Annotated in this window: 194 protein-coding genes, 3 tRNA genes and 2 pseudogenes (1 of these 199 cut by a window edge); 83 read left to right on the top strand and 116 right to left on the bottom strand. The window is 43.2% G+C overall.

Annotated features, from left to right (window positions below):
* Both IR173_RS05115 and IR173_RS05110 read left to right on the top strand, forming a co-directional pair.
* Window positions 1-386, top strand: partial view of a tRNA 2-thiocytidine biosynthesis TtcA family protein gene (locus tag IR173_RS05115; protein ID WP_237038611.1) — the 3' portion only. Its footprint begins 361 nt before the window's first position; only the last 386 of its 747 coding nucleotides appear in the window; its start codon lies beyond the left edge, outside the window; its stop codon occupies window positions 384-386.
* A gap of 127 nt (window positions 387-513) precedes the next feature.
* Complete coding sequence (locus IR173_RS05110; RefSeq protein WP_237038610.1) at window positions 514-885, top strand: DMT family protein; 372 nt, start codon at window positions 514-516, stop codon at window positions 883-885.
* A gap of 521 nt (window positions 886-1,406) precedes the next feature.
* Here the strand turns inward: IR173_RS05110 and IR173_RS05105 are convergent.
* From IR173_RS05105 to serS, 3 genes are all read right to left on the bottom strand, one after another.
* Window positions 1,407-2,162, bottom strand: a complete 756-nt coding sequence (locus tag IR173_RS05105) for a DUF4858 domain-containing protein (RefSeq protein WP_237038609.1) — start codon at window positions 2,160-2,162, stop codon at window positions 1,407-1,409.
* A gap of 461 nt (window positions 2,163-2,623) precedes the next feature.
* On the bottom strand, window positions 2,624-4,924 hold the full coding sequence (locus IR173_RS05100; RefSeq protein ID WP_237038608.1) for a bifunctional dihydroorotate dehydrogenase B NAD binding subunit/NADPH-dependent glutamate synthase: 2,301 nt from the start codon (window positions 4,922-4,924) through the stop codon (window positions 2,624-2,626).
* 182 nt (window positions 4,925-5,106) lie between these two features.
* Window positions 5,107-6,381: a serine--tRNA ligase gene (serS, locus tag IR173_RS05095; protein ID WP_237038607.1), complete on the bottom strand. Its 1,275-nt coding sequence runs from the start codon at window positions 6,379-6,381 to the stop codon at window positions 5,107-5,109.
* A 161-nt stretch (window positions 6,382-6,542) separates the two neighbouring features.
* On the opposite strand from serS, the gene IR173_RS05090 reads away from it, so the two are divergent.
* The 4 genes from IR173_RS05090 to IR173_RS05075 are packed head-to-tail and all read left to right on the top strand — an operon-like array spanning window position 6,543 to window position 10,122.
* Window positions 6,543-7,604: a hypothetical protein gene (locus IR173_RS05090; protein WP_237038606.1), complete on the top strand. Its 1,062-nt coding sequence runs from the start codon at window positions 6,543-6,545 to the stop codon at window positions 7,602-7,604.
* Window positions 7,605-8,927, top strand: a complete 1,323-nt coding sequence (locus IR173_RS05085) for a hypothetical protein (RefSeq protein ID WP_237038605.1) — start codon at window positions 7,605-7,607, stop codon at window positions 8,925-8,927. It begins immediately after the preceding gene.
* On the top strand, window positions 8,927-9,490 hold the full coding sequence (gene pnuC / locus IR173_RS05080) for a nicotinamide riboside transporter PnuC (RefSeq protein WP_237038641.1): 564 nt from the start codon (window positions 8,927-8,929) through the stop codon (window positions 9,488-9,490). The genes IR173_RS05085 and pnuC overlap by 1 nt, the downstream gene beginning before the upstream one ends.
* A complete protein-coding gene (locus tag IR173_RS05075; protein WP_237038640.1) occupies window positions 9,487-10,122 on the top strand; it encodes a thiamine diphosphokinase in 636 nt (211 codons plus the stop codon). The genes pnuC and IR173_RS05075 overlap by 4 nt, the downstream gene beginning before the upstream one ends.
* 140 nt (window positions 10,123-10,262) lie before the next feature.
* On the opposite strand, the gene rpmA is transcribed toward IR173_RS05075, so the two are convergent.
* The 10 genes from rpmA to IR173_RS05025 form a co-directional block, all read right to left on the bottom strand.
* Window positions 10,263-10,526, bottom strand: a complete 264-nt coding sequence (gene rpmA / locus IR173_RS05070) for a 50S ribosomal protein L27 (protein ID WP_237038604.1) — start codon at window positions 10,524-10,526, stop codon at window positions 10,263-10,265.
* Window positions 10,527-10,548: 22 nt separating this feature from the next.
* A complete protein-coding gene (gene rplU, locus IR173_RS05065) occupies window positions 10,549-10,866 on the bottom strand; it encodes a 50S ribosomal protein L21 (protein WP_237038603.1) in 318 nt (105 codons plus the stop codon).
* A gap of 167 nt (window positions 10,867-11,033) precedes the next feature.
* Window positions 11,034-12,836 (bottom strand): HAD-IA family hydrolase, encoded by a 1,803-nt coding sequence (locus IR173_RS05060; protein ID WP_237038602.1) that lies wholly within the window; start codon window positions 12,834-12,836, stop codon window positions 11,034-11,036.
* A gap of 69 nt (window positions 12,837-12,905) precedes the next feature.
* Window positions 12,906-13,430, bottom strand: coding sequence for a C40 family peptidase (locus tag IR173_RS05055; RefSeq protein WP_237038601.1), 525 nt, complete (start codon window positions 13,428-13,430; stop codon window positions 12,906-12,908).
* A 7-nt stretch (window positions 13,431-13,437) separates the two neighbouring features.
* The gene (locus tag IR173_RS05050) at window positions 13,438-14,145 is read right to left on the bottom strand and encodes an ABC transporter ATP-binding protein (RefSeq protein ID WP_237038600.1); all 708 of its coding nucleotides are present in this window, start codon (window positions 14,143-14,145) and stop codon (window positions 13,438-13,440) included.
* A gap of 12 nt (window positions 14,146-14,157) precedes the next feature.
* Entirely contained in the window at window positions 14,158-15,639 is a 1,482-nt protein-coding gene (locus IR173_RS05045; RefSeq protein ID WP_237038599.1) for a DUF5687 family protein, read from the bottom strand.
* A 12-nt stretch (window positions 15,640-15,651) separates the two neighbouring features.
* Entirely contained in the window at window positions 15,652-18,471 is a 2,820-nt protein-coding gene (locus IR173_RS05040) for a M16 family metallopeptidase (protein WP_237038598.1), read from the bottom strand.
* 29 nt (window positions 18,472-18,500) lie between these two features.
* Entirely contained in the window at window positions 18,501-19,448 is a 948-nt protein-coding gene (gene trxB, locus IR173_RS05035; RefSeq protein ID WP_237038597.1) for a thioredoxin-disulfide reductase, read from the bottom strand.
* 27 nt (window positions 19,449-19,475) lie between these two features.
* A complete protein-coding gene (locus IR173_RS05030) occupies window positions 19,476-20,093 on the bottom strand; it encodes a LolA-like putative outer membrane lipoprotein chaperone (protein ID WP_237038596.1) in 618 nt (205 codons plus the stop codon).
* A 16-nt stretch (window positions 20,094-20,109) separates the two neighbouring features.
* Complete coding sequence (locus tag IR173_RS05025) at window positions 20,110-22,578, bottom strand: FtsK/SpoIIIE family DNA translocase (protein WP_237038595.1); 2,469 nt, start codon at window positions 22,576-22,578, stop codon at window positions 20,110-20,112.
* 103 nt (window positions 22,579-22,681) lie between these two features.
* Here IR173_RS05025 and IR173_RS05020 point away from each other — a divergent pair, with 103 nt between their 5' ends.
* From IR173_RS05020 to IR173_RS04945, 16 genes are all read left to right on the top strand, one after another.
* Window positions 22,682-23,266, top strand: coding sequence for a DUF5063 domain-containing protein (locus IR173_RS05020; protein WP_237038594.1), 585 nt, complete (start codon window positions 22,682-22,684; stop codon window positions 23,264-23,266).
* Window positions 23,263-23,913 (top strand): 3'-5' exonuclease, encoded by a 651-nt coding sequence (locus tag IR173_RS05015; RefSeq protein WP_237038593.1) that lies wholly within the window; start codon window positions 23,263-23,265, stop codon window positions 23,911-23,913. Before IR173_RS05020 ends, IR173_RS05015 begins: the two co-directional genes overlap by 4 nt.
* Complete coding sequence (locus IR173_RS05010) at window positions 23,903-25,087, top strand: class I SAM-dependent rRNA methyltransferase (RefSeq protein ID WP_237038592.1); 1,185 nt, start codon at window positions 23,903-23,905, stop codon at window positions 25,085-25,087. Before IR173_RS05015 ends, IR173_RS05010 begins: the two co-directional genes overlap by 11 nt.
* A gap of 872 nt (window positions 25,088-25,959) precedes the next feature.
* Window positions 25,960-27,132 carry a 6-bladed beta-propeller gene (locus tag IR173_RS05005; RefSeq protein WP_237038591.1) on the top strand — a complete coding sequence of 391 codons (1,173 nt, stop codon included), beginning with the start codon at window positions 25,960-25,962 and terminating at the stop codon, window positions 27,130-27,132.
* Between the two features lie 98 nt (window positions 27,133-27,230).
* Complete coding sequence (locus IR173_RS05000; protein ID WP_237038590.1) at window positions 27,231-29,186, top strand: DUF3857 domain-containing transglutaminase family protein; 1,956 nt, start codon at window positions 27,231-27,233, stop codon at window positions 29,184-29,186.
* 6 nt (window positions 29,187-29,192) lie between these two features.
* Window positions 29,193-30,752, top strand: coding sequence for a DUF3857 domain-containing protein (locus tag IR173_RS04995; protein WP_237038589.1), 1,560 nt, complete (start codon window positions 29,193-29,195; stop codon window positions 30,750-30,752).
* 457 nt (window positions 30,753-31,209) lie between these two features.
* Entirely contained in the window at window positions 31,210-31,671 is a 462-nt protein-coding gene (locus tag IR173_RS04990) for an RNA polymerase sigma factor (RefSeq protein ID WP_371315872.1), read from the top strand.
* Window positions 31,671-32,201 (top strand): hypothetical protein, encoded by a 531-nt coding sequence (locus tag IR173_RS04985; protein WP_289307808.1) that lies wholly within the window; start codon window positions 31,671-31,673, stop codon window positions 32,199-32,201. Before IR173_RS04990 ends, IR173_RS04985 begins: the two co-directional genes overlap by 1 nt.
* Window positions 32,202-32,214: 13 nt before the next feature.
* Complete coding sequence (locus tag IR173_RS04980) at window positions 32,215-32,829, top strand: DUF5024 domain-containing protein (protein ID WP_237038586.1); 615 nt, start codon at window positions 32,215-32,217, stop codon at window positions 32,827-32,829.
* 184 nt (window positions 32,830-33,013) lie between these two features.
* Entirely contained in the window at window positions 33,014-34,291 is a 1,278-nt protein-coding gene (locus IR173_RS04975; protein ID WP_237038585.1) for an MFS transporter, read from the top strand.
* A gap of 55 nt (window positions 34,292-34,346) precedes the next feature.
* Window positions 34,347-34,913 carry a bifunctional nuclease family protein gene (locus IR173_RS04970; RefSeq protein ID WP_237038584.1) on the top strand — a complete coding sequence of 189 codons (567 nt, stop codon included), beginning with the start codon at window positions 34,347-34,349 and terminating at the stop codon, window positions 34,911-34,913.
* Between the two features lie 6 nt (window positions 34,914-34,919).
* Complete coding sequence (locus IR173_RS04965) at window positions 34,920-35,621, top strand: 16S rRNA (uracil(1498)-N(3))-methyltransferase (protein ID WP_237038583.1); 702 nt, start codon at window positions 34,920-34,922, stop codon at window positions 35,619-35,621.
* A 4-nt stretch (window positions 35,622-35,625) separates the two neighbouring features.
* A complete protein-coding gene (locus IR173_RS04960) occupies window positions 35,626-37,161 on the top strand; it encodes a DUF4836 family protein (protein WP_237038582.1) in 1,536 nt (511 codons plus the stop codon).
* The gene (locus IR173_RS04955; protein ID WP_237038581.1) at window positions 37,158-37,802 is read left to right on the top strand and encodes an ATP-binding cassette domain-containing protein; all 645 of its coding nucleotides are present in this window, start codon (window positions 37,158-37,160) and stop codon (window positions 37,800-37,802) included. The genes IR173_RS04960 and IR173_RS04955 overlap by 4 nt, the downstream gene beginning before the upstream one ends.
* Window positions 37,799-39,001 carry an ABC transporter permease gene (locus IR173_RS04950; protein ID WP_237038580.1) on the top strand — a complete coding sequence of 401 codons (1,203 nt, stop codon included), beginning with the start codon at window positions 37,799-37,801 and terminating at the stop codon, window positions 38,999-39,001. Before IR173_RS04955 ends, IR173_RS04950 begins: the two co-directional genes overlap by 4 nt.
* A gap of 256 nt (window positions 39,002-39,257) precedes the next feature.
* The gene (locus tag IR173_RS04945; RefSeq protein WP_237038579.1) at window positions 39,258-42,692 is read left to right on the top strand and encodes a bifunctional proline dehydrogenase/L-glutamate gamma-semialdehyde dehydrogenase; all 3,435 of its coding nucleotides are present in this window, start codon (window positions 39,258-39,260) and stop codon (window positions 42,690-42,692) included.
* A 103-nt stretch (window positions 42,693-42,795) separates the two neighbouring features.
* On the opposite strand, the gene IR173_RS04940 is transcribed toward IR173_RS04945, so the two are convergent.
* Window positions 42,796-43,371: an RNA polymerase sigma-70 factor gene (locus IR173_RS04940; RefSeq protein ID WP_371315871.1), complete on the bottom strand. Its 576-nt coding sequence runs from the start codon at window positions 43,369-43,371 to the stop codon at window positions 42,796-42,798.
* 234 nt (window positions 43,372-43,605) lie between these two features.
* A pseudogene (locus tag IR173_RS04935) lies at window positions 43,606-43,898 on the bottom strand (alpha-L-fucosidase); the annotation flags it as partial.
* On the opposite strand from IR173_RS04935, the gene IR173_RS04930 reads away from it, so the two are divergent.
* The 13 genes from IR173_RS04930 (at window position 43,869) to IR173_RS04870 (ending at window position 68,383) form a co-directional block, all read left to right on the top strand.
* Entirely contained in the window at window positions 43,869-45,266 is a 1,398-nt protein-coding gene (locus IR173_RS04930) for a hypothetical protein (protein WP_237038642.1), read from the top strand. The pseudogene IR173_RS04935 and the gene IR173_RS04930 sit on opposite strands and share 30 nt — an antisense overlap.
* 91 nt (window positions 45,267-45,357) lie before the next feature.
* On the top strand, window positions 45,358-46,368 hold the full coding sequence (locus IR173_RS04925) for a FecR family protein (RefSeq protein ID WP_237038577.1): 1,011 nt from the start codon (window positions 45,358-45,360) through the stop codon (window positions 46,366-46,368).
* A 244-nt stretch (window positions 46,369-46,612) separates the two neighbouring features.
* On the top strand, window positions 46,613-50,077 hold the full coding sequence (locus tag IR173_RS04920) for a TonB-dependent receptor (RefSeq protein ID WP_237038576.1): 3,465 nt from the start codon (window positions 46,613-46,615) through the stop codon (window positions 50,075-50,077).
* 12 nt (window positions 50,078-50,089) lie between these two features.
* On the top strand, window positions 50,090-52,063 hold the full coding sequence (locus IR173_RS04915) for a RagB/SusD family nutrient uptake outer membrane protein (protein WP_237038575.1): 1,974 nt from the start codon (window positions 50,090-50,092) through the stop codon (window positions 52,061-52,063).
* Window positions 52,064-52,135: 72 nt separating this feature from the next.
* Window positions 52,136-54,658 carry a glycosyl hydrolase family 95 catalytic domain-containing protein gene (locus IR173_RS04910; RefSeq protein WP_237038574.1) on the top strand — a complete coding sequence of 841 codons (2,523 nt, stop codon included), beginning with the start codon at window positions 52,136-52,138 and terminating at the stop codon, window positions 54,656-54,658.
* Between the two features lie 232 nt (window positions 54,659-54,890).
* A complete protein-coding gene (locus IR173_RS04905; RefSeq protein WP_237038573.1) occupies window positions 54,891-57,017 on the top strand; it encodes a right-handed parallel beta-helix repeat-containing protein in 2,127 nt (708 codons plus the stop codon).
* 1,163 nt (window positions 57,018-58,180) lie between these two features.
* Window positions 58,181-59,728, top strand: coding sequence for a sulfatase family protein (locus IR173_RS04900; protein WP_237038572.1), 1,548 nt, complete (start codon window positions 58,181-58,183; stop codon window positions 59,726-59,728).
* A gap of 2 nt (window positions 59,729-59,730) precedes the next feature.
* Window positions 59,731-61,764: an alpha-L-fucosidase gene (locus IR173_RS04895; RefSeq protein ID WP_237038571.1), complete on the top strand. Its 2,034-nt coding sequence runs from the start codon at window positions 59,731-59,733 to the stop codon at window positions 61,762-61,764.
* A gap of 6 nt (window positions 61,765-61,770) precedes the next feature.
* On the top strand, window positions 61,771-63,297 hold the full coding sequence (locus tag IR173_RS04890) for an arylsulfatase (RefSeq protein WP_394800642.1): 1,527 nt from the start codon (window positions 61,771-61,773) through the stop codon (window positions 63,295-63,297).
* Window positions 63,298-63,300: 3 nt separating this feature from the next.
* Window positions 63,301-64,920: a beta-N-acetylhexosaminidase gene (locus tag IR173_RS04885; protein WP_237038570.1), complete on the top strand. Its 1,620-nt coding sequence runs from the start codon at window positions 63,301-63,303 to the stop codon at window positions 64,918-64,920.
* A gap of 16 nt (window positions 64,921-64,936) precedes the next feature.
* Complete coding sequence (locus IR173_RS04880) at window positions 64,937-66,148, top strand: glycoside hydrolase family protein (protein ID WP_237038569.1); 1,212 nt, start codon at window positions 64,937-64,939, stop codon at window positions 66,146-66,148.
* A gap of 191 nt (window positions 66,149-66,339) precedes the next feature.
* Window positions 66,340-66,702 (top strand): BlaI/MecI/CopY family transcriptional regulator, encoded by a 363-nt coding sequence (locus IR173_RS04875; RefSeq protein WP_237038568.1) that lies wholly within the window; start codon window positions 66,340-66,342, stop codon window positions 66,700-66,702.
* Window positions 66,703-66,712: 10 nt separating this feature from the next.
* A complete protein-coding gene (locus IR173_RS04870) occupies window positions 66,713-68,383 on the top strand; it encodes a M56 family metallopeptidase (protein ID WP_237038567.1) in 1,671 nt (556 codons plus the stop codon).
* 558 nt (window positions 68,384-68,941) lie between these two features.
* On the opposite strand, the gene IR173_RS04865 is transcribed toward IR173_RS04870, so the two are convergent.
* Window positions 68,942-69,715: a LytR/AlgR family response regulator transcription factor gene (locus IR173_RS04865; protein WP_237038566.1), complete on the bottom strand. Its 774-nt coding sequence runs from the start codon at window positions 69,713-69,715 to the stop codon at window positions 68,942-68,944.
* Complete coding sequence (locus IR173_RS04860; RefSeq protein ID WP_237038565.1) at window positions 69,708-70,736, bottom strand: sensor histidine kinase; 1,029 nt, start codon at window positions 70,734-70,736, stop codon at window positions 69,708-69,710. Before IR173_RS04860 ends, IR173_RS04865 begins: the two co-directional genes overlap by 8 nt.
* A 578-nt stretch (window positions 70,737-71,314) precedes the next feature.
* Between IR173_RS04860 and IR173_RS04855 the strand changes: the two genes are divergently transcribed.
* From IR173_RS04855 to IR173_RS04820, 8 genes are all read left to right on the top strand, one after another.
* Window positions 71,315-71,638, top strand: a complete 324-nt coding sequence (locus IR173_RS04855; RefSeq protein WP_237038564.1) for an NVEALA domain-containing protein — start codon at window positions 71,315-71,317, stop codon at window positions 71,636-71,638.
* 107 nt (window positions 71,639-71,745) lie between these two features.
* Window positions 71,746-72,846: a BF3164 family lipoprotein gene (locus IR173_RS04850; RefSeq protein WP_237038563.1), complete on the top strand. Its 1,101-nt coding sequence runs from the start codon at window positions 71,746-71,748 to the stop codon at window positions 72,844-72,846.
* Window positions 72,847-72,991: 145 nt separating this feature from the next.
* Window positions 72,992-73,225: a hypothetical protein gene (locus IR173_RS04845; RefSeq protein WP_317207923.1), complete on the top strand. Its 234-nt coding sequence runs from the start codon at window positions 72,992-72,994 to the stop codon at window positions 73,223-73,225.
* A gap of 171 nt (window positions 73,226-73,396) precedes the next feature.
* The gene (locus IR173_RS04840; RefSeq protein WP_237038562.1) at window positions 73,397-74,644 is read left to right on the top strand and encodes a type II toxin-antitoxin system YafQ family toxin; all 1,248 of its coding nucleotides are present in this window, start codon (window positions 73,397-73,399) and stop codon (window positions 74,642-74,644) included.
* A complete protein-coding gene (locus IR173_RS04835; RefSeq protein WP_237038561.1) occupies window positions 74,641-76,533 on the top strand; it encodes a DUF503 domain-containing protein in 1,893 nt (630 codons plus the stop codon). Before IR173_RS04840 ends, IR173_RS04835 begins: the two co-directional genes overlap by 4 nt.
* Window positions 76,534-76,674: 141 nt before the next feature.
* On the top strand, window positions 76,675-76,905 hold the full coding sequence (locus tag IR173_RS04830; protein WP_317207926.1) for an NVEALA domain-containing protein: 231 nt from the start codon (window positions 76,675-76,677) through the stop codon (window positions 76,903-76,905).
* A 449-nt stretch (window positions 76,906-77,354) separates the two neighbouring features.
* The gene (locus IR173_RS04825) at window positions 77,355-77,792 is read left to right on the top strand and encodes a BF3164 family lipoprotein (protein WP_317207925.1); all 438 of its coding nucleotides are present in this window, start codon (window positions 77,355-77,357) and stop codon (window positions 77,790-77,792) included.
* Between the two features lie 37 nt (window positions 77,793-77,829).
* Window positions 77,830-77,973, top strand: coding sequence for a hypothetical protein (locus tag IR173_RS04820; protein WP_237038558.1), 144 nt, complete (start codon window positions 77,830-77,832; stop codon window positions 77,971-77,973).
* Between the two features lie 297 nt (window positions 77,974-78,270).
* Here IR173_RS04820 and IR173_RS04815 read toward each other — a convergent pair.
* The 7 genes and pseudogenes from IR173_RS04815 to mscL form a co-directional block, all read right to left on the bottom strand.
* Window positions 78,271-78,549: pseudogene (locus IR173_RS04815) on the bottom strand (transposase); the annotation flags it as partial.
* 188 nt (window positions 78,550-78,737) lie between these two features.
* On the bottom strand, window positions 78,738-80,027 hold the full coding sequence (locus IR173_RS04810; protein ID WP_237038557.1) for a TolC family protein: 1,290 nt from the start codon (window positions 80,025-80,027) through the stop codon (window positions 78,738-78,740).
* A gap of 32 nt (window positions 80,028-80,059) precedes the next feature.
* Window positions 80,060-83,086, bottom strand: a complete 3,027-nt coding sequence (locus tag IR173_RS04805) for an efflux RND transporter permease subunit (RefSeq protein ID WP_237038556.1) — start codon at window positions 83,084-83,086, stop codon at window positions 80,060-80,062.
* A 48-nt stretch (window positions 83,087-83,134) separates the two neighbouring features.
* Window positions 83,135-84,184, bottom strand: a complete 1,050-nt coding sequence (locus IR173_RS04800; protein ID WP_237038555.1) for an efflux RND transporter periplasmic adaptor subunit — start codon at window positions 84,182-84,184, stop codon at window positions 83,135-83,137.
* Window positions 84,185-84,306: 122 nt separating this feature from the next.
* Window positions 84,307-85,134 (bottom strand): SDR family NAD(P)-dependent oxidoreductase, encoded by an 828-nt coding sequence (locus IR173_RS04795; RefSeq protein ID WP_237038554.1) that lies wholly within the window; start codon window positions 85,132-85,134, stop codon window positions 84,307-84,309.
* A gap of 72 nt (window positions 85,135-85,206) precedes the next feature.
* Window positions 85,207-86,760 (bottom strand): glutamine-hydrolyzing GMP synthase, encoded by a 1,554-nt coding sequence (guaA, locus tag IR173_RS04790; protein ID WP_237038553.1) that lies wholly within the window; start codon window positions 86,758-86,760, stop codon window positions 85,207-85,209.
* 254 nt (window positions 86,761-87,014) lie between these two features.
* Window positions 87,015-87,458 (bottom strand): large-conductance mechanosensitive channel protein MscL, encoded by a 444-nt coding sequence (gene mscL, locus IR173_RS04785; RefSeq protein ID WP_237038552.1) that lies wholly within the window; start codon window positions 87,456-87,458, stop codon window positions 87,015-87,017.
* Between the two features lie 151 nt (window positions 87,459-87,609).
* Here mscL and gap point away from each other — a divergent pair, with 151 nt between their 5' ends.
* The 8 genes from gap to kdsA all read left to right on the top strand — a co-directional run bounded on the left by gap (window position 87,610) and on the right by kdsA (window position 93,550).
* Entirely contained in the window at window positions 87,610-88,620 is a 1,011-nt protein-coding gene (gene gap / locus IR173_RS04780; protein ID WP_237038551.1) for a type I glyceraldehyde-3-phosphate dehydrogenase, read from the top strand.
* Window positions 88,621-88,774: 154 nt separating this feature from the next.
* A complete protein-coding gene (locus IR173_RS04775; protein WP_005939244.1) occupies window positions 88,775-89,110 on the top strand; it encodes a TM2 domain-containing protein in 336 nt (111 codons plus the stop codon).
* A complete protein-coding gene (locus IR173_RS04770) occupies window positions 89,110-89,514 on the top strand; it encodes a DUF2752 domain-containing protein (protein ID WP_237038550.1) in 405 nt (134 codons plus the stop codon). Before IR173_RS04775 ends, IR173_RS04770 begins: the two co-directional genes overlap by 1 nt.
* A complete protein-coding gene (locus IR173_RS04765) occupies window positions 89,511-89,927 on the top strand; it encodes a DUF4870 domain-containing protein (RefSeq protein ID WP_237038549.1) in 417 nt (138 codons plus the stop codon). Before IR173_RS04770 ends, IR173_RS04765 begins: the two co-directional genes overlap by 4 nt.
* A complete protein-coding gene (locus tag IR173_RS04760) occupies window positions 89,924-90,724 on the top strand; it encodes a M48 family metallopeptidase (RefSeq protein ID WP_237038548.1) in 801 nt (266 codons plus the stop codon). The genes IR173_RS04765 and IR173_RS04760 overlap by 4 nt, the downstream gene beginning before the upstream one ends.
* Before the next feature lie 118 nt (window positions 90,725-90,842).
* Window positions 90,843-91,766: a tRNA (adenosine(37)-N6)-dimethylallyltransferase MiaA gene (gene miaA / locus IR173_RS04755; protein WP_237038547.1), complete on the top strand. Its 924-nt coding sequence runs from the start codon at window positions 90,843-90,845 to the stop codon at window positions 91,764-91,766.
* 5 nt (window positions 91,767-91,771) lie between these two features.
* Window positions 91,772-92,701 carry a diacylglycerol/lipid kinase family protein gene (locus tag IR173_RS04750; protein ID WP_237038546.1) on the top strand — a complete coding sequence of 310 codons (930 nt, stop codon included), beginning with the start codon at window positions 91,772-91,774 and terminating at the stop codon, window positions 92,699-92,701.
* A gap of 48 nt (window positions 92,702-92,749) precedes the next feature.
* The gene (kdsA, locus tag IR173_RS04745; protein WP_237038545.1) at window positions 92,750-93,550 is read left to right on the top strand and encodes a 3-deoxy-8-phosphooctulonate synthase; all 801 of its coding nucleotides are present in this window, start codon (window positions 92,750-92,752) and stop codon (window positions 93,548-93,550) included.
* A 475-nt stretch (window positions 93,551-94,025) separates the two neighbouring features.
* On the opposite strand, the gene IR173_RS04740 is transcribed toward kdsA, so the two are convergent.
* The 5 genes from IR173_RS04740 to IR173_RS04720 form a co-directional block, all read right to left on the bottom strand.
* Window positions 94,026-94,538, bottom strand: coding sequence for a ferritin-like domain-containing protein (locus tag IR173_RS04740; protein WP_237038544.1), 513 nt, complete (start codon window positions 94,536-94,538; stop codon window positions 94,026-94,028).
* Window positions 94,539-94,568: 30 nt separating this feature from the next.
* A complete protein-coding gene (locus tag IR173_RS04735; RefSeq protein WP_237038543.1) occupies window positions 94,569-94,721 on the bottom strand; it encodes a cbb3-type cytochrome c oxidase subunit 3 in 153 nt (50 codons plus the stop codon).
* 854 nt (window positions 94,722-95,575) lie between these two features.
* Window positions 95,576-96,277, bottom strand: coding sequence for a Crp/Fnr family transcriptional regulator (locus tag IR173_RS04730; RefSeq protein WP_237038542.1), 702 nt, complete (start codon window positions 96,275-96,277; stop codon window positions 95,576-95,578).
* Window positions 96,278-96,388: 111 nt separating this feature from the next.
* Window positions 96,389-98,578 carry a glutamine synthetase III family protein gene (locus IR173_RS04725; RefSeq protein WP_237038541.1) on the bottom strand — a complete coding sequence of 730 codons (2,190 nt, stop codon included), beginning with the start codon at window positions 98,576-98,578 and terminating at the stop codon, window positions 96,389-96,391.
* 352 nt (window positions 98,579-98,930) lie between these two features.
* The gene (locus tag IR173_RS04720; RefSeq protein ID WP_237038540.1) at window positions 98,931-100,499 is read right to left on the bottom strand and encodes a beta-N-acetylhexosaminidase; all 1,569 of its coding nucleotides are present in this window, start codon (window positions 100,497-100,499) and stop codon (window positions 98,931-98,933) included.
* Window positions 100,500-100,613: 114 nt separating this feature from the next.
* Here IR173_RS04720 and IR173_RS04715 point away from each other — a divergent pair, with 114 nt between their 5' ends.
* The 15 genes from IR173_RS04715 to bioD all read left to right on the top strand — a co-directional run bounded on the left by IR173_RS04715 (window position 100,614) and on the right by bioD (window position 118,782).
* The gene (locus IR173_RS04715; protein WP_237038539.1) at window positions 100,614-102,818 is read left to right on the top strand and encodes a DUF5686 family protein; all 2,205 of its coding nucleotides are present in this window, start codon (window positions 100,614-100,616) and stop codon (window positions 102,816-102,818) included.
* 81 nt (window positions 102,819-102,899) lie between these two features.
* Window positions 102,900-104,372, top strand: a complete 1,473-nt coding sequence (locus tag IR173_RS04710; protein ID WP_237038538.1) for a TolC family protein — start codon at window positions 102,900-102,902, stop codon at window positions 104,370-104,372.
* A gap of 8 nt (window positions 104,373-104,380) precedes the next feature.
* Window positions 104,381-105,376 (top strand): HlyD family secretion protein, encoded by a 996-nt coding sequence (locus tag IR173_RS04705; RefSeq protein ID WP_237038537.1) that lies wholly within the window; start codon window positions 104,381-104,383, stop codon window positions 105,374-105,376.
* Between the two features lie 11 nt (window positions 105,377-105,387).
* The gene (locus tag IR173_RS04700; RefSeq protein WP_237038536.1) at window positions 105,388-106,554 is read left to right on the top strand and encodes an ABC transporter permease; all 1,167 of its coding nucleotides are present in this window, start codon (window positions 105,388-105,390) and stop codon (window positions 106,552-106,554) included.
* Window positions 106,538-107,788 (top strand): ABC transporter permease, encoded by a 1,251-nt coding sequence (locus tag IR173_RS04695; RefSeq protein ID WP_237038535.1) that lies wholly within the window; start codon window positions 106,538-106,540, stop codon window positions 107,786-107,788. Before IR173_RS04700 ends, IR173_RS04695 begins: the two co-directional genes overlap by 17 nt.
* 257 nt (window positions 107,789-108,045) lie before the next feature.
* Entirely contained in the window at window positions 108,046-109,986 is a 1,941-nt protein-coding gene (locus IR173_RS04690) for a glycogen debranching enzyme N-terminal domain-containing protein (protein WP_237038534.1), read from the top strand.
* A gap of 14 nt (window positions 109,987-110,000) precedes the next feature.
* Entirely contained in the window at window positions 110,001-111,269 is a 1,269-nt protein-coding gene (locus IR173_RS04685; RefSeq protein ID WP_005939194.1) for a glycosyltransferase, read from the top strand.
* A 17-nt stretch (window positions 111,270-111,286) separates the two neighbouring features.
* Window positions 111,287-112,693, top strand: a complete 1,407-nt coding sequence (locus IR173_RS04680; protein WP_237038533.1) for a glycoside hydrolase family 57 protein — start codon at window positions 111,287-111,289, stop codon at window positions 112,691-112,693.
* 123 nt (window positions 112,694-112,816) lie between these two features.
* Window positions 112,817-113,197 carry a hypothetical protein gene (locus IR173_RS04675; protein WP_237038532.1) on the top strand — a complete coding sequence of 127 codons (381 nt, stop codon included), beginning with the start codon at window positions 112,817-112,819 and terminating at the stop codon, window positions 113,195-113,197.
* Window positions 113,198-113,209: 12 nt separating this feature from the next.
* Entirely contained in the window at window positions 113,210-114,166 is a 957-nt protein-coding gene (bioB, locus tag IR173_RS04670) for a biotin synthase BioB (protein ID WP_237038531.1), read from the top strand.
* Window positions 114,167-114,213: 47 nt separating this feature from the next.
* Window positions 114,214-115,479: an adenosylmethionine--8-amino-7-oxononanoate transaminase gene (gene bioA / locus IR173_RS04665; RefSeq protein ID WP_317207924.1), complete on the top strand. Its 1,266-nt coding sequence runs from the start codon at window positions 114,214-114,216 to the stop codon at window positions 115,477-115,479.
* A 41-nt stretch (window positions 115,480-115,520) separates the two neighbouring features.
* Window positions 115,521-116,681 (top strand): 8-amino-7-oxononanoate synthase, encoded by a 1,161-nt coding sequence (locus tag IR173_RS04660; protein WP_237038529.1) that lies wholly within the window; start codon window positions 115,521-115,523, stop codon window positions 116,679-116,681.
* On the top strand, window positions 116,678-117,328 hold the full coding sequence (locus IR173_RS04655; protein ID WP_237038528.1) for a DUF452 family protein: 651 nt from the start codon (window positions 116,678-116,680) through the stop codon (window positions 117,326-117,328). The genes IR173_RS04660 and IR173_RS04655 overlap by 4 nt, the downstream gene beginning before the upstream one ends.
* A gap of 32 nt (window positions 117,329-117,360) precedes the next feature.
* On the top strand, window positions 117,361-118,116 hold the full coding sequence (bioC, locus tag IR173_RS04650) for a malonyl-ACP O-methyltransferase BioC (RefSeq protein WP_237038527.1): 756 nt from the start codon (window positions 117,361-117,363) through the stop codon (window positions 118,114-118,116).
* Window positions 118,117-118,137: 21 nt separating this feature from the next.
* Window positions 118,138-118,782 (top strand): dethiobiotin synthase, encoded by a 645-nt coding sequence (bioD, locus tag IR173_RS04645; RefSeq protein ID WP_237038526.1) that lies wholly within the window; start codon window positions 118,138-118,140, stop codon window positions 118,780-118,782.
* Window positions 118,783-118,891: 109 nt separating this feature from the next.
* Here bioD and IR173_RS04640 read toward each other — a convergent pair whose 3' ends face one another.
* The 6 genes from IR173_RS04640 to dapF form a co-directional block, all read right to left on the bottom strand.
* Complete coding sequence (locus IR173_RS04640; RefSeq protein WP_237038525.1) at window positions 118,892-121,081, bottom strand: glutamine synthetase III family protein; 2,190 nt, start codon at window positions 121,079-121,081, stop codon at window positions 118,892-118,894.
* 85 nt (window positions 121,082-121,166) lie between these two features.
* On the bottom strand, window positions 121,167-122,561 hold the full coding sequence (locus IR173_RS04635; RefSeq protein WP_237038524.1) for an ammonium transporter: 1,395 nt from the start codon (window positions 122,559-122,561) through the stop codon (window positions 121,167-121,169).
* A gap of 94 nt (window positions 122,562-122,655) precedes the next feature.
* Window positions 122,656-123,012: a P-II family nitrogen regulator gene (locus tag IR173_RS04630; protein WP_237038523.1), complete on the bottom strand. Its 357-nt coding sequence runs from the start codon at window positions 123,010-123,012 to the stop codon at window positions 122,656-122,658.
* Between the two features lie 99 nt (window positions 123,013-123,111).
* Window positions 123,112-123,837, bottom strand: a complete 726-nt coding sequence (locus IR173_RS04625) for a hypothetical protein (protein WP_237038522.1) — start codon at window positions 123,835-123,837, stop codon at window positions 123,112-123,114.
* A gap of 62 nt (window positions 123,838-123,899) precedes the next feature.
* Window positions 123,900-125,129 (bottom strand): LL-diaminopimelate aminotransferase, encoded by a 1,230-nt coding sequence (locus tag IR173_RS04620; protein ID WP_237038521.1) that lies wholly within the window; start codon window positions 125,127-125,129, stop codon window positions 123,900-123,902.
* Between the two features lie 47 nt (window positions 125,130-125,176).
* Window positions 125,177-126,019: a diaminopimelate epimerase gene (dapF, locus tag IR173_RS04615; RefSeq protein WP_237038520.1), complete on the bottom strand. Its 843-nt coding sequence runs from the start codon at window positions 126,017-126,019 to the stop codon at window positions 125,177-125,179.
* 338 nt (window positions 126,020-126,357) lie between these two features.
* Here dapF and IR173_RS04610 point away from each other — a divergent pair, with 338 nt between their 5' ends.
* Window positions 126,358-127,248 (top strand): YitT family protein, encoded by an 891-nt coding sequence (locus IR173_RS04610; protein WP_237038519.1) that lies wholly within the window; start codon window positions 126,358-126,360, stop codon window positions 127,246-127,248.
* A 491-nt stretch (window positions 127,249-127,739) separates the two neighbouring features.
* Entirely contained in the window at window positions 127,740-129,173 is a 1,434-nt protein-coding gene (locus IR173_RS04605) for an aspartate ammonia-lyase (RefSeq protein ID WP_237038518.1), read from the top strand.
* A gap of 110 nt (window positions 129,174-129,283) precedes the next feature.
* Here the strand turns inward: IR173_RS04605 and IR173_RS04600 are convergent, their stop codons facing one another.
* Both IR173_RS04600 and IR173_RS04595 read right to left on the bottom strand, forming a co-directional pair.
* Window positions 129,284-129,694, bottom strand: coding sequence for a lipocalin-like domain-containing protein (locus IR173_RS04600; protein ID WP_237038517.1), 411 nt, complete (start codon window positions 129,692-129,694; stop codon window positions 129,284-129,286).
* 5 nt (window positions 129,695-129,699) lie between these two features.
* On the bottom strand, window positions 129,700-131,178 hold the full coding sequence (locus IR173_RS04595; RefSeq protein WP_237038516.1) for a capsule assembly Wzi family protein: 1,479 nt from the start codon (window positions 131,176-131,178) through the stop codon (window positions 129,700-129,702).
* A 354-nt stretch (window positions 131,179-131,532) separates the two neighbouring features.
* On the opposite strand from IR173_RS04595, the gene IR173_RS04590 reads away from it, so the two are divergent.
* Window positions 131,533-132,111, top strand: a complete 579-nt coding sequence (locus IR173_RS04590) for a Crp/Fnr family transcriptional regulator (RefSeq protein ID WP_237038515.1) — start codon at window positions 131,533-131,535, stop codon at window positions 132,109-132,111.
* A 4-nt stretch (window positions 132,112-132,115) separates the two neighbouring features.
* Here the strand turns inward: IR173_RS04590 and IR173_RS04585 are convergent, their stop codons facing one another.
* From IR173_RS04585 to IR173_RS04550, 8 genes are all read right to left on the bottom strand, one after another.
* Complete coding sequence (locus IR173_RS04585) at window positions 132,116-133,588, bottom strand: DUF3943 domain-containing protein (RefSeq protein WP_237038514.1); 1,473 nt, start codon at window positions 133,586-133,588, stop codon at window positions 132,116-132,118.
* Between the two features lie 53 nt (window positions 133,589-133,641).
* Window positions 133,642-135,033, bottom strand: a complete 1,392-nt coding sequence (locus IR173_RS04580) for a hypothetical protein (protein ID WP_237038513.1) — start codon at window positions 135,031-135,033, stop codon at window positions 133,642-133,644.
* Between the two features lie 203 nt (window positions 135,034-135,236).
* Window positions 135,237-136,895 (bottom strand): AMP-binding protein, encoded by a 1,659-nt coding sequence (locus tag IR173_RS04575; RefSeq protein ID WP_237038512.1) that lies wholly within the window; start codon window positions 136,893-136,895, stop codon window positions 135,237-135,239.
* Window positions 136,896-137,073: 178 nt separating this feature from the next.
* Entirely contained in the window at window positions 137,074-138,048 is a 975-nt protein-coding gene (locus tag IR173_RS04570; RefSeq protein ID WP_237038511.1) for a dihydroorotate dehydrogenase-like protein, read from the bottom strand.
* An 11-nt stretch (window positions 138,049-138,059) separates the two neighbouring features.
* Window positions 138,060-138,728 carry a YggS family pyridoxal phosphate-dependent enzyme gene (locus IR173_RS04565; protein ID WP_237038510.1) on the bottom strand — a complete coding sequence of 223 codons (669 nt, stop codon included), beginning with the start codon at window positions 138,726-138,728 and terminating at the stop codon, window positions 138,060-138,062.
* A gap of 33 nt (window positions 138,729-138,761) precedes the next feature.
* Complete coding sequence (locus IR173_RS04560; RefSeq protein WP_005939148.1) at window positions 138,762-139,244, bottom strand: DUF4494 domain-containing protein; 483 nt, start codon at window positions 139,242-139,244, stop codon at window positions 138,762-138,764.
* A 54-nt stretch (window positions 139,245-139,298) separates the two neighbouring features.
* Entirely contained in the window at window positions 139,299-140,492 is a 1,194-nt protein-coding gene (locus IR173_RS04555; RefSeq protein ID WP_237038509.1) for a serine/threonine protein kinase, read from the bottom strand.
* A gap of 6 nt (window positions 140,493-140,498) precedes the next feature.
* Window positions 140,499-141,734, bottom strand: a complete 1,236-nt coding sequence (locus IR173_RS04550; RefSeq protein ID WP_237038508.1) for a fucose isomerase — start codon at window positions 141,732-141,734, stop codon at window positions 140,499-140,501.
* Window positions 141,735-141,928: 194 nt separating this feature from the next.
* Here IR173_RS04550 and IR173_RS04545 point away from each other — a divergent pair, with 194 nt between their 5' ends.
* On the top strand, window positions 141,929-142,156 hold the full coding sequence (locus IR173_RS04545; protein ID WP_237038507.1) for a hypothetical protein: 228 nt from the start codon (window positions 141,929-141,931) through the stop codon (window positions 142,154-142,156).
* A 12-nt stretch (window positions 142,157-142,168) separates the two neighbouring features.
* Here IR173_RS04545 and IR173_RS04540 read toward each other — a convergent pair whose 3' ends face one another.
* Both IR173_RS04540 and IR173_RS04535 read right to left on the bottom strand, forming a co-directional pair.
* The gene (locus tag IR173_RS04540; RefSeq protein ID WP_237038506.1) at window positions 142,169-143,017 is read right to left on the bottom strand and encodes a TIGR01777 family oxidoreductase; all 849 of its coding nucleotides are present in this window, start codon (window positions 143,015-143,017) and stop codon (window positions 142,169-142,171) included.
* Between the two features lie 64 nt (window positions 143,018-143,081).
* On the bottom strand, window positions 143,082-144,221 hold the full coding sequence (locus tag IR173_RS04535) for an acyltransferase family protein (protein ID WP_237038505.1): 1,140 nt from the start codon (window positions 144,219-144,221) through the stop codon (window positions 143,082-143,084).
* A gap of 197 nt (window positions 144,222-144,418) precedes the next feature.
* Here IR173_RS04535 and IR173_RS04530 point away from each other — a divergent pair, with 197 nt between their 5' ends.
* Window positions 144,419-145,621, top strand: coding sequence for a pyridoxal phosphate-dependent aminotransferase (locus IR173_RS04530; protein ID WP_237038504.1), 1,203 nt, complete (start codon window positions 144,419-144,421; stop codon window positions 145,619-145,621).
* 1 nt (window position 145,622) lies between these two features.
* Complete coding sequence (locus tag IR173_RS04525) at window positions 145,623-146,870, top strand: ABC transporter permease (RefSeq protein ID WP_237038503.1); 1,248 nt, start codon at window positions 145,623-145,625, stop codon at window positions 146,868-146,870.
* 102 nt (window positions 146,871-146,972) lie between these two features.
* Here IR173_RS04525 and IR173_RS04520 read toward each other — a convergent pair whose 3' ends face one another.
* Window positions 146,973-147,704 (bottom strand): class I SAM-dependent methyltransferase, encoded by a 732-nt coding sequence (locus IR173_RS04520; RefSeq protein ID WP_237038502.1) that lies wholly within the window; start codon window positions 147,702-147,704, stop codon window positions 146,973-146,975.
* A gap of 339 nt (window positions 147,705-148,043) precedes the next feature.
* Between IR173_RS04520 and IR173_RS04515 the strand changes: the two genes are divergently transcribed.
* Window positions 148,044-149,090 (top strand): HPP family protein, encoded by a 1,047-nt coding sequence (locus IR173_RS04515; RefSeq protein WP_394800641.1) that lies wholly within the window; start codon window positions 148,044-148,046, stop codon window positions 149,088-149,090.
* 96 nt (window positions 149,091-149,186) lie between these two features.
* Here IR173_RS04515 and IR173_RS04510 read toward each other — a convergent pair whose 3' ends face one another.
* Window positions 149,187-150,335 carry a glycosyltransferase gene (locus IR173_RS04510; protein WP_237038501.1) on the bottom strand — a complete coding sequence of 383 codons (1,149 nt, stop codon included), beginning with the start codon at window positions 150,333-150,335 and terminating at the stop codon, window positions 149,187-149,189.
* Between the two features lie 198 nt (window positions 150,336-150,533).
* On the opposite strand from IR173_RS04510, the gene IR173_RS04505 reads away from it, so the two are divergent.
* A complete protein-coding gene (locus tag IR173_RS04505) occupies window positions 150,534-151,040 on the top strand; it encodes a hypothetical protein (protein WP_237038500.1) in 507 nt (168 codons plus the stop codon).
* 118 nt (window positions 151,041-151,158) lie between these two features.
* On the opposite strand, the gene lysA is transcribed toward IR173_RS04505, so the two are convergent.
* The 7 genes from lysA to hisH all read right to left on the bottom strand — a co-directional run bounded on the left by lysA (window position 151,159) and on the right by hisH (window position 157,362).
* The gene (gene lysA, locus IR173_RS04500) at window positions 151,159-152,319 is read right to left on the bottom strand and encodes a diaminopimelate decarboxylase (RefSeq protein ID WP_237038499.1); all 1,161 of its coding nucleotides are present in this window, start codon (window positions 152,317-152,319) and stop codon (window positions 151,159-151,161) included.
* 109 nt (window positions 152,320-152,428) lie between these two features.
* Window positions 152,429-153,748 carry an aspartate kinase gene (locus tag IR173_RS04495; protein WP_237038498.1) on the bottom strand — a complete coding sequence of 440 codons (1,320 nt, stop codon included), beginning with the start codon at window positions 153,746-153,748 and terminating at the stop codon, window positions 152,429-152,431.
* A 108-nt stretch (window positions 153,749-153,856) separates the two neighbouring features.
* Complete coding sequence (locus tag IR173_RS04490; RefSeq protein WP_237038497.1) at window positions 153,857-154,612, bottom strand: cell division ATP-binding protein FtsE; 756 nt, start codon at window positions 154,610-154,612, stop codon at window positions 153,857-153,859.
* A 6-nt stretch (window positions 154,613-154,618) separates the two neighbouring features.
* A complete protein-coding gene (hisIE, locus tag IR173_RS04485; RefSeq protein WP_237038496.1) occupies window positions 154,619-155,230 on the bottom strand; it encodes a bifunctional phosphoribosyl-AMP cyclohydrolase/phosphoribosyl-ATP diphosphatase HisIE in 612 nt (203 codons plus the stop codon).
* 24 nt (window positions 155,231-155,254) lie between these two features.
* Window positions 155,255-156,010 (bottom strand): imidazole glycerol phosphate synthase subunit HisF, encoded by a 756-nt coding sequence (gene hisF, locus IR173_RS04480; RefSeq protein ID WP_237038495.1) that lies wholly within the window; start codon window positions 156,008-156,010, stop codon window positions 155,255-155,257.
* A gap of 9 nt (window positions 156,011-156,019) precedes the next feature.
* On the bottom strand, window positions 156,020-156,739 hold the full coding sequence (hisA, locus tag IR173_RS04475; RefSeq protein ID WP_237038494.1) for a 1-(5-phosphoribosyl)-5-[(5-phosphoribosylamino)methylideneamino]imidazole-4-carboxamide isomerase: 720 nt from the start codon (window positions 156,737-156,739) through the stop codon (window positions 156,020-156,022).
* A gap of 32 nt (window positions 156,740-156,771) precedes the next feature.
* The gene (gene hisH, locus IR173_RS04470; protein WP_237038637.1) at window positions 156,772-157,362 is read right to left on the bottom strand and encodes an imidazole glycerol phosphate synthase subunit HisH; all 591 of its coding nucleotides are present in this window, start codon (window positions 157,360-157,362) and stop codon (window positions 156,772-156,774) included.
* Window positions 157,363-157,689: 327 nt separating this feature from the next.
* Between hisH and IR173_RS04465 the strand changes: the two genes are divergently transcribed.
* Window positions 157,690-157,763 (top strand) — tRNA-Asp (locus IR173_RS04465).
* A 568-nt stretch (window positions 157,764-158,331) separates the two neighbouring features.
* Window positions 158,332-158,541, top strand: coding sequence for a winged helix-turn-helix domain-containing protein (locus IR173_RS04460; protein ID WP_237038493.1), 210 nt, complete (start codon window positions 158,332-158,334; stop codon window positions 158,539-158,541).
* A 112-nt stretch (window positions 158,542-158,653) separates the two neighbouring features.
* Here the strand turns inward: IR173_RS04460 and IR173_RS04455 are convergent, their stop codons facing one another.
* The 6 genes from IR173_RS04455 to msrB form a co-directional block, all read right to left on the bottom strand.
* A complete protein-coding gene (locus IR173_RS04455; protein ID WP_237038492.1) occupies window positions 158,654-160,267 on the bottom strand; it encodes a serine hydrolase in 1,614 nt (537 codons plus the stop codon).
* A gap of 231 nt (window positions 160,268-160,498) precedes the next feature.
* Window positions 160,499-160,927: a hypothetical protein gene (locus IR173_RS04450; protein ID WP_237038491.1), complete on the bottom strand. Its 429-nt coding sequence runs from the start codon at window positions 160,925-160,927 to the stop codon at window positions 160,499-160,501.
* A 1-nt stretch (window position 160,928) separates the two neighbouring features.
* Window positions 160,929-161,762, bottom strand: a complete 834-nt coding sequence (coaW, locus tag IR173_RS04445) for a type II pantothenate kinase (protein WP_237038490.1) — start codon at window positions 161,760-161,762, stop codon at window positions 160,929-160,931.
* A gap of 107 nt (window positions 161,763-161,869) precedes the next feature.
* The gene (locus tag IR173_RS04440; RefSeq protein ID WP_237038489.1) at window positions 161,870-163,825 is read right to left on the bottom strand and encodes a sialate O-acetylesterase; all 1,956 of its coding nucleotides are present in this window, start codon (window positions 163,823-163,825) and stop codon (window positions 161,870-161,872) included.
* Window positions 163,826-163,864: 39 nt separating this feature from the next.
* On the bottom strand, window positions 163,865-164,488 hold the full coding sequence (locus IR173_RS04435) for a phosphatase PAP2 family protein (protein WP_237038488.1): 624 nt from the start codon (window positions 164,486-164,488) through the stop codon (window positions 163,865-163,867).
* An 89-nt stretch (window positions 164,489-164,577) separates the two neighbouring features.
* Complete coding sequence (msrB, locus tag IR173_RS04430; protein ID WP_371315891.1) at window positions 164,578-165,594, bottom strand: peptide-methionine (R)-S-oxide reductase MsrB; 1,017 nt, start codon at window positions 165,592-165,594, stop codon at window positions 164,578-164,580.
* Between the two features lie 117 nt (window positions 165,595-165,711).
* On the opposite strand from msrB, the gene IR173_RS04425 reads away from it, so the two are divergent.
* The 3 genes from IR173_RS04425 to IR173_RS04415 all read left to right on the top strand — a co-directional run bounded on the left by IR173_RS04425 (window position 165,712) and on the right by IR173_RS04415 (window position 168,484).
* Window positions 165,712-166,785, top strand: a complete 1,074-nt coding sequence (locus tag IR173_RS04425; protein WP_237038486.1) for a linear amide C-N hydrolase — start codon at window positions 165,712-165,714, stop codon at window positions 166,783-166,785.
* 146 nt (window positions 166,786-166,931) lie between these two features.
* Window positions 166,932-167,007 (top strand) — tRNA-Lys (locus IR173_RS04420).
* Window positions 167,008-167,275: 268 nt separating this feature from the next.
* Window positions 167,276-168,484, top strand: coding sequence for a site-specific integrase (locus tag IR173_RS04415; RefSeq protein WP_237038485.1), 1,209 nt, complete (start codon window positions 167,276-167,278; stop codon window positions 168,482-168,484).
* A gap of 44 nt (window positions 168,485-168,528) precedes the next feature.
* Here IR173_RS04415 and IR173_RS04410 read toward each other — a convergent pair whose 3' ends face one another.
* From IR173_RS04410 to IR173_RS04395, 4 genes are all read right to left on the bottom strand, one after another.
* Window positions 168,529-169,566: a TIR domain-containing protein gene (locus IR173_RS04410; protein ID WP_117463044.1), complete on the bottom strand. Its 1,038-nt coding sequence runs from the start codon at window positions 169,564-169,566 to the stop codon at window positions 168,529-168,531.
* A gap of 408 nt (window positions 169,567-169,974) precedes the next feature.
* Window positions 169,975-170,823, bottom strand: a complete 849-nt coding sequence (locus tag IR173_RS04405) for an RteC domain-containing protein (RefSeq protein WP_195281455.1) — start codon at window positions 170,821-170,823, stop codon at window positions 169,975-169,977.
* Between the two features lie 20 nt (window positions 170,824-170,843).
* The gene (locus tag IR173_RS04400; RefSeq protein WP_237038484.1) at window positions 170,844-171,500 is read right to left on the bottom strand and encodes an HAD family hydrolase; all 657 of its coding nucleotides are present in this window, start codon (window positions 171,498-171,500) and stop codon (window positions 170,844-170,846) included.
* A complete protein-coding gene (locus tag IR173_RS04395) occupies window positions 171,493-172,101 on the bottom strand; it encodes a sugar O-acetyltransferase (protein ID WP_237038483.1) in 609 nt (202 codons plus the stop codon). Before IR173_RS04395 ends, IR173_RS04400 begins: the two co-directional genes overlap by 8 nt.
* Before the next feature lie 127 nt (window positions 172,102-172,228).
* Between IR173_RS04395 and IR173_RS04390 the strand changes: the two genes are divergently transcribed.
* Window positions 172,229-173,068: an AraC family transcriptional regulator gene (locus tag IR173_RS04390; RefSeq protein WP_237038482.1), complete on the top strand. Its 840-nt coding sequence runs from the start codon at window positions 172,229-172,231 to the stop codon at window positions 173,066-173,068.
* A 539-nt stretch (window positions 173,069-173,607) separates the two neighbouring features.
* On the opposite strand, the gene IR173_RS04385 is transcribed toward IR173_RS04390, so the two are convergent.
* From IR173_RS04385 to IR173_RS04190, 43 genes are all read right to left on the bottom strand, one after another.
* On the bottom strand, window positions 173,608-174,909 hold the full coding sequence (locus IR173_RS04385) for an ATP-binding protein (RefSeq protein WP_237038481.1): 1,302 nt from the start codon (window positions 174,907-174,909) through the stop codon (window positions 173,608-173,610).
* 11 nt (window positions 174,910-174,920) lie between these two features.
* Window positions 174,921-175,526 (bottom strand): eCIS core domain-containing protein, encoded by a 606-nt coding sequence (locus IR173_RS04380; RefSeq protein ID WP_237038480.1) that lies wholly within the window; start codon window positions 175,524-175,526, stop codon window positions 174,921-174,923.
* 29 nt (window positions 175,527-175,555) lie between these two features.
* Window positions 175,556-179,827, bottom strand: coding sequence for a contractile injection system tape measure protein (locus IR173_RS04375; RefSeq protein WP_237038479.1), 4,272 nt, complete (start codon window positions 179,825-179,827; stop codon window positions 175,556-175,558).
* A gap of 15 nt (window positions 179,828-179,842) precedes the next feature.
* Complete coding sequence (locus IR173_RS04370) at window positions 179,843-182,068, bottom strand: hypothetical protein (RefSeq protein WP_237038478.1); 2,226 nt, start codon at window positions 182,066-182,068, stop codon at window positions 179,843-179,845.
* Window positions 182,069-182,089: 21 nt separating this feature from the next.
* The gene (locus tag IR173_RS04365; protein WP_237038477.1) at window positions 182,090-182,770 is read right to left on the bottom strand and encodes a hypothetical protein; all 681 of its coding nucleotides are present in this window, start codon (window positions 182,768-182,770) and stop codon (window positions 182,090-182,092) included.
* A gap of 8 nt (window positions 182,771-182,778) precedes the next feature.
* Entirely contained in the window at window positions 182,779-185,946 is a 3,168-nt protein-coding gene (locus IR173_RS04360) for a baseplate J/gp47 family protein (protein WP_237038476.1), read from the bottom strand.
* A gap of 129 nt (window positions 185,947-186,075) precedes the next feature.
* Complete coding sequence (locus tag IR173_RS04355; protein ID WP_237038475.1) at window positions 186,076-186,939, bottom strand: virulence RhuM family protein; 864 nt, start codon at window positions 186,937-186,939, stop codon at window positions 186,076-186,078.
* Between the two features lie 469 nt (window positions 186,940-187,408).
* The gene (locus IR173_RS04350; RefSeq protein WP_237038474.1) at window positions 187,409-187,903 is read right to left on the bottom strand and encodes a D-Ala-D-Ala carboxypeptidase family metallohydrolase; all 495 of its coding nucleotides are present in this window, start codon (window positions 187,901-187,903) and stop codon (window positions 187,409-187,411) included.
* Between the two features lie 112 nt (window positions 187,904-188,015).
* On the bottom strand, window positions 188,016-188,156 hold the full coding sequence (locus IR173_RS04345; protein ID WP_237038473.1) for a hypothetical protein: 141 nt from the start codon (window positions 188,154-188,156) through the stop codon (window positions 188,016-188,018).
* A gap of 132 nt (window positions 188,157-188,288) precedes the next feature.
* Window positions 188,289-188,453, bottom strand: a complete 165-nt coding sequence (locus IR173_RS18125; RefSeq protein ID WP_317207920.1) for a hypothetical protein — start codon at window positions 188,451-188,453, stop codon at window positions 188,289-188,291.
* Window positions 188,437-188,619, bottom strand: coding sequence for a DUF1016 N-terminal domain-containing protein (locus IR173_RS18120; protein ID WP_317207919.1), 183 nt, complete (start codon window positions 188,617-188,619; stop codon window positions 188,437-188,439). Before IR173_RS18120 ends, IR173_RS18125 begins: the two co-directional genes overlap by 17 nt.
* The gene (locus IR173_RS18115; protein ID WP_317207918.1) at window positions 188,573-188,980 is read right to left on the bottom strand and encodes a DUF1016 N-terminal domain-containing protein; all 408 of its coding nucleotides are present in this window, start codon (window positions 188,978-188,980) and stop codon (window positions 188,573-188,575) included. Before IR173_RS18115 ends, IR173_RS18120 begins: the two co-directional genes overlap by 47 nt.
* Window positions 188,981-189,325: 345 nt before the next feature.
* A complete protein-coding gene (locus tag IR173_RS04335; RefSeq protein WP_237038472.1) occupies window positions 189,326-189,838 on the bottom strand; it encodes a GNAT family N-acetyltransferase in 513 nt (170 codons plus the stop codon).
* A 69-nt stretch (window positions 189,839-189,907) separates the two neighbouring features.
* The gene (locus IR173_RS04330) at window positions 189,908-190,060 is read right to left on the bottom strand and encodes a hypothetical protein (protein ID WP_237038471.1); all 153 of its coding nucleotides are present in this window, start codon (window positions 190,058-190,060) and stop codon (window positions 189,908-189,910) included.
* A gap of 466 nt (window positions 190,061-190,526) precedes the next feature.
* Window positions 190,527-190,712 carry a GNAT family N-acetyltransferase gene (locus IR173_RS04325; protein WP_237038636.1) on the bottom strand — a complete coding sequence of 62 codons (186 nt, stop codon included), beginning with the start codon at window positions 190,710-190,712 and terminating at the stop codon, window positions 190,527-190,529.
* A gap of 50 nt (window positions 190,713-190,762) precedes the next feature.
* Window positions 190,763-191,038, bottom strand: coding sequence for a hypothetical protein (locus IR173_RS04320; RefSeq protein WP_237038470.1), 276 nt, complete (start codon window positions 191,036-191,038; stop codon window positions 190,763-190,765).
* An 8-nt stretch (window positions 191,039-191,046) separates the two neighbouring features.
* Window positions 191,047-191,205, bottom strand: coding sequence for a hypothetical protein (locus tag IR173_RS04315; RefSeq protein WP_237038469.1), 159 nt, complete (start codon window positions 191,203-191,205; stop codon window positions 191,047-191,049).
* A 424-nt stretch (window positions 191,206-191,629) separates the two neighbouring features.
* The gene (locus tag IR173_RS04310) at window positions 191,630-193,351 is read right to left on the bottom strand and encodes a hypothetical protein (protein WP_237038468.1); all 1,722 of its coding nucleotides are present in this window, start codon (window positions 193,349-193,351) and stop codon (window positions 191,630-191,632) included.
* A 95-nt stretch (window positions 193,352-193,446) separates the two neighbouring features.
* Window positions 193,447-194,160 carry a DUF6261 family protein gene (locus IR173_RS04305; protein ID WP_237038467.1) on the bottom strand — a complete coding sequence of 238 codons (714 nt, stop codon included), beginning with the start codon at window positions 194,158-194,160 and terminating at the stop codon, window positions 193,447-193,449.
* A 369-nt stretch (window positions 194,161-194,529) separates the two neighbouring features.
* A complete protein-coding gene (locus tag IR173_RS04300) occupies window positions 194,530-195,165 on the bottom strand; it encodes a hypothetical protein (protein ID WP_237038466.1) in 636 nt (211 codons plus the stop codon).
* A 125-nt stretch (window positions 195,166-195,290) separates the two neighbouring features.
* Window positions 195,291-196,907, bottom strand: coding sequence for a fimbrillin family protein (locus tag IR173_RS04295; RefSeq protein ID WP_237038465.1), 1,617 nt, complete (start codon window positions 196,905-196,907; stop codon window positions 195,291-195,293).
* Window positions 196,904-197,338: a GPW/gp25 family protein gene (locus tag IR173_RS04290; RefSeq protein ID WP_237038464.1), complete on the bottom strand. Its 435-nt coding sequence runs from the start codon at window positions 197,336-197,338 to the stop codon at window positions 196,904-196,906. Before IR173_RS04290 ends, IR173_RS04295 begins: the two co-directional genes overlap by 4 nt.
* A 209-nt stretch (window positions 197,339-197,547) precedes the next feature.
* The gene (locus IR173_RS04285) at window positions 197,548-197,712 is read right to left on the bottom strand and encodes a hypothetical protein (protein ID WP_005817492.1); all 165 of its coding nucleotides are present in this window, start codon (window positions 197,710-197,712) and stop codon (window positions 197,548-197,550) included.
* A 39-nt stretch (window positions 197,713-197,751) separates the two neighbouring features.
* Complete coding sequence (locus IR173_RS04280; protein ID WP_237038463.1) at window positions 197,752-198,063, bottom strand: HigA family addiction module antitoxin; 312 nt, start codon at window positions 198,061-198,063, stop codon at window positions 197,752-197,754.
* Between the two features lie 9 nt (window positions 198,064-198,072).
* On the bottom strand, window positions 198,073-198,201 hold the full coding sequence (locus IR173_RS18050) for a hypothetical protein (protein WP_262914272.1): 129 nt from the start codon (window positions 198,199-198,201) through the stop codon (window positions 198,073-198,075).
* A 252-nt stretch (window positions 198,202-198,453) separates the two neighbouring features.
* The gene (locus tag IR173_RS04275; RefSeq protein WP_237038462.1) at window positions 198,454-198,876 is read right to left on the bottom strand and encodes a type II toxin-antitoxin system VapC family toxin; all 423 of its coding nucleotides are present in this window, start codon (window positions 198,874-198,876) and stop codon (window positions 198,454-198,456) included.
* A 1-nt stretch (window position 198,877) separates the two neighbouring features.
* A complete protein-coding gene (locus IR173_RS04270; protein ID WP_237038461.1) occupies window positions 198,878-199,021 on the bottom strand; it encodes a hypothetical protein in 144 nt (47 codons plus the stop codon).
* A gap of 109 nt (window positions 199,022-199,130) precedes the next feature.
* On the bottom strand, window positions 199,131-199,433 hold the full coding sequence (locus IR173_RS04265; protein ID WP_237038460.1) for a PAAR domain-containing protein: 303 nt from the start codon (window positions 199,431-199,433) through the stop codon (window positions 199,131-199,133).
* 58 nt (window positions 199,434-199,491) lie between these two features.
* A complete protein-coding gene (gene vgrG / locus IR173_RS04260; protein ID WP_237038459.1) occupies window positions 199,492-201,267 on the bottom strand; it encodes a type VI secretion system tip protein VgrG in 1,776 nt (591 codons plus the stop codon).
* A gap of 4 nt (window positions 201,268-201,271) precedes the next feature.
* A complete protein-coding gene (locus tag IR173_RS04255; RefSeq protein ID WP_237038458.1) occupies window positions 201,272-201,934 on the bottom strand; it encodes a CIS tube protein in 663 nt (220 codons plus the stop codon).
* Window positions 201,935-201,946: 12 nt separating this feature from the next.
* Window positions 201,947-202,132 (bottom strand): hypothetical protein, encoded by a 186-nt coding sequence (locus IR173_RS04250; protein WP_237038457.1) that lies wholly within the window; start codon window positions 202,130-202,132, stop codon window positions 201,947-201,949.
* Window positions 202,133-202,139: 7 nt separating this feature from the next.
* On the bottom strand, window positions 202,140-202,637 hold the full coding sequence (locus IR173_RS04245; RefSeq protein ID WP_237038456.1) for a phage tail protein: 498 nt from the start codon (window positions 202,635-202,637) through the stop codon (window positions 202,140-202,142).
* A 3-nt stretch (window positions 202,638-202,640) separates the two neighbouring features.
* Entirely contained in the window at window positions 202,641-203,108 is a 468-nt protein-coding gene (locus IR173_RS04240) for a phage tail protein (protein WP_237038455.1), read from the bottom strand.
* A gap of 54 nt (window positions 203,109-203,162) precedes the next feature.
* Window positions 203,163-204,689, bottom strand: coding sequence for a phage tail sheath family protein (locus IR173_RS04235; protein ID WP_237038454.1), 1,527 nt, complete (start codon window positions 204,687-204,689; stop codon window positions 203,163-203,165).
* A gap of 33 nt (window positions 204,690-204,722) precedes the next feature.
* Window positions 204,723-206,522 (bottom strand): phage tail sheath family protein, encoded by a 1,800-nt coding sequence (locus IR173_RS04230; RefSeq protein ID WP_237038453.1) that lies wholly within the window; start codon window positions 206,520-206,522, stop codon window positions 204,723-204,725.
* A gap of 47 nt (window positions 206,523-206,569) precedes the next feature.
* Window positions 206,570-207,493, bottom strand: a complete 924-nt coding sequence (locus IR173_RS04225) for a hypothetical protein (protein ID WP_237038452.1) — start codon at window positions 207,491-207,493, stop codon at window positions 206,570-206,572.
* A 7-nt stretch (window positions 207,494-207,500) separates the two neighbouring features.
* Complete coding sequence (locus IR173_RS04220; RefSeq protein ID WP_237038451.1) at window positions 207,501-208,037, bottom strand: DUF4255 domain-containing protein; 537 nt, start codon at window positions 208,035-208,037, stop codon at window positions 207,501-207,503.
* Window positions 208,034-208,618, bottom strand: coding sequence for an N-acetylmuramoyl-L-alanine amidase (locus IR173_RS04215; RefSeq protein WP_237038450.1), 585 nt, complete (start codon window positions 208,616-208,618; stop codon window positions 208,034-208,036). The genes IR173_RS04220 and IR173_RS04215 overlap by 4 nt, the downstream gene beginning before the upstream one ends.
* 110 nt (window positions 208,619-208,728) lie before the next feature.
* Entirely contained in the window at window positions 208,729-209,763 is a 1,035-nt protein-coding gene (locus tag IR173_RS04210) for a fimbrillin family protein (RefSeq protein ID WP_237038449.1), read from the bottom strand.
* 163 nt (window positions 209,764-209,926) lie between these two features.
* Window positions 209,927-210,853 carry a fimbrillin family protein gene (locus IR173_RS04205; protein ID WP_237038448.1) on the bottom strand — a complete coding sequence of 309 codons (927 nt, stop codon included), beginning with the start codon at window positions 210,851-210,853 and terminating at the stop codon, window positions 209,927-209,929.
* Window positions 210,854-210,973: 120 nt separating this feature from the next.
* Window positions 210,974-211,906 (bottom strand): fimbrillin family protein, encoded by a 933-nt coding sequence (locus tag IR173_RS04200; RefSeq protein ID WP_237038447.1) that lies wholly within the window; start codon window positions 211,904-211,906, stop codon window positions 210,974-210,976.
* Window positions 211,907-211,923: 17 nt separating this feature from the next.
* A complete protein-coding gene (locus tag IR173_RS04195) occupies window positions 211,924-212,877 on the bottom strand; it encodes a FimB/Mfa2 family fimbrial subunit (RefSeq protein ID WP_237038446.1) in 954 nt (317 codons plus the stop codon).
* Between the two features lie 674 nt (window positions 212,878-213,551).
* Window positions 213,552-214,514, bottom strand: a complete 963-nt coding sequence (locus IR173_RS04190) for a tyrosine-type recombinase/integrase (protein ID WP_237038445.1) — start codon at window positions 214,512-214,514, stop codon at window positions 213,552-213,554.
* An 839-nt stretch (window positions 214,515-215,353) separates the two neighbouring features.
* Here IR173_RS04190 and IR173_RS18200 point away from each other — a divergent pair.
* Both IR173_RS18200 and IR173_RS04185 read left to right on the top strand, forming a co-directional pair.
* The gene (locus tag IR173_RS18200) at window positions 215,354-215,539 is read left to right on the top strand and encodes a type II toxin-antitoxin system HicA family toxin (protein ID WP_005652458.1); all 186 of its coding nucleotides are present in this window, start codon (window positions 215,354-215,356) and stop codon (window positions 215,537-215,539) included.
* A gap of 96 nt (window positions 215,540-215,635) precedes the next feature.
* On the top strand, window positions 215,636-216,031 hold the full coding sequence (locus tag IR173_RS04185) for a type II toxin-antitoxin system HicB family antitoxin (protein ID WP_237038444.1): 396 nt from the start codon (window positions 215,636-215,638) through the stop codon (window positions 216,029-216,031).
* A 206-nt stretch (window positions 216,032-216,237) separates the two neighbouring features.
* On the opposite strand, the gene IR173_RS04180 is transcribed toward IR173_RS04185, so the two are convergent.
* From IR173_RS04180 to IR173_RS04155, 6 genes are all read right to left on the bottom strand, one after another.
* Window positions 216,238-216,311, bottom strand: a tRNA-Arg gene (locus IR173_RS04180).
* A gap of 77 nt (window positions 216,312-216,388) precedes the next feature.
* Window positions 216,389-217,096, bottom strand: coding sequence for an AbgT family transporter (locus tag IR173_RS04175; RefSeq protein ID WP_237038443.1), 708 nt, complete (start codon window positions 217,094-217,096; stop codon window positions 216,389-216,391).
* Window positions 217,086-217,814 (bottom strand): DUF5932 domain-containing protein, encoded by a 729-nt coding sequence (locus tag IR173_RS04170; protein WP_237038442.1) that lies wholly within the window; start codon window positions 217,812-217,814, stop codon window positions 217,086-217,088. The genes IR173_RS04175 and IR173_RS04170 overlap by 11 nt, the downstream gene beginning before the upstream one ends.
* A gap of 30 nt (window positions 217,815-217,844) precedes the next feature.
* Window positions 217,845-222,239, bottom strand: coding sequence for a DUF5113 domain-containing protein (locus IR173_RS04165; protein ID WP_237038441.1), 4,395 nt, complete (start codon window positions 222,237-222,239; stop codon window positions 217,845-217,847).
* A 247-nt stretch (window positions 222,240-222,486) separates the two neighbouring features.
* Window positions 222,487-222,663 (bottom strand): histone H1, encoded by a 177-nt coding sequence (locus IR173_RS04160; protein WP_237038440.1) that lies wholly within the window; start codon window positions 222,661-222,663, stop codon window positions 222,487-222,489.
* A 100-nt stretch (window positions 222,664-222,763) separates the two neighbouring features.
* Window positions 222,764-224,263, bottom strand: a complete 1,500-nt coding sequence (locus tag IR173_RS04155; protein ID WP_237038439.1) for an L-lactate permease — start codon at window positions 224,261-224,263, stop codon at window positions 222,764-222,766.
* A 233-nt stretch (window positions 224,264-224,496) separates the two neighbouring features.
* Between IR173_RS04155 and IR173_RS04150 the strand changes: the two genes are divergently transcribed.
* The gene (locus IR173_RS04150; protein ID WP_237038635.1) at window positions 224,497-226,257 is read left to right on the top strand and encodes a 1-deoxy-D-xylulose-5-phosphate synthase; all 1,761 of its coding nucleotides are present in this window, start codon (window positions 224,497-224,499) and stop codon (window positions 226,255-226,257) included.
* 1,638 nt (window positions 226,258-227,895) lie between these two features.
* On the opposite strand, the gene IR173_RS04140 is transcribed toward IR173_RS04150, so the two are convergent.
* Window positions 227,896-229,239, bottom strand: a complete 1,344-nt coding sequence (locus IR173_RS04140) for a mechanosensitive ion channel family protein (RefSeq protein WP_237038438.1) — start codon at window positions 229,237-229,239, stop codon at window positions 227,896-227,898.
* Window positions 229,240-230,686: the final 1,447 nt, after the last annotated feature.

Here is a 230,686-nt window from a genome sequence, read left to right as displayed (position 1 = left end):
AGGCTCTCTTTACAGTTGCTAAAGAGTATGAGTGTACTAAGATAGCATTGGGACATCACATGGATGATATTTTGGAAACATTGCTGATGAATATCACTTTTCAAGGGGCATTCGGAACTATGCCGCCTCGGTTGGTGATGCGTAAGTTTGATATGACGATTATTCGTCCCATGTGTTTGGTGCATGAGTCTGATTTGTCGGAGATGGCTCGTGTTCGCGGTTATCATCGGCAGATAAAGAATTGTCCATACGAGAGTGAGTCGAATCGTTCGGACATGAAAGAGGTGCTGAAGTCTTTAGAAAAATTAAACCCCGAGGCACGTTATTGCTTGTGGGGAAGTATGACAAATATACAGGAGGATTTACTTCCTGACAAAATAGATTAAAAACAGTTTGCGCGCTTCCATTGATAGGTGTGATTGCTGTCGCGTTCTCTGAGTATAATAAAAAACAACTGGAGTTTTAGCACTTTACGTTGATATATATAATAATGTATAGTAGAATTAGAATAATATGAAAGCTCTCTACACGATTTTATTGCTTATAGTATCGAATGTCTTCATGACTTTTGCTTGGTATGGTCATTTAAAGATGAAACAAGAATATTCTTGGTTTGCTGCTCTTCCTCTAATTGGTGTTATAGCCTTTAGTTGGTCAATTGCTTTTTTTGAGTATTCTTGTCAAATTCCAGCGAACCGCATTGGGTTTGTTGGTAATGGTGGACCATTTTCATTGATGCAGTTGAAAGTTATTCAAGAAGTAATAACTCTTGTTATATTCACAGTCTTTACAACTGTATTTTTTAAAGGTGAAGCATTGCATTGGAATCACATGGCTGCCTTTGTTTGCTTAATATTGGCTGTGTATTTTGTTTTTATGAAATAGTTTAATATAGGAAAGGGCAGCATAAAAGTTCCCTCAAATGCCGTTCTTTTCACTTTGATATCTTAAAGGGCATCCTGTCACAATTCGAATAAGAAGGGAAGGCGGATGCCTGTCTTTTCATCATCCGATACATTGCAGGACTTGACGTAATCGCCAACCAAAGGAAGAGTAAGCCGTTTCTTTGGGTCGGCCAAGTCTTTTTAAACGGAAGATTATTACAGTCTCCGGCAGCGGACTGTACAGTCTGTTACGGTGGACTGTACAATCTTCGGTAGCAGACTATACAGTCCATTGCCGAAGACTGTAGTAATTCGACTTACAAACAGGCATAATCGAAAGGACGAAAACGCTTAGACTGGCTAATGAAACGACTTAAGGAGTTCAAAACGTATGCAGAGGTTGAATCCCCAAGATTTCAAACTGAGCCGGAATCCCCATCAACAGGACGTTTCAGCGGTTCATGAAAGGAGAAAACCGATTTCCATCCGATACTTGCCATAGATTTCGTGCACGGCCCTCATTTAGCGGCTTTCCTTTGTCTGGCCTTGGCCGTCTGTTTTGTTTTTAAAAAGTAGAGAGTCAGTAGACTCTATCACTCCCGGGTAGAGCTTTTCTGCCTGTTTGCGTAGAAGTTCCATCATCATCACAGTGTCTTTTTTCACCGTGTCTTGTAGGGTTGGTATATAGTCCATGTAGGTTTTCCATGCGTTGGCATGCTTGCGGTTGCGTTTGATGGCGCGTCCTCGTTTGCTGAAGTTTTCGTAAAGTAATTTTTCGGCATCGAAGGCATATGCTACCCCTACACTGGCTTGAATGGCATTGTTGTTTTTGCTAGGAGGCATAACACGTTGCTCTCTTACATCGTATTTGATTGTGCTGTTAACGTTTAGCACCATGGATATTTTCAGTTCCTTTTCATTGGTGATAATCGGATCGTTTACAGGATCTTCATTCCATTTTGTGTAAGGGGTATAGGGGGTAAAGCGGACATATTTGGGTTTTATCCATTGGGTGGTATCTCCAAAGTTCTTGGGTAAGGCATCTAGAAATTTCATCCACGGTTTATCTTGTGACATCATCGGATTTCCTTGGATGGCATCCTTAGTCGGATTAAAGTCGAAATGAATTGATTTTACAGCTTCTTTGTTGATGATTAGTTCTCCCTCTCCGTTTAACAATTGCTGTAAACGGATAGAATCTTGTTTGCTCCATTGTGCTTGTGCCGTCAGTGCTGCTAAGGTACAGAGTAATATACTGAGACTTACCCTTCGGGTCATTCGTTTTTCTCTTTATGGTTATAATTGTTGGCAAAAGTAAGCAGGAGTGCACGTAATGGTGGTTAAATCTGCGTTATTATTTGTTTATTACCTCGGCACTTTAAGTATTATTTGGTTAACGATAATATATCTTTTACAAAGGTGGTGAATAGGGAGAAGGAAAAAGAGGATGTATTTAAAAATAGACTTTTAGTTGAAGGTGTGTCAAAACTAACATGACCACTCTGCAAAGTTACAGATTGTAACTAACAATTATAAAGGAGCCATATCAAACTCTGTTTTTAAGTAATGATATGGCTCTTTTTATCGAAATCACCCTCGCTACAATTCTCTGTGGCGAGGGTGATTTTTAGTGTATGAGCGTTCCGACACACCCTCAGGTGTTTTCCCTAACCTGACGGCTAGGGGGATACCATGAAAACTCGATGCTATTTCATGGAGGGAGTGATGCCGGGCACTTATTATTGTTGGGTTAATTGTGCATGCATTGCAGCGGCAGCTTTGCGACCGTCACCCATTGCCAAAATAACCGTTGCTCCTCCGCGAACGATGTCTCCACCGGCATAAATGGTCGGGATGGACGATTGCATATTATCGTTTACAGCGATAGTACCCTTGCGTCCTAATTCCAATCCTTTGATAGAGCTGGGAACAATCGGATTGGGAGACACGCCTACACTGACAATGGCCATGTCTATGTCAATGGTTTCTGTTGCTCCCGGAATCGCTACAGGACTGCGACGGCCCGAAGCGTCAGGTTCACCCAATTCCATCTTTTGTAATACCACTTGCTTGACGCGGCCTTTCTCATCAGCGATATATTCAATGGGGTTGTGAAGGGTCATAAATTCTACCCCTTCTTCTTTAGCGTGTTTTACTTCTTCCAGACGTGCCGGCATTTCTTCTTCCGAACGCCGGTAGATAATCATAGCACGCTCTGCTCCCAGACGGCGGGCAGTGCGGACAGAGTCCATAGCAGTATTACCACCACCGATAACGGCTACATTTTTTCCAAATACGACCGGAGTATCGGAGTCTTCACTGGCGGCATCCATCAGATTTACACGGGTCAGGTATTCATTGGAAGACATGATATTGATGGAGTTTTCTCCCGGAATATTCATGAAGTTGGGCAGACCTGCGCCTGATGCGACAAATATGCCTTTGAATCCTTCGGCTTCCAACTCTTCTACACTGATGGTCTTGCCCACAATGCAATCTTTAATGAAAGTAACACCCATTTTTGCCAAGTTGTTGATTTCTACATCTACAATTTTATTGGGCAGACGGAACTCGGGAATACCATATTTCAACACACCGCCGATTTCATGCAAGGCTTCGAATACAGTTACTTCATAGCCCTGTTTTGCCATATCTCCGGCAAATGAAAGTCCTGCAGGACCTGAGCCGATAACCGCTATTTTGATGCCATTCTTTTCGGCTATTTGAGGGACGGATATTTGTCCGCTTTCGCGTTCGTAATCAGCAGCGAAGCGTTCCAGATAGCCAATGGCAACGGCTTCGTGTCCGGCTTTCAGATGTGTACATTGTGATTCGCATTGTTTTTCTTGCGGACAAACGCGGCCACATACAGCCGGCAATGCACTGGTCTCTTTCAGTGTTTTTGCTGCTTCGAGAAATTCTCCTCGTTCAATGTTTTTAATGAATTTAGGAATGTTGATTCCCACCGGACAACCGTTCATGCAGGTCGGATTGGGACAATCCAGGCAACGTTTGGCTTCCGTTACGGCTTGTTCTTCATTCAGCCCCAAGTTGACTTCCTCTTTACGGCTATGTGAACGGTATTCAGCATCCAGTTCATTCATCTTGACACGAGGAATGGACATACGTTCCTTGGGTTTCATCGCTTTGCGCAATTCTGTACGCCAAGGGGCGTCGCGTCCATCAAGTTCTTTGGTCGCTTCGCATGTTTCGGGCTGTTTATCTGTATCCAGTTTATGAATTTCTTCTCTTTCAATCTCTTTGAAAGCTCCCATACGTTTTAGCATCTCATCGAAGTCTACTTGGTGGCCGTCAAATTCCGGTCCGTCTACACATACGAAGCGTGTTTTGCCTCCCACAGTGATGCGGCATGCGCCACACATGCCTGTTCCGTCCACCATGATGGTGTTCAGAGATACATCGGTGGGAATTTCATATTTTTTAGTCAGCAGACAAACAAATTTCATCATGATGGCAGGGCCTATGGCGAAACATTTGTTTACTTTTTCGCGTTTTATCACTTCTTCCACGCCTTCGGTCACCAATCCTTTGCGGCCATAAGAACCGTCGTCTGTCATAATGATTACTTCGTCAGAACTTTCGCGCATCTCTTTTTCGAGGATAATCAACTCTTTGCTGCGCCCTGCCAATACGGTGATGACACGGTTTCCGGCAGCTTTCAATGCTTGGACAATAGGAAGCATCGGTGCAACGCCTACACCGCCTCCGGCACAAACTACGGTTCCGAAGTTTTCGATATGAGTCGCTTTTCCTAATGGGCCTACCACATCAGTGATGTAATCACCTTCATTCAGTTCGCAAAGACGGGTAGAGGAGAGTCCTACTTCTTGTACTACCAATGTGATAGTTCCTTTTATGGGGTCTGCACCGGCTATGGTCAGCGGCATACGTTCGCCCTTTTCACCTACACGGACGATTACAAAGTGTCCTGCTTTGCGTGACTTTGCAATAAGAGGAGCCTCTATCACCAGTTTAAAGACCTTTTCTGAGAAATGTTCTTTTGAAATAATCTTATTCATTTTGCTATACTATAAGTTAGTTGTTCTTCTTAGTTGGATATCAATTTGATAATTGTTCGCAAAGTTATGATTATATTTTCTAACGACAAAAGAAAAGCCGCCCTTTTATGCGGGCGGCTTGTTCTATATGACTAAGTCTTGTTATTATATACGAAATGTGTAACCGGTTACAGCATAATACATTAGTCAATCATGTCGAATCCACAATAAGGAACCAATGCTTTCGGGATGCGGATTCCTTCGGGTGTCTGATTGTTTTCAAGCAGGGCGGCAACGATGCGGGGCAATGCCAATGCTGAACCGTTCAATGTATGACAAAGTTCGGTTTTCTTGTCTGCATTGCGGTAGCGGCATTTCAGACGGTTGGCTTGATAGGTATCGAAGTTTGAAACAGAGCTGACTTCCAACCAACGTTTCTGTGCTTCCGAATATACTTCAAAATCGAAGCAAAGAGCAGCTGTAAAACTCATATCACCGCCACAAAGACGGAGAATGCGATAGGGGAGTTCCAACTTCTGCAATAGACCTTCTACGTGATTCAGCATTTCCTGATGTGACTGTTTGGAATGTTCGGGTTTGTCAATGCGCACCAATTCTACTTTGGAGAACTCATGCAAGCGGTTCAGACCACGAACATCCTTACCGTATGAACCGGCTTCACGACGGAAACATTGAGTGTATGCACAATTCTTGATAGGTAATTGCTTTTCTTCCAAAATAACATCGCGGTAGATGTTTGTGACCGGTACTTCGGCGGTAGGAATCAAATATAAGTCATCTACTTCGCAGTGATACATCTGTCCTTCCTTATCGGGCAATTGTCCGGTTCCGTAACCGGAGGCGGTGTTGACAACCGTCGGCGGCATAATTTCGTCATAACCGGAAGCGCGTGCTTCGTCTAGGAAAAAGTTAATGAGTGCGCGTTGCAAACGTGCTCCTTTACCTTTATATACAGGGAAACCGGCGCCGGTAATTTTTACACCCAAGTCGAAATCGATTAAATCATATTTCTTGGCAAGTTCCCAGTGGGGTAGGGCATCTTTAGGAAGCTCGGTTTCCATACCTCCCATCTTTTCCACTACATTGTCTTCGGCTCCGAAGCCTTCGGGCACTTCATCATAAGGAACATTGGGAATGGTATAGAGCAGATTGTTCATGTCTTCCTGAGCTTGGTCCATTTCGGCTTGCAGGGTTTTGCTGATTTCTTTAATCTCGGCTACACGTGCCTTGGCAGTTTCTGCTTCCTCCTTTTTGCCTTCTTTCATGAGCAGACCGATAGACTTCGAGATTGAGTTGACTTCTGCCAGGTTTTTATCTAATTGATTCTGGGTATTACGTCTTTTGTCGTTAAATGCAAGCACTTGTTCAATAGTTGCTTTTGCATCTTTGAAGTGCTTCTTCTCCAATCCACGGATAACTCCTTCCGTGTTGTCGGTAATCTGTTTAATAGTAAGCATATCTTTTACTCTTTTTGATATTTCGTTAATTGAGTTACAAAGATAGATATTTGTTGAGAATAAAATCAAGATGAATGAAGTTTTTTTCTTTTTGATAGAACAATTGAAATAAAAAGTATTATATTTGTTTATATCAAATACTTAATTCAGAATCTATTATTATGATGGAAACAGACGATAAACCTTCGATGAAAGAAGAACAGAAAAAAGAGAAAGACGCTAAAGGTAAAATGATAATTGAAATCCATAAGTATCAGTTATTGTTTGATATACTTAAGAATCCGAAGTTGGTATGGAAACTTTTGCTTACGATGTTTTGCATCGTAGTCATATTTTTTGGCGGATTATTAATAGTGGTGCTTACTATAAAAAGTTTTTATCCTTATAACAATATCCGTACAAATGTTTATGGGGCAACCGTTATGGAGGATGAAGATAAAGAAGTGATATACTGGTTGTTTAATACGGCGGAGCTTTGGGCAAACTCGGGAATTGAAGTCGAACCCGGTGATGAGTTGACTATTCGTGCATCGGGAGCATCGCATACAGCTATACATCATTTGGTGGAAGATGCGGATAACAACAGAATGTTGCGGGACCAGTGGGTTGGTACGGCAGGGGCTACGAAAACAGGCAGGAGAGACAGTCTTCGTGCTCAATATCGCATTCAGCCCAATGATTTGGAAGGAAAGTTGCTGATGCAAGTTATCGGAGAAGAACACATGAAGAATAGTGAGGATTGGTATAAAGCCGACAATGATTCTTTTTTGATGGGAAAAGGAGATTTATATATCATAGGAAAAGAAAGGCAGAATATGCGTATCAGGACGAAAGGGATGCTGCATTTTGCTGTCAACGACATTGTGTTGACTGATTCTGTAATCAATAAAATGTATTTGGAAGAACTTAAGTTAGCGGAAAAGGATGCCACGGATGAGGTAAAGAAAATACTGAATAAGATAGAAGATGCATATCTCCAAGAGTCTAAAGATGTTGATTCTTTTTTAAGCCGTATATTGACATTTAAGGCTGATGTTGATTCTTTGAAATCGAAGAAGATTAGCGAAAACTTTGAATTTGGACGTAGCCCGGAAAATCAGGATTCGCTGTATCCCATAAACAATGAGCTGCTTTATTACAAAAAGTACAAATTCCGCAATGCATGGTATGCAGATAATCTGGGCTCCTTCCTTATTATTATAGAACGTAAAAAGCATAAATAAATGAATCTCAAGTCGCTAAACGAAACCATTCAGGATGCTATACTTACCGGAACTCCGGCCAGTGTGGAGGTGCATGACCATCCTTTTGTCGTTGAACTCTTTCATGCCGGGAACAGGTGTGGAAGGTTCCATTATAAAGAGCTGTACCGCTTTCTGAAATGGAAAAAAAAACCTTGGCATTTGGTTCGGTTCCCTATAGGCAATACTATATTTCAAACCTTTTTGTGGCTGACCAGACTGCCTTTATTCTTGCTTTACTTATTCATAGCAGGGGTGATGTTGCTGTGTAGTGGCAAGTCAAAAGCCGTATATGCCTCCGTTCGCATTAATTTTGTCATTCTAGTCATGGGCATAGTCTCTACTATCGTAATGATGGTGTGCATATTTACTTTCTTTCTTAATGACGTATTGTTGTATGCTAACAGGCATACGGTAAATAGTTGTGGAGCAATAACGACAGAGCAATGCTGCGGGAAAGAGCATAGTATGTTTTTGTTCAATGCGAGTTCGTCTTGGACTAACACGGGGATAGAGGTGCTGGAAGGAGACCAAATAGAAATATCCGCTTCCGGTGCATTTTACGGATCTATTGCTGAACAGTATTCAAAGGCAAAGAATAATGACACTTTACGGTATCCTTGGAATAATGTCGCTTTAATTTATGAAGGAAATCGTCAGAAGGATACAGAGAAATGCATGTATAATGAAGAAGGATCTGCATATTTTGGTTCTCTCTTATTCCAAATTCAGCCGGACAACTCCTCCTGTTTGTTTGAAAACGAAAAGAACTTGATGCAGCAGGTCTCATATGAGAGAAATGAGCATGTGAAGCTTTTTGGAGTTAAACGTTCCGGCTTTCTATACTTTGCTGTTAATGATATTTATTTAACAGGGAGTGTTATCGGTTCGATAATGAAGAGTGATAGCACATTTACCCGCCTTTGCCCCAATGGAATAGATGGGGTTAAGTGGGAGAAGTTGAAATCGGGATGTACCCAAGTAACTAATGGAATATGTCCGTTTAAAAAAGCTAAAAATACCCTGGAGGCTCATCCTGATATTTGGCTGACTGATAATCAGGGGGAAATTTTGCTGAATGTCACCGTAGATAGAAGGCTGGTGCATAACTTGTCTTCACTGCTCAGCACTAAGTCATTGGCTTCTTTATATCGGAGTTTTGAAGACTTTGTCAACCATGAAGGGAAGATGGCTTGGGTATATTTATTCTTTTGTCTGACAGGCATTATCGCTTTTCTGGTGTTGGATAATTTTCTTCGTAAAGCGGGTAAAACGATAAAAACAGCTTTTAAGAAATCTAAATGATGAATTATCTTGAAATAGCGGGTACTCTTGTCGGCCTGCTTTATTTGTGGTTTGAATACAAGGCAAGCATTTGGTTGTGGCCCGTGAGTGTCATTATGCCGGCCATTTATATAGTTGTGTACTATCAGGTGGGGCTGTATGCGGATTCGGGTATCAGTGTTTATTATTTATTGGCAGGTGTCTATGGCTGGTGGGTATGGCTGAGGCATGTTCCCGGTAAGCGGGAGAAACAGATTACTTTTACCCCTCGCAAATTGCTTATCCCTTTGCTTATTGCCCTGTGTGTCGTATTTGCCTTGATAGGTGAGGTGCTGGCAGCGTATACGGACAGTACCGTGCCTTGGTGGGATAGTTTTACTACGGCTTTGAGTATTATAGCGATGTGGATGTTGGCGCATAAATATGTGGAACAATGGTTGGTTTGGCTTGTTGTAGATGTTGTATCTTGCGGGTTGTATCTTTATAAAGATCTTTATTTCACTTCTTTCCTTTATGGCCTTTACGCCCTAATCGCTTTTTTCGGATATCTGAAATGGAAACAATTAATGAATGTAGCAGAATGAAAGAATATAAATTACCGGAATATATGAATATACCTCAAACTATTATATTGGCAGACGGAGACTTTCCTTCTTCTCCTTTGGCCGGGAAATGGCTGAGGGAGTGTCGTTATGTGGTTTGTTGTGATGGAGCGGCTAATGCATATCTTCATTTTGGGAAGAGGCCGGCGGCTATTGTGGGGGATGGTGATTCGTTATTGCCGGAGATAAAAGAACGCTATGCTCATCTCATTCATCGCGAGACAGAGCAGGATACGAATGATTTGAGTAAGGCATTTCGTTTCTGTTTGTCTCAGGGGCGACGGGATATTACGATTATGGGAGCTACCGGTAAGCGGGAAGACCATACTTTAGGAAATATCAGTCTGCTTGCTGATTATATGAATCAGGCAGAGGTGAGGATGTTGACTGATTATGGAATGTTTACTCCCATTGAAGAGGATAGTGTTTTCGAGTCTTTTCCGGCTCAGCAGGTTTCTGTTTTTAATATGGGGGCCACGGAACTTTCAGCAGACGGCTTGGTTTATCCTCTTTCTGTTTTTACGAACTGGTGGCAAGGGACATTGAATGAAGCTGTCGGTAATCGCTTTATTATTCATGTACGCGGCAAGGTGCTTGTCTTCAGAACAATATGAGTTGCTAGAAAGACTAAGGTCTTTTCTGAAACACTTTTTATCTTTTACAATGATTCTTTGGAGCCTGCTGATATAAAACAAAGAAAGGCTCTTTATAAAAGAGCCTTTCTTGAATTCGTTTTTTTCTTGTAGGAACTGAATTATGCTTCTACAGCCGGGATGATAGATACTGATCTTCTATCTTCACGACCCACTTTGAAACATACTGTACCATCTACCAAAGCGAAAAGAGTGTGGTCACGACCCATACCGATGTTGTTACCCGGATGGAATTCTGTACCTCTCTGACGAACGATGATGTTTCCTGCTTTACAAGCCTGTCCACCAAATATCTTAACGCCTAATCTCTTACTTGCTGATTCACGGCCGTTCTTAGAACTACCTACACCTTTTTTATGTGCCATTTCTTCTTAAAATTTTAAATGATTAAGCAATAACTTGTTTAATAGTTAACTCTGTAAACTGTTGACGGTGACCGTTCAGCTTTCTATGACCTTTTCTTCTCTTCTTGTGGAATACGAGTACTTTGTCGCCTTTTACCAGCGGAGATACTACTTCACAAACTACTTTGGCACCGTCAACGGTAGGAGCACCTACAGTTACTGTTCCGTTGTTGTCTACCAACAATACTTTTTCAAATTCAACAGTCTTGCCGTTTTCAGCATCCTGAATGTGGTGTACAAACAGTTTCTTGCCTTCTTCAGCTTTGAACTGCTGACCGTTAATTTCTACAATTACGTACATGTTATTTTTTATATTAAACGGGTTTTCTCCGTAAGGTGGACATCATCTCTGAAGTCTCTTTTCGACCTCCACGGACTAAATCGGGCACAAAATTACTGATATTATTTTGAACTTCAAAAACTTTCTGCTCTTTTTTTGTTAAAATCATACATTCATCATTCTACTGCTTATCTGAGATAGTTGATAATTGCAAATATTGTGATAATCAGGGTTGCTGCTAACATCATAATCAGTATACAATAGCAGAACATGACGATAGTCCGTTTGAAGCTGCTCCACCATGACAGGTTAAATAATTGCCGATAGTCCCATACGAATAGGAGAAAAATAGCTTTGTTATTCAAGTCGAAAATGTCATTTAGGTGCGCTTCTCGGGTGAAGGGCAGGATGAGAAGGGATACCCAGAGTATCTGGCTGGCGATATATACCTGTACAAAGAATTGCTCGGTCAGGTTAAATCGGTGACCGACAAGAGATTTGCGGAAGCTCCATCGGCTTGCCAATGTAAAGACTGGTAGCAAGAGCAGTATACTGAAAGCCTTATTTCCGTGAATCCAACTTCTCATTAAATTGTAAACGGCCGAAATATATTTGTTTTCGCTTAGGAAGTTCTCTTTATATTCGTCTAATGCTACGCTTACAGCTACACCGGCCTCTACTAAGTCGTCAACAATGTCGTCATCATTGTCGGTTGTGGCTTGTGGGTTATTCGGTGTGTTTTTCAACTTTACATTTATTTTATCTTCTATGGTGATGTCGGCATCCGCTATTCGGGCACTGTCGGCATAGAGCAAGCTTTGTCCCAAATAAATCTTGGCACTGTCTCTGGTTGCGTATTTTCGCTGGTTCTTGATGTTGTCTATCAGTTGCTCGTACGTGGGATTGCCTTCGTATTCTTTTTCTTTGTTCTTCAGCGCTTCCGGGTCTATTAGCTGAACGCACATGATATAGAGGGCGGCTAACACAAATAGACTTTGGAATGGCTTGAAGTAATGTACTCGTTTTCCGTCTATATAATCTCTTATCATGTATCCCGGGCGATAAAGAAACTCCAATAGGTTACGGCTGAATCCGTTATCAATATTGAAAAATCCGCTTAGTATGTTTTGAAAAGCATTACGAATGGTGAAGCGTGGCGTGTCTTGTGTCTGCCCGCAATCGGGACAGAAATTGCCGTGAAATGTCTTTCCGCAATTTTTGCATGTATGGTTCTGTCGGTTTTTAGGTAATTCCTTCTTCCCTCCAATCTGTTTTTGATGAAGGAACCGATAATAGACAAGGGCCTTATGTGGGAGTAACCGATGAAAGGGGGGAGGTGTAGCTGTCTTATTTACCAAAGGCAGTAGGGTAAGGTTAGGCAGAATCTGCTTATATCTGTAAATGGCAAGTTCTTCGCGCGTAGTCATACCGTTTAAGACACCTACGAAGTCGACTCCGGCTAATTGGGCGGTTTGTGCATCGACTATGCTGTCACCTATATATAATGTATCTTTTTTCTTGCAATGCAGGCGGCGTAGTGCTTTCAGAAGTCCCTGAGGGCTCGGCTTCGCTTTTTTAACATCTTCTCCACCGATAATTATGTCGAAAAACTTTTTAGGGAAATGCTGGTTTACCATTTCATTGATGCGGTACCGGTACTTGGTGGAGATGATGCCGATTTTGGCTCCTTTTTCTTTTAAGGCTTTCAATACCGTTACGGTTTCAGGGAAGAATTTGGTATTGGCAGTCATGTGTGTATCTGCTTCCTTCACATATTCTTTCTTATATGAGGCAAGCGTATCTTTGTCGGTAATACCGGTCAGAATACTGAATGAATCTTCAAGGGTTTTCCCAATAGTGCGTTTGATGCTTTCATCGGTTACATCAGTGTGCCCGTGGCGCGTTAATACATTGCGGAAGCAAATCACAATTCCGCGGGATGAGTCGGCCAAGGTATAATCGAAATCAAATAAATAAATACCGTATTCCATTTTGCGCTTTTGGCACAAAGATAGGAAATTAATAGATAATCTTTAGGACTTTCCGGGAGAAATAATTGCTTATTTTATGCCGGAGACACGGCCGCCCGAGAGCCAGTGTTTGCGATAATACTCTTCATTCAGGTTACTGACAATCACTCCGCGACTGGTACTTGCATGGATAAAGTTATTATCTTTCAGGTAGATTCCTACGTGGCTGGCGATTCTTTTTTTGCGTCCGTTATGGAAAAACACCAAATCTCCTTCACGCAGATTGCTCTTGCTTACTTTACGGCAGTTTTGGGTGCGCTGGTCGTCGGAGTTACGTTCCAACTTCTTGTGATAGACTTTTCTGTACAAGTGAGAAGTCAGGCCGGAGCAGTCTATGCCTCTTTTGTTGTTGCCTCCTCCTCGATAGGGAACTCCCAGCCATTCTGCTGATTCTACATACAACCGATGGTTGTCTTTCATGTCTATATCCATACGAAGGCGTATGGAGGCGCGTGCCAGTTCTTTGTAATTATAACGCGGAACAGACGTGTCACATGAGGCCAGTAGAACGGCTAACGTACCTAGTATCAGCAGATGGGCGAGGAGTTTCTTCATAATCCTATTATTCTTTTACATTAAAATAGTCTTCCAGTTCTTTCTCGGCAGAATTATCGTGATTGTCAATGTCACGGATAATCTTTCCGCTTTCAAGCAATGCGATGCGTGGACAGATATCGACTGTATGATTCAGGTTGTGACTTGAGATGAGAATAGTCGCTCCGGTTTCTTCGTGGTAGGCTTTCAGGATATGCTTGATTACCGATTGTGAAGTGGGGTCGAGAAAATTAAACGGTTCATCCAGTATTAATACTTGCGGTTGATGCAACATGGCGGAGATGATACCTACTTTCTGTTTGTTGCCTGCCGAGTAGTTGCGGATAAGCTTTTTCTGTCCAATCACTTCTCCGTTCATAAAGCGGTTGAACTTGCTAATCCGTTCATCCACTTCATCCTTTTTCAGACCATACATTTTTCCTACGAAATGGAAATATTCTTCAGGAGTGAGATAATCAATCAGAAAACTGTCATCGATAAATGCTCCGGTCACATTTTTCCATTCTTCACTCTTGCTCACATTGAAGTCACCGATGCATACATTGCCGCTGTCTGCTTTCAGTAAATCCAGCATCAGTCGGAACAGGGTCGTTTTTCCGGCACCGTTGTTACCTACCAATCCCAGCATATCACCGCTTTGAATGGTGTAGTTCTCTATGTCTACGGCTACTTTTGTACCGAAATCCTTTTTCAATTGCTCTATTGTGATATTCATACGTTATTCATTTTATCGGGAATCACGAAAGCCTTCCATGTTGTCATAGCGGCGTTTCATGAAACGGTTATAGATATTCTTTATCCAGATATTATGGGTTGCAATCAGTACCAGCCCTATAAGCATCATAATAACAAATGCCTTGTCCTGCTCCAAGACCATGGTCAGTGCGGAGTTGACAATTATCGGCATGAACAGGGCGCACGAGATGAGTAAACTCTGAAACAGGGAGTTGCCTCTGTTGCTGCGCATCACATTGGCGTTCAGCGGGAGCGTCTTTTTGTTGTATACAGCCAGTTGGAGCAAGGTGAAGAACACAGCCCCTATGGTGAAGAGCAAATAAGACAAGGCCATCAACGGAGAGATTTTTCCTTGACTGATAGGTATAATCATAATAAGCGAAGGAATCAGCAAAATCAGGCTGTTTAAATAATATTTAGCCCGCAATAAATTGTATATGGATTCCTTGCGGCTCATCAGGCCATCCAGATAATTCCCTTCGAAGCACATCACTTGTCCCAATGTCATGACGGGCAGAATGGCAAAATTATAGATGCAGATAAAGTTTGTCATTCTGTCGTAAACTTCGGTGAAGGCGAGTACACATGAGAATGCGATCATGATGATGAATCCCATACGGAACTGCGTCTTGACCGTCTTGTTGCGGAAATATAATTTCAGTTCCAAACGCAGGTATTCACCTATTTCCCCATAGCGGTCCAGAAATTTGTATTCTGATACATGCTTCATTTTCGTATCTTCCACCTTGGATATTTCGCTATAGAGCAAACGTATTTGCAAGGTGCGGTTGATGAGTATCATTGCGAGGATAGGGATAATGACACTCAGGTAGGCTGGCAGACTTCCTTCGATAAACCCTTCTCCCAGATTCATGGTGAAAGTACTGATGGGATTACCTTCGGGAATGAATTCGGCTAGGGCCAGCAGACCGTATACAGCCAACGGAAGTAACAAGTAAGCGGTTTTTTCGTTGAGCAGCATCTTGCATAGCAGATACCAATAGTTGTTCAATACCATGAGCAGCCATATACCTATCAGATAACACACGATTCCCGTTACTCCATAAAAACGAAAAATGGAAAGAAAAGCAAACGGTACGAAAAAGAAAAACCAGAAAAGGTTATACATGCTTATCGCTGATTGAAGCAATAAGGTGTCTATCAGTTTCTTCTTTTTGACCGGCATAAGCAGATATGGCTTGATTTCGTGCGAAGTGGCGGTTTGAATTACAAAACGCACTAGAAAGTCAGCCATCAACACATATATTAATCCTTGATTCAGGATGTGGTAAGACTCCATATTCGGAGCTGACGACTCAAAAGCTGAGGGCAGCGTTACCCCCATAAGTAAGAGGAGCGCTGCCCAATATGCTACCATGAAATAGATTAGAAACTTGGCAAAGCGGTTCTTGTCGAACATCGGACTCCGCTTTGCGGCAAGTTTCTCATTTCTTCTTATAATCGTAAAAAGCATAGGCAAGGACGATTATTTTGTTTCGCCGGAAGTCATGCTGACTTCGATGCAATTGTCTTGTCCCAACAGAGCTTTGGCAAATTGTTTCACATCTTCGGGAGTGATACTTTCTACCAATTGCTGGAAATTGCTGTCCATATCGGCTTTATACCAATAATATTGGTTCAGCATATTCAACCAATAACCGTTTTCTTTTACTTGCTCGGTATGTTTCTTCAGCATAAACTCTTTTGCCTTGTTTATGTGTTCGGCAGACGGGCCTTCCTGTGCTATCTTTTGTAATTCGTTCATGACGATTTGCGTCATCTTCTCGCGTTTGGCAGGATCGGTATCGAAATAGATTTGCAGGAAAGCTTCATCGTCGTTCGGATAACGGCTGAGTTGTCCATATACACTCACACCATACGAACCGCCTTCTTTCTCGCGGACACTTTCCAGATATACCTTATCCAATGATTGAGTGAGGAAAGACATCAACACATCGTTCTTCAATGTATATTCGCATTTTCCACTGGCGACTATCAATACGCTGGCCAATGGAGTTTCCAGTTTCTTGTTGAAGATATTGGTGTATTTGCCTTTCCGGATATCCATCTTGGTATCGCGGAAATTTTCGGTGCGGTGGATGGTTGGCAATCCTCCCAGATAAGTCTCAATCAACGGCTTGGCCTCATCCAAGGTTATGTTTCCGACAAAGAGGAAAGTAAAGTCTCCGGCGTCTTTAAAGCGGTCTTTATACATTTCCATGATTCGGTTGTAGTCAATTTTGTCAATCATATCCGCTTTGACACGTAAGGCTCTCGGATGGTTCATATACATTGCTTTCTGCAGTGAGTCAGACAATGCGATTTGCGGATTAGCCTCCTGATTGGCAAGGGCTGCCTTGGTGCGGCTCTTATATGATTCAAATGCATTTTGATCCATACGCGGAGCAGTGAAACTCAGGTAAACCAGTTGCAGCAGGGTTTCCAAATCCTTGGGTGAGCAGCTTCCGTTCATTCCTTCGCTCAGACCGTTTACGGCAGTACTGATGCTGGCTTTCTTTCCGGCCAGAACTTTTTCCAGATCTACATTACTGAAGTTACCCAGTCCACCCAATCCGGCTACATCGTTCAGTACCTTTATCTGAAGAATTTCATTGTCGGGGAACAAGGAGTTACCACCGGGACTGAATGCACGCATACGAATTTCGTCAGCCTTGAAATCTGTCGTTTTCAAGATGACACGTACACCGTTTGACAAAGTGAGTACGGTAGAACCGAACGGTCCTTCTTCTGTTTTTACGATGGTGCCGGCTTTCGGTTGTTCGGAAATTAACGGTTCATCGGATACCTTATCCTCATACGCAGTGAGTTTTTCAGCTTTCACCTTGTTGAGCACATCCATAATTTCTTGTTCGGTCGGATATTTCATGCCTTCTTTTTCAGGGCAGAAAATATTAACCACGATGTTACTGTCACTTACTAGTGACGGAATGAGTGAGTTGATTGCTTCCACCGGAATGTTGGGAGCAATTTGATTCATGATGGCATATTCTGCATCAATGCCGGGGATAGGTTCATTGTCGATGAAATGGCGTACATACTCGTTTACATACGCATTGTTTTTTACTTTATCACGTTCATTATAAGCTGATTCCAATTGGCGCAGATAATCCGCTTTGGCACGTGCGTATTCAGAGGCGGTAAAACCGAATTGGCGTACGCGTTCTATCTCGCGTGCCAATGCAGAAAGTGCTGTGTCTATTCCGTCTTCCTTACTTACGGCAATACCGGTAAAGGCATCCTTTGTCTTAGACAGGAAGAAGTTTCCATCTTCAGTCACTGCATAGATAAACGGAGGTTGCGGAGTTTCTTTCAGTTCGTTCAAACGGGCGTTAAGCATATTGTTTGCCATAGACTTCATATAGTTCAGTACCAGATAGTCCATATTGTTTTTAGCCTCATTGGGAACGATGTCATGTTTATGCCAGAGATAAATAATCGTGTTGGTCTGTTCCTTATCTTTGGCAATGGTCACAATTGTTTCTTTGTTGTCCGGCACGGGGAAGTACTCGCGTTCGGCTGGGTTTGCCGGCATTTTGATAGGAGAGAAGATTTCTTTAATCTTAGCTTCCATCTTATCTACATCAATGTCTCCGACAATCATGATGCCTTGTTGGTCGGGACGATACCATTTTTCATAATAGTCACGCAATGCCTGATGAGGGAAGTTATCTACCACTTCCATTGTTCCGATAGGCAGACGATGGCCGTATTTACTGTTTGGGTAGGCAATGGGAAGTACTTTTTCGTACATACGTATCATAGCTCCTGTGCTTGTGCGCCATTCTTCATGGATAACACCTCGTTCGCTATCGATTTCTTTCGGGTCGAGTGTCAGCCCATCTGCCCAGTCATGCAGGATAAGCAGACAGGAATCTATAATTCCGTCTCGCGTAACGGGCACATTGTTGATGTTGTAAACAGTTTCATCAATAGAGGTATAAGCATTCAGGTTCTCGCCGAAACGTACACCGATACTTTCCAGATAGCTGATTAATGTTTTTCCGGGGAAGTTTTCTGTGCCGTTGAAGCACATGTGTTCCAAAAAGTGAGCCAGACCGCGCTGATTATCATCTTCCAAGATGGAGCCAACTTTTTGAGCGATGTAGAAATCAGCTCTTTTTTCGGGCAAATTGTTATGGCGGATGTAATACGTCAGCCCGTTTTCTAATTTACCGATGCGGACATTGGCGTCCGTAGGGATGGGTGGCATTTGCTGAGCAAATCCCACCGCAACGCTGCCTAGGATAAACCAGGCAGCCACTAGCTTCTTAAAGAAGTGTGTCATGGTGTTGTTTGTTGTGGGGTTATTGTTTTTTATAAAAGTTCGTTGGCAGAGAGGTATCTTTCTACCTCGATAGCGGCCTTGCAGCCACTTCCTGCCGCAGTGATAGCTTGGCGGTAGTGCGGGTCGGCTACGTCTCCTGCAGCAAATACTCCGGGAACCTTGGTGCGGGGAGTACCGTCTTCGGTAATGATGTAACCCACTTCGTCTGTATCGACGTATGGTTTGAAAATATCAGAGTTAGGCTTGTGGCCAATAGCTAAGAAGAAACCGTCGATGGGAAGGTCGTAGTGCTCTTCGTTACATTCGCCTGCACGTTTAACCAAGTGAACGCCTTCTACACCGTTTTCGCCGTATAGACCTGTTGCATTGTGTTCAAACAGGACTTTGATGTTCGGATGGTTCATCACGCGTGCCTGCATGATTTTAGAAGCGCGCAAGAACGGCTTACGTACAATCAGGTAAACCTGTTTGGCTAGGCCGGCTAAATAAATAGCTTCTTCACAAGCCGTATCACCGCCACCTACTACGGCAACCGTCTTTTTGCGGTAGAAGAATCCGTCGCAAGTAGCACATGCACTGACTCCCATGCCTGCATATTTCTTTTCATCGTCCAGCCCCAAATATTTGGCTGTGGCTCCTGTGGAGATGATGACCGTTTCTGTTTCGATTACCTTTTCGTTATCGATGGTGATGCGGTAAGGACGTTTGCTCAGATCGGCAGAAGTGGCGATGCCTGTGCGGATGTCTGCACCGAAGCGTTCTGCCTGTTTGCGTAAATCTTCCATTAGCTGCGGTCCACTGATACCTTCGGGATAACCGGGGAAATTCTCTACATCGGTAGTAGTAGTGAGCTGTCCGCCCGGCTGAAGTCCTTCATAAAGGACCGGAGCAATGTTGGCACGCCCTGTATAGATAGCAGCGGTGTAACCTGCGGGGCCTGAACCGATAATCAGGCATTTTACTTTCTCTGTACTCATAATTTTTTTATTCGTTACTTTAAATTGTTAGTTTCTTAAATCAATCACTTCGGCATTCGGATATTTCCTTTTATCAAACCTGAATGATTCATTATCCAATGGCTGATGGGTTTGATAAGAAGATACGATAATCTCGTTGACCGTTTTGTTACTTTGCAGTATTTTGATGTATAACGGTTCGTATGTTTTTGAAACAAATAAGGTAATGGAAGCGATTTCCTGTTTCTTCTCAGGAGTCAAGGTTACTTCATAACCTTGCTTGCCATTGCGGGTTTTCATGCCTGCATACTTATAGTTATAACCGCTTTTATAGAGTGAGAGCAATGAGTATGGATTGATACCTTGCAGTTCCTCCGGGGTGGGGGTACTTATGTTCACTTCGTCACTGCTTTCCAAATAACTCCATTGCGTCTTCCCGTCAAACCAGCTTTGTACACCTCCGCTGTTCAGGTAGAATTGCTCTCCTTTTAACAGTAATGTACCGTTGGATGTACCGCCGAACACAGCGCGTATTCCTCCGGCATCTTTCATAGCCGCGGCTGTCTTGTCCAGCACTTTGCGGGCTTGTTTGTCCTTCTGGGCAAACATACTGGTCGAGAGGCACAGTGCCAATATCAATAAATATATCTTTTTTAATTTAAGCATGATTCTACTAAACAATTTATTGCTGCAGATTGTTCAATTTCATTTCCAGGTCGGTCTCGTCCATACAAAGTACATCACGTGCCTTACTTCCCTGAGTGGGGCCTACGATGCCTGCTTTTTCTAACTGATCCATAATACGTCCTGCACGGTTGTAACCGATAGAGAATTTACGCTGAATCAGTGAGGTAGAACCTTGTTGATGGATAACTACCAGACGGGCTGCATCTTCAAACATCGGGTCGAGGCGGTTCATGTCCACTTCTCCTATGCTACTTTCACTTTCTTCACCCACATATTCGGGCAGCATGAAAGCGGTAGGATAACCTTGTTGTTTGCTGATGTAATTTGCGATGCGTTCCACTTCGGGAGTATCGACAAAAGCACATTGTACACGTACGGGATCATTGCCTTGTAAGTAAAGCATGTCACCCTTACCAATCAACTGCTGTGCACCCGAACGGTCAAGGATGGTACGGGAGTCCATCATGGCAGCCACACGGAAAGCGACACGGGCCGGGAAGTTGGCTTTAATGGTACCGGTGATGATATTTGTTGTCGGACGCTGGGTAGCGATGATAGCATGAATACCTACTGCACGTGCTAACTGTGCAATTCGACAAATAGGCAATTCCACTTCTTTTCCGGCAGTCATAATCAGGTCACCGAACTCATCGATGATAATCACGATGTAAGGCATAAAGCGATGCCCTTTTTCAGGATTCAACTGGCGGCTGATGAACTTGGCGTTGTATTCTTTAATATTACGGCATCCGGCTTTGCGTAATAAATCGTAACGCGTATCCATTTCTACACAAAGCGAGTTCAGCGTTTGCACCACTTTCGAAACATCGGTGATAATAGCATCTTCTCCATCTGGCAGTTTGGCAAGGAAATGTCTCTCTATCGGAGTATAAACAGAGAATTCCACTTTTTTAGGGTCTACGATAACAAATTTCAGTTCCGCCGGATGTTTCTTATATAATAAGGAAGTGACAATGGCGTTCAATCCTACGGATTTACCTTGTCCCGTGGCACCTGCTACGAGCATGTGCGGTGCTTTAGCCAAGTCTACCATAAACACTTCATTGGTGATTGTTTTTCCCAATGCTATTGGTAGTTCCATAGTGGTTTCCTGAAATTTCTTGCTGTTGAGAATAGATTGCATCGGCACAATACGCGGATTGGCATTCGGAACCTCTATACCAATAGTACCTTTACCCGGTATAGGGGCAATGATACGGATACCCAATGCAGACAAACTCAGTGCTATGTCATCTTCCAAATTACGGATTTTAGAGATACGCACGCCTTCTGCCGGAGTAATTTCATACAATGTAATAGTAGGTCCTACACTGGCTTTGATAGAGCTTATCTCAATGCCAAAACTGCGCAATACTTTGATAATGCGATCTTTGTTGGCATTCTGTTCTTCCATATCGATATTAGGGCCATTGTCCTCATATTGATTCAACAAATCAAGAGTGGGGAATTTATAGTTTTCCAGATCGAGGCGCGGATTATAAGGCTGTAAGGCAGGACCTTTATACTCTTCATCCTCTTCCGATGTATCATCGGATACGGTAAAGTCGGGCTCGTCATTATCTTCTTCCTCTTCTTCGCTTGTACCTGCAGGTGCAGAGAGTTGAGGCTCGTTCACCTGCTTTTCTTCAAAAGGGAATGGATCTTTGGGTGCTTCTTCCTCTTCGCTGCCTACTTCCACTTTTATGGGTTGTTCCAGCTCAAAGTCTACCACGGCAGGTTGTGGATTGGAATATTCTTTCTTTTCTTCTTTTTTAGGCTTGATATTTGCATCATAATTTTCGTTGTCGGTTGTTGTGGGCATATCTTTCTTCTTCCTTCTGAAATTGGGATGAAGTGCCTTACGAATCATATTGATAGTTTCACTGCTCAGATAGACAAAGAAGAGAAGGGCGGTTATCAGTAAAAGCAGTCCCAGACCGGGTATGCCGATTTGAGAAACCAACCATGCACTTACATTATGTCCGTGCAGTCCTCCAGGGTAGATAAAACTGTCGCTGAAGGTTCCGTTGAAAATAAATCCCAGTGTAATGGAGAACCAAATAAGTAGGATAGAACAAGACATAAACCATTTCCATACACGGAACTGGTAGGCTTTCATCATTTTCATTCCTACAACAGCAAGGAAAAGAATGATGAAATAAGCGGCAAGCCCGAAACATTCGTTGATAAGGAAATCCGCCAATTGTGCACCGCGTGCGCCGGCGTAGTTTTTCACATGATTAGTGGTCTGCATCAGCTCACCCGGTTGCTGGTTGTCCAATATGCTTTGGTCTGCCGCTCCCGTGAAAAAGAAGGAAGTAAAAGCCAGCAATAAGTAAACGGCGAATATCACACTGATGAGTCCTATAACAAAATGTGTTGTCTCACTCTTAAAAAATGTAGTAAACCGATTCGTCGAAATCTTTTTAGGTTCGGTCTCTTTATCTGTTTTTTTCTTAGCCATATTTATTAATGCGATTTATTATTTCGCAAATGTACATGAAAATCATTAATTATTGGCTTAATTAATCTCTTTTTTCTTACCTTTGCGATTCAATTTTAATGTTATGGAAAAGTATAGTCAGGTGATATTTGACAAAAATACAGTGGAGTTTGTGACGGTAGCTGCCGAATATTGCGGCTTTTTAGAAAGAACACGTGATGCCAAGCGGGGCACATTTGTAGACACCGCCCTCAAAATTCTTCCGTTGCTCTATTTAAAAGCATCCATGATACCTCCTTGCGAACGGATAGGGGAGTTTGACCCCGAAACATTCGTAACAGAAGAAGATTATGAACTGATACGCATGGCTGTGGCCGAAGTGTTGGGCTCTAAAGACGACTATTTGGAAGTCTTTCTGCCTGATATGGCATACAGTGATACACCTATAAAGAAATGTATATCCGAAGATTTGGCTGATATTTATCAGGACTTGAAAGATTTTATCAGTGTGTTTCAATTGGGACTGAACGAGACGATGAACGATTCACTGGTGATTTGTAAAGAGCATTTTGAAGAATTTTGGGGACAACGTTTGGTGAATACGATGCGTGCCCTGCACGATGTGAAATATAATTCCGCCGATGAAGACAAAGAAGATGTAATGGATGAAGACGATTCGGAAATGGAAGATGAGAACCGATTATTATGAAGTTAATAAAGAAAAGTATAAGTAAAGCAGAAATAGCTGCAATGCCCAAAGTGCTTTTTCCCGGACGTATATTTGTGGTTTATACCGAAAGTGACGCCGAAAAAGCAGTGGCTTATCTCAAGGATCAGCGCATAGTGGGAGTGGATACGGAAACCCGTCCCTCATTCAAACGAGGAACTACCCACAAGGTGGCATTGTTGCAGATTTCCACACAGGACACTTGTTTCCTGTTCAGGCTTAACCGTATCGGCATGCCCGATTCGTTGCAGGAGTTCTTGATGAGCGATACCCTCAAGATAGGCTTGTCACTGAAAGATGATTTCAACTCATTGCGTAAACGTCAGGATATGCGTCCCGATCGTGGAAACTGGATAGAATTGCAAGAATATGTAGGCAAGTTTGGTATTGAAGACAGAAGCCTGCAAAAGATATATGCCAACCTTTTCGGAGAGAAGATCTCAAAGAATCAGCGCCTTTCCAATTGGGAAGCCGATGTACTGAGTGAAGGGCAAAAGTTATATGCTGCCACCGATGCATGGGCGTGTGTGGAAATTTACAACTGCCTGTCCGAATTGGAACGCACGGGCGATTACGAAATAATACAAAACGAACCAATAGAATCAACAGTAACTACCGATGGCTTATAAAAAAGTATACCTGAAACCGGGTAAAGAAGAATCGTTGAAACGTTTTCATCCTTGGGTGTTTTCGGGAGCTATCCATCACATAGAGGGAGAGCCCGAAGAAGGTGAAATTGTAGATGTGTACACATCAAAGAAAGAATTTATTGCTTGCGGACATTTCCAGATTGGGAGCATTGCCGTACGGGTGCTAACCTTTACTCAGAAAGAAATAGACCATGACTTTTGGAAACATCGTCTGGAGGTGGCGTATGATTTGCGCCGGAGTTTAGGTCTGGCTGGCAACCCCACCAATAACACTTACCGTTTGGTGCATGGAGAAGGTGATAATCTGCCGGGGCTTATTATAGATGTGTATGATTATACGGCAGTGATGCAGGCACATTCTGCCGGTATGCACGTCTACCGCATGGAGATAGCCGAAGCCTTGTCGGAAGTGATGGGCGATGTGGTTCGGAATATTTATTATAAGTCGGAAACCACTTTGCCGTTTAAGGCGGATTTAGAACCAGAAAATGGCTTTATCAAAGGAGGAAGTCCTGAGAATATTGCTATGGAATATGGTTTGAAATTCCATGTGGATTGGCTGAAAGGACAAAAGACTGGTTTCTTTGTCGACCAACGCGAGAACCGTCATTTACTGGAACGTTATTCCAAGGGGCGTAATGTACTGAATATGTTTTGTTATACCGGTGGATTTTCTTTCTATGCCATGCGCGGAGGAGCAAACCTGGTACATTCGGTAGACAGCTCTGCCAAAGCCATCGATCTGACAAATATGAATGTAGAGCTTAACTTCCCCGGTGACTCGCGTCATCAGGCTTATGCCGAAGATGCTTTCAAGTACTTGGACCGTATGGGGGATCAGTATGATTTGATAATCCTAGATCCGCCGGCTTTTGCCAAACATAAAGATGCCCTTCGCAATGCTTTGCGCGGATATACCAAGCTGAATGCCAAGGCGTTTGAGAAAATAAAGCCGGGAGGAATTCTGTTTACTTTCTCTTGTTCGCAAGTTGTGGATAAAATGAATTTCCGTAATGCTGTGTTTACTGCGGCTGCGCAAAGCGGACGTAGTGTGCGTATTTTGCATCAACTCACACAGCCGGGTGACCATCCTGTTAATATTTACCATCCTGAAGGTGAATACCTGAAAGGATTGGTATTGTATGTCGAATAATCTATTGTCTGTATTCGGGTGTAGGCTTTGCACCCTAATATAGTTATGAATGTATTATAATAGCTGCTACTTATTCTTGGAAGTAGCTGTAAAATATAAAAATAGTTAAACCAAAGCAAAAAAGTACTCGCTTGTTATGTTTGATAACATAAAACCTGTATCTTTGCACTGTGTTTTTCATGGTATTAGATTTAAGGTTAATGAAGATTGGGTGTCTGGGATAGATACCCTTCTTTTTTTATCCCTCTTTTCTTATATGAATATCCTTCACGATTAAATGGAACTATCCCCATTGAATTTCTACTGACTCGTTATATTTTCAAGAAATGAAATATTATCGCTTTATTTTTGTAAAACTGATTTTAATATTTATCTTTGTCATGTCGTTCAGTATGAACAGTGTTCTTTAGGACGATAAAAGAAAATGTGCTAAGGCTTTATTCTTGTCAAGACGGAGGAGATGTTGTTTCTATAAATAATAAATGGAATGCCCTCGTCTGATGTTATGGATGTCTTAAAACTTTGCGAATACCTGTTTTGGTTTTGAGATGATGGTCTTGAGCTATTTGATATATCGATATGTTAATGATATGACGAGCCGAACGTAATGTTCGGAAAAGGACGAAAACAAGTCAGATTGAATGATGCTGTGAAGCATCATTCAATCGCAACTACAATTCTACAGTGTTGCACATTTCCTGTCACAAAGAGAGGATAGCTTTCACACAGAATCTTCATGAACAGAAAGTGCCATACTTGTTGTGTGTGAAAGAGATTATATCAGTCCTGGATTATATCAGGAAAATGAAATATTCTTCAATGATTTTTGTCGTATACAAATAATAATATATTTATTTATAAATTCATTAGAAATGAAATTTAATAGGTTATATGTCGTATTTAGTTTTGCTCTTGTTATTGTAGGATGTAGCGGTGATGGACAATATAGAGAGGCATTACTTCCTCGGATTGATGTTAATAAGGAATATCCTGTGAAAGAGATTTTTCTTCAGGATGTAGCTGATATTGAGTATATTCCATTAGAAACGAATGAAAATATGTTGTTTCAAGGTACAATAGCTGCTGTGTCTGATAAAGGAATGCTTGGCATGAGCCAACAAGAAGGCAAACTGTTTTTGTTTGACCGTAGTGGTAAAGCAAAAAACTTTATTTGCAGAAAGGGGGATGGTCCTGAAGAATATAATGATATTCAGAATGTTGATGTGGACTGGCAACGCGGTGAGGTTTATGTGCTGGGGGCACCGTCCAAAGTATATGTTTATACTTTGGACGGTACGTACAAACGTACATTGGATACTAAAGCTAATATCCGGCAAAGGGATATGCTTAATTATTCGGCTGATAAGCTTGTATTGTTTAAGGAAAAGGCTAATGTCGGAAGGGAGGGCGAAATAACCGCATATCATCCTGTCATGCTGTTGGATAAATCGGGCAAAACGATTGATTCATTACAATACGTAAAAGACTGGGAGGCCAGCCTGTCTATTAGGATAGACGGTAATGAGAATTGGAAAGCATATCTATATTGTGAAGTCATGCTGGGGCAAGGTGGAGAAACTTACCTGAATGATATGGCTTCTGATACTGTCTATCAGATAAATAAAAAGACAAATGAATTATTTCCCATACTGTTGCGTACTCCTTCTGTCAGAGATTCGGAAGGCGGAAAATATTATCTGCGTCTGGAGGGAGTCACTTCACGTTATTATTTCTTGAAATGCCAGATTTCGTCTTTGAATATGAAGGGTATGGTGATAAAGGATGATAAGAGCCATTCATTAGTATATGATCGGCAGACAGGAGAGATATTCCGCCCTACTTTTAGAAACAAAGACTTTCCATCCGAAGAATGGAGTTACATGATGCGGAGCAATGGTGAGAAAGATTGTGTCTATCAGAAGCTGGAGTCGTTTGCTCTGAAAGAAGCATTGGAAGAAGGACAGTTGGAAGGTTCGTTGAAGACTGTTGCGCAAGGATTGGATGAGGATGATAATCCGGTAATCATGGTTGTCAGATTTCGATAAATAGAGTTTTTGTGTTGTCCTTTTTATAAGAAATATCCTGTTTGACTCGAAGTTTTTACTTACATTTGCCGTTATAAAATAAATTGTAAGTGAAAAACATGAAAAAACAACTATCTGTAACGTTGGCTTGTTTCCTTCTAGCTTCGGTTACCGCATCAGCTCAAGGCTGGAGAACTTATGAAGAGGCTGCTCAAGGAAAGGCTTATGAAAAGTCTGATTGTGTGACTTTGTTGGACAGTACATTGGTGTCTGTTCAACCTAGCGGACAAGGCTCTTTCGCCGTATGTAAAGTAATAAAAGTACAAACTCCGAAAGGATCTGTATCCAATCGGGTCATTAAGTATGATTATGATCCGTTGACGGCTCATGCTGAGTTTAAGCGTGTGACGGTCTACCGTGCAGACGGAAATGTGGAGAACCTTGATGTTACAAAAACTTGTGATTATGCTGCACCCGCACGTGCCATCTACTGGGGAGCACGCCAGATAATGCTTGAGGTCGGTGCATTGCAACCCGGTGATATAATTGATTATGAAATAGCAAAAAAAGGTTTTACTTATGCGTTACTGGCTGCTACACAAGAAGATGATTCCAAATTTATTCCTCCTATGCGCGGACAGTTCTACGATATTGTACCTTTTTGGAGTGCTAATCCTACGGTGAGAAAAGTCTACAAGGTAGTTGTTCCGATGGAGAAGGAAATGCAGTTTCAGTTCTATCAGGGTGAATGTACCTCTTCCATGCGTTATGAAGGCAATCGCAAGGCATATACTTTTGCTATGAACGATATCATGCCTTTCGGTAGAGAACCGAATATGGTAGACCTCTTTGATGCAGCCCCAAAGCTGATGATGTCTTCCACTCCCAAATGGCAAGATAAATCACTATGGTTCAATAAGGTGAATGAAGACTATGGCAGTTTTGCTCCATTGCCTGAAGCTCAGAAGAAGGTAGACGAACTCATTAAAGGCAAGAAGACTGAAATGGAAAAGATTGCCGTGCTTACCCATTGGGTGGCAGATAATATCCGCTATGCCGGCATTTCGATGGGCAAAGGGGAAGGGTATACCTTGCATAATACAAAGATGAACTACACTGACCGCTGTGGAGTATGTAAGGATATTGCCGGAACCTTAATTTCATTCCTTCGTATGGCTGGCTTTGAGGCGTATCCTGCGATGACAATGGCTGGAAGCCGTGTAGAAAGTATCCCTGCCGACCACTTTAACCACTGTGTGGCAGTAGTGAAATTGAGTAACGGAACTTATATGCCTCTTGATCCGACTTGGGTGCCTTTCTGTCGTGAACTATGGAGTAGCGCCGAGCAACAACAGAATTACTTGCCGGGTGTTCCCGAAGGTTCGGACCTCTGCCTGACACCGGTTTCTGCGCCCGAAAACCATTATTTCCGTATTAAAGCGGATAATCGTCTGGATGCGGACGGTACTTTGCGAGGTACTTTTACTGTTACGGCCGAAGGACAGAGCGATAGTAATATCCGTCGTATATTTACGACCGGTTTTCAGAGTGAATGGAAAAACACGATGGAACGTCAGCTGCTTGCCGTCTCTCCGAAAGCTCGGTTGCTCAGTGTGGATTATGGACGGAATCCCAAAGATTATCAATCAGCTCCTATAAAAATAACTTTCCGTTATGAAATTCCCGATTATGCTCTGAAAGGTGGAGAAATGTTGTGCTTCCGTCCGATGGTAATGAATAATCTTTATAATCAGGTACGTTCGTACTTGCGTATTGATACCGGGATGAAGGAACGTAAATATGGTTTTAAAGATGCTTGTTCGCGGCTGGTGGAATTGGATGAGACCATTCAGCTTCCGACCGGATATAAGATGGAAAACCCTGATAGAAATGATGATATGGCAGGTGAAAGTGCAGATTTTGAAGGCTCGTTGGTACAAAAAGGAAATAAAATATTTCTGCATAACAAACTTGCTTTGAAGAAACGGGTTTATGAGGCTTCGGACTGGGACTGTTATCGTGAAGCTGTGAATATGCACAAGGCTTATGGAGATTATTTAGTGATTAAAAAGTAAAGTAGAATGAAGAAGACATACTATTATATATGTACGTTGGCTGTGCTACTGTTGATGGTGGCACTTCCGGCAAAGGCAGTTTCCGAGGCAGAATTCGGCAAACTGGCCAAGTCTTACACGCTTCGTGCGGACGGTAGTCAGGAATGGCGTGTACAAAAAGAACTTACCTTGTTTACTCATGCAGCAATGAATGGTCTGTATGGTGAGAGTTTCATCATTTACAATCCTGCTTATCAAGAATTGAAGATACACGAATCGTATACTCGCCAGAAAGATGGAAGCATAGTAAAGACTCCCGATAATGCTTTTGTTGAGGTGCTTCCCTCGGCTGCTGCCGATGCTCCGGCTTACAATGGCTTGAAAGAAATGGTTGTGGTGCATACCGGACTTGAGTTGGGGGCTACTATCTATTTGGATTACTCTGTTATCACTCGTCCGGGCTACCTGTCCGAATTGGATATTTATGAGCCGGTAGAGGAGTTGTCTCCGATAAAAGAGTATGTACTTTCACTGTCTGTACCCGACAATAAACCTTTGCATTATGAACTTTTGAACGGTAAAGCGACTCCTGTAGTGAAAGTTGCTGATGGTATGAAAACCGTAATCTGGACACTTAAAAATGTCCAACCTCGTCCTCGTATGTTGGATGTTTCTGTTCCGGCAGGAAATATGCAGGCTATTGTAGCTTCTACTTACGGTTCGAAAGCCGATGCCCTGAAAGTGCTCAAAAAGCAATTCCCGGTTGTCGATGATAAAGCTGTGGCTGAGTTGGCTCAAAAGCTGACAGCAGACGCAAAAACTACCGAAGAAAGAGTAAATCGGTTGGAAACTTATATCCGTAGTTTGGGAACTTGTCGTCTGTCATTGCTTCAAACAGGATATCGTTTGCGTCCCGCATCGGAAGTGATTCGTTCGGCGTATGGAACAATAGAGGAAAAAAATGTGTTGTTGGCTGCTTTGCAACAGGCGGCAGGTATTCCGGCAGAAGTGAAAGCTGCGTTTCTTAAAGCAACCGATGAGGCCGCTGTGGGCTTGTCTGCTCTGAATAACTTGTTTGTAGAAAATCAGGCAATAGCAGATTTGAGAGACTTCTATGCCATTGTGAACATGGATGCACGTCCTGTGCAACCGGCAGTCAAGTCGCATGTCATTTCAAAGACAGATACTTTGAAAATAACTCCCGAAGGAGGTAAGGCTTTGGCGGGCGGTTATCGAATGTATACATTGCCGCAGATATCTAAAGGATGGGCCGCTTATGAAGGACGGATGACTACGCTCAACTCACAGCGTCCTGTGAATCTTCTTCTTTCTTATTTGCCCGACGAGACGTATACCTGTATTGTAGAAACGACAGGCGGAATGACTCCCGTGGCACTTCCGGCTGATAAAAAGATTGATAATAATATCGGTACGGTAGAAGTGGCGGTAAAGAAAATCGGAGATAAGATAGAGATACTTCGATTTTTGAAACTGAAAAAACAATTGATTACTCCGACAGAATATCCGGCTTATTATCGTCTGATGACGGAATGGATGGATACTGCCGCCACGACTTTGTTGTTCTAAACTTCGGGAAATTATTTCCCGTGGGGACGGATTCAGTCATGTATCCTGAAATGCGGGAATTTCGTAAGTGTGAAGACTAATTAAAGAAAAAAAGAAATGCGAATATTCAGGATTCGGTCCCGGATATTCGCGTTTTTCATTCTTTTCTGTAGATTTATTCGGGATGCAAAAGGAATTTTATGAACCATTCTTTCGAGTGAAAAAACACGTTAGTACGTATAAGCCCACACGTACGTCCGCATAGCCCCACACGTACGTCCGCATAGCCTCATGCATACGTACGTGTATCCCTATGCGGACGTACGTGCAAAAGCGTGCTCTCTGACGTGGAATGAAATCCCCCCAAAATGTTCAAGCTGAACCTAAAAAAAACTATTTTTGATGTAACGTTTATTGGTGTGGCTGTGTCTTATTAGTGAACATGGAACAAAATGAATTTGAAATAGAGGCAAAACGAATGCGACCGGCCTTACTCAGAATGGCCATCCGTTATCTGGAAGATTCCGACGACGCAGAAGATGTAGTGCAAGATGTGTTATTGAAGCTATGGTTTTTGCGTGAAAAGTTGGACGAATACCGCAGCGTAGATGCACTTGCCATTGTTGTAACCAAGCATTTGTGCATCAACCGCATGCGGGGAGCCCGGATAGAAAAGGTGGAATTGGAAGAAGGTGTCCGCATAGGCGGTGGGGATAACCCGGAAATGAAGTTGGTGGCAGAAGAGAATATGCAAGAGATTCTCGATTCCATATCTACTTTGCCCAACCTTCAGCAAGCCATCCTCAGGATGAAGCACATTGAAGGTTTCGAAGTAGAAGAGATAGCCCGAATGACAGGTAGTACAGCCATAGCTGTGCGAACTAATCTGTCGCGGGCAAGAAAGAAAGTACGTGAACAATTTATGATACATAATAGATGATGGAACTAACGAATAAGAACATAGAAGAATACATCAATCGTTTTCTGGACGGTGAAACGACCAATGCCGAAGAACAAGCTATCTATCGCTTCTTCCGCACAGGCAAAGTGCCTGCTCATCTGAAAGAATACGCACCGATGTTTGCCTGGTACGAGGGAGGTATGCAAGGAGAACCTAAGCCACAGACTGTGGAAGATACAAAACAAGAAAAGAAAAAAACTTTCAGCCTTCGTATTCCTGTAACGGCATGGAGTGCAGGAATTGCGGCAATGGTAGTAGTTACACTGGGACTGGGATTATTGGTCTTTTCGGGACAAAATGCTGCAAAGAATCATAAATGGTCTTGCTACGAAGGCAGTTATATAGAGGTAGACGGTAAACGCATAACCGATGTGAAGAAGATTATGCCGTGCATTATCGAAACATTGGAACATGCTGATAAGGTGGAACAATTGGCACAGCAGCGGATAGATGAAATTCATCGTTCGGAACAGGAGATAAAGGAAAAGGAAGATTTGGTAAATAATTAAAATATTAGATATTATGAGAAAGAAAACATTGTTGAGATGGTTCATGGCCTGTGTATTGCTGTGCTGTGGTGTGAGTGGAATAAAAGCACAAAAAACAATCGATAAGATGGCAAATGAACTTGAGAAAAGGGATGATGTGGCCATTAACTCAGTGACCAAGCGTGATCCTAAAACACGCAAGGTGATAAAGGTAGTAAAGACTTATTCCGTCAAAGATACTAAATTGGGCAAGCGCCTTATCGATGCTTTCGAAAAGGATGAAGAATATGCCGAAACAGCTATAAAGGATATGCCTAGAGGACGAAATGCAGGGCAAAAGGCTAATTTTACTTTTATCTTTCGTTCTGATGATGAAAAACGTACTTATACATTGAGTACGAATGAGAGTGGTAATGTGTCATTTACCATTATTATCAGTCCCTTAAAGAATGGCAGGGAAATAGCCGATGCGGATTGGATTATTGAAAACACCAATCATCAGTTTTGCCAGACCACTACCACCATTGATAAGAACGGAGATGTATATCTGAACGGAAAGCGTGTGACAGGTATCAAAAAAGCGAAAAACATACAAGTCAATAACGGTAGAGTGTACGTTGATGGTAAGCTGGTGAAAGATAATGATTAAGCATAAGCTATTTTTCATATAACACACTCTCTCTTTGAGATTAGAATTAACTTTTTAATCGTGTTTATACCCATTGGTTATTGTGAAATAGCCAATGGGATTTTTCTTTTTTTATCCATTTCCCGCAAAAAATAGAATTGTTTTATATCTTTGCAGGTATTATAAAAGAACACACATAAAAAATATGAAAAACGAAATTACCGGAATGAAATTCAGACTGATTGTCATGAACTTCTTGCAGTTTGCTGTATGGGGCGCATATCTGACTTCGATGGGTACTTATCTGTATAACATTGGGTTGGGTGAGAAAATCGGTCTGTTTTATGCCATGCAAGGCATTGTCTCGCTATTTATGCCGGCTGTTATGGGAATCATAGCCGACCGATGGGTGCCTGCCCAAAAACTTTTGGGATTCTGCCATTTTATGGGAGCGGTCTTTATGGTTGCCGCCGGTTATTATGGAATGACATCGGGAGATAACACGGAGTTCTCGTTTCTTTTTGCTTTATACTCTTTTAGTGTGGCATTCTATATGCCTACGCTGGCACTCTCTAATTCAGTGGCATATACAGCATTGGATAAAGTGAAATTGGATCCGGTGATTGCATTCCCGCCCATCCGTATTTTTGGAACAATCGGTTTTATCTGTTCTATGTTGCTTACAGATGTGCTGGGCTTTCAAGCCAATTATATGCAGTTCTTTTCGTGCGCTTGTTTCGGATTACTGCTGGCGGTTTATTCATTCACCTTGCCGGACTGTCCTGTGAGCAAAGGAAACGAAAAGAAGTCGTTGGTAGATGCGATGGGGCTACGTGCTTTTTTACTGTTCAAACGTAAAAAGATGGCCATTTTCTTCGTCTTCTCTATGTTGCTGGGTGTCTCTTTGCAGATAACCAATGGATTTGCCAATCCCTTCCTCAGTAGTTTCGATAAGATTCCCGAATATGCGAATACCTTTGGTGTGCAGCATGCCAATGCATTGATATCTCTGTCACAAGTGTCGGAAACATTGTGTATCCTGCTTATTCCTTTTGTGTTGAAGCATTTCGGCATTAAGCGTGTCATGTTGATTGCTATGTTGGCATGGGTACTGCGTTTCGGACTGTTCGGACTGGGTAATCCGGGATCGGGAGTATGGATGTTCGTTTTGTCTATGATTGTATATGGCGTGGCATTCGACTTCTTCAACATTTCAGGTTCGCTCTTTGTTAATAGAGAGACTGATTTGGCCATCCGTTCCAGTGCACAAGGATTGTTTGTCATTATGACCAATGGGGTTGGTGCAACTGTAGGAACACTGAGCGCTCAGGCCGTAGTGAATCATTTTGTAGATTTTGGCAGTGATGCACCACAGGTAGCGGGATGGAGCAGTGCATGGTTTGTATTTGCGGGATACGCTTTGGTGGTGGCTGTGCTGTTTGCCTTGATATTTAGGTATAAGCATAACCCTGAAGAAATATAATTAAATAATAAATAAGTAGGTATTGCCTGTTTCGGGCATAAAATAAGATTGGATTATGGATAAAATAGAATTGAAGTTACATGACATGTCTTCTACTTTGCAGCCTGTAGATGCGTATGCATTAGTGCTGGAAGAAGTGAACGGCAATAGAAAATTGCCCATTATTATCGGCTCTCTAGAGGCGAAGGCTATTAGAATTAAGATGTTGGATTATAAATTGCCGCGTCCGTGGACACATGATTTATTCTTGTCACTGACGGAACAGTTGGGAGTAATCTTGAAAAAGATTTTAATTTATAAAGTGGAGGATGGAATTTACTATTCTTATCTTTTCTTTGATAAAGCAGGGGAAGAGATAAAGGTTGACTCGCGCACTTCGGACGCAGTGGCACTGGCATTACGGTATAACTGCCCTATATATACCACTGCTCAAATTATGGATGAAGAGTATCTGCGGGAAGAGAGTGACAGCTCCTTTGCCGTTACTGTCAATATGGTGGGTGTTTCTGTATTGAGAGAAGCGTTGGCAAAAGCTGTTGCAGAAGAAGATTATGAACAGGCTTCCCGATTGCGAGATGAAATAAGACGGCGTGAAGAACAAAAGGAACAAGATAAAGAGTAGAGAATTATGCATGTATTTTATACGCCCGACATAGCCATAAACCCCGAGCTTCCCGAAGAGGAAGCCGGGCATTGCTTACGGGTTCTGCGTCTGTCAATAGGAGACGAAGTGACATTGACTGATGGAGCAGGGTGTTTTTATAAAGCTGTAATCAGCGCAACCGGTGGAAAACGCTGTCAAGTGAAAGTAACGGAAACCATTCCACAGGAAAAAGGCTGGAATGGTTATCTGCATGTGGCTATGGCGCCTACTAAGAATATGGATCGAACCGAATGGTTTGTTGAAAAAGCAACAGAAATAGGATTCGACGAACTGACCTTTCTCAACTGCCGTTATTCTGAACGGAAAGTCATTAAAACAGAACGTATAGAAAAGATATTGGTTTCTGCTATCAAACAATCGTTGAAAGCGACTAAACCGGTCTTGAATGAGATGACGGATTTCAATAAATTTATTACTCGTGACATTGAAGGACAGAAGTTTATAGCTCATTGTTATGAGGGGGAGAAACCTTTGTTGAAAGATGTGATTTGTCCGGGTGAAGATGCTCTTGTCTTGATTGGGCCCGAGGGAGATTTCAGCGAGGAAGAGGTAAAGAAAGCTATAGCGAATGGGTTTCAACCAATTAGTTTGGGGAAATCGCGCCTTCGTACTGAGACCGCGGCACTGGTAGCTTGTCATACCATGAATTTATTAAATCAAAAATAAGCGTATGAGAAAAACGATTTGGGGATTTGCCTTGCTAGTAGTAATGGCACTCCTAGCCTCATGTTCCGAGAGCAGTGAATATACTAATGCTATTCCCAAAGATGCGGCAATGGTGGTGTCGTTGGACTTTAAGTCAATGGCACAAAAAAGTGGTATCAATGGCAAAGAAGGAGAGTCTGTAGTGACAAAACTGACGGAGGTCTTGCAAAGCGGGCTGGAAGGTGAAGCGTATGCAACAGCCGAGAAGATAGTGAAGAACCCTGCCGAGACCGGACTTTCACTGACAGATAAAGTGTATCTGTTTATTACCCCTAATTCCAATACTTTCGCTGTTGTGGCAAAGGTATTGAGCGAGGGCAAGGTGAAATCTCTGATGCAATCATTAAAAGAACAGCAATTATGCTCGGACTTGAAAAGCGAAAGCGGATGTACTTGGACTACTGTGGGTAATGGCTTGTGTGCTTATAATAACGGTACATTTCTGTTGGTGGGGACTCTTGACAGTGACCCCGAGGGTATGAAAGGTACAGTGTTGGCATGGATGCGTCAGGATGCTGCGAACAGTTATGCTTCTACCTCTGATTTTGCAAAATTGAGAGATGCCAAAGGTGAAATTAATGTGGTTGCCAATATGTCTGTGTTGCCACGTGAGGCGACCATGCAGATGCGTATGGGTATGCCGGCCGATTTAAAGCTGGAAGATATTAAATGTTTGCTTACCACTACTTTTGAAAAGGGAAAGATTGTGGTGGATTTTGAATCGTTGATTGAGAATAAAGAACTGATAGCGCTGTATGAAAGGCAAACACAGACCTCCACACCGTTGAAAGGAACATATATGGAATATTTTCCGGCAAATACATTACTATGGGCTAGTGGCAATTTTAATGGTGAGGCAGTTTATAACTTGCTTTGTGAAAATCCTACCATCAAACAATCATTGGATAATCCGATGTTGCCGATTGATTTGAAAACTATCTTTTCTGCCATTCACGGTGATATAGCTATCGGTTTTAGTTCGTTGGTAACTAATGATTTGCTGGTGTACGCTGATGTTACAAATAAAGAGTTTTTGAAAGCTTTTGAGGAACTTCGTCCTTTGTTGGCATTGTCGGGCGGGCAGATGAAGTTGAACTCAACCGGCACAGACCAATATGAATTCCGTATGTATAACCAAAGCATTTGGTTCGGAGTAAAAGACAAGATGTTCTATTTGTCCAATAATGAGCAAATGGCTGATGAGGCCGGCAGACGTTATGGCGTTTCGCTGCAGAATACTACTTGGGCATCTGAGGTGACTAAAAACCGCAGTTTTATGGCTTTCAATACAGTGGAACTGTTGAATGAACTCAATGCTGCCCCTTATCTTTCACGAATGTTGGGACAGGAAGTGGTTGTGATAATGAAAAATGTGTTCGGACCGTGTGAATACATCGATGTAATGGCACCCGACTGGAAGAACGGACAGATGAATATTGTAATGAAAGACAAGGATACAAACGTACTGCAACTCATAGTGCGTGCATTAGAAAATTTATGAATAGCATAGAATTACAACAAACCCTTCCTGCTGTTTTTGCAGGAAGGGATTTTATTGTTTCTGATGTGTGGCATCAGGCATTGCAACTGAAGCGCGGTGAAGCTTATTTGATAGAAGCCGCATCGGGAACAGGTAAGTCGTCACTTTGCAGCTACATATATGGATATCGCAACGACTATCAGGGGATTATCAGTTTTGACGGTAAGAATATTCGTAACTTCTCTGTAACCGACTGGGTAGAAATACGCAAACACTCGATTAGTATGTTGTTTCAGGAGTTACGCCTTTTTACCGAACTCACAGCTTGGGAGAATATTCAACTCAAAAATTCCCTAACAGGATATAAATCAAAGAAAGAAATTAAGGTATGGTTTGAAATGTTCGGCATAGCCGATAAATGGGATACTCCGGTGGGCAAAATGTCTTTTGGACAACAACAGCGTGTAGCACTTGTCCGTGCTCTCTGCCAACCGTTCGATTTCATCTTTCTCGATGAACCCATCAGTCATTTGGATGAAGAAAATGGACGTCTCATGTCGAAGATATTAGTGGAAGAAACGGATAAACAAGGTGCCGGCATCATTGTAACTTCCATTGGAAAACATTTGGAGTTAAACTACACAAAAACATTGAAACTATGAGATTGGTTTGGAAATTATTGCGTCAGCATATTAGTTTGCCTCAATTGGCGGGTTTCTTCTTTGCCAATCTGTGTGGTATGGTGATTGTGTTGCTGAGTGTTCAGTTTTATAAAGATATTTTGCCGGTATTTACGGAAGGGGATAGTTTTATCAAAAAAGATTATATCATTGTCAGCAAGAAGATAAGCACGCTGGGGGCATTTGTAGGGAAAAGCAATACTTTTTCAGATAAAGAAGTGGAGGATATTAAGGCACAGTCGTTTACCAAAGAGGTAGGAGCCTTTACTCCTTCCCAGTTTAAGGTATCGGCGGGAATGGGTATGGAAAAAGTAGGCTTGCAAATGTCTACTGATATGTTTTTTGAATCTGTACCTGATGAGTTTGTAGACGTGAATCTTGATAAGTGGGTGTTTAATGAAAACAAACCGGTGATACCCATTATCATTCCACGTAACTATTTGAATCTGTATAATTTCGGGTTTGCACAGAGCCGTAGCTTGCCGCAACTTTCGGAAGGTGTGATGGGAATGGTAAATCTTGATATCCGCATCAGTGGTGGCGGTCACAGGGAGGTCTTTAAAGGAAATATTGTCGGTTTCTCCAATCGTCTGAATACGATTCTTGTTCCCGAAACATTTATGAGATGGGCTAATGAGAACTTTGCACCTGGAGCCAAGAGCGAGCCTTCACGTCTTATTGTAGAAGTCAATAATCCGACTGACGACCGTATAGCCAAATATTTTAAGGACAAAGGATATGATACGGAAGACGATAAGCTGGATGCCGGAAAGACCACTTGGTTTTTAAAAGTCATTGTAGGCATTGTGCTTTCTGTCGGATTGCTTATCAGTGTATTGTCGTTCTATATTCTAATGTTGAGTATCTATCTGTTGTTGCAGAAGAATACGACCAAACTGGAGAATTTATTGTTGATAGGGTATAGTCCGGCTAAAGTGGCATTTCCTTATCAACTCCTCACTTTAGGCCTGAATGCCATTGTACTGATACTTTCAGTAGGTGTCGTACTGTATGTGCGTAGCAGCTACATGAAATTGATTGGAAAACTGTTTCCGCAGTTGGACGAAGGGAGTATGTGGCCGGCAATGCTGGTGGGAGTTTTACTGTTTGCCGGTGTGTCGGTGTTCAATGTGATTGCAGTGCGAAGAAAGGTTGCTTCTATTTGGATGCATAAAAGTTAAGAAGAAAGGGAGAAGATAATTTCTCCCTTTTTTCTTTGATAATAAAAGAATTAGTGTATATTTGCATTTGAGCAGTTATACATTCTAAGCAAGCTAATTATGGACAGGGTACTTCTTTTTGACCGGTTTTCTCAGCAAGCTCTTCAGACCTTGCACCGGTATCGTGCTGTTATGTTTAGTCCAACCATTCTTGTGTCTCAGCTATTCCGGTGATTTTTTAATCCTTATTTCTTACACACATTAACATGAGTATATTATGGACAACAGACCGACTATCGCCGAAGTACAGGAATGGGTACTGAAGTTGTATAACACATGTGAACAAACCATCACAGATGAGGAACGTAAAGAGCAGCATAAATATGCCATTATGGTGCAACGTCCGCAAGACAAGAAGTTTTTGGTAAAGATGCTGGATGAGTCTTCCCAAATTCGTGACCGCAAGAAACTGGCTGAACGCATTAAGAAGCTGATAGACCGTTACGGTGTACCTGAGTTTCTTAATAAGCGCGATGCTTTCCTTTTTAAAATGTATCAGGCATTTGGACATTATTTTGACTTTATAGCTATTCCCATTATCAAGAAACGTCTCCGTTCCGATACCTCTAAAGTGATTCTTGATGAGGCCCGTCCCCAATTGACGGAACATCTAGCCACTCGTTTCAAACAGAAAATCGGACAGAACGTAAATCTGTTGGGGGAGGTCGTATTGGGTAACGGAGAAGCAGACCATCGTTATCATCATTATCTGGAAGCATTGGAAGCTCCTGATATCAATTATATTTCCGTTAAAATTTCGGGTATCTATGCGCAGACGCATGCACTGAACTATGCCGAAAGCTTTCCGGAGCTGGTGAAACGCATGTCTGCCCTTTACCAAAAGGCGATGGACTATCCTTATGTGGATGAAAACGGAGTGAAACGTGCCAAGTTTGTTAATTTGGATATGGAGGAATATAAAGATGCTCATTTCACTTTGCGTTTATTTAAGGAGGTACTGAATAAACCGGAATTTAAAAATTATTCGGCCGGTATTGTAGTTCAAGCCTATCTGCCTGATGCTTATGAGTTTCAGACAGAATTGTTGGATTTTGCTAAAGAACGCGTGGTTAAAGGGGGAGCTCCGATAAAAATGCGTCTGGTAAAGGGGTGCAATCTAGAGATGGAGACGGTCATTTCCTCTTTGCGGGGATGGCCCAATCCGGTGCGGACTTCCAAAACTGAAGTTGATGCCAATTATCTTCATATTTTGGAACGTGCTCTATTGCCTGAGAATGCTAAAGCATTGCATGTGGGAGTCGCTTCTCATAACCTGTTTACAATAGCCTATGCTTATCTGCTGAGTCAGAAATTGGGTAGTGCCGAATATATGACTTTCGAGATGCTGGAGGGGATGGCAGACCATGTGTGGCGGGCACAGTCCCAGCTTGGCAATCATGTGATTCTTTATGCCCCGGTGGTAAAAGACGAGCATTTCCTCAATGCTGTTTCCTATTTGGTGCGGCGTATGGACGAAAATACGGCTCCCGACAATTTCCTTACTCACTCGTTTAATTTGAAGCCCGGTACCGATACCTGGCGTTTCTTGCAGAACCAGTTTGAAGATGCGTATAAGATGAAAGATTGTATTACCCATATTCCTACACGTACGCAGAATCGTTTGCATCGATATACTCCTGTTCCACCTGCCAATGAAATGAAAAATGAACCGGATACTGATTTTGACCTTGCCCGAAATCAGGAATGGGTACGCAATATCTTTGCCACATGGAAAAAGTCTTCAGCGGACACTCCCGAAATTATTCCTTTGCAGATAGGTAAAGAAACGGTGGTCTGTGATAAGCGCCATCGATATATGGATCGTTGCCAGGATAATGAGGTATGCGTGTGCGAAATGTCTCAAGCAGATACCGGGCAGGTGAAACGCATCATCGAAATTGTGGAGAAAGATCCGGCAGGATGGAGAAAGACCACCCTCGAAGAACGTCATAAGATAATGTATGAAGCGGCCAACCGGCTGGGCGAAATGCGTGGCGACCTGATAGGCTGTATGTGCGCTGTCACCGGAAAGACGGTAGTGGAGGGGGATGTGGAAGTTTCGGAAGGAATCGACTATGCTCGTTTCTATACCACTAGTATGAAGCTGTTCGCTGATTTGCCCGATGTGGATATTACGCCGAAAGGTACTGTATTGGTTATCTCTCCGTGGAATTTTCCTTGTGCCATTCCTATTGGCGGTATTGTAGCGGCTCTTGCCGGAGGAAATACTGTTATTCTGAAACCGGCAACTGTCGCAGCTCCTGTAGCGTGGTTGTTTGCCAAGGCATTTTGGGATGCAGGAGTTCCTAAGGAAGCTTTACAAGTGATTATTACTGATCGTGATGCATTGAAAGTGCTCACTTCTGCTCCTGCCGTCAAACATATCATCTTGACAGGCGGTACGGATACGGCGCAAAATATAGCCCGCAGTAATCCGTCCACTCCGTTGTCTGCCGAGACAGGTGGTAAGAATGCCATCATCTTGACAGCTTCCGGAGACCGTGACCATGCTATTATGAATGTTGTAGCTTCTGCTTTCGGCAATGCCGGACAAAAGTGTTCCGCTTGTTCGTTGTTGCTGGTGGAACGTTCGGTATATGAGGATAAGAATTTTAGGGAAAAACTGAAAGATGCCGCAACCAGCATGAAGGTGGGTAGTGTATGGAACCCCGGTAATGTGGTTGGCCCGATGATTACCAATAGGAATGACAAACTGTTGAAAGCATTAGAGTTGGAACAAGGAGAATCCTGGCTTGTCCCGCCTCGTTTCCTTGATAAGAATAAGTATGTCTTGGCTCCGACGGTGAAGTGGGGGGTACGGCCGGGAAGTTATTCTTTCCGAACGGAGTTGTTCGGTCCCATGCTTAGTGTGGTTTGCATAGAGAACTTACAGCAAGGTATTGAACTGGTTAATGGCTTGGACTATGGACTGACCTCCGGTTTGCAGAGTTTGGATGAAGAAGAACAACGGTTGTGGAAGAACTCCATCATGGCGGGTAATTTATATATCAATCGTGGTATAACGGGTGCTATAGTCAACCGTCAACCTTTTGGCGGTATGAAACTTTCTGCATTTGGCGGTGGTGTGAAAGCCGGCGGGCCTAATTACTGTACTTGCTTTGTGAAGATTACCGATAAGCCCGGAAGTGCTACAGATTATAAACAGAGCTATCTGAAAGCATACGAACAGGAATTTGCCCATGCGCGTGATATTAATAATCTGTATGGTGAGCAAAACGTCTTTCGTTACTTGCCACTGCGTAATATGGTGCTTCGTCTTTTCCCGGGCGATACGAATGAAGACGCACAGATGATAGCACTGGCCGCTAAGATTTGCCACACTCCTCTGACCATTAGCTTTGAGCCTGATGATGATCGTACGGCAGCATTGAATTCTGTCGGTTGTTCACTGAAGAAAGAATCTTTGCAAGAGTTCTTGAAGAGTATGTCGGAGTATGAACGCATTCGTACGTGTGGGGTGGATATTCCGATGGAGATGTATGAAGAGGCTGCTCGTATAGATAAATATATCGCAACAGCTAAACCGGTGAAGAATGGCCGTGTGGAACTTATTCATTATATTAAGGAACAGAGTATTTCATTTGAATATCATCGCTATGGTAGTATTTTAGAGATTCCGCCGGTAGAATAATTGTTTATATTATCGGGCGGAGACATTCCGTCCGATAATTTTTTCAGCGTTTTCATATTTTATAGAGCGCTTTTTTTTATACTGTATACTAAAAGTGGAACAATTATTTCATCAGCAGAGGCAGGAGTAAAGGCAGATAATCTTTTAAATCAATACGTAATTGCTTCAGAGCTTGTTGGATGCGGTAGTCTATAGTTTTAGGAGATACTTCCAGTATTCCGGCAATTTCTTTGTAACTCATATTTTTAAAACGGTGCATCATAAAAGCCTCTTTATAGGATTCCGGAAGTGCGGCCACCGCTTCTTGTATACGTATGGTTAATTCCTCTATGTGATAAAAATTGGCATCTTCTATCAAGGATTGCATCTCTTCATAAAAATAATTCTCAGCCCTACTTTTTATTTCATTTTGATTGATACGGTTTATGGCACGATGATGAACAATAGAGAATAAATAGCTGCTTAAAGAGGATTGGATAACGAGTACTTCTTTATTTTCCCAAAGCCAAATCATTGCGTCCTGCACGCACTCTTCGGCATCTTCTAACTCTACGAATTTATTTCCATAAGCGCATAACATGGGGTAGTATTTTTTGAAAAGCACATCGAATGCTTTCTCGTCGCCATTTTTAATGGCCGATAACAGCGATTGGTCTTCATAGTGATACTCCATTTTTATTATTCAAAGGTTGATTTGCGTGCAAATATAGTCTTTTAAAACTAAAAAAATATATTGTTTTTCGGGAATCTGTTCTGTGTGCTGTTTTTTAGAGGAAATCTTAATAAAACGAGATTCGTTGACAGCGAGAGTAAAGCTCTTAAATAATCAAATTCTTTGCTTTTGATTAGAATGAAAAATTCTTTGGGAGGGAGCAGTAGAGCTGATGACAAACTATTAAATAGGTGTTCATCTCCAATCATTGCTTAAGGTGATACAATTTTCCCAAGATAGTCAAGTTGTGTTTCGGGAATGCCGCGTTCCGGTGTCTGGTAATTTTCATTTTTGCCACGTATGCTACGGTCTACCGAGATAAGTCCCGGATGTTTTTTACGTGCTTCTGACAGAATTTTGTTCAAATGGATATTCTCACCCATAACCCAGCCTCTGTCTAATCATAAAATATCAAAACTGCCATATTCAGACATTAGTTCGTTCAATTGGTTTTCTGTGTAGGTTTGATAATTTTGCCACTGGTCGGGATGGGTGTGCATACGCTCAGTAATTTTATAACGACAAACGATTCGTATGTGACGCCGGTTTCTTCCAAGCATTTGCTGAAGCAGGGTACATTGACCCTGAAAGAAGATATCACCGACGCTCAAACGGACATACGTATTCTGAAAAGCGATTTGTTTGAGACGCCCTTGTCTCTAAACACGTTGCAGATAGATGACGAACTCATTATATATAATAAGGTGGAAAAAGAAGCGGATTGTTTTTTGCTGAAGGATTGCACACGAGGAGCCTTCAAGACGAAAGTGTCCAGACATTCTGTAGAAACTCCTTTATATAAATTATCTGATCATGCTTATAAAGTGTTTTTTCCGGATTTGGTCTTGCAGGATACATTGGCCGACCGGATTGCTGATTTGATGAACAAGACCGGTTTGAGCCAAATCTCTTTTGACGGATTGGAGGGCTGTGCCTATACCGGACACGATGAATATGCCGCATCTCGTTTTGTAACCCGTTGCTATGCGCAGTTTGATCATAATGTGCTGAATGACGCCAGTCGTTTGAATCATAATTTGTGGCATATCCACACTCGGATGAACTGGGGCGAGCCATGGGGCGAAGCGATGCGTACGGGGCAAGTGGCTAACAGAATAAAGAACCAGGATTTTTTCCGCAGGAATCTTTTCCCGCGTATGCTTGGATGGTTTCTGATTCGATTGGCCGATTGGAAATTCGAATGCTCCACATTGGAGGACGTGGAGTGGGCCTTGTCCGAAGCGGCCGGTTTCGATGCCGGTTATGCGATGACCATTAATACTTCCACGTTGAATAAGCACGGACAGATAGACCAGTTGCTGAAGGCTATTAAGCATTGGGACATTTTGCGTGAAGCCGGAGCCTTTACCGAAGAACAAAGAGAGCGTTTGAAAGACCCTCAGACCGAATGGCATTTGCAGGCAGTGGACGAGAAAAATTATCAACTCTATCCTTTGTTCGTTTCTAAACGCTATCATTGCAACTTGGCAGAACTTCAACCCAGTCAGCCGGGAGGAGCGGACTGGGTTTGGGAAAATACCTATTCCGGTCCCTGTAAACTCCAGTTGAGAGTAGAAGGAGAAGGTTCCGTTTCCAACCTATCGTTTACCACTTCGGAAGGAGTCGTTAAGTTTCCTTGCAAGTTAGAGGGTGGGCAATACTTGCTGTACGACTTTGATGGAAAAGCTATGATAACGGACAAAAATTATAATCTCATAGAAAGAGTGAATGTGGAAGGAAAACTCCATCTTCCCGCAGTTTCTTCTGCGGTATCTTTCTCTTGCGAGCCGGGAGTAGGAGAGACACCCGAGGTTGTTGTGCGATATGTAACTCGTGGGACTCCCGAGAAAGTTTCTCTGTGAAAATAGATTTTTTTGAAAAAAAATGTATTTAAGTTTAGGAATGTGTCTTTCCTGACTGCCATATAATTAGAAGGACCTAAAAAACATGCGTATGGATTTTAAAGAAAATAATATAGAATTGTTACTTCCCCGTTATTGCGAAGGTATCGCAACGGAGGAAGAACGTCGGCAGGTAGAAAGTTGGATTCAGGAATCAACAGAACACCACCGGATAGTAAAGCAAATGGAGATGCTTTATTTGGCGGCGGACACAGTTCATGTAATGAATAAGGTAAATACAGAAAAGGCGTTAGTTAAAGTAAAAGGTAAAAGGATTGGTAAAAGGAAAGTAGCTTGGTGGGAGTGGACACAGCGTGTTGCCGCAGTGCTGTTTCTCCCGCTGCTTGCTGCTTCATTGGTTCAGTATTACGGTAATAAGCCTGAACTGGTGCGGATGTTGGAGGCGCGGACAAATCCGGGTATGATGACTTCGGTAGTTCTGCCCGACAGCACAGTGGTTTACTTGAATTCTGAATCGACATTGCGGTATCCTTCCACTTTTGAAGGACGGAATCAGAGAAAAGTGGAACTGACAGGTGAGGCATTTTTTAAAGTGATAAAGGATGTGGAGAAACCTTTCATCGTGTCTACTACCCATCAATCTCAAATAGAAGTGTTAGGAACAAGTTTTAATGTGGAGGCCTATGACGATATGTCGGATGTGTCGACTACCTTGATTGAAGGAAAAGTAAATTTCAGTTTCCAAACCGGTGCTCAGAAAAAACGAGTAGCGTTGAAACCGGGACAAAAAGTAGTGTATGATTCGACAAATGGTACAACACATTTATATGAAACTTCGGGTGAAACTGAAACATCATGGAAAGACGGAAAGATTATTTTTAATAATACATCATTGAACGATGCTTTGCATATTTTGAGCAAACGTTATAATGTAGTCTTTACGCAGACCAATGCACATTTGGATGAGTCGTATACAGGAACCTTCACCAATCAACGGCTGGAACGTATTTTGGAATACTTTCAGTTGGCATCCAATATCCGGTGGAGATATATTGACGGAAAGGATGCATCACAACAAAAGACGCATATTGAAATCTATTAATAACCTTAAATTGAATGTAATATGAAAGAGTTATCACCTTAGAAACAAAAAGCATACGGGAAAATATTGGCGTATCTTCCCGTATGGAAAATCGGTCTTTAATTAAAGCTTGTTTGGCGACAAGCTAAAACTAACTAATTTTAAAACTTTAAGTCATTACAAAAGTATGAAAAATAATTGTAGTATCCAATTTTCGAGGATACCAAATCTCTTATGGCTTGCCTCGAAAAAAATTCCACGAACTATGAAGCTATTTGTTCTTTTCTTTATCTACTCCTTAGGATTGGCCTATGCGTCCGACTCGTATGCACAGACGGCTATTGTCAATGTAGAGGTGCAGAACAAGACGGTCCGAGAAGTCTTGAAGGAAATTGAAAATCAGTCTGAATTCGGATTCTTTTTTAGTAATAAGCATATTGATCTGAATCGTCGTGTATCAGTCACTTCACGTAACAGTGATATTTTTAAAGTGCTGGAGAAGGTATTTGAAGGTACGAATGTGAAGTATTCCGTTTTGGATAAAAAGATTGTTTTGACCACCAAAGCTGAAAGTGTACCGGTTGTGCAACAGGGTACTTTAAAAGTAATGGGTAAAGTGGTGGACAATACAGGAGAAGGCATTATCGGGGCTACTGTATTGGTGAAAGGAACTACCAATGGAACAGTCACCGATATGGACGGTAACTTCGAATTGTCTGTTTCTTCCAAGGAAGTGACATTGGATATTTCGTATATTGGTTATAGTAATTCTGTTGTAAAAGCCACAGTGGGTACTCCTGTACAAGTAACTTTGAAAGAAGATACGAAAGTGTTGGATGAAGTGGTGGTAGTGGGTTATGGTACGCAGAAGAAAGCTAATCTGACTGGTGCCGTTTCTCAGGTGTCTATGGATAAGGTATTGGGTAATCGCCCGGTGGCCAATGTAGGTACCGCTCTGCAAGGTGCCATTCCGGGTTTGGTGGTTACTCCCAAGGCTGCTCCGGGAGAGAATACCGGATTCAATATCCGTGGTACAACCTCTATTAATGGAGGGGGACCGTTGGTGCTGATTGACAACGTTCCGGGTGATGTGAACCTGTTGAACCCTGAAGATATTGAAAGCGTATCAGTGCTGAAAGATGCTGCTTCGGCTGCAGTTTATGGTGCGCGAAGTGCGTTTGGTGTGGTATTGATCACTACCAAAAAGGCCAAGAAAGGTGAGAAGATGACTATCAACTATAACAACACTTTAGGTTGGACTACTTCTATTGGCCGTCCCGAGCAGGAGAGTATGGACACTTACTTTGATATGTGGCAACATGCTTTTGGCGACACTCACTATATTCAATCTATGGACATGAACCGTTGGCGTGAACTTTATCACCAATATCATAACGGACAATTGCAGGGCGTGGAACCCGGTGGTCGCTATATGGACGAAGGCGGTCGTCCTTATTTCTTGGGCAATACCGACCATGCAGCAGCTGCTCTTACTACCGGCTTCCAGCAGACTCATAATGTTTCGGCTACCGGAGGCACGGAAAAACTAACTTATCGTTTGAGTCTGGGTTATCTCAATAACAATGGTGTACAAAAAGGAAACAAAGATGTGTACGAACGCCTTAACGTATCGTCTTATGTGAGTGCCGACATAACTGATTGGCTGACTACTTCTCTTGACTTCCGCTATACTAAAGGAGATAGAGATATGCCTAATGCCGGGGGATTTAATTTCTTTGGTGCTACTTATCCTAATTACTTTCCGACAGGCACCATGGTTGATGATGAAGGAAAGACACAGTATTGGGATAATCCGGAAAACCTTCTTAAACTGGCTGCTGTAAACAATACTGTTACAAAGAATCCTCGTATTTATTCACGTACATCCATACATCCTATTGAGGGGCTTGAAATGATTGTGGAATATACTTATGATGGTAAAGAAGTGGCTTCGCATAATTATACCGGATATTATTCATTAATGCATCCGCAGAATACTTCTATTTCTGACCCCAAGACTTCTAATTTCAGCAATAACCGGACTACGGTAGATTATAACTCTATCAATGCGTATGCTACTTACCATAAATCATTCAAAGATCATAACTTCAAGATTATGGGTGGCTTTTCTCAAGAAACCTCAAGAACGGAGGAACTTAAAGTAAGCCGCTTGGAGATGATTGACCCAGATTTACCTTCTATTACCGGTGGTGTGGGCGATATTACCGCTAACGATTTTTATGGAGAATACATCATTCGCGGAGGATACGGACGTATCAACTATGATTACCAAGGTAAATATTTGGTGGAAGTAAATGGTCGTTATGATGGCTCTTCCCGATTCCCACGTAATAACCGTTTCGGTTTCTTCCCTTCGTTTTCTGTAGGATGGCAAGTAGGACGTGAAAAATTTATGAAGTGGAGCGAAAGTTGGTTGAACGAGTTTAAATTCCGCGCTTCTTGGGGTGAAATTGGTAATCAGGTTCTTGGTGATAAACTGATTCATAACTATGCTTATATTGCCATGATGGATCCCGTAAAAGCCGGGTGGATTCTAAATGGGTTGCAACCTATTACTTTGACCACTCCGGGCATGGTAAGCTCCAATTTTACTTGGGAAGTAGCCAGAACAACTAACATTGGTGTAGATTTGTCATTGTTCAATAACCGTTTGCAGACTACTTTCGAATGGTATCAGCGTCGTACCAAGGGAATGCTTGCTCCGGGAGCCGACTTCTCGGCCGAAATCGGTGCGGCTGCTCCGAAAATGAATGCTGCTGACCTTCGCAACCGCGGTTGGGAATGGAGCATCAGTTGGAGAGAACAAAGGGGTGACTGGCGTTACAATGCAAGTTTTAATATCTATGATTCCAAAACGGTTATTGAAAAGTATGACAATGCTGCATTTTCATTACCTTCAAATGCCATGCCTTATTATGAAGGAATGACTTTGGGTGAGCGTTGGGGATATGTAACGGATGGTTTCTATGCTATTGATGACTTTGTGCCTTCTTCGGATGGTATAAAGGGCTGGCAAGATGGTGTATGGACACTGAAAGAAGGGATTGCTTCTATTCAAGGAGTAACAGTACGACCGGGTGACATTAAGTTCAAGAACTTGCGTGACGATGAAAACAGTGTGAACCGTATCGATCCGGGTGCAAATACTGTTGATAACCCCGGTGACCAAAAGATAATAGGTAATGATGCGGCCAGATTTCAATTTGGTTCTTCATTGGGCTTCGGTTACAAAGGTTTCGACTTCTCTATGCTGTTGCAAGGTACAGGTAAACGGGATGTTTTTCTGTTAGATCAAAGCATATACAAGCCTTTTGGAGGTGTAAAACACGGTGCGCTGTTTAAAGGTCATAGTGATTATTGGAGGCCCAGTGATATGAATGCCAATACTATAGAAGGATGGACTCCGGTAAACGATAATCCCAAATATCCTCGTATCTATGACAACCAAGGAAACATGGGCTCAAACTTCCGTGCGCAAACCCGTTATGTGGAAAATGGAGCATATTTGCGTGTGAAGAATATCACTTTGGGATATACATTCCCTAAAGAATGGGTGTCAAGGGTTGGATTGACCAATGTTAAGGTTTATTTCTCAGGTGAAAACTTGTTTACTTTCAGCAGTTTGCCTACAGGGTTTGACCCCGAACGTTTGTCATGGTCATATCCTTTCTATCGCACGTTGTCATTCGGTTTTAATTTAACACTTTAATAAAAACAGATTATGAAATTAGCAAAATATATATTTGTAGCTTCATTAGGAATAGCTTCATTGTCAGCTTGTAACGATGACTCAATGGATCGTTTTCCTATAGAGAAGCCATCAGAAGAAACTGCTTTCAAAACCAGTTTGAACTTTAAGACTTATGCTTGGGGACTTTACGGTATTTTTACCAACAAGGATATCATGCTGCGGGGGTATAATATGACTGGAGCCAATACTTCTTATTGGGAAGGAGACCGCTTAGCGAATTACGTGCGTAACGGACGTAGTTTGCGTAGTATAGCTAATCCATACGCCAATCATGGAGTCAATGCTAATAATACTGGTGGATATGTGTTTTCTTATATTCGCTCGGTGAATGTGTTGCTTGACAATATAGATGGAAGTCAGATGGATGATAATGAAAAGGCTCATTGGCGTTCGGTAGGTTATTTTTTCCGTGCTTATAATTATGTGGAACTAATCATGCGTTACGGAGATGTACCTTGGATTGATCATGTGCTGACAGAAGAAGAAGGACGTAACGATATTCCTCAGCGTCGTCCGCGAGCTGAAGTGGCCGAATTGGTATTGAATGATTTGCTCTATGCCAGCGAGAATATCAATATAGGAGCCTTTGCGAAAATGGATGCTGATGGAAAAAACACCATTAATAAACATGTGGTGGATGCGCTTATTTCACGTTTTGGCTTGTGGGAAGGAACTTGGCAGAAATACCATAAGGTAGAGGGCGGAAATCCTGAACTATATTTGAATGCTTCTCTCAAAGCTTCCGAAGCATTGATGAAGGCTTTCCCGAATGTGGGAAACAACTACGATGCTTCTTTTAACACAGAAGATTTGAGTACGATTCCAGGTACTATTCTTTATAAGGAATTTGTGTATGACGTAATCGCTCACAATACAATGCAGTATCTGCGTTCCGACGCTTCGGCTATGGAAGCTACCAAACAATCGGTAAATATGTTCTTGATGCAAAACGGCAAGCCGGTTCATCATCCCGACAATATAGGCACCTATAGTGACAAAACAATGAATGATGAGTTTCGTAATCGTGACTACCGTCTCTATTTTAATATCGTTCCTCCTCATAAAGTTGCTATGGGTGCCACTGGTACCACTTGGAGATACTCTACCGATGAAGACTATGCGGAAGGTGGATGCTTTAATAATTCAAGTTGTAGGATGGATGGATCTCCTGAATCAGACCGTGAATACATTGACTTAATGGAACAAATTTCGACTCCTACTGGTAAGCGACTTCCTACATCAAATTGGGCAGGAAACATTTTGCATTTGATTCCCCATTTTTATGGTTATGAAAAGGGTGGGATGGGAACTATCGGCCCGATGCGTTGTGTTTCCGGTTATTTCTGTTGGAAGGAATACAATACTTGGGATAAAACCATTGCGGGTTCATTTCAGGTAGGTTCGGCAGACAAGCCTATTTTCAAGATTGAAGAAGTGTTGCTCAACTATGCGGAAGTAAAGTATGAACTGGGAGAATTCGACCAAAGTGTTGCCGATAAAACAATCAACGTACTTCGTCCGCGTGTCAATGTAGCTAATATGAACGTGGCTGAAATTAATGACAACTTTGATCCTGACCGTGATCCATCGGTTGAACCAGTGCTTTGGGAAATCCGTCGCGAACGTTTTACAGAGTTGTTTGGTGAAGGTTTTGGATTCTATGACATCCGTCGTTGGAAAACTGCACCTTGGTGGATTAATCAAAAACCACTAGGGGTATATATGCGTAGAACGGATCAAGGTGGCATGCCTGACAAATACATTTTGGTAGATGAAAATGGTAATGTGAATTATGAAGAGGGGTATATGGAATTAGAACCGACTCGTCCTGATGAATTGGGCGATAAAGGTTGGGATGATACTTTCTATCTTTATCCCATTCCGTCTAAACAGTTTACTCTGAACCCTGGCTTAAAGCAGAATCCGGGTTGGGAGAAATTCTAATTATAAAATAAGTTTAATCCCGTTTCTGTTTTAGGAACGGGATTTTTTTTATAAATTGCTAATACAAATACCATGAATATAAAAAAACTGATTATACTGTATTCCTTTCTTGCCGGAGGAATGGCAGCGAATTCGCAAAATACGGATTATATCTATTTAAAAATGCAGTCAGCTCCTTTTGAGGTGAATGGCAATTACCTTTCCAAACATGATATCGTTTATTTTTCACCTACGCAACTGGAAGCGGAGGGCTTTCCGATGGGTAATGGTGATATAGGCGGCATGGTGTGGAATCACGACAATGGCATCGAACTGCAAATCAATAAAAATGATTTGTGGACAAAGGCACAACCGGAAGAATACGGAATGTCATTATTGAGGCATGCGGCTCGTCTGAAGATTGATTTTGGTGCGCCGGTATTCAGTTGGATGCACTTGAAAGAGTTTGAAGGAAGGTTATCGCTGGCGAATGCCGAAAATACATACCGTGCAGTTACGGGTTATTCCGCTACAACTATTCGTACTTGGCTGGCGCAAGATCGTAATGTATGGATAGTGGAATGTGAGAATATACCCGACTCTGAAATGCTGGGAGATTGTTCGGTAGCTACGGTTTCGTTGGAAAGGTTGGGGAGCCGCTCCTTTACCGGATGGTATGGAGGCTGGTTTGCGAAGAGCCCTTCAGTGGGGCTTGGCAAAACGCGTGCAGTGGCCGATGCTCGCGAAATGATATTGGAAGAAACGGATGGTGGATTGCACTTTGCTGTGGCCTGCAGGGTGGTGGAGTCGTCCGGAAAACCGGAAACAGTGAATATGCGCCGTACCGAATGGAGGACAGATAAACAGAAATTCACGATTATGATTAGCGTGGTGACTGACCGCGAGGACGAAGATCCGGTACGTGCGGCAAAGAAGTTACTTGATGAGGCGGGAGCGAAGGGGGTAAACGAATTGCGTCGCGAGAAAGATGAGTGGTATCGCAATTTCTGGTCCAATTCGTTTGTGAAGTTGGGTGATGATTATTTGGAGAATATCTATTACCTGCGCCGCTATCTGATGTCGGCAGGTTCGCGAGGTGAGTTTCCGTTAGCTTTCAATGGCGGGCTGTGGCGTTGGAACCGTGATGTACTCAACTGGGGGGCACCGCATCATTGGAACCAGCAGCAGGAATATTGGGGACTGTGTGCGCAAAACGATTGGCGGCTGATGAAACCTTACCTAGACACATACTTCAAGATGATACCGTTTGCCGAAGAACTGGCAAAGGAGTATGGAGCGGAGCATGATGCGTTGCTCATTACCGAAGCGCATAACTTCAACGGCATACAATGGGGAAAGGACAAGCACTATCTGAGGAATAATTTTACCCCTGCTTCGCAGATAGCTTCTCTCTTTTGGGATTATTACGAATTTACGGGAGATAAGGATTTCTTGAAAGAAAAGGCATATACGTTTATGAAGAAAACTTCTCATTTCTATTTAGATAAGCTGGAATGGGATGAAGAAAAAAATGAATATTTTCTGAAGGCTTCTTTGTATGAGTCGGCTCCTATCGCTTATGTGAAGAATCCTATCAGTGACCGCAACTGCATCGAAAGACTTTTCAAGGATTGTATCCGTGCGGCCGAAATATTGAATGTAGACAGAAATGAGGTGAAACAGTGGCGCCACGTGCTCAGTCACTTATGGGAAAGAGGCTATCAGCAGTTTGGCGAATGTGGTGAAGTTACCTCTCCTGCCGAGGAATATTATACGGAAAAACGTTATTCTCCGTGGATTTGGGGTAACGGTGGAGCTGTAGCTTTTCCGGCAGGGCTGATTGGCATGGATGATAAAGACACTCGCTTGGGAAAAGCTGTTGTGAATCTGTTGAAGCACGACGACGAGTGTAACGCGCATTATCCTTATCCGCAGATAGCTGCGCGAATGGGAGAGGGGGATGCGGCCTTGAAGTATATATGGAATGGGGTGAATGTGCATCAGATGTATCCGCAAGGATTGATGCACAATGTGACCGGTTATCCTGACAATATTTACGACCTTGCCTCTGTGCACAATTTGTTGAAGGATGCTTATGTGATACGTTCGCATGATTTCTTTCAGTGTGGCATGGAGCCAATGAGTAATTATTGTACGGGCATAAATGAAATGATGCTTCAAAGCAACGAGGGGAAAATCAGAGTATTTCCTGCTGTGCCTTCTGTATGGGATTCTATTCCTATGGCATTTACTTTGTTGGCAAGAGGGGCATTTGTAGTTTCTGCTGGTAGAAATGGCCAAGCTGAGGTAACACAAGTCGGCATAAAGAGTTTGAAAGGGAATCCGTGTAGGATACAGAATCCTTGGGGCAATAGGAAATGTGAGGTGTTGCGATACAGAGATGGCAAGAAAGTACTTGCTAAGACAGGAAAGGATAATGTCTTGACTTTCTCCACACAAACGGATGAAGAATATGTTGTCCGACTTGCAGGTATGGGAGCTTCGGTTAAGGAAATATATTCCGGTAAGCCCAATATGAAAGTGAAGCAACTGGGGAAAAGAGTACTAGGGAAAGTTAGTGGCTGGAACGATTTCAATGTAGAGACGAAAAAATAACTTATACTCTGTTCGGATTGTGCTATAGAATATCAAACGATGGTTTTTAATCCATTAAAAAAATATATATGTAAGAAGTACTAGGAAGCATAAACGGACTTTTCGATAAATAAAAAATAAAGTTATATGGTCATGAATAGTACAAGAATTTTATTAGCATCTATGTTGTCAATAAGTATTGCCAAATATTGGGGAAGATAATTAATAGGTGAAATTATAGAATAAATAAACAATGAAAATAAGAAAAATTATATTGGCAGGCTTGCTGCTTCTTTCTGTTTGCGGAATTTCTGCAAATGATGTAACTTTTTATGTGTCTCCTAAAGGAAACGATTCTGCCGAAGGCACTTTGTCACATCCTTTGAAGAGTATTCAAACGGCTCTTGAAAGAATTAAGGAAACAAATTCTCCTCAGAGTGCTGAAATCATACTTCGTGCAGGTACATATGAACAAACCGCAACTATAGAAATAAACCGGGATAATATTTCGATTCACCCTTATCAAGATGAGAGAGTCATTATTTCAGGTGGTACACAGATAGCCGGAAAACATTTTAAATCAGTAAAAGACCAGTCTGTATTGAATCTTCTACAACCGCAAGTCAAGAAATTGGTGAAAGAAATAGATTTAAAAAAACTTGGAATAGCTATGGCTGATTTGCACGCCACAGGATTCGGACGTCCTAGCGAGGCGGCATGGACTGAAGTTTTTGCAGATGGACAGCCTTTGCATATTTCTTGTTGGCCGAATGACTCTACCGTATTGATTGGTAAAATAGATGAATCGGGCATTGCTAAAGATGGGAAGGAAGCACCTTATCCCATATTTGGTTATGCCGAAGAGCGTCCGTCTCATTGGAGAAATATAGAGAATATGTGGATAAGCGGATATTTTGCACATGGTTATGCCGATGATATGATTCGTGTGGCAAGGATAGACACATTGCGGAAAACTATTCATACGGCACAGCATACGGTATATGGCTTTATGACCGGAGCGCCTTGGCGTCAATGGTTCGCCTTGAATTTGTTGGAAGAACTGGACAAACCGGGTGAATATGTAATGGATGCCACACGGGGGAAGATGTATGTTTATCTTCCCGATGAAAAGGTGAATAATCTGCAAGTTTCTATATTGGAAGGCCCATTGATGGCGATTGAGAATTGTAAAGATGTCGTAGTGCAAGGCATCACTTTCCAGTATGGTCGTCACATAGGTATTTATATGGAGAATACTCATCACGCTTTGATAAAGAATTGTGTTATACGCAATATGGGTGGAGTAGGCATATCCATAGGGAAAGGAACTTTGTTGGCAGGTAACGAGCAAGGGCATAAGCTAGGAGGAGAACCTGTTTCTCGTGTGGTAGGTGATTTAATGGGAACGATTTATCAGAATATATTGTTTGACCGTGAGGGTGGAACAGAGAATGGTGTGGTGGATTGTCATATTTATAATGTGGGTGCCGGAGGTATCAGCTTGGGAGGAGGAGACAGGGCTTCGTTAACTCCTGCCGGAAACTATGTGGAGAATTGCCGGATACATCATTATAACCGGATTGAGAAGTCCTATCGCCCCGGTATATGGATAGACGGCGTGGGCAATCATGTTTCTAAATGTGACATCTATGATGCTCCCAGTATGGCAATCCTGTTTCATGGTAATAATCATGTCATAGAATTGTGCAATATAACGAACGTATGTAGTGAAGTGGATGATCAAGGTGCGGTATATTATGGCCGTGATCCTTCAGAACAAGGAAATATAATCCGCTATTGCTATTTTCATGAATTAAGTCCTCGCCATCGTGTTACGGCCACTTATCATGATGATGGGGCTTGTGGGGCAACCGTTTATGGAAATATTTATTATAAGGCCGGTTCTTTGCCTGTACTTATAGGTGGAGGGCATGATAATCATTATTCAAATAATATTTTTATTGATTCTCCGGTCGCCATACATGTAGATAACCGTATGCAGAACTGGGGAAAAGGTATGATAGCCCCCGGTGGAGTGATAGACCAGCGCTTGCAAGCTGTCAATTATCAGAATCCACCATATAGTGTTGCCTACCCTTCATTAAGCAAATATTGGGAGAATGATGCTTCCTATCCGGAAGGAAATGTGATAGAAGGAAATCTGTTCTATAAGATAGGTAATGTGGTACATGGACGCACGGAGTGGCTGGATTTACATAATAATTGGGTAACAAATTCAGATCCGGGTTTTGTGGATTCTTCAGATCCATTAAAAGGATTCAAACCGGATGCTAAAGTGTTTCAATATATCAAGAACTTTCCACGGCTGCCTTTTGATGAGGTAGGGTCCAATCTGCCGGAAGAAGAGTATTTGTTTTAATCTTTTTATTAGTGGTGATTTTAAATCTATATAAATAAAGGGAAGATGAAATGTGTATATTGTGTGTGTTATGTGTGGGGAAAGCTTATGCTTTCGATCATGGTGACAGTTTGCGTATCATGTCCTACAATGTACACAATTGCCCGGGCACGAAGAAGCTCGTGTGCTATTAATTGTAGAATATGAGAAATATATATTTTTAGCCACTCATTTTTCATTGATTCCTGCCGATTAGGAAACTTCTGCTGAAATGATATTAAAGGAAATCGCTTCTATGAAGAAACCTGTATTTATGGCTGGGGATATGAATTCTATACCTTCTTCCAGCCAATCCGGATTCAAAAGTGTTTACCCATGACGGTAAGCGATATTATATGCCTTTTGAATCAACAGTCTGCGCAGGTGGTTGTAATTGTATTGATTCTCTCTATTAATTTTATGTTTGTGTTTTATCTCTCATGCTCTCACCTATTTCTCTGAAACCCATATATACAAGGCGTTTCAATGATGAGAGATACAGGTGAGAGATAAGGGAAAAAGTGAGGGCATTGCTCTCATTTTCCACTAAAAAGGTATCTTTTGTGTGATTCATGTCTTTCATTTGTGTAACACATGCGAGATTGCGGCTATCTACTATGTTTCGTAGGCACAGCCGGTTATCAGGAAACATAGGGAATACTAAGGCTTTTTTGCCTTATCGTTAACTCTTTCTGTCAGGTTCTCTACTACAGTCTCCGCTAATGGACTGTAGGGTCTACTATAATGGACTGTATAGACGACTGTAATGGACTGTATAGTCCACTGTCGGAGACTATAGTATATAACCGTAAAAAAGGGCTTACCAGTAAGGAAGAAAAGGCTTGCTCATAAGGCGAAGAAGCATAACTTTTACATCCTTTGCAAGTCTCTTAAGACTATACAATAAAGGCATATAATATATTTATTCGCAACATCATGATACAATCATTATAGAAATGCGCTATATTCCTTCTACAAAAGGTTGTGTAAATTATTGAACGTTTGCCCTGTCTCAAAATACAATTTTCAAAAAAACATTTTATTTTTTTAGGAACATCCCTTTCCCGATTGCCATATAAATAGAAGGTCCGATTGTTTGGCGACAAAGGAATTCTCTATTTTAAAACTTTAAGTCATTACCATTTATGGAACATTGTAACAAATTACTTTATGGCGGGATATTATCTTTATCCGCATTGACCAGCTGTACGGAGCCGGTAACAGAAAAACCTTTGAATATTGTCTACATTATGACAGACGATCATACGGCTCAAATGATGAGTTGCTATGACAAACGTTATATGGATACGCCCAACTTGGATCGGATAGCTAATGAAGGGGTACGTTTTACAAACAGTTTTGTTGCAAATTCGTTGAGTGGGCCCAGCCGGGCTTGTATGATTACAGGCAAACATAGTTGTGCCAATAAATTCTATGATAACTCTACCTGTGTATTCGATTCCTCGCAGCAGACTTTTCCGAAACTATTGCAGAAATCGGGCTATCAGACGGCATTAATCGGCAAATGGCATTTGGAAAGTTTGCCGACAGGCTTTACTTATTGGGAAATAGTTCCCGGACAAGGTGATTATTATAACCCTGATTTCATCACACAAACCAATGATACCATTCAGAAACATGGGTATATTACTAACTTGATTACCGATGATGCCATAGACTGGATGGAAAATAAACGAGATAAAGACAAGCCTTTCTGTCTGCTTATTCACCATAAGGCAATTCATCGTAATTGGATGGCGGATACTTGTAATCTGGCCTTATACGAAGATAAAGAATTTGCTTTGCCCGATAATTTCTTTGACGATTATGAGGGACGTGAAGCTGCCGCAGCTCAGGAGATGAGTATTGTGAAAGATATGGATATGATTTATGACTTGAAGATGCTCCGTCCTGACAAGGAAACACGTTTGAAATCATTATATGAAAGCTTTATTGGACGTATGGATAAAGGACAGCGTGCGGCATGGGATGCATTCTACGGTCCTGTGATTGATGATTTTTATCAGAAGAATCTGCAAGGAAAGGAGTTGGCTAATTGGAAATTCCAACGTTACATGCGCGACTATATGAAAACAGTCAAATCACTGGATGATAATGTAGGGCGTGTGCTTGATTATCTGAAAGAAAACGAGTTGTTGGATAATACATTAGTCGTCTATACATCAGACCAAGGATTTTATATGGGAGAGCACGGATGGTTTGATAAACGTTTCATGTACGAGGAATCCATGCGTACTCCGTTGATAATGCGTTTGCCGAAAGGATTTGACCGGAAAGGTGATATAACCGAAATGGTACAGAATATTGATTATGCACCTACCTTTTTGGAATTGGCAGGTGTCAAGGTTCCCGATGATATTCAAGGAGTATCTTTATTGCCGCTGCTGAAAGGGGAGAAGCCTGCCGACTGGCGCCGCTCATTATATTATCATTTTTATGAATACCCTGCCGAACACATGGTGAAGCGTCACTATGGAGTGCGTACAGACCGTTATAAATTGATTCACTTCTACAATGACATTGATGCATGGGAACTTTATGACTTGGAAAAAGATCCTGCCGAGATGCATAATGTAATCAATGATCCTGCTTATAGTGGCGTATTGACCGATATGCAGGCAGAACTGAAGAAATTGCAAATCCAATATAACGATACAATTTTTGTAAAATAAAGATGATGAATAAGACATTTTTATTAAGTGCCATATTGGGAGTTTTATGCTTTCCGGTAAAGGCACAGACCTTGCCTGTACCTACACCGGTACAGTTGCAGTGGCAACAGATGGAAACAACGGCATTTGTTCATTTTAGTGTGAATACTTATACGGACATGGAGTGGGGGTATGGCAATGAGTCCCCTGCCATCTTTAATCCGACTAAGTTGGATTGTCGTCAATGGATACGGACTTGCAAGGAAGCGGGGCTGAAAGGAGTGATTCTTACCGCCAAGCATCATGACGGGTTTTGTTTGTGGCCGTCGGCTTATACGGAATACAGTGTGAAGAATTCTCCGTGGAAAAACGGAAAAGGCGATTTGGTACGCGAATTTGTAGATGCTTGTCATGAGTATGGGATGAAAGTGGGGCTGTACCTTTCTCCTTGGGATTGTAACCATCCTGATTATGGAAAACCGGAATACATTACTTATTTCCGCAATCAGTTGCGCGAATTGCTGACTAATTATGGGGAATTGTATGAGTTTTGGTTTGATGGCGCCAATGGGGGACGTGGTTATTATAGTACAGATTCCTTACATACCCGAAAGATTGCCGCAGATTACTATCCATGGGAATCTTTGACAGAAATGGTATATGAATTGCAACCCAACTGTGTGGTGCATGGGGGAAGTGCACAGAACATTCGCTGGGTAGGCAATGAGGAAGGATATGCTTTGGAAGAACATTGGAGTACAGTGAGAAAGCCGGAGCTTTATGATAAGGGAATACCAAATGGTAAGCAGTGGATGCGTGGACATGCGGATGGTACGTTATGGATTCCTTCAGAAACCGATGTATCTGTCCGTCCCGGTTGGTATTATCATGCCTCGGAGGATCATAAACTGAAGTCATTGTCCAAATTGACCGATATTTATTATGAGAGTGTGGGGCGTAACAGCTTGTTATTGCTTAATCTGACTCCCAATCAGGAGGGGTTGATTCCTGAGCAGGATTCTTTGCGCTTGGTAGAATGGCATCGGCGATATACCTCTGAACTAAAAAAGAATCTTGTTGATAAAAAGATGAAGGCGACAGGCGGGAACAGCAAGAAGTTGAAATATGCTTTGGATGGTAATCGAAGTACATATTGGGAAGCTGATACAAAAACACCTACATTGGAAGTGGATTTTGGAAAAGAATTAACTTTCAACCGTTTGCTGTTACAAGAGTTTATTGAGAAAGGGCAAAGAGTAAAACAGTTTGTTGTAGAATATTTTAATAATGGAAATTGGCAGAAATTGGATGAACAGACTACTATCGGTTATAAACGGATTCTGCGTTTTCCCGAAGTCACTGCTTCACGTCTGCGAATACGGATAACAGATGCATGGGAGGCACCTTGTCTGGCAGAAATACAGGTCTTTAAAGCGGAAACTCCGCTGGATGCTCCTGTGATTACCAGAAATAAGGATGGAGAGGTGAAGTTGGTATGCAGCAATAAGGATGCTTCTATCTATTATACTACAGATGGTAAAGAACCGCAACCGGGTGTAAGCCTTCGTTACCAGTCGCCTGTTCCGGCAGACGGTAATCGGATTATTAAAGCGGTAGCGGTGGACGGAAAGAAAAAGTCAACAACTGCTACGCGTACCTTTACCGGTAGTAAGGCTCACTGGAGCACCTTGCCTGATAAAGCCGGTACACTTGTCTTTGATGAAAACCAGCATACAACTTGGGTTGGAAAAGACATGCTTGAGGTCGACTTGAAATCGGAAAAGGAAATAACCGGTATAAGTTATCTACCCGATCAGGCACGATGGGCTAATGGAATCATTGTAAAATATAGGGTTGAAATTTCTTTGGATGGAACCCGATGGGAGGAGGCAGCCCATGGAGAGTTTGCCAATATTCAGAACAATCCTGTAGAACAGCAGGTGATTTTCCGGCAGACGCATAAAGGACGCTATATCCGTTTCCGTGCATTGTCAACAGTAGGTGGCCAAAAGAGCATGGGGGTAGCGGAATTGGATATTTTATTTTCTAAAAACTGATAAGTAATGAAAAAGTATAACTATGTAGGATGGTGTATGGCCGGTAGCCTTGGTTTGTCCGCTATGTCCGGACAGGCTGCACAACCGGAAAAGAAACAACCGCATATCATCTTGATAATGACTGACCAACAACGTTGGGATGCATTGGGGTGTGCGGGAAATGAAGCTGTGATTTCTCCAAATGTGGATCGCTTGGCAGCCGATGGACATTTGTTTTGTAATGCCTATACTGCTGCTCCAAGCAGTACTCCGGCACGTGCGGGTATGCTCACGGGTATGTCTCCCTGGCATCATGGCTTGTTAGGATATGGACAAGTGGCGGAGCATTATCAATATGAAATGCCGCAGATGTTGAAAGACTTGGGTTATCACACATTGGGAATAGGAAAAATGCATTGGCATCCGCAGAATGTGTTGCATGGATTCGAAGCGACTATCCTGGATGAAAGCGGACGTGTGGAGTCTCCTTATTTTATGAGTGATTATCGTAAATGGTTCAATACGCAGGCTTTCGGGCTGAATCCCGACAGTACGGGGGTGGAGTGGAATGCCCACGGAGCGAAAGCGTATGCTTTGCCCGAACGGTTGCATCCTACTGTATGGACAGGAGACAGGGCGGTGGAGGCGATAAAAGGTTATTCTTCTGAACAGCCTTTATTCCTGAAAGTATCTTTTGCCCGCCCGCATAGTCCGTATGATCCCCCTCAGCGAATAGTGGATAAGTATGAGGGCAGAGAAATACCCGCCCCTGCTGTAGGTGACTGGTGCAAGGATCTGGCAATAGATACTCATCCCGAAAAAAATCCTGAAGCGGCTGTAGGAAACTATGGAGTGGAATATGCCCGGAATTCTCGTAAGTATTATTACGCTTCGGTTACTTTTATTGACGAGCAGGTAGGGCGTATCGTGGATGAACTGAAAAAGAAAGGGATGTATGACAATGCGTTGATATGCTTTGTTGCCGATCATGGCGATATGTTGGGAGATCATCATTTGTGGCGTAAAACGTATGCTTATGAAGGCTCGGCAGCTATTCCTTTTATTGTCAAGTTGCCCGAAAACATGAAGAGTAGCCTGAAACCCGGTGAAAAAATAGAGGCTCCGGTGGAGTTACGCGACTTGCTTCCTACTTTTCTGGCATTGAACGGCTGCCGGATTCCGGAAGAAATGGACGGTCTGTCTTTACTTCCTTTATTGGAAAAAGGGAAAGCTCCCTGGCGTGAATATATTGATATAGAACATTCCACCGCTTATTGGGCGGATAATTATTGGTGTGCCTTGACGGATGGAAAAATAAAGTATATCTGGTTTTTCCGTACAGGTGAGGAACAATTGTTCGATTTGTCAAAAGACCCATACGAATTGCATGATTTGTCAAAAGCCAAGGCTTCCGGAAAAACATTGGAAAAGATGCGAAAAGCGATGGCCGGACATTTGCAGGAAAGAGGAGAGGAGTGGGTGAAAGATGGCAAGTTGGTCATCCGCAATAAGAATCTTTTATATAGTCCGAATTATCCAACAAATAAAAAATAAACCATGAAGAAATTAATTCTAACCTTTTCATTTTTAGTGTTGTTGTTCGGTACTTTGCAGGCATCGGTATCCATTATCCCGATGCCGCAGAAGTGCATCGAAAAAAGAGGCAACTTTACGGTAAATGACAAAACTGTAATTACTTTGTCAGTAGATAACGAGGAGATGCGTAATGCTGTATCTTTCTGGAATGAATTGTTTGACACGGCTGCCGGGTTCTCATTAGAGGTCTCTTCTACCCCCCGTTCTTCCAATGTAATCCGTTGCCGGCTTAACACATCGCTTCCCAATGAGGAATCATACAGGCTGACAGTCTCTTCATCTTCTATCCATATAGATGCCAAGACCCCTAAAGGCATTTTCTATGCGTTTCAAACTTTGCGCCAATTATTGCCTGCTGCCATTGAAAGTGACCGGCTGGTGGCGGAAAAAGTAAAATGGAATATCCCTTGTGTGGTGATAGAAGATTCGCCTGCATTCTCTTATCGCGGAGTGATGCTTGATGTTTCCCGCCACTTTATTCCAAAGGAAGATGTAAAGCGTCACATTGACTTGCTTGCTTTTCATAAATTGAATATCCTTCACTGGCATTTGACTGATGACCAGGGGTGGCGTATCGAAATCAAGAAATATCCCAAACTGACTACCGTTGGCGGTTACCGTAAGAAAACGATTGTGGGATATATGTGGGATAATCCTACCGAGTGGGATACCAAACGCTATGGCGGATTCTATACACAAGAAGACATTAAGGAAGTAGTAGCATACGCAAAGAAGCGTTTTGTGGAAATTATTCCTGAGATAGAAATGCCGGGACATAGCGTAGCGGCACTGACTGCTTATCCTGAATATTCCTGTACGGGAGGCCCTTTCGAAGTGGAAGGCCGTTGGGGTGTTTTCAATGATATTTATTGTACCAAGGAGTCTACTTTTACCTTTATGCAGAATATTTTGGATGAGGTAGTGGAACTTTTCCCTTCCAGCTATATCCATTTAGGTGGGGATGAGGCTCCACGCATCCGTTGGAAGAATTGTGTACACTGTCAGGAGCGAATGAAGCAGGAACATTTGACAAAGGAGGCTGAATTACAGACCTATTTCATCAATCGGATTGAGAACTATCTCAATGCTAAAGGAAAGAAAATTATCGGTTGGGATGAAATATTGGAAGGAGGCATTCCGCAACGTGCTACTGTGATGTCATGGCGGGGAGAGAAAGGGGGAATTCATGCCGCGAAAGCCGGATATGATGTTATTATGTCTCCTAATATTTATATGTATTTCAATTGCCTTCAGTCTAAAGTCAATGAAAAGAAAATTGGAAATCCCAATCGGGTGATTACCTTGGAGAAAGCTTATCATTATCATCCGGTTCCTGAAGCCCTGAGTGCGGATGAGGCCAAACATATTAAAGGAGTGCAGGCCAATTTGTGGACGGAGTATATGTCGGCGCTTGATGAGATGGAGTATATGCTTTATCCGCGTGTGGCAGCTTTGTCCGAGGTGGCGTGGAGTAAAAAGGAAAATAAGGATTATGGAAGATTCTGTACTCGTTTGGAGAGCATCCGGCAGCATTATGATGTGTTAGGAGTAAATTATTGCAAGAAAATCAGTAATGAATAATCAGTCAGTGATGAATATGAAAAGAAAAATACTATTTGTTTGTTTCGCCTTCCTTGCTTTGTTGCAAGGGTGGGCGCAACATACCTGGCAGGCCGGTCTGGTCAATTTGGAATTGATTCAACGGGGAGATTCGGAATTTCCGTCCGGCTTTTCCGCTTTCTCATTGAAGGATCATTTTATTTGGTGTGGTTCGGCTATTCAGGCAGAGGAAGATGGAAAGTATTATTTATTTTATTCCGCTATGGAATCAGGACCGGAGCACCCTAGATTTATAGACGCTTGGTTGCTGGGTTCGATGATTGGAGTAGCCGTGTCCGACTCTCCTTATGGGGGATATAAAGATATAGGTATTGTCTATAATAAGGATGGATATCGTCCGGATAGCCGTTCATGGGATTCACAGTCGGTTCACAATCCGCATATCAAGAGATATAACGGAAAGTACTATTTGTATTATTGCGCTACGGTGGATCCGGGTGAGGGTGCTTATGTAAAGGGAAAATTAAGCAGGAGGGACAGGCTCCAGCAAAATCAAAAGTTGGGAGTGCTTTGCTTTAATTCCATAAAAGAATTACTGGAAGGTAAATTTTCATGTAATGAGCAACCCCTGCTTGCTCCGCGTACAAGGGTGAAGCCTGATAATGTGCTGGAACCCTCACCTGAAGGAACCGTAACCAAGCCTGATAATCTCATTTTGGTCAATCCGGCAGTGGTATATCATCCTTTGAAAAAGAAATATTATCTTTATTTTAAAGGAAATGTTTATGATCCTACTTGGCGTGGTGTGCATGGAGTGGCTATAGCCGATGCTCCCGAGGGTCCTTTTATTGTGCAGGATGACTATGTGTTTGAGTTTGAAACGGGGGATAACCAGAAGTTGAATGCCGAAGACCCGTTTGTATGGTATCACCGGAAAGACAACTGTTTCTATGCCGTTTTTAAAGATTTTACCGGTGGATTTACAAAAGGCAAACCGGGGTTGGCTATGATGTATTCTGAAGATGGCATACATTGGAAACTTCCTGAGCATTCTTTGTTTATGAATAAAGAAATTATCTTGAAAAATGGAAAGCGTATGGAGGTGGATCGGTTGGAACGGCCTCAATTAGTGTTGGATAAGAATGATGATCCGATTGTTCTTTATTCGGCTTGTTCCATTACTCCATTGAATATGAAGCAGGATGGAAGTTCGTTCAATATTCAGATTCCAATTCTTAGAAGGAAATAAAAGGAGGCTCATAACAAAAGAAGTCCGGCAGGTTGATGAATAACTGTGCCGGACTTGTTTTGTTAATAATCCTATTAAACTAAAACAGTGTAGTTAATAACTAATAATTATAGTAGTATAACTAATTAGATTAGTTATTTATTGATTTTAATTAGTTATATTCGCCTCAGAACTTTAAACCGTTAGCTTTTATGAAACGTTTAGCCCCTAAAGAAGAAGAGATTATGCGGATGTTCTGGAGCAAAGGCCCTATGTTTGTCCGTGATTTACTCGAATTGTATAATGAACCGAAACCGCATTATAATACCGTATCCACATTGGTGCGCGGACTGGAAGAAAAAGGCTTTGTGGGATACAAAGTTTATGGGAATACATATCAGTATCATCCTATTATAAGCGAGTCCGAATACAAAGGTTCTGCATTGAACGAAGTGGTTTCACAATTTTATGATAATTCTTATATAAATGTGGTGTCTCAATTGATAGAAGAAGAACGGATGCCACTGGATGAATTAAAGGACTTGATAGCCCGCATCGAAAAAGGCAGAGGATAAGGAGGTGTTTATGGGAATTTTCTTGTTTTTCATTCTAAAGAGTAGTGTTTGCCTGTTTCTTTTTACAATGTTGTATATCACATTGTTGAAGGACATCACTCATTTTCGTTTTAGCCGTTGGGCTTTTTGGGTGGGAACAGTGCTTTGTTGGCTCATACCTCTAATTCCTGTATCGGTCAGTGTCCCCTCGCCGGTTCAACAGTCAGTCATGATGGTAGGGGAAATACTTGAAGAAACGCCATCGGATGGTCCAAAGGTTGTTGCCGGATTCCCGACAGAAAGCGGATGGGATACAAGAGCAGAATATTTATCGCTTCAACAAGGAAAAGCAGAAGAAATATATGGTCTGTCTCTTTTGACCGTTGTGAGTCTCTTGTATGGTATGGGTGCCGTTGGCGTATTTTTGTTCTTTGTTTATTCCTTCGGGCGGTTGTGGCATCTTATCTATGGTAAGCCGGTGCAGAGAGAAGGAAAATTTCGATTAGTGATTATTCCCGGGAAAGTATGTTCTTTTAGTTGGTGGAAATATATTGTGATGTCTGAAGAAGATTACCGGCAAGATGGTTCACTCATTTTGATACACGAAAAGATGCATTTGTCTTACTACCACACATTGGATTTGGGATGGATGCATTGCCTGCTTATTTTCCACTGGTTCAACCCGATGACGTGGGTATTGTGGAAGGAATTGCGTGACTTGCACGAATATGAGGCCGATGAAGGAGTAATTTTGTCGGGGGTAAATATGGTGCAATACCAATTATTATTAGTAAAAAAAGCTGTTGGCACAAGGCTCTACTCTATGGCCAATGGCTTCGATCATAGTAAACTTAAAAATCGTATTGGCATGATGCTTAAAAAAAGAAGTAACGGATGGGTACGGCTACGTATATTGCTGGCTGTTCCCGTGGCAACAGGGGTGGTATATGCTTTTGCACAGCCCGAAATGAGTGAAAAACAAATGTTGTCGCAAGTGGAAGTTGTGGCACAGGATGCACTGCTTCAAGACACGGCGGCACAAAGCAGGATGACTGAAGAGATTGCTTCAATGACTAAATTCTTTAAAGAGAAATCGGATGCATGGTGGGAGCATCATCGCACCCCGGAGGGGCGCTATGTATGGCGTACGACGCAAGTGCATCGAATCTTTATCAATGGTAACAATGAGGTTTTGTTTGATAATGATTATCGCAAGAGGCCCTTTGATGTTCGCCGGGCAGTAGCGGAACGATTGCGTTCTGCTCGTGAAGCTGACGTTCGTCAGAATGGAAAGGATGAACCTCATTTTCTGCGCTTAGTGTATGATGTGAAGTCGGACAAGCAATTAGTGCTTCAGATGCTGAAGGATATAAAGTCGGCATTAGATGATTTGCGTGAAGAATATGTGGCAAAAGGAGTTAGTGACGTGGATGAAGTTTGCCCGTATATGGTAAGTGTATTTGGTCCGAGAAAGTTTGGTATAGATGGCACCGAGTTATTGATTGGTGCCGTAGGTAATGAGCCGAAAGAACGTATATATAATATCAGTTGGAAGACATTGAAGCATTATCAGAAAAAATATGGTAAGAATGCTTCCGTTATGTTTCGTGCAGACGACTCGGTAGGTGAGGAAAGTTATGCATGGATGTGCAAGCGGATAAAGCAATATTTTCCGAATGCAACAACCAATCATGTGAGGTGATTCTTCCTTCCTCCTTTCATTGACTGCTGAAACGCCTTGTTGATGGGGTTTTGGTGGTGAGTGGACATCCCCTCATCCTCCTTTCAGCCTCCTTTCATTCGTAATTTTTCTTTGGGTGTGACAACTGCTGAAGGCAGATTGTGAAGGGACTTGAGAAGTAGGGCTGAAGGGAGAATGAGGGGATGTTCTGTCATTCTTAACCCGCTGGTTGCCTGTGTGTTTTGATTAAAATGTAAGGATGAACGGAAAAAGAGGAATGACCGGCTTAATGAGGAGATAATCTCATCTGTCCCTGCATGAAAAACATGCCGAGCTTTTTTAAAAAGGTGGTGAAGTTTTTAAGAAACCTCCCGAGCTTTTCTGAAAACTTCAAGGTCTTTTTGCAGCATTCAGTGTGAGCAGTCTGTGTTTTTAATGTGGACGTACGCATCGGCCTACACATACGGTGGCATCGGCCTACACGTATATACGCATAAGCCTACACGTACGTACGCATCGGGCTACATGTACGTACGCATAAGCCCATACATATATTGTAAAATGTTACCCTCAAAAGTTTTAATAATTAAGCCATAACTTGAAAGAAGAAAGTTTTTCTTCACTGATGGTGATTTGTGATTTATAAGGAGGAAGGACGCTGACTACTATCTTACCGTTAAAGTAAGGTTCGGCATGGTCTATGGAGTCAATGCTGATAATGATTTGGCGGTTGGCACGGAAGAACTGTTCAGGGTCCAGTTGTTCCATCAGTTTGTTTAGGGATAGGTCGATAATGTGTTCTTGTCCTTTCTTGGTGACGGCAAAGGTAACTTTGTTTTCAGAATAAAAATAGGCGATGTCCGTTACTTGGAGTGACCAGAAACGGTCGGTGCCATAAATGAGGAAACGCGTGCGGTAACGTCTTTCTTTATGTTGCAGGGTGTCCAGCAAAGTATCCAGATATTCTTGGGGTTGGGGGATTCCCTTGTTTTGTAAAGTCTCGTATTTGATGATGGCATCAAGCAGTCGTGTTTCATCGATAGGCTTCAGTATATAATCTACGCTGTTTACGGTAAATGCACGGATGGCATATTTATCGTAAGCAGTCGTAAAAATAATGACAGAGGAAGGATGCACAGCCGAAAGAAAATCGAATGCGTTTCCGTCTGCCAGTTGGATATCGAGGAAGATAAGGTCGGGCTGTGGATTTTCTTTAAACCAAGTTACAGCTTCGTCCACACTACCCGGTATGATGGTCAGTGTCCATTGCGGGCGCAGACGGGTAATCATGGAATGTAGCAGACGTGCTGCGGGTACTTCATCTTCTATAATGATTGCGTTCAGTTTACTCATATCCTAAAGGTACTTTTACAGTAAATAAATGATTATCTTTGATGACTATGATTTCCTCGCCGAGCATCAGTTTGCAGCGGTTGGAAAGATTTTCTAATCCTACTCCCGAAGAGGACTCGTTGCTCTTTTTAGGTTGGACAGGGTTGTTTACTATCAGGTAATTATTCTCTATTCCTATGCTGATTTGCATGGGTTTGCTTTGGGTGATGGAGTTATGTTTAATGACATTTTCCACCAGTAGTTGCAAAGTCAGGGGTGGGAGCATGGCATCAGAATAGTCATCGGGAATAAAACATTCACAGTTGATGCAGTTTCCTAACCGTACTTCGTGCAGGAAGAGATAGGATTTCATAAAATCCAATTCTTCACTTAGAGGAACCAAGGCTTTATCCTGACTTTGAAGGACATAGCGGTAGACGCTGGACAGGTGTTTGGTGAAACGGACAGCGTTGCTTGGATTGTATTCTATCTCGGCAATCAGCGTGTTGAGACTATTGAACAGAAAGTGCGGATTAAGTTGGTTTTGCAGGGCGGCATAGCGGGCTGTATTGTTTTCCTTTTGCAGTTCGGCGGCTTCCTGTTGCAATCTTAATGTATTCTGAATGGAACGATTGGATAGAAGTAGTCCCACGATTACTAATTCTACCAGCCACACCAGAATGAGGATGCGCCAACCGCCATTGGGAAAAATAAAGATGTTGTAGGAACCCACCAAAAGCTTCCCGACAATCAGCAGACTATAGTTCAGTAGAAGGAACAGCAGTGTTACGGCTATATAAATCATGATGATTTTCCAGCGTTTGCGGAGATTCAGTGCATACTGGTTATTTAACCAGGAGCTAAGCCGCAAGGTGGAGTAACCGAGGACATTGAAGGCGGCTATGAAAAAGATAAAGGCGCCTTTGGAATAAAGCATATCCGCTACCTGAGGTGATAATTCGGAATAATTGGCTAGCAGGAGATAGGAGAAGACTCCTAACCCTGAGAACAAAAGGCCGTATAATATAGCATTCCATTTCATGTGAACAAAGCTACAATATTTTATAGAATAATAACTCGTTTGCGGAATTAAATTAGTGCATATTTAACTCAGGCAATGGGGCTCTCATTTTTATAGTTAAAAGTTTGGTTNGGGCTCTCATTTTTATAGTTAAAAGTTTGGTTACCTTTAATTTACTAAATATCAACAATATGCACGACTCTTTATACATAAATCTTTTATCAATTTAATTTCGCCAAAGAGTTTGTGTTATACAACATTATTATAAATTGCAAAGATATTGAAAATAAAGCTACCTTTACGCAGTTAATAATTTCTGCGCACCATAACCATATATGGCAATGTATCAGAAAAATCCTTCACATTGGATTTCCATGGGACAGTCAGAACGGGTGATGGATAAGAAACAGTGGAAATATGGATGATGGTTCTTTAACCATTAATATTCATATACCACTCCATGTTAAATCAGACCAACTGAAGAAAGGAGGTAATTAAATGAAAAGTAAATCATTTTTTTTGAAATACAACAAATCGGGTATTTGTTGCTTCGTAGAGAGTTTGTAAAAACCAATATAATAACACATTAAGAAAATACCATGAAAAAAATTATTCGAGTTGCTTTTGCAGCAACGTTCGCCTGCATAGCAGGCTATGGTGTGTACACATCACAACAAGAAATGGAATTGTCAGAACTTGCTTTGGCTAATATTGAGGCATTGGCACAAAGTGAATCTAATTGTGCTGAGTGGACAAAGAAACAGTGCTATACAGCTTTTTCCACAGAATATGGGATGGATTATTATGCTACATGTTCTGAAACAACAATGGGTGGAATCGGAGAATGTGGAGCTATAGAATCTCATAAACCTGCTGGTATGTCTTTAGTTAATGAGTGTTTGCAATGTATACGTGAGTATTGAATAACTTTAACGGTTGAAGAAGTGGATTTACAACTTGCGTATTCGATATGATTCAGGATGCGCAAGTTATTTTTAAAATTTTATTCAGCATTATCATTTAAAGAAAGATGAATCCTATATTATTATTTATATTCATATTCTTTTTGACTAGTTCTTGTGCGAGAGATACAGAAAAATCTTCTAATATAGTTCAGAAATATATTCCAGATTCATGTACAACAATTTCACTTGAAAAGAAGGAGCTACCTATAGATTTGCTTTATCCAACAGATATTCAGGTTGTAGATACATTTCTGTTGGTTTCCCAACATCATAATGAGAATATTATACAGGCATATAGTACATTGTCATTAAAACATTTGGGAAGTTTCCTTAAAAAGGGAAGCGGACCTAATGAGGTTATGGCTTTCGGATTGATAGCACAGTCGTATACCGAGTCTGGAAATCCCAAACTTATCATACAGTCCTACCCTAATTACCTTGGTATTCTTAACATAAAACGTTCCCTTGAATCCAGTCAGGCAGTATTTGATAAACAATATAAGTTTGAACCCCATTTGGGTAAAGAACTTTTTTTGGCTTCGCATAGTGTCTATGTCTTGGATTCAGTAAATCTGATGATGACAAAAGATCCTGTACGTTCCGGAATCAAGAATGACATCAATTTCTTTTGGGAGTTTTATAATACGGACAAGGATATTATCACTCGTCAATTGAAATATGAGGATTTTCCTTATATGGACACTTTCTTGAAGGAGTCTTACAGGTCATTAAATCCAGACCGTTCAAAGGTTGCATTATTCTATAGATTTTTCGATATGGTTTCCATAGCCGATTTAAAATCAGGTAAAGTTGTACAGATTATCCCCAATGGCAAATCTATAAACTCAAGTATAGTAAGAGACATTAATTCACGTTGTCTATACTACAAGATGGGGAAATGTACAGATGATTATATATTGGGGCTTTATGCTGGCGGATTAAGTGTATTAAAGGAGAATGATCCAAGGTCTAATGAAAACTGTTCTTTAAGAATTTATAATTGGGATGGAAATTTATTATATAATTATCCGTTTGGGAATAATATAAGAATGTTTACTGTAGATGAAAGTCAAAGATTCCTATATGCAGTAACAGATTCTGATTCTATTATCAGATATGATTTGAAGGATGTATCTATTTCGGAAAGCCATAAATATCAAGAGTAATAGGAAAGTAGATAATATTAATCATTGAACCTCATTTAAAAAGTCTTTTTATTCTAAAATACCATACTGATGCTTCTGGGGGGATTGGTAACACATGTTAAAACATGCATAGGGTATTCCTTTTTCGAAAGGATGTTATTTATTTGTGATAAAAAATATAGCACAATGGAAACAGCAATCAAGAAACAGACCGCATTCAGACTCGACAGCAAATCTTCTGGACGCTTTGAAACTGGCCGCCAAACGTGAGTACCGGAGCCTGAACAACTTCGTGGAGACGCTGCTCATGCGGGTCATGTATACAGAACCGAAGGAGGAAACAAGGGTGGCAATAGCAGAAGTCCGGAGCAAGGAGAAGGGCAAATATATGACAGTGTAGATGACCTGATGGAGGACCTGATGAAGTGATGAAGAAGAAACTGCACCCAACAATCCAATTCAATAAGGACTTCAAGCGGATTAAGTTCTTTTCTAAAAATGTCAAGGCATTCAGGTACATTGCTGACTGTTTGTCAGAGGCGAAACGATTCCTCAGGAAGTTAAGCTACACATGCTTTCCGGAGACTACAAGGGCTGTATGGAGTACCATGTGGAGAATGACCTGTTGCTGGTCTGGATTGACGGAGACATCATAAACCTGGTCAGGATTGGAAACCATTCCGAGTTGTTCGGAAATAACAGGAAAAAGGTAAATCCATGGGCTTCTTGGATTAAGTTTCGTTTTGGAAATAGAATTAAATATGATTTTCATTACCATGACAACGGTAAACCTGTCTGCAGAATGAATTGGTGGTTGGACATAATATTGAACCTGCTGTTTGGATGTGCATGTCTGTTCATCCCTGGCGAGGGCGATACGGTGAAGATGGACCGTGCCGTTCTCGCGCTCTACCGCAAGCCGATAGAGTGCGAGATGGGATGCAGGCTGAGCCTGCGTGACTCCACGGTTTGCCTGAATGACAGCGCCATTTTCTTCTACCGGTTCCGCAAGAGCTACCTCTTCGTGGTCCTGCTGGTCGTTTTGCTGTCTGTGGCGGCCAGGGGCGGATGCTTGGTGTCGCTGGCCGTGTTTGCCTGCTTCTCCTATCTGCTCCGCATCCCGGCTTCCGTTTCCGCATGGGCACTGGTGGTGGCGGCGGCGCTCCTGGTGGAATGGCTGGCGGAAATGGAGCGGAAAACGGTCTCCGGAGTGCTCTTGGTGGTGGCTGCAGCGGCAGTGACATGGACGGCCGCCACCGCATACGGCAAGCATTTCGGACGCCTGCAGGCCGTGCGCGAATGGATGCCTGTCAGGGTCTTGTATCATTCCGGTACATTTAAGGCGGCAGCTGAAGAATACGGCGGGCTTTATGATGGAATGTCCTGGCATAAGGATTTCTGTTTTGAGTACGGAAGGGCATTGTACAGAACCGGAAGTTACGGCAAGGCGGAAGAAGTTCTGTTTGAAGTCCTGAAGGTGAACGGAGACCCGATGATATTGAATGTTTTGGGGCGCAATGCACAGGAAATGGGCGAGTATGGGAAAGCGGAGAAGTATCTACTGCGTTCAATCCGCAGACTGCAGGAGCGTATCTATCTCCACTACCTGCTGGTGAAGTTGTATGCCCTTCCGGAATACAACCGTCCCGACAGGCTCGGATGGGCTGCCATCAAGGTTCTCTTCTCCGTGCCCAAGGTGCAGTCTTCCGCCATTCGCGAGATGTGCCGTGAGGTGACGGACATTCTGGAGAGACACAGCATCACCCCTGAAGGGGCTGACCATGAAGCAGAAAACCCACAAGCGATGAAAGAACCATGAGAAAGACCACGGAAATGAAACGGACGGCATGCTGGGCAGCTGTCCTGCTGCTCGGGGCCGTCCTGACCTGCTTGGCGGCCTGCACCCGAAATGACGGGTTGGAGCGGACATGGGAACGGGCCGGGAAGAACCGGGCCGAACTCGAGAAGGTGCTCCGCCACTACGCTGAAGACAGCCGCAAGCGCCGGGCTGCCCTGTTCCTCCTGGAGCGGATGGCGGACTGCTACAGCTGGATAGGGGGAGATATCGACACGCTCAAGCGCCTGAAGCAGCTCTCCGCCCTACCTGAAAGGGAGGTATGGGCGGATTCCGTCAGGAAGGTCCGCAGCTCTGCACCCTCCCTCCCGCGCACCAGGGTCTACGATGCGCAGGTAATCACGGCGGATTTTCTTATCCGCCACATCGACCATGCCTTCGCCGTATGGGACAGCCGGCCCTGGTCGGAGCACTACCCGCTGGAGGAGTTCCTCCGTCATGTGCTCCCTTACCGCCTGGGGGATGAACCTCTGGAGGAGTGGCGGGAGGCCTATTACAGGCGTTTCGCCGCCCGGGTGGATTCCGTCTACTCCGGCAGCGACGTGGTCCGTAAGGTGCAGGCCGTTGAGACGGTCTTCAACAGTGACGGGTTCCGGTGGAACGAGCTCTTCCCCTCGCTGCCGCATCTGGGGGCCGGCTACCTCCTCCGATACCGGTTGGGCAGCTGTCGCGAGTCATGCGACTTCACCCTCTACCTGCTCAGGGCCCTGGGCATCCCTTCCGTCACCGACCACTACACCGTTTCCCCGCACACCTCGGGCATGCACTGGTGGAATGCCGTCCGCGACACTACGGGAATCCTGGTGCCGTTCTGGTTGGCGGAGTCGATGGTAGGAAGGGGGATGGATGACGAAAGGCCCAAAGGCAAGGTGTTTCGTTCCGGGTTCGGCGGCCAGACATACGATGTCACCTCCGAATATTTCGGAAGCAACGTGGCATGGGTAAGGACCGGTAGCGACATCCGTGCCGGCCACATTCTACTGTGTGTCTTCAGCTGCGGAAGGTTCGTGCCCGTAGGACAGGGCGAGGTGCGCCGGGACTGGGTGGCATTCCACGACCTGGAGCCGGGCATCCGCTTCTTTCCGATGTACCGGCACCCCTCTGGAAACCTGCGTTTTGCCGGGTATCCCTTCCATGTGGACAGCCTGGGGAGGACGGTCCTCCATGTCCCCGACTGGCGGAACCCCACTCGTGCGCTGCTGCGTAGGAAATATGCCTTCCACCACCATCTCAAGGAGCGTGGGCTCCGCATGGCCGGCAACAGGGTGATTGGCAGCTTCAGGAGGGACTTCCGCTTTTCGGACACCCTGTTCACGCTCCCCCATACGTTGAAGACGAATCGGCATGTCATGGTGTCCGCCTCGGACAGGCCCGTGCGCTATGTCCGCTGGGATGCCGTCCCCTCCCGCTTCAACGTGTCCGTGGCGGAGATCGCCTTCCACGAATACGGCACTGGGCGGAAGCTTCCCTTCCGGCTGATCGACCCGCCCGCCCCGGCCTACGGTCACGGGGCGGCGTGCATGACCGACGGTGACGTGCTGACCACCTACCAAGCAAGGGTGGCAGGCCCCCAGACGCTGGTGTTCGACCTCGGCGGCAGCCACCGCCTCTCAGACATGCTCTACATACCGCACAATGACGGAAATTACATTGAGCCGGGAGACACCTACGAGTTGTTCTACCAGGACGGCATCGGCGGATGGAAGTCGCTGGGCAGGAAGACTGCTACTGCAGACAGCCTGGTCTACGACAGCGTGCCCGGAAATGCGGTATTCTGGCTCCGTGACCTGACGAAGGGACGGGAGGAACAGCAGTTCGTACTGGACGGGCGCGGTGAGCAGTCCTTTCATTGAATCGGATGCATGCCGTTCCGGATAAATTCCTGAAGGTCAAAGATGAAAAACACATTTTTGCTTTGTTTGTTACTTTATTTTTTTGCATTTGCAAGCAGAACCATTAAATAATAATATTATGAAACAAGTAATGAAAAAGCACTGGCACTGGTTGTTGCCTTAACAGAAGGATATGGCGTGTACACATCACAGCAGGAAACCGAATTGTCAGAACTTGCTTTGGCTAATGTGGCAGCGTTAGCAATGGATGAAACGAATAAATGTGATAATGCAAATGGGTATCGTAGAATACTTGAAGGGGATGAACGCATATACGATTGCTGCTATCAAGAAAAAATAGGCAAAGGGAAAGAAGATTGCAAAAGGTGGTAAATAAATATACAGTTTTAAAAGCATTGCATGTATTATTATGTGCGATGTTTTTTTGTAGTTGCCAGCAAACTACAGAAAAATATTATTGTGTAAAGAAAACAAAGATGGATTTGAAAAATATACTAATCCATATTGTTTCTATAGAATTACCATTTCTGTTTTATCCTGAATGATGGTATCTAAATGACAATAAACTATATGTTTTAAATAGTAGAGTAAGTCCATTTTTAACTATTTACAATCTTTCGCAAAGTTCCTGTATACAAGATGGATATATAGGTAATGCTCCTAAAGAATTTATTGTTCCATCATTGTGTGAAATGAAAGATCCATACAAGGTGGAAATTTATTCAAATAGTCTGAATAAATTAGAGATTTATCATTTCAGATCTGATTCATTATCGCTGAATAAAACTTTTCATTTCCCCTTATAGAATAAACAAAGAGGAATACCTAAAGCATATATTCGTTTGATTCAGTATAATGATAGTTTGTTCATTGGTATAAGTTTTGTACCTAAAGAAATAGCCGTAAAACTATTAAATTTAAAAGCAGAAAAAGTTGTGGATTATATAGACTTTCCTCTAAAACCAAAAGAGGAAGAATATTCAGGACCTTATGAATGCAAAATTGCGGCTTCAACAAATTCTTTAGTTGCTGCTTATCGATATATCAATTGTTTAGAAATTTACGAGTTATCTACTCATAATATTCGATTAAAGACTATAATAGGAGATTCAAATAATCAATATGATTTGTATCGGAAAGACAAAGACAGTGAAATAATTTTTCATTATTCTGATATAGTTTGTGGGGAAAAACAAATTTATGCCCTTTATCAAGGGGCTAAAGAAAAAGATATTGTATTTTGTTATGCATTAAAGTAGATAAGTAAGTTGTAAAAATTAATTTATACCAAACCGTATGGATAAAATTGGTACAGAATTCAGAACCGACAGCCGCCAACGCCCTGTTAGTAGCATAGAGCAGGAAATCAGTGGAAAGATAATCTGCAAGCCATTTGCCCTTTGGCTTTCTCCACAAAGTTTCGGCAATATTCAAATGTAGACTATGCGTAGACAGGAAGAAGAGAAAAAGTTCCCGCTTCTCCCATATGGGTCTGAGTTCGGTATACAGTTTTCCACGGTGGATGCTTGCGTTGTTAAGAGTCACAAATGTTTTCTTCCTGATGCGGAAAGATAGTCAATCAAGGAAATTGGCGACTTTGTTGGCTGTTACGGTCATTTTTATGCTAGCTATTGGAAGTAGATGGACAATACATACTTTAGGAAGCTTGATATCATGGAACTGTTTGATATATATATAATAAACCAGTTTGTGGAATTAAATTAGTGCATATTTAACTCAGCCAATGGGTCTCTCATTTTTATAGTTAATATATTGCAGGATTGTAAGTGCGCTAATCTTCCCGACAATCCGGGCAAACAATCCGTCTGTATTTTTTGCATAATTCCTCATAATCATAAACTGGTCACACAATTGCGAGGATATGGTTTCGATTCTTTTTCTCGCTTTGGCAAAAGCCGGAAATGTCGGCTTCCATTTTTTCTGGTTACACCTGTATAGTACCTCTAATTTGATATTGGCTGTTTCAAACAGATCCAATTGTACTTGGTCACTTATAATTGCCGGCTACTTGCTTGCATATGTTCAGGATTTTGCGAATATTGTATATAAGTTGTGCATACGATATTTGTCTATTAAAAGTTTGGTCACCTTTAATTTACTAAATATCAACAATATGCACGACTCTTTATACATAAATCTTTTATCAATTTAATTCCGCCAAAGAGTAGAATAATAATCACTTTCTAGTATTTATTCAATGCTTTCAGCAGTGCGGAATAATATCCTTGTGCGGATACTTTGGCTTGCACATAATTGGTTTGTGAGGCCTGCCGGTAGTTCTGTGCCTCTATCACCTCCACTACTGACACTTTTCCTTCCGCATATCTTTCCAATGCCATGCGTTCGTTTTCGCGGGCTTTGTCCAGTGAGTTTCCGGTCAGTTGTACTTGTTCCATTGCTTGGGATAACGAAACGCGGGCGGTCTGGACCTCAAGGTTCACATGGTCACTTACTTGATGAAGGTTATCGGTAGCCGCACCGACTTGGAAAGAAGACGCCCGTTTCTCATTGCGCCGTTTTCCCCATTCGAAAATAGGAACCGACAGTTTGGCATAAACAGCATAATTGGGGTCAAGGTCGGATTTGAAGTTATATCCGGGTGAGGAGTAACTTCCCTCTATGCCGACATAAAGTTGCGGCTTATATTTGGAGTCTGTCAGTTTCTTTGAACTTTCGGCTATGTTGATTTGGTCGTATGCCATTTTTAATTCCGGCCGGTTGGAGCCGTTCAAACTCCATAACTGTTCATTCATGACGATGGAAGGAATAGTGTCTTCCACTTCCGTCGGTTCATTTAGTTCCAGCCCAATCAGCGAGTTGAACGCCATTCTTCCGGTTTCAAGATTGCTTTTTGCCTGAAGCAATTGGTATTCGGCTTCGTTTAGCTTTACCTCTGCCATGAGCAGGTCTTGTGGGTCCACCAAGCCTACCTCCACCCGTTCACGGATGGTTTGAGTGAGTGAGGCGATGGAGTTCCGATAGTCGGTGGCTACCTGCAGAAGTTCGGCACGGGCTACGGTGTTCCAGTATTGCATATCGGTTTGGTAGCACACGGCGGAACGGAAATATTCCGCCTGATGTGCTGCCAGACTATGTTGATGCTTTGCCATTCGGATGGTTTCCAGTAGACGGCCGCCTGTATAGACCGGTTGCAATAGGCTGAAAGAGGCGCCGTATTTCATATCCTTGCCTTCGAAGGTCAACGGATTCTGCATACTGGGCAGGTTCAGAGTGAGCTGGATGGGATTGCTGGTATATTGAAAGTTGGCGTCACCCGATAGTTTGGGACGCAAGTCCTTCTGGGCAGCTTTCTCCAGTTCGATACTGGCCGAGATATGTTTATCCGCCGCCTTCAGGTCATGGTTGTATTCTACAGCCATTGACCTGTACTTTTCCAATAAATCACTTTGTTGGGCGAAAGTAGCGGACGGAACACTAAAAATAAAGATAAACAGTATATTAATTTTTTTCATGAGCTATATCTATTTTGAGGGTGATAGTACGATTACTTAATCTTATAAAATATGGCATACAGTGCCGGTGTTACAAATAATGTCAATAACGTAGCGAATGTCAGCCCGAAGATGATAGTGGCTGCCATTCCTCCAAACGCTATATCGAATAACAGAGGAACCATTCCCAGAATCGTAGTGGTAGCTGCCATCAGTACAGGACGTGTTCTGGATACGGTGGCCTCTATGACGGCTGTATAAGGAGTGACACCGTTCCTGCGCTGTATATTTATTTCATCCAACAGTACGATGACATTCTTGATAATCATACCCAGCAGCCCCAACCATCCGGCGATGGGGAAGAATCCGAAATCAAACCCGGTGAGCAGCATACCTACAGCTACCCCGATAAGGGAGAGCGGAAGCACACATAGGATAATGACCGGTTGACGGAAATTGCCGAATAAGGCTACCAAAATCACGACCAGCATCAAGAAAGCCAAAGGAAAGAATTTGGCAATGGCCTGCATTGCTTCACCTTGGTCTTTGTATTGGGCGTCCCAAAAGAAGGTATACCCTTCTGGCAATTCTATGGCTTCTATTTCTTTCCGTATTTCTCCATGTACTTCGGCCATGGTGTGTCCCGGTTTTACTCCGCACATGGCGGCCATGGACAACTGGCGGTTATAGGTACGTATCTGTGGAAACTCCCAAGTGGTTTCAATCTTTTCCGTCACTTGCGACAGAGGTGCTGAATGTTCTCCGTTCCAAACAGAGAAATCACCTAAAGACTGGGCGTCCGTAATATGGACTCCTTCCGATTTCAGTAATACGGGTACTTTCTTTTCGTTATCCCGATAAATTCCTATGGGAGTCCCGTCACTGATAGACTTGACAGATTGCATCATTTGCGCTTTGGTAATGCCTAGCGCACCGGCTTTTACCGGGTCGTAGACGGGGCGAATCATCAGGGCCATATTTCCCCATTCGTTACGGGCATCCGCTACTTTGGGATTGCGCCGCATGATTTCTATGGCTTTTCCTGCCAGTGAATCCAGTACGGCAGGGTCCGGTCCTAGGAAACGGGCCTCGATGACGGCTTCCGTCAAAGGGCTAAGTTCGAACTTGTTCACTTTTATCAGTGGCTCGGGATACTTCTGACGGATGGAGTCTTGCAGCAACGCGTGCAGTTGCCTGGACTCTTTCGGGGTCTTGCACTTCACCAATATCTGTGCATAGTTGGACTGAGGACCGAAAGCTACATTAGACAGATAGTAACGAGGCGGAGTGCGGCCTATGTAGGTAGAAACCATTTCCGTTTCTTCGTGTCCGCGAATATAGTCCGCCAAGTTACTTGCCATACGGTCTGTTTCGTTGATGTTCGTTCCTTCGGGCAACCACATATCTACGGTAAAGTATTGTTTGTCTAGCGCAGGTACAAACACTTTGGGGATAAATTTGAAACTCCAGGCAGAGAGTATCAGCATAACTACCAGTGAACCGATAGTGACCGACCGATGGCGGAGTACCCAGTGCAGGGCATTCCGGAAACGATTATAGTATTTCCCGTCGAATAAAGCCGATTTCAGTTCCTCGGGACGCGGACGACGGACAAACTCCTGTATAAAGAAAGGGGTCTGCGTCAGTGCGAACACCCAGCTGAACATCAGTGATACTCCAATGACCACAACCAATGAAGATAGCAATTCACCTGTGATATGTGGTGAATAATAGATAGGGAGGAAGGTAAGAATAGCGATGACTGTTGCCGCCAACAAGGGCAAAGCGGTAGCAGAGCAGGCACGCATGATAGCTACACGCTTCCGCATTCCGCGCTCCATGTTGATTAAGGCTGAGTCTGAAACCACGATAGCATTGTCTACCAACATTCCCATGGCGATAATGATGGCGGCTAATGACATTCGTTGAAGTGCGATGCCGCAAGCCATCATGACAATGAGTGTGGCGAAGATGGAAAAAATCAGTCCGCTACCAATCAAAGTACCATTCTTGAATCCGATGAAAAATAATAGAATGGCTATAACGGTTAGAACGGAAATGATGAGGTTCAAGATAAAGCCTTGATTGGCAACGTCTGATTCATATCCTTGGTCATAGATGGAGGTCAGTTCATATCCTTGGGGCATGGATTGCGATAATTCGTCAATCCGGTTTTTCACGGCTTCCGCCATATCCACTACGTTTCCGGTAGGGACGGTAGAGATGGCAATGCCTATGGCCGGATTGCCGTCAATGCGCATCAGGTTGCTGGCAGGTGTCTGATAACTTTCTTCTATCCGTGCTATATCGGCGAGGCGGAAATGTTCGCCTGAGCGTGAAACGATAGTCAGGTCTCTGATATCATCCAATGAATAGAAATTTCCGGTAGACTCGATGCGCAGCCGGTTTTGCCCGGCATCAATTCCTCCCGCATCCACTACTTTGTTCTGTGCTTCGAATGCTCGGGCTATATCAGAGGTGGTGATTCCACTTTGTGTCATGACGGACGGGCTGACAGATACGTCGATAGTGGGTGTCTGTACTCCGTAGATTTCCACTTTGGCTACATCCTTTACTTTCAGGAGCTCATTCTTGATGATTTTAGCCTCGTCTTCCAGTTCCCTATAGGTATGACCGTTTCCGGTGAGGCCATAAAAAACACCCAATACATCCCCAAAGTCATCATTGACGACCGATGGACCTGCTCCGGTGGGAAGTTTGCCTTGTACATCGTTCACTTTGCGGCGTAGTTTGTCCCAGAGTTGTTGCATTTCGTCTGCACGGGTTTCCTTTTTCACATATACGGTGATTTTGGAGAGTCCGGCCCGGTTCTCTGTTTTCAGATAATAGAGCTCACCAAGAGACTGGATGGATTCTTCCAGAATATCGGTTACCTGAGATTGTACTTCGGAGGGCGATGCTCCGGGGTAAGGAGTCAGTACGAGTGCCTGTTTGATGGTAAAGGGGGCGTCTTCCAGTTTTCCCATTTTGATGTAGGAGAACAGACCGCCGGCCAGTATCAGGACCAATAACAAGAGGGTGACTGACTTTTTTTGTAGAAAGTATTTTACTAATTTCATATTTGTTTTTTTCTTTGTCTTATTACGTTTTTGTTGACCGTAGGGGCATTACAGTTCGGTTGCGTTGATTTTCATTCCGTCCGACAGGAAGCGGAGTCCGCTGGTCGCTACGGTTTCATCGGGATGTAAACCTTCGGTGATGGTCACATAACCATCCGGTAACAAATCTCCTTTCTTTACTTTTCTTCGGTTTACCTCTTGGGTATTTGTATCGACTACCCATAGATAGTCACCTTCCGTGGGACGATGGCAAAGAGCCGTTTGAGGGACAGCCACCCCTTTGGAGGCATCTGTTGTTATAGAGGAGCGGTTCAGCATGGCTTTGCCGGACATGCCTGCCAGTAATTTTCCTTCTTTGTTAGGAAGTAAAGCGGTCAACAGATAAGAGAGGTTGTTGCGGGTGGTTCCTTTGGAAACTTCCGCTATCTGTGCTTTATATACTTTATCGGGTTGTGCATCGAATCGTACTTGTATCGTATCCAGTGCCTGCGCTGCATAGGCAATATCCTGAGTGACATAGATTTCCAGTTTAAGTTGGTCAATATCAATAAAAGAAATGACGGGTTGGGTTGCTTTTACATCCTGAAATTTCTCTATATATACCTCACCTACATAACCATTGAACGGAGCGATAAGGCGTGTATCCTCCAGTTCGTATGAGGCGGTATCGAAAGCTGTTTTGGCGGTGGTATAGTCCGCCTTCGCCTTTTCGTAGGAACTTGCCGAGATGTTGCCCTTATCATATAACTTTTGTATACGTTCGAATTCTGCCTTTGCCTGATGGTAGACTGCCTCGGCACGTTCTTTGCGGATGCGGAAATCGCGCGGGTCTATTTCGGCTATGATGTTGCCTTGTTTGTATCGGTTACCGGCATATACATCAAAACGGTCAATGGGGCCGCCCACCCGGAAGGATAACTCGGAAGTGCGGAAAGGTTGGGCGATAAAGGAGAACTCTTTGTCGTCCTGATGTGAAACGGGGACAGCTTGTGCGGTCTTTACAATAAAGTCTTGTTTCTTTTCATTACCTTCGGCGGCACAGGAAGAAAGTAGTGCGGCGAGGCTTAGTAATAGCATAGAATGTACGTTTATCTTCATATTTTGTCTTTTAAGTTTGCGACAAAAGTAAGAAGTGTGTGGGTACTAAATAGGAAAGAAGATGCTGAAGCCGGAAAAAATAGAAACAGAAAGGGAAATATACAGATAAAGGTGGAGGTGATTTATTCTATATAAATCATCTTTTTAGTCATTCCACCATCAATCGTTATGTTTTCGCCATTGATAAAATCATTTTCTTCTTGACAAAGAAACAAGCACATTCGGGCAATATCTTCCGGTTTTCCCACCCGACCGGAGGGATGCTGTGCGTGGTCCTCGGGGCGGAGAAGCCCATACTCTTGTGTCTGTATCCATCCCGGTGAGATAGAGTTGACAGTGATATGCTGATTGGCAAGCGATAAGGCAAGTGCGTGGGTGAGCGAATAGATTCCTCCCTTTGAGGCAGCATAACCTTCACTTCCCGGTTCACTCATTAAATGGCGCGTGGAACAAATATTAATGATTCTGCCATAATGCTGCGGAGAGTCTTGAGCTTTGCGGTGGATGGCAAGAAGTCTTGAGGTTATAAACACCGGTCGGAGATTGATGGATAAGATTCGGTCAAAGTCTTCTACACTTGTTTCGGTGAGGTCAGAAAACAGGCTTACTCCGGCATTATTGATTAAGATGTCTATATCTCCCCACCTTTCTATGAGTGCTAGCATACAACTTTCCAGTGCTTCTCTATTTTGTATGTCTACAGGATAGAATGCAGCTCCTGTTTCTTTGGCAGTTTGCAGTCCCGATGTTTCATCTTTGTCGCAAAACGCTACCGGACAACCTTCCTGTCTGAATGCTTTTACGATAGCCTTACCGATGCCGTTGGCTCCTCCGGTTACAAAGACTCTTTTGGAGTTCGCTTTCTTGGGAGTATGTTTGGGTGTCTTTTGCCAAGCGGCCTTTTTAGCTTGATATTGTTCGAACTGTCTTTCTATATAGTTGTCTGCCATGGTTATTGAGAAATTTTAATCATCCGCTGTAGGGGGCAGAAAATTTCCGCCCTACAGTGGATATTATTTAGATTATTCCCACTCAATTGTGGCGGGTGGTTTGGAGGAGATATCATAGCAAACGCGGTTAACGCCTTTTACCTTATTAATGATATCATTTGAAACCTTAGCCATAAACTCGTAAGGAAGATGGGCCCAGTCAGCAGTCATGGCATCGGTACTGGTTACAGCACGCAGAGCCACGGCACGTTCATAAGTACGTTCATCGCCCATTACGCCTACACTTTGTACCGGCAACAGGATGACACCTGCCTGCCACACTTGGTGATAGAGGGCAATATCATTACCGTCGGCATCTTTTACCATCCAATCACGTAAGCCTTGAATAAAGATGTCGTCTGCATCCTGCAGAATGCGTACCTTCTCGCGGGTAATATCGCCTAAGATGCGTACAGCCAAGCCCGGACCGGGGAACGGATGACGGGTAATCAGATGTTCGGGTATGCCTAATTCACGACCTACACGGCGTACTTCATCTTTGAAAAGCCATTGCAAGGGCTCACATAGGCTAAGATGCATTTCTTCGGGCAGACCACCTACGTTGTGATGACTTTTGATAGTCTTTCCGGTGATGTTCAGACTTTCGATGCGGTCAGGGTAGATAGTACCTTGTGCCAACCATTTGGCATCGGTTATTTTATGTGCTTCGGCATTGAATACTTCTACAAAGTCACGGCCAATAATCTTACGCTTTTGTTCGGGATCAGTCACGCCTTCCAAGTCTTTAAAGAACTTGTCGCTGGCATCTACGCCGATTACGTTCAGACCCAGACATTCGTAATCATGCATCACATTCTTGAATTCATTCTTGCGCAACAAACCGTGGTCAACAAAGATACAAGTCAGGTTCTTGCCAATGGCACGGTGCAACAACACGGCTGCAACAGATGAATCCACACCTCCGCTTAGACCGAGAATAACGCGGTCGTTACCTACTTGTTCTTTCAAGGCTGCCACTGTGGTATCAACAAATGAACTTGCACTCCAGTCTTGCTTGCCACCGCAGATATCTACTACGAAGTTTTTCAGTAATTGGGTACCGTCTTCACTGTGGAATACTTCCGGATGGAACTGTACGCCCCATACTTTTTCTCCTTCTGCCTGATAAGCGGCGATAGCGACTTTATCTGTTGAAGCGATAATTTTGAAGTTATCAGGGATGGCAGTGATTGTATCTCCGTGGCTCATCCATACTTGAGACTGTTCGCGGATGCCTTTCAGTAAGGGGTTCTCATGTTCGAAAGTAGAGAGATGGGCGCGTCCGTATTCACGTGTGCCGGCCGGTTCTACTTTTCCGCCATTGGTGTATGCCATAAACTGTGCGCCATAGCAGATGCCCAAAATAGGGTATTTCCCACGAATATTGCTTAAATCAACCTTGAATGCACTTTCATCGTAAACAGAGAAAGGGCTTCCCGACAGGATGACACCGATAACCGATGGGTCATCATGTGGAAACTTGTTGTAAGGCACAATCTCGCAATACATATTCAGTTCGCGGACACGGCGGCCGATAAGCTGTGTGGTCTGTGAACCGAAATCGAGAATAATGATTTTTTCTTGCATATTATTATGATATGTAAATGTTTTCGTGCCGCAAAGATACTCAGAAAAACTATAAATCCGTCATACCATAGAGGCATTTTTATAGTTGAGTGTAAAAAACTTCATGCTTTGGTATGCTGTAGCTTCATCTTGTCTTCACAATGGAAGCAATTCTGAATATATATAAGTATGTGTGGAACTACACATATTTTATATGCATAGGCCCACACATACGAATGTGTAAAAAATCCCTTTCTATCCTAAGAGCTTTCCTGTTATTTCCGGTCTGCCTGTTCTTTCAACAAATCGCGGATTTCGGTTAACAGCACCTCTTCTTTACTTGGGGCAGGAGGGGCTGCAGGAGGAGCCGGAACTTCTTCCTTCTTGCGGTTCAGGCGGGCGAGCAATCTGATAAATAAGAATATAGAGAAAGCGATGATGATAAAATCAAACGTGGCCTGGAGGAAATTTCCATAATTGAGGGTTACGGCGGCTTTCTCTACGCCATCCACCACTTCGGCAGGCTTTAATTGTAGTTTTAAATCTGTGAAGTTTACACCGCCGACCAACAGCCCGATGGGAGGCATAATAACATCCGCAACGATGGAAGAGACAATCTTTCCAAATGCACCACCGATGATAACACCGACTGCCATGTCAATAACGTTTCCACGCATGGCAAACGCTTTAAAGTCTTGTAAAAAACTACTTTTTCCCATTTTTTTTTATTTTAATATGAAATTATGCGCGAATATAAAAACAAATTCTTATTTTTGCACCGCGTTTAGGAAATAAATACTAAATGTTTAACAACATTCCAAATTAGAGTGTTTAAAAGCTATATTATAAAACCTTTAAAAATTAAACAAAATGATTAAAGTAGGTATTAACGGATTTGGTCGTATCGGCCGTTTTGTATTCCGTGCAGCTCAGAAAAGAAACGATATTCAGATCGTAGGTATCAATGACCTTTGCCCGGTTGATTACTTAGCATATATGTTGAAGTATGACACAATGCACGGACAATTTGAAGGTACTATCGAAGCTGACGTAGAAAACAGCAAGTTGATCGTAAACGGCAATGCAATCCGCGTAACAGCTGAAAGAAATCCGGCTGACTTGAAATGGGATGCAATCGGTGCTGAATACGTAGTTGAATCTACTGGTTTGTTCTTGACTAAAGAAAAAGCTCAGGCTCATATCGAAGCTGGTGCTAAATATGTAGTTATGTCAGCTCCTTCTAAAGATGATACTCCGATGTTCGTTTGCGGTGTAAACGAAAAATCTTATGTTAAGGGTACTCAATTCGTTTCTAACGCTTCTTGTACTACTAACTGCTTGGCTCCTATCGCTAAAGTATTGAATGACAAATGGGGTATTACTGACGGTTTGATGACTACAGTTCACTCTACAACTGCTACTCAGAAAACAGTTGACGGTCCTTCTATGAAAGACTGGAGAGGTGGTCGTGCTGCTTCTGGCAACATTATCCCTTCATCTACTGGTGCTGCTAAGGCTGTAGGTAAAGTTATTCCTGAATTGAACGGTAAATTGACTGGTATGTCAATGCGTGTTCCGACTTTGGATGTTTCTGTAGTTGACTTGACAGTGAACTTGGCTAAACCGGCTACATACGCTGAAATTTGTGCAGCTATGAAAGAAGCTTCTGAAGGCGAATTGAAGGGTGTTCTGGGTTACACTGAAGATGCAGTTGTTTCTTCTGACTTCTTGGGTGACACTCGCACTTCTATCTTCGATGCTAAAGCTGGTATCGCTTTGACTGATACTTTCGTTAAAGTAGTTTCTTGGTATGACAATGAAATCGGTTACTCTAACAAAGTATTGGATTTGATCGCTCACATGGCTTCTGTAAACTGCTAATCAGTTATATAATCCATATAGCAACAGCCGCCCGAAGTAATTCGGGCGGTTTTTTTATGTCCTGTCGGCAATTAATTGTGAAAAGATGTGGTATATATTAAATATAATTATACCTTTGTGCAATTTGAAGAATAATATTAAACAAATAAAAGTTATGGATGCACAAAAAGTAGATGCCTTTATAATGGCAAACGGAAAGTTCTTTCCCGATTATCAAGTGGCAGCAATTAGAGATATGTTGCTTGCTGCTGACGATTCAAAATGGTCAATGTTGCAGGTTATGCAGTTCAAAGACCCCACTATCTGTTTGATTATCTCTCTGTTTGCCGGTTCGCTGGGTATTGACCGCTTCTTTATTGGAGATACAGGATTGGGAATTGCGAAGTTAATCACTTGCGGCGGTTTTGGCATTTGGACTATTGTAGACTGGTTCCTCATTATGGGAGCTGCCCGCGACAAGAACATGCAAAAACTTCAAATGGTACTTTAATGACGAAAAAAGCTCTGTACATACTTTCGGTTGTCGCTTGTGCTGCCGGGTATGTATGGCTTGCCGTTTCGTCCATACATGCGGAAGAGGGAGTGTGGCGAGGGTGCTTGTTTAAGCAGTTATTCCATATTCCTTGTCCTGCATGTGGTTCTACACGAGCCCTCATTGCACTCTGTCAAGGGCATTGGAAAGAATCATTGTTACTCAACCCGAATGGTATGTTGCTGGCAGTATTGATGTTGCTGCTTCCTGTGTGGATTTTATTGGATATCATCAGGCGGGAAGATTCTTTTTTTCGTTTTTATCTATGGATTGACCGGATTTTCATTCGAAAACGCGTCTTCATTATTTTCCTTTTTCTTGTATTAATTAATTGGTGCTGGAATATTTATAAAGGCTTATGATATACTATAAACCCGCGGAACATGAATTGGAGGCTGCTTCAAACAGTTATCTAATGTCATTATTGGCTGTGATGGCCGGACTACCTTTTCCTATTATAAACTTGTTGGCAACGGTTGTTTTCTATTTAGCCAATAGGCGGCGGACGTATTTTGTGCGATGGCATTGTACGCAGGCGTTGGTGTCCCAACTTCCATTGTTCTGTACTAACAGTGTCTTGTTTTGGTGGACGGTCGGTCTGCTTTTTGGAGGTGTGGAACTCACTTCTTTTTATTTCGCTTATCTGTTTACCGTTGTATTGTTCAATGTTGTAGACTTTGTAGCTACAGTGGTCTCTGCCGTACAAGTGAGAAAAGGCAAGCAGATAGAGTGGTATGTTTACGGAGGTTTGACTGATTTGATTTGTAAGCCATGATAAAGAAAATACTTTTGCAGTCGCTCGTATCGGTAGTGTTGTTTTTAGCCGTGCTATTCTCTTTTTCGCGTGTAGACTGGCTTTCGGTTTTTGATTTGCGCGAGACGGTTATCGAGGAGAAACTGGGAGATATGTATTGGGATTTGTATTCCGGTTCTGCTGTCTTTGTAGAGTCGGATACAGTTATTGCTCCATTGGATTCGTTGCTGTTACATTTATGTGAGGCCAATGATATAGAACGTGATAAAATAAAGTTGCATGTTGCCCAAAGCGATGAAGTCAATGCTTTTGCCTTTCCCGATAATCATCTTGTTGTTTTTACTTCGCTTATTGCCAAATGCGAAAATCAGGAAGAATTATGTGGGATAATGGCGCATGAGATAGCTCACATGCAGAAAGGTCATATCATGAAGAAACTAGTGAAGGAAGTAGGGCTTTCTGTTTTAGTGGGCATGGCATCGGGGGGACAAAGTGGAGAAGTGTTGAGAAGCACTGCCAAACTTCTTTCTTCTACTGCCTATGACCGTACGTTGGAAAGTGAGGCTGACAAGACAGCCGTTCTCTATCTTTTGCAATCCGGAATAAATCCGGAACCTTTTGGAGAATTTCTGTTCAGACTATCTAAAGAGGAAGAACTACCTTCGTTGACCGAGTGGGTAAGCACTCATCCTGATTCTGAAAAACGATCCATTCAAATATGTAATTGGGCAAAGGAAGGGAGTGATGATATCCGGTTTGAGAAGGTATTGAGTCTGGAAACGTGGAAAACTCTTCAACAAGCCGTTTCTGACAAGTAATTCTGTGACTTTTATTCTTTTTCTTGGTTGTAGATTACACAAATTCGTTATCTTTGTGCAATTATTAACCGAAAGACTGTTTCGGATTAAGAGAAACAGTGGCAGAAATGTTTTTTAGATGGTAAATTATGATTTGATAACGATATTAGGTCCTACTGCTTCGGGGAAAACTCCATTGGCGGCTGCATTGGCATATAAGCTCGACACTGAAATTATTAGCGGAGACAGCCGGCAGATATATCGCCGGATGGACCTTGGAACAGGGAAAGATTTGGCGGACTATGTCGTAGACGGTCATCAAGTGCCTTATCATCTGATTGATATTGTGGAGCCTGGGTATAAATATAATGTATTCGAATATCAGCGAGATTTTCTTTCGGCATATAACGAAGTTAAACAAAAGGGCAAGTTACCGGTTTTATGTGGTGGCACGGGCATGTATTTGGAGTCTGTGCTGAAAGGATACAGGTTACTGCCGGTTCCCGAAAATCCCCAATTACGTGCTTCATTGGCTGGTAAGTCGCTGGAAGAACTGACGCAAATGCTGTCAGTATACAAGAAATTGCATAATTCTACCGATGTGGATACTGTGAAGCGTGCTATCCGTGCTATTGAAATAGAAGAATACTACAAGCAGCAATCGCCTGAATACCGCGAGTTCCCCACACTGAATAGCTTGATAATAGGAGTGGATATTGATAGGGAATTACGTCGGCAGAAGATTACCCACCGGCTGAAACAACGTTTGGATGAAGGGATGGTGGATGAAGTGAAAGCTTTACTAGAAGGAGGTATTGCCGCCGAAGATTTAATATACTACGGTTTGGAATATAAATATCTGACTTTATATGCCACCGGAGCACTCTCTTTTGATGATATGTTCCATCAGCTAGAAATTGCCATTCATCAATTTGCCAAGCGGCAGATGACATGGTTTCGCGGAATGGAGCGCAGAGGGTTCAGCATTCATTGGCTGGATGCCCGGATGCCTACAGAAGAGAAAGTTGAGAAGATAATAAATTTGTTAGATACTAAAAGTTAGATATTATGGCCGTAGAACCAAGCAGATGGGGAATCATATATAATCCGAAGGCCGGTAGCCGCAAGACTCAGAAGAGATGGAATGAGATACGAAACTATATGGAAAGCCGCAAAGTCGTGTTTGATTATGTTCAGTCGGAAGGGTTTGGCTCGGTGGAACGGTTGGCGCGAACTTTGGCCAATAACGGTTATCGTACGATAGTGGTTGTGGGGGGCGATGGTGCTATTAATGATGCTGTCAACGGCATCATGAGTTCTTCTGCCGAAGACAAGGAGAATATTGCTTTAGGAATTATCCCTAATGGTATAGGCAACGATTTTGCCAAATATTGGGGATTGGATGAAGACAATTATAAGCAGGCGGTGGACTGGATTATCAATCGCCGTTTGAGAAAGATAGATGTGGGATGTTGCAACTTTTTTGATGGTGAACAGCATACTAACCGTTATTTCATCAATGCCATTTACATTGGGCTGGGCGCCCGTATTGTGCAAATCTCGGATGGAACCCGTCGTTTTTGGGGAATTCGTGAACTCTCATTTGCCGCTTCCATGTTCCTGCTGTTGTTTGAACGTAAGCTTTATCGTATGCATTTACGTGTCAATGACGAACATATTCGTGGTCGTATTATGACTGTTTGTGTAGGTAGTGCCCGTGGTTATGGCCTTACTCCGAGTGCAGTTCCTTATAATGGCTGGCTTGATGTGTCTGTTATATATCGTCCCGAATTGCTGCAGTTGCTTTCTGGATTATGGATGTTGTTGAAGGGACGAATTCTGAATCATAAAATGGTGAAACCATACCGCACGCGTAAAGTCAAGATTCTGCGTGCGCAGAATGCTTCTGTCAGTTTGGATGGACGAATCTTGGATAGGCATTTTCCTTTGGAAGTGTCTGTCATGCCGGAAGCTATTACGTTAATCATTCCTAAATAGGGGCTTCAATGATGTAAGATGAATAACTTCTCAAAGTATAAAATAAATATGATAACAATTTCAGATTTAAAGAAGAGTGACAATTTTTTCCTGTTGGCCGGTCCATGTGTGATAGAAGGTGAGGAAATGGCTCTCCGTATAGCCGAACGTGTAGTAAAGCTGACAGATAAACTCAATATCCCATACGTTTTTAAAGGCTCATACCGTAAGGCAAACCGTTCACGTTTAGACTCTTTTACAGGTATTGGTGACGAAAAAGCGTTGAAAGTTTTACAGAAAGTAAGTCGGACATTTGATGTTCCCGTAGTGACCGACATTCATTCTGCTGAAGAAGCGGCAATGGCAGCCGAATATGTGGATGTACTTCAGATTCCGGCATTCCTCTGTCGTCAGACCGATTTATTGGTCGCAGCAGCACAGACCGGAAAGATTGTTAATATAAAGAAGGGACAGTTCCTCTCTCCCGGTGCCATGCGCTTTGCAGCCGATAAAGTGGTGGAAGCAGGCAATGACCAAGTGATGCTGACCGAACGTGGTACTACATTTGGTTATCAGGACTTGTTGGTGGATTATCGCGGTATTCCCGAGATGCAGTCTTTCGGACATCCTGTGATTCTTGATGTGACTCATTCGTTGCAGCAACCTAATCAAACCTGTGGAGTGACCGGTGGTATGCCCCAATTGATTGAGACGATTGCCAAGGCGGGGGTAGCAGTGGGAGTGGACGGTCTGTTTATGGAAACACATGAAGACCCCACCGTTGCAAAAAGTGATGGAGCCAATATGTTGAAGCTTGATTTGCTCGAAGAATTGCTGACTAAGTTGGTTCGTATTCGTCAGGCTCTATAAAGGTGATGAGATTAAACAGTGGAAGGGGCTGTGTCGGAACTCTCATAAACTAAAAATGGGTCAATCTGAAAACCCTGTGGGTGATAAGTATGAACTCTGAGCCACAATGCTGACGCCCAATCAGGTGTCCGTCTGATATACTTGATTTATAATACTTTGGAAGAATGTATGTTTTCAGCATTGCAAACTTCAGATGTTTCCCGAATATTATATCCACATACTTTTTGACTTGATTCCTAAAAAATAAGAGGTGTGTCAAAACTAAAATGACCTATCCAATCGTCAGCTGTAGGGGCAGGGTTTGCCTGCCCGAATACACAAAGAAACGGTTTTCGGGCGAGCGAACCTCGCCCCTACGAACTAAACGACAGTATTATCCACATTTTGACACACCCCCGATTTCGAAAGAAGGGAAGTTTTGACACATTCCCTTCTTCTCTTCCTGCATTATAAGGAAGCACATTGGCAGATGTGGTTATTTCTTTAAAATATATGCTTTCATGCGGGCAATATCATTCAAGTAATCCTGCAAATCTTGTTCGTGGTCTTCTTCTTCGGCCATGATATGTTTGGCAATGTCGCAAGTCGTGAAATCAATTCCATTGGTGAATTCGGCAATTTGCTGATAGCGGTAGATAGCGCAGCGCTCTGATTCGACATTTTGTTTTAATAAGATTTCCGAACCGAAATCTACCGGAGCATCGTATTTGCAACGTGCCAGGTCAAACCACTGTTTCGGGTCGAGCACAGGTACACCTTCCAGCTCGATAATACGGTCGGCCAATAGTTTTGCATGATTATATTCTTCGGCAGCATGTTCTTGGAATTCGCGTTGCACGTCACCGCGCATAGCACCTTCTACTACAAAAGAACCTACCCAATACTGATAGAAAGCCAACCATTCTTCAGACAAGGCTGCATTTAATTGAGCCAGTAACTCTACAATGTCAATTTTATCCTTTAGGATATTCACTGTTTCTTTAGCCATAATGAAAAAGTTTAAGTTAGTGTTTATTATTTAGTTTACGGCAGGGATAGTCATATCATCTAATACTTCTATGCCTTCCTTGTCCACATCTTTTTTCACATTAGAACTAGTGTACAGCCAGATGCCGAATCCCAGTACTATCAATATAAAGAGGATTGTTCCCCATAATTTACCTTTGCTCATAGTTTCTTGGTTTTGGTTTTATGATAAGAACAGCCGAAAAAGAAAATTGTTTTTCGGTGGAAGAGATTTTTATTTTGTGCAGAAGAGGGGGCAGTCGCACAAACATCGGGAAGTGAATATGGGGATACTCTGAAAGTTTTTGTTGCAGTATTGCAATGGAAGGTCTGGGTACGTTCAGAGTAGTGCCCTAGGGTCTTGAAGTCTTTTCAAGAAAGGTCTTGAGGTGTTCAAGAAAGACCTGACGTTTTTTTAAAAAGGTCATAGGATTCTCCGGAACAGCCCGATGCTATTGGGGAAAGATGGGGGCACATTGTTTTCTTGGGGATTGACGTCATTGTTTTATCTCCTTATGACGTATCACCACACAAAGGGAAGAGTAAGCCGTTTCTTAGGCTCAGCCAAGGCCTTTTAAACGGAAGATTATTACAGACTCCGACAGCGGACTGTACGGTCTACTGTAATGGACTGTACAGTCTACTGCAACGGACTATATAGTCTACGGTGGAAGACTGTAGTAACTCGACTGACAGACAGGCATAATCGAAAGGACGAAAACGCTTAGTCCGGCTAATGAAACGACTTAGGGGAGTTCAAAACGTATGCAGAAGTTGAAAACCGGAGAAGACAACATTCGGTGACAGGAAGGGAGAACATTATGTCGGTGAGTCAGTAAAGATGTAAATTCTTTCACACATAATGGGAATTGAAGGCTCTTGTCCATGGGGAGGCTGTGTGAAAGCGATTGTTTCTGTAGGAGGGGGCACCCTAAATCAGAAGGTAGTGGACAACTGCCGCACCCCTCCTCCTTACAGTGATGAAAGTGCAATGATACTAAAAAGAAGAAGCAGGGAATTTTATCCTATCTTACTAATCTTCTTCAGTTTTTCTTCATCTATGATTTTAATCTTTCTGCCGTCGATTGTGATTAATCTTTCAGTAGCAAAATTGGAGAGTGTGCGAATGGCATTCGAAGTTGTCATATTCGATAAGTTAGCCAAGTCTTCACGTGAAAGATAGATACTCAGTGTAGATTCGTCCTCTTCCAATCCATAGGTCTCTTTCAAGAAAAGAAGAGATTCGGCCAGACGGCCACGGATATGTTTCTGGGTTAAGTTGACAGTTCTTTCGTCCGAGATACCCAAATCAATCGAGAGCTGGCGGATAAAAAACAATGCCAATTCAGCATTTTCTTTCACTAACTTCATGATAGCCGGCATGGGAATCAGACAGACGGTACACGGTTCGAAAGCAGATGCTGCCGTAACAAAGTTACCCTCGGCAAAGTAAGCGCGGTAAGCAAAATATTCTTTTGTCTTTAAAACCCGGATAATTTGGCTGCGTCCGCCTACACCTTCTTTGTAAATTTTTACCTTACCACTGAGGAGGCACATCAAATGCATGGGAGTTTCTCCCTCGCAATAAATGGTCTCATTCTTCTTATATTTTTGTATCGTAAAATTCTGAGCCAAGAACTCTCTTTGCTCTTGGGTTAAAGGTTGCCATAAATCAGGTATGCTTTCGGCAATCTCTGTTTCTGATAATTCTTTTTTAACCATAGGTGTGCTATAAAACCGTGTTATAGAGCACAAATATAGAAAGAAAATAATGAAAGAAGAAATTTAGCTTAGAAAAATAACGGAAAAAGGGAGATTGCTCTCCCTTTTACTTTATTTCGTGAATAATAATTCGCGATATTTGGGCAACGGCCAGATTTCGTCGTCTATTTCGAGTTCTAAACTGTCAATGTGTTCACGAATCTCTTCGAGGTAAGGACGGACTTTTTCTTCGTAGCTGAATGCTTTTTCAACTTGACTGCCGAGGTGATTGGCTACCTTTCGGGCTTCGGTCATGTTACGCACGGCTTCTTTGATGGAGAGGATGCGGCGTTGGATTTCGCGTACCAAATCTTTGCGGTCGGCTGTCATTTCTTCATATTCTTCAGTAGAGAATATCTCTTTCAGGCCACGCAGGTTTTCTAGTAATCTGTTTTGATATATTACTGCTGTAGGGACGATGTGATTGATGGCAAGGTCACCCAGTACGCGGCTCTCAATCTGCACTTTTTTGGTAAATTTCTCGAGCTCTACTTCGATACGGCAGTTTAACTCGTTTTCGTTGAATATCTTTTCTCCAATCAAGACTGAACGTGATTGCGGGTCGTTGAATTTCATGATGGCTTCGGGCACATGGCAAATGTTGGTCAGTCCGCGATGGGCTGCTTCATCTTTCCAGTCCTCTGAATAACCATCGCCTTCAAAACGGATATTTTGGGAAGCAATGATGGTTTCTTTCAATACCTTGTACAGTGCTTCTTCCTGCTCCATTCCGCCGGATACTAGTCTGTCTATCTGTGTTTTGAATTCGTTCAACTGGTGAGCCATGGCTGCATTGATGACAATCATTGAAGCGGCACAGTTGGCAGAAGAACCTGCGGCACGGAATTCGAAGCGATTTCCGGTGAAAGCAAAGGGAGAGGTACGGTTGCGGTCGGTATTGTCCTGCAGAATGGCAGGGATACGGCTGATACCTAACTGTAGCGCCTTCTTTTCATCGGGAGTAAGTTTGGCATCGCTCAGGCGTGCCACTACTTCGTCCAACATGTGGGATAAATGGCGTCCCAAGAAAATGGACAGGATGGCAGGGGGAGCTTCATTGGCTCCTAAACGATGGCTGTTACCGGCACTTACAATGGAGGCGCGGAGTAAGTCCTGGTTTTTGTATACCATCATCAGCACATTAACGATAAAGGTGAGAAACAACATATTTCCTTCGGCGGTCTTTGCCGGAGAGAATAAGTTGATGCCGGTATCAGTGCAGAGTGACCAGTTGTTGTGTTTACCTGAACCGTTGACTCCTTTAAATGGTTTTTCGTGAAGTAGGACAGTGAAATTATGTTTGGCGGCGATGCGTTTCATTAAGTCCATAACCAATTGATTATGGTCGTTTGCCAGATTGACATCTTCAAAAATAGGGGCCAGTTCGAACTGGTTGGGGGCAACTTCATTGTGACGTGTTTTGGCAGGGATGCCCAAACGGTGACATTCCAATTCCAATTCTTTCATGAAACTGGTGACACGGGAAGGTATGGAGCCGAAATAGTGGTCGTCCAACTGTTGGTCCTTGGCAGAAGAATGTCCCATCAGGGTGCGGCCGGTGAGACACAAGTCGGGGCGTGCATTATATAGTACGGTGTCTACCAGAAAATATTCTTGTTCCCAACCTAAATTTGCATAGACGCGTTTCACGTTCGGGTCAAACATTTTGCAAACTTCGGTAGCGGCTTTGTCCACTGCACCGAGCGCTTTCAGCAAAGGTGTTTTATAGTCAAGTGCTTCGCCTGTATAGGAGATGAAAATGGTGGGGATACACAATGTGCTGTCTACAATAAAAGCGGGAGAAGAAACATCCCATGCCGTATAGCCGCGTGCTTCGAATGTGTTGCGGATTCCGCCATTAGGGAAAGATGAGGCATCAGGTTCTTGCTGGATGAGCAGTTTGCCGGAGAAGCGTTCTATCACATCGCCGTCGTCACCGAATTCGATAAAACCGTCGTGCTTTTCGGCTGTTCCGTCTGTCAGGGGTTGGAACCAATGGGTGTAATGGGTAACGTTGAAAGTCTTTGCCCAGTTTTTCATACCGTTGGCTATCATATCAGCCATTTCCCGGTTGATGGGAGTTCCTTTTTCAATTGCGTTTATAACTGCTTTATATGCCTCACTGGGCAGATATTCCTGCATTTTCTTACGGTCGAAAACGTGGTCGCCGTAGTAATCAGATAACTTCTCAGAAGGATAGTCAACCTTGACAGGGCGTCGGTTGGCAAGTTCTTGAAGAGCAAAAAATCTCATTTTTGACATGTTGTCTTTCTTTTACTGGTTGTTGCGGCGCAAAATTACTGCTTTTTGATTAAATATTTGCTATCTTGATTATCAAATTTCAGTTTACTTAAGAGATTTGTTTTGCAGTAGGAGGTGAACTTGGGTGTGCTCCATTTTTCCAAATGCTGTTTACAGAATGCATATGGGGTTGTGTCAAAACGTGGATAATGCTGTCATTTCGTTCGTAGGGGCGAGGTTCGCTCGCCCGAAAACAGTTTACTTTGTGTCTTCGGGCAGGCAAACCCTGCCCCTACAGTTGACGATTGGATAGGCTGGTTTAGTTTTGACACACTCCCATATATAAAATGATAGAAGTTATGATGAAACTCGGTTAGCCGTTCTGTAGTACATCCTCTTTTTCGGGCGCCCCCGGTTCTTCGCGTTCAGTCGGGTTTAGGGGGTTGAAATAATAGATATCCATACTGTCCAGATATCTCAGAAAGTAGGGCAGACGCTGCATAAACATGCTGCATTCTTTTGCTTTTTCAGGTGTCCAGGCTGCTTCTGCCAAAGCTATCAGGCGTGGGAAGACCATAAAATCCAATCGCTTGAAGTCGGCTACTCTTTCTGTCCATAAAGACATTTGCATACCCATAACTTGGTCTTCGTATCCTTTCATCAAATGGGATATAGGCTCGGGGAAGTTATATAAATTCTCGATGGTGTTATATCCTCCCCATTGGCGTCCCACTTTGTGGGCCCCGAACTGGGTGAAATCAGCATACATGGGGCGGCGTGGTGTCAATATTACCCGGTAACCGTTCTCCAAAGCCTTTACCAGTTGGTGTTGGCGGTCATGTCTCCACCACATTACTACCGCTTTGCGGGGTGAAATGCCGGCATCGATTATTTCATCCCAACCGATCATGTTTTTTCCCTTTGAAGCTACAATGTCTGCGGCACGGCGAAGAAAGTAGTGTTCCAGTCCTTTTTCGTCTACTAATTCTTTTTCTTTAATGAAATTCTGAATTTCGGGGTCGGTAAACCAACTTTGGTTGCCATAGTGTACTTCGTCACCACCTATATGTATATAAGGAGAGGGAAACAAGCTTACGATTTCATCCAGTACGTCACTGATAAATTGGTAAGTTCCTTCCCGGCAGGGGTGGAACGTGAAATGTTGCCAACGGCCTTCACCACCTCCCGAATATTCAGGATAAGCGCGGCATACGGCAGTGGCATGTCCCGGCATGTCAAATTCGGGAACTACCATAATCTGTCGTTCGGCAGCATAAGCTACTATTTCTTTTATATCTTCCTGAGTATAGAAGGTAGCAGGGGCTTTCGGGTCATGATAATTACCGACAGCACCTATCTGGGTGAGTTTGGGATATTTCTTTATTTCAATTCTCCATCCCGGTTCATCGGTCAGGTGCCAATGAAATACATTCAGACGGAGTGAAGCCATGATGTCTAGATATTGCTTCACTTTCTCTTTGCCAAAAAAGTGACGGCTTTCGTCCAGCATGAACCCCCGCCACTGATAACGGGGAGCGTCATTGATAATGCAGCTTTTTACTTTTCCACTCCCGAAACGCGACAGTTGCAATAAGGATTCTTTGGCATGAAAAAGCCCGGCTTCAGTAGCGGCCTTCAGTATGATACTGTCTGTTTTCACTTGCAGGATATACCCTTCGTCTGCCAGTTTCAGTTGCGGATCTATGAAGAAAGCGATAACGTTTGCTGCGGCATTCTCATTAGACTGTGTTAAATTAGTAGAGACTTGTGAGGCCATTTTGTCGGCATACATTTGATTTCCGTAAGTTTTAGTGGCCTTCGTAATAATAAATTCACCCTTATTCCTTTGGTAGTTTGCCGGAGTGGGAAAGAGGGTTTGTGCTGATAATGAGGGAGAAATAACCCACAACAATAAGAGGGTTAAAATAGAATAATGTTTCATGGTTTTTTAAGGGTTAATAGTTCAGATGCAAAAGTAGCTAAAGTTTTTTGTTTTTCTTAAGGTCGTAATATTTTTATTGTATATTTGCTGTTCAGATAAAGAAAACAAGACTTAATGAAATATATACGGATTATTGGGATACTGATACTATGCTTGCTTCTTCCTTTGGGTGTATCTGCCAAAAGGTCAAAGAACCGTATGCCCGATAAACCTGTGGTAGCCGATTCTATTCTTCAGAATATATTTCAGTTTTCTCCTTTCTATTCACGCATCATTGATGAATATAAAGCCGATTTGTATTTAAAAGGAAAACTGAAGGTGCATAAGAGGAATCATCTTATCCGCTATGTGCCTTCTATGTTCCGGTTTGAGAAGAAAGTGAACGATTACTTGATAGAGTCTGTAAGTGAGATGCACTATACGGCTCCCGATATCTATGATCGTAAGATTAAAGCCGTATCTTCCACTTTCCCCCGTGACCGGGGACAGATTGCCGATATAGCGGAGTATCTGAATATGAACATTTATTCTTCGTCTCTGATGTCGGATAAGCTCCTTTCACCGCTTGATAAGAAGGCTAGTCGGTACTATACTTATTTACTTGATTCGGTAGCCGGTCCCAGTGATTGTCAGAAATATAAGATTCTTATTATTCCTAAATTTAAAGGGACTCAGTTGGTGAGTGGATATATGTGGGTGAGCGATCAGGTGTGGACTATCCGACAACTTTATATTGAAGGGATATATGATGTGATACATTTTAAGGTAAATGTCATGATGGGAGAGGAAGGCGATGAAGAGTTTCTGCCTGTGCGTTTTGACCTGAATCTGATATTCAAGTTTTTGGGGAATCATTTGGAGATGAATTGCAATGCCTGGATGAAATACCATGAGATACATTATTATAATCAGGGTGAAGCCAGACGTAAGTCGACTAAAAAGCATCATCATGATTTAACGGAGTCTTATCGGCTGACATGTGACTCTGCCCGGTTGATAACAGACAAAGATAAGTTTAAGGAACTCCGTCCCTTGCCTTTGTCGGTGGATGAGGACAGCTTATATAAGAAATTTGCTATGCGCCGTGATACGGTGTTGCATAACCCCAAGCAGGAAAAGAGTAAAAGTATAGAGTTTTGGGGACAGTTGGGTGATGCTCTTATCAGTAGCTATAATGTTAATCTGGCGGGTATTGGTAGTGTTCGTTGCTCTCCGCTTATCAACCCGGTGTTGTTCAGTTACAGTCATAGCCGAGGCTTTTCTTATAAACAGAAGTTCAAATACAACCGTTACTTCCAGCATACCGGGCGTTTGTTAAGGATTGTACCGCAGATTGGTTATAACTTTACGCGTAAGGAACTCTATGTAAAGACGGACGCAGAGTTTCAGTATTGGCCCGAAAAGCAGGCGGGATTTGAAATCAATGTGGGTAATGGTAACCGCATTTATAGTAGTGTGGTGCTGGATCAATTAAAACAACTGCCTGATAGTACGTTTAATTTTGATAAAGTGGAACTGGATTATTTTAAAGATGTCTATCTGAATTTGTTCCATAATATCGAAGTGGTGAATGGTCTGTATATCAAGGCAGGTGTCTCTGTCCATTGGCGTTATTTGGCAAGTAAGAAGAGGTTGGAGATAGAGAAGCCGTTGCCCGAAGAGGATTGGCTGGCACTGAGGGGTATTCGCTCGGAATATAATACTTTTGCCCCTCGTGTGCGTATCGAGTGGACGCCCGGAATGTATTATTATATGAATGGACATCGTAAGATGAATGTAGGTTCGAAAATGCCTACCTTTACATTAGATTATGAACGTGGCATCAAAGGAGTATTCGGCAGCACCGGTTCACATGAACGTTGGGAATTTGATGTTCAGCAAAACTTGAAATTAGGAGGTATCCGTAGTTTGGGTTATCGTATAGGCGGCGGTATGTTTACGGAGCAGAAAGATGTGTACTTTGTTGATTTTGCCAACTTCTCCCGTCATAATCTGCCGGAAGGTTGGAATGATGAAATCGGAGGTACTTTTCAATTGCTGGACGGGCGTTGGTATAATGCATCCCGTCAGTATTGGCGTGGTAATCTTACTTATGAATCACCGTTTATTTTGTTAAAGCCGTTAAACCGTTGGCTGGGGATGATTCAGCAGGAACGGTTGTATGCAGGTGTATTGTTTATGCCCCATTTGAATCCATATATAGAATTGGGTTATGGAATAGGTACGCACATATTTGATGTAGGTGCATTTGTGAGTACCATCAATGGAAGTTTCGATACCTTCGGTTTTAAGTTTACCTTCGAATTGTTTAATAGGTAATGGGAATTTTACTTTCCTTCCTATTCTAAACATTCTCTTGTGTTTTCTGTTTACTACATCATAACAGAAACAAAATCCTATATGTATCATTACAAAATATTTTTATGCCTTTTATTCCTTCCTGCCGGATTGTGGGCACAAAGCGGGGAGGTATCTTTAACTTTGGAACAATCCGTTTCCTTAATGAATAAAGGAAACCGGACGTTGCAAATGGCTGATAAGGCTGTAGGGATAGCTCGTAGCGAGCGTCAAAAGATGAACTCTTTTTGGTACCCGTCACTCAATGCAGCTGGGGCTTATGTGCATTTGTCTAACAATATAGAAGTGAAAGAACCATTAAAACAGTTTACAGATCCGGCGAAAGATTTTGTTCACTCCATTTTGCCTGATGATCAGTTTATTTCTTCTATTCTAGACAATATCGGAGCACATACACTTACCTTTCCATTGCTTCAGCGTAACCTGACCACTATTGATGCCAATATCACCTGGCCTGTTTTTACCGGTGGAAAGCGAATCTTTGCCACTAAAATAGGAAACCGTATGGTGGATTTTGCACAAGTTGGTCGTGAAGAAACGGGCGCCGTTCTTCAGACAGAGTTGGTGACGACTTATTACGCTCTTCGCTTGGCACAACGTGTAGTGAAAGTGCGTGAGGAAACCTATAACGGCCTTCAAAAGCATTATCAAAATGCTCTGAAGTTGGAGGCTAACGGTATGATAAACAAAGCGGAACGCCTTTTCTCTCAGGTCAGTATGGATGAGGCTAAACGTGAACTGGAGTCTGCCCGCAAAGATTTGACAGTTGCTCAGAATGCTCTGAAAGTTCTTTTGAATGTGGAAGATATTACTGCCATTAACCCTGTCTCTCCACTCTTTATGAACGATGACTTGCCGGATGAATTGTACTTCAAGAATTTGATAGGTAGCAGCAACTACATGGTCAATAAGCTCCGATTGCAAGAGTCGATGGCAGATAACCAACTGAAAATAAGTAAGAGTGCTTATGTCCCTGATATTGCACTTTTCGGTAAGCAAACTCTGTATGCTGACAATCTTCCTCGCAATCTGATGCCTCGCACAATGATAGGAGTGGGCTTTACATGGAATATATTTGACGGTCTGAATCGTGAAGCTACTGTGCGTCAGGCTCGGTTGACTAAACAGACACTTGCTTTGGGAAGAGAAAAAGCGCAGGATGAATTGGGGGTGTTGGTTGATAGACTATACAGTGAGATTCAGAATGCCCGGGATAATGTAGCTGCCTTGAATACAACGATTGAAATGAGCCGTGAATTGGTGAGAATTCGTAAAAAATCGTTTCAGGAAGGTATGGCAACTTCCACCGAAGTGATAGACGCCGAAACAATGTTGTCTAAAATTCAGATAGCCTTTCTGATGGCATATTATCAATATGATGTATCATTGGCTTCCTTGCTTTCTACCTGCGGGGTGCCCGAGGCCTTTTGGCAATACAGCCGTACAGGAAAGACAGAGGATTTTATATTTCCTACTTATGAACCGGGGGATTCTCCAACAGTAATAAAAGAATAATTTAGAATATGGAAAAGCAAAAGAAACAATTAGCCGTTGCTTTCGTGGTGGTACTGGTAGCGGTCGTTATCGTGTCTGTTGTCGGTATTATTGCCATGAGCAATAAACCTGTGATATTGCAAGGACAGATAGAAGCCACCGAGATTCGCATTTCCGGTAAATTGCCGGGGCGTATAGATACCTTCTTGGTGAAGGAAGGGCAGAATGTCAAAATGGGTGATACGCTTGTGGTCATTAACAGTCCCGAGGCTTGGGCAAAATTCCAGCAGGTAAATGCACTGGAAGATATTGCCAAGTATCAAAACAAAAAGATAGATGATGGTACGCGTGAGCAAATAGTGCGTTCGGTAGAAGAACTTTGGAATAAATCGAAAAGTGACCTTCAATTGGCAAAAGTGACTTATAATCGTGTACAGAATTTGTATCGCGACAGTGTGGTGACCAGTCAGCGTAAAGATGAAGTGGAAGCTATGTATAAAGCAGCTGTGGCAGCCGAACGTGCTGCACATCAACAATATTTGTTAGTGAAGGATGGAGCTCAGAAAGAGGATAAAGAGAGTGCGCGTTCATTGGTGGATGCCGCTCGGGGCACCGTTAATGAGGTACAGGCCTTGTTGATGGATGCCCGCCTCACAGCTCCTGAGAATGGACAAATTTCTACTATCTATCCTAAACGTGGTGAATTGGTGGGGGCAGGTACTCCTATCATGAGTCTGGTGATGCTGGATGATTGCCATGTGGTACTCAATGTACGTGAAGATTATATGCATTATTTTCGTATGAATGAAAGTTTTATGGGAGATGTGCCGGCACTGAAAGCCGAGAATATAGAGTTTAAGATATATTACATCAGTCCATTGGGTAGTTTTGCCACTTGGCGTTCTACCAAGCAGACGGGAACTTATGATATGAAAACGTTTGAGATTCATGCTCTGCCTCTGAAGCCGGTGGACGGCTTAAGGCCGGGGATGTCCGTACTTGTGAATCTGAATGAATTGAAATGAGGACTATTTCGATGGAAAATTTAATAGCAGTTATAAAGAGAGAAATAGACCGTATGTTGTCACGCCGCATTTATTTTGTGGCGTGTATTGTACTTCCGTTGTTTTCAATCTTCTTTATGGGAACAATTTTTGGTAACGGACAAATGGAGAATCTTCCCATTGGTGTCGTGGATGGTGATAATACGGCTACTTCTCGGCAAATCATTCGTATGGTTGAAGTAGACCCGACTTTTCGTGTCACCCAACATTATGCCAATGAGACAGAGGCGCGTGCTGATGTGCAAAAGAAAAATATTTATGGGTATCTGAGTATTCCTGTTGGCTTTGAAGCCAAGGTCATGGATGGTAAAGAAGTGGCTCTTACCTATTATTATCATTATGCGTTGTTGAGTGTGGGTAGCGAAATACACGGTGCTTTCCAAAGCTTGTTAAAGAATATATCGGTTACTCCTATTGTCACCCATGCAGTGGCGTTAGGGGTGGGCGAGGAAGAAATCAAGTCTTTCTTATTGCCAGTCACTACCCAGAATCATCCGTTATTCAACCCTGATATGGACTATTCTGTTTATCTGACTCATCCTTTTTTCTTTGTATTTCTGCAGGTATTATTGTTATTAGTCACCACTTATGCCATTGGCAGTGAAGGGAAATTCGGTACTTCCTCTGAGTGGTTACAGACCGCTGATGGAAGCATATTGGTAGCCGTTATAGGGAAGCTTTTGCCTTATACGGTAATCTTTATAGCAATGAGCATCTTTGCTAATTATGTCTATTTTGGTATATTTGATATACCGATGGATTGCGGGTTTTGGCCGCTGAACCTGACTTCGGCATTGTTCGTGCTTTCTACACAGGCATTGGCTGTGTTCCTTTTTTCCGTATTTCCGGCATTAAGTATCATTATCAGCGTCGTATCGATGGTAGGTTCGTTGGGAGCCACTCTTTCAGGAGTCACATTTCCGGTGCCACACATGTTTGCACCGGTCTATTATGCTTCCTATCTGTTTCCTGTCCGCCATTTTGTTGAAATAGGACAGACTTTGCTCTATGGTGATTACGGATATGCTTATATGTGGACTAATGTAGCGTCATTGTTACTCTTCTTGCTGCTGCCGCTCCTGTTGTTACCCCATTTAAAACGTTCTTTAATTAGTAGAAAATATGACAATATTGAATAATATACTTGCTGTTGCCGTGCGGGAATTTCGTGTGATGTGTACTCGTTATTCTATCTTAATGGTATTAAGTGGTGGCATTTTTCTATACGGCTTACTATATAATTATATGTATGCCCCCAATGTGGTACGCAATGCACCGGTGGCTGTGGTCGATATGAGTCGGACACCTTTGAGCCGTCATTATACTCGTTTGCTAGATGCCACTCCGCAAGCCCAAGTTATGACAAACAATGCAGATTTACAAGCGGCTAAGGAAATGATGAAGCAGGGAGAGGTAGTGGGAATTGTTTATATACCCGAAGATTTTGATGCTCGGGTGGGGCGTGGTGAAGAGTCTGTTTATGTGATGTATAGCACCACTACGGCTTTTCTTTATTATGCATCTATGCAGGAAGCATCGGCTGGGGCTATGCTGGCGGTAAATGATGAGGTGCGTCCCAATCAGGTTGTTTTTCTTCCTCAGGAAGATATACAGCCTATTGTCCAAACGAGTTCGATAGATGTAGTGGGTACAGCGTTGTATAATTACACTGACGGATATGGCACTTACCTGATTCCGGCTGTGTTGATGGTTGTGATATTTCAGACTTTGGTGATGGTTATCAGCATGTTGAGTGGCAAAGAACGGGAAGAAGCTGCGCACCGCATGTCCCTTCAAGGGGATAACCGCGTAACTGCTTTCCATTTCTTTACTTCGCTGGGTACGAAAGATAATAGTGAGAGGCCAAAAGCAGAGTTGTCATTCTCCCGGATGGCTTCCATTGTTTTGGGAAAGACTTCGGTATATGTATTGTTTTATTCCTTTTTCTCAGTATTTCTATTGGGCTTGTTGCCGTTGGTGTTTCAACTGCCTCATTTGGCGCATCCCACACTTATCATACAGTTGATGATACCTTATATTATAGCAACCAGTTTCTTTGCATTAGCCTGTTCGGTGTTCTTTAGCGATAGTGATGCACCTTTGCTGATGATAGCTTTTTTTTCTGTCGGGCTGATATTTTTGTCGGGAGTTTCTTATCCGTTGGAATTGATGCCGTGGTATTGGCAATGGACACACTGTTTAATACCTGCTGCTCCGGGCACTTTGGCTTTCGTGAAAATAAACTCGATGGGAGCAAGTATGGCCGAAATTAGTCAGCAATACATTATTCTGTGGATACAATGTGGGGTGTATTTCATTTTGGCATGTCTGGCTTATCGTTATAATATGAAGAAAGCACTTCCTACTATATAGTATATCTTCATTAAGGTTATTTCAGTACAGTAAAATTCTCAGTGTTTTGTCTTTTCTAGAAAAGATTAAAGGTTTCATTTTGTCACATATATAGGTGTTTCTTTGTAATACTAATGATAAATGGGGAAAAAAAGAAAAATATTTTGCTATTTAATTTTGCTTTATCCATAAAATCACTAATTTTGAGCATTGCATAGAAATAGAAATATATATTGCAGACAAAAAACAGAATAATTTATAACCTTAATATAACAACTATGAGTTACTTACGATTTGACAAGACTCTTATGACGAACCTGGAGGAAGCACTTCCGAAAGAAATTCTTCGCACAAACCGTTCGGGAGCCTACCATTGTACAACCATTGTTGATTGCAATACGAGAAAATATCATGGACTGCTTGTCATTCCGGTACCGGAAATTGATGATGAGAACCATGTATTGTTATCGTCTTTGGATGAAACGGTAGTACAGCACGGCGCTGAATTTAATCTGGGGCTTCATAAGTATCAGGGCAATAATTACAGCCCTCGCGGACACAAGTATATTCGCGAATTTGAGTGTGAGAAAGTACCTACGACCTGGTATCGTGTGGGTGGTGTGGTACTGAAGAAAGAAAAACTGTTTGTACATCACGAAAATAGAATTCTGATTCGCTATACATTAGTCGAAGCTCATTCTGCTACAACTCTTCGTCTTCGTCCTTTCCTGGCTTTCCGCAGTGTTCGCCAGTATACGCATGAAAATGCACAGGCGAGCCGTGATTATCAGGAAGTGGATAATGGCATAAAGACGTGTATGTATCCGGGATATCCCGAACTCTTCATGCAACTTAATAAAAAGAATGAGTTTCATTTCCAACCCGATTGGTATCGCGGCATAGAGTATCCGAAAGAACAGGAAAGAGGATATGACTTTAACGAAGACCTTTACGTTCCGGGCTATTTTGAAGTCGATATCAAGAAAGGCGAAAGTGTGGTATTTTCGGGAGGAATTTCGGAGGCGAGCACACGAACTCTGAAGAAGACTTTTGAAGAAGAAATGGAAGAACGTACTCCACGTGATAATTTCCAGCACTGCTTGATAAATGCAGCTCATCAATTCCTCAATAAGCAAAACGGTGAATCCTATATTCTTGCCGGTTATCCATGGTTTAAATGTCGTGCCCGCGATATGTTTATTGCTCTTCCGGGTCTGACATTGGCTATTGATGAAGTGGCTAAATTTGAGAACGTGATGGAAACTGCTCGTAAAGCTATCCACGATTTTATAAATGATGAGCCGAGCGACCTGAAGATATATGAGATGGAACACCCTGACGTATTGCTTTGGGCAGTGTGGTGTATCCAGCAATATGCTAAAATGGTTTCACGCGACAAATGTCGTGAAAAGTATGGCAAACTGTTGGAAGAAATAATGGAATACCTGCGTCGGGAAAATCATCCCAATCTTTTCCTCCATTCCAACGGCTTGCTTTATGCCAATGGAACAGAAAAAGCTATTACTTGGATGAATTCCACAGCCAACGGACATCCGGTAATTCCACGTACAGGATATATCGTGGAGATAAATGCATTGTGGTATAATGCCCTTTGTTTTGTAGGTGAATTAGTGGGTGAAGCGGGAAACAATAATTTGGCTGAAGCGTTACAGACTTTGGCAGGGCAGACCGGTAAGTCATTTATAGATACTTTCTTGAATGAATATGGCTATCTGCTTGACTATGTGGATGGTAATATGATGGATTGGAGTGTACGTCCTAATATGATATTTACCGTAGCCTTCGATTACTCTCCATTGGACGCCCGTCAAAAGAAGGGAGTGCTGGATGTGGTGACCAAAGAGCTATTGACACCGAAAGGTCTCCGTTCACTCAGCCCGAAGAGTGGCGGTTATAATCCCAACTATGTAGGTCCGCAGATGCAGCGTGATTATGCTTATCATCAGGGAACTGCATGGCCGTGGTTGGCAGGTTTCTATTTTGAGGCTTATCTCCGTATTTATAAGATGAGTGCTTTGGGATTCATAGAACGTCAATTGATAGGTTATGAAGATGAAATGGTTTCTCATTGCATTGGTTCCATTCCCGAATTGTTTGACGGTAACCCACCCTTCAAGGGACGTGGTGCCGTGTCGTTCGCTATGAATGTGGCAGAAATCTTACGAGTGTTATATTTATTAAGTAAATACAATTATTAAAAGGAGGAGCCTGTATGAAAGTATTAATGTTTGGATGGGAATTTCCTCCCAAAATATATGGTGGTCTTGCCGTAGCTTCTTATGGTATAACAAAAGGACTAAGCTTGCAGGGTGATGTGGAAACTACTTTCTGTATGCCGAAACCTTGTGGTGAAGAGGAACAGTTCTTAAACATCATAGGAATGAACCAAGTGCCCATTGTGTGGCGCGATGTGAATTATGACTATCTCAAAGAGCGTTTGCCGTCTTATATGACGCCGGAACAATATTACGCTTTCCGTGACCATATTTACGCCGATTTTTCTTATATGCACGTCAATGATTTAGGTTGTATGGAATTTGGAGGTGGTTATCCGTCGAATCTGCACGAAGAAATCAATAACTTCTCCGTTATTGCCGGTGTAGTGGCACGCCAACAAGAATTTGATATTATCCATGCCCATGACTGGCTGACTTATCCAGCCGGTGTACATGCCAAGATGGTCAGTGGAAAACCTTTGTGTATTCATGTGCATGCCACTGACTTCGACCGTTCTCGCGGTAAAGTAAATCCTACGGTTTATGCTATGGAGAAGAATGGTATGGATCATGCGGATTGTATCATGTGTGTGTCTGAGTTGACTCGTCAGACTGTTATCCATCAGTATCATCAAGATCCGCGTAAGTGCTTTGCGATGCACAATGCGGTTTATCCATTGTCACAAGAATATCAGGATATTCCACGACCTGACCATTCAAAAGAAAAAGTTGTTACTTTCCTCGGGCGTATTACTATGCAGAAGGGACCCGAGTATTTTGTAGAAGCGGCAGCATTAGTGCTTAAACGTACTCGTAATATTCGTTTTGTGATGGCCGGATCGGGCGATATGCTCAATGCTATGATAAATATGGTGGCGGAACGTGGTATAGCAGACCGTTTCCATTTCCCGGGATTCCAGCGTGGACGTCAGGTTTATGAAACCTATAAACAAAGTGACGTGTTTGTGATGCCTTCGGTTTCCGAACCGTTTGGTATTGCTCCTCTTGAAGCTATGCAGTGTGGTACTCCTTCTATTATATCCAAGCAGTCCGGTTGTGGAGAAATCCTCACCAATGTGATAAAAACAGACTATTGGGATATACATGCAATGGCAGATGCCATCTATGCACTCTGTACTTATCCATCTCTCTTTAATTACCTGCAAGAAGAGGGTAAAAAGGAAGTGGATGGTATTACATGGGAAAAAGTCGGATTGCGTATCCGTGCTCTTTATGAGGAAGTATTAAAAAACTATGGTAAATAATAAAAATCACACTAGATATGAAAACAATCTGTCTTTACTTTGAGATACATCAAATTATCCATTTGAAACGCTATCGTTTCTTCGAGATAGGCACCGACCACTATTATTATGATGACTATGCCAACGAGCAAGCCATTAACGAAGTGGTTGAACGTTCGTATGTTCCTGCGCTGAATACGTTGATTGAAATGGCAAGAGCCAACGGGGGCGCATTCAAGGTGGCTATTTCCATTTCGGGAGTAGCATTGGAACAATTGGAAATCCATGCTCCGATAGTTATTGAACTGTTGCATCAGTTGAATGATACAGGTTGCTGTGAATTCCTTTGTGAACCTTATTCACATGGTCTTTCTTCATTGGCTAATGAAGATTGCTTCCGCGAAGAAGTGGAACGTATGCGTGTGAAGGTTAAGCAAATTTTCAACCAAACGCCGAAAGTGTTCCGTAACTCTAGTTTGATTTACTCAAACGAGATTGGTTCAATTGTAGCCGATATGGGCTTCAAGGGTATGTTGACTGAAGGTGCAAAGCATATTTTGGGTTGGAAGAGTTCTCATTATCTGTATCATTGTGCCATGAATCCGAACTTGAAGCTGTTGCTTCGTGATTTCAAACTGTCCGATGATATCAGTTTACGGTTCTCTAACTCTGATTGGAGCGAATATCCTTTGTTTGCAGATAAATATGTAGACTGGATTGCAGCATTGCCCGAAGAAGAACAAGTTATCAATATATTTATGGAACTTTCCGCTTTGGGTATGGCACAGTCATTGTCATCCAATATCTTGGAATTCCTGAAAGCATTGCCGATATGTGCGAAAGATAGAGGCATTACTTTCTCTACTCCAACAGAAATCGTTACCAAACTGAAATCTGTAGACCAGATAGACGTTCCTTATCCAATGTCATGGACAGATGAAGAACGCGATATCAGCCCATGGTTGGGTAATGTGATGCAACGTGAAGCATTCAATAAATTATATAGTGTGGCAGAACGTGTGCACTTGTGCAATGACCGTCGCATTAAGCAGGACTGGGATTATTTGCAGGCAAGTAACAACTTCCGTTTCATGACTAGCAAGAATACGGGCATTAATATCAACCGTGGTATTTATGATTCTCCGTACGATGCTTTCACCAACTATATGAATATATTGGGTGACTTTATCAGCCGTGTAAACTCGTTATATCCGGTTGATATGGATAATGAAGAGCTGAACTCATTGCTTACCACTATCAAGAACCAAGGCGAGGAACTGGTAGCATTGAACAAGGAAGTTGAAAGATTACAAGCTAAATTGGTAAAAGCTGAAGCAAAAATAGCTGCAGAAGCGGAAAAAGAACCAGCTAAGAAAACAGCTGCCAAGAAAACGGTTACTAAAAAGGCACCGGCTAAGAAAGCTACACCGAAGAAAGAAGGATAAGATATTGACTTATTTATTATTATGACAATAGCCCGTTTGCTTTTTGAAAGTAAACGGGCTTTTTATTTGGCTCGTGTTTTCCTTTTGCATACCTTTGCCGCACTATTATTAAAGTAATACCACATGAGAAGACAAATATCCAAATTGCAAATCATACGTTTCCGCCGATGGAGTAGAAAAGGGTATGCTATATTCTGCAGTTTGGGAAAGAGTGTGGTAATCGGCAATTTGAAAAAAGGAATCGTTGAAATTGCTTTAAAAAAGCAATCTAACGTGTGTGTCTTATCCACAGTAGGTCGTCAGGATAGAACTGATGAAAAAGAAGGGGAATCGCCTGATAGGGATGTGGCGGATAAGATACTTTCATTGATTATTTTGGAGATAATATCTTTAAATCGGTCACGTTGTGTGACTGGTGGTAAGTTATTGTTTTCTTATTTATATTATTTATATGGCCGGAAGAGCGTGCAATGCATTCTCTCTCCGGCCTTTTTATGTCATTAACAGTTAAAAACAATGCTGAACGAACTTAAAAACAAAGTATTAAATGGTGGGAAAATTACCGTTGAAGAGGCTGAATGGTTGGCTATAGAAGCTGATAAAGAGCAACTTTATGAGGCTGCCCATGTGATAACGCACGAAATGGCTTCGGATATTTTTAATATGTGCTCTATCATTAATGCCAAATCAGGCCGTTGCTCGGAGGACTGTAAATGGTGCGCGCAGTCGGCACACTATCAAACCGAAGCAGATGTCTATGACTTAGTGGACAAAAAGAGTTGTATGAGAGAAGCGCTATGCAACGAACTTTATGGCATAGATCGTTTATCATTGGTGACCAGTGGGCGGAAACCCGGTAAGAAAGATATGCAACAATTATGCGAGACGTTTAAATATATAGGTTCGTATTCTAGGATTAAGTTGTGTGCCTCATTGGGATTGCTTAATGAGGAAGAACTCCGCCGGTTGTATGAATCGGGAGTTACTCGTTATCATTGTAATCTGGAGACCGGAGCCTCATTTTTTCCTTCTCTTTGTTCCACCCATACCCAGCAAGAAAAGATAGATACCTTGCTTGCAGCGCGCCGGGTAGGAATGGAGGTGTGTAGTGGTGGTATTATCGGAATGGGTGAAACCGTTCAGCAACGTATTGAACTCGCTTTTGCTTTGCAGCAACTGGATATTCAGTCTATCCCCATTAATTTGCTTCAACCTATTCCGGGTACTCCTTTAGAGCACATGGCTCGTTTGACAGAAGATGAAATTCTGACCACGATTGCCTTGTTTCGCTTTATTAATCCTACGGCATATCTCCGTTTTGCAGGAGGATGTTCCTATCTGTCTAAGGAAGTCGTAAATAAAGCGTTGCACATAGGAATTAATGCATCGATTGTCGGAAGCTTACTGACCACACAGGGCTTAGACGTTTCGGATAGTGAAGAGGCATTGGAAGACTCGGGTTATACCCATTGAGCTCCTGACATCGGGAGACCGAAGAAAAAAGAGATTAAATGAACAATATGGATAATTTTGATAAAGAGCATTTATGGCACCCTTATACATCAACCGCCAATCCGCTTCCCACTTATCTGGTGAAACGGGCAGAAGGAGTGTATATTGAGTTGGAGGACGGCAGAAGACTGATAGAAGGAATGTCCTCATGGTGGTGCATGATACACGGATATAATCATCCGGTGTTGAATCGTGCAGCTCGTGAACAGATAGACCGGATGAGTCATGTGATGTTTGGTGGGCTGACACACGAACCGGCTATTGAGCTAGGTAAATTATTATTAAAGATTGTGCCGCCGCGTATGCAGAAGATTTTTTATGCCGATTCCGGTTCGGTGGCCGTGGAAGTGGCGTTGAAAATGGCTGTTCAGTATTGGTATGCACAAGGCAGAAAGAATAAAAATAACTTTGTTACGATACGTTCAGGTTATCATGGGGATACATGGAATGCCATGTCGGTGTGCGACCCGGTGACGGGTATGCATAGCATTTTCGGATCAGCATTGCCTATTCGCTATTTTGTGCCGTCTCCCTGTTCTTGTTTTGGTGGAGAATGGAGAGAAGAAGATATACTGCCTCTCAGAAAGGTTTTGGAAGAACATCACGAAGAACTGGCTGCATTGATTTTGGAACCTGTGGTGCAGGGAGCCGGAGGGATGCGTTTCTACCATCCTGAATATTTGCGACAGGCAGAGAAATTGTGTAAGGAATATCATTTATTATTGATATTTGATGAAATAGCGACCGGCTTCGGAAGAACCGGAAAACTCTTTGCATGGGAACACGCAAACGTGCAGCCTGATATCATGTGCATAGGAAAAGCTCTCACCGGAGGATATATGACTTTTTCGGCTGTGCTTACCAGTGATGAAGTAGCAGGTACTATATCAAACGGTTATCCGGGGGCATTTATGCATGGTCCCACGTTTATGGGAAATCCTTTGGCATGTGCTATTGCACGGGCTTCGGTAGAGCTGTTGCTATCCTGTGGATGGGAGCAAAAAGTAAAGGCAATAGAAGAGCAATTGAAACGAGAACTGTCGCCGGCCAAGAATTTGCAGCAAGTGGCGGATGTGCGTGTATTGGGAGCTATCGGGGTGATAGAGGTAAAAGAGCCTGTAGACATGGCTTACATGCAGAAGCGTTTTGTGGAAGAAGGAGTATGGGTACGTCCTTTTGGAAAATTGGTGTACATCATGCCGCCTTTTATCATTCAACCCGAAGAACTGAGCAGATTGACTCATGCATTGGTGAAGATAGTGGGAGAACTGTAACGTCTCTATGAAAGTGAAGAAATGATATAAGTATAGAATATATGAGTTCATTTGAAGTTTTGGAACAGGAGCTTGTTTTGCTGGAGAGTAAGAACAATTTGCGCAGACTGCCTGCTACTCACCATTGTGGCAGGGAGGTGATAGTAGATGGTAACATAATGTTGAATCTATCTTCTAATGATTATTTGGGACTGACAACAGATGTTGCCTTACGTGCTGAATTTCTGCAAACGCTTACTCCTGAAAATTTTCTGCCTTCGGCTTCATCATCTCGCTTGCTGACCGGTAATTTTGATATATACACTCGTTTGGAGGAGGTCTTGGCCGGGCTTTTCGGGAAAGAGAGTGCATTGGTTTTTAATAGTGGTTACCACATGAATATAGGGATTTTGCCTGCTGTGAGTAATGCCCGTACACTGATTCTTGCCGACAAACTGGTGCATGCCAGCATTATTGACGGCATTCGTCTGTCTGAAGCAAAATGTATTCGTTACCGACATAATAATTATGATCAACTGGAACAATTGTTATCTGTTCATCATGCCGGGTATGAGAAGATTATTGTGGTAACCGAGAGTATTTTCAGTATGGATGGTGATGAGGCTGATTTTAACCGTCTGGTGATGCTGAAACGTCAATATAATAATGTTTTGCTTTATGTAGACGAAGCACATGGCATCGGAGTAAGAGGTGAGCGTGGATTGGGGTGTGCTGAAGAACAGGGATGTATCGGAGAGATTGACTTTCTGTGTGGAACTTTTGGTAAGGCATTGGCTTCGGTTGGCGGATATATTGTATGTTCAAAAACGATACATGATTATTTGGTTAACAAGATGCGTACACTTATTTTTACGACAGCTCTTCCACCGGTCAATTTGATGTGGACGTGTTTCATTCTTGAACGCTTGGCGGAATTCCATGACAAGCGACAACATCTGCAACATATTTCTTATCTGCTAAAAGAAGGATTGCTTGATGCCGGATATGAATGTCCCTCCACCAGTCATATTATTCCGCTGACCATAGGGGAGAGTGCTGCAACCATTTTAAAGGCTGAAGAGTTGCAGCGTAAAGGATTTTATGCCCTTCCGGTTCGTCCGCCTACAGTGCCCGAAGGCACTTCGCGCATTCGTTTTTCACTGACAGCAGCACTTACCGAGGACGAGGTAAAGAAGTTGATAACAGATATAAAAAAACAATGAAACAGTACTTTATAGAGCGACATTATTCTTCCTCGCTTACCGTCTTTTTTGCCGGTTGGGGAATGGATGAACATCCTTTTGAGGATTATCATCCGACAGGCAGGGACTTACTTGTATGTTATGACTATCGTTCACTTGACTTTGATTTCTCTTTGCTGAAGGGATATGAAGATATCCGTGTAGTAGGCTGGTCAATGGGAGTGTGGGCTGCTTCTCAAGTATTGAGTCATTTTCATCTTCCCATTTCAGAAAGTGTGGCTGTGAACGGAACTGTAACCCCTGTCGATGACATGCGAGGTATCCCTGCCGCTATTTATGAAGGAACATTGAAAGGATTGAACGACATTACGTTGAAGAAGTTTTTTCGTCGTATGTGTGGTTCTGCTTCGCTCTTGGGTGATTTCCTTTCAAAAAGTCCCCATCGTTTCATTGAAGATGTGAAAGAAGAACTCTTTCTTATAGCAAGACAGGCAGAGAGTCTTGCACCTGCCCGATTTTTTTGGAGTAAAGCTGTGGTAGGAAAGGGGGATTTGATTTTTATTCCGGTTAACCAAAAGAATGCATGGAGTGAACTCGGAGTACAGATAGAGGAAGAAGACATCGCTCATTATTCTGATGTGTTTTTACGAAACATAGTGTGTGGATAATGCAATTCCGATAAGCATAACAATAAATGGATATGATAAACAAACAATTAATAACACGCCGATTTTCACGTGCCGTAGAAAGCTATAATCGTGAAGCCACGGCACAGAAACAGATAGCATATCGCATGAACGATATGTTGGCACACTATTTGCCTGCACGTCCCCGGCATGTGCTTGAGATAGGTAGTGGAACCGGGTTTCTGACTCGTCCGTTACTTCACACTTTTCACCCTGAAAAAATGATATTGAATGATATATGTCACGAGATGAGCACTTGTTTTGCCGACTTACTGTCCGGCAGGCAAGTAACTTTTATTCCCGGTGATGCAGAGCGACTCTCTTTTCCTTCGGGACAAGACCTGATTGTTTCTTGTTCTGCTATCCAGTGGTTTGTCTCTCCTGAACAATTTTTCGAACGTTGCAATGCCTTGTTGTCAAGCCGCGGATATTTCGCTTTCAGTACTTTCGGAAAAGAGAATTTGAGAGAGATAACTGCCTTGACCGGAAGCGGATTGCATTATTATTCTTTGGAGGAACTGAAAAACTCTTTGTCTATACATTATAATATAGTCAGTGCCGGTGAGGAGCATATTCGTCTGACATTCGATACTCCACTTAGTGTACTTTATCATCTGAAACATACGGGAGTGACTGCTGTCAGACAGCAGGCATGGACAAAAGGTGATTTGCAGGAGTTTTGCGATAAATACACACGGTTGTTTAGTTGTGGCAATGCTGTCACATTGACTTATCATCCTATTTATATCATAGCCCAAAAGAAACCATAATATAGAAAAACAGATAAAACGATGAAAGAAAATGTATATTTTGTCAGCGGCATAGATACCAATATTGGAAAAAGTTATGCCACTGCTTATCTCGCACGTGTGTGGAAGGAGAAAGGAATAAATGTGATTACCCAGAAATTTATACAAACAGGTAATCCGGCCGGTTATTCTGAAGACATCGAGCTTCACCGCCGTCTGATGGGGATGGGATATTTGCCGGAAGATGAGCAGGGGTGGACAAAGCCTGAGATATTCTCTTATCCGGCATCTCCCGATTTGGCATCACGCATAGACAAGCGTGCTGTGGACTTCAATAAGATTAATCATGCCACAAGCATACTGAGTGAACGTTTTGATGCCGTGTTGGTGGAAGGGGCAGGAGGACTCATGGTTCCGCTTACACCAGACTATTTGACAATCGATTATATTCAACAGTCCGGTTATCCGTTGGTTTTTGTCACTTCGGGCCGTTTGGGGAGTGTAAACCATACACTGCTCAGCTTTGAAGCCATAGAGCGCAGAGGCATCAAGCTCCATACGGTAATGTATAATCTCTATCCGGAAGGAGAGGATAAAATAATACAGTCGGACACGGAGAACTATATACGACATTATATGGAAAAGCATTTTCCTGAAGCGGAATTTGTGAAAGTGCCTTGTCTGTAAACAAGATAAACGGTCTCTCTTTCTATAATCAATGAGAAAGAGGGCCGTCTCACGACGCTCCTCTTCGCAAACTTAAAACAACCAACAAAAGAAATAGATAATAGGGTGCTTATCTGATAAAAAGTAATTCTCTATATTTAGGTAATGTCCACATTTGATTATCCACTATAAGTTCCAGCTTGTCAATGTGATAACGTATATCCTCCAACATAGGGGAGATGTTGTTATGGTATGCTATTGCTTTTTCGCGTTCGTTTTCCAGTTTGTTAGCTATTTTACGAGCTTCTATCATTGCGTTTACGTGTTCTGTGATGAAGATTGTATGTTCTGCTATTTCCTCTATAAGTTTTATGTTCTCAGAAGATAACTTTTCGGCTTTCTCCATTGAGAAAAGCTCTTTCATTTTATATACATTATCAATCAATTTGCTCTGGTATTCGGTTGCTACAGGAATGATATGATTCATGGCAAGGTCACCAAGCACGCGGGCTTCAATCTGGATTTTTTTTGTATACATTTCCCATTTTACTTCATTGCGGGCTTCGAGTTCCTTTCGGGTCATCACACCGGTTGCTTCGAACATGGCAATGCTTTCGGGCTTCAGATAGTTATCGAAGATAATCGGGCAGCTGGTTTCACAATCCAGACCACGACGTGCAGCTTCTATCTTCCATTCATCCGAATAACCGTTCCCATCAAAACGAATTGGTTTACATTCCTTGATGTATTGGCGAATAATTTCGATAATGGCAGAGATTTTCGGCTCACCCTTCTCAATCAGTCTGTCTACATCTTTTTTAAATTTCGCCAATTGGTCGGCTACGGCTGTGTTAAGGGCAATCATGGCACTGGCACAATTAGCTTCTGAACCAACGGCGCGAAACTCAAAACGGTTACCTGTGAAAGCGAAAGGCGATGTCCGATTTCGGTCAGTATTGTCAATCAGCAATTCGGGGATTTGTGGAATATCCAGTTTCATGCCTTGTTTGCCGCTTAATGAGAAAAGATCATCACTCGTGCTTTCTTCCAAATGGTTGAGTACTTGTGTGAGTTGTTTGCCGAGGAAAGAAGAAATGATGGCGGGAGGTGCTTCGTTGGCTCCCAAACGATGTGCGTTAGTTGCACTCATAATGGAAGCTTTCAGCAAACCGTTGTGATGATAAACAGCCATCAGTGTGTTTACTACAAAGGTGATAAACCGCAAGTTGTCTTCGGCTGTTTTGCCGGGAGCCATCAGCAGAACTCCGGTGTCGGTTCCGAGTGACCAGTTATTGTGTTTGCCGGAACCGTTCACTCCCTTGAAAGGTTTTTCATGCAAAAGAAGGCGGAAACCGTGGTTGCGGGCGACTTTGCGCATCAATGACATGATGAGCATATTGTGATCTACGGCAAGATTACATTCTTCAAAGATGGGAGCCAGTTCAAACTGGTTGGGAGCCACTTCATTGTGACGTGTTTTCACAGGAATACCTAGTTCCAGCGCCTGGATTTCGAGGTCTTTCATAAAAGCGGCTACACGAGTAGGAATGGCTCCGAAGTAATGATCTTCCAGTTGTTGATTTTTGCTGGCTTCGTGTCCCATCAGAGTACGTCCGGTCAATAGCAGGTCAGGGCGTGCGGCATAAAGTCCTTCATCCACCAAGAAATACTCTTGTTCCCATCCCAGGTAGGCAACTACTTTTTTTACATCAGGATTAAAGTAGTGGCATACCTCTACGGCTGCTTTGTTCACGGCACTTAGGGCTTTTAATAGTGGAGCTTTATAATCAAGAGACTCACCGGTGTAGGCGATGAATACTGTGGGAATGCATAAGGTATCGTCCACTACGAATACAGGAGATGAAGGGTCCCAGGCACTATACCCGCGCGCTTCGAAAGTGTTACGGATTCCTCCGTTGGGGAAACTGGAAGCGTCGGGCTCTTGCTGAACAAGCAATTTACCCGAAAATTCTTCTATCATACCACCTTTACCGTCGTGTTCTACAAAGGCGTCATGTTTCTCGGCGGTTCCTTCGGTCAGTGGTTGGAACCAGTGGGTATAGTGGGTGACACCTAGTTCTGTTGCCCATTTCTTCATGCCTGTGGCCACTTCATTGGCAATACTCCGGTCGAGTGGGGCACCATTATCCATTGCATCCGTCAGTTTCGCATAAACGCTACTGGGCAGATACTTAAACATCTTTTCGCGATTGAATACATATTTGGCAAAGTATTCACTGGGCCTTTCTGCTGGAATCTCTACGGATATTGCTTTCTTTTTGAAAGCAGTCTCTACTACTCGGAATCTTAATTTTGACATAATACCTAAATTTGTTTAGTTGTGAAATATATTAGAGTGAATCTTTTGTAATAAATCAGCGATGGCTTTCGCTCTATCGATCATTTTAGTTATAGGCTGATTCTCCATGTTCGTAAACATCGAGTCCTTCTTCTTCTACTCTCTTTGGAACACGAAGACCGTGAATCTTGTCAAGTCCCTTGAAGATGATGTAACCCATTCCGGCAGCCCAGAAGCCCACAACTGCTGCACCAAATAGCTGTGCCAACAGAAAATTGCATCCGCCACCATAGAATAATCCTTCTTCCGTTGCAAAGACTCCTGCGAGTATTGTACCTAACGAGCCGCAAACGCCATGAACGGAGGAAGCACCTACCGGATCGTCGATTTTCAATATCCGGTCAATGAAGTCTACGGCAAAAATCATGACGATGCCACAAACACTTCCGATTATAACAGAGCCTAATGGAGAAACAAGGTCACATCCTGCTGTGATACCTACCAATCCGGCCAATACGCCATTTAGGGTGAGTGACAAAGAAGGCTTTCCGTATTTCATCCAACTCACTACCAATGCAAAGAATCCACCGGCGCAAGCTGAGAGGTTTGTGGTAAGAAATACGTGTGAAATGGCACTTTGGTCACTGCCGGTTGCGGCTGCCAGTTGGGAGCCCGGGTTAAATCCGAACCAGCCGAACCATAGGATGAATACACCTAAGCAACCTAATGTTAAGTTGTGACCGGGGATGGCTTTGGACTTTTTGTCTTTTCCATACTTGCCGATTCGTGGGCCAAGGATTGCTGCTCCTACAAGGGCTATCCAGCCACCAACGGAATGCACTATCGTGGAACCTGCAAAGTCATGGAAGGTTGTTCCAAACATATTCATCATAAAAGAACCTTCTTCGCTGTTCATTAGCCATCCGCCGCCCCATGTCCAGTGTCCCGAAACAGGGTAAATCAATACGCTGATAAAGATGGTATAAACCAGATACATGGAAAACTTGGTGCGTTCGGCCATTGCACCCGATACGATGGTGGCTGCTGTTGCGCAGAAAACAGTTTGGAAGATAAGAAAGCCTTCGATGGGAAGCCCATTGTTTATGATTTTATCCATCACATCGAGATTGAAGAAATGTGGAGCTCCTATAAAGCCTCCTATGCCGAACATTAATCCGAAGCCGATAAACCAAAATAGGATAGAGCCGAACATAAAGTCTACTAAATTCTTCATTAGGATATTGGCGGTGTTCTTGGTACGGGTAAAACCTGCTTCGACCAAGGCGAATCCAGGTTGCATGAAAAAGACCAGCATGGCAGCGAGAAGCATCCATACAGTATTCAGGCCGGTTGCCAGTTCGGTGATTGTTTCTACTGTTTTCAGTGTTTCCACTGCAGCGGTACTGTCTGTGCCGGCAGCTTCTTGTGCCCAAAGGTGGGTGGGAAGTATGAATAGTAATATCAATAATCCCTTCATGTGTAATCTCTTAATTGTATCCATAATTGTATTCTTGTTTGGGGTGTTCTTGTACTTGGGCGGAAAATATTCCGTCCTTCTGTGCAGTCAGTTTCGGTAGAACTAACGCGGATGATTCTTATTTCTCTTGCTCGGCATTGTAGAGAGCGATGTCTCCACGTTCGCCGGTGCGGATACGGATGGCATCTTCGATGGGGATGACAAAGATTCTCCCGTCGCCTATTTCACCTGTGTGTGCTGCTTTGAGAATGGATTGAACTGTTTTTTCTACATTCTTCTCTCGAACTACAATGGAAACAAGGATTCTTTCAATGCAGCTTGTGTCGTACACCACACCACGATAGATGCGTCCCTGACGAGATTTTCCAATGCCTCTTACGTCATAATAAGAAAACCATTCGATGTTGGCTTCGAGTAGGGCATCTTTCACCTCCTCAAATTTGGTCTTACGGATAATAGCTTCAATTTTCTTCATGTTGTACTTGTATTTTGTATGTATATAATAAATCTGTTACCTGTAAAAACTAATCCCTATTTTGTTGCTATGTCTTTATATCGTGCTATGAATGGATATTTAAAAGCTTAATCCAAATACGAAGTAAGTACCTTCTGTTCTGGGATTCCACGTCAGCTTAGCGAAAACCGGAACAGAAAAGGATTGGGTTATCTTTAAGTCTTTACTAGCCTGAAGACTGATGTCACTTACGGCAAAGCCGTTTGAACCATTGCAATCCAGTTCTTCGGATGCATTGTAAAAATCATTAGCCCACGGAGTAGCGCCTATCTCGGCTGTCCAGTCCAGACCTCCCAATTTGAAAGGAGCGGCGATGGAAACATAAGAGGCGTAAGCTCTGTCACCATTTTTGTTTATACCGTCATAGCCGGCAAAGTTTGTATACCAATTGATGGCTAAAGGACCGAAATCATATCCCATTTGTGCTTCAAAGGTATGGTTTGTATGATTGGAACCATAATGGAAATATCCCGGTCCGCCGTCAAACCAATAGTCTGTGACCGAAATGCTGAATCCACCGGTAGTATATCCTAGTGTGAGGTCAAGTTCTTTTGTGTCTTTTCCTTCAAACCCTACAGTCCCCCATGCACTCAATGAGAATCCTTTATAGGATAGAGATAAAGTCGGCTGGATACTTATATTCCCCAAATCTTGTCCGCGCCATATATATCCGCTGACCAGGTCGGCACTGATGTCTGTTTCAATTTTCTCTTGTGCAATGCTGATTGTGGGGAGTGCTATTGTTATGCTCAATAGTAGCACTGCTTTTTTAAAGTTTTCTTTCATTACTCTTCGCTTTTAAAGTTAATAACAGTAAGTATCCGTATCCTGTATTGTAGTTTGATTTATTATAATATCCATTTTCTGATTCTCTTCATGGCTTCTTCGCAGTCTTCCCGTTTGCCAAAGGCGGTGAGGCGAATGTATCCTTCTCCGCCGGGGCCAAACCCTACTCCCGGAGTGCCTACCACATTGGCTTCATATAGCATCTGTTCAAAGAACTTCCATGAACTGATGCCTTTGGGTGTCTTTACCCATAGGTAGGGAGCGTCTTCTCCACCAAACACTTTCAGTCCGGTGCTTTCCAGCCCCTCTTTCATTATTCGTGCATTGGCCATGTAATAGTTAATGGTAGCTTTGACTTGTTCCTTGCCTTCAGGAGTGAAGATTGCCTCAGCACCACGTTGGGTGATGTAAGAAGTCCCATTGAATTTCGTGCATTGACGACGATTCCACATTCTGTTAAGGGGAATGCGTTCACCGGTAAGCGTTGCGGCAGTCAGTTCTTTAGGCACAACGGTATATCCGCATCGCACTCCTGTAAATCCGGCTGTTTTCGAGAAACTGCGAAACTCTATAGCCACTTTCTTGGCCCCTTTTATTTCATAGATTGAATGTGGAATATCAGGGTTTTGGATATAGGCTTCATAGGCAGCGTCATATAGAATCAGCGTGTCGTTCTCCAAAGCATAATTCACCCATTTCTTCAGTTCGGCCTTACTGATGACTGTGCCGGTGGGGTTGTTCGGATAGCACAAATAGAGAATATCTATTCTTCTGTCAGGAATTTCAGGGATGAAATTGTTTTCGCTTAGACAAGGCAGATAAACCACATTGCTCCATTTGCCATCTTCTAAGGCGCCGGCTCTTCCGCACATCACGTTGGAGTCAATATAGACAGGATAGATGGGGTCTGTTACACCTATGCTGTTGTCATGCCGGAGGATATCACCTATATTGCCTGTATCACTTTTAGCACCATCACTGATAAATACTTCGCCGGGTTCCAGATGAACGCCTCGTGGGGTAAAATCATTTTTTATGATAGCTTCAATTAGGAAGTCGTACCCTTGCTCGGGGCCGTAACCGTGAAACGTTTCTTGATGTGCCAATTCATCGACAGCTTTGTGCATTGCTTCAATAGATGCTTTAGGCAATGGCCGGGTCACATCTCCAATTCCCAAGCGAATGATATCTGTTTTCGGATGGGAAACTTTAAATGCATTTACTTTTTTTGCTATGTCGGAAAACAAGTAATTGTTGGGGAGCTTCAAAAAATGTTCATTCACAAGTGCCATATTGGTTGTTTTATAGTTTGTTTAAATATTCCATTATCAATTTTCTCTTAAACTTCTATTTCACCATCGAATACTTTTATTGCAGGGCCTGTCATATACACATGTCCATTCGTTTCATCCCAATGTATACGGAGGTCTCCTCCGTCCATTCTGACTAAAGATTTTCGTCCGGCTTTATGGTTCAACACAGCAGCTACTGCGGTAGCACACGCACCAGTGCCGCAGGCCATTGTGATGCCCGAACCTCTTTCCCAAACTCTCATTCTAATCGAATGGTCGGGCAGAATTTCTGCAAATTCTACATTTGTGCGCTCCGGGAATAAAGGGCCATTTTCTAATAAAGGTCCAATCGACGGCAAATTTACATTTTTTATATCATCTACGAAAATAACCAAATGAGGATTTCCCATACAAACAAAAGTTCCTTTGTATTCTTTTCCGCCGGCATTGACAGGTTTTGCCAGCATCTTTCCATCTTGGGTCATAATCTGTTTGGGGTTGGAAAGAAGGGGAACTCCCATATCAACGGTAACTTCTTCAACCCGGTCTTTGTCAATGTGCAGTTTCAACACCTTAATTCCCGATGCAGTTTTCAATGTTATTTCGGTCTTATTGGTCAACTTATTATCGTATACATATTTACCAATGCATCTGGAAGCATTTCCACACATCATAGCTTCCGAACCGTCCGCATTGAAAATCCGCATACTGAAATCCGCTTGATCTGCTTTGTCAATCAACACCAATCCGTCAGAACCGATGCCTGTATGATAATTACTCCATTTGATGGAAGCCTTTATCGGGTCTTTTATAGGATAAAGCAATGTATTTACATATATATAATCATTGCCGGCTCCTTGCATCTTAGTGAATTTAATTGTATTTGCCATTTTGTAGTTTGATTTGTTGGTATCTCTTTCTTTTGCTTTTAATTTTAGGCAAAGGTATATCTTTTTGTCTTTATATGTACTGTTTGCCTTTCTATTTTCTTGTTTTCTTAATTGTATGTAGCAGATTGAAACAATATTCCCTGTTTATCGTTTTAATTTGTAATTAATCGTAGGGATAAATAAGTAAACTGTAACACTGTTTATCCTTTGGGGGTTGAATGTGAGAAGGTGATTATCCTAAATCTTTTTTTCGCATGAAAAATAATCCTTTTTCGAGCGAAGTGATTTAATCTTTTTGTACTTTTGCCGAAAATTTATAATATAAAAGAAAAAATCACATGGAGTCAGTCTTTATTACGACGCGTAAACAACGAGTCATCAGAGAAATGAGAGATTATATGATGATAGCTCTCGGTATGCTGATGTATAGTATCGGGTGGACCGTCTTTTTGTTGCCTAACGACATCACAACAGGTGGTGTGCCGGGTATTGCTTCTATTGTATATTGGGCAACCGGGGTGAATGTACAGTATACTTATTTTGCTATAAATGGTGCATTGTTGGTTGCCTCCTTGATTGTTTTGGGATGGAAGTTTAGTGTAAAGACAATTTTTGCCGTATTCACCATGACGACCATTCTTCCTATTATTCAGGGAGCAACGGCAGGGTTGCACTTATTGCATGACCAGCCATTTATGGCATGTGTTATCGGTGCTTCTTTCTGTGGTGGCGGTATTGGAGTGGCATTTTCGGCTAACGGCAGTTCCGGGGGAACGGATATTGTGGCTGCTATTATTAATAAATATCGGGATATTACCTTGGGACGCGTGATATTGATGACGGATATGGTGATTATCTCTTCCAGTTACCTTGTATTGCACGATTGGGAAAAGGTGGTATATGGTTTTGCTACCTTATATATATGTAGCTTTGTGCTTGACCAAGTGGTAAACAGTGCCCGTCAGTCTGTGCAGTTCTTTATCATCTCAAAGAAGCATGAGGAAATAGGTCATCGCATCAATAAGGATTTGCACCGTGGAGTGACTTTCATTGATGGTGTCGGTTGCTATACAGGCACAGGCGTTAAAATGATGTTTGTGTTGGCAAAGAAACGTGAATCGACTACTATTTTCCGTTTGATTAAGGACATTGACCCGAATGCTTTTGTTTCACAGAGTGCTGTCATCGGTGTGTTTGGCGAAGGTTTTGATAGAATTAAAGTAAAATAATCAAGGAGATAGAGAGAATATAAGAACAAGGAAAAGGTGTCCGTATTGCGGATGCCTTTTTTTTGTGTCCTTACGGAAGAGTAAGCCGTTTCTTATGGTCAGCCAAGGCTTTTTAAACGGAAGATTATTACAGACTTCGGCAATAGACTGTACAGTCCACTATAGCAGACTGTACAGTCCACTGTAACGGACTATACAGTCCACTGCCGAAGACTGTAGTAATTCGACTGACAGACAGGCATAATCGAAAGGGCGAAAACGCTTAGCCCGGCTAATGGAATGAGTTGGGGGGATATCTGTATTTCTTTTAATAACCTATAAGAGAGTGTAACGTGCTGAACTGTCATTATGATATTTTGTTAGCCTTGATATTGCGCTTTTAGTGGCTAAAATAAAACTATAAATTTATATCGAAATATATTTTGATATCAAAATGTTAGTTTATACCTTTGCTGTATGAAAAAGAAATAACATATTAAAACAACCTAATCATGGAAACAAAACTTACAGAAGAAACCCGTGTGGAAAGTGACTTAATCGGTGCTCGTGAAATTCCGGCTCATGCCTTGTATGGCGTGCAAACACTTAGAGGAATTGAAAATTTCCCTATCAGTAAATTCCACCTTAATGAATATCCGTTGTTTATCAACGGCCTTGCCATTACTAAGATGGCTGCTGCGATGGCCAACTATGAGTTGGGCCTGCTTACTAAGGAACAAAAAGACGCCATTGTACAGGCTTGTCAGGAAATCTTAAACGGTGAGCATCACGAACAGTTTCCTGTAGACATGATTCAAGGTGGCGCGGGTACGACAACCAATATGAATGCCAATGAAGTGATTGCCAATCGTGCATTGGAAATTATGGGACACAAGCGTGGAGAGTATCAATATTGTTCTCCCAATGACCATGTAAACTGTTCACAGTCTACCAATGACGCTTATCCTACTGCCATCCATATCGGTATGTATTATGAAAATCTTCGTTTTCTTCCTTATTTGGAATCTGTTATCGGAGCATTCCGTAAGAAAGGGGAAGAATTTGCACACGTCATTAAGATGGGACGTACACAACTGGAGGATGCCGTGCCTATGACTTTGGGGCAAACATTCAATGGTTTTGCAAGTATCTTGAAAGATGAAGTTCTGCACCTTAACCAAGCTGCCGAGGATTTCCTGACTGTTAATATGGGAGCTACTGCTATCGGTACGGGTATTTGTGCCGAACCGGGCTATGCAGAGAAATGCGTGGAGGCATTGAGCCAAATCACAGGATTTGACTTTAAACTGTCTGCCGACCTGGTCGGAGCGACTTCGGACACATCATGTCTGGTGGGTTATGCGTCAGCTTTGAAGAGAGTGGCCGTGAAAATGAATAAGATATGTAATGACCTGCGCTTGCTTGCCAGTGGTCCGCGTTGCGGATTGGGAGAAATCAATCTGCCGGCTATGCAACCGGGTTCTTCTATTATGCCGGGTAAGGTGAATCCGGTTATTCCCGAAGTAATGAATCAGATTTGCTATAAAGTAATCGGTAACGAATTGTGTGTAACCATGTCCGGTGAAGCAGCCCAGATGGAACTGAACGCAATGGAGCCGGTTATGGCCCAATGCTGCTTTGAATCTGTTGACTTGATGATAAACGGTATGGAGACATTGCGTACACGTTGCATCGAAGGTATCACTGCCAATGAAGAACATTGCAAAATGAATGTGCATAATAGTATTGGTGTAGTAACAGCCTTGAATCCTGTTATCGGTTATAAGAACTCAACGAAGATTGCCAAAGAAGCGATGGCAACAGGTAAGAGCGTTTATGACTTGGTGTTGGAACATGGAATTTTAAATAAAGAAGAGTTGGATACTATTCTGAGCCCTGAAAACATGTTGCATCCCGTGAAACTGGATATACAGGCAAGACGCTAATCAAGCATTGCTATTTTGAAGTATCATGTTGATTAAAGGAAAAAGGGTGTGTCAAAATGAAAACAAGCTATCATCTTGACACATCCCTTTTTTCATTCATATTGGCTTTTCTAGAACTTCCGATAGGTGAGTCGGGCATAGTCTGATTTCAGAACCATTTTGCTGCCGGTTGCTTTTTCCACTTCGAAATGTGTGACGGAGGTATTTAGCCCGAATCTGTTCAAGTCCTCTTCGGTAGCAGTTGCCTCCATATTAGTCTGATATTTAAATTCACCCATCACTACTCCATCGGTAGAGGAGAAGTGCCCCATCAATGTCAAAGGATTAGTGCCCTTATCCATCAGCTCTACTGTATGAAGCTGGATGCTGCAGTAGATACGTTCGCATTCTTTGATACTTCCGTCATTATATTCTATTGTCATTAATTGCCATCTTCCGTCCAATTTTCCGTTGATGGGCTTCTTGTCGCAACTGCATAATACACCGAGCAGTAAGCATAAACATAATATAATTTGTTTCATAGTCCTTATTTTATTAAGCCGGTTTTGCGGATGACAAGCATTCCGCCCGAATTGTTTCCTAGTAAATTACCTCTGTCCATAGCTCCTGACAGGCTGAAGCTCCATCCATCCCATTGGGCGGGTGAATAGGTGACTTCCAGCAGTGAACTGAATTGCTTCTTCATATCATCAAACGGATTGTCATACGTTCCCCAGTTTCTGGAGTAGGTGAGTAGCAACCGATACGCCCACTCTTTACCCGGAGTGCCGCTAACGCCCAGATGATGTGCATTTATACGGTTGTTGGCAAACATTATTCTACCGTCTTTATTGTAGACAGGGCCGGTAAACAACGGATTTCCCATGGCCATGCCCCAGTGCTGCCATGCTTGATAAATATAGTGGTTGTAATAATTGTCCTTAGCACTGATTTGTTCAAATTCTCCCCGGAAACCTTCGTTGAAGATAGGCCCTGTCTGGTCTTTGCTGCCCATGCATTCGTATACAAAGGTATCAATGAACCGGTTTTTCGGAAGGGTGACTTCTACTCCCAATAGTCCGTCTTTCCAAGGGCCGTAACCAAAAAACATTTGCGATTCGTCCTCAAAGAAATGCTCATAGTATGCTTTGATTCTCCAATTCTGTACATAGCCGGTAAGTCCGATATTCCAACTGCCCACATGGTTGCCGTACTTGTTTATCTGCTCACCTTCCATGGCATTGTCACTTCCGCTCATCGGAATCAATACACGGATAAAGTCCATAAAATCTGACGGCATTGTCATAATGGGTTCTTTCTGCCCTTCTACATATTGTTTTCCGCCAAACTGGGCAGCCATTTGCAGACCTGCTTCAAGCTCCAATGGGAAGGATTCTTTCTTTCCTACTTTCATAAAGAAAGATTTGCTATGATAAAGCACCTCCTTAGTGTATAAATTTCCGGAGCGGGCAAAGTCCTCTTGCCAATTATTGTCTGTGAAAGTTCCGTAAGCGAGATGACCTTTGATGTGTAGCCAGCGTTTGGTCCCGGGAACAGATATATATTGGGGAATCTCGATGCGTACTTGTGGTACAGGGCGGGCACTGTTTGATTCTACCAGTCCTCCGGTACTCAGTTTCGGGTTTCTCAATTCCGGTGTACGTTCTTTACTTCCGATACTGAGATTTAGCCACCGATAGCTCAGGTCGGCGTAGGCCTGCTGAACAACGAAAGAAGAAGTATAGTTATAGGCGGTGGCTAAGTCTAGCCCTGCTTTCCATGTAAAATGCTTGCCAAATGCCTGTGAATGGAAAATGCCGGCACGCAGATATCCGTTCTCCGTTTTTATAGAGGATAACCCCTGCCGATTGGCCGTAAACCAAAATGGACTGTAGTCGCCGTCTCCTGCCACAATGCCTGTTTCCACTGAATAATGAGTGGTCGGAGTCGTGGTTTGTGCAGTAAGGGTATATAGAGGAACAGATGATAACAAGCCCTGTAATAAAAATAGCTGTATTTTCTTCATTTAGTTTTTAATTATGTTGTTTTTATGTTTTGTGGGAAATGGGTTAAGCATTTCCTGAGGCCGTGCTTCTTTTCTGAAGCCGTGCTCCCTTTCTGAAGCCGTGAATTCTTTCTAAAGGCGTGTCATGACTGAATCTTCGTTGTGATTGGATGGGGCGATGAGGCTTTGTGCCACTGTCAGGCCCAATATGACAAAACTGCCTAATGGTTTCATAAAAAGGGTAGATTACTATTTTGTTTCAAAAGTATATAAAAAAAACTATTTGGTAGAACAAAGCCAACTTAATTTTAGGCTTTATCATTTTTCATCCAACTTTTTTTGTAATTTTGCACAAAATCCGTAAAGAGAAGACACATGACGACAAATATAGAGATAGCTCGTAAAATAGCCGAAGTCAATTACCCGCTGAGCAGGGAGAGTGTGCACGCATTGGCTGAGATTGTGGTGTGTAAGAAGTATCGTAAAGGAGAAATTGTGTTGAAGGAGGGAGAAGTATGCAAGGCTATGTTGTTTATTGAAAAAGGATTGCTCAGACAGTTCTACTATAAATATGACAAAGACCTGACCGAACATATCGGCTATGAAAATGGAATGATTATTTGTATCGAGAGTTATTTCAAACAAGAACCTACACGCCTGATGGTGGAGACTTTGGAGTCTTCTGTAGTGTGGGAAATTCCTAAGAATCAGGTAGAAGAGCTTGCTTCTAAATATAATGATATCGAACAACTTTATCGCAAATTCATAGAGCACTCATTGATAGAGTCGCAGGTCAAAGCCGATACACTCCGATTTGAGCCGGCTCATGAACGGTATAATAAATTGCTTCGTCTGCATCCTGAGATATTGAAAAGAGCTCCGTTGGTGTACATTGCCTCTTTATTGCAAATGACGCCCGAAACACTGAGCCGTGTCCGTTCGTCATTGCTTTAATTTCTTAGAATTGGTATAACAGTCCCACACGCGTCTCAAAGGTTTTATATTGTACATCTTTGTGATAGGTGTAGTGTGTATGTCGGTAGAAATAAGAGATTTCCATGTTTGCTTTAAAGTGCCGGCTTAAGTTCAGTTCGATAAGCGGATTGACTACAGCCAGCATTACGTTTCCTTTGTCTCCCTGCGCGTTCAGATAGAGTGGATCGGTGTTTTCTAGATCTTTATGTTCGTATCCTTTCCAGGTGAAAATCTGGTAGAGATGTAGGTTGAGAGCAAACTGTCCGTAACGTCCGAAGTCGAGGAGGGTTTTGTTTTTTACGCTATAACCACTACCCATATTGTAATTACGGTCGATGACATTATAATAGTCAGTCAGGCTGCCGCCCAGCAGGATAGCACTCAGAAATACACTCTGTTCCAAATTGACAAGGCTGTTCATGCGTGGAAATTTATAGATGATGCCGGGCCCCACACTGGCGGCTTCCGATATTTTATACGGAATGCGTCCCGAACCGTCAATGACTTCTTCAGAATCAAAATAATTGAAATGTTGGAAGATTCCGAACATCATCTCCATGCCGGTAGTGGTCTTCAGCGGCAGTCCCCATAATTTTCCTAAAAGGTTAATCTTGCTGATAAGCGGTTGGTTGGGAGAAAGACCCAGCGTGGCTGTAGCAGTGAAATAATCATAAGGAGCATCATTTATTTTGTCGAAAGGGTTGCCGTAGACTGCTCGAAACTCCAGATAGGGATTGTGCTCTCCGCGAAACAGGTAGTTGTCGTCTGCCAGATAGCGGTCGCCGGCACTGATAGAGAATTGGATAGGAATGCGCTCGTAGTCATGATATTTGTAATGGGAGCGTTTCACCTTCCACATCTCACCTGTTATCATACGGTTGATTCCGCGCATGGGGCAGATTAGAGTTCCCAAGAATTCACGGGTAAATCGTCCGAAGCCACGCTTGGAGTCATCCAGTACCAATGAAGACAGGCGGTGTGTCATTTCGCCGAGTGCAATACCTCCGATGGTGGTTGCCATCAGGTCGTTGATGGCAGGTGGTTCCACTTCGGCTGCAACTTCCCACATCAGGCTTCCGGCAAAAGCGTATGGTGCCGATTCCCAAAAGTTCAATCCATTGCTGCGGGCAGCATTGAAGTAGAGATTGCCATGGTAAGGGTGTGCAAACAGATTGGTGGAGAACTGGTCATTGTCCCACACAAAGCCGTGTTTGATATTGCGACGGATACTGTTGATACTAATCTTTGCAAAATCTTCGTTCATCACATATCGGTCGAATGCCCATACTCCTACATTCATGCCGAATGTTTCGGCGGCAGCACGCCACGGATACTTTTTCTGCATGTGAGGGTCGGTGAAAGTATAGATGGAATCGGGGTGGTGGAGTACTTGTGCCGCCCCACTGCCACTGCTTAAAACCAGAAGACAGACTAATGCAATTTGTTGAATTTTCATTTCGTCAGGATTTAGGATGGAAGCCGGATTTCTCCGGCATACTCATGGTGTTGTTAGAATAGGATAACACCTACTTCAATGATAGGTTTCTTTTCATAGAATTTGTTTTGGTCGTAATATCGTGTCATGCCGTATCCGCCCGAAGCAAATACGCTGAACTTGGATTTTATCTTGTACTCCAAATTGACGCGTGCCTGCAAGGAGTACATACGTTCGGGAGTTTCGGCATCTTCGTTTTCAAAGTTCTCTATGTGGAAGTAGCCGAGGTCGCCGCTGAGCTCCAGATTTTTGGCAATGGGGTAGTAAAGTCCGGCACGGTAGAATACGCAGCCCGAAAACTTGTCGTTCAGGTCAAGATAGTGCGTACCGATACCCAGTAGGGTGTAGGTGGTGCGGTTCTTGAAACGGACGGCCGCATTCATTTTGCTAGTATTACCACCGAACAGCATCAGCTGGATGCGGGTTTTGGGATTGATGTTTACCAATCCGATTTTATGTGCAGTGGTGTCTTTACTGTGATTGATAATACCGATTTGTACGCCTTTCACATGACCGCCGCAAAGATTAAGCAGACCAATTTGAGCTCCACTCACTTCACCGGCGTAGTTGCCGGGAGCAAATTGTACTCCGCGCAGCTTACCCTGACACACATTGGTAATACCGGATACTTGCAGTGCATTCTCTGTTTTAACAGCGATATTCACGGCTCCGCAGAGTTGCAGTCCTTTCATTTCTATGGCAGCAATATTGCTGATAGCAGAGAGTTGCATACCATTAACACTGACGCCCACATTGCCTATAGCTGCTATTTGTGCTCCTTTCGCTTTTCCTCCACTGATATTCAGTATGCTCGAAATCTGTGCTCCGTCCATAGCATCAGCCGATACGTTCATCAAACCGCCGATGGCTATTCCGCTTTGCGACTTTCCGGCAATATTGGCAAGTCCGGCTATTTGTAAACCTTGTGCCTGGTCGCCGGCAAGGTTCATTAGTCCACCGATGGTTACACCGCGTGAAGTATTTCCGGCTATATTTCCCAATCCCGAAATCTGTATGCCGTTTGCACGGTTTCCTGCTACGTTCATCAAACCGCTCAGCATGATACCGTTGGCGTTTGCACCTGCTACATTGGCAATACCACCGAGCTGTACACCCGATGCATGACGACCGGTGATGCTTGCCAGGCCGGAGACTTGAAACCCTGTCATGTCACTTTGCACCACACTGGATATGGCATTAATGCCCACACCCTGCAGGCGATAGATATTAGTGAGCAAACCCAAATTCAGATAGGTTGTCTTTACGCTGTCTTTTTGGGTGGAAATATTCAGGGAGATGTTAGGACCCTTTTTAAGTTTGTTCTTTTTTTGAGCGATAGCAGGAGTTGTAAGTCCTGCGCAACATCCTAATAAGATAATTGCTGCAATGCGGGTATTTATTTTCATATTGTTTGGTTATTTGCGCACAAATTTAATCAAAAAAATGAATGTTTGTATTGATACAACGTGTAAATGCACCAAGATGTTACATAAATATGGGGAAAACTTTTTATATTTATATTTGTAGTCGGGTGGAGTATGGTTATCGTCCCATGGTGGTAGGGAGAGTAGTTCACGACCATGGGACGATGAAAATGTATGCTTTATCTTTATTTTACTTCTTGATAAAGGAAGCGTTTGATGCTCTTCTTCGGTGTTTTCTCAAACTCTTCGGGGTAAATCTTCACGCGGGCAATTTGAGAATAAGCGGGAAGTTCGGCATTGAGTGCCACTCGGTTCTCTTCCATGGCCTGTGCAATGGCGTCATTATCCATTCCATGCGCAAATGCATCGTCAAAATCAGGATATATCAAAGCTACAAGCTTACCGTCTGCCTGCTGGATAATAATGCTTTCGGCTACGAACGGCATGTTGTTGAGCTTATCTTCTATTTCTTCGGGATAAATATTTTGGCCTGATGCGCCGAGCAGCATATTCTTGCTGCGTCCTTTGATGGTGATATTACCCTCCGCATCCATGATACCTAAGTCGCCGGTGTGTAACCAACCGTCCTTGTCTATGACTTCGGCGGTGGCTTCGGGGTTTTTATAATATCCCAGCATCACGTTCGGCCCCTTGCAGATAATTTCCCCTACAATGTGTTCGGGGTCGGGACTTACTATCTTTACTTCCATCCGCGGAGCCGCTTTGCCGCAAGAACCGGCTTTAAAACGTTTCCAGTCTTCATAACAGATGATAGGTGCACATTCGGTCATTCCATAACCGACGGTATAAGGGAAATCAATACTCTTTAAGAATTGTTCTATTTCTTGATTGAAAGCTGCCCCGCCTACAATAACCTGATAGAAATTACCACCGAATGCCTGTATCATCTGTTCGCGCACGGTAGCTTTAATCTTATCATTGATAATAGGAACTTTCAGCAGTATTTTCATGGCCGGGGTTTCCAGTTTGGGAAGCACGTTCTTTTTGATAATCTTTTCGATAATCAAGGGAACAGCTACCACAAGGTTGGGTTTGATATCAGCAAATGCCTGGAAGATGATTTTCGGACTGGGCATACGGGTGAGGAAATAGATGTGGCAACCGACACAGAATTCATATAGGAACTCGAATGCCAATCCATACATGTGTGCCATTGGAAGCATGGATACCAGTTTGTCTCCGGGGTTCATGGTCAGCACATCAAAGGCGAACTGGGTGTTCGACCAGAGGGCACGATAGGGAATCATGACTCCCTTAGAATAACTGGTGGTTCCGGAAGTATAATTGATGACTGCCAATTCTTCGGGTTCGTCGCGACGGTAACTTACGTGCTCGCGTCTGAAATTGCGAGGGAACTTCTTTCCGAACAGTTCGTTCAGATGGTCGCGGGCATAGTCGAGCCGTTCGCTGCGAGATACCAATAGGGTAAAATCATTCATTAGCAATACACCTTCAAGCAGAGGCATGGCATTCTCATTCAGATTCTCCCATACCATATCACCTACTAATAAGAGACGTGCTTCGGAATGATTGACAATGTTATGAATATTGTCGGCTTTGAATTCGTGAAGAATAGGAACAATTACGGCTCCATAAGTGATGGTGGCCAGGAACGTAACGCCCCAATGTGAACTGTTGCGACCGCAGACGGCAATTTTATCACCTTTCTTGATGCCGCTCAGTTCAAAAATGATATGTAGTTTCTCTATTTTGCGGGCTACATCTTTATATTGCAATGTGGCTCCTTTATAGTCAGTAAGGGCATCCAAGTCCCAGTTTCTTTTTATGCTGTCTTCCAGAAAGGCAATAAAACTCTGCTCCATGATGTTCTTTTCGTTGGTTTATATTTGCACATTATTTAATCAAATGTGCAAATATAAGCTTTTATTATAAGGATGCAAACTAAAAGGGAAGCAATTTTAGTAAAACGAGGGAAAGGAAAAGGGGATATGACAAAAAACGGCAGTAATTGTCATATCCCCTTTATGCGGAGAGGCTTTGTTATTCTTTGCTACTGAAATACTTCATAAACTGAGTACGTTCGAAAGGATTGCTTTCACCGGTAGACAAAGCGTTCATTTCGCTCTTAAATTCGCTGATGGTGTTATATCCTTGTTTCTTCATCCATTCGCTTAATTCTCTAGTCATGGATTCAATGAAACCTTCACCTTTTTGATAAATAACACTGCATACTTCTACAGCCGAAGCACCTGCCAGAATTGCTTTTACCATTGCTTTACCATCGTGCACACCCCCCGAGATGGCATAGTCTATCTGCGGTACTTGTGCTGAAGCGATGGCTGTCCATCTCAAACCGCTTGCCAAATCCGAAGGATGGCTGAATACTTCTCCTGAGGAATAACTCTTGGTTTCGATATTGATGTCGGGCTGATAGAAACGATTGAATAACACTACTGCCGCAGCTCCATTGGCATAAAGTTGGTTGATTAGCGCAATGGGGTTGGTGAGGTTAGTTCCCAGTTTGATGATGACAGGAATGGATACGTGCTTTTTTACGTTACTCAGGATATCGATGTGGCGTTGTTCGAACGAACCGTATGGATATTCCTTTTCAGTTTGCAGCGAGAGAATATTCAATTCCAAGGCATCGGCTCCGGCATCCTGCATGGTACGTGCAAAGTCTGTCCATTCCGAACTGCTGAAACAATTGATGCTGGCAATGACGGGTATAGTGCAGAGGCGTTTGGTTTCTTGAATCAGGTCGATATATTCTTTGATGGCATGTGAACGAACATAGGTACTCAGATAATCTCCTGCTTCGGGAGAATCGTAAGTAGCCATGTGGTGAGCCTGCATCATGATTTGTTCTTCAAAAACAGATTTCAATACGATGGCTCCGGCACCGGCCAATTCTAACTTTTTGTTTTTTTCAGCACTGTTAGTCAGACTGGAGCTACTGATAATAACAGGATTGCGTAAAGGCAATCCGGCAAAAGTGGTCTTTAATTGAGTCATAAATAGTAGTTTTAATAGTTTCGCTCTCCAAAGATTTTGCTGCCTACTCTGACCATGGTGCTTCCTTCTCGAATAGCGATGGGATAGTCGTGCGACATGCCCATTGATATTTCCCCGAAGCTCTCTGTATCAGCAAAATAGGTCTGCTTTACCTCCTTGAAGAATGTATTTAAGGAACAAAATTCTTTCTTGATTTGTTCAGTGTCATCGATATTGGTTGCCATACCCATGACGCCGCTGATTTGGACATTATGCAGTTCTTTCCAGTCTCCTGCTTTGAGCATCTCCCTACATTCGTCAAAACTGAAACCGAACTTGGTCTCTTCTTCGGCGATATGGATTTGTAGCAGGCACGGGATAACGCGACTGTACTTTTGGGCTTGCTTGTTGATTTCAACCAACAATTTATAAGAATCAATGCCATGTATCATAGCCACATAAGGAGCCATATACTTGATTTTATTTGTTTGCAGGTGACCGATGAAATGCCATTCAATATCTTTGGGCAGCGTTTCATATTTCTGAGCCATTTCCTGCACTTTGCTCTCGCCGAAGATGCGTTGTCCGGCAGCGTATGCCTCTTCAATCGCCTCGTTGGGATGAAACTTGGATACAGCTACCAGGCGGACACCGGAAGGGAGGTCGGCCAGAACTTCTTTTAAATTCGCTTGAATGCTCATATACAATCTATATTTGGTCTGTCTGAATAATCTTTATTCGGTTTTTCCTGCGTCGGGGAACTCCGGTTTGACGTTCGGCTCTCCGTCATAAGGATAAACATCCATAAGGGCTGTTTCGGCAACGGATGCGATAACGTAATCGGCCATGGTTCCTTTCATGCCTTCGTCCAGCTTTTTCACAGCGTCACGCAAATCGGCCGCCTGGACAAGTACCTGAGTGGAAGTCTTCTTTTCAGCTCCGCTTTTCTCGTCCAGTGTGATGAAGAACAACTTACATTTGAACCAACGGTCGGCAGCATCTTCTTCGCAGAAGAATAATTCGCTATAGTTGGCACGCTTGATGTCCGACACTGTAAACTCACCGCTAATAAACGGTGTTATTTCTTCGATGATACGTGCTTCAGCTTCGGTAAAGCTCAGCGCATCAACTAAATAAGGCTCTGTTACTTTCTTGTTCATGCCATTTTCCATGACCTTTTCGTAACGTATCTTGCATTCAAACCATGTATGCATCATAAGAGTTTAATGTTTTATTAAAAATTAAAATAGGTCACAAAGATACTATTTTATTTAGTCTTCGTTCTCCATTTTCCTTAATTTCTTCATGCTTTCGGTTGTCAGCTCTGAAATAATTTCAGAAGAGAGGCGGGTAGTGAGGATGGGGTCCATGTTGAACTGTTCACCTAACTCTCTCTGTATCTTGTTTAACTGACTGAAACCGTCAAGGCTTTGTTCTTGAAATGCTTTTTCACTGATATTCATTTTCTGCGGCGTGTACATAGCGGTTATGATATTCTCGGCCCGCCGCCGAAACTCTTTTTTGAATATTCTTTCTGCCAGTCTGCGATGTTCTTCGGGATTGAACTCCAAGGTGTCGGTGGGGAGCGAACGTATGGAATCCGAAGGAAGCGGGATGCTGTAGTTCCTGTTCCTGTCTTCGGCAGTTTCCAAAGCCTGACGGTTGATGTGCTTTACCTCTTCTATAAACTGTAATGTTTCCTTGTCGGCCGGTTCTTCCCGTAATCCATAATAAGCAAGCAGAATGACAGTAACGGCGGCAACCCCCTTTATAGCCTGTATCGACCAGTCAATGTAGCGGGAAGTGCCAAAGGCTTTCTTCATTTCCTCTACATCGGCATACCGTTTGGCAGGTTCGGGACGAGTGGCTTTAAGGATGATGTGCCTGACGCCGGGGCTTAGATGGGAGTAACTGTAAAGGTACTCCATGACTTTGCCCAACGAATAAATATCACACGCGGGGGTAGGGACGGTGCTTTCTTTAAAAAGTTCCGGTGCCGCATATTTTTCCTTAAAGATAAAAAAAGAGGGAGTGCATGATACGTATATGTTGGCTGGATTTGCCAAGAGCACGTCATGCGTTCCTTTAGTAATAAAAATATTCTCGGGGCGAATGTCGAGATGACAGATATTTCGGGAGTGAAGATAGGCGACGGCATTCATCAGTTGATTCATGATTCGCTTGGACTCCGCCACCGTATTAATTTGCAACACGCCATCTAACAATGCCCTGTTGAGGGGAACGGCCGGTATGTATTCAAAAGTGATGTACCATCCTTGCTCATCCTTTTGCAAACTAATATAATTTAATAAGTTGGGGTGAGCCCAACCCATTCCCTGCGTAGCTTCGGCGGTAAAGGCTTCCTGATAGGCAGCAATGTCGGCGAACTTTTTGCAAGGTCGTTTTATAAATATCCTTTTCCCTTCATTATTGGTGCCGATACTAATCGGCTCTGTCACTTTCATTTTTTATTATTCTATTTGTTTACAACTGTTTAATTGCATGAATTCGTGTATCACTTGTTCGTGGTCACCCATCAAAACAATGTGGTGGTTGCCTAATGGGTTACGTGTGAAATAATCGACAGGTTTGCCCAGACGGATGCGTATCTGTGTGCGGCAGGCATTGATGTAATTGGTATTCTCTGTCAATTGTCCGCGTGATACGAAATATTCGTCCAAACATTCTCCTCCGCATTTCAAGACAGTGATTTCCCCTTCATGCAAGATTCCCTGAATGGCTACGCCTGTCTCACTTTCAAAATGATTACGGATAATAAACCTGTCAGTCATTTTGGTAGCGATAGTACAGTGTGCTACAACCAGTTCGTTTTGCTCTTCATTGATAAATGACGGGTTTGCCATAAAACTGGTTTGATTGGTCAGCACCTTGGCAATGAGCATGGTAAAGATGGATTGCAAATCACCTTCACAACCGGCAGGAATCCCTTCGTCGTTCAATAAAGAGAGTGCCAGGCAGCCGGTGGTTCCCAATTTCTCTATTAATGAGAAGCAGGAAAGGGTGACTGCATCGAGGTGCTTCTTCTCACAAATGATTCTGACGGCTTTGTAAAGCCTCATTGCTTTCAGAAAATCTTCAGGAGTCGCTTCGCGACAAGCTACTGCTTGTTTGACCAATACAGATGCTTTATAGCCGATATCATCATCAGTTATTTGATAATATAAACAGTATATTTCTTCCATTGGGATATCGATGAACTCGATTCCCCAACGTCGTTTTGCCAATAAATAATCTACATTGCTGGCTACAAGCCATGATGAAGGATATCCGATAACGCCGATTCTTTTTCCTTTTATTTCACGTTTGGCGGCAAAAGCCTGATGATGGAATAATATCTGCTTAACCATGTGCATCGGGCTACCGTGAATAATACGTGCTTTCATGCCTTTGCTACGCATCCAGGTCGCTATTTCGAGCGAAGCTGCCAATGAGTTTTGGAGTCCGTTCGTAAGCAGAGTGATGGGATAAGGAAGCAGGTCGAAGTGTTGGGTAACTGCTTTTTCAACCCCTCCCGAGGCAATGAAAGCCATTTTGTATTCGTCTGCCGGAATCGTTTCCACCTCTTTATAATGTACCAGATGAAGCGTGAAATATTTCTCGATTTCCACAAATAAATCTTTATGGCAATCGTATACAGATTCCATTTTGTTCAAATCGGATTGGAATGTTATCAGGTATAGATTCATTTGATATTTTGCTTTGTTTTATAGGAACAAACATACGTGTTTTTTTTTAATAACCCTAAAAAAAGAACTTAAAGATAACATCTCTTTAATTTATTTGCTGTATAAAAACCTTGTTAGCGGTATGTTAAATAATTAAATCCCTAAACCATTTTTCTTCTCATTTGTAGTATGGTAAATAATAAATAGATTAGACTATGGCAAAAGTAATTGAAAGAAATGTTCCCATTGCAGAAGAGAATGTGACATTATCGGGCCAACCGGCTACAAATATGTTTGAAGACTGGAGTGAAGAGGTGACGGATAAGGCTGAAAATCCTTATGATGAAAAGAGTGACATCCCTCATGACAAGAAAGAAAGGAAGAAACTCCTGAAGAAAATGGATAAAATAGTAAAAGACGATATCGCACAGACTGAATCTTGAGCGATACGTCATTTATAATGACCAAAAGGTTTCGATATCCGGATGGGTAAACTCAAAGCCGGCTTCCACCAACCGTTGCGGAACAACTTTCTGTCCTGATGTGAGAAAAGAAGCGGCTTCTCCATATAACAATCGGAATATGAAGGAGGGAATGGTAAGTGTAAACCAGGTGTGATAATGCTTGCCCATACATTGGGTAAATTCTCGTTGTGTGACTATCTGTGGAGCAACCATATTTATCGTTCCGTGCAGTTGAGGTGTCTCTATAATATAAAGTAACGCCCGGCATAAGTCAGTGATACTAATCCAAGGGAAAGGTTGGCATCCCGGAGCGATGACACATGTCGCCTTCATTTGTGTGGGGAGAAGCATGGGGCGTAAAGCCCCTCCATGTCGTGAAAGCACGATGCCGAATCGGGTAATAACTAGTCTCACATCCGGTGGACACATCATGGCTGCCTGTTCCCATTTGCGACAAAGATGAGAAAGAAAGCCTTCTCCTGTCATATTGCTGTCTTCATTATGGCATCCTGTGGAGGGGTAATATCCGACTGCTGAAGTGGAAATGAATAATTGGGGCTTTCGACTAAGGTTTTTCATGGCTTGCACAATTTGTCCGGTTACCGGAATACGGCTGTTATAAAGTTCTTCTTTATAAGCCGAAGTCCATCTTTTGTTTATGGGGGCACCGGCTAAATTGACCACTGCGTCACATTGCGACAAGGTACGAACCAGTTCTTCATTTCCTTTGCCGGAAAACATTTGCCTTCCTAAAGGAAATATCTGATGTCCCGATTCCATTAAAAAAGCGGATAAATATGTTCCAATGAATCCGCTTGCACCACTGATAGCTATATTCATCTGGTTGTGTATTAAGTTCTATGAATGAAACACACCGACGGACAGAAAGGTTTATACGGATATATTAAACCTTCAGGAAAATTCCTCGCTTATACATAATCCATATAATGACATAAACTGCACCGACATTCCACAGAGTCATCAGGAATGGGTAATAGCTTCCCATATATTGTTCCAGTCCATAAAACAAAGACTCGCCGATACATCTGAAATTGATTACATTGGCCAGCATATAGGCGGCAATGGAGTTCATGCCGTACACTTTCAGCCATGTGATGCCCGAACGGTGTCCTTTGTAGTCAATCCAATAATAGAAAAGTCCCATCAGCAGGAAACAGTATCCGCTACTGACCAATACCATTGAGCTCGTCCAAATAGTTTTGATAACTGGCATTTGGAAATTCCATAACCATCCTGCAATGACCAGAGCGGTACCTGTACCGAAATAGAGTTTCAGCTTCTTTTTCTCTTCTATTTTATCTTTGGCAATATAGCCGGCGAATAATCCCGTGAGGACAGTTACACCGAAGTTGAGACTGCTCAATATCCATGTATAATGATACCAATCGGCAACAACTACTTTTCCGTCTATCACTTGTGCCGTGTCACGAAACCGTCCCAACACCGTATTGTCTATCCATTCGGCCAAATTGCCTTGTGGAGTATAATTCCCGCCTCCATAACCGTCGACTGTAATAAACTGCATGGCTGCCCAATATATCAGCAGTAACGCCACCGCAGTGATAATTTGTGTTCTGCGGCTTGTGAAAAGGAAAAGCAATGCCGTAATCAGATAACCGGCGGCAATCGCCTGTAAAGTATTTGAATAGAGGTAAATCGTGTTAGAGTCAAATGCCAGCAAATTGCCTTGACATATCATTCCGAATATCCACAGCAGCAATATTCTTTTTGCCAGACGCCGCAATAAAGGTCGTTTGTCGGGTATGGATTTGTAGCGTGACAAAGAAAACGGCATCGAAATGCCCGACATAAAGAGGAAAAGCGGCATAATTAAATCCCATGGAGAAAAACCTTCCCAAGAAACATGGTTAAACACCCACATAGACTCATTGAGCCATTCCACATTAGCTGCCCGTGCCAATGAGTGCATGAGGGGGCCTAATGCAACAAGAAAAAAGAGGTCGAACCCGCGGAGTGCATCCAAAGATTCCAAACGTTTGGAAGGGGAAATTGTATTTTTCATCGTATCTTTTTTGAGTTTTTAGATTGATTCGCACAAAGATATTCTTTTCTCCATTAATAATAAGGAGCAGAAAAAAAATACACGACTATTTATTTAAATCATAAAAACATCTCTTTAAAATATTAACCAACTTTTTGTTTGCGTGGTTGGAAGCTAAACTTTATCTTTGCACTTCGATTAAATAATTTTATAACATTATGCCAACAATATCCGTCAGAGGAACTGAAATGCCTGCATCGCCGATTCGTAAATTGGCACCGCTGGCAGATGCTGCCAAACAGAGAGGAATTCATGTATATCACCTGAATATCGGTCAGCCCGACCTGCCTACTCCACGAGCGGCCCTTGATGCGATTCGCAATATAGACCGTACGGTATTGGAATACAGTCCCAGCCAGGGATACCGCAGTTATCGTGAGAAACTGGTGGGCTATTACAAAAAATACGATATCAATCTGAATGCCGATGATATTATCATTACCACCGGAGGTTCGGAAGCTGTGCTTTTTGCCTTTTTGAGTTGTCTCAATCCGGGAGATGAAATTATAGTGCCCGAACCGGCTTATGCCAACTATATGGCGTTTGCCATTTCTGCCGGTGCTGTGATTCGCACGGTGACCACCACTATTGAAGAAGGTTTTTCTTTACCCAAAGTGGAGAAGTTTGAGGAATTGATAAACGAGCGTACTAAAGCTATTCTGATTTGTAATCCGAATAACCCTACCGGTTACTTGTATACTCGTCGCGAAATGAATCAAATCCGTGATATGGTGAAGAAGTATGATCTTTACCTGTTCTCTGATGAAGTATACCGTGAGTTTATTTATACCGGTTCACCTTATATATCCGCTTGTCATTTGGAAGGTATCGAGCAGAATGTCGTGCTGATAGACTCCGTATCAAAACGTTATTCTGAGTGTGGTATCCGCATCGGGGCGCTCATAACGAAGAATCCCGAAGTACGCGGAGCTGTAATGAAATTCTGTCAGGCGCGTTTAAGCCCTCCTTTGATTGGTCAGATTGCCGCCGAAGCTTCTTTGGATGAACCGGAAGAATATGCACGCGAAACTTATGATGAATATGTGGAACGCCGCAAATGTCTGATTGATGGGCTTAACCGCATTCCGGGCGTTTATTCGCCTATCCCGATGGGAGCCTTTTACACTGTAGCCAAGTTACCGGTGGACGACAGCGAAAAGTTCTGCGCATGGTGCTTGTCCGAGTTCAATTACGAAGGTGAGACTGTGATGATGGCTCCCGCTGCCGGGTTCTATACTACTCCGGGAGCAGGACGCAATGAAGTGCGTATTGCTTATGTGTTGAAGAAAGAAGATTTGGTTCGTGCGCTTTTTGTCTTGCGAAAGGCATTAGAGGCTTACCCCGGAAGAGTGGAAGAGTAACATGAACTGGAAACTCTTTATTGCCAGGCGAGTATATCGTAGCAATGAGGGTGGAAAAGAGGTGTCCAAACCTGCTATCCGCATTGCTATGTTGGGCATAGCTATCGGGCTGGCCGTGATGATTGTGTCTGTGGCCGTTGTAATCGGGTTCAAGCATGAGGTACGCGATAAGGTGATAGGTTTGGGTTCCGACATTATGATTACTAACTTTGATGCCCGGAAGTCTTTCGAAACCATTCCTATTGTAGCCAATGACAGTTTGCTGAATGTACTTTATGCTACAAGAGGAGTAAAGCATGTGCAGCGTTATTCCACCAAGCCCGGTATGATTATGACTGATGACAGCTTTCAGGGGATGGTGCTGAAGGGAGTTTCCGGCGAATATGATTGGAACTTTCTGAAACAGCATCTGCTGGAGGGTGAAGTTCCGGTCTTTTCTGATACAGCTTCGACCAATAAAGTATTGGTGTCGCGCAGCATTGCCGACAAGCTTCACCTGAAGATGGATGATAAACTATACACCTATTATATAGAGGGGGAGAATGTGCGTGCTCGCCGTCTTTTCATTGCCGGAATTTACCAGACCAATTTTTCTGCATACGATGATTTGTTTCTGATTACCGACTTCTATACGGTGAACCGTTTGAATAATTGGAAACCAGAACAAGTGAGTGGGCTAGAGTTGGAAGTAGTCAATTTTGGTTTGTTGGACGGCATAAAGGAAGAAATTCGTGAACAGGTGGACACGCAAGTGGATGAATATGGCGGTACTTATTATACCCAGACAGTGGAAGAGGCCAATCCTCAGATATTTGCATGGCTCGATTTGCTTGATATGAATGTATGGGTTATACTTATATTGATGACCGGAGTTGCGGGTTTCACGATGATTTCAGGCTTACTCATTATTATATTAGAACGTACTAATATGATAGGCATCCTGAAAGCATTGGGAGCAGACAATCTTGCCATCCGTAAGATATTTCTCAGCTTTTCTGTTTTTCTAATCGGAAGAGGAATGTTATGGGGGAATATCATAGGAGTATCGCTTTGCCTGTTGCAGTCTCAGTTCCATATTTTCAAACTCGATCCCACGTCCTATTATGTCGACCGTGTTCCCATTGAGTTTAATATTTGGATTTACCTATTGCTGAATGTGTGTACATTGTTGGTATCGGTATTGATGCTAATCGGTCCGTCTTATCTGATAACACGTATCCATCCGGCAAAGTCTATACGGTTTGAGTAATTGTTTGACGGTACGAAACAAGATGTTTATTATTAGGAGGAACTAGTTGAAACGATGGTGCAAACTACCGAAATAGATATTTAAAAAAAGCTTTATGTGTGGTTATTTCATCCGCAGGCAAGCCAGATAGTCGTAGTGTTCACCTTCTTTCACCAGTTCTGCTTCAAAGCCATTCTCGGCGGCATAGAGGCTGAGTGTTTGGAAATCCACATAGAGCCAGTCAAAACTGCCGCCCTTCATATTCTTATATTGCATTTGGAAGTCAATCTCGCCATAGTAATCTCCTGCCAGGTCTATCAGGAAGCTTCCGTCTTCGTCTTCAAAGAGATAACGTAAATCGCTTGAATCCATCAAGATACATCCCCCCGGACGAAGCAACTGTTTCATTTTCAGAAAGAAATCAGGCATATTCTCTAACTTCCCAATAATGCCCGAACCATTCATCAGCATTAGGATGGTATCGAATGTTTCGAGAAACTGAGCGTCAAAAAGATTGATTTGACGGACATTACGCACTCCGCGTTCTTCCATTGTCCTGACCGAGAGTGGAGAGATGTCAATGGCACAGACTTCTTTTCCCATTTCTTGTAATGCCAGGGCATGACAACCACTTCCGGCACCGGCATCCAGAATCTTTCCGTTTGCCATTTGTAAAGCTATCTTTTCCAGTTCGGGCATTTCATCGAAGGAACGGAAAAGTTGGTCGATGGGAATTTCATCTTCTTCAAATTGAGAAGAAAATACACGCAATTTTCCTGCCTTCTGATGGCGGAAATAATCGGCAATGGCTGCACCCATCGGGTCCTGGGCGGGAGAGAGAAGATTTGCTTTCATTGATATCTCATTTGTAATTTGGCTGCAAAGATAGATAATTCGGAGTGAGAAACTATCTTTTATCTGAAATAAATACACTATTTTTGTGACTGTAAAAAGAGACAGAGGTAGACGAACTGAAACAGATGCGGAACGAGGGTCAGGGCATCCGCTTGTTGTTGATAATAAAGATTTGAAAGAATAAATAAGAGTGATAAAACGTCGGAAAACATCTTTCTTTGCATTCTCTTTCAGCAATCAGCCTATAATGGAGTATCTGAATCTTTGTGACAAGTATTGGGAGATGTGACGGAAATAATCACTACCTTTGGCATTTGATAACTATTAATGGTTAAACTTATGAACCGACAGGATATAAATGCTACCGACACAAAGGCTGTTTCATTGTTCAGTGACACTATGCAACGAAAGAGATATCTTTTTTCCCTTGTCATGATACTGTTGATGATAGGAGTGGCGGAATTGCTGCATGAAAAAGAAATTATCTTTCCCGAGATGGCTGCCCTCACCATCGGTATGTGGATAGTAGACAAGCGGGTGTGGAAAATAAAACAGTGGCAAATGTTGCTTTTAATGACGCTTGGTGCCTGTGCAGGGGTACTAATTGTGCTCTGTTCACCTTTGCCTTTGGTTCTTAATGTCGCGATGGCATTTCTTTTTGCAGCAGTCTGTTTGCTCTTTGCCCGCGCTTCGTTATTCCCTTTAATATCGGCATGTGTGTTGCCGGTGCTGTTACATACCGAGAGTTGGGTATATCCTTTGGCGGTCTTTGTCATGACTTTAGCTCTTATTGCAGTTCAGCGGTGGATGGAACTGAAAGGAATGCGGAAAACGATTGTTTATGAGCCGGTGGACAGGTGCTGGAAAAGAGATTCCATGCGTTGGCTTTGTTTGCTTTCCAGTGTTTTTGCTGTAGCTTGTCTGGCAGTATATTCCGGTAACTTTTTCTTTATCATTCCTCCCCTGATAGTGGCATACGTGGAGTTTGTCAATTCAAAAGCGGGATTTCGAAACCGTCCTGTGCTCACGGTCTTGCTGCTGGTGTTGGGGGCTGTTATAGGGACTGTTTTTCAACTGGCAGGCCATTATTGGTTAGGACTGCCCGAAACGGTAGTTGCATTGTGTATCTTTTTAGTACTTTTTACCTTGTTTGAGTGGCTGGGCAAGTTTTTTGCTCCGGTGGGTGCATTAGCTTTGATACCGATGTTACTGCCTCGTGAAGCATTGCCATGGCTACCGTTGCAGGTACTTGTGGGTGCAACATTATTTATAACTATGGGGCTGATATTTTTTCAGCAATGTTATAAATGGTCACGGGCGCAGTTGGTATATTGTCTGATTCCCCATTATCTGATAAGCAGGATAAAAAGGAAGAGAGAGAAATGATTTGGAGATAGAAAAAAGGATTTTTACTTTATGATAAATTGACGCCGGAATCGCCGGAGCATTTCCGGATGAGGACAGCTTTTAATATGTTAGTTTTCACCTTCTCATAAACTCATCCTTCCGCCTGATTCTCCGTTGTAATTTGAATCCTAGATTCCACATAGGTTGAAGGAGATCAAATACTGGCAGTAAAGCATAGAATTTGCGTTCACCCAAGTCTTTTGAAGCGTTTCTGAATACAGTGATTTGTATTAGAAAACGTAATAACCATAACAAGAAGACTATTCCGAGAACAATCCATTGATGTGACAAAAAGCTATTGACAACTGTAGCAATAACGGCTATATAAAATAGGAGTCTGCTACAAGTTTCAAATCCCATCAGATAGCGGATTGTACCTTTAAAAAATCTACTGGTAGTCATATAGCTGATTCTCTCTTCACTCCACATTCGTTTGTATTTAGGAGTAGAAATACGTATAATGCTTTCGGCACTTGTCTCTACGCGGGTATTATGACCATTGGAGGTTTCGTTGATAAAAAGATCGTCTTCCCCACGTTGCAAATTTAAGTGGGAAGTGAATCCTTTCTGTTTATAATATAATGCTTTTCTATACGCTAAGTTTCGCCCCGTACCCATATAGGGATGCCCGGACAGTGCCATACCCAAATAGCGCATAGAGTTCAGCAACGTGTCGAAAGTGATTTTCTTATTAAACCATCCCGGTACTTTTTCATAGTTACTGTATCCTAAAACGATTTCGGTGGCAGGTGTGAAATTGCGTGCCATTTGTCTTAGCCACTGATTACTTTGCGGGTAGCAGTTTGATTCGGTAAATACCAACCAGTCATAACGACTTGCCTTGATTCCCATTGTGATACCTAATTTCTTGTGACTGATGTAGCGTGCACTATCCGGAATAAACGTATGATAGAGGTTGTGATATTTATCTTCCAACAATTTTAAGACGTCATCGCAGTCATCTGCCGAACGGTCATAAATGACAATGACTTCAAACTCCGGGTAATCTTGTTCTAAAATGGAAGGAAGGTGCTCTTGCAATTCGTTGGCGGCATCCTTGGCGACAATGATGACGGAAAGCGGTGGAGTATCCGGATTGTTGGTTACCGTTTCTTGATTGTGAGCGTGTATCTTGCCATATACAATCCAATAATAAATGGCTTGGGTGAGGAATAGAATTCCCGAAATAACAGGTAAAGCTACGTTTATGGTAAATAGTTCCATGTAAGTTCTATATTAAAAGTCGTGCAAAAATACAGCAAATAATTGAAATTTGAGAGAATAGATATTCTTCTTTTATCCATTAGTCCACTTTTAATTATAATTTAATGTTAAAAAGCTTATTAGATGAACATTTTTCAAGGATTATTGCTATATTGGGAATACTTAACTATAACAAGTCCTGACCAACGGGCAATTATTATGAGAATACAATTTGAGATTAAGGAAAGTTTGGCCAATATACTTGACCAGCTTGCGCATTCTGATTTTTGGGCTACGGAAATTAAAGAAGATGAGTCAGGAAAAAGGGTTATTAAAATTAAAGACTTAGCTTATAACTTGGAGGCCGTAGCAGAAGTAGGAGATAATGAAATATTTATCCGTACAGCTTTGTCTAAGTATACTTACCGTATCTGTCAGGTAGGCGACGAATGCTGGTGTGAATACGTGGGAGCTTATCGTGGATTGTTGGAACAGAAACTGTTACCCATGATTACTCCCAAGGAAAATTTATTGGAGTGTGAGGTGTTGGAAAGTTCGCTGTTGGGAGGTAAACCTAAGACATTGCGTGAGTATGCAGAAGACAACTTGAAGTTAAAGAAATTCCGTGAGCAGAATTTTGGGGCTAACGGTTTTTCTAAAGCCGACCATCCGCGTCGGGTGTATGATGAGTTTATCAAAGAGGATTTCATCCCAGGAGATAAATGAGACAAGAAGTTTTTTTTGTGTTTTCATAATTGACTGAAGAAGGCTGTCTCAATGTAAAATAGGAGGCAGCCTTACTTCTTTGTTTTAGTTTCCTTCTTTATAGGATATCGCTCCGGTGCTATACCAATTCTTCTGATGTATATGCTTGAGGTAATGTGCGGCAATTATAGGCCGAGGCCATAATTTCACCATAAGCACCTGCAGACCGAAGGGCAAACAGGTCGCCACGGTGAACTTTATTTAAGTCGATTGCTTTGCCGAATACATCGGAAGATTCGCAGATAGGTCCTACCACATCGTATGTTTCTGTATCTTCTTCCGAAGTGATATTTTCAATCTTATGGTATGCCTGATAAAGTGCGGGGCGAATCAAATCCGTCATGCCTGCGTCAAGAATGGCAAATTGCTTGTTTGTTCCTTGCTTTACATAAATCACTTTGCTGATGAGGCTGCCACATTGCCCCACAACTGCGCGACCCAGTTCGAAATGCAAGGTTTGTTGCGGACGCAGTTTCAGATGCTTGTGGTAAGTGGCGAAGTACTCGGCAAAGTTAGGAATCGGCTGACGGTTGGGGTGGGAGTAATCGATGCCTAAGCCACCGCCCACATTGATATGCTCTACAATAATTTGACGTGCATATAGCTTCTCCTGTAACTCATTCACACGGTTGCATAGTGCTACGAAGTCACCCATATCCAATATCTGAGAACCAATATGAAAGTGTAGTCCTACAAACTTTATGTTAGGCAGCGTTTCTGCCATATCGATGACTTTGTCCATATCTTCCATGCTGATACCGAATTTATTCTCTGCCAGTCCGGTAGTGATATTGGCATGGGTGTGCGCACCTACATTGGGATTGATACGGAAAGCGACTCTGGCAATTTTGCCTTTGGCGGCAGCCAGTTCGTTGATGATTTCCAATTCGGGTACAGATTCTACATTGAAACAGAAGATATCATAATCCAATCCCAGATTGATTTCCCAATCGGTTTTGCCGACACCCGCATATACGATTTTATTAGTTGGGAAGCCTGCTTTGACAGCTGCACGGATTTCACCGCCACTCACACAGTCTGCTCCCAAACCGTTTTCACGAATAATAGTCAGAATCTTGTGGTTGGCATTGGCTTTCACTGCGTAATGCACGCAGAAGTTGTTGTATTTGCCTGCTTCTTTATTGATGCACGACAGCGTTTCGCGCAATACATTGACGTCGTAATAGTAAAAGGGAGTTTCCAGCTCTCTGAACTTGTTTACGGGGAATGTTCCTTTCATATTGTATTTTGTTATTGATTGAGTAGGGGCGAATTAAATTCGCCCGAAAGTATCTGCTTTTTAGAGTGGGATACATCCGGGCGGATTCAGTCCGCCCCTGCAATGGAATTTATTTATTATTGAATAAATGATCGCTTAATGATTGCAAAGCCTTGTTTTTATCTTCCTTGCGAATCAGGAAAGAGATATTGTAATTGCTACCGCCGAATGAAATCATACGTACAGGAATGTCGCGCATGGCATCAAGTGCTTTTGCCTCGAAACCGACATTTTCCCATTCCAAATCACCTACTACGCAAATGATACACATATCGTGGTCTACAGTTACAGTACCATATTTCTTCAGGTCATCCAAGATTTCATTCAGATGCTTGGTGTTGTCGATAGATACGGAAACACCTACTTCCGAAGTACAAATCATATCGATGGAAGTCTGGTAGCTTTCAAAGATTTCAAATACTTTGCGCAAGAAACCGTAAGCCAGTAGCATACGGCCCGACTTAATTTTAATGGCGGTGATATTATCTTTTGCAGCTACAGCTTTAATCTTGCCTTTTTCCGTGTCGTTTGAAATCAATGTTCCCGGGGCTGTCGGTTCCATGGTGTTGAGCAAACGTACCGGAATGTTAGCGTATTTGGCAGGCTGTACGCAGGTGGGGTGCAAAATCTTGGCACCAAAGTAAGCCAACTCAGCAGCTTCTTCAAAATGCAATTGACGAACCGGGGTAGTCTTGTCCACAATACGCGGGTCATTGTCATGCATGCCGTCGATGTCTGTCCAAATCTGAATTTCAGAAGCATTGACAGCTGCACCGATTAATGAGGCGGTATAGTCACTGCCTCCACGTTGCAGGTTGTCTATCTCACCGTAAGCATTGCGGCAGATAAAACCTTGGGTAATATAGATTTCGGCACCCGGATGCATTTCCAGTTGGGCAGCCAGTTTTTCTTTAATGTAAACCGGGTCGGGTTCAGAGTTCTTGTCTGTACGCATGTATTCCAATGCCGGAAGCAATACGGCGTTTACACCTTGTTCCTGCAAGTAGTTGGTAACCATGTTGGTAGAGATTAACTCACCTTGTGCCAGAATTACTTTTTCTTCAAACAGGGTGAAGATATCTTTTGTATACGAACGAATATAATCGAACTGTGCTTTTATAAATTCCTGTGTTTTCTGTTTATACTCGTCAGTAGAATAAAGTTCATTAACATGCTGTTTATATTTAGCTTCCAGCTTATTAATGATTTCATTCGCACCTTCGGGATTCTTCTTATACAGATAATCCGAAATTTCAACCAACGTGTTTGTTGTTCCTGACATTGCCGAGAGGACAACAATCTTCTGTTCACCGTCAGTAATTAATTTGGCTACTTCTTTCATTCTTTGTGCAGAACCTACCGAAGTACCTCCAAACTTTAAAACTTTCATTTTTCGTTTCGTATTTTAATTGTTTCTATAATTGATAATTAGCGTGCAAATATACGAATAAGACTGCAAAAATCAGCATCTTAGCGATAATATTTATCATTCATCCATTTATTCTATGGTTTCTACGGTCGCATTGGTTACTTTTTCCTTTGTCTCTTGTTCGTTTTTGCTTTTTATGATACGGCTGTATTCGTTTGTAACTTCTTTGATTTGGTGGTTCTCGAAGCGGTAAACGATGCCGGGGTACTCAGCCAGCAGATGCAGGTTGTGGGTGGTCATCATGATGGCAGAGCCCGATGCGCAAATAGATTTCAGGAGCTCTACAATCTGCCGGCCGGTTTCAGCGTCCAAGTTTCCTGTCGGTTCATCGGCAAGAATGATTTCCGGACGATTCAGAATGGCACGGGCGATGACGATACGCTGTTGTTCGCCTCCCGATAATTCATTGGGCATTTTATATCCTTTACCTGTCATTCCCACTTGCTCCAGCACTTCGTCGATACGTTCTTTTATTGCAGCCTTATTGCTCCATCCGGTGGCGCGTAGTACAAAACTGAGATTGGAATGTACATTGCGGTCTGTCAGCAACTGGAAATCCTGAAAGACGATTCCCAGTCGGCGGCGCAGTTCAGGGATATGCTTACGTTTGATATTGGTCATATTGTAACCCAATACTTCAGCATCACCCGATTGGATATCCAGTTCGCCGTAGATGGTTTTTAGCAATGACGTTTTGCCGGAACCGACTTTTCCGATTAGGTAAACAAATTCACCTTTGTTCAGTTCCAGATTTACATCTTCCAATACACCGAGCTCTTGTTGGTTGATGTTTACATTTTTATATCGAATAAGCGGTTCGTCCATAGGGCATTAATGTTTTTTCCAGTTGGCGCTGTGACGTTCTTTTAGTTCGCGTGCCAAATCTTCGATGCGGTAACCTTTTGATGTAAGGAGGACAATAAGGTGATACAGCAGGTCGGAGCTTTCATATATCAAACGTTCATCGGTTCCGTTGCAAGCTTCGATAACGGTTTCTACAGCTTCTTCACCCACCTTTTGTGCCATTTTGTTTACTCCTGATTGGAAGAGGCTGGTTGTGTAAGAACCTTCAGGCATTTCTTCATGTCGTTTGTCAATAAAGTCTTGCAATTCTTTCAAGAACATGATGTCCTGCTTGTTTTCTTCTCCCCAGCAGGTGTCTGTACCTGTGTGGCAAACAGGGCCTGCAGGGACTGCCTTTATTAATAAGGTATCATTGTCGCAGTCTGCTTTGATAGAGATTACTTGCAGGAAGTTTCCGCTTTCTTCTCCTTTCGTCCAAAGACGGTTCTTGGTGCGGCTGAAGAAAGTCACTTTTCCTGTTTCTACGGTTTTCTTATACGCCTCTTCATTCATGAAGCCCAGCATTAAGACTTTTTGTGTGTAGTCATCTTGTATGATGGCAGGGATTAACCCGTTCATTTTCTCAAAATCCAATTCCATTTGTTTTATATTTTAATTCTAATTTTATAGTCTGACATTGATTCCTTGTTGGCAAAGATACTGTTTTAATTCGGGAATTCTGATTTCTCCGAAATGAAAAACGCTGGCAGCAAGTGCCGCATCAGCTTTTCCTTCGATAAAAGTATCTTTGAAATGTTCCATTTTTCCTGCACCTCCCGATGCAATAACCGGAATAGTGAGTGAGTCGGAGAGGAGGGCAAGCGCTTCGTTGGCATACCCTGTCTTTACTCCGTCATGGTTCATACTGGTAAAAAGAATTTCTCCTGCTCCCCGATTGTTTACTTCCCGGGCCCACTCAAACAAGTATTTGTCCGTTTCTATGCGTCCTCCGTTCAGATAGCATTTCCACCCTTGCTCCGTCTGTTTGGCATCAATGGCTACCACACAAACTTGTGAACCGAAATGTTGGGCTATTTCATCTACCAGATTAGGATTGCGGATGGCAGATGAGTTGATGGAGACTTTATCGGCTCCGGCACTCAACAGGCGGTCTACATCACTGAGTTCGTTGATGCCTCCGCCCACAGTAAACGGAATGCTGATATTGGCTGCCACTCTTTTCACCAGGTCCGTAAAAGTCTTGCGACCCTCGTGGCTGGCGGTGATATCCAAAAAGACCAGTTCATCGGCTCCTTGTTCACTGTAAGCGCGGCCTAATTCCACTGGGTCGCCGGCTTGACGCAGGTTTACGAAGTTGGTTCCCTTGACGGTCTGCCCGTCTTTAATGTCGAGGCAAGGAATAATTCTTTTTGCTAACATAATTTGTCTTTACATAAAACGGTTCAACTCTTTCAGGGTAATTTTGCCTTCGTAAAGGGCTTTGCCGAACACTACCGCAGGCACTTTGGCTATCTCTAATTGAATGATGTCCTCGATACAACTTACTCCACCACTGGCTATCAGGTGCATATCAGGAAATTCGGTAAGTATTTGTTTGTATAACTCTATTGCAGGCCCTTCCAGCATACCGTCACGACTGATATCGGTACATAGCACTTTGAACACTCCTTCCTTTGTATAATCTTTCAGGAAAGGCATCAGCTCTTGCCGGCTTTCTTCTTTCCATCCGTTGATGGATATTTTATTGTCTTTCACATCAGCACCAAGAATTATTTTTTCGTTTCCGTATTGAATCAGCCATTTCTTGAATAGCTCCGGCTTTTTCACGGCAACGCTGCCTAGAGTCACCATTTGGGCACCGTTATCGAATGCAATGATTAAATCTTCATCGGTTTTGATACCTCCGCCGAAGTCAATGACAAGCGATGTGCGGCTGGCGATTTGGTCGAGTACGCGATAATTGACTACGTGGTGCGAAGCGGCTCCGTCTAAATCAACTACGTGCAGACGACGAATGCCATGCGCTTCAAATTCTTTGGCTACTTCCACAGGGTTTTCATTATAAACCTTTTGTGTGTTATAATCTCCCTGTGACAGACGGACACATTTTCCGTCAATGATATCGATGGCAGGAATTAATTCTATCATAACTTTTTTCTTTAGTTATATAATATAATGTATTATAGTTCTAAAAAGTTTCGCAATATGCGTTCGCCCACTGTCCCGCTCTTTTCGGGATGAAACTGCGTGGCATAAAAATTATCTTTATGCAATGCCGAACTGTAGGGGAGGATATATGTAGTTTGTGCTGCTGTAAAGTCATTGAGCGGGACATAAAAACTGTGTACGAAGTAGACAAACTCTTCTTTGGTGAATCCCTTGAATAAATCGCTTTTCACATTTGTCAGTGTATTCCATCCCATGTGGGGAACCTTATCTATATGTCGTTCCGGGTGGAAAAGCTTGACGTCGGTATCAAAAATGCCTAAGCATTCTGCATTACCTTCTTCTGAATGGCGGCACATGAGTTGCATACCCAAACAAATGCCCAATACGGGTTGTTTTAAATTTCTGATTACCTCATCCAATTTATGTTGCCGGAGGTAATTCATAGTTGTGGCAGCTTCTCCAACACCTGGGAAGATTATTTTATCTGCGCTCATCAGCGTTTCCTTATCGGAAGTAATGATAGCTTCTACCCCCAAACGCTTTAGTGCGTAGTCCACTGAGTAGATATTTCCTGCATTATATTTTACGACAGCAATTTTCATCGGCAAAAAATCATCGTTTTATTTTTATAAGCCAGTCCTTTTATTCAATATGCTTCTGCATAATGTGAGAATGGACGGTTTTTATCTATGATATGTGCGCAAAAATAGCGAATTATTGCAGATTAGCTTCATTTTATAACAAGAAGTTTGAGAAAAAGATTAAAATAATAGCAATATTGTAAATCGGGCGAGGTATCGGTCGGGGAGGACTTTGTTTTTTTTGTGCATTTTCTACCGAAAAGCTTGCAGGTTTAAAATTAATGCGTACCTTTGCACCCGCAATCGAGAGAGATGGTGAAATAAAGAAAGACAAATCTTTGAAATATTGGTGCGCTAGTTCAGTTGGTTAGAATACATGCCTGTCACGCATGGGGTCACGAGTTCGAGCCTCGTGCGCACCGCTTAATAAAAGCTCTAGGATTCTTTGAATTCTAGAGCTTTTTTATTTGTTCGCTTGGCGCGGACATATTCTAATGGGTGCAAGTCCCCCAATGTGTCCTGACAACGGGAAGCATACAGCCCAACGGCAAGAGTTATCCATCGGGTCACTTGTTATTCTTGGGGATTTAAATCATTGTTTTATCTCCTTACATCATATCACCAAACCAAGGGAAGAGTAAGCCGTTTCTTAGGGTCAGCTAAGCCTTTTTACACGGAAGATTATTACAGTCTCCGGCGGCGGACTGTACAGTCCACTGCAATGGACTGTACGGTCTGCCGTAGTGGACTATACAGTCCACTGCCGGAGTCTGTAGTAATCTGACTAATAGACAGGCATAATCGAAAGGACGAAAACGCTTAGTCTGACTAATGAAACGACTTAGGGAGTTCAAAACGTATGCAGGGTTTGAAAACCGGAGGAGACAGCATCCGGTGATTTAAAAAGGTCATTCTAAATGAGAAAAAGTTGCTGTTTCCTTTTTTATATGCTATTTTTTTTGTATATTGAGGGCAAATCAAAACATATATATGGAAATAGAAACAGTGGGAGAAAATGCCGGCAAAGTCTGGCGCAACCTGAATGAAAACAGAGGTGAAATATCTATTCAGGAACTTAGTCGGAAAATGAACCTCAGCGCCATTGACGTCGCTATTGCAATAGGTTGGTTGTCTAGAGAGAACAATATTAATATTCAGAGGAAAGGTCATTTACTCTATGTAAGTCATTTAGGATTCTGATTAATCTCTCAATAATAAACCTGTTGGAGAGAAAAAAACTTGAAGAGGTTGTGCCAGCATTTTGGCACAACCTCTTTAACGAAATAATTTTATAAAGCAGTTTAGTCATATATTAGTAAACGCTTGCGGCTTTGACAACTATCGTTTTTAATAATTCTTGCATCTTTCCAATAACCGGCTCCCCATCCAGATTATATTCTGCTGCCATCATATTCATCTGTGGAAAAGCAGCCCATACGCTTCCATTCTTATCTTCCCATACGGAAATCTTTAAAGGTAATTCAATGGAAATACTTGGATTTTCTTGCATTAATTTAGTGCCTACTTTGGGAGAACCAAAGACAATTACTTGATTGGGAAGTAGCTTTAATCCCACTTCTTCTGCATTCTTGCCATGATTGAATTTTGCAAAGATAGGAATTCCCATCGTTTTCAGAGTGTGTTCAATGTGTGACATGGTTTCATTCACACTGAACTGACTCTCGAACGTATAAAGTTGGCTATCGTTTGCTCCTGTCCCCATTTTGCTACTATCGAAGGCTGCAGCTATTTTTCTAGCCAGATTAGTCAGTTCAACACCTTCTTTGTTTGCCAATAAGGTGACACATACCAGCTCTGATGCATCGGTAAAACGACTGAGGAAAGCGGAATGTCCGGGTGCGTTCCCTTTGATATCCATTAATCCTTTGTGGTTATAAAATTGCCATCCTGCCATGGCGGGAACCACTTTACCGTTTGCCAACGTTGTAGGTTTATAAATCATATTGCGATTTTCTGGTTGAGCAATAAGCACTCCGCCTGCGAGGGCTATATCCCAATGGCTTACATTCTCGGCAGATGCCCAAATGTCGGAAAAACCTTTCAGCGAAGTCGGGCTGATGGAAGGGGCGGTAACTAGTTTGCCGTCATTCTCTATGTATCCTGTAGTGGTTTCTGACGGATTGATATAAGCCTTGTCTTTTTTAAAAGTTTCATGCACGTTATGAGTGGTTGTCACATCTTCTTGTTTGACTTTGACTATGTCTTCTCCAAAATAAGTTTGTTGCAGACCGAGATAGTCAATCTGATACTTCTTAACAAAGTCATGGTATGGCATCTTTCCTGCTTTCTCAATAATCGAGGTAAGTAGTAAGAAGTTGGTTGCACTTTGTTTCACGTCGGTGCCCGGTTCGAAAGCCAATGGAATGTGTGCCACTGTTTTAATTAGCTGTATGGGCTGATAGTCGGCCGATACATCAAAACCTTTCTGGTCACGATAATCTGCTATGCCCGAACTGTGTTGCAACAATTGCAGGATAGTGATACTTTTCCAATTGTCAGGGATATCCTTCAGGTATTTTCCAATTGAATCGTTGAGATAGAGCTTCCCTTTTTCAAGTAATTGCATTATGGCAACAGCTGTAAATCCTTGAGAAATAGGACCTATGGGCCAGAGAGTTTTGGCTGCAGCAAGATTTCCTTTTTTAAAATCAGTAACTCCGTAACCTACTACGCGTGGGATATAAGGTGCTTGTACGATGGCAAGTGTCATTCCTGGTATCCCTTGTTCTTCCATAAACTCATAAATCATTTGGTCTATAGACTTTCCCTGATAGGCAACGTGTACATTGCCCCTGCCGGCTTGCGGCAATTGGTCTTCATACTTCTTCATAATTGTTCCTCCATTTTGTGCTAACATCGCTCCCGAGATTAGCATACTTGCTAAAGTTAATAGTTTCTTTCTCATGACATTGTTTATTGGTATTCATTGGTATTTTTCTGATGTTACAAAGATAGAGGCTTTTGGAGTCTTCTAAAATGACAATATGGCATATATAGTTTACAATAATTCCTGATTGTTTTTTGTTCTATATTTCAATAGGCAACGAAGTATGGTCTAAAATGTTTTTTTATTAATAGAAAATGTAATAGGAAATGTTGCTAAGCATATTATTCACAGATATGCGTACCTTTGTTATTATTGCAGCCAATGTTTGTTTTTCCACCAATAAGTAATGAATCGGATTCCTGTACCGATTAGTGCGAGGGAAAGTCCTGTATAGAATACGGCGATGAAAGATTCGGGCAACAGATGAAACAGGCGTGACAATATGCCGATTGTAATCATAAATGTCATCACTATCCATCCTTGGACATCAAAGAAAGAAAAAGGACAATTCTTCTTTTTCTTTTGACTGATGCGATGTGTGTGCTTTCTGTATAGTTTCCGAAAAATGAAACCAAAGAACAGGAGAAAAACCAGAGTAGTTTCGCATACTTTAAATAGCCAATAATGCGAATCGTTTATCCAGCATCCCACACCGATTCGCAATATATTGATGCCGGCTGTCAGCCACACTATGCCGGCAGTAATGAGCAATATATTTTTACTGACTCCGTACTTCATCCTATTGTTTTTCTTTTCGATGCACGTATGCCAATGCTGCACCCAAAGCTGTTCTGTATTGGGCATATTCCGGTATCAGGAAATGGCATTGGTACATTTCTTCCATGATGGGAAAAACCTCTTTGCACTGTGGCAGCTTTGCCAGATTGCCTATTAAAACAAAATCTTTGATGGAACTGTTCAAAGCTGCGAGTATCACGGATTGGCCAATAGATTGCAGTACCATGTGGATAATTCCCGCCGCTACATCTTCTAATGATGAGTTACTGTCTGCTTTTCCAAAAGTGGATGCAGTGGCATTCAGCGGGAGCCCCGGCAGGGCGGCATTGCAGATATCCTTTATCTGTAAATCTATGTTTTCCACTATTCCTTTTTGTGCCATTTCTACCACTTGGTGAATGTCGTGTGTCTTTAGCAATAATCTGGATAGTCCCTGAATGGTTCCTCCACCGATACCGATGCCGCCGATATGTTGAATCTTTCCGTCCTCCACTTTGACGAAAGAAGTTCCTGTTCCCATACTTACAACAATCAGATTTTTCAATTGCGAGCCATAATGCGCACCTAATCCGTTGGCTAGAAACTCGTCGGTATGCTCGGTAGGTAATCCGTAAAGGGGTTGGTTGACATAAGCACTTCCCACTCCTGTGAGCATCACTTTTTCTATCTCACCCAAACTAATGTTATTATCATATATATATTTCCCGAAAGCTCCAAATAGAGAAGTGATGGGGTCTGCCGCCCTGACAATCATCGGATGTTTGATTCCTTCTTTGTCCACACCGATAATTTTGGTAGTACTTCCACCCACATCTATTCCTATAACCATTCCCATAGCTATGCGTTTTTAATTAGTATTCTTGAAAAGAGACTGCAAATATAGATATATTACTAATAACTGAAGGGCCCTTTTCGTGGAAAAATAAAGATAAGCAAGTTTTATCACCAATTGTCTGTGCGGAAGGGGGCTGTCGGTAAGCCGGATATTCCGTATAAGTTTCCATCTGGGTTATCAGCCCAATTGTATCTGACAGCCACCGGATGGGGGACGTCGGGTGATTCTACTACGACCTCTTTCTTCAGAATAGTTACTGTAGCCGGGTAGAATATATGGTCTGCACCTGCAATGATAAAACCTTTGACAGTGTCGGGTTTCATAAAGCCTTTATCCAGATTATCAAAACTGATGCGTATTGTATTTCCTTCTATACGATAGTTCTTGAAGAGGGGGGATTGGGGCATCTTTTTCTTTCTATATGTTTGTTTCAGGGCAAGTTGGGACAGACGCAGTCCTACTTCCTGTTTGTTTTTGGGGTGGATATCATCTGTTTCTCCTAAATCGATAGTCACAGCCATACCGGTGTCATTCAGATAAAGAGCCTTTGATTGTGCTTCTCTCAACGCTGCCCATTCCGAGTCGGGTTGTATTTCTTCCCGCTTTAGAAAATTAGCCAGTTGTACGAAGTAGAAAGGCATATCGGGTTGCTTCCATTTATCACGCCAATCAGATATCAGTGACATAAACAGGTCAGCATATTCATCAGCTCGTCCTACGTTCCCTTCTCCTTGATACCAAATAACCCCTCGGATGGGAATTTGGGTGATGGGGTGTACCATTGCATTGAAGAGGGTAGTGGGGTATCTGGGATTGGTCTTGGGCGAAGGCGGCAGTGGCTCTATCCCGGCCAATGAAAAGCCGGATAAATACTTCCAACTTCCCGCCAATGTGACAGGTTCTTTACCTTTTACCGTCATTGTCATATTTTCCGGTTTTCCGATGAGGCCCCCTTCTCCGGCATAGTTGGTCACACGTATGGTGAGAACAGCTTTTCCCCGTTTCACTAACTTATTGGGGACAGTGTATTGGCGCATGGCGTCACGGCCGTTTCCACGTCCTATTTCCACGCCGTTATAATAGACAATGTCTTCATCGCTTATCTTGCCTAAATTGACAGTAATCGGCTTCCTGTACCAAGAACGAGGAATATCTATGGTTTTTCTGAACCACATTACGCCATCAAACCCTTTCACTCCATTACTTTCCCAACTTCCCGGCAGATTCATTTCTTTCCAATTCTCGTCCGAATAACCGGGGTCAGCCCATACTTGATGATTGTCACACCATCCCATATCATGTTCATACAAAGCTTGATACCATGCTTTTCTTTTCTTGGCATACTCTTCATCAATCTTTTCGGGATGAAATCCCAAGGATTCCAGCATATCCATTTCGTGCTCAAACTCTTGCAAGTGTTTCAAACCGTCATAACTGGTCCATGCTTCAGCAGGAGTGCCTCCCCATGAACAGTCTATAACACCAACAGGGACTTTTAATTTCTTTTGTAACTGGCGAGCAAAGAAGTATCCCACAGCCGAGAAGTTCTCTACGCTTTGAGGAGTGCATTCCTGCCATCCTCCTTGTGTAGTACTAAAATCCTCCTTGGGCGTTAGTGATATTTCTTTTTTTACCTTAAATAAGCGTATGGCGGGATAAGTCGCTTCGTTTATCTCGTTTTCATAATTTAATACTTTCCCCCAACCACCGACCGGCATTTCCATGTTGGATTGTCCCGAGCAGAGCCAAAGTTCGCCTATCATGATGTTGTGTAGGACAAGTTCTTCTTCATCACGAAGTGTAATGTCGTAGGGGCCTCCGGCAGATGGGGTAGGGATTTCTATCTGCCAGTTTCCCTGTTTGTCCGTTTGGGCCATATAGATGTGCTTGTTCCAACCGGTTATCACCATAACCTCTTTTTGGACCGTCGAGTGTCCGCGAAGGGTTATATCTGACTTTTGTTGCAGTACCATGTTGTCGGTAAATAGGGCGGGTAATGTCACTTTTGCCTCTGTAACACAGAATGTCACCAACAGTCCTAGTGTCATCATTAGTTTTTTCATGTACCTTCAATTATTGTTGTGTTATTCTCTTCTATAATATCAGTGGGTATAGTCAGTGTTAATGAGTCCTCTGTCTTTGAATATTATTTTTACCATTCTATATGCCATTTCTGTCAGTAGAATCCCCAATGCTGCACCTACTATTACATCTATTATCCAATGGCGATTGTTGAGAATGCGTGTCATGCCGGTTATTATGGCGGCAGCATACGCAACGATGCCTACCCATACGCTCTTAAATCCATATTCTTTATAGAGCAGAGTGGCTGTCATGAATGCCGTTGCTGTGTGTCCTGAAGGAAAAGAGAAAAAGTTGGACTCGTCGGGACGTAAAACTCCGCATGCCAATTTCAGGGAATTCACCACCAGCTGAGTGAGGATAATGGAGAGAACGATAAAGGTAAGAAGTCGTTTCCATTCAAATTTCCCTTTTACTCCACCCAGCTTTAACCCAATCAGGAGGATACCCGGGAACAATTGCAGGTAATTGTCATAGCTTTGATGGAAGAGAGGAGTATGCATATTACGTAGTCCGCGCACATAAAGGTTGATATTCTCAATGATGGGATGAAGAAAGCCGCTTTCCCCCCATAGCTGTGCGGCTATGATAATCAGAATAATCATATAAAAGGATACCCATATAATCAGTTTATATCTTTTCATACTTTTTCTATTTTAAGGTAATAATTGTCGCTGTCGAAATATGCCCGAAAATATGTATTCTCTCTACATCTGTTTTTGATACGTCGGATTTATTTATTCAGTAACTTCAGATATTGTCCGTATCCTTCTGCCGCCATTTTTTCCTTGGGGACGAATTTTAGGGATGCGCTATTGATACAATAACGCAAACCGCCTTTATCGGCAGGTCCATCCGGGAAAACATGTCCTAGATGTGCGTCTCCGGTTTTACTTCTTACTTCGGTACGAATCATTCCGTGGGTGGTGTCTGTCAGTTCTTTAACCAATGCGTTGTCGATAGGTTTGGTAAAACTAGGCCATCCGCAGCCGGAATCAAACTTGTCGGTAGAAACAAATAAAGGCTCACCGGTAGTAATATCGACATAAATACCTTCTCGCTTTTCGTTCCAATATTCATTATGAAAGGCGGGTTCTGTTGCATTTCTTTGGGTGACAGCATACTGTTCGGGCGATAATTTGTTGCGCAGGGCGGCATCACTTGGCTTTTTGTAGGAAGGGGTGGCATTGGCACGTCGTGCCAATTCGAAAAGTTTAGGATTGAGATGACAATACCCATCAGGATTTTTATCCAAATAGTCCTGATGATATTCTTCAGCATTATAGAAATTCCTTAAAGGCGCTACCTCGATGGCAAGCGGACGTGAATACTCTTTGGCCAATTCGCGGACAGCATTTTGGATAACAGCTAAATCAGCCTTATCGGTGTAATAAATGCCAGTACGGTATTGAGTGCCTTGATCGTGCCCCTGTCTATTGATGCTGGTAGGGTCAATTGTTTGAAAATAAAGGTTGAGTAACAGCTCAAGACTGACCTCTTGAGGGTTGTAAACAACCTTCACGGTTTCGGCAAATCCTGTTTTATCCGTACAAACTTCTTTGTAAGTCGGGTTTGCTGTATTACCATTGGCATAACCTACTTCGGTGTGTTCTACTCCCCTGATTTGTTTCAGGAAATGCTCGGTTCCCCAAAAACAACCCCCTGCCAGGTAAATTTCACTCGTTTTTTCCATTTTAGCTTCTAATATTTGGCTTATGAAAAGCATGAAAATAAAAATAATATATCTCATATAATAGCTATAACAATTGAATGCAATTTATTGTTGTAGTCTATTGAACTTCTAATGCAAAGTTAGAACTAAATTCACAGAACATTGTTATTTTCAAGACTAAATGTTTTTACTGTTATGAAAAAGATATTGATCAGCGCATTGTTATTGACAGGATGCGCATTGCCGACAATGGCTTGTACCGGGATTTCGGCAACAGCAAAGGATGGTGGATATGTGCAGGCACGCACTATAGAATGGGGCGATAGTTATTTGCCCAGTCAGTATGTAGTGATTCCTCGCGGACATGAAATGACATCCTATACTCCCACGGGGATAAATGGGGCAAAGTTTCGTGCACGATATGGAGTAGTGGGCCTTTCCATTGTATTGAAGGACTTTGTAGCCGAGGGTTTGAATGAGGCAGGTCTTTCGGCAGGGCTGTTTTATTTTCCCCATTACGGACATTATCCGGCTTATGATGCAAAGCAGAATGCGCAGACAGTGGCCGATTTACAATTGGTGGCCTGGATACTTTCCCAATTTTCGACAATAGATGAAGTAAAGGCTGCGTTGCAGGATATACGTGTGGTGTCTGTAGATACGACTGGAGCGAGTTCTACGGTACATTGGCGAATAGGCGATGCAAGCGGCCGGCAGGTTGTGCTGGAGTTTGTAGATGGTGTTCCTCATTTTTATGATAATGAGATTGGTGTATTGACCAATTCGCCCGGTTTCCCTTGGCAAATGACTAATTTAAACAATTATGTGAATCTTTATCCGGGTGGGGCAGAGGCTCATCAATTAGGTGGCGTAACTATCTTTCCATTTGGTGCAGGTAGTGGGTTTCGGGGAATCCCCGGAGATGTAACTCCTCCTTCACGTTTTGTTCGTGCAGCATTCTATAAGGCAACAGCTCCGCAGTGTGCCACTGCCCACGATGCTATATTGCAAAGTTTTCACATCTTGAATAATTTTGATATTCCTATCGGTATAGAACATACATTGGGTCATGCACCGGCTATCCCTAGTGCCACACAATGGACTTCTGCCATTGACCTAACGAATCGTAAGGTCTATTATCGTACGGCGTATAATAGCAATATTCGTTGTATTGATATGAAGAAGATTGATTTTAGTAAGGTAAAATATCAAGCTTTTCCTTTGGATAAGGAACAGGTACAACCGATAGAAGAGATAATTGTAAGATGAGACATGCTGGGGTTTTAATAAGATGAGGAGTAAAGGACAAAGAAAATCCACCTTTTTTGAAAAAAAGTTTGGGAAATGTTTGTAGATTCAAAAATAAACCATACCTTTGCACCCGCAATTCGGAAGAAAAGCAATAATAAAGGATTGATTCGCTAGCTCAGCAGGTAGAGCACAACACTTTTAATGTTGGGGTCTTGGGTTCGAGCCCCAAGCGGATCACCAAGAAGCTGGACAAAACCAGACAAAGAAAAGACAACTCCTACAATATCAAGGTATTGTAGGAGTTTTTTCTTTGTATAAAGTCCGTGACCGAAGACACGAAAAGGTCACAAAAAGACATACTTTCGTGACCAATTCGTGACCTGTCCGACCTTTCGGATTTTAGGTCACGGAATGTCTGAAATTGGCGGTTTGTTGTCTTGATTTGTCCGTACTGCAAATATCTCATTTTCAGTTTATCAATTTAATTTTGTAACTAAAAAAAGAGATTATGAGAAGTACTTTCAAGCTACTCTATTTCGTCAAACGAAATGCAGTAAAGAAGAACGGCAACGTACCGATTATCGCACGTATCACCATTGACCAAGTTGTAGCCCAGTTCAATACCAAGCTGGAAATAAATCCGGCTCACTGGAGCGTGAAGTTAGGCAAGGTTTCCGGCAGAACCGCAGAAGCCGTACATATCAATTCCATGTTGGAGAGTATTCGTAGCACGGTACACCAACATTACCATGCGTTAATGGCGCAGGACGGATATGTGACGGCAGAACTGGTAAAGAACGCCTTTTTAGGTAAGATTGCAAGGGAACGGACTTTGATAGAGTTCTTTAAACAGCACAATGAACAATACTTGGAGAAAGTGAAGATGAATACCGCAGACAAGACCTATTCACGTTACGAACTGACAAAGAAACGGCTTGTTGAATTCATGAAGTTCAAGTATTCGGTTTCCGATATACTGATTAAAGACATTAATGTGGTGTTCATTGAGGACTTTTTGCTATATATCAAAAACAACTACGGGTGCAGCCACAATACGGCGATGAAGTTCGTGCAACGCTTTCGCACGGTGGTAAACTTTGCCAAGAATACGGGTTTAGTGACTGCCGACCCTTTCGGTAGTTATCGGGTAAGGTTTGAGCGTACCGATAGGGATTATCTGACTATGGAAGAAATTACCACTATTTACAACCATGAGTTTAGCTCTAAACGACTGGAACAAGTACGTGATTTGTTCATTTTCAGTTGTTATACGGCACTTTCCTACATTGATGTATGCGAGTTAAGGCAGGAGGACATTCGTACCGGATTTGACGGCAATTTGTGGATTATGCGCAAAAGGCACAAAACGAATGTTACATCTACCGTCCGATTGCTGGATATACCCAAAGCCATATTGGAAAAGTACAAAGACCAGTTACCGAACGGTAAGATTTTGCCCATTATCAGCAATCAGAAAATGAATGATTACTTGAAAGAAATTGCAGCCATTTGTGGAATTGAAAAGACCTTGACCTACCATGTGGCACGCCATTCGTGCGCCACTTCGGTGTTGCTCGCAAACAGTGTTCCTATTGAAACGGTATCTAAGATTTTAGGTCATACCAACATCAGGACTACTCAAATCTATGCGAGGATTACCGATTTGAAAATAAGTAACGATATGGAAATGTTGATTCAAAGATTAAATAAGAACTAAAAAAATGGGGTGTGTTTTTTGCACCCCATTTTTGACAACAAACCTTAATGTTCAAGAAAAATAAGCCCTAACTCATCAACGTATTTACGAAGCACATAAGGGAATTCTTTCATATAACCCCAATAATCCTTTTTCCCAAGCATATCCCTCATTAAAGGATGTTGGAATGTAAAATCAATCATTTCTTGAAAATTTTCAATCGCTTCTAATTTCGTATCTTTATTACTTCGCGACTTCAGTATTGCCAAAAGTTCTTTTCCGCTGTCGTATATCCATGGAAAATCCCTTTTTAATTGACTTAAAATTATTAAAAATCCAAATGGATTTTTTCTTCCCCTATTGCTTACATGGATTAATTCTTCTAAAAACATGGGTTGAAATCTTCTTGCTGTTCGTTTCAACTCCAGCTCAGAATTTCTTTCTGTTCTTTCTATTTGTTCTTGTGCCAAAAGTTTTAATTGTTCCAAACTTTCATATAATTTAGGGTCTGTAGTCCTCAAAAGTTTTTGGTTATTACGAGATAAATCCAAAATTTCTTCTAATATTTCAGAATAAGCAGGTGATAAATCTTTTGGGGAATCTGTTGCCTCTGTTTCATCTTGAATACCTTTTATCTTATTTAATTCTTCTTCTAATGTTGGATACCAAACTTCAAAAGCCTTATTAAGCATGGCTTCAGGAATACTAGCTTCCCCACAAGCTTTATTAAGGCTTTTCAATAATTTATGAATATCTTCTTTTTGAAATATAGTTGATTGAAATTGCAAAATAGGCCCGTCAACTTCTGACCTCTTAATATCAAACAAGAAAGGACTAACAAATGACTTATCCATTGTTTTGGATAAAGCACCAGCCTCAAAAGACAACCACGGAGCATTTATATTATCTTTAGTTACACATAAAATTCCAAATGTGGAGTTTTCTAACTCTGTTGCAATATCTGTACTCCATCTTGCACCTTTGTCTATGTCTTCTGATGAGACATATGGCTTTATTGATTGAATAACAGAAGGCAACCAATCACGAAAGACTAATGCTACATGATGACTCTTATTCCCGGACCAACTTATAAAAACTTTCATAAAACAATATTTTTCTTTAAGGTGATAATAGCAAATATACACACTTATTTGCTATTACACAAAATACTTAAGAAATATCGTTGAAATCATGTTATCGTCAGATAACAGCAAGGTGTGATTTGTGGCACACAAATCTGTTTTCCGTGCCGCAAAACACCTTGGGCAAATTCACTCCAAAGTCGTGTTGCCAATGAAAGAAAGGCATTCCCTAACTAAAGATTTTCGCTCGTCGGGACGGGTGGTCCCGCCCCTTGCCGCTGGGCGTTCCCCGACCGATGAGTTATTTTGCAATCCTGCAATCTTGTTTTATTGAAATATTGATAGCTGGATTGATTGAAAGCAAGATTTCAATATGGCAGGATTGAATGAAAACAATATAACACTGGCGAAAAGAAAAATAGAAACCTGTCATTTACTATCATCTTCGTCCATTCGTTTGACTAAGCTGTCTTGTAAACGGCTAAGATATGCCGTCCGGTCTTTCTTCCGTTCTTTCATGGCAATATAGGCGGCATAATAATCGCCTAACTCCACTTGAAACACCGTACCGAGGAAGTTCATCATTTCTTTTATTTCCACGTTGCCATTGTTAATGTCACCCGAAGAGACAAGGGAATAACCCAATTCTATCAGAAAGACCTTTTTACCCGTGAAACGAAAAGGATATTTCAGACACTTTTGCAGATTGTCTTCTACTTGGGTATTGGTTTCCAGTTTTACCAGTCTTTTGTTCAGATAGATACGCAGCATTTCATTGGCTATGATTTTAGCCACCTTATAATCATACCCGGTGGAGAAATTCGGGTCTTTATCGAATTGTGCGCTATCGGTACATAGGCGTAAATCGGACTTTCCACGGACAAAATAATATTCATCATACAATGTTGAATGAGAGCGATAATATTGGTAAAAGTCCAGATTACGGTTAAAGAAATAGGTCAGGTTATCCAGTTCTTTGCTGATATAGTTTCTGATTACATCATTACTACCATTGGGGCATTGTGTTTCTATCCGATAAATCTTATAGAAAAATAGCAGCCTGCCAAGAATTTCCGGTTTCTGTGTTTTGAAAAATGTAATTTCATCCTCTTTGGCTGGAAAAGAATAAGTTTGCAGTTTTGCTTTTAAATCATTGAGAACTGCCTGCAAACGATGTACCATTGAAAGAGAATTTTCGACAATATCATAACCGTAGAGGTCTATCTCGTCAATCTCTACATCTATTTCTGATAAAATGTTTTCTAAAAGCTCTTTCATCTTTTCAAAATCTATAATTATCAATCAAATATTTCTCTTATTCGAGATAAGAGAAAGCCGGATATGGACGATATAGAATAGAACACATTCTTAGCATTATGACTTTCTAATGTTTCGCTTTGTGAAATACTCCATGCGGCAGACAAACATCTCACATTCGCCTTCTGACATTCTTTTATATCCGAAACCGTATCTCCGATATACACGATTTCATCTGCTGACAAATGATAAGTATGCAGCAATTCTTCCAACGCTTCCGACTTGACGTTTCTTTTCGCATTTCCGGTAACGACCTTTGCAAAGCAGTTTTCCATACTGAATTGCCGCAGTGTTATATCACAGCTTTTTGCTCCCTTACCGGTGATAAGTGCCACAACAATGCCCTTTTGCTTCAATAAAGTTATCAGTTCACGTATTCCTTCAAAAGGTTTCGGGCACATTGTTTTATGTAATGTTTCATAGATTACATAAAAATCGTGTAACGCTTGTTGCTGGTATGCTTCAGCAACCACACATTTTATCATGCCTTCTTCATTCAGTCCAAATGTCTGTACTACTTCCTCATCCGACAATTCACGTCCGGCATAGGGGTGTGTGGCTTCCTTAAAAGCCTGTATGCACATCGGCAAGGTATCGCCTATTGTACCGTCCAAATCAAAAGCGACTAATTTAATCATGGCTATACGAAGTATTGATTTCCCGAATTACCCTACATGGATTTCCTATGGCAAGACTATTTGACGGGACGGATTTAGTGATAACACTTCCCGCCCCGATGACACTTCCCCGACCAATAGTAACACCCGGCAGGATGATAACACCGCCACCAATCCAGCAACCATCCTCAATGGTTACGGGCAAAGCATACGTGTGGCGAATATATTCTATACCATTTTGCTTTTCTACGGGTTCTAAACGTTCGTTCAGTTCCACCGGATGAGTAGCCGTATAGATTTGTACATTTGGAGCTATCAATACATTGTTTCCTATTGTGATTTTATTGCAATCCACAAAGGTACATCCGGTGTTTATGCTGACATTGCTTCCTATACAGATATTACAGCCATAATCACATATAAAAGAATGCCCTACCGAAACCTTTTCGCCAACGCTTTCAAACATTTCTTTCAATAACGCATACTTTTCTTCTTTGCAATCATACGGCAATGAATTGTATTTCAGCAACAATTCATGCGTTTTTCTTTTAAACTCCATAAATACGGGAGCATGACAATCGTACCATTCGCCCGACAAGCATTTTTCCAATTCTGTTTTCATACCTACTCATGATAAAAGTTACTACTATTTTTCTATTTGTGGCAAAGTTATACATATTCATGAAATAAAATCTGTATTCTTTTTCTCTTTATTTGTATCTTTACACCTGAATAGCAGATTACATAAAATGAAAAGGGAAAATCTACACCAACCGTTTGAAATCAGTTTCAGTGAACTGGACGAGTCGCAATTAAAGGAACATGACCATACGTTCTTTGAATTGGTCTATATTCTATCGGGTACAGGTGTTCAGTGGATAAACAATAATAGGTTTCCTTATCATGACGGACATCTTTTTATGATTACTCCCGGTGATATACATTCGTTTGACATTCATACTACCACAAAGTTTGTTTATATAAAATTCAATGACATTTATATTCATTCGGCAGTTTTCGGTGCGGAGAATATCCAACGGTTAGAGTTTATACTACAACACGCCAACCATCGCCCCGGCTGCATCTTACGCAACCAAACCGACAAATTGCTGGTAAAACCTATGATAGAAGCGATTATTCGTGAATACTTGAACAAAAAGATATATAGCAGTGAAATTATTACGCAGCTAATCAATACAATCGTGATTGTTGTCGCCCGTAACATTGCTTTGTTCCTGCCTGAACAGATAGACGAAAAATCAGAAGAAAAGTCACTGAACATATTGCAATACATCCAGTCGAATATTTGCTATCCCGAGAAGATAAAAGCCAAAACGATAAGCCAACATTTCGGCATTTCCCCAAATTATCTTGGGAGATATTTCAAAAAGCAGACCAATGAAACTATGCAGCAATATATCTTCAACTATAAAATGCAAATGGTGGAAAGCCGTCTTCTGCACAGCGAAATGAGAATTAGTGAAATAGTAGAAGAACTTGGATTTACAGATGAAAGCCATTTGAACAAACTATTCAAGAAATACAAAGATTGCAATCCAACTGATTTTAGGAAGAAGTATCGGGGTTAATAAGGCTATTTTTTAGTGCAAGGTGCAAGTATATATCTATATATATATAGCTTGCACCTTGCACTAACCTTAGAATGTTTATTTTCAACGGTTTGCATAATCCAAAAATAATGCGTATATTTGAACCCAAGATGTTGGCAGACAGACACCGGACAACAGCAGACAGTTTTTAAGGACTAAAGCGTGACGGATGCAAAGCCGAAATTTCTGAAAGCACTGATATTGAGGAAGAAATAACGCTTGGTTCATGACCCAGGCGGATCACTTGAAAAAAGAGAGTTACACCAAAGTAACTCTCTTTTTTTATGCCTGAATTGCGCTGGTTTACATGGGGCCAGCTGGGTTCTCAATCGCATCCTGCTACACATACGGGGGCAGTAGCCTGCACGTATATATGTCATTGTGTTAGGTTCCGCCGCATCATAGGCATCTTCATCAGCCAATCCGAAAAGATTAGCTTTTATTCCTAATAAAATAAAGAACGGAAGTTTTTGAAAACAAACGGAACTATTCCCACTGAATTTCTATTAAAAATATAATCAGACTTTCATTTTCTCTTTTTCCAACGCCTCCTTCAATATTGTTCTATCAAGTTGCCCGGTACCAGAACGGACTATATACAGGGCGCACCGCCGCACCACATTGGCTATGAAGCCACCTGAAAGCTCTGTCCGGGCTGCCATATTTATCACTTCTTCAGCATCATTGTCCAACCAGTCCAACCAGTCGGAAGGGAGCATCTTGCGCCACAGTTCGGCACGCAGTTCCTCGGTGGGCATGGGGAAATAAATGACCGACTGGAAGCGGCGGGAGAACGCCTCGTCAATGTTCGAGCGCAGGTTCGTCGCCAGGATGATGATGCCTGGAAAATCCTCTATACGCTGTAACAGATAAGCCACTTCCTGGTTGGCATGGCGGTCATTGGAGGTGTTCGTGGAGGTACGCTTGCCGAACAGCGCGTCCGCCTCATCGAAAAAGAGAATCCAGTTGCGGTTCTCGGCAAGGTCGAACACGCGGGCAAGATTCTTCTCCGTCTCGCCGATGTATTTGGATACAATCATTGACAAGTCCACCCGATAAACATCCATTCCGTTCCTTTTACCCAACAAGGTGGCTGCAAGCGTCTTTCCTGTGCCCGGAGGCCCGTAGAACAGCGAACGATAACCGGCTTTTAGGAATCTGGACAGCCCCCAATCGTCCATTATGATTTTTCCTGATTCTATCCATGTACATATCTCGTCCAACTCGGAAGCGACCTGATAATCCACGACCATATCTTCCCACTCCAGTGCCGTAGTTATGCGCTTGGCAGGAAAGCCTATATTATAGTCCGGCTTGTACTCCTTATCAAGCATCACGCGGCTGAGGAATTCTTCCGACACCCTCAGTTGTCCGCTCAGGAAAGGCTCACCTTCGTTGGCTCCTTCCAGCCGGAGGATGTTTCTGCCGTAGAACCAGTGGTCTTTCTGGAACATGCTGACTACCGATTTCCGTTTCTCCACATTCTCTCCGGCGATGATGAACGAGGCCGTCTCGCCTGTAGGCAGGAAGCCTCCATGCGAGAGTCCCTTCCAGCCGCCGAACTCCGTATATTGGCGGTCGAAGTTCTTGTTCTGCACGAAGAAGATGTCCAGTACCTGCGGACAGACATGGGGCATCAGGGCGAGCATCACGACTGTCCGTTCCTGAAAGGTTATCTGCTGTACTCCTGTCTTTTCCTCCATCCAGCCGTTGGCAGGTGGTTTTACTTCCGCCAGTGAGGTATATTCGCATTCTTGCTCGAAATAGAGCTGTATGGCAACCGTCAGAACTTGGTTGAACCAAGCAATATAATCATTCATACCTTTTCTATTTACAGACTGTTAGCCTTTGCACCCATCACATCCGCTTCATGTTCCAAACCGGCATTGTCATTCACAGGCATTCCGCCTATTTCTGTTGTCGGTTCCACACGTCCCGCCATCTGTTGTGCCACGTGCCATGCCTCATGGGGCAGATGCTGTTCCTGTCCGGGAGCCACGTGTATGTCCGTTCCCTGTGTGTAGGCCAGTGCCTGCACGGTGGCAGGTTTGTCCGAGTTATAATGCACCCGCACATCGTCCATTGCAAAGCCGGACAGATGCTCGACACCGGCTTTCAGGTTGTCCGGCATTCCGGTCTCATTCGGTTTCTGTTGCATAGTAGTGTCCGATTTCATCTGTGAAGCTTCGTCCTCGTCTTCCTCGCGTTGGATGGTTCCGTCAAATTTTCCTTGCAGCGTATCGTCCTCTTCATCTTCCCCCACACGTTGCACAGGCTGTTCGAACTTTCCCTGCAAAGCATCTTCCTCATCCTCGCCCACACGCTGCAACGCGGCATTCAGACTGCGGTTGTCAACGAATTGCAATGCGCCGCCACCGTCCTGCTTCTGCTGGAGGGTGCGTGCCGTCTTTTCCTGATATACTTTCTCTGCTTCCATATTTTTTATTTTTATAGTGGATAATCCGATTAAAATCTCTGTTTCTCATGCCAGGATACCTGTATGTATTTCTTCAGCCACGGGAAACGTATTTGCCGGAATGCCCACGGGATGGTGTCGAGCAGGATGTCGTACGCACGGCTTTCAATCGTCAGCAACCATTTCTCGTCCTGTTGTTCCAGCCGTCCGTCACGCTGGATGAAGCTCTGACGGAATCCGTTTACCGATGTACCGTCCATTCTCGACCAGTTGGATTTTATGCTTGCCAGCATATTGTCGGCCATCTCTTTTTCTCCGTCCGTCAATTCTACCCGTTTCGGCAACGGAACCTGTGCGGGCAGGGTGACAAGCAGCCGGTTGAAGGCCAGTTCCGGCTCCCGGTAGTCTTTTTCTTCCGGGTTTACTAAATATTGCAGCAGGAACACGGCGCGGATTCTTGATGCGGTGTCCTTGAAATTTCTTCTCTCCTCGTCCTGATAACCAAGCAGGAAGAACAGTCGCGGGAACCAAGGCGAGAGCAGGCACAGTCCGGCATTGCCGACAAGTGTCACCTCCAGTTCATCTTCCTGGCTACTCTCCAATACTCTTTCTTCTTCCGGGGTTATCCCCAGACTTTCCAACATGTTACTCATAATTTCTTCTTTTTTATTTTCAGTTATATTTTGTATGACAGGAAGCGACAGCACGAATGAGTGTGTTACTTCCATTTTATCTACATAATAGGCGAACTTTACGGCATCATTTTCCGCAAGGTATGTTGCCACTCCGTATGTCAGCGTCGCTTCATCCGCCAACTTGCTTTGTTCCAGATATCCAACGACCTGCCGCAACAGTTCCTCCAAGGTGAGGGACACGCTTGCCGCCAGGCACAGCCATTCTGAAAGTTCAGTCCATTCCGTCCATTTATCCAACGGCAGCCTGCCTTGTGCCGCCAATCTTTGTATATAGCTCAACAGCTCCGTTGGACGTGAACGCATATAGCCGCGAAGCAATCGTTTCCGTACCTCTTCGGGCAGAGCGTCATCCGTAAGCATTTCCAAAGGAAGGCCGGTAGCATCCTCACTTCCATAAAGGTGTGACAGGAAGAAGACCGTCATCTGCCGGATGCTCTGTCTTTTCCAGTCCGTAGTGCCTGTCCATAGCAGAAGAGCGTTCATCATGTCCGTTGCCGATATCCGGTCAGCCGACCGGATACCCAGCCATTCCATCAATTTTATAAAAGCGGTAGGATTCCCCAATCCGGATACGGAAGAAAGCACGGTTATCATACGTCTGAGCATTGCCTTGTCCGCTGCATGGGATATACACCGAATAAATTCCGTATCAGAATTATTCTCTAACATTGCAACGAACGCTTCCGGCTCTTTATCCAATACGCCAGCTACAAGTTGATATAGTTCCGCATCATTCAACCGGCTGTATTCAGCCAGCAGTCTTTCGGAAGTCGCGTCCTCTGATGCCGGGAGTGCTGTAGTATCCTTGCCTCCCAAGCCCAGTTCATCAGTCACTTCGTCCTGCAAATGCTTCCATTCCTTATTGTCGTTGTAGTCCGTTCGCCTTGTATATACATAATACAGATGTTCCAGGAACTTCCCGACTACTTCCTGCTCCGTCAGATTCCTTCCCCTTAGAGTGTCTTCGTCCTGCATGAACAGCAGAAACGCTTCCGACAACGCGGTTGTAAAGGACAAGTTGGTATGAGAGAGGAAAGCGAACCGTCCCCGCTCTTTCTGCAACCAGTCCACTGTCCGTGAAAGCAACAGAGCCTGTTTCGCATCCACTTTTTCCACTACGCCCGACAACATTTCTATAGGAATACAGGTTGACATAAAGGAAACCGCTTCTTCGTTCTGTGGCAGCTTACGAAGTATCACAATCAGTTCCTGCGGCTTCTCCCGTGCCAGTGCCTGCAACAGCTCGCGTTTGGATTCGGCAGTGACCTCCGCATCTTCCAGCCATTCCATAAAGCCGTCGGAGGTATTCCAATCACTTTCCAACAACGTTTGAACGGTATTTGAATGCACCTTGATATGCTGTGACCATTGTTCAAACATGGACATGGCGTGACGCATACGGAAATCCCCGGTATAAGACAGCAACTCCATCAGTTCAAGAGTCTCGTCCTCTTTCATTCCGTCAGCCGTAATGTCTCCGGCCATCCCGTATAATAACCACTTTGTTACCGCAGAAACATTTTCCTTTCCGAACAAGGCAGTTAGAAAAAGAGAGGACAGTATCGGGAACGGACTTGCTATACCTGCTTGTACTTTTACTTCTTTTGCCAGCCATACGAGCACCTGTACGCTCAATGTCAGGGAGCTGTCTTGCAGGTATGCGGAAACCGCGTTTCCCTCGGCAAACAACCGGTCAATTAACAGCAGCAACTTTTCAGCCTCTTCCGTCCCGATGTGGCGGACAACCATCCGCCTGATAACGGATTCTGTTGCAGAAACGCTGATTCGACTGATTGCACTTGTCAGAACACCTTGTTCATACAGTTCTTCTATCACATCCTCATAGTTGTCTTTATACCGTTCCAGAAAAGAAACGACCAGCCTCCGTTTCACCGTCTCGGAAATATTTCCGGCAGCCAACAGCATTCCGAGCTGTCGGATGCTTTCCTTTATTTCCTCATTGTCTTTCATGTCAAAAGACTCAAAAGCTTCTGCCTTGTTTTCCGATAAACAAAGCTCATTCATCCATTCCTCAACCGTCGTCTCATCATTCTTGCCGGTTGTTCCGCTTATTTCCTTGTTCATCCATTGCAACAAGTACTTACTCTTTTCATAACCGGGAAGGGCATAGTCGTTGCCTTTTATCCAAAGCAGCACCGCTTTACGGAATGCAAAAGAAAAACTTTCGTGGGATAATCCGTCCGCCAGCCTGTTATCTTTAACAAGACCGGTCAGATACCTTACAACTCCATCCACCGTTTCCATCGCCGCCAACGATGTGGATGCAAGCAACCGTTTCCATGTCCTCTCATCCATCAGTCTTGCTGAGATAGCTATCAGTTCATCGTTATCCGTGACCTTACTTTTTAGCCATGAGATAAACGCCTCCGGTTTTTGCCGCACCATTATGGCTATCAACATTCGCTTGTCCGCGTCACTTCGCCTTGCATCTTTCAAGAAGGCGCTTACATCCTTCCTGCTGAAATCTGTCAGCGAAGAAACCGTCTTTTCCACTGAAACGATTCCATCGGCAGTTTCATCTCCTGAAATATTCATGCCCGAAGAGAAAGCCAGCAGCGACAACTGCATGAACACACGATACAATTGAAGATTATAATAGCCGTCAGATGCAGGCGAACCGTCGACATTACGGGGCTGCATGTTGTATATCGCATTCAGCACCTCCTTGTAGTAGGTTGCTCCGAACACTTCCAGCAAGAAGGCTGCGGTCAGTTCCGGCTTTGACAGGTAGAGCGTATGGTTACGTTTGCGGACAAAGGTCAGCAGCCGGTAGTGCAGGTGGCTGATGAAGTCACTCTTACCGCCGAATATGGCGACCCCGTTATAAGGGTAATACTTGATAAGCCATTCGTACAGGTAATGCCAGTAGGGTGGCAGGTCCACCTCGGCGTGCTCTCCGGCTTCCTCCTCCATAATCTTGCGTACGGAACGGGTGCCGAGCAGTTCCGCCATACCGTGCAGCCGCCCGTCCTCCTCTGTCTCGTGGATAAAGCGCATGGGGACATCCGGCTGTATCTCCAAGAAAATCTCCATGAAGCGGCGTTTCCCGTCCTTTACGGAAAAGGTCCGGTCCATGGCGATGGAATACAGACGGACAAGCACGGCGGCATGGTCTGTCTGCAACAAAATCCGTCTCAATACATACTCGTTTGCCATGCACAGTCCGGCAATTTTTTCCAGACAGCTTTTATCCGGTCCAGCCACGCTTTCAAGTTCTCTTGAAAGGTCAAAATCCATGTCAGTCCATTCGGTCTTCTGTATTCCATACTCCAGATAGTACAGCAGGTTGGCCAAACGCGCCTCCGCCGTTGTCGCTTCTTTCCCATCCGCAGGTGCGGATGGCAAGTAAGGCAACGCTTTCATCAGTTCCTCGCGCAACCTTCTTGGAAATTCCGAACGAAAATCCTCCTGCGGAATGCTGCCCAAGTCAAGGTCGAGCATTTCAATCTCGTGAAGTACCCTGTCCCTGTCATACACGGAAAGGCATTCCTCCACTATATTCTCAAGACAGGTACGGCAGAAGCTGTCCCAGTCCGCATACAATCCTTGCGCGAACCGTTCGTCATCCATGACGAAATCAAACGACAGATGGTCAATGCTTATCATTATCCCGCCTTTCCCTTATTTTACTTTTTCAAGCAGGTCGCACATGCTCCTGTACAACACCATCTTGTATTTATACATCTCCTTGTTTCCCATCGCCATCATGATTCCCCTGTAGCATTTCTCGAACTCCATCATCTGCTGCTGGTCGAGCCAGTAAAGGTGGTAAGTCAGGTGGGCCGGAATGATGGTCCGTAACAATCCGTCGCACATCTCGCGGAAGCGTGCCGAGTGGAAACGGCAGGTCCATGACGGGAGCACAAGGTCAAGTTCGAAGGGCCGGCTCTCGTCCAGAAGCACCGGTTCGAACACATAGAGGGTCTCGCACTCCCTGTTGAGCTTCCACAGGAATCTGCGCAGGACTACTGCCAGCGCGTTCAGCTTATTCCTGTCCCGGTCGCGTCCGAGGTTCGTCCAGCCCTTCCTTTCCCGGTTATGGAACACCAGCATGTAGTAGCCCCGGCCGGCATTCACTATCCGGTAGTTGTCCAGCCGGATGCCGTTACGGAAAAGGTCGCGGCTTATCTTGTTCTCGTTAAATATCGGCAGGTCCTGGCGCAGGCGGGTGTAGTCGTCACGCGGGTCTTCCTCTTCTTCCGCCTTGTCCATATCTATCTTCTCCACCTTGTCGGCATCCAGCATCCGCTCGTCAATCAGTGCGGATTCCGCTTCCGCTGACCAGTTTTCCCCTTTCTCCTCCTCGATGAACCTCAGATTATAGCCGGGCAGCACGTTCCCCACCGTACGGTCCTCGCTTCCGTTCGTTCCCAGCATCAGGCAGAACCATTCCTTCACCATGGGCACGTTGTCCTCGAAACGGGGGTTGGTGATGTCCCTCGCCTTCGGGCGGTTCTTGGTCAGATAAGCCGCATGCCGCAGGAAAACCATGCGCCGTTGCAGGGTTTCGTGGGGTGTTTCCCCATAGCTGTCGAACTCGTTGAGCCATCCGGGGTGGCTCTCCACTCCGTATAGATTGTCGAGGAAGTCGAGATAGAGGCTTTTTAGTCTGTACAGGCCCTTTGCCGCCGGACGTTCCGCTTCTTCCTCCTCAATGGAGAGTGCCTGCGGCAGGTTTTCCACCTCGTCCAGACCTTTCTGTATCACCCGGTCATACAGTTTCAGATACGCCTCGAACGAAGTGGGCTTCTCCCGGTTCTCCGTCAGGCGGTAACACAGGGGGAAGTCCCCGGCCAGCGGAGCCTGTGCGAAGATGTCCCGGTAGTTCGCTTCCGGTCCGCCCCAGTCATATACCTTTGAGAACACGTCTTTGTTGATGCGTCCTTGCGTATAATAGAGGGTGCGCAGCAGGTTTCCGAACCGTTCGATGTCCACGGGCATCTCCGTCTGTCCGCAACGGATGCGTACTTTCAGTTCGTCCTTCTCTTTCGGGATTTCCAGGCCATACCCTTTCGAAAAGTCGCTCTGCGGCTTGCCGTCCTTCATCAGATAGCAGATGCCGAACGAGCGTATGCCGTCCAGTCCGCGCAGTTTCTTGTAAAGCTCGTATTCCGTATATTGTTGGCTTGCCATGATGATACGCGTGCCGTCCTCCGAGCCTTCCAGCCATTCCTCCGGCGGAAGTTCCGAGGCCAGCCGTTCCTCCTCCGTACAGAGGTGTGCCGTTCCCGACAGGTAATGCAGTATCGTGCCGTATATCCGGGCGAGCAGCAGCGTGGCGTCGCATCCCGGCTCCAGTTCCAGTTCGGCCTGGAACTCCAGCTTGTCCTGCAGCACCACCGCCACATGGTTCAGCCGTTCGCACAGGTTGCGGTGGCTGTTGTAAATCTCCCTGATGCGCTTCACGATGGCGGCCTCGTTCCCCTCCTCGAAAGGGGAAGGGGTGAAGCTCACTTTGTATCCGCCCGTTTCGTCATCGCACTCCACCGCCACATTCTCTATCTCCGGGAGGCGGGCGAGCAGCAACCGCCGGTAATCCTCCGTCGTGACGGGGGTGGTGGTATAGACCTCTTCGGGAGGCAGCAGTCCGTAGCGCTCCGGGCAGAATGTCCCGTCTTCCGTTGTCAGATAGTCGGCAATCGGGAAGCCGAGCTTGTAGTCCAGTTCCGCCAGCGCATAGTCGGCCACATCCGTCAGGGTCACCCCGGGGTCGTGCGCGTTGAAGTCCGTCCACACGTTCCCCGACATCCGCTGCACCTCCTCCAGTGTCCGCTCCTGCAGGCGTGAGAACAGCTCGTCGCTCTCCGCCTGTTGCCTGATAAATGGCTGTTTCCGTTTTTCACCCATTCTTCTTTATTTTTTAATTTACTATGCCTTGTACACTTCCACAATCCTGCACCGCACCTCGCCGCCCAGCCGTCTCTTCGTGCGTATCTGCAGGCTTGAACTTCCGTTCCAGCGGAGCCGGATGCTGCCCGACCATCCCCACCAGTGTTTCTGCGGCGACTCTATCCATTGCTCCACATTGTTCATCCATACCGCCGTGGCGCGTGTCAGCCGGCAAAGCCCCACATTGTCAGTACAGGAGGCGTGGATGCGGAACACGCGGCAGTCCGCATCCCCTTGTGCGGGACTGACAGGCGCATCATGCCACTTCCTGTCGGCGGGGATGGTGAAATATCCGTCCTCAACGGCAGGCGTGGGTTCCGCGCCGCCACCGGGCAGTGTCACCGTCTTGTCCTGCGAAATCCCGACGACCGTCTCTCCGTCTTCGTTGCTGATGACCAGTTGCTTGTCTTTCGTCACGCTTATCGTCCATGCGGCTCTTGCTCCGTCTTCCGGCTTATCCCTAAACAGTCTGATGTCCAGCTTCCCGGCTTGTACGGGGTAGAAGGCCCAGCCGGTGGCGGTCTGTTCCACCTGTCCGTCCTCGGCGATGTTCGCCATGGAGTCTATCAGTCCGGCGAACTGCTCTTCCGTGGGCACGCAGCCTTTCTTGAAATATTTCTTCAGCTCCTTCCTGTTCTGTCTGATGATGTCTCTGTCCATAAGCTTTTTTATTTTATGATGAAACTGCTTCCTATCTCGGTACTGTCGATGCCGTAGTCGGGAGAAAGCAGGATGATTTCTATTTTAGGTACCAATACACTCCAGGGTCTCTCACCTTTCAGGATGATGTCCCTGCTGTCGAAGTCCACCGCCGGAAGGCTCGTCTTATCGACGGACAACTCTGCTATCGCCTGCAGGTTCTCGTGATTGGCCATCCGCGAATGCAGTTCCTTGTACGAGAAACTCTGTTGCAGTTCGGGGATTTCCCCCTTGCGCTTCCAGGGGGCGAGATAGTTCTGTGCCAGTACGGTGAGGTCACGGACCACCTTGCCCTCGTCCCGCACTTTCTCACGCAATACCGCCTTGCAGACTACCTTCATTTCCTGATATGCCGGATTGATGACCTTGAATCCGGCAAATGGCGGGACGTATCGTTGCATCATCCGCTGCATCTCTGTCAGTTTCCACAACGGTGAGAGGTAGTATTCCCCATCCGCCGAACGGCTGAAGGCCACCAGGCGCACTTCTCTTTTCTCCTCTCCGGTGCAGGGGATACAAACCGCCTTGTCCACCTCGGGGAAGTGTTCCAGCAGTATCCGCTCATAGTCCCCGGCATTGACCGCCCTGTGGCGGTTGCCGATGCGTGAGGTCAGATGTGCCGAGAGGCCGCTTTCCGTTCCGGCGGGTCTGCCGCCGAATCCGGACAGGGGCTGGACGATACTTTCTATCCGCCCGTTCGCCTCCGGCATCTGCTGTATCGTTCCGGCAGGCAGCGGCTGTCCGTCCCCGTTCTGTGCCGTCAGCAGGATGTGGTTCGTCCATACGCTGCGGATGGCCAGGCAGGAACTGGTGTCGCCTTTCACCGAAGCGCGCAACACTACCTTTCCGTCCCGGTTGCTGTCGTTTTCCGTAATCTTTTCGGGCAGTCTGATTACGATGAGTCCGCTTTGCGTCAGTCCGCAGGTCTCCTCGCCGGTCACCGCTGTGGAAGGGAGTTCCGTCCATACGCCGTTTTTCCGATATTCCCAGACAAGGCCGGTACCACTGTCTCTGGATTCGGGCATCCGGTAGGGGATATTCTTCGGTGGTATCACCATGTCAAGGTAGAACCGCAGGGTCTGTTCGCCCCCGGCATGAAGGAATGAGAAGTACAGCGCCTTGTCTTCCCCGTCGGCAAACCGGCTCTTGAAAGGAGTCCCGCCGCCGTCCGGAACCGCTATCAGCTCGGATTGGGGGATGACAGACAGCTTTTCCACCGCCTCGTATTCCAGTTCCACATCCGCCAGTACCGGCACCGGCGGTTCTTGTGGCAGTTCCTTCCGCGCCTTCTCCTTGCAGCGGCTGTTGTATATCATGATGTCGGTAAACCGCTTGCGGTATTCGTCCGTGCCGAAGCCGATGGAGGGGAAGACGAGCGTGGCGCGGAAGAATCCGTCCTTGTCGCGGCTGTATTCATAATCGCTGCCTGGCGTATATTCCCCTGCTCCCGAGAAATTGAAAAACACATCGGCAGGGCGGAGCTTCCCTTCCCCGTCAAAATTGAAAAGCGGTTGGGAATTGCCCTCGCAGGGATTCCAGACGCCTTTTTCCTGCCGTTCAGTACTTACTTTGAATGAGGACGCATCCACGCCGTAACCTTTGTACAACTCGTTTAGCCCCTTTTCCGTATCGGGCACTTTCTTCCAGTTGCCTTTTATATGCACCCCGGTCAGAGGCTTCAATCCCATTTCCTCGTTGCCGGACAGGAACCATGCGCCGCATTCCGCCTGTATGCCGAACGGCTGGAACGGCTGCGTGGTGTCCACCTCGCCCAGTTCGTTGTAGAAAGTGAAGTTGCGTATTCCCTTTACATGGACCCGTATCTCCGCTTCGCCGGTTTCCATCCGGCTTATCCGGTCGTAGGCCCCGTCATCCCCGTTTGTCAGGATGCGCAGGACGGGATAAGCTGTACCCTTTCCGTGTATTTCTTCGTTGCACGCCGTCGGCAGCGTTCCGTCCCGTTCGATGGGGATACGGAAGCATAGTTTGCCGTTATCGGCAAAGCACTCGCCGCGTTGCTCCTCCCAACCGCTTTCACCGCTGAGCTGGAAGGTGAAGCCTTTGATTCCCTGTCCGTCGGGAGGCAATATGCCGGCCGGGGCTCCTTTGATGCCGAAAGAGACGGTTATCGTCCGTTCGCCCTCGTTCAGTACGAACATGGAGGATTCTATCTGCCATCCGAAAGCCAGCGCCTCGCCCTGCTCCGGGTCGAACAGTGTTTCGGCGGCTGCCGTATCTTCCGGGCGGATGGTCTGTCTGCGTATGCCGGTTGCGTTTCCGTTTTTCAGGAGGTACACGGCATCCACTTCCGCGCACTCTATGGGGCTGACTGTCTCGTCTTGGGTAGTCCGGTAAATCAAATCCCCGCCTTCGGCATTCTGTCCGGCGATGAACTCTTGTCCGGCTTTCAGGGTGAATTTTTCTGTCGGACGGACTGCGATATAGGCATGGTCCTGTATGACAGCTTCCGGCTTCACGTGCAGTATTTCATTCCGGTAGAAAGAGGGAAGCTCTGCCAGGCGTTGGTTGAACGTATCTGCCAGGCTGCAATAATTTCTTACGTAGGCAATGAGCAGCGACAACGCCCCGTCCACATCGCCGCCGTTCTCTATCTGCTCCAGATAGTAACCAGCATGTTCCTGTATGGACCTGACGGTGCGCAGCATACAGTAATATCCGTGCTTCTCCGCCTCGTCCTCCACCGGGAGCGACCTTTTCAGGCTGTCCCTCAGTTGGACGGCAACCGTCACGGCGGGGCTTTCATTCAGTCCCGTCCTCCAGCTCTTGTCGATAAATGCCTCCAGCCGTGCCGTCCATCTTCTGATGTCGGTTTCCAGTTTGTCATGAAAATCAGATTCTCCGGTGGTTCCCTGTGCGTCGGCAAAGCTCTCGTCATAACCGGACAGCCGTTTGCGCATGAGGTCGGCAACCACGGTCAGCACATGGTTCTCCAGCAGGGGGGCAAGCGTGCCTTCCTGTCCGTCGTCATCGCGATATTCCAGCCCTTTGCTGTAGCGCGCCAGCCGGTGCAGCAGCATTTGCCAGCTGCTTTCCATTGCCGGGAGTCCGTGCAGTTGCACTGGGTCGGTTTCATAGTCTGTGCGGAGCGTGCCGCTGTGTCTGTCGTTTGTTGCCATAGGCTTGTTATATCGTTTTAATGTCTCACTATTTTCTGTGTTCTTCGATACTTGGGAAAAAGAAATCGCCTTGCTCTGGCAACATCGGATTGCAAAAACAAGGCGGAATAATGGGGATGAAACGGGGACTTACAGTAAGTCCGTAATGGCTTTCGCCGGAATTTCCAGCTTGGAGAAGGCGAACATCTTCTTTCCTAAATCTTTTAATGAGGCTCCGATGTGATACACATCCGTACCGTCTATTATCAGAAAGCGGTCGTGACTCTTTTTGTAGGCATGTATCTTTATCGGAGGGTATTGGCTGTTGTGGCGGTTCAAGTCCAGTTGAAGCCGGCTGCTTATTGTCTGCGTATAGATGTCGGCTTTCACTCCGTTGTTCCGCTTGCTGAGCATCAGCAATACTGATTCGTCCACATAATTGTCTATCAGCAGGATGGATTTCTTTGCCGTCCGTATCAGGTCTATGGCGAACTTGTAGGCATCGAACAGCTGGCCGTCATAGAATATGCCTTCTACCGGTGGCAGCGAGGTGCGCACGAAGAAGTCTATCTTGCCGTCTATCCTGTCTAAACGTTTTTCATGTTCTATAAACTTGCTTTCCACCCGGTGCTCAAGGTTACTTAACCGTTGGTTCACTGAATATCCTTTCAATAAATATTCCTTCAGTACCTTGTTCGCCCATTGGCGGAACTGTGTGCCTCTTACCGACTTAACTCGGTATCCGACAGATATTATCACATCAAGGTTGTAAAAGTTTGTGCGGTATTTTTTACCGTCAGCGGCAGTACGTAAGGATTCCTTACATACTGAATTTTCGACCAATTCACCCTCCTTGAATATGTTACGAATGTGCAGGGTAACATTGTTTCTCGTGGTTTGAAACAACTCTGCCATCTGTGCCTGTGTCAGCCACACCGTTTCCTCTTCCAGCCGCACTTCCAGCTTCACCTCGCTGTCCGGCTGATAGAGTATGATTTCTCCTTGATTCTCCATTTATATCGTTTTTATTTTTTCAAGAGGACAAAGGTACTATATTTTATCTGTCAGTCAGCCAATTGTCATTGCTTTCTTTTCCTTATTTTAACCCACCGGATTCATTGAAGAGAAACGGTGCATCCCTATCGTCGTATTAATATTCTTTAGTTCGTAACTTTTGCCAAATTAGCGCAATTTCAGAAAGGACGGCAGTATAGGCAGATTTTGCTCAAACTGCCAACTGTCCGGAAATTCTAGGCAGTTGAAGATTTTCGTCATTAGCCATGTGTTCCAAAATGGAACATGGTTTCCATTATTCCTTTTTCCCAATACGTCAAAGAGCGAATTTCAATTTTAGACTTAACAGAACTAATCTGTCTAAAGTCTGTATATTCTGTTTTCGTTCCATCGGATTCTTGCGGTTTGCAAATCCGATGGAACGAAAACACCGCCGGCAATGCGTCCAACACCCATAGCGGTCAGGCTTTCATTTTATATGTGATCGAATCAGCTCAGGTTTTCCTTGTACTGAATAGAGGTACTGTCTGCGCTGCTGTACGCCGTCAATATACTTGTAGCCCACGTGCATCCACCTGGGTACGCCGTTGGCATCCTCCTTCTCGGAAATGAGCTGGTCGAAGGCGCGGTTGGCAAGGAACGTGCGGCAGAAACGCTTGAACTCCAGCATTTTTCCATTAATGGGGATGAGGTCGAAAGCATAGCCGTAGCAGTGCGCTGAGGTGGACGAGCCGTGCACCTCATCATTCAGTTTCGGGCAGCGATAGCCGGAAGAAATACGGATGCGCACTTCATTCCAACGGTGCTGCTTGCAGTGCCGTTCCCACGCCTCACGCAGCGGGTCCAGCAGCGTTTCTACGGACTCCACGATGTGCGCCGCTATCTCGATTGACGGTGTATTGTTGATATTTTCTCTCTTTGCTGTGTTAGAGAGGATACATTCTTCCATAGTAAAATATTTCATAAGCTTAAAGTATTATATGTTATACATTTCTGATTTTCGTTCCATCGGATTTTGAAGAGCTATTATACGCCATCTTTCTTCTTCGGTACGAAGTTTCTTGATATTGAAGTTTTTAATCTTTGCCATAATTTTCTGTTTTTAATGGTTGTTCTTTTAATAAAGTTATGCTATTGCTCCGGAGTCCGTGCAGCCGCGCCGGGTCGGTCTCATAGTCTGTGCGGAGCGTGCCGCTGTGTCTGTCGTTTGTTGCCATAGGCTGTTGTTTTTATCTGTTTCTTATTACTTTATATTTACTTCTGACTATTGGAAAAAGGAAACCGCTTTCCTCTTACTGTATTCAGGCAGTCAAAGGAAAGCGGAATAATGTGATGTATGGCGTTGTCTCTTATTTACTGCCCAGCTTGCTCTCTATCTCCTCAATCGTGGGCAGAGATGACTTGAAACCTTCCGGCAACACGTTCACGCCCTCAAACTCGGATATGCCGATAGGCTGGTTGTAGCCTTCGAGCGAATATTGCGCGAAGATGTTGTCCTTATTCTTGCATATCAACAGACCGATGGTTGCCCTGACGCTCGTAGAGGTTGGTATCGATGAAATTGAGCAGCAGGGCGCGGCTCCAACTATTCTCTATGGTTTTGCGCATGAAGAACAATGCTTTCTCCGGAGTATCATGGAATTTGTCTATGAGCAACTTGTGGTGTCCCCATAGTATCATGAACACGTCGTGCATAATCTGGTTGGAGACATTTGCCAAATTCGTCCCCAACTTGGGGGCGAATTGACGAATAGCGACTGTAAAGCAAATAAAAGTTCTTCATATACTTTACATTTGTCTCCGAAAAACAATTTGCGCCGGGCAGTGCCGCCTTCAAGTCGCGGCACACGTTCTTATAGAAACCGTCACCCCATTTGCTTTCCGCATGCAGTTCCACAATGTCTTTTCCCAACGACCAGTAGAACATCAGTTTCTCACTGTTCACTTTCACCGCCGCCTTTATCTGACTTTGGCGGTAGCGCGAACACAGCGATGTCATCCACGTCACATAGTCCTTGTCTTGTATAATTAGTTTCTCCATAGAATACCTTTCTGCTTGATTTATAACAACAAAAGTACGGATTTTCTTCCGCATTGCCAATGTTTTCAGACTGTTTATCCCATTATTCCTTTTTCCCAATATGTCAAAGAACGCTTCTGTTATTTTGTATATCCCGAACCGCCATCCCGTATTGCCTCAACTACAAGTCTGTACTTCCTTTAGTACAAGCCGGTACTTCCGTAAGTACAGATTTGCGGTTCGGGAAGGTTGGTTTCCCGGCTCATCTTGTCCTGCCGGGACAAAACGGAAACCGCCCCTCAATTCCATCTGTTGTAAAGAATGGAATTGAGGGGCGGAAAATAAGAGAGAGAATATATTTATATATTATTCTTCAAAATCGTCATCAGAAATGGTTTCCAAATCGAAATACAACAAGCGTGTTTCTGAATCGGCATCCTCCTCATTCAGAGGAATGAAACCATTCTTCAGATAGAAAGGGATGGCTGCGGCATAAGCGTCCAACGTCAGGAATCGGCATCCGGTCTTGTTGTCAACCACAAAGTAACTCTTGATAAAGTCCAATAAAAAAGAACCTATGTGCAGTCCTTTTGCTTCCCGATTGACCCCCAAACGGCAAATCTTTACGGCAGGGTAGCTTTTCAGCCGCTTCTCATTCACGAACCGATGCTTTCTGAACCGATTAAATTCCGTCTTGCTTTCAAAGTCGTTCAGTGAAACCTTGTCGTTTGCCAGACTGAAGTAGGCCGTGACCGAATGGTTCTCCTGCTTCTTCTCCACAACATAACTGACGGCCAATAATGCCTGCCGGTAAAGCGAGGATTCCTTCAATATAAAATCGTTCAAATCCGCGTCTCCGCAATCGAACGATTTTATCATTTCCTTTTTATTCAGGCGGCGAACTTCATAAGTCGCTCTAAACATTTCTGCCGTCAGAACCATAATTTATCATTTCTTGAATGCAGCCATCACTGCATGATAGTGTTCCAGACGGATTTTTCTTTCTTCCTTTGTTTCCTTGGGCGGATTCTTCATCCGTTCCAAGAAGCGGCGTGCATCTTCCCCGAACAAGATTGGGGTTTCTTTAATGGGTCTTGCCATACATTATCCTCCTTTCATTTGATTTACAGCAACAAAGATACGCCATTCGCACTTCATCACCAAATATATTATTCTCTTATTTTCCGTTTTGTCCCAACATGTCAAAGAACGTATTGTGTTAAGCACCATGAAATGTGCTTATATAGTCTGTCTATACTTTATCATATAGCAGAATCCACTGTCACTTGCACTACATACCATTTCTTGGCGGCATCCTTGTCGAGCGGATTGGGGCGCTGAATGGGGTTTACTAAAATTGCCATAATACTTTCGTTTTTTATGGTTTGATTTATAGGTTCCGTTCCTTTTGCTTTACTTCCTCGAACGGGTTCGGGAAGATTAGTTTTTCGCTCATCTTGTCCTGCCGGGACAAAACGGAAACCGCCCCTCAATTCCATCAACAGTTAAGAACGGAATTGAGGGGCGGAAAATAAGAGAATAGGAATGCTATGGGGAAAGATACGATTTATTTGACAAGTTGCATTAAATCGAAATACATGGGAAGGGTATCTTCACAGGGCGTATTCAGAAGCGGACGAAAACCGTTCTTCTCGTAAAAAGAAACAGCCGAAAGGTATGCGTCAACAGTGAGGAAACGAGTGGCGGATACTGACTGCCGGTTGATAAGCATCTGCTTTACGGCGGAAACGATGTCCGTGCCGATACCTTCGCCACGATGAGAGGTCGTTACACCCAGCCTGCCTATCTTGAAGCCGGATAACTGCCCAAATGCTTTCTATAAGGAAAAGATTTACGCAACTTGCGCCAAAGGTTCTTGTCAATGGTTGTCTGGGAAATCTTATCATTAAGCAAGCTGAAAAAGGCGATTGTCGCTTCCTCGTTTTCCATTATAAACGTATTGGCTATCAATTGCTCTTGGTAATAGCGGGCATCTTCCAACAAAAAGCCATTCAAGTCGTCGTCACCGCAATTGAATGGCTTTATTTCGTTGGTATCTTCTATTTTAATCAGTCTCATAGAAAATATTACATCATGAATGTGGCTATTTTCTTCATTTTCTCGTAAGCAGACTTAATCCGCTGCTTTTCTTGTTGGGAAGCCGGCTTGACATCTTCAATTGATTTCAAGAACTTCTTTGCGTCTTCCCCGAACAAGATTGGGGTTTCCTTAATGGGTCTTGCCATACATTATCCTCCTTTCGTTTGATTTACAGCAACAAAGATACGTCATTCGCACTTCATCACCAAATATATTATTCTCTTATTTTCCGTTTTGTCCCAACATGTCAAAGAACGTATTGTGTTAAGCACCATGAAATGTGCTTATATAGTCTGTCTATACTTTCGTTCAATCGGATTTTTTGTTCAATCGGATTTGCAATCAGATTGTCCCGAGTATCAGGATTTTCAATCCGAAACAATCACTTCCAGCAACCCTTTTCCTCCTGCATAGTCCACTGCCGAACTGTACAGATATTCTTCTTGTCGTGCAACCATTTCCTGCCTCACCGGATTGTCATGAATATAATTCAGCTTCTGCCGATAGAAATCGTGCGAACAGAAAAAATCGGGACGAGGATTAGCTTCGTAGGTGGTTCGGAGCGTGCCGTTATGCCTGAGAGTCTCTTTCGTTCAAGAGTGTTTGTCTATAAGTTGTCAATTCTACATTTTCTATTAGTTTACAAGCTGCATAATAATTGGCAATAGAATCATCTGATTTTGTTAAATCATATATTTCATAAGCTATAGGCATTTTTTCCCATTCACGTAAATTCATAAGCTGAATAGCCTTATACCAAATGCCTTTTTCATCGATATTTGCATAATCTTTTGTGTATTCATGCAGGTAATATGCGCATTTTTTATAAGCAGCAGTTAATGTGCCATTTTTTGTAATGAACGCAGCTGGGGAATTCCATCTGTCACTCTTATTATACCCGCCTAAATTTTCTGTAAACCATTTTTTTACATCATTTGAAAGGCGTTCTCTTGAAGCTGCATTTGGGTCTGGATTATAAAATGCAGCGTAAGCTTCTGCGAACCATTCATTAGCAGCTGCAAATTGATAATTAGAAACCGCATATTTTCTTTGGTCTGCTCTGTAACTGCATGGGTTGCCATATTCATCATACATATAAATCTTATTATCACATGATAAGTCCTTTATACATCCATCATCAAACATCCATGGATGATTAAAAGCTAAGAAACATTTCCTCTTTATTTTTTCGAGAATTTTCTTATTATCAACATCTTCACCTTTGTTTCTGATACTAACATCATATTTTAATCCTCTTGATATAAGATCTAAGGCAGATAAGAATTTCATAGGACTTCCATCTTCATCTTTTTCAATTTTAAAAGTAACATCTTCTTTGTTTACATGTACCATCTCTAAGATTTTCTCTGAAAATTTTTCTTTGTCAAGCATTTCCCATCCTCCAAACATAGTTTCTTTGGAATAATCATCTTGCCAATGTATCTGTTGATCAATAGAGTGACCTATTTCATGTCTTAAAGTCCACGACAACAATTTCTCTTGCGAATTGGCTTCGGACACACCAGCCATTACATGTCTAGGTTGGGAGTTCATATATTCTTCATCTATTTTTGAATTATATTGTCGTTCATTGCCATACCCAATAGTGGAACCTTTTTTTATAGAGCCTTTATCCATACAGTATCTTATCAAACCATACTTTTTACTTAATAAAGCATATAAAAAATCAGGCATACTTAATGGATTACAAATATTAATAGTACTTTCACCATCATAAGAACTGGCATTTCCCATGTCATTGTCTCCTGTCTTAATATGCCGAAGTCTCCCATTTCCTTTTAAATGAGCAAGAGGTAATATTTTCAAAACATCTTCAACTTTTGCAAGAATAAACCCACTTATGTCATCTGAAACAGTTACCCCTTTTTCTTCCGCTATTCTTTTCCGTTTTTGAGCTTCTATGAGCTCTTTAGCTAAACTTGTAATTGCCCCTACAGCTCCTCCAATTAAATTTCCAATGCCAGGTACTATAGAGCCTAGTATTGCTCCAGCTGCGCTACCTTTAAGTAAACGTCTTATAAAGGGGTTTAGCATTTGAATAGTCATTGGACGGGCAATAGGTGTATGTAAGCCATTATACATTTGTGATAAAGTTTGCATCTTATCATTAGGCTTTGATACTTTAGAAATAAAATGGATTGACGGATATTGTTGAATGAAAGTTTTCCTCTCATCCCGTATCTGCACCAACTGCCTCGCCCCACATTCCATCTGCCGAGAAACTTTGTTTCCCGCCTCATTCTTTAATTGCCTACCCGTGTACATATTCATTCTATTTTAAAGTTACTACAATTCCTTCTTTGAAATGCAGTCTCCCTGATGACAGGGAGAGCACCTTTCGACAACAAGATTTATCCCAACCGTCTTTACTCTTTCTTCTTCTCCGCCCTTGTACTTCTCCCTGCCAGCACCGCATTCGCCTGCTCAATAATCACATTCACATGGTCAATGAACGTGGCATACGCATCTTCGCCATTCACCAGCGCAAGCGCATTCACACGCTCCGCCAGCGCACGGAAAGCATCATCGGCATCATTGCGAGTCTGCTTCACAATACCGGTGATGCGGAGGGCGGCTTCGGCATCGCGGGCGGCAGAGGCGGCAGCGAACTCGTCACAGCGGGTCTGAAGCTCGGTGACCCAAGCGTCGATATAGATTTGCTTCTGCTTCTCGATACCGAGGGCGGCGAGGTCTTGCAGGAGATTGTGCAGACGACCGTACTCTTCGTTGTAGGCCATGGCGGTGGGGTTGCCGTACTTGGCGATGAGGGCGGAAGCTTCGGCGGCAACGGTACGGAGGGCTTCAACGGGGTGACCCAGCATCGCCTTTGTCTGGGCATTGAGTCCGCTCCATGCGGCATCCGCCATTTCGTCGGCACGGGTCACGGCGGACGACAGAGAGTTGCTTGTACTGCCTTTCAGGGCATCATCGAAGGCGGTGAGGGCGGCTTTGTAGGCGGCTACCATCGGCTTGTCGGTCTCTACGGTGAGCAGGGCGGTTTCGGCCTCGATGCGTTTCTGGAAGCCGAAGTCTTCTTCGGTACGAAGTTTCTTGATATTGAAGTTTTTAATCTTTGCCATAATTTTCTGTTTTTAATGGTTGTTTTTTTGATGTTATTTTAAACGGACAGGGCAACTTTCTGCAAAGTCGGACTGTCGCTGATGGTGATATAGCTTCTTTTAACAAATTCGGGCTGTCGCTGGTAGCGACAAAGCATCTTTTTACATTTTTGCACTGTCGCTGACAGCGACGAAGCAACTTTTAACAAAGTTGTGCTCTTGCCCGGAGTTTTTATTTTCCACTGAATCAGAGTTCCCACTTCATGGGCTGCACGGAGTTCATTTATCTTTGTCTCACTTTGCATCCCCCGAAGTCACGCTTCGGATAGCGGATTATAAATCCTGATACGCATAGCCTGCGGATTGCAAATCCGTAGGAACGGGCATCTATTAGCATTTCATAACAAATTGTGCAAATGAATCAGGATTTATGTTAGAACTATTTTGTTTATTTTCAATATCTCTTTTCGCAGCATCTTTGTCGCAAGTGCAAGAATATTCATTTACACCTGTAAGTCCTCCACATTTTATATGAAAACACTCGTGGATTAAAGTCTTTGAGATTTCATCCTCATCATCTCCATGTGCAGTAATGTTTAACGAAATCTCAAGTGGCCCATTTGGAACAGAAAGTGCAAGTATTCCATCTGTATGCAACTTATAGATTTTTAGATCATTATCTGATATAGCATCTATCACAAGAGCAATACAGTTTTGTACTATTGGATCTTGAGTTTCATTTTGGGATAAAGTTAAATGACTATTTCCTTTATTTATTGCACTATTAACCAAACTTTTCTGATTAAATCCCCATCTTGAGATTTCTCCTGCATAAGTCTTATTAATGAAACTAACAAATTGAAGCGGCTTGTTTTGGATAATATTATTTGCCCTTAAAAGCTGCTGCATTGTCACACATTTATGATTAACTGTTTTTTTATTCTTGATTTTCTGTCTATTACAATTAACATCCTCACCACCTATAACTCTATTCATATTTTCCTTATTTTGTCTTGCTTCGTACATAATCACTCAATTTTAAAGTTAATACAATATTTCGTTTCTCTCTGTTTCACCTTGCTTTTCCCGAAGTGACACTTCAGGAAAAGCAAAGAGATATTTATTAGCAGTCAGCAAATCTGACATAACAATCATTCAATCCTGCCAACATGGTCTTCGGTATACTTAGTGCTGTTTACTGTAACACCGGCTTTAATGGTGACGGTGCCGCATATTCCACCTTTACCACCGATACCTATCTTATCGCAGTCTGTTCCGCTTGCCGCTGCCGTAACCACAGTATTTTCTCCGGATATTGTAATATTTCCACATTCAGGATCGTACCGATGACCACTTCCACCTGAGCCAATACCGGCTCCGTACTGACTTCCACCTGTAGCGGTAATAGTACCTCCTGTTATGATGATATCCCCACATTTACATTGACTTCCTGCTCCTATTCCTGCCGATCGACTACCGCCAGTTGCTTCTATTTGGCCCCCGTTTATTGTGATAGAGCCACAGTTAGGATTATTCCACCCAGTCCAATAGGACCCAATTCCGCTTCCATCTGAAGCCTGACTAGTAGCCACAATATGTCCACCATTGATAATCAGGCTTGCCCCTTCACAAAGGCCCAAGCCTCCAGCATTATAAGAAATCCCTCCAGTCAGTGTCAATTTGTCGTTATCTGTTCCGTTAATGGTCAACGTACCTCCTATGACAGTTAATGGGCAGCCATACGTGGCACCGTTGATTTCATTAGTACCCGATAACAATAGCGTTGCAGAGCCATTTATTTCTATGGTATTGACTTCGGTGGTAGGGGCAGCGAGTTTTACGTCCTTCAACATGACCTTTGCGTTGTCTTGGATGACTATCCTTTTATTCAGCTCGTTTCCTCCACCATCAATGATAATAGACTTGCCGCTTTCAACGGTACAGACTTCTTCCGTTTCTGTTGACAACGTTATGGTTTTGCTCGTTACCCCAATTTCTATCTTGTATATTTTCGCTGCTTCAGGAGCGACAGCGGTAGTAAGTGTACTCCATGCCCCATTGTTCGCCTTGACTTCTTGTATCTGATAACCCGGATATACATTGGCTTCAAACACCTTGTCGGCCACCTTATACATTTTTATTTCACCTACATTCGCACCATTCCACGTACCTTGTGAAAGGGCGCAGGTGGTGTAGCCCTTTATGCTGACATTATCCACAAAACTTGCTATCTCGCCGGTAAGCCCCACACGCACCTTGGCAAGAGCGTGGGAGAATGTCAGCGATACTTCTGTGTTGAAATTGGCAGTTGTCTGGGCTGTCACCACATAGACAAGACCTTTTGTCTGATCGCTGAGATCGACCGTTTCGTTGCCAGACGAGGTGTACCACGCCCGGATGGTCTGATTATCTGCTTTGCTTGCCCAATAAGCGTACGCATCACCAGCTGCTACGGTCAGACCGCTGCTTTGGTAAGTGTATGTGCCCGGTGTAACATCGCCTATTTGTACCTTTATCTTATCTCCGTTTTCCCACGCACTGCTCTTTCCGTCAGTTGTGTTTTCCGCCATGCGTGTCTGTGGAGTATCCGCCCCCCACGGCTCGGCATTGCTTCCCGCCGTTATACTTACGCCTGCTATTTGCAAGGGGTATTTCCCTTCGGGCAAGTCCTGCACCGTGCCGTCCGTCAGTTCATCGCTTGCACAGGCGGCGAGCATGAGGCACGCCAAAGCGGTGTAGGCTGTCTTTATCAATCTTAGTCTGTTCATATATTTTCGTTTTTTAAATTTGTTCCTTCATTCAGATAAAACGGGTAAACCATATTGTTGCGGTTGTTCGTGCGGATAACCGTGTAGGCGAGGTGTATCAGCAGCACTCCCTGCTCCGGCTGTTCCTCGAATGACACTTCCTCCAGCGTGATGCGCGGCTCATAGAGGATGATGGCCCTCGTGATGTCGTTGCGCATCCGCACGGTGGTTTCCGTGGTTATCGGCTCGAAAGCGTAGCGGCGCAGAGGGCAGCCGTAGTCGTAGCGGTTGACACGCTCGCCGGGCGAGGTGCTGAACAGCACGCGCAGGCTCTCCTCTATGTCCTGCTCGTAGGCGGACATCCGCACGCCTCCGTCGGTAACCTGTGGCGGAAAGCTCCAGCCACGGCCGAGGAATGCCTCGTTGTTCAAGATGGTTTTCAGTTCGTTCATATCGTTTATCCTTTCTGTTGTTTCATTTCTATTGTTTCCGGTTCAAGGTGACATATTGGAAAACAAACGTCCCACAAAGGAGCAACAGGCTTCTTTGTGGGACGAGAAACATTCTTTCGTATTTTATGAATATCAGTCTTGCATACTGTTCTTGTAATCTGCCAAGTCAAAATAGAGCAGGCGTGTCATTTCGCCATCGTCTTCTTATGTTAGTCATCTTTCCCTTTTTTAAAGATACTCATGGCTATACGATAATGTTCGCGCACGCGTTCTATTTCTTCTTTCGGCACGGTACGCTTCTGCTTCATCCGCTCTTCAAACCGTCGGGCATCATTGCCGAAAAGTATCGGAGTTTCTTTTATTGGTCTTGCCATAACTGTTTTCCTTTCTTTGTTCTTTCGTATGCCGGGATATTACAACAGAGCCGCGAATTTGCGTATTTGTTTCAAACGCTCTGTGAGCGAGGGGTCGTTCATGGCTTGCTGCATGTTATATTTCAGTTGCAGTCGCATCAGCGAATCGGCAGGTATGTCGAGTGCCGCCTCAAACATCATGGCGGTGGTGGTGGTCAGCGTGCGTCGTCTGTTCAGCAAGTCGTTGAGTGCCTTGTAGGAGATGCCCATTTGCTCTGCCAGCTTCCGCTGTGAAACCTTGCGGTATTCTATTTCATCCTTCAGCACTTCGCCGGGATGGGTCGGAGTATATCCAAATCTTACGGTTGCCATATCTGTTGTTTATTTCAGCAAGTCTATCGTCTTGCGGTATTTGGTAACGATTGGGGGCTGAAAACGATGTTTTTTATCGGAGGTCTTTCCTTTGAGGTATAGTTCCTCCAAATAATCTTTTTCGAACTTAATCTCCATGCTTCAATTGTTATCTTCAACTCCGGCAAAGGTAGTATAATTCGCCCTGAGTCCACAATATATGAGGACTTTTTTTGAAAGTTTCTCGTTTTCCAATATGTCAAAGAACGCTTCGTTTATTCTTTTTTTTCGGAGGATGGTGAAACTGATTGTCTCATCATCACCGTGGGTTGGCATATTGGAAAACAAACGTCCCACAAAGGAGCAACAGGCTTCTTTGTGGGACGAAATAAGGGGATGGGATGAATAATTCTATTTCTTATTGAAAATCAAATCAAGTCCTTGACTCCGGTAGAAATCAAAACGAGTGTCGCTCGATATGAGCGGCAGATGTTCGGTTATGGCATGGGCTATGATTACATGGTCGGAAGGGTCTTTATGACACTGTCTTTCGTTCAGTTCCATTTTAGAATAAGTCAGTATGTGCTCTTTCTTTACAGGAAGTATCTTCACATAATATTCATCTTCTATGGACTTTACCATGTCTTCCGCCGTTTTCCAGCGTTTGGACCACAAACCTTTGTTACGATATGCCACAACCATTTCCTTTACAGATTCAGCACTGATATACAATACTGCATCCGGCTCCGCTATGATTGCAGCTACATCATCACTCAATAAATCCGGCTCCGCTATGGCATAAACAAGAATATTGGTATCTATCAGGTATCTCATGTTACAGTAGCAAAGTAGGGTCGTTGACAATGACACTGCCTTTCAACTTCTGAATGGCTTCCCACGTTTTACTGACTTTCTTCTTCGGTTTTTGTACCTTTGTTTTCACCGTTTTCTCTTTTGTCTTTTCTATTTTCTTTTCCATGATTCACTATGTAATTGGTTCAGCATGGCAAAGTTAAGGAAAAAACGGGAAAGTCAGCATCTTTGTGCCCTTATTTCGTTTTCCAATATGTCAAAGAACGTTTTTTTGTTTATCCTCCTATCATCACCGTAGGGCATCCGGCGGCTATCGTTCCGCCATGTGCCGTACTGTCGCCCATGCGTGCTGCCGGTCTTCCTCCTATCATCACCGTGGACGAGCCTTTTACGATTGTGTCGGGCGGACCGACGCATACGCACATATCACCCACTACCGCTGCCGGTAGTTTCCCTATCAATACATTGGGCACACTGGGACCCACTACCGGGCCGCCCACATGAGGAATCGGCGCGGGAAACGCCGGAGTCTGCATGGGGCAGGTGTGCATATCAGTTATTCTTGCTGCTGGAGGCATCGTTTTAAATTAAAAATTAAAAATTAAAAAATCGTTTCTCATCATTGTCAATTGTCCATTAATTAATCATTACCATCGCACCTTTTACGGTGGTCTGGCCGCTTGCCGAGAGTTCCGCCGTGGCATTGCCTTTGACGGTGGCTCCGATTTTCGCCTGCACCTTCACGTTCAGCCCTTCCAGACTGATGTCCTGCTTGGCGGTTCCGCTGATTTTCATCGTGGCATCCATCGTGATGCCGCCTTTGGCTTTCAGCGTAATATCTTTGGCGGACGAGAGCGTGATGCCGTTCTTGTCCATCGTTATTTCGTTCTTGTTTGGGTCGGTCAGCTTGATGTGCTTTCCGTCGTCGCTCAGTTCCACCGTATTCTTTCCGGGGGTGGACACCGTTATGATTTTCTTTTCCTCGTCAAACTCGATGCGCATCTTCTCGCGTGTGACGATGGCTTTCGTGTTGTTCTTCGCCTCGTATTCGTAGGGCGGCTTGTGCTTCTCGCCGTACAGCGAGCCGAGTATCACGGGGTGGACGGGGTCCTGGTTCATGAAGCCGATGATGACCTCGTCACCCGGTTCGGGCAGGAAGAAGGAACCCATGCCGCCGGTGGCGTACAGTGTGGAGAGGCGTGCCCAGAGCAGCTTGCTCTGTCCGTCCATCCACGGCAGTTCCACCTGTATGCGCTGTTCGTTCAAGGGGTCGCCGTCCAGTTTCTTCACCACTGCCGCATGGAGTCCCTGCAGGCCGGGCAGGAAGCCGGAGGCGGAAGGACTCACTACATCCGGCTCGTCGGTGATGCAGAGGGGCGATATGCCTGCGCCTGCTTCGGTGGTCCACTCGTTGTCTTCGAGGGTATGCGTCACCGAACCTACGAACAGGTTACCGTTGAACCGCTTGCCCAGTCCTTTCAGTTCGATGAGGCAGCCGGGCTTCACCTTGGCAGAGCCATAGAAGCTGACGGAGCCTTGGTAGCGTGCCAGTCCTGCCCTCAGTGCCATGCCGTCCGCCCATTGCTTCAATGCTTTCTCGTCCGTCGGCGCGTCGGTCTGTAGCAGCAGGCTGTCGCCGGAGGCGATGCTCTTGGGTTGCAGGTCGCCCTGCTTGTTCAGTGAGGGAGCGGAGGCAGTGACCTTGACGGCTTTCTGCTCCTTGGGACTCCAAGAAACAGCCTCATATTGCGTGAACTGGTCGTCCGACGAGAGCTCGAGGTCGAAAGAGACGATGTCCGTGCCGAAGGTGACGGTATGTACAGGCGAGGCACCCACCTCGGGCTTCTTCACCTTTATCTTGCTGCCGTCCGTGCAGACGAACAGGCCGTTGGCATCGGCACGGGAGAGGGCAAAGTCCCAGTCGGAACAGTAATACTGCACCAGTGTGGGGTGTTGGTAGGGCGTGGCATCCACTTCCACGCTACCATAATCTTTCAGCACTTCCTTGATGATGTCACTGTCTTTCTTCTTCTCGAAGATGCGGTTCTTGCGTCCCTGCGTGGCAGGATAGGCGTTGTCGCGACATTCCACCACCATGTAGGAACGTAAGTCTTTCCCGGTGAGGATGCGCAGCCCGATGATACTGCCCTCGAACAGCGTTTCCTGCTTGTCAATGCCGCCGGCATCCAGACGGAGGCTGTTGCCCGGCTTGAACAGCGTGTCGTCGCTCTCGTCGAAGGTCTGTTTGTCCATGTTCCCCGCATTGAATTTCAATGTGGCTTTGCCAATGCGGTTCAGTTCGAGCCGCACCTTGGCGGACACCAATGAGAAGGTGTCTGGTAGCTTGCTGCCGTTGCAATAAACGGAGCAAGACAATACCCGGTCTTTATATATGGAAGGTGAATCTGCCATAATCTTATTCTTTTTTTAGCATCGGCATCAGCAGTTGCGTACCTGCCGGTATGCTCCTGTAGCCGTTGAGGTTATTAAACCGTGCGACTTGCCCCACCAAGAGCGCGTCGCCATATATCTCATAACAGAGGGAGGCAAGTGTCTGTCCCTCTTTCAGGGTGACCAGCCGCGACACATCAGGCGAGCGTTTGGAGAAGTGCTTCTTCTCTTCCTTCTGGCTGCAATAGCCCGTCAGCGTGACTTTCAGCTCGGCACGCAGCGGCAGTCCTTCGGCATCGAACAGGGTATATTCCGTGTCCAGTGTCTTCAGCTGGCCGAAGAAGGTGATGTCGCCGTACTCCACCTTGACGAACGAGGGGCGGTGTCCCTCGGTGTTGTAGTCGTAGAGCCTTGCCTCAATCTCATCCACCATGGCGTGTACGGGTTTCTTCTCGTCATCGTCCTCCATGGCGTTGGTCATATCGAGCATACACTCGAAATGAAGCGTTTCGGGCTGATAGCGCACATACACGTTGGACCCGTTCAGGCTGCCCAGCTGCTTGTCTTCCGCATAGCGGATTCCCTTGCCGAGCTTCACCTTCTCCGGGTTGATGGGCAGTTCCAGGGCAGGTTTGTACACGCTGTTGAAACTGTCATCCGTATAGGCGGTTATTTTCATCTTTCCCATATCGCTTCTGTCTTATCTTTCGTTTCTTCTCTTCGTTTGCCGCCGTCCGGCAGGCTGCCCGGTGAGGTTCTCTTCGGACAGCCTGTCCAGCACGCGGCTCTCTATCTTGCGGATGATTTCATCCGATACTTCCGTTTCCGTGACGATTCGTTTCTCCACCACGGTGCGGATGCGCATTTCCTTGATTACTACCGGCATAAGTATGCTATTTTACTCTTTCCATATAGGCGTATGCCAATTCTAAAGTTTCCGTAGCCAGTTCACTTTTGCCGGAATCGAAGGTTCCCAAGCTCCATTTCATAGGATAAGCTTTAAGGCATTGCCACGAGGCTTTAGGATTAGAGTCCTCGTCCAGCAAATGAATGACCACATCATAAGTAGGAACAGCTTTCATATCCTTTTTCTTCCGGGCATTAAGCATGAAGTCTTGGCAGTCCTTGATCCATTTTGCAAGTGAACCGGACAACGGTCCCACAGGACGTTTCAGCACGACATTCGTGTAAGTCAATCCTGTAGGTACCACTTGAAAACTGCCATCGTTTCCACGATACGCCTTTTTACCCATATCCCATGACAGACCGCTGACTTCCAAAAACGAGGCTTCAAAAGTAGGATGGTTCATCTTCTGGAATACGACCTTGAAATAGAAGGATACAGGAGGCGTCCATCTCATGGCAGGCTGTGATGTGGAGGGCTTTTCCATGGACTATTTACCCTTCAACGTCACACCTTCGTTTGCCAGTACCAGTGTCTCTATCGCCGGAGTGGTAGCGTCAGACTTGAAGCCTTCCACTGTTATTTTTTTCGGCCATGCGTTTGCCACTTCCCAGGTCTGCGCAGGTTTTCCATCTTCATCCAGCAGACTTATCGTAACTGTCTGGCGCTTAGTAGTGTTCATCTTGGTGTCGTTCAGCCAGTCCCACATCGTCGAATCACCATTGAAAATCCCTTTTTTAAGCGTCACATCGCCGGACTTGCGCAATCCGGGCATTTTCAATTTGTTAAAAGACTTACTGTCTCCAGCCCTATAACTTATTTCTTCATATTCTGCATCAAGACCTGAAACCTCACTGCATGAGATTACTTTCCGATCACCTGCATTGACTGAAAAATAAAAACTTGGCAACGGCCATGCTTGTGTATCCTTACTCTGGGTTGATCCATCTTCTGCCATACTATTTAAATTTTAAAAAGTTTATATTCTATTCTTTATTTAAATTTTGCAGCCTTAGCTCTTCTGCATCTGCTGCTGGAACGTGATTTCGATGAACTCTGCCGGACGGCTGATGGCTACCAGCACCGTGATGCGCATGATGCCTTCCAGAATATCCTCGGCCGTCATGGTGTCACCTAGTCCCACGTGCACCTCGTAGGCGTCTTCGGGGGTAGCACCTGCCAGTCCGCCACGTTTCCACACGCTGCGCAGGAAGTTCTCTATCATACATTTCATGTTGATCCAGGTACTTGCGTCGTTCGGTTCGAACACGTAGGCACGGGCGGCGTTCTTTACCGACAGTTCAAGGAAACTCATCGTGCGCCGCACGTTGATGTAGCGCCAGTCCTGCGAATTGCCGTTCAGTGTGCGTGCTCCCCATACCTTGATGCCCTCGCCGGGGAAGGTGCGGATGGCATTGACCGCTTTTCCGTTCATCGGCATGTTCAGGTCTTCCTGCGCCTTGTTGTCTATCACTTCCGAAGGCTTGTTCACATAGTTGACGGATACATTTGCCGGAGCTTTCCATACGCCGCGGGTGTTGTCGGTCATGGTATAGATGCCCGCCATCGCTGCCGAAGGGGGCAGATGGTTCAGGAAGTTCTTGATTTTCTGTGCAAGCAGCTTGTATTCCGGAAGGTTCTGCATCATGGCATTGTGCATCTCCTTACGGCCTGCCTCTTGCATTTCCGCCTTTTTCGCCTCATCCGTTTCTTGCTCGATTTTATCAAAAGTAGCATTGATGTACTTGACAATAGGGCTTGTCTCGCTTTCCTTCAGTCCTTTCTTGTCAACGATGGCATTCCAGTTCGTGTTCTGGTCCCAGCACATCGTCTCTTCCGTAATGTCATTGTCGGACAGCACGGATGTTTCCAGCCAGGGATAATAAGCCGCCGCATACGAGAGGTGGTTGCCGCCGATGTCGTTACGGAACTCATCAACCGCTCCTTTGCCGGGTGACGGGATATCCAAAATGGCAAAACGGTTCATGTTCTCACAATGCGCCAGCATATCAATGTAGATATTCGTGCAGCTGTCCGCATTCACTGCTTCGGGAATGACCAGCATGGTGATTTCCTGCACTTTCTTCAGATTGGAAAAGATGATATCCTTATTCAGCTCTGTATAGGCCTCCTTGAGCGTCGTTTCATAGTTGCCGACGGATAGGATGTAGCAAGTGCCTCCGCCATTGGCGAAGAACAGGATGAGGTTATAGTACAGAGTGTACAAGTTCCCTTGCAGTACGGCTTTCAGACTGACCTTCTGGTCTTTGTTGTAGACCGATAAAGTTTGGGCGTCATCTTTAAAGATTCCGGGCTCAACCGACAGTGTGAACTTCGGCTTTGGCGCACCTCCGAAATACTTGAAATACTCCGTCATCGATGAAATTTTCATCGGCTTCATCAACACCTGTTCCGTCCCGTTTTCAGCCTTCTCGGTCAGACCGATAAAGACGGGAATGGCGGTTTCGGCTTCTACTACCGAGTTGCCGAAGGCGTTCTTCTCTTTGATGTAAACGCCCGGGGTTTTGTATTCTCCCATGGTCTTTTGATATTTTAGTTTAACAATAGGTTATCAGCTCTTCTGCATCTGCTGCTGGAAGGTTATTTCGATGAACTCTGCCGGATGCGTGATGGCCACCAGCACCGTGATGCGCATGATGCCCTCCAGTATGTCATCGCCGGTCATGGTGTCACCCAGTCCGATGTGTACCTCAAAAGCATCTTCGGGGGTGGCGCCTGCCAGTCCGCCGCGTTTCCACACGCTGCGCAGGAAGTTCTCTATCATGCACTTCATGTTAATCCAGGTACCCGCATCGTTCGGTTCGAACACGTAAGCGCGTGCGGCGTTTCTTATAGATTCTTCGAGGAAGAGCATCGTGCGGCGCACGTTGATGTATCGCCAGTCCAGAGAATTTCCGTCCAGTGTGCGTGCTCCCCACACCTTTATGCCTTCGCCACGGAAAGCACGGATTACATTAATGGCCTTTCCGTTCATCGGGGCGTTCAGGCCGGCCTGTCCTTCATCATCAATGTCTTCCGCCGGGCTGTTTACATAGTTCAGTGTCACATTCGCCGGAGCTTTCCACACGCCGCGGCTTCTGTCCACCATCGTATAGATGCCTGCCATAGCTGCCGAAGGGGGAAGCAGGTTCAATTGCTTCAGTATGGCCTTGATTGCCTGCTTGAATAAAGGAGAAGAATTTGACAAGGCAGCATAAAATTCGTTCATATTTGTTGGTGTTGGCCAAATGACGGTAAATGTCTTTGAAATGAGTGCTTTTGCATCATCTTTTTTTTCCGCATATTGTGATATTGTGTATAGTAATGTTCCGTCTTTTATGACTTCTCCGTTCTCTATTTCACTTGATAATTTAAATGTAATGCCATTGACGATTTTAATATTTTCATCGGCTGTCAACTCTATAGTGTTTGAATAATAAGCATCTGCTATATTTGCAAGATTAGGATCAACTGTTAGTTTTTTGGCATTGCTATAAACACCCTTTTTCCAATTGAACATCTTGCTGTTCAAATCGCGTTCACTTAATACCGAAGTATTCAGCCACGGGAAGTAAGCCGCGCCGTAAGAGAAATAATTGGTTACGGTATTCTGGAACGCTTCCATACGTTTGTCCAATGGAGTGTTTGCTGCTCCTGACGGCACATCCAGTATGGCGAAACGGTTGCCCATCTCTCCACAATGCTTCATCATCAGCTGCTGTATATTGGCACATGCATTACTTTCTACCGCTTCCGGAACTATAATCATGGTCACTTCCTGTATTTTCTCCAGAGCTGCCAACGCCGCTTCTACATTCTTATCGTTCAGTGTATCCTTGTTGTCATCCCCATAATTTCCTACTGATACCACATAGCAAGTGCCGCCTCCGTTGGCGAAGAACATCTGCATATTGTAATATAAGGTATATGGGTTGGCTCCATCCACACGGAAGGCATATCCTACAGGAGTTTCTTCACCGTTTTTATCATCTTCTTCAGTACCGGCTTTATCTTCATCGAATTTCACCTTTCCGCATTCTCCCGACGGACGGATGCAATACTGGAAGATTCCCGGTGCCGGTTCCTTCAATGCATCCGTCAATGTCTTTCCCTCCTTCTTTTGCTCTTCCGACAGATAGAAGTACTTTTTAATATCTACCGCAAACTCCAGTTTCGGTGCTCCGCCGAAATACTGCAAATACTCCGTCATTGACGAGATTTTCCAAGGGACGCCTTTCAAGTCATCATTCCCATTCTGTGCCTTATCCGTTATGCCGATAAAGGCCGGGATAGCGGTTTCAGCTTCTACCACCGAATTCGGGAAGGCATTCTTCTCTACGATGTAAACGCCGGGTGTTTTCATGTTTCCCATACGATTCTATTTTTTAAGATTAATACTATTGATATGGCTGATTATAGTTAAATGTAACACACATGCCGTATGCAGTCACGTTCTTCCGATTTGAATCTTCCGGGCTGCGGACAGGGGATAAAACGACTTAGTGTCTTCCTTTTCAGTGATTTGTCGGAGATGGTTTCGGACACCGTCTCCGCAGTCAGTCTGGAGAATTTTCCCGACTGTATATCTTCTTCCAATTCCAGAATGAGCCGTTCTTGGGATTTGAGCTTCTCGATAAACTTTTCGATAAACTTCTCGCCAAGTTCCTTTACCGTCACCTCTGTCAGCACCAGCTCGCAATCCGGGTGCTGCCGGCAGACAACGGGAGAAGTAGAGATAATCTGCCACGCTATTTCACCATAAGGTGTGTTTACCAGCTTCTTGGGAAGGGAGAAGAGAATTTTCCCTTTGGTATCTTTCAACAGCAACACCTTCGATTCCTGAGCGTCATCATTACGGCGCACAAACAGGTATTCCCAGCGGAAAGCCGCTTTGCGGAATCCGAGCGTGTATTCAAACGGGGTTCCGTTTTTCGCCTCTTTCAGCACATCGGGCGTCAGACAGATATTGATATTGCAAAAACAGGATGCACCTGCCGTGTCGCTTACAGGGACGAGGGCCGAAACCACATCTGTTATCCGGTTTTCATCGGATAAGTCCAACCGATAAAACGACTGTGGCCGATAATCATCCAGTTGCGTTACGTACATAAAGTCCGCATCGCGCACCTGCAAGGTACATTCCAACCGGTCGCCGGGCAGGAATCCGTTGCAATTTTCAGCCATCAGCCATTGGCAACCGTCTCCGGTCCTTCTGAATTCTATTCCACGGTTACGCATCAGCGTTTCGGTTTTCACCGTGGGTACAATGCAGAATTTATCGGTTACGTCTTTATAGTAACCGTGTTCAATCTTTATGCCGATAAGCTTCACAAACTGTCCCATGTCTCTTCTATTTTATCATTTTCAAATCCGGTTGCCGCATTGTTGCTCCGCTTCCTGTCGCTTCTTCCGCGTCAATGACGAGGCGGCGCAGCTTGCACACCACCGAGGGGTAATATTGTCCGCCCAGCAAGGTCCATACATTATTCAGGTCCTGCGGTGATAAAGTTACGATTTCTACGGTATAAGTCGTCTCTTCCACCTCGAATTTCGGTACGGACTGGATAAATTTCAACGTGTCGGACAGTACGGAGAGCGATTCGGCATACCGACGTTCGTCATACACTGCCGCCAGCATCACATTGAGATTGAGCAACAGAGGGGGAGAAGTGCGTGTGTAGCCTTCCGCCGTGCGTTGCACCGGTGCGGATATGCCGCCCGATGTTTCCCGCTCGATACCGAACAGCGACACCACCATCTTGTTGGGCTTCTCTTCCGAACTGTTGCCCACAAAACCTGCTTCCACCAGTCCTTCGGGCTGGTGATGCAGGCGGGAGAGGTATTCGTTCAGCCGCCCGGCATAGCAGGTCAGGATACGTTTTATCATTTACCTGTCAGATATTTCTTGATACCTTCCACTATGATGTCCGTGACGCACTGCTTGCCTTTTTCGGAAAGCAGGAAATTCACATCATCCTCGTTGTCCATGAAGAAATTCTCTACCAGCACCGCAGGGCAGAGGGTGTCTCTGCAGATACAGAAGTTTGCCACCCAGTAGTTGCGGTTGCTTGTCTCTATACGCACTGTCACGCCTTTCTTTTCTGCCACATCCGCCAGTGCAGTGGCGAGTCGCTTACTGTTCTGGGAAGCATTGGGAGCGACAAACACACTCCATCCATGTGCGTCCATCCACATCGAGCCGCTACCTTCCGCATCACAATGGATAGAAACCAGAATGGCCTGCTTGCCGCTTTCGGCGTAATACCTGTTGGCACGCGCCACACGTTTTTCCAGCGAAATATCCGTTTCTTCGGGAACGATGCGGATGGCATCCAGACCTGATGCCTTCAAATCATTTACCACTCTGTTCGCAATCTCACGCGTATAAGCGTACTCTATCAATCGTTCGTCTGGCGAACGTTTACCCTTTGTGTCCACTCCATGTCCGTTGTCAATCAATACTTTCATAATTTCTTCTTTTAAAGGTTAATAATAATCGAACTTATTTTAAAATTTTTATTCAATTTATGTCATTCGCATAGCATATCGTCATGCTTCTTTCCGTTGCTCTTTTCAGCTTATATCTCCACGCTGCCATTGCCGCCAGAGCCGCCATTGTCGCCATCTTCCCACGTCATTTCGGTGTCGGAAACGGTGGCGGTAACTTTACTGCCTTTTATCGTAAGATTGTAGGTGTACTGCATGCCGCTTTCCCATTTTCCGGATACGCCTGGAACGACTGAAACGACTAGATTATATTTGAAAAGCGCATATCCCTTCATCTTTATTTCGATAGAGATGAGGTGTATATCGTTGTCCGGAATAACCAATGCCTGATAGCTGGCAAGGGCGGTTTCAGCATGCTTATTAGCCTCAAAGCTTACGTTTTCATTCTGAACGGAGAGCTTGTAAGGCGTTATAGATTGACGAGAGCTAGAGCTCTCTGCATTACCCGAAAACTTCAGTTCCCCATTTATTTCAGCAGTGGATCCGGTTAACATAGTATTACAGATTGTTATGGATTCTATATCTTTGTCATCAGTGGCCACTCCGTATTTACGGATGTTTATCACCACTTTGGCGGTTTTATGAGAAAAAGTGAGTGAGTTCGTGCCACCAAAGCTACAGGCGGTCTGTGGGGCATAAAGGAAGTCGCTATTCTGATAGCCGTTGTTGTTTTGGTCTGATTGTACGCTCCACTGCCACCCCCTCGTCTTCGTTGGCGGATTATTATTGTATCCTTTACCGAGATACCACGCACTGACTTGTTTTGTGTCCTTCGTGTTTTGCCAGTAAAAGGCATCGTCAGAGTCTGCCGGTTGCAGCGTGGTGCTTTCACCACTACCATCGGCAACATATTTCTTCACTACGTCACCCACTTGTACAGCCACCTCTTTGCCGCCGTCCCAGGTACCGTCGGTCGTGCCACGTGTTGTCGCCGTAGCTTCCAGCCCGGTGACGGTAAAGGTCATGGGGTATTTCCCTTCGGGCAGCATCTCGCCTTGCGATGTGTCCGCCGGTTTATCCTGCGTGCATCCGGCAAGTAACAGCATACCTGCCATCCATCCGATAACGGCTGATTTCTTGCAGCCTTGTAGTTTGTATATCATCATCTTCTTCTATTGTTTTTTTGTTCCTTTCGTGCCACCGGCAGCGGCGAAGCTGTCCGTGTGCTACCTTATAGGGTTGCTCACTCCGGGCTTACGCACTAAGTGCCCGGCGGTGGCTGTGGCGGATTTGTAATCCGCCGGAATGAGAAATAATCATCTGTATCCTTTATTGCATTTCAGCTTCTCCGCTATGTGTTTCGTTACCATTCCACGGAGTGATTGTGGAAGTGACTTTCAAACCGGTCAGATTAACCTTTATCGTATAGGTGTAAACATTACCTTCTGTCAATACAAGGTTTTCCCCATCATTTGGTATGCTGTAATAGAATACACCGGTGCCGATGGTTATCTTCAGTAAGTTGGTTCCTTTTGTAAAAGTTTGCGGTGGAATAACGGCGATATAAGAGCCACTGGTGATGGTGCTGTTCATCTTGACATCGGATATATTACCGCTTGTGAGAGTGAAAGTGCCGTCGGACGTCTTGAAAGTTCCTTTTGTCTCAGCATTCAGAATCTCCACGGTGGCTCCGGCTAAAGAGGGGGTTCCGGCACCACTCTCCAACTTGCAGACTACTTTAGAAAGTTTATGGGTAAAGCTTAAGCTATGCGCAATTTTTTGGCGGACATAAGTCTTGCTTGCGGAGTAAAGCAGGTCGGAATTATAATATTCTTTACCGTTATTCATCGATTGGTCTGGTTTGACTGAAAAGTCAAACGTTTCGTCATTGCCGATTATGGAACTCAAAGGCTGGTAGGCATAAATCGCTACGGCATTACCATTGGCGGGATAATAAGGAATATTTTCCCCCGTGCCAAGCGTCAGTGCACCGTTTCCGTCAGCAGTATATTTCAGATTGGTAGCGATAACCTCAGATGTTGTGATGGCATCGTTGATAAATATCCCTACTTCCTGCCCACTGGCAATCTGCGTGTCGGGTGGCGTGCTTTCATTGGCACGTGTCTGCTGCACCGTCAGCCCGCTGCTCAGCCGGATTTCACCATTCCAGTTGTCCGTTATTTCGTTTTCGTCGTTGCTGCATCCCGCCATTACCAATGCTGCGGCAGCCATCATCATAAATGCTTTTGTTCTCATCTTTATTTGAATTTTATTTTTACGCAAATATCGGCAGTTTTCTTTTACCGCCCAATTTTATTATTTGAAATGCACGTTTATCTGTGCGGTTGGTGTGTTTATCCGTGCAAACGGACTTTTTCACTCGGCATTGCCCGATTCTCCTTCTTCACCGTTTCCCTGTGTCCAGTCCTTCACGGTGGAAGTCACCGCTATTCCGGTCTTGCCTATCGTGATGGTGTACACATATTTGCTGCCTGCTTGAAACAGCTTCGACTTTTCGGCACTGTTGATGTTCCAAGTGAACGGCGTGTCGATGTCTTTCAGCGTGAAACGCAGGTACATGCCCTCGGTGGAGGTGTTGGGCAGCACGATGCCCTCGGCGGCGGTACCGTCGGCATTGGTCAGTAGTTCGATATCGACGGCTTTGTCGGGAGCTACAGGAGTCGTAACAATCACGTCACCACCTTTCACCACGTCGTAGGTTCCCTTGACGGGCTGGTTGGTAATCTCCACTTTCAAGTCCTTCATGTTCTCGGCGGTCAGCGATGTGCCGTCGGGCTGGATGGTCATTGCCAATTTCACCAATTTGTGTTGGAACTCAAACGCCACCGCAGGCTTATTTTTGTTCTTGCCAGTCACTTTGTCGGCTCCCATCAGGTCGATGGCCTTTTGCGAGGTCTGTGTGGTTACGTCCACCGGATAAACGCTGCTTCCTTCCGTAAGATTCTGATAAGGATAGTAAGCGGCGAAGTCTCTCGAATCTCCGCCTATAGGAAAATAGATGGTGTTGGCGGCGTCGGCGGTGAATGTACCGCTTGTGCCGGTTGTCCCGGTGGTGTACTTGCAATTCTCTGCTTCTGCCGTTTCGCCGTGCAGCATATAGATGCCGATGGCATCACCGCTTTCCCAAGTGTCGTTGTAGGCACGGGGTTGTACATGGATGTCGCTGGTTACTTGCAAGGCCACGCGTCCATCGCCTTCCGGTGTAGCCGCTCCCTCGTTGTCGTTGCTGCATCCTGCCAATAGTAGGAGGGCGGCAACCATTAAAATACTCTGTCTGTTATCTTTCATATTCTACTTCTTACTTTCTAATTTACAGTAATATCTCCATTGTTCACTACATTCCAGTCGCTGATGGTGGCACTGATTTCCGTTTCGGCAGGCAGTGTCAGCGCGGCATCCAGCGCCAACGGTTCCATCTTGCCGTTGCCGAAGTTCTTCAGGGCTTCGGTCAGGTCGGTGACAATGGTCTGCACCGTGCCGTTGGTCAGGGTCACGACAAGGGTCAGCTCTTGCTTTTCACCCGGTATCACACCCGGCAGCCGCAGGGAAGTAATCAATACCGGATTTTCCGCGGCACGGGTTTCTCCGCCTGGTGTTGCTGTACGTTTTTCCCCACCATCCGTTTCTATCGTGAATGCGGGACTCATTGTTTTTACTTCCGTCGCTGTCACGCTGCCGGTAGCCAAATCTACTGAAGAAGCAATGCCTGTCAGGGTGGCGGCGGTGCTTGCGATACGTTGCTCGTCACCGGGATTCAGTTTCAAGGTCAACGCCAGACTGCGGATGCGCTGTGTCATGGGTATGGTGACCCTTAGCGTGTCGTCCTTCTGTATGTCCAGCTCTTTGGCGGCGGAGAACAGAAAGCCCGGCATCGGGTTGAGCGTACCGTTTTCCAGCGTGTTCACCGTGGCGGTGGTTCCGCTGATGGTGATTCCTTCCGCCTGATGATAAACCAGCAGATTTTGTGTTCCCGGCAGGAACAGTGACTTAAAAGCGTTCGTCTCGCCTTTTACCGTCTGCTCCTCGCTGCCGATGCGCAGAATATAGTCCGCTGGCAGGACGGCGTCCGAGGAACGGTTCGTCCAGTCGGTAGTTACTTTTATTGCACCTTTGTCGGGATGGGAGGTGTTATCGGAATCGTCCTTTCCGCAACTGATTAGTTGCAGCACTGCCCATGCGAATATCAGCAACCTGCCTTTGCCAATCAATGTCTTTTTTGAGTTGGCGTCATATTTCTTATAAATGTTCATCTTATCCATGTATATGGTCTTTTTGTCATTTTACGAACTTTTACACCAGCGTGATGTCGAATCCCAATAGTTCTTGCATTTCCCAAATTGAGAAAAGATTTAATAAAGAAAGGATATTTTAATCCGTGGGGAATGTCTTCTGTTTCTATATTTTTTAACCATGAGTGTAGGTGTTCCACTCTATCCATGTAATGGAACGAATAGTAGTAAATCCCTTCTAAAGTAAAAGAAATCATTGGTTGAAAGCGTATTTTCAGGAATGCGTCAGACAATGCAGATGTTATAGATTTCAAATATTGTTCCCTCATGTTGAATTTACTATTTTTCCGTTACTTACCAAGTAACGGAAAAATAGTACTGCCAGAATGGTGAAAACAAGGGTTTTGCTTGGAAATTTAACGAAATAAGACACACAATGGAGTAAATAAGAGAAATAAGTGGATAGTCCGTTTTTGAGCAGTCAAGGACGGGGAAGAGATTCATATACCTTTATAGTAAGAATGGGGTGCTTTATGTCGTTCTATTTAAATCTGTGTCGAGTTACGAATGAAATTTTAAAAAAGCAATGAGAAAATCATATCTTTTATTTTGAAAAATAAAAAAAAACGTTTAAGTTTGTCGGACTGAATGGCGTTACTTGGTAAGTAACGCTTCTTTTTTTAACAGACTGTCACACATCGTTTTCACGCGGCTTCCCCGCTTCTCATAACGGATAATATCAACCCGTCATTTGCTGCATCAACCTTTTCATTTTCAAAAGGCTTCAGATAAGTTTCGGTCACCTTGATGGACGAGTGTCCCAATGCCTTGCTGATAATCCCGATGGGAATGCCGGCATGAAAAGCAAGCGTGGCCCATGTGTGCCGAGGGGTGTAGGAACTCAGCTTCACATCGGGCAGCAACAGTTCCGCCATCTTTTTCAGCAGTCGGTTGAATTTTCTCAAAGCGTCCAGATAATTTTCATACTGTTTCTTTTCATCCTCTATATCCTTATTTAAAATGGGAAACAGATAGTCGGAATCCGGATGCTTGTTGCGGAACGCCTCGAACAATTCTATCGCCTCTTTGGGGATGCGCAAGGTGATATGGCGTTTTGTTTTATGCCGGGAATATGAAATTGTATTTCCTTTTACATCCTGTTTCCGCAGGCTGGCAAGGTCGATGAACGGCATCCCGCGGAATAAGAACATCAGCAGGAAATAGGCCAGCGCGCACCTTATCTCTTCCGGCAGTCTCTCAAAATCCGTTTTGAGCAATGCCTGCATTTGTTCATCTGAAAGTGAGCGTTTCGTTTGTGACTCCACTTTGGTATATACGTCATCGAACAAAGTCGGTTCGTAGGGCATCCGTTTGTTTGCCACCAGGCGGTTGTGTACCGCTTTCAGGGTACGCATATAGGTGGACACGGTGTTCCATTTCGCCTTGTTGTTGCGTAGCCAATTCTCGTATTCCTTCAGTCTGCCTTTGGTGAACATTTCCTCGAAGGTCATTTTAAACACCTTCTCTGTGGAAAATGTGATGACCGAGTTCATCGTAGAGGTATAGGTATGCACCGCCGGATGCTTCTTGTCTTCTTTCAACTTCCGGATAACCGTCATCATATAAGCGACTAGTTCTGCAGCTTCTGTTATTTTTGTCTCATTCATAATTCTCTGTTTTTTTAGTTCAATATTCCTTGTCCTGCTTGAACACGGGCACGGATGGAATAGTTTGTGAATGCAAAGTAAAGGATGTTAGGGAGTAACAAAGAAGGAAAGGCGAGAGGATTTCTCCGTTTATGGGTTTTTCGGATTTTTATTTCTATTATGGGTATGGAATATACATTCGGTCGACAACAAACAGATAGCATTAACAATGATAAGTTGTGCATCATTGTGCTCTCATGCTCTCACCATATATATAACAAGCTAATTATAAATGACTTATGTGATGATAGTAAAAAATGTTAGCTCTCACTTGTACTCTCATGCTCTCACTACATTTTGAAGCATATTTCCGCATAACACACTTTCTATCAGCTATATAGTCTTTTTTACAGGCTGTTCCGGCTTGATATAGAGTAGGGTGTTTTCAGACGTTTTCATTATAAAAAGTGCGCATAAAGCATGGAATATAACAGTTGACGAAATCTTGGCGGGGTAAAGAACAAGACGTTTTCAAAAAAGCTCGTTATCTTTTTGGAAAAGCTCTTGCTCTTTTTTTAAAAGCTCGTTATCTTTTTGGAAAAGCTCTTGCTCTTTTTTTTAAATGCCCTTGTCTTTTGGGAGGTGGATGATTGCACGTACGTACGTATAAGCCCACACGTATATATGTATAGCCCTACACATACGTATGTGTGGCTTCATGCGGACGTACGTGTGAAGTACTATTGGAATACGCGTGAAGTTTTTTATGAATATAGCAAAATAGTTATGTTTTTATTTGGTAGTTTATAGCAAAAACGCTATATTTGCACTGTCTTAATAAATAAACGGTCTTTTACATTGTGAAGTACAATCAGTTTTTTGCGGAATTGACCGCAGCGGGTTGTTACGTTCTTAGGCATGGGGCTAACCATGATATTTGGTATAGTCCTAAGACGGGAAACAAGTTCGCTTTGTCAAGGCATGGCAAACAAGAAGTACCTACCGGAATGGAACGTAAAGCAAGAAAGGTCCTTTTGGGGGAGTAATCCCCCTGCCTTTTGCGCTTCATGGCTGGAAGATTGTTTTTGTTGAGACAATGGGGTACGGTAATAGTGCCGTACTCCTATTTTAATGAAATGGATATGAAAGTAACTGTTATCATGGAAAAGGCGAGCGATGGGTATTACTCATGCTTTGTTGAGGAAGATTTACCTGGCTTTGGTTTGGCTGGATATGGAGATACAGCAGAAGCCGCCAAAGAGGATATGATGAAAGCGTATGAAGAAATAAAGGAAATGCAGGCAGAAGAAGGCAAGGAGGTGCCGGAACTGGACTTCACCTACAAATATGATATGCAATCCTTTTTCAACTATTTCTCATTTCTGAATGTTACCAAAGTGGCAGAGTTGGCAGGTATCAACGCTTCATTGATGAGGCAATACACTTCCGGGGTGACAGCAGCCGGACAAAAGCAATACGATAAGATAAGGGTAGCGGTGGAACGTATTTCTAAAGAACTTGCCGCAGCTACTTTCTAAAGATAGTGTACCGCTGTGAAGCGTGACCGTTTAATTAAGACAATGAAACCCCGTTCCTTAATTGGTTCGGGGTTCTTTTGTTCCTACAGTCTTGATGTTCGGATTGACCCGATGTTAACCTGACCTGAGTTGTGCAAATGTTGTGCAACTCATGTAATAAGAAAACCGCAAATAGCTAATAATAAAGCTTTTGCGGTTTTACCATGTGATTCCGCTGCGATTCGAACGCAGGACCCACGCCTTAGAAGGGCGTTGCTCTATCCAGCTGAGCTACGGAACCATCCTTGTTTGCGGGTGCAAAGGTAATAGCTTTTATCAAAAGTTCCAAAAATATCAGAGTTTTTTTTCTCTCATAACTCACTTTTTTCTATTTAACATCCCGATAAAAGGAATAAAACAACAAATATGATAGGCGTAAACCACTATGTTTGAGTCTATTCCAATCCATTCAGTCAAATTAGTATATAGCAACGAAGAGAAGAACTGAACAATAAAAAACAAAATAACAAAGTAATCGGCAAAGCGAATAAACAAGAAAGTCATTCCTCGAATTATATCTCTGTCATTACGAAAGCGCCCGGAAGTATAGCCAAAAACTACTCCTGATAAACCTATCCCGAATGAAATAAGATAATATATGCCTTGTTGAAAAGGTGAATTCTCTATGGAACCGGTAATGCTTCGCAATATAGTCCAAGGAGCAAAAGTAGTCATGATGATTATCAACGAATAGATAAACAAAATACAGGCAGAAAACAGTAAGGCACGCTTTTCTTTTCGCGTCAACTGCTTTCCTCTCTTCAAAATCCTGCCAATGGCATTAGCCATGCCACTATAATATGCTACTCCAAGACCGAAGAATAAAATCATTACAATCCCCAAGGCAGGAGTTTTAACATAATTACCTGTAATATGTCTAAGTTCCCAACGGATACCTTCCGGACTAAGCAGGCTTTGCACAGTACCAAGTCCATAAATACTGCCTATCCATGAGACCAATGCCACTATTACTGTCAATAAAAAGAATAATGTAGCTACATGGGGAAAATAGTAATTATTCTTCATCCGGCTCTAAATTGTCAATATCAATGATACGTAACTCTAAAGCACGTGTTACGAGACGGCACGCGTTGACACCACTTCGCTCATCAAGAGTAAACAAGCGATTAATAAGTTCGTTTTGGCGCTTTTCTATTGATTTTACACCGAAAGGCATACCTTTTAGATTTGTAATCATTTCTTTGGTATACCCTAGTGCTAAATGACGAAGAAGACGTTCGTCATATTCATCAATATCATAATTGATGATAGCTTCCTGACGACGTTGCTCTTGCGCGACAGACTGTTTGAAGCGTTCTATTATTTTTTCAAGTATGGGGTAATTAAATACAAATTTCTTACCATCCATTACGGCTTGCACATCGGTCGCTGTCAGAAGCTCGCCTGTTTTGAGAATAATGCCATCTGCACCGGCATTCAAAACATCTACCCAAAGCTTTTCATTTAATACCTCACCGGTGAATATAAGTACTTTTATTTCAGGGTGATTCTTCCGCAAAGAAGAACATATATCTACTCCTATGGTAGTGGATCCCCCCAGTCCTAAATCGAGTAATACCATATCAGGAGTATGTACTTTAAGAAGTTCCCAAAATTCATTTTCAGTCATAGCTGTACCAATCACCTCGGCATTAGGAATTTCGTGTCTGAATATCTCTTCAGTACCTTTTAGTTCTAACTTAACGTCTTCAACAATTATAACTTTAAATTTCTTGCTTTCCATATTGTCTTGATTTATTATATTTCATTATTGTTATTTTGCGGGAATAGTAAACCATACCATAAAACCTCCATTGCTTACCGGCTGGGCATTAATACGGCAACCACGCCGGCCTGCAAACTCGTCATGGTCACGGATTACCTGTTTGCATATTAAATATTCCGTACCTGTCAGCACTCCTTCGCTACCACGTTTCATTCGTGATAAATGTGGATAGAATAGTTGATTCAGTTCTTCTTGAGTCTTATCGCGACGCTGGTCTATAAAGTCGAACCTGACAAAGTCTTTATCCTTATATATATGTAGGTATAGACTTCCGTCAACTTCATAAGACAAAGCTTCATCTATTAAATTTTCAAGCATATATTTTAATTGAATCATATCTCCAAGCATTGAAACATTTTCCACTTCTATTTTTAGCTCCACTTTACAAAGAAGTCGCTTCCCTGCACGTTTCATGTAACGTTTTGCATAATCAGCTAAATCCTGAGCCTTCACAATGCCGCGCTTGAAAGTTATTTCCTCTAATTGACGGGCAGCACAGGAACTTAATATCGTGAAAATATCTTTATAATAGCTGATTAGCTCGTTTATGGTTTCTATCTGTTTTCTCTCGTTTTCATGAACCGGTTCATTGTTTAGTTTGTCAATAATCTGTTTTATTTTATTGGGATAATAAATAGTTTCATGCTTGATGGTGGACAAACAGTTGTCCAAAACTAAATTTTGTACATGAAGCTGATTCTCTTCGCGGATAGCCCGACGAGCATCGTCTTGAGCTGTCTCTATATCACGATATTTTTGTGCCATCAGTACTACCGCATTATAAGCGATTATAGCGACATATCCGGCTACCAACTCTACCATTAAACGGTCATCTTCGCGCTCGCTGTCAAATGAACATTTTAAGGCCAGCACACCGGTACAACGATTCTCTCCTCCGGTTTCCACCCACAAAGGGAGGCATTTAATGCGATTTTTCTCCGTCCAATATATCGTCTGCGTTTCAAAGCAACGTGCCATAAGTTCGCGCATATCTTCGTTTTCTTCATCTGATAAAGAAAAACCGTATTTCAAATTATGACTGTCTTCACTATAAACGGCTATGCCGAGTATATCAATGGCAATCAATTCATCCATTCCTTCAAACATGGCGTTGACTAAACATTCTGCAATGTCTTTGTCGGTCTGTCCGGTCAATAATGACCCTGTAAAGGCCTGCTTGTTTATCTCAAGAACTTGCTCCAAATTATATCTATACATCAAACGATGGCGAAAATAGAGCAAATAATAACCTATCAGCAATAACATCAATATGACGATACAAAGAATGATAGCGACAATCTTATTATTTGCCGACAGTTGCATTTGCCGGCAATATTCCTCAAGAGAAGTGTCTTCACTAATCTGTTTATAAAGAGCTGTATATGCATTGTTGTTGTATCGATAAGCATCCAAATGACCCAATGCCAAAAATGCCACAGCCGATTCATTACGTACGTCTAGCAGGGTATAATAATCCGTGTCAAAATGATTGTTGAACCACTCCAGTTCGGCTGCAGTTCCTTCGCCTTCTAATCTCAATAAAGGTGTTGTTTGATGGGAGTATTGTTTATAGTGGGCATTCAGGCAAAATAAAGCACTGTCGGCATATGATAAGGCTTGTTGGTAAAGTCCTTCGATATTGCAATTATATACGTCATAAGCATATTCATTTGCTGCCGTCAACCATCTGTCATAGCGTTGGATGGAATCCTCCGGCGTCATTGCTTCCTGACGTTCCAAATGTTTTTCTCCACAACCGGTCAATAGCGATAGGGTAGATATAAGAATTAGCATCAGCATTTTCCGTACCCCTTTAGGGAGACGAAAATAAAAGCGACTGCCTTTACCCAGTTCACTTTCAATATTAAATGTACATATTCGAAAGATATCGTTCGTTTTTCTATATTTATCGATAATGCCTTTGCAATTCATCAATCCGAATCCATGGCCTTTGTTCTTTTGAAGTTCTGTCGCATTTTCTGCATTTTGTAAACCAATTTTCCCGGAATCATATACTTTTTCACTCAGTATTCGTTCTTTGTCTTCTACAGAAAGCCCCGAACCATTATCTTGAATCGATATTTCTATGTAATTTTCTGTCTCTTCTGCATATACGGAAATTATCCCTCCTTGTTGGGTATACTTACGGGCATTTTCCGTTAAGGTGTTAATCATAAAGAGTGTTAGTGCCTTATCTGCTTTAACTACGGCCTCAGTTGGTATGACCGTCAATGTTTGTTGCTTCATCTCGAAGGTCTTTCTTCCTTTAACTAAGACCTTAAATAAATCATTTAATTCAAAATTTTCAATACTTAAGCTCAGTGTTCCCTGCTTCATTTTTATCCATAAGGCAAGGATGTCGTTATACTCGTTGATGCGGGTTATCAATTCGTCTATATAGCGATATTTACTATTCTTAATATCTTCATTGTCAATATAGTTGTTCGCTGTAAGTTTATGTGTCTCATTTATAATACGGTCGATATAAGGCATAATACCCGTAACAATGAAGAGGCATGCCTTCTTTACCAGATTCTGCCGTTTGTTTTCCGCCAAATGTTGTTCGTGTATATATTGTTCTTTTTCCAGCCGCTTGCGTTCATCACCCAATGAAATGAAAGCCAGTCCGTTTTCTAATGTCCATGATATATAAGGAATTATAACTCTCATCAAATCCTTGTCATCCTTTTTCATTTTCTGTGAAGAATATAAGTTTATTTCTCCTAACGGTTGCTCTTTGCTGGGAACACTTAGAATAAACCGGGTACAAATGCCGTCATATCGCATCGGCTGTTCCATGTCGCTTTCGTAAACGATAATCTGTAATTGTGAGGCTCCTATCAATTGCAGGATATCTTTGCCTATTGCAGTGTGCATGGCCCTTATGACATCATCCACTTCATTTGCATCCGAAGGCACGGAAGCCGTAATCTTTCTACAAATATCGAGAGTGTGTTTCAACTTGGCAATATATAAAGTATTGCGAACTTTCCAGCGTTTGTTTAGTATCCAGAATAATACAATCAATACTATAATTCCGATAATGACAACAGCCAATAAGCCGGTTAATTGCTCGGATTCTTTTTCTAATGCAACATAGCGGCTTTCCAGTTCTTTGTCTTGACGTGTATAATCAAGTATGTCAAGGTAAATATTTCTGTTATAATCAGATTCTGGTTTCATTCCCAGAGCGGCATAAGTTACACTGAGTTGTTCACGAAAACGGGCAATCCATTCGGGAACAGTTTTGATACCGCCATCATTAATCCATTGAAGTTCGATGGAAGTGGATGCCATCGGAACATAGGGGCGAAGGCGGTCTGTCGTATCCGTACAATGATAGAATTTTTCATGGTGGCGGTTTACATATCCTAACGCCTCGGATAGATAATTTAATGCTTCCTCATATCTTCCTTGCTCATTGCAACAAGAAGCCAGAGTACGATAAGTTCCCGATATCTGATATAAATCTCCGTATGTCTTAAATAGCTGTAGGGCGTTTCCGGCAAAAGACATCACCAATTCTTCCCATGGTAAATCTTCTGTATTAATACCTCTCATCACACTGGGGCGGCGTGCCATCAACAAATCATAATTTTTCTTCTCTTTCAGTAATTCCGCCATTGCTTGCGAAGCATTAGCTTCAAAGTATACATACCCTAAATCGTGACTGATACGCAAGCAATCTACTAAATAATTAAATTCACCCAATACAACTTCTTCCTGTGTAGGTGCTTCATACATACCTCCTGAGCCTTTCATGTAATAATAGTAGAGAAGTTGTGCCGTATCGCGCTCCAATTCTTCGTCGACTTTAATTTCATTTATAGCTTCTAAAGATTGTTGCTCTTGCTGTAGATAATAATAGTAAATGGCTGATGCAATTGAAAACTCCGAATGTGCATAGTTCAAACGTTCTAATATCATGGGCTCGGTGATGGCAGAACGGTCATCGTTAATACGCTTCATACGACGTAAAGCACTGTTGCGGTAATCATAAAATTCTTTGTTCATGGCCGTACGCTGACAAATTTTCATCATACCAATATCGGCTATCAGGCACTCAAGTTCATTGGTCGTGGTTTCGTAAACCTGTTGAAAGAATTTTTCTGCCGTTTCAAAATCCATGTGAATAAAGGCACAAAATCCCATGTTGTTTAGTGCTTCGGCACGCAAAGAAGAGTTTCCCAAAGAAAAACGATATGCTTCATGGGCGGCTTTACAAGAAGTTTCTAAATCTTTGTAACGCAATTTGTAAGCCACCTGATTTAGCGAGTCAGCTTGAAGGTATAAAGATACATCTTTCTCATCTCCACACGAGAAGAAACTTCCTGTGGTTATCAATATACTTGCACAAATAAGCAATAAACGCATTTTCTTCATGGATATTTTTCTCTGGGTTATAAGCAAAAAACAAAAATACAAAAAATCCGATTATTCCATAAGGCAAAAACGAATAAGTATCAAAGAAAAAAAGATTAATCCTTCAAAGCATGAAGATGATAAAGAATAGGGGACAATGAATTGCGTAATAAAAGTTACCCTCGCCACAGGTGTTGTAGCGAGGGTGATTTCAATAAAAGGGGAGTGTTGACACATCTCCTTTCTTTGTTCTCAAATAATCAAGAAATTACTTTTTAGAATCTTCCAAAGAAGCTTTTCTAAATTCTTTCAGTAATTTTTCCAGTTCTAAAGAAGCTTTGCGTGCACGTGTGCCTGCTGCTTTATTACCTTTTTCTGCCTGCAATTCAGCATCTGTAAAGAATGCATTACTTAATTCCTTGATTTTTGCAACTAAATCGTTCATCTTACTATTTATTTATTAATTATTAAATCAGATTCAAATTAAATCCTTTTTTGTTAGAATATGCTTTAACCTGCTTATTTTTTACGGTTTTTCAACATTTTCAGCTGAAAAGATAGACAATGATACCTGTTATACACACATACACCAATGCATAGGGGATTGCCGCTTTTAAGATTTCCCCTTCTTTTCCTTGTTGATTTCCTGCAGAAGTCGCAATTGCAATGCTCTGAGGAGAAATAATTTTCCCTCCTGTTGCTCCTACGGTATTTGCTGCTGATAACCAATCGGGGCTTACCTGAATATGGCCTGCAACACTAGCTTGTAATTTGCCGAATAGGATATTGGAAGAGGTGTCACTACCTGTAATGAATGTGCCCAAGCAACCGATTACGGGTGCAAAAAGCGGATAAAGCTTTCCGGTGGCGGTAGCAAGTGCAGTGGCTATCACAGATATCATACCGGCGGTATCCATGACGGTGGAGAGTCCTACTAGACAAATCACTGTGATAAATGTTTTTTCTAATTGTTTGACCGTTTTCCAAAGCACAACAAACAGTTCCTTGACAGTTGCTCCTTGAATAAGACCACCTGCGAATGTACCCACAAAGAGTAAAATACCTGCATGAGTCAGCCACGAGATTGTATAATTCACCGTCGATGTATTGATGGGAAGGCTGATGCGCGTTACCCAATTATTCTCTAACGTATTTCGCAGTCCTGGAAATAATGGGCTTGTCACAATTATCAATAAAAGAATAAGGAGGTAAATGCTCCACGCTTTGAATATATCTTTGCTTTTTAAAGTGTTTTCTCGATTCCTTTCTTCTTTTGTTGCTGTCAATTTGCCATATAAAACAATAACAATAATGGATAATATACTTCCAATGATAGCAGGAGATTCGGCACCCATATAACGTGCTGCTATATATTGGCTTCCCAAAGAAACACTGCCTACCAATAGTGCTAGTAGTACGTTTTTAGGTAGTGATTTTAATTTAGGGTCTGTAAGGAAGAGTAATATTAATGGAATTAAAAACATCAAGACTGAAAGTTGGAGGACAACATTTGTGCTTAATGTTTGTACATTCAGGCTTGTTTCTTTGGCAAGTACAAGCACTGGTGTACCAATAGCACCGAAAGCTGTGGCAACACTGTTGGCAATCAGACTGACTGTTGCCGAAAAAATTGGTTTAAATCCTAAACTAATCAGAATGGCAGCAGGAATGGCTACGGCTGTTCCAAATCCGGCCATAGCCTCTAGCAATCCTCCGAAGCCCCATGTAAGCAATAACACCTGAATGCTTTTATCTGTCGAGATAGAAGAAAATTGCTGTTTAATAATCTCCATTTTCTCCGTTTTAAGCAAAACATTATAACTGAATATGGCCATCAGGATAATAATCAAAATGGGTGAGACGGCTTTCAACGCTCCATAAAGAAAGGAGAATAATAAATCATCCAAAGGAAAATGAAACCCGAAAAAGGCAATCAGCATGGTGACCACCAAAGATATAATACTGCTTTTTTCACCTGACATTTTAAAAAATGCCATTAGTATAATCAGTAATAATATGGGAACTATGGCTATAATCAGATTCATATAGTTAATGAGGTTTATTAATTTATTATAAAACAACAGTGCATATAAAGTTAAAGTTCACGTTATGGGAACACAATTAACATCAATTTATAGAAGATATCTTTTTGTCTCTTTTTAAGATGCTCATCAGTAATTGGGGTTATAATATCAGTGATTTATCTACTAATTCTCTATTATTATGGTTTTATCTTTGCGGCATCAAAAAGAATAATATAAATTCAAATAATGAAATTATGTATTTAGAAAAAGTAAATTCTCCTCAGGACATTAAAGGATTATCTGAAAAGCAGCTCAACCAGCTGGCTGATGAAATTCGTGGCGTACTGCTTGTCAAACTAAGTGCACATGGTGGTCACATTGGTCCTAATTTAGGTATGGTTGAAGCTACCATTGCCTTACATTATGTCTTTGATTCGCCCAAAGACAAAATAGTATACGATGTATCCCATCAAAGTTATACTCATAAAATATTGACAGGACGTAAAGAAGCTTTCCTTAATCCTAATGACTATGATGCAGTTTCGGGTTACACTAACCCTCAAGAAAGTGAACATGACTTTTTTACTGTTGGTCATACTTCTACGTCTGTAAGTCTTGCATGTGGTCTTGCTAAAGCTAGAGACTTGAAAGGGGAAGATGGGAATGTTATTGCCGTTATTGGTGACGGGTCTCTGAGTGGTGGCGAAGCCTATGAAGGACTAAGCAATGCCGGTGAAATGAGAACTAATTTAATTATTATCGTAAATGACAACGATATGTCTATTGCCGAAAATCATGGTGGGTTATATCGTAATTTGCAAGAACTGAGAAGCAGTAACGGTACTGCTTCCTGTAATTTTTTTCGTTCTCTCGGACTGGAATATTTTTATATAGAAGATGGAAATTATATTCCGGCATTAATCAAGACTTTTAATAAAGTGAAGAATACTTCTCATCCTACAGTGGTGCATATCCATACTCAAAAAGGAAAAGGTTATGCTTTGGCAGAAGCTGACCGTGAAAAATTTCATTGGGGTATGCCTTTTGATTTGACTACAGGAAAACCCAAAATGGACTTCAGTAATGTAGAAGATTATTGTGAGTTGACAGGCAAATTTTTATTAGAACAAATGAAAAAGGACCCGACTATAGTTGCTATCACATCAGGTACGCCTTCTGTTATTGGTTTTACTCCCGAAATGAGGCAAGAAGCAGGTAGGCAATTTATTGATGTGGGAATTGCTGAGGAACATGCAGTGGCACTTGCTTCGGGAATTGCTGCAGGAGGTGGTCGGCCGGTATATGGTGTTTATAGTACTTTTATTCAACGCTGTTACGACCAGCTGTCACAAGACTTGTGTATTAATGGTAATTCGGCTGTGATTTCTGTATTTATGGGAACAGTAGCAGGTATGAATGATGTAACTCATTTGGGAATCTTTGATATTCCTCTTATAAGTAATATCCCGAATATTGTATATTTGGCACCGACCTGTAAAGAAGAATATTTTGCGATGTTGGAGTGGGGTATTCATCAAACGAAGTATCCGGTAGCCATTCGTGTGCCGGGGGGTGACGTAGTACAAAGTGGCGAGGTCCCTGATAAAGATTACAGTAACCTTAATCATTATAAAATAACTCGGCAAGGGAATACTGTGGCTGTTGTTGCTTTAGGGGCTTTTTATTTATTAGGTAAACAGATTGTGGAAAATCTGAAAGTAGAAACTGGTATCGAAGCGACCCTTATTAACCCAAGATATATTACAGGGATTGATTATGAAATGCTGAATCTATTAGAGGACAATCATCAGCTGGTCATTACTTTGGAAGACGGAATATTGGATGGTGGTTTCGGAGAGAAACTTGCTCGGTATTATGGTAGTTCCGACATGAAAGTACTAAACTATGGATTGCAAAAAGAATTTGTCGATCGTTATGATGTAAAAGAATTAATGCAGAATAACAGATTGACCGTGAGTCAAATTGTTGAAGATATAAAGGAGGCTGTTCTGTGACATTTGACAGAGATATAAAGTCATGTTTTACGCATATTAAAGGATAATGTCCTGCCTTACAATTGTATAAAAAGAGGATGCCCGAAAACGATGGCGCTAAAAAATACCTCATTTTAGGCTCCCTCTCCGTTCCAATCAAAAAATCACAGAGAAAGAAGTTTCATTAACCAAAGACTTTTTTTCTTTGTGGTTTTATTCTTTTATGAAGGATATACGCGATAGGAATCCTCAATTTTCTTTCAAAAAGTCTATTATTTGCCTCTTGCTTGTCGCATGCTTCTCTGAGCGGACATTGCCTGCATCTTTTTCACAAGGGAAGGGGGCAATCTGGATTGAGACCCGGAAAATATTTGTATGACATATCCGTATAGGAACGAGCCACAAGATTCCTGGTGGAAGGAAACCGGATGCATGGTCTTCAGCAAAAGGTATTTGAACAATATTATGGGAATGACAGCTACATGCCCCATATCTTTACTGCAGTTCCTAAATTACTACTGACCTCTTTTCTGATATTAGTGGGAAGTATAAAATCAAAAGACCCTAGCCTAAGCCAGAGTCCTTTTTTGATATGATGAGCCGCACGCTTGCGGGAAGCATTTGCAAATATAGGAAAAGATTCTGACTTTCCATAAAAATACTCAATTAAATTTTTATTTTACGCTATATTTCTTTTAAAGTACGTTTTCTTCCTTTGTTTTTGAGGATACTCCCCTTTGTAGTATCTTTCTTGCTTTATTTGAAATAGCTTATCATATTCGTTTATTTGGCGTTTAGTGTACAAATATTATATCAATTCCATCCTTAATATAATTAATTAGCTTAAGAATAAAGTTTATTTTTAGAGAAAAAACATGAAGGTATTGAAAGTTTTCATTAGTAAGCATTCAGCTTGGTCTATGTTTCTCTCAATTCTTTTTCTTCCTACCTTTGTCCTTTCATAAGAATTTTAACTTAGTCTATTATGTGTTTCATATTAGTATTTTCTAGTATAAGTCAATAATCCGGTGGAATGCTCTATTTAAATAGGAAAAACACACTTTTCTCCGTGTCACACGAGGCAGCGCATGCAGCGGCAATATTTTTTCACTGATGGAATGTTACAGGGAAAATAAGGTGAATCCCAAACGATGGATGCAGGAGGTGTTAATTAGAGTATAGGATAAAGAAGGAGAAGAGAAATACGGCTATTCCGATTGGCTGCCGTTTAATTTTATTGTAATCTGGAACGAAAAACGGACTAGGCCGAATGCTTACTTTTTATTGAGAGAAAACTATTATAATCATTTATTTGTATGCCTTTGTCGTATATAAGAAATGGAATGTTTTTTTGCAAAATATCAATATACTATAAATAAATGTATTGTAAATGCATTTTTCTTTTTAGCAATTATTTTCATATTAACATACTTTTATTTCATTCGTTGTGAACATTTCTGTTTCTCTGTGCGTTATTATAATGTGTTTTTCATAGTATTAGATTAAAGGTTGAAGATTGCATCGGCTTGCGATAAGTAGTTGCATCTGAAGTAGAAGCGTCTACTATAAAAATATAAAGAGGCTGCCTTCATTCCTAAAGACAGCCTTTTTTATTTGTTTATCTCTCGCCTTTTTGGGGGAGGGATATTGATATTTTCTTTATTTTTCTTTAGATTGAATAGAATGCCAAGGGATGGCGTCTATAGTGGGCAAATCCTTTCCTGCTTCTATCAGACTGCTGATGATATAGTCTCTGGCGGTAGGGTTCTGGAATGGATACAATTCAAATTCAGGTAATACAGATACAAAATGTTCCATGATTTCGGCTTGGATAGATTCATAACTAGTCCAGTTCTTATTGGCGGAGAAACAATAAATCTGTATTGGTAGTCCGTTTTCAGTTGGAGCTAGTGTACGTACCATGAGTAGCAAATTATTACTAATGAAAGGGTGTCGTCTAAGATACATGGCCATATAAGCTCGAAGTAGCCCTACATTTGTATCTATGGTACCATTTACTAAACCGTCTGGATTTTCTGTGTTTATTACCTTTCCTTCAGCTGCCTGTTTCTGCTTGAGGGTGATGAATTGTGATAGTTCTACATCAAATCCTTTCATTTTTTCTAAAAACTCTGGTGTGCATGGTTTTATATAGTCCAATTTCAAAGTATATTCGCGCATAATACGTCGTCCACCAGACTCAGTCATACCACGCCAGTTGATGAAAGAACCTGAAACTAATGAGTAGGGGGGGATAGTAACAATGGTATTATCAAAGTTCTGAACTTTTACAATATTCAGAGTGATGTCCGTAACAATACCGTTAACGTTATTTTGAGGCATTTCAATCCAGTCACCAATGTGAATCATATCATTTTCGGAGAGTAATACACCGGCTACAAATCCTAAAATGGTGTCTTTAAAAATTAACATAAGCACGGCTGCAAATGCTCCTAATCCCGTAATCAAATTAAGAGGTGACTTATTTATCAGAATAGAAATAATTACAATAACGGCAATGCAAGAAAAAATAACTTGAAAGATTTGTATGAATCCTTTCATTGGCTTATTTTGTAATTGCTCTTTGGCCATTAGCACATCGCCGACTGAGTTCAGGATAGCATTGACTGAGAAGAGTAAAGCAATGAAGAAATAAATCCACGTAATTTTTTCACTCACAATAAACCAAGTGGAGTGATAGTCGAAAGCAAACGGTAGTAACGAAGCTATGATAAGGGGTGGAATGATGGCTGATATTTTTCTCAATGCATTGTATTCTATCAGTGAACTGAGTATTCCTATCTGCCTGTATTTCAGTACTCTACGTGTGAAATGCAAAGTAATGTAATGTATAGCTGTTCCGATTGCAAAAGCTATGATAATAATAAAAATAAGAAAGATAATTTCATCCAACTTATTTAATATAGAATGTGGAATCCCTATCCATAAAAGAAGAGTTTTAATCCAAGTCAGTAAAGTTTGAGCAAATTCATTTGTATTCATATTCTGATTATATATTTTTCTATATAACCAAAAAGGATAAATTTTGTTTTATCAAAAGAAAAGCTGATATTCTCCTCTTTTGTATTTTCTCAAGAATGAAGAGAATATCTGCCTTGTCTTTTTCCATTTACTTTTTATACACAATCATTGTATTATTGAATCTTTCTGCAGAAGAATGTTGCATATAATGAAATATGCCCAAACTCAGCGTGAAGAATGCTAATGTAACAGAAATAACTCCAAATACAACTTTTCCAATAGATTTAGTTTCCATGTGTCTTTATTAATTAGTTTAGTTACGTATTATATTCATTTATTATAATGCTCAAGAAGCGATAATACTGCATGGATTATTATTATTTAAGAAAAAATAAATTGCAGTAGTCGTCAGTTTGCTCTAGTTGAATCGACAAAGTTAGTATAATTATGCGATATATAATAACTTAATCTGTGTTTTTTACGAAAAAGTTATTTTGATTGAATAGATAATCGAAATTTTGGATAATGTTAACTATGGTGTAAGTGCAATTTGGGGAATATAAGAAAGCGTTTGTCAAGAGGGGGGACAAATGAATCCAATCCGGATACGGGACGGAGCCTGCCACAATGACATATATCCGTGTGGTCTTATGCGTACGTATGTGTCTGCCCTAGAACATTTCACTTTAAGCTATCGGGAGTGTGTCCAAACTAAACCGGGCTATCCCATCGTCAGCTGTAGGGGCAGGGTTTGCCTGCCCGAAGACACAAAGCAAACTGTTTTCGGGCGAGCGAACCTCGCCCCTACGAACGAAACGACAGCATTATCCACGTTTTGACACCTACCTAGCGTAAATGAAATCGTTATCGAAAAAGTTCAAAGGCATTGTATTCCTTTTTTTACGAATGAAAGGAGGCTGAAGGGGCGGTGAGGGGATGCCCCTTCACTACCGGAACCCCCATCTACAGGGCGTTTCAACGACTAATGAAAGGAGGAAGGAAGAGACCGGTTTTCCGTTTGTAAGGTGAAAAAACACAGCCGGCTTTAGTGGATTCAGCCATCGTATGACAAGCCGTTGATGGGAAAGTCCGGGAACCGGGATTGCACCCTGTACCTGCCGCGGACTTTTGTAACCGGTTCGATTTTCCCCTCCCCCTTCATGCGCGTACATGCGCGCCCGCAATATAGTAATGTGTCTTCATATTCTCCCCGTTTTGTCCCTTTCAAAAAAAATCTCGTTATGTCCTGTTGTAAATCAGCGTGTTACAAAAAAGTTTGTGCTTACAATATAAAAAGTCCGGCTAAATGTTTTGCGTTTCCATAAAAAGCCCCTACTTTTGCATCCGCTTTCGGGAGAGAAAGTCACAGTGAAATGACTTGGTGTATCAGAAGTGAGAGTCGGCCTTCGGACAGCCTCTGCACCCAGTATCTTACCTTAGCCGTGCTAAGGGAGCGAGAACGGATAAG

The organism is Phocaeicola faecalis (assembly GCF_021730445.1).
GTDB lineage: Bacteria > Bacteroidota > Bacteroidia > Bacteroidales > Bacteroidaceae > Phocaeicola > Phocaeicola faecalis.
Note: the sequence above shows the minus strand (reverse complement) of the source record. Positions and strands in the feature narration are given on the sequence as shown.

Excerpts from the sequence above, each read along its gene's own strand:
- IR173_RS04370 (WP_237038478.1), bottom strand. The coding sequence starts at position 182,068 with ATGGGTGAAAAACGGAAACAGCCATTTATCAGGCAACAGGCGGAGAGC.
- IR173_RS04160 (WP_237038440.1), bottom strand. The coding sequence starts at position 222,663 with ATGAACGATTTAGTTGCAAAAATCAAGGAATTAAGTAATGCATTCTTT.
- IR173_RS04390 (WP_237038482.1), top strand. The coding sequence starts at position 172,229 with ATGAAAAGGGAAAATCTACACCAACCGTTTGAAATCAGTTTCAGTGAA.
- IR173_RS04155 (WP_237038439.1), bottom strand. The coding sequence starts at position 224,263 with ATGAATCTGATTATAGCCATAGTTCCCATATTATTACTGATTATACTA.
- IR173_RS04250 (WP_237038457.1), bottom strand. The coding sequence starts at position 202,132 with ATGCCGGTAGTAATCAAGGAAATGCGCATCCGCACCGTGGTGGAGAAA.
- IR173_RS04770 (WP_237038550.1), top strand. The coding sequence starts at position 89,110 with ATGACGAAAAAAGCTCTGTACATACTTTCGGTTGTCGCTTGTGCTGCC.
- IR173_RS04315 (WP_237038469.1), bottom strand. The coding sequence starts at position 191,205 with ATGGCAAGACCCATTAAGGAAACCCCAATCTTGTTCGGGGAAGACGCA.
- hisH (WP_237038637.1), bottom strand. The coding sequence starts at position 157,362 with ATGAAAATTGCTGTCGTAAAATATAATGCAGGAAATATCTACTCAGTG.
- IR173_RS04915 (WP_237038575.1), top strand. The coding sequence starts at position 50,090 with ATGAAATTAGCAAAATATATATTTGTAGCTTCATTAGGAATAGCTTCA.
- IR173_RS04505 (WP_237038500.1), top strand. The coding sequence starts at position 150,534 with ATGAGAATACAATTTGAGATTAAGGAAAGTTTGGCCAATATACTTGAC.
- IR173_RS04285 (WP_005817492.1), bottom strand. The coding sequence starts at position 197,712 with ATGGCAAGACCAATAAAAGAAACTCCGATACTTTTCGGCAATGATGCC.
- IR173_RS04640 (WP_237038525.1), bottom strand. The coding sequence starts at position 121,081 with ATGTCAAAATTAAGATTCCGAGTAGTAGAGACTGCTTTCAAAAAGAAA.
- hisIE (WP_237038496.1), bottom strand. The coding sequence starts at position 155,230 with ATGGAATTGGATTTTGAGAAAATGAACGGGTTAATCCCTGCCATCATA.
- IR173_RS04545 (WP_237038507.1), top strand. The coding sequence starts at position 141,929 with ATGGCAAAAGTAATTGAAAGAAATGTTCCCATTGCAGAAGAGAATGTG.
- IR173_RS04990 (WP_371315872.1), top strand. The coding sequence starts at position 31,210 with ATGCGACCGGCCTTACTCAGAATGGCCATCCGTTATCTGGAAGATTCC.
- IR173_RS04715 (WP_237038539.1), top strand. The coding sequence starts at position 100,614 with ATGAAATATATACGGATTATTGGGATACTGATACTATGCTTGCTTCTT.
- IR173_RS04605 (WP_237038518.1), top strand. The coding sequence starts at position 127,740 with ATGGAAACAAAACTTACAGAAGAAACCCGTGTGGAAAGTGACTTAATC.
- IR173_RS04395 (WP_237038483.1), bottom strand. The coding sequence starts at position 172,101 with ATGAAAACAGAATTGGAAAAATGCTTGTCGGGCGAATGGTACGATTGT.
- IR173_RS04690 (WP_237038534.1), top strand. The coding sequence starts at position 108,046 with ATGAGTTACTTACGATTTGACAAGACTCTTATGACGAACCTGGAGGAA.
- IR173_RS04880 (WP_237038569.1), top strand. The coding sequence starts at position 64,937 with ATGAAAAGAAAAATACTATTTGTTTGTTTCGCCTTCCTTGCTTTGTTG.
- IR173_RS04435 (WP_237038488.1), bottom strand. The coding sequence starts at position 164,488 with ATGAAAAGATATAAACTGATTATATGGGTATCCTTTTATATGATTATT.
- IR173_RS04850 (WP_237038563.1), top strand. The coding sequence starts at position 71,746 with ATGAATCCTATATTATTATTTATATTCATATTCTTTTTGACTAGTTCT.
- IR173_RS04195 (WP_237038446.1), bottom strand. The coding sequence starts at position 212,877 with ATGGATAAGATGAACATTTATAAGAAATATGACGCCAACTCAAAAAAG.
- IR173_RS04570 (WP_237038511.1), bottom strand. The coding sequence starts at position 138,048 with ATGACTCAATTAAAGACCACTTTTGCCGGATTGCCTTTACGCAATCCT.
- serS (WP_237038607.1), bottom strand. The coding sequence starts at position 6,381 with ATGCTTACTATTAAACAGATTACCGACAACACGGAAGGAGTTATCCGT.
- IR173_RS04330 (WP_237038471.1), bottom strand. The coding sequence starts at position 190,060 with ATGGCAAGACCCATTAAAGAAACCCCAATCTTGTTCGGGGAAGATGCA.
- IR173_RS04630 (WP_237038523.1), bottom strand. The coding sequence starts at position 123,012 with ATGAAGAAAATTGAAGCTATTATCCGTAAGACCAAATTTGAGGAGGTG.
- IR173_RS05105 (WP_237038609.1), bottom strand. The coding sequence starts at position 2,162 with ATGACCCGAAGGGTAAGTCTCAGTATATTACTCTGTACCTTAGCAGCA.
- IR173_RS04655 (WP_237038528.1), top strand. The coding sequence starts at position 116,678 with ATGAAACAGTACTTTATAGAGCGACATTATTCTTCCTCGCTTACCGTC.
- IR173_RS04550 (WP_237038508.1), bottom strand. The coding sequence starts at position 141,734 with ATGAATCTATACCTGATAACATTCCAATCCGATTTGAACAAAATGGAA.
- IR173_RS04270 (WP_237038461.1), bottom strand. The coding sequence starts at position 199,021 with ATGGAAAAGAAAATAGAAAAGACAAAAGAGAAAACGGTGAAAACAAAG.
- IR173_RS04735 (WP_237038543.1), bottom strand. The coding sequence starts at position 94,721 with ATGAGCAAAGGTAAATTATGGGGAACAATCCTCTTTATATTGATAGTA.
- IR173_RS04150 (WP_237038635.1), top strand. The coding sequence starts at position 224,497 with ATGTATTTAGAAAAAGTAAATTCTCCTCAGGACATTAAAGGATTATCT.
- IR173_RS04920 (WP_237038576.1), top strand. The coding sequence starts at position 46,613 with ATGAAGCTATTTGTTCTTTTCTTTATCTACTCCTTAGGATTGGCCTAT.
- kdsA (WP_237038545.1), top strand. The coding sequence starts at position 92,750 with ATGATAACAATTTCAGATTTAAAGAAGAGTGACAATTTTTTCCTGTTG.
- IR173_RS04225 (WP_237038452.1), bottom strand. The coding sequence starts at position 207,493 with ATGGGACAGTTTGTGAAGCTTATCGGCATAAAGATTGAACACGGTTAC.
- IR173_RS04855 (WP_237038564.1), top strand. The coding sequence starts at position 71,315 with ATGAAAAAAATTATTCGAGTTGCTTTTGCAGCAACGTTCGCCTGCATA.
- IR173_RS04865 (WP_237038566.1), bottom strand. The coding sequence starts at position 69,715 with ATGAGTAAACTGAACGCAATCATTATAGAAGATGAAGTACCCGCAGCA.
- IR173_RS04805 (WP_237038556.1), bottom strand. The coding sequence starts at position 83,086 with ATGAAATTAGTAAAATACTTTCTACAAAAAAAGTCAGTCACCCTCTTG.
- IR173_RS04210 (WP_237038449.1), bottom strand. The coding sequence starts at position 209,763 with ATGATGATATACAAACTACAAGGCTGCAAGAAATCAGCCGTTATCGGA.
- IR173_RS04165 (WP_237038441.1), bottom strand. The coding sequence starts at position 222,239 with ATGAAGAAAATGCGTTTATTGCTTATTTGTGCAAGTATATTGATAACC.
- IR173_RS04685 (WP_005939194.1), top strand. The coding sequence starts at position 110,001 with ATGAAAGTATTAATGTTTGGATGGGAATTTCCTCCCAAAATATATGGT.
- IR173_RS04450 (WP_237038491.1), bottom strand. The coding sequence starts at position 160,927 with ATGAAGTACGGAGTCAGTAAAAATATATTGCTCATTACTGCCGGCATA.
- mscL (WP_237038552.1), bottom strand. The coding sequence starts at position 87,458 with ATGGGAAAAAGTAGTTTTTTACAAGACTTTAAAGCGTTTGCCATGCGT.
- IR173_RS04995 (WP_237038589.1), top strand. The coding sequence starts at position 29,193 with ATGAAGAAGACATACTATTATATATGTACGTTGGCTGTGCTACTGTTG.
- IR173_RS04215 (WP_237038450.1), bottom strand. The coding sequence starts at position 208,618 with ATGAAAGTATTGATTGACAACGGACATGGAGTGGACACAAAGGGTAAA.
- IR173_RS04405 (WP_195281455.1), bottom strand. The coding sequence starts at position 170,823 with ATGAAAGAGCTTTTAGAAAACATTTTATCAGAAATAGATGTAGAGATT.
- IR173_RS04720 (WP_237038540.1), bottom strand. The coding sequence starts at position 100,499 with ATGAAACATTATTCTATTTTAACCCTCTTATTGTTGTGGGTTATTTCT.
- IR173_RS04385 (WP_237038481.1), bottom strand. The coding sequence starts at position 174,909 with ATGAATGATTATATTGCTTGGTTCAACCAAGTTCTGACGGTTGCCATA.
- IR173_RS04590 (WP_237038515.1), top strand. The coding sequence starts at position 131,533 with ATGACGACAAATATAGAGATAGCTCGTAAAATAGCCGAAGTCAATTAC.
- IR173_RS04520 (WP_237038502.1), bottom strand. The coding sequence starts at position 147,704 with ATGAAAGCAAATCTTCTCTCTCCCGCCCAGGACCCGATGGGTGCAGCC.
- IR173_RS04400 (WP_237038484.1), bottom strand. The coding sequence starts at position 171,500 with ATGATTAAATTAGTCGCTTTTGATTTGGACGGTACAATAGGCGATACC.
- IR173_RS04185 (WP_237038444.1), top strand. The coding sequence starts at position 215,636 with ATGAAAGTAACTGTTATCATGGAAAAGGCGAGCGATGGGTATTACTCA.
- IR173_RS04440 (WP_237038489.1), bottom strand. The coding sequence starts at position 163,825 with ATGAAAAAACTAATGATGACACTAGGACTGTTGGTGACATTCTGTGTT.
- IR173_RS04680 (WP_237038533.1), top strand. The coding sequence starts at position 111,287 with ATGAAAACAATCTGTCTTTACTTTGAGATACATCAAATTATCCATTTG.
- IR173_RS04280 (WP_237038463.1), bottom strand. The coding sequence starts at position 198,063 with ATGGCAACCGTAAGATTTGGATATACTCCGACCCATCCCGGCGAAGTG.
- IR173_RS04620 (WP_237038521.1), bottom strand. The coding sequence starts at position 125,129 with ATGGCACTTGTGAATGAACATTTTTTGAAGCTCCCCAACAATTACTTG.
- IR173_RS04265 (WP_237038460.1), bottom strand. The coding sequence starts at position 199,433 with ATGCCTCCAGCAGCAAGAATAACTGATATGCACACCTGCCCCATGCAG.
- IR173_RS04885 (WP_237038570.1), top strand. The coding sequence starts at position 63,301 with ATGAAGAAATTAATTCTAACCTTTTCATTTTTAGTGTTGTTGTTCGGT.
- IR173_RS04775 (WP_005939244.1), top strand. The coding sequence starts at position 88,775 with ATGGATGCACAAAAAGTAGATGCCTTTATAATGGCAAACGGAAAGTTC.
- gap (WP_237038551.1), top strand. The coding sequence starts at position 87,610 with ATGATTAAAGTAGGTATTAACGGATTTGGTCGTATCGGCCGTTTTGTA.
- IR173_RS04535 (WP_237038505.1), bottom strand. The coding sequence starts at position 144,221 with ATGAAAAATACAATTTCCCCTTCCAAACGTTTGGAATCTTTGGATGCA.
- IR173_RS04725 (WP_237038541.1), bottom strand. The coding sequence starts at position 98,578 with ATGTCAAAAATGAGATTTTTTGCTCTTCAAGAACTTGCCAACCGACGC.
- IR173_RS04300 (WP_237038466.1), bottom strand. The coding sequence starts at position 195,165 with ATGTACGAAGCAAGACAAAATAAGGAAAATATGAATAGAGTTATAGGT.
- IR173_RS04750 (WP_237038546.1), top strand. The coding sequence starts at position 91,772 with ATGGCCGTAGAACCAAGCAGATGGGGAATCATATATAATCCGAAGGCC.
- IR173_RS04695 (WP_237038535.1), top strand. The coding sequence starts at position 106,538 with ATGACAATATTGAATAATATACTTGCTGTTGCCGTGCGGGAATTTCGT.
- IR173_RS05025 (WP_237038595.1), bottom strand. The coding sequence starts at position 22,578 with ATGGCTAAGAAAAAAACAGATAAAGAGACCGAACCTAAAAAGATTTCG.
- bioC (WP_237038527.1), top strand. The coding sequence starts at position 117,361 with ATGATAAACAAACAATTAATAACACGCCGATTTTCACGTGCCGTAGAA.
- IR173_RS04575 (WP_237038512.1), bottom strand. The coding sequence starts at position 136,895 with ATGGAGCAGAGTTTTATTGCCTTTCTGGAAGACAGCATAAAAAGAAAC.
- IR173_RS04890 (WP_394800642.1), top strand. The coding sequence starts at position 61,771 with ATGAAAAAGTATAACTATGTAGGATGGTGTATGGCCGGTAGCCTTGGT.
- IR173_RS04230 (WP_237038453.1), bottom strand. The coding sequence starts at position 206,522 with ATGGGAAACATGAAAACACCCGGCGTTTACATCGTAGAGAAGAATGCC.
- IR173_RS04610 (WP_237038519.1), top strand. The coding sequence starts at position 126,358 with ATGGAGTCAGTCTTTATTACGACGCGTAAACAACGAGTCATCAGAGAA.
- coaW (WP_237038490.1), bottom strand. The coding sequence starts at position 161,762 with ATGGGAATGGTTATAGGAATAGATGTGGGTGGAAGTACTACCAAAATT.
- IR173_RS04980 (WP_237038586.1), top strand. The coding sequence starts at position 32,215 with ATGAGAAAGAAAACATTGTTGAGATGGTTCATGGCCTGTGTATTGCTG.
- IR173_RS04235 (WP_237038454.1), bottom strand. The coding sequence starts at position 204,689 with ATGGGAGAATACAAAACCCCGGGCGTTTACATCAAAGAGAAGAACGCC.
- IR173_RS05030 (WP_237038596.1), bottom strand. The coding sequence starts at position 20,093 with ATGCTTAAATTAAAAAAGATATATTTATTGATATTGGCACTGTGCCTC.
- IR173_RS04910 (WP_237038574.1), top strand. The coding sequence starts at position 52,136 with ATGAATATAAAAAAACTGATTATACTGTATTCCTTTCTTGCCGGAGGA.
- IR173_RS04740 (WP_237038544.1), bottom strand. The coding sequence starts at position 94,538 with ATGGCTAAAGAAACAGTGAATATCCTAAAGGATAAAATTGACATTGTA.
- IR173_RS04170 (WP_237038442.1), bottom strand. The coding sequence starts at position 217,814 with ATGGAAAGCAAGAAATTTAAAGTTATAATTGTTGAAGACGTTAAGTTA.
- pnuC (WP_237038641.1), top strand. The coding sequence starts at position 8,927 with ATGAATTATCTTGAAATAGCGGGTACTCTTGTCGGCCTGCTTTATTTG.
- IR173_RS05060 (WP_237038602.1), bottom strand. The coding sequence starts at position 12,836 with ATGGAATACGGTATTTATTTATTTGATTTCGATTATACCTTGGCCGAC.
- vgrG (WP_237038459.1), bottom strand. The coding sequence starts at position 201,267 with ATGGCAGATTCACCTTCCATATATAAAGACCGGGTATTGTCTTGCTCC.
- IR173_RS18115 (WP_317207918.1), bottom strand. The coding sequence starts at position 188,980 with ATGGAGAAACTAATTATACAAGACAAGGACTATGTGACGTGGATGACA.
- trxB (WP_237038597.1), bottom strand. The coding sequence starts at position 19,448 with ATGAGTACAGAGAAAGTAAAATGCCTGATTATCGGTTCAGGCCCCGCA.
- IR173_RS05050 (WP_237038600.1), bottom strand. The coding sequence starts at position 14,145 with ATGAATATCACAATAGAGCAATTGAAAAAGGATTTCGGTACAAAAGTA.
- IR173_RS04580 (WP_237038513.1), bottom strand. The coding sequence starts at position 135,033 with ATGAAAATAAATACCCGCATTGCAGCAATTATCTTATTAGGATGTTGC.
- IR173_RS04525 (WP_237038503.1), top strand. The coding sequence starts at position 145,623 with ATGAACTGGAAACTCTTTATTGCCAGGCGAGTATATCGTAGCAATGAG.
- IR173_RS04255 (WP_237038458.1), bottom strand. The coding sequence starts at position 201,934 with ATGGGAAAGATGAAAATAACCGCCTATACGGATGACAGTTTCAACAGC.
- IR173_RS04355 (WP_237038475.1), bottom strand. The coding sequence starts at position 186,939 with ATGGAGAATCAAGGAGAAATCATACTCTATCAGCCGGACAGCGAGGTG.
- IR173_RS05000 (WP_237038590.1), top strand. The coding sequence starts at position 27,231 with ATGAAAAAACAACTATCTGTAACGTTGGCTTGTTTCCTTCTAGCTTCG.
- IR173_RS04295 (WP_237038465.1), bottom strand. The coding sequence starts at position 196,907 with ATGAACAGACTAAGATTGATAAAGACAGCCTACACCGCTTTGGCGTGC.
- IR173_RS04985 (WP_289307808.1), top strand. The coding sequence starts at position 31,671 with ATGGAACTAACGAATAAGAACATAGAAGAATACATCAATCGTTTTCTG.
- IR173_RS04820 (WP_237038558.1), top strand. The coding sequence starts at position 77,830 with ATGGATAAAATTGGTACAGAATTCAGAACCGACAGCCGCCAACGCCCT.
- IR173_RS04560 (WP_005939148.1), bottom strand. The coding sequence starts at position 139,244 with ATGATGCATACATGGTTTGAATGCAAGATACGTTACGAAAAGGTCATG.
- IR173_RS04275 (WP_237038462.1), bottom strand. The coding sequence starts at position 198,876 with ATGAGATACCTGATAGATACCAATATTCTTGTTTATGCCATAGCGGAG.
- IR173_RS04510 (WP_237038501.1), bottom strand. The coding sequence starts at position 150,335 with ATGGAACTATTTACCATAAACGTAGCTTTACCTGTTATTTCGGGAATT.
- IR173_RS18120 (WP_317207919.1), bottom strand. The coding sequence starts at position 188,619 with ATGATACTATGGGGACACCACAAGTTGCTCATAGACAAATTCCATGAT.
- IR173_RS04335 (WP_237038472.1), bottom strand. The coding sequence starts at position 189,838 with ATGATAAAATCGTTCGATTGCGGAGACGCGGATTTGAACGATTTTATA.
- IR173_RS05085 (WP_237038605.1), top strand. The coding sequence starts at position 7,605 with ATGAATCTCAAGTCGCTAAACGAAACCATTCAGGATGCTATACTTACC.
- IR173_RS04835 (WP_237038561.1), top strand. The coding sequence starts at position 74,641 with ATGAGAAAGACCACGGAAATGAAACGGACGGCATGCTGGGCAGCTGTC.
- IR173_RS04460 (WP_237038493.1), top strand. The coding sequence starts at position 158,332 with ATGGAAATAGAAACAGTGGGAGAAAATGCCGGCAAAGTCTGGCGCAAC.
- IR173_RS04765 (WP_237038549.1), top strand. The coding sequence starts at position 89,511 with ATGATATACTATAAACCCGCGGAACATGAATTGGAGGCTGCTTCAAAC.
- IR173_RS18050 (WP_262914272.1), bottom strand. The coding sequence starts at position 198,201 with ATGGAGATTAAGTTCGAAAAAGATTATTTGGAGGAACTATACCTCAAA.
- IR173_RS04905 (WP_237038573.1), top strand. The coding sequence starts at position 54,891 with ATGAAAATAAGAAAAATTATATTGGCAGGCTTGCTGCTTCTTTCTGTT.
- IR173_RS04490 (WP_237038497.1), bottom strand. The coding sequence starts at position 154,612 with ATGGACGAACCGCTTATTCGATATAAAAATGTAAACATCAACCAACAA.
- IR173_RS04810 (WP_237038557.1), bottom strand. The coding sequence starts at position 80,027 with ATGAAAAAAATTAATATACTGTTTATCTTTATTTTTAGTGTTCCGTCC.
- IR173_RS04895 (WP_237038571.1), top strand. The coding sequence starts at position 59,731 with ATGATGAATAAGACATTTTTATTAAGTGCCATATTGGGAGTTTTATGC.
- IR173_RS04410 (WP_117463044.1), bottom strand. The coding sequence starts at position 169,566 with ATGAAAGTTTTTATAAGTTGGTCCGGGAATAAGAGTCATCATGTAGCA.
- IR173_RS05015 (WP_237038593.1), top strand. The coding sequence starts at position 23,263 with ATGAAGTTAATAAAGAAAAGTATAAGTAAAGCAGAAATAGCTGCAATG.
- hisF (WP_237038495.1), bottom strand. The coding sequence starts at position 156,010 with ATGTTAGCAAAAAGAATTATTCCTTGCCTCGACATTAAAGACGGGCAG.
- msrB (WP_371315891.1), bottom strand. The coding sequence starts at position 165,594 with ATGAGATATATTATTTTTATTTTCATGCTTTTCATAAGCCAAATATTA.
- IR173_RS05110 (WP_237038610.1), top strand. The coding sequence starts at position 514 with ATGAAAGCTCTCTACACGATTTTATTGCTTATAGTATCGAATGTCTTC.
- IR173_RS04555 (WP_237038509.1), bottom strand. The coding sequence starts at position 140,492 with ATGAAAGTGACAGAGCCGATTAGTATCGGCACCAATAATGAAGGGAAA.
- lysA (WP_237038499.1), bottom strand. The coding sequence starts at position 152,319 with ATGAAAGGAACATTCCCCGTAAACAAGTTCAGAGAGCTGGAAACTCCC.
- IR173_RS04975 (WP_237038585.1), top strand. The coding sequence starts at position 33,014 with ATGAAAAACGAAATTACCGGAATGAAATTCAGACTGATTGTCATGAAC.
- IR173_RS04955 (WP_237038581.1), top strand. The coding sequence starts at position 37,158 with ATGAATAGCATAGAATTACAACAAACCCTTCCTGCTGTTTTTGCAGGA.
- IR173_RS04700 (WP_237038536.1), top strand. The coding sequence starts at position 105,388 with ATGGAAAATTTAATAGCAGTTATAAAGAGAGAAATAGACCGTATGTTG.
- IR173_RS05020 (WP_237038594.1), top strand. The coding sequence starts at position 22,682 with ATGGAAAAGTATAGTCAGGTGATATTTGACAAAAATACAGTGGAGTTT.
- rplU (WP_237038603.1), bottom strand. The coding sequence starts at position 10,866 with ATGTACGTAATTGTAGAAATTAACGGTCAGCAGTTCAAAGCTGAAGAA.
- IR173_RS04140 (WP_237038438.1), bottom strand. The coding sequence starts at position 229,239 with ATGAATACAAATGAATTTGCTCAAACTTTACTGACTTGGATTAAAACT.
- IR173_RS04635 (WP_237038524.1), bottom strand. The coding sequence starts at position 122,561 with ATGGATACAATTAAGAGATTACACATGAAGGGATTATTGATATTACTA.
- IR173_RS05090 (WP_237038606.1), top strand. The coding sequence starts at position 6,543 with ATGATGGAAACAGACGATAAACCTTCGATGAAAGAAGAACAGAAAAAA.
- IR173_RS05100 (WP_237038608.1), bottom strand. The coding sequence starts at position 4,924 with ATGAATAAGATTATTTCAAAAGAACATTTCTCAGAAAAGGTCTTTAAA.
- IR173_RS04290 (WP_237038464.1), bottom strand. The coding sequence starts at position 197,338 with ATGAACGAACTGAAAACCATCTTGAACAACGAGGCATTCCTCGGCCGT.
- IR173_RS04600 (WP_237038517.1), bottom strand. The coding sequence starts at position 129,694 with ATGAAACAAATTATATTATGTTTATGCTTACTGCTCGGTGTATTATGC.
- IR173_RS04965 (WP_237038583.1), top strand. The coding sequence starts at position 34,920 with ATGCATGTATTTTATACGCCCGACATAGCCATAAACCCCGAGCTTCCC.
- IR173_RS04625 (WP_237038522.1), bottom strand. The coding sequence starts at position 123,837 with ATGAAAGAAAACTTTAAAAAAGCAGTGCTACTATTGAGCATAACAATA.
- IR173_RS04310 (WP_237038468.1), bottom strand. The coding sequence starts at position 193,351 with ATGAATATGTACACGGGTAGGCAATTAAAGAATGAGGCGGGAAACAAA.
- bioA (WP_317207924.1), top strand. The coding sequence starts at position 114,214 with ATGGATAATTTTGATAAAGAGCATTTATGGCACCCTTATACATCAACC.
- IR173_RS04495 (WP_237038498.1), bottom strand. The coding sequence starts at position 153,748 with ATGAAAGTTTTAAAGTTTGGAGGTACTTCGGTAGGTTCTGCACAAAGA.
- IR173_RS04860 (WP_237038565.1), bottom strand. The coding sequence starts at position 70,736 with ATGAAATGGAATGCTATATTATACGGCCTTTTGTTCTCAGGGTTAGGA.
- IR173_RS04205 (WP_237038448.1), bottom strand. The coding sequence starts at position 210,853 with ATGAGAACAAAAGCATTTATGATGATGGCTGCCGCAGCATTGGTAATG.
- IR173_RS04360 (WP_237038476.1), bottom strand. The coding sequence starts at position 185,946 with ATGGCAACAAACGACAGACACAGCGGCACGCTCCGCACAGACTATGAA.
- IR173_RS04960 (WP_237038582.1), top strand. The coding sequence starts at position 35,626 with ATGAGAAAAACGATTTGGGGATTTGCCTTGCTAGTAGTAATGGCACTC.
- IR173_RS04365 (WP_237038477.1), bottom strand. The coding sequence starts at position 182,770 with ATGGACAGAGACATCATCAGACAGAACAGGAAGGAGCTGAAGAAATAT.
- IR173_RS04675 (WP_237038532.1), top strand. The coding sequence starts at position 112,817 with ATGAGAAGACAAATATCCAAATTGCAAATCATACGTTTCCGCCGATGG.
- IR173_RS04800 (WP_237038555.1), bottom strand. The coding sequence starts at position 84,184 with ATGAAGATAAACGTACATTCTATGCTATTACTAAGCCTCGCCGCACTA.
- IR173_RS04540 (WP_237038506.1), bottom strand. The coding sequence starts at position 143,017 with ATGAATATAGCTATCAGTGGTGCAAGCGGATTCATTGGAACATATTTA.
- IR173_RS04190 (WP_237038445.1), bottom strand. The coding sequence starts at position 214,514 with ATGAATGAGACAAAAATAACAGAAGCTGCAGAACTAGTCGCTTATATG.
- IR173_RS04380 (WP_237038480.1), bottom strand. The coding sequence starts at position 175,526 with ATGGAAGCAGAGAAAGTATATCAGGAAAAGACGGCACGCACCCTCCAG.
- IR173_RS04795 (WP_237038554.1), bottom strand. The coding sequence starts at position 85,134 with ATGGCAGACAACTATATAGAAAGACAGTTCGAACAATATCAAGCTAAA.
- IR173_RS04760 (WP_237038548.1), top strand. The coding sequence starts at position 89,924 with ATGATAAAGAAAATACTTTTGCAGTCGCTCGTATCGGTAGTGTTGTTT.
- IR173_RS04710 (WP_237038538.1), top strand. The coding sequence starts at position 102,900 with ATGTATCATTACAAAATATTTTTATGCCTTTTATTCCTTCCTGCCGGA.
- IR173_RS04425 (WP_237038486.1), top strand. The coding sequence starts at position 165,712 with ATGAAAAAGATATTGATCAGCGCATTGTTATTGACAGGATGCGCATTG.
- IR173_RS04565 (WP_237038510.1), bottom strand. The coding sequence starts at position 138,728 with ATGAGCATTCAAGCGAATTTAAAAGAAGTTCTGGCCGACCTCCCTTCC.
- IR173_RS04660 (WP_237038529.1), top strand. The coding sequence starts at position 115,521 with ATGAGTTCATTTGAAGTTTTGGAACAGGAGCTTGTTTTGCTGGAGAGT.
- IR173_RS04175 (WP_237038443.1), bottom strand. The coding sequence starts at position 217,096 with ATGAAGAATAATTACTATTTTCCCCATGTAGCTACATTATTCTTTTTA.
- IR173_RS04950 (WP_237038580.1), top strand. The coding sequence starts at position 37,799 with ATGAGATTGGTTTGGAAATTATTGCGTCAGCATATTAGTTTGCCTCAA.
- IR173_RS04705 (WP_237038537.1), top strand. The coding sequence starts at position 104,381 with ATGGAAAAGCAAAAGAAACAATTAGCCGTTGCTTTCGTGGTGGTACTG.
- IR173_RS04585 (WP_237038514.1), bottom strand. The coding sequence starts at position 133,588 with ATGAAAATTCAACAAATTGCATTAGTCTGTCTTCTGGTTTTAAGCAGT.
- IR173_RS04875 (WP_237038568.1), top strand. The coding sequence starts at position 66,340 with ATGAAACGTTTAGCCCCTAAAGAAGAAGAGATTATGCGGATGTTCTGG.
- IR173_RS04350 (WP_237038474.1), bottom strand. The coding sequence starts at position 187,903 with ATGAAATATTTTACTATGGAAGAATGTATCCTCTCTAACACAGCAAAG.
- hisA (WP_237038494.1), bottom strand. The coding sequence starts at position 156,739 with ATGATAGAATTAATTCCTGCCATCGATATCATTGACGGAAAATGTGTC.
- IR173_RS04945 (WP_237038579.1), top strand. The coding sequence starts at position 39,258 with ATGGACAACAGACCGACTATCGCCGAAGTACAGGAATGGGTACTGAAG.
- IR173_RS04415 (WP_237038485.1), top strand. The coding sequence starts at position 167,276 with ATGAGAAGTACTTTCAAGCTACTCTATTTCGTCAAACGAAATGCAGTA.
- IR173_RS04455 (WP_237038492.1), bottom strand. The coding sequence starts at position 160,267 with ATGAGAAAGAAACTATTAACTTTAGCAAGTATGCTAATCTCGGGAGCG.
- IR173_RS05010 (WP_237038592.1), top strand. The coding sequence starts at position 23,903 with ATGGCTTATAAAAAAGTATACCTGAAACCGGGTAAAGAAGAATCGTTG.
- IR173_RS04320 (WP_237038470.1), bottom strand. The coding sequence starts at position 191,038 with ATGAGACTGATTAAAATAGAAGATACCAACGAAATAAAGCCATTCAAT.
- IR173_RS04305 (WP_237038467.1), bottom strand. The coding sequence starts at position 194,160 with ATGGCAAAGATTAAAAACTTCAATATCAAGAAACTTCGTACCGAAGAA.
- IR173_RS04245 (WP_237038456.1), bottom strand. The coding sequence starts at position 202,637 with ATGGAAAAGCCCTCCACATCACAGCCTGCCATGAGATGGACGCCTCCT.
- dapF (WP_237038520.1), bottom strand. The coding sequence starts at position 126,019 with ATGGCAAATACAATTAAATTCACTAAGATGCAAGGAGCCGGCAATGAT.
- IR173_RS04375 (WP_237038479.1), bottom strand. The coding sequence starts at position 179,827 with ATGATAAGCATTGACCATCTGTCGTTTGATTTCGTCATGGATGACGAA.
- IR173_RS04870 (WP_237038567.1), top strand. The coding sequence starts at position 66,713 with ATGGGAATTTTCTTGTTTTTCATTCTAAAGAGTAGTGTTTGCCTGTTT.
- IR173_RS04345 (WP_237038473.1), bottom strand. The coding sequence starts at position 188,156 with ATGGCAACAAACGACAGACACAGCGGCACGCTCCGCACAGACTATGAG.
- IR173_RS05045 (WP_237038599.1), bottom strand. The coding sequence starts at position 15,639 with ATGCTTTTTACGATTATAAGAAGAAATGAGAAACTTGCCGCAAAGCGG.
- IR173_RS04900 (WP_237038572.1), top strand. The coding sequence starts at position 58,181 with ATGGAACATTGTAACAAATTACTTTATGGCGGGATATTATCTTTATCC.
- IR173_RS04220 (WP_237038451.1), bottom strand. The coding sequence starts at position 208,037 with ATGATAAAACGTATCCTGACCTGCTATGCCGGGCGGCTGAACGAATAC.
- bioD (WP_237038526.1), top strand. The coding sequence starts at position 118,138 with ATGAAAGAAAATGTATATTTTGTCAGCGGCATAGATACCAATATTGGA.
- IR173_RS04530 (WP_237038504.1), top strand. The coding sequence starts at position 144,419 with ATGCCAACAATATCCGTCAGAGGAACTGAAATGCCTGCATCGCCGATT.
- IR173_RS05055 (WP_237038601.1), bottom strand. The coding sequence starts at position 13,430 with ATGAAGAAACTCCTCGCCCATCTGCTGATACTAGGTACGTTAGCCGTT.
- IR173_RS04970 (WP_237038584.1), top strand. The coding sequence starts at position 34,347 with ATGGATAAAATAGAATTGAAGTTACATGACATGTCTTCTACTTTGCAG.
- IR173_RS04840 (WP_237038562.1), top strand. The coding sequence starts at position 73,397 with ATGCTTTCCGGAGACTACAAGGGCTGTATGGAGTACCATGTGGAGAAT.
- IR173_RS04730 (WP_237038542.1), bottom strand. The coding sequence starts at position 96,277 with ATGGTTAAAAAAGAATTATCAGAAACAGAGATTGCCGAAAGCATACCT.
- IR173_RS05075 (WP_237038640.1), top strand. The coding sequence starts at position 9,487 with ATGAAAGAATATAAATTACCGGAATATATGAATATACCTCAAACTATT.
- IR173_RS04240 (WP_237038455.1), bottom strand. The coding sequence starts at position 203,108 with ATGGCAGAAGATGGATCAACCCAGAGTAAGGATACACAAGCATGGCCG.
- IR173_RS04595 (WP_237038516.1), bottom strand. The coding sequence starts at position 131,178 with ATGAAGAAAATACAGCTATTTTTATTACAGGGCTTGTTATCATCTGTT.
- miaA (WP_237038547.1), top strand. The coding sequence starts at position 90,843 with ATGGTAAATTATGATTTGATAACGATATTAGGTCCTACTGCTTCGGGG.
- bioB (WP_237038531.1), top strand. The coding sequence starts at position 113,210 with ATGCTGAACGAACTTAAAAACAAAGTATTAAATGGTGGGAAAATTACC.
- IR173_RS04925 (WP_237038577.1), top strand. The coding sequence starts at position 45,358 with ATGGATTTTAAAGAAAATAATATAGAATTGTTACTTCCCCGTTATTGC.
- IR173_RS04200 (WP_237038447.1), bottom strand. The coding sequence starts at position 211,906 with ATGAAAGATAACAGACAGAGTATTTTAATGGTTGCCGCCCTCCTACTA.
- rpmA (WP_237038604.1), bottom strand. The coding sequence starts at position 10,526 with ATGGCACATAAAAAAGGTGTAGGTAGTTCTAAGAACGGCCGTGAATCA.
- guaA (WP_237038553.1), bottom strand. The coding sequence starts at position 86,760 with ATGCAAGAAAAAATCATTATTCTCGATTTCGGTTCACAGACCACACAG.
- IR173_RS05005 (WP_237038591.1), top strand. The coding sequence starts at position 25,960 with ATGAAATTTAATAGGTTATATGTCGTATTTAGTTTTGCTCTTGTTATT.
- IR173_RS05040 (WP_237038598.1), bottom strand. The coding sequence starts at position 18,471 with ATGACACACTTCTTTAAGAAGCTAGTGGCTGCCTGGTTTATCCTAGGC.
- IR173_RS04515 (WP_394800641.1), top strand. The coding sequence starts at position 148,044 with ATGAACCGACAGGATATAAATGCTACCGACACAAAGGCTGTTTCATTG.